Source organism: Prevotella melaninogenica (assembly GCF_003609775.1).
Lineage (GTDB): Bacteria > Bacteroidota > Bacteroidia > Bacteroidales > Bacteroidaceae > Prevotella > Prevotella melaninogenica_A.
The window spans coordinates 57,672-288,357 of record NZ_AP018050.1; the positions used below are offsets into that span (position 1 = coordinate 57,672).

At 41.1% G+C, this 230,686-nt stretch carries 160 protein-coding genes, 4 tRNA genes, 3 rRNA genes, 5 pseudogenes and 1 CRISPR repeat array (2 of these 173 only partly in view); of the genes and pseudogenes, 70 read left to right on the plus strand and 102 right to left on the minus strand.

The window, feature by feature from the left end:
- The 14 genes from cas10 to PMEL_RS07280 form a co-directional block, all read left to right on the plus strand.
- Positions 1 to 2,317: the 3' portion of a type III-A CRISPR-associated protein Cas10/Csm1 gene (cas10, locus tag PMEL_RS07220; RefSeq protein ID WP_120174705.1), read on the plus strand. Its footprint begins 164 nt before the window's first position; the window shows 2,317 of its 2,481 coding nt (coding positions 165-2,481); its start codon lies off the left edge, out of view; it ends in the stop codon at positions 2,315 to 2,317.
- A gap of 17 nt (positions 2,318 to 2,334) precedes the next feature.
- A complete protein-coding gene (gene csm2, locus PMEL_RS07225; RefSeq protein WP_120174706.1) occupies positions 2,335 to 2,799 on the plus strand; it encodes a type III-A CRISPR-associated protein Csm2 in 465 nt (154 codons plus the stop codon).
- Positions 2,783 to 3,502 carry a type III-A CRISPR-associated RAMP protein Csm3 gene (gene csm3, locus PMEL_RS07230; RefSeq protein ID WP_231999439.1) on the plus strand — a complete coding sequence of 240 codons (720 nt, stop codon included), beginning with the start codon at positions 2,783 to 2,785 and terminating at the stop codon, positions 3,500 to 3,502. Before csm2 ends, csm3 begins: the two co-directional genes overlap by 17 nt.
- Before the next feature lie 2 nt (positions 3,503 to 3,504).
- Positions 3,505 to 4,506 (plus strand): type III-A CRISPR-associated RAMP protein Csm4, encoded by a 1,002-nt coding sequence (csm4, locus tag PMEL_RS07235; protein WP_120174707.1) that lies wholly within the window; start codon positions 3,505 to 3,507, stop codon positions 4,504 to 4,506.
- Entirely contained in the window at positions 4,499 to 5,611 is a 1,113-nt protein-coding gene (gene csm5, locus PMEL_RS07240) for a type III-A CRISPR-associated RAMP protein Csm5 (protein WP_120174708.1), read from the plus strand. Before csm4 ends, csm5 begins: the two co-directional genes overlap by 8 nt.
- A 3-nt stretch (positions 5,612 to 5,614) precedes the next feature.
- Positions 5,615 to 6,736 (plus strand): Card1-like endonuclease domain-containing protein, encoded by a 1,122-nt coding sequence (locus PMEL_RS07245; protein ID WP_120174709.1) that lies wholly within the window; start codon positions 5,615 to 5,617, stop codon positions 6,734 to 6,736.
- 5 nt (positions 6,737 to 6,741) lie between these two features.
- Entirely contained in the window at positions 6,742 to 8,073 is a 1,332-nt protein-coding gene (csx2, locus tag PMEL_RS07250) for a TIGR02221 family CRISPR-associated protein (RefSeq protein ID WP_231999440.1), read from the plus strand.
- Positions 8,074 to 8,257: 184 nt separating this feature from the next.
- Positions 8,258 to 8,410: a hypothetical protein gene (locus PMEL_RS12360; RefSeq protein ID WP_231999441.1), complete on the plus strand. Its 153-nt coding sequence runs from the start codon at positions 8,258 to 8,260 to the stop codon at positions 8,408 to 8,410.
- Positions 8,411 to 8,427: 17 nt separating this feature from the next.
- Positions 8,428 to 9,873, plus strand: coding sequence for an ATP-dependent RecD-like DNA helicase (locus PMEL_RS07255; RefSeq protein ID WP_120174710.1), 1,446 nt, complete (start codon positions 8,428 to 8,430; stop codon positions 9,871 to 9,873).
- 264 nt (positions 9,874 to 10,137) lie between these two features.
- A complete protein-coding gene (gene cas1, locus PMEL_RS07260; protein WP_120174711.1) occupies positions 10,138 to 11,115 on the plus strand; it encodes a CRISPR-associated endonuclease Cas1 in 978 nt (325 codons plus the stop codon).
- Between the two features lie 76 nt (positions 11,116 to 11,191).
- On the plus strand, positions 11,192 to 12,208 hold the full coding sequence (locus PMEL_RS07265; protein ID WP_120174712.1) for a CRISPR-associated primase-polymerase type B: 1,017 nt from the start codon (positions 11,192 to 11,194) through the stop codon (positions 12,206 to 12,208).
- Positions 12,209 to 12,263: 55 nt separating this feature from the next.
- Positions 12,264 to 12,734, plus strand: a complete 471-nt coding sequence (cas2, locus tag PMEL_RS07270) for a CRISPR-associated endonuclease Cas2 (protein ID WP_120174713.1) — start codon at positions 12,264 to 12,266, stop codon at positions 12,732 to 12,734.
- Between the two features lie 203 nt (positions 12,735 to 12,937).
- Positions 12,938 to 13,900: a CRISPR direct-repeat array (repeat unit 37 nt; unit sequence CTCTGAGAGTATCTTCCATTAAAACAAGGATTAAGAC).
- A 475-nt stretch (positions 13,901 to 14,375) separates the two neighbouring features.
- Positions 14,376 to 15,665, plus strand: a complete 1,290-nt coding sequence (gene serS, locus PMEL_RS07275; protein WP_120174714.1) for a serine--tRNA ligase — start codon at positions 14,376 to 14,378, stop codon at positions 15,663 to 15,665.
- Between the two features lie 170 nt (positions 15,666 to 15,835).
- The gene (locus tag PMEL_RS07280; RefSeq protein WP_120174715.1) at positions 15,836 to 18,193 is read left to right on the plus strand and encodes a bifunctional dihydroorotate dehydrogenase B NAD binding subunit/NADPH-dependent glutamate synthase; all 2,358 of its coding nucleotides are present in this window, start codon (positions 15,836 to 15,838) and stop codon (positions 18,191 to 18,193) included.
- A 97-nt stretch (positions 18,194 to 18,290) separates the two neighbouring features.
- Here the strand turns inward: PMEL_RS07280 and queC are convergent, their stop codons facing one another.
- Positions 18,291 to 18,947, minus strand: a complete 657-nt coding sequence (gene queC / locus PMEL_RS07285) for a 7-cyano-7-deazaguanine synthase QueC (RefSeq protein WP_120174716.1) — start codon at positions 18,945 to 18,947, stop codon at positions 18,291 to 18,293.
- Positions 18,948 to 19,064: 117 nt separating this feature from the next.
- On the opposite strand from queC, the gene PMEL_RS07290 reads away from it, so the two are divergent.
- The 4 genes from PMEL_RS07290 (at position 19,065) to PMEL_RS07305 (ending at position 23,049) form a co-directional block, all read left to right on the plus strand.
- Positions 19,065 to 20,315, plus strand: coding sequence for a phosphoglycerate kinase (locus tag PMEL_RS07290; protein ID WP_120174717.1), 1,251 nt, complete (start codon positions 19,065 to 19,067; stop codon positions 20,313 to 20,315).
- Positions 20,316 to 21,048: 733 nt separating this feature from the next.
- Entirely contained in the window at positions 21,049 to 21,684 is a 636-nt protein-coding gene (locus PMEL_RS07295) for a vancomycin high temperature exclusion protein (RefSeq protein ID WP_120174718.1), read from the plus strand.
- Positions 21,685 to 21,797: 113 nt separating this feature from the next.
- The gene (locus PMEL_RS07300) at positions 21,798 to 22,175 is read left to right on the plus strand and encodes a LytTR family DNA-binding domain-containing protein (RefSeq protein ID WP_004359610.1); all 378 of its coding nucleotides are present in this window, start codon (positions 21,798 to 21,800) and stop codon (positions 22,173 to 22,175) included.
- A complete protein-coding gene (locus PMEL_RS07305) occupies positions 22,165 to 23,049 on the plus strand; it encodes a hypothetical protein (protein ID WP_120174719.1) in 885 nt (294 codons plus the stop codon). The genes PMEL_RS07300 and PMEL_RS07305 overlap by 11 nt, the downstream gene beginning before the upstream one ends.
- A gap of 117 nt (positions 23,050 to 23,166) precedes the next feature.
- On the opposite strand, the gene PMEL_RS07310 is transcribed toward PMEL_RS07305, so the two are convergent.
- Positions 23,167 to 24,711, minus strand: coding sequence for an alpha-L-fucosidase (locus PMEL_RS07310; protein WP_120174720.1), 1,545 nt, complete (start codon positions 24,709 to 24,711; stop codon positions 23,167 to 23,169).
- 257 nt (positions 24,712 to 24,968) lie between these two features.
- Between PMEL_RS07310 and PMEL_RS07315 the strand changes: the two genes are divergently transcribed.
- The 5 genes from PMEL_RS07315 to PMEL_RS07335 are packed head-to-tail and all read left to right on the plus strand — an operon-like array spanning position 24,969 to position 32,018.
- Positions 24,969 to 26,285: an MFS transporter gene (locus PMEL_RS07315; protein ID WP_120174721.1), complete on the plus strand. Its 1,317-nt coding sequence runs from the start codon at positions 24,969 to 24,971 to the stop codon at positions 26,283 to 26,285.
- Between the two features lie 56 nt (positions 26,286 to 26,341).
- Positions 26,342 to 27,130 (plus strand): glucosamine-6-phosphate deaminase, encoded by a 789-nt coding sequence (gene nagB, locus PMEL_RS07320; protein ID WP_120174722.1) that lies wholly within the window; start codon positions 26,342 to 26,344, stop codon positions 27,128 to 27,130.
- Positions 27,130 to 29,118 carry a glucosamine-6-phosphate deaminase gene (locus PMEL_RS07325; protein ID WP_120174723.1) on the plus strand — a complete coding sequence of 663 codons (1,989 nt, stop codon included), beginning with the start codon at positions 27,130 to 27,132 and terminating at the stop codon, positions 29,116 to 29,118. The genes nagB and PMEL_RS07325 overlap by 1 nt, the downstream gene beginning before the upstream one ends.
- Positions 29,119 to 29,142: 24 nt before the next feature.
- The gene (locus PMEL_RS07330) at positions 29,143 to 30,537 is read left to right on the plus strand and encodes a sialidase family protein (protein WP_120174724.1); all 1,395 of its coding nucleotides are present in this window, start codon (positions 29,143 to 29,145) and stop codon (positions 30,535 to 30,537) included.
- A 20-nt stretch (positions 30,538 to 30,557) separates the two neighbouring features.
- Positions 30,558 to 32,018 (plus strand): DUF4091 domain-containing protein, encoded by a 1,461-nt coding sequence (locus PMEL_RS07335; protein WP_410524638.1) that lies wholly within the window; start codon positions 30,558 to 30,560, stop codon positions 32,016 to 32,018.
- Between the two features lie 457 nt (positions 32,019 to 32,475).
- On the opposite strand, the gene PMEL_RS07345 is transcribed toward PMEL_RS07335, so the two are convergent.
- A complete protein-coding gene (locus PMEL_RS07345; protein WP_120175501.1) occupies positions 32,476 to 34,008 on the minus strand; it encodes a RagB/SusD family nutrient uptake outer membrane protein in 1,533 nt (510 codons plus the stop codon).
- 4 nt (positions 34,009 to 34,012) lie between these two features.
- On the minus strand, positions 34,013 to 37,351 hold the full coding sequence (locus tag PMEL_RS07350; RefSeq protein ID WP_120174727.1) for a SusC/RagA family TonB-linked outer membrane protein: 3,339 nt from the start codon (positions 37,349 to 37,351) through the stop codon (positions 34,013 to 34,015).
- Positions 37,352 to 37,607: 256 nt separating this feature from the next.
- On the opposite strand from PMEL_RS07350, the gene PMEL_RS07355 reads away from it, so the two are divergent.
- From PMEL_RS07355 to PMEL_RS07365, 3 genes are all read left to right on the plus strand, one after another.
- On the plus strand, positions 37,608 to 38,132 hold the full coding sequence (locus PMEL_RS07355; protein WP_120174728.1) for an RNA polymerase sigma-70 factor: 525 nt from the start codon (positions 37,608 to 37,610) through the stop codon (positions 38,130 to 38,132).
- A gap of 308 nt (positions 38,133 to 38,440) precedes the next feature.
- On the plus strand, positions 38,441 to 39,418 hold the full coding sequence (locus tag PMEL_RS07360) for a FecR family protein (protein ID WP_120174729.1): 978 nt from the start codon (positions 38,441 to 38,443) through the stop codon (positions 39,416 to 39,418).
- Between the two features lie 73 nt (positions 39,419 to 39,491).
- On the plus strand, positions 39,492 to 42,551 hold the full coding sequence (locus tag PMEL_RS07365) for a glycoside hydrolase family 2 TIM barrel-domain containing protein (RefSeq protein WP_120174730.1): 3,060 nt from the start codon (positions 39,492 to 39,494) through the stop codon (positions 42,549 to 42,551).
- Between the two features lie 338 nt (positions 42,552 to 42,889).
- Here PMEL_RS07365 and PMEL_RS12235 read toward each other — a convergent pair whose 3' ends face one another.
- The 4 genes from PMEL_RS12235 to PMEL_RS07380 form a co-directional block, all read right to left on the minus strand.
- Positions 42,890 to 43,045 carry a hypothetical protein gene (locus PMEL_RS12235; protein ID WP_172586772.1) on the minus strand — a complete coding sequence of 52 codons (156 nt, stop codon included), beginning with the start codon at positions 43,043 to 43,045 and terminating at the stop codon, positions 42,890 to 42,892.
- Positions 43,046 to 43,059: 14 nt separating this feature from the next.
- A complete protein-coding gene (locus PMEL_RS07370) occupies positions 43,060 to 43,950 on the minus strand; it encodes an RluA family pseudouridine synthase (RefSeq protein WP_120174731.1) in 891 nt (296 codons plus the stop codon).
- Between the two features lie 134 nt (positions 43,951 to 44,084).
- Positions 44,085 to 44,618, minus strand: coding sequence for an HD domain-containing protein (locus tag PMEL_RS07375; protein ID WP_120174732.1), 534 nt, complete (start codon positions 44,616 to 44,618; stop codon positions 44,085 to 44,087).
- 90 nt (positions 44,619 to 44,708) lie between these two features.
- Positions 44,709 to 46,487, minus strand: coding sequence for a biotin/lipoyl-binding protein (locus PMEL_RS07380; protein WP_120174733.1), 1,779 nt, complete (start codon positions 46,485 to 46,487; stop codon positions 44,709 to 44,711).
- A 142-nt stretch (positions 46,488 to 46,629) separates the two neighbouring features.
- On the opposite strand from PMEL_RS07380, the gene PMEL_RS07385 reads away from it, so the two are divergent.
- From PMEL_RS07385 to PMEL_RS07410, 6 genes are all read left to right on the plus strand, one after another.
- The gene (locus PMEL_RS07385) at positions 46,630 to 47,442 is read left to right on the plus strand and encodes a hypothetical protein (protein ID WP_120174734.1); all 813 of its coding nucleotides are present in this window, start codon (positions 46,630 to 46,632) and stop codon (positions 47,440 to 47,442) included.
- Positions 47,443 to 47,545: 103 nt separating this feature from the next.
- The gene (locus PMEL_RS07390) at positions 47,546 to 48,379 is read left to right on the plus strand and encodes a MotA/TolQ/ExbB proton channel family protein (protein ID WP_120174735.1); all 834 of its coding nucleotides are present in this window, start codon (positions 47,546 to 47,548) and stop codon (positions 48,377 to 48,379) included.
- 250 nt (positions 48,380 to 48,629) lie between these two features.
- Complete coding sequence (locus tag PMEL_RS07395; protein WP_120174736.1) at positions 48,630 to 49,145, plus strand: hypothetical protein; 516 nt, start codon at positions 48,630 to 48,632, stop codon at positions 49,143 to 49,145.
- Positions 49,142 to 49,687 (plus strand): ExbD/TolR family protein, encoded by a 546-nt coding sequence (locus tag PMEL_RS07400; protein ID WP_120174737.1) that lies wholly within the window; start codon positions 49,142 to 49,144, stop codon positions 49,685 to 49,687. The genes PMEL_RS07395 and PMEL_RS07400 overlap by 4 nt, the downstream gene beginning before the upstream one ends.
- Positions 49,684 to 50,160, plus strand: coding sequence for an ExbD/TolR family protein (locus PMEL_RS07405; RefSeq protein WP_120174738.1), 477 nt, complete (start codon positions 49,684 to 49,686; stop codon positions 50,158 to 50,160). The genes PMEL_RS07400 and PMEL_RS07405 overlap by 4 nt, the downstream gene beginning before the upstream one ends.
- 95 nt (positions 50,161 to 50,255) lie before the next feature.
- On the plus strand, positions 50,256 to 50,765 hold the full coding sequence (locus PMEL_RS07410) for an Lrp/AsnC family transcriptional regulator (RefSeq protein ID WP_120174739.1): 510 nt from the start codon (positions 50,256 to 50,258) through the stop codon (positions 50,763 to 50,765).
- A gap of 644 nt (positions 50,766 to 51,409) precedes the next feature.
- On the opposite strand, the gene PMEL_RS07415 is transcribed toward PMEL_RS07410, so the two are convergent.
- The 4 genes from PMEL_RS07415 to PMEL_RS07430 all read right to left on the minus strand — a co-directional run bounded on the left by PMEL_RS07415 (position 51,410) and on the right by PMEL_RS07430 (position 58,899).
- The gene (locus PMEL_RS07415; RefSeq protein WP_120174740.1) at positions 51,410 to 53,032 is read right to left on the minus strand and encodes an MFS transporter; all 1,623 of its coding nucleotides are present in this window, start codon (positions 53,030 to 53,032) and stop codon (positions 51,410 to 51,412) included.
- A gap of 162 nt (positions 53,033 to 53,194) precedes the next feature.
- Positions 53,195 to 55,354: an alpha/beta hydrolase family protein gene (locus PMEL_RS07420; protein WP_120174741.1), complete on the minus strand. Its 2,160-nt coding sequence runs from the start codon at positions 55,352 to 55,354 to the stop codon at positions 53,195 to 53,197.
- A gap of 2 nt (positions 55,355 to 55,356) precedes the next feature.
- A complete protein-coding gene (yidC, locus tag PMEL_RS07425; protein WP_120174742.1) occupies positions 55,357 to 57,288 on the minus strand; it encodes a membrane protein insertase YidC in 1,932 nt (643 codons plus the stop codon).
- On the minus strand, positions 57,289 to 58,899 hold the full coding sequence (locus PMEL_RS07430) for a CTP synthase (RefSeq protein ID WP_120174743.1): 1,611 nt from the start codon (positions 58,897 to 58,899) through the stop codon (positions 57,289 to 57,291).
- Between the two features lie 480 nt (positions 58,900 to 59,379).
- On the opposite strand from PMEL_RS07430, the gene PMEL_RS07435 reads away from it, so the two are divergent.
- The 3 genes from PMEL_RS07435 (at position 59,380) to PMEL_RS07445 (ending at position 60,665) form a co-directional block, all read left to right on the plus strand.
- Positions 59,380 to 59,467: transfer RNA gene (locus tag PMEL_RS07435), tRNA-Ser, on the plus strand.
- 227 nt (positions 59,468 to 59,694) lie between these two features.
- A complete protein-coding gene (locus PMEL_RS07440) occupies positions 59,695 to 59,943 on the plus strand; it encodes a hypothetical protein (protein ID WP_172586773.1) in 249 nt (82 codons plus the stop codon).
- Positions 59,940 to 60,665, plus strand: a complete 726-nt coding sequence (locus PMEL_RS07445) for an SDR family NAD(P)-dependent oxidoreductase (protein WP_120174744.1) — start codon at positions 59,940 to 59,942, stop codon at positions 60,663 to 60,665. Before PMEL_RS07440 ends, PMEL_RS07445 begins: the two co-directional genes overlap by 4 nt.
- A gap of 144 nt (positions 60,666 to 60,809) precedes the next feature.
- On the opposite strand, the gene PMEL_RS07450 is transcribed toward PMEL_RS07445, so the two are convergent.
- Both PMEL_RS07450 and PMEL_RS07455 read right to left on the minus strand, forming a co-directional pair.
- A complete protein-coding gene (locus PMEL_RS07450; RefSeq protein WP_145985354.1) occupies positions 60,810 to 61,628 on the minus strand; it encodes a hypothetical protein in 819 nt (272 codons plus the stop codon).
- A 363-nt stretch (positions 61,629 to 61,991) separates the two neighbouring features.
- Positions 61,992 to 62,693, minus strand: coding sequence for a hypothetical protein (locus PMEL_RS07455; RefSeq protein ID WP_120174746.1), 702 nt, complete (start codon positions 62,691 to 62,693; stop codon positions 61,992 to 61,994).
- 291 nt (positions 62,694 to 62,984) lie between these two features.
- On the opposite strand from PMEL_RS07455, the gene PMEL_RS07460 reads away from it, so the two are divergent.
- The 7 genes from PMEL_RS07460 to PMEL_RS07490 all read left to right on the plus strand — a co-directional run bounded on the left by PMEL_RS07460 (position 62,985) and on the right by PMEL_RS07490 (position 74,677).
- Positions 62,985 to 63,797, plus strand: coding sequence for a PepSY-associated TM helix domain-containing protein (locus tag PMEL_RS07460; protein ID WP_120174747.1), 813 nt, complete (start codon positions 62,985 to 62,987; stop codon positions 63,795 to 63,797).
- A 930-nt stretch (positions 63,798 to 64,727) separates the two neighbouring features.
- A complete protein-coding gene (locus PMEL_RS07465) occupies positions 64,728 to 66,347 on the plus strand; it encodes a BACON domain-containing protein (RefSeq protein ID WP_120174748.1) in 1,620 nt (539 codons plus the stop codon).
- Positions 66,348 to 66,382: 35 nt separating this feature from the next.
- The gene (locus PMEL_RS07470) at positions 66,383 to 67,984 is read left to right on the plus strand and encodes a BACON domain-containing protein (protein WP_120174749.1); all 1,602 of its coding nucleotides are present in this window, start codon (positions 66,383 to 66,385) and stop codon (positions 67,982 to 67,984) included.
- Positions 67,985 to 67,999: 15 nt separating this feature from the next.
- The gene (locus PMEL_RS07475) at positions 68,000 to 70,756 is read left to right on the plus strand and encodes a S8 family serine peptidase (RefSeq protein WP_120174750.1); all 2,757 of its coding nucleotides are present in this window, start codon (positions 68,000 to 68,002) and stop codon (positions 70,754 to 70,756) included.
- Positions 70,757 to 70,767: 11 nt separating this feature from the next.
- Positions 70,768 to 71,721 carry a PorV/PorQ family protein gene (locus PMEL_RS07480; RefSeq protein WP_120174751.1) on the plus strand — a complete coding sequence of 318 codons (954 nt, stop codon included), beginning with the start codon at positions 70,768 to 70,770 and terminating at the stop codon, positions 71,719 to 71,721.
- 44 nt (positions 71,722 to 71,765) lie between these two features.
- A complete protein-coding gene (locus PMEL_RS07485) occupies positions 71,766 to 73,343 on the plus strand; it encodes a hypothetical protein (protein WP_120174752.1) in 1,578 nt (525 codons plus the stop codon).
- A 548-nt stretch (positions 73,344 to 73,891) separates the two neighbouring features.
- Positions 73,892 to 74,677, plus strand: coding sequence for a PepSY-associated TM helix domain-containing protein (locus PMEL_RS07490; protein WP_120174753.1), 786 nt, complete (start codon positions 73,892 to 73,894; stop codon positions 74,675 to 74,677).
- A gap of 779 nt (positions 74,678 to 75,456) precedes the next feature.
- Here PMEL_RS07490 and dcm read toward each other — a convergent pair.
- The 8 genes from dcm to PMEL_RS07530 all read right to left on the minus strand — a co-directional run bounded on the left by dcm (position 75,457) and on the right by PMEL_RS07530 (position 87,649).
- The gene (dcm, locus tag PMEL_RS07495) at positions 75,457 to 76,824 is read right to left on the minus strand and encodes a DNA (cytosine-5-)-methyltransferase (RefSeq protein WP_120174754.1); all 1,368 of its coding nucleotides are present in this window, start codon (positions 76,822 to 76,824) and stop codon (positions 75,457 to 75,459) included.
- A gap of 3 nt (positions 76,825 to 76,827) precedes the next feature.
- On the minus strand, positions 76,828 to 78,369 hold the full coding sequence (locus PMEL_RS07500; protein WP_145985355.1) for a Sau3AI family type II restriction endonuclease: 1,542 nt from the start codon (positions 78,367 to 78,369) through the stop codon (positions 76,828 to 76,830).
- A 237-nt stretch (positions 78,370 to 78,606) separates the two neighbouring features.
- Positions 78,607 to 79,752: a DUF1735 and LamG domain-containing protein gene (locus PMEL_RS07505; protein ID WP_120174756.1), complete on the minus strand. Its 1,146-nt coding sequence runs from the start codon at positions 79,750 to 79,752 to the stop codon at positions 78,607 to 78,609.
- A gap of 40 nt (positions 79,753 to 79,792) precedes the next feature.
- Positions 79,793 to 80,911: a glycoside hydrolase family 18 gene (locus tag PMEL_RS07510; protein ID WP_120174757.1), complete on the minus strand. Its 1,119-nt coding sequence runs from the start codon at positions 80,909 to 80,911 to the stop codon at positions 79,793 to 79,795.
- Between the two features lie 17 nt (positions 80,912 to 80,928).
- Positions 80,929 to 82,554 carry a RagB/SusD family nutrient uptake outer membrane protein gene (locus PMEL_RS07515; protein WP_120174758.1) on the minus strand — a complete coding sequence of 542 codons (1,626 nt, stop codon included), beginning with the start codon at positions 82,552 to 82,554 and terminating at the stop codon, positions 80,929 to 80,931.
- 6 nt (positions 82,555 to 82,560) lie between these two features.
- The gene (locus PMEL_RS07520; protein ID WP_120174759.1) at positions 82,561 to 85,671 is read right to left on the minus strand and encodes a SusC/RagA family TonB-linked outer membrane protein; all 3,111 of its coding nucleotides are present in this window, start codon (positions 85,669 to 85,671) and stop codon (positions 82,561 to 82,563) included.
- 366 nt (positions 85,672 to 86,037) lie between these two features.
- Entirely contained in the window at positions 86,038 to 87,141 is a 1,104-nt protein-coding gene (locus tag PMEL_RS07525) for an Mrp/NBP35 family ATP-binding protein (RefSeq protein WP_120174760.1), read from the minus strand.
- 130 nt (positions 87,142 to 87,271) lie between these two features.
- Positions 87,272 to 87,649 (minus strand): hypothetical protein, encoded by a 378-nt coding sequence (locus tag PMEL_RS07530; RefSeq protein WP_120174761.1) that lies wholly within the window; start codon positions 87,647 to 87,649, stop codon positions 87,272 to 87,274.
- A 685-nt stretch (positions 87,650 to 88,334) separates the two neighbouring features.
- Here PMEL_RS07530 and PMEL_RS07535 point away from each other — a divergent pair.
- The 3 genes from PMEL_RS07535 (at position 88,335) to PMEL_RS07545 (ending at position 91,090) form a co-directional block, all read left to right on the plus strand.
- A complete protein-coding gene (locus PMEL_RS07535; protein WP_120175503.1) occupies positions 88,335 to 88,817 on the plus strand; it encodes a pyridoxamine 5'-phosphate oxidase family protein in 483 nt (160 codons plus the stop codon).
- Positions 88,818 to 88,959: 142 nt separating this feature from the next.
- Positions 88,960 to 90,183 (plus strand): NAD(P)/FAD-dependent oxidoreductase, encoded by a 1,224-nt coding sequence (locus PMEL_RS07540; protein WP_120174762.1) that lies wholly within the window; start codon positions 88,960 to 88,962, stop codon positions 90,181 to 90,183.
- 822 nt (positions 90,184 to 91,005) lie between these two features.
- A tRNA-Ser gene (locus tag PMEL_RS07545) sits at positions 91,006 to 91,090 on the plus strand.
- A 373-nt stretch (positions 91,091 to 91,463) separates the two neighbouring features.
- Here PMEL_RS07545 and PMEL_RS07550 read toward each other — a convergent pair.
- The 36 genes and pseudogenes from PMEL_RS07550 to tssD form a co-directional block, all read right to left on the minus strand.
- Positions 91,464 to 93,566, minus strand: coding sequence for a DUF262 domain-containing protein (locus tag PMEL_RS07550; RefSeq protein WP_120174763.1), 2,103 nt, complete (start codon positions 93,564 to 93,566; stop codon positions 91,464 to 91,466).
- On the minus strand, positions 93,566 to 95,350 hold the full coding sequence (locus tag PMEL_RS07555; protein WP_120174764.1) for a DUF262 domain-containing protein: 1,785 nt from the start codon (positions 95,348 to 95,350) through the stop codon (positions 93,566 to 93,568). The genes PMEL_RS07550 and PMEL_RS07555 overlap by 1 nt, the downstream gene beginning before the upstream one ends.
- A gap of 32 nt (positions 95,351 to 95,382) precedes the next feature.
- Positions 95,383 to 95,577: a transcriptional regulator gene (locus PMEL_RS07560; protein ID WP_120174765.1), complete on the minus strand. Its 195-nt coding sequence runs from the start codon at positions 95,575 to 95,577 to the stop codon at positions 95,383 to 95,385.
- A gap of 636 nt (positions 95,578 to 96,213) precedes the next feature.
- Complete coding sequence (tssR, locus tag PMEL_RS07570; RefSeq protein WP_120174767.1) at positions 96,214 to 98,481, minus strand: type VI secretion system protein TssR domain-containing protein; 2,268 nt, start codon at positions 98,479 to 98,481, stop codon at positions 96,214 to 96,216.
- Positions 98,482 to 98,492: 11 nt separating this feature from the next.
- On the minus strand, positions 98,493 to 99,467 hold the full coding sequence (locus PMEL_RS07575; RefSeq protein WP_120174768.1) for a PKD domain-containing protein: 975 nt from the start codon (positions 99,465 to 99,467) through the stop codon (positions 98,493 to 98,495).
- 219 nt (positions 99,468 to 99,686) lie between these two features.
- Entirely contained in the window at positions 99,687 to 100,136 is a 450-nt protein-coding gene (gene tssO / locus PMEL_RS07580; protein ID WP_120174769.1) for a type VI secretion system TssO, read from the minus strand.
- Positions 100,137 to 100,148: 12 nt separating this feature from the next.
- Complete coding sequence (locus tag PMEL_RS07585) at positions 100,149 to 100,631, minus strand: type VI secretion system TssO (RefSeq protein WP_120174770.1); 483 nt, start codon at positions 100,629 to 100,631, stop codon at positions 100,149 to 100,151.
- Between the two features lie 16 nt (positions 100,632 to 100,647).
- Positions 100,648 to 101,799, minus strand: coding sequence for a hypothetical protein (locus tag PMEL_RS07590; protein WP_120174771.1), 1,152 nt, complete (start codon positions 101,797 to 101,799; stop codon positions 100,648 to 100,650).
- Positions 101,786 to 102,670 (minus strand): TssN family type VI secretion system protein, encoded by an 885-nt coding sequence (locus PMEL_RS07595; RefSeq protein ID WP_120174772.1) that lies wholly within the window; start codon positions 102,668 to 102,670, stop codon positions 101,786 to 101,788. Before PMEL_RS07595 ends, PMEL_RS07590 begins: the two co-directional genes overlap by 14 nt.
- A 9-nt stretch (positions 102,671 to 102,679) precedes the next feature.
- The gene (locus tag PMEL_RS07600) at positions 102,680 to 103,615 is read right to left on the minus strand and encodes a hypothetical protein (RefSeq protein WP_120174773.1); all 936 of its coding nucleotides are present in this window, start codon (positions 103,613 to 103,615) and stop codon (positions 102,680 to 102,682) included.
- Positions 103,600 to 106,041, minus strand: coding sequence for an AAA family ATPase (locus PMEL_RS07605; RefSeq protein WP_120174774.1), 2,442 nt, complete (start codon positions 106,039 to 106,041; stop codon positions 103,600 to 103,602). The genes PMEL_RS07600 and PMEL_RS07605 overlap by 16 nt, the downstream gene beginning before the upstream one ends.
- Positions 106,038 to 107,813: a type VI secretion system baseplate subunit TssF gene (locus PMEL_RS07610; protein WP_120174775.1), complete on the minus strand. Its 1,776-nt coding sequence runs from the start codon at positions 107,811 to 107,813 to the stop codon at positions 106,038 to 106,040. Before PMEL_RS07610 ends, PMEL_RS07605 begins: the two co-directional genes overlap by 4 nt.
- Before the next feature lie 97 nt (positions 107,814 to 107,910).
- A pseudogene (locus PMEL_RS07615) lies at positions 107,911 to 108,942 on the minus strand (DUF2931 family protein); the annotation flags it as partial.
- A 171-nt stretch (positions 108,943 to 109,113) separates the two neighbouring features.
- Positions 109,114 to 109,536 (minus strand): GPW/gp25 family protein, encoded by a 423-nt coding sequence (locus PMEL_RS07620; protein ID WP_120174777.1) that lies wholly within the window; start codon positions 109,534 to 109,536, stop codon positions 109,114 to 109,116.
- A 123-nt stretch (positions 109,537 to 109,659) separates the two neighbouring features.
- On the minus strand, positions 109,660 to 110,598 hold the full coding sequence (locus PMEL_RS07625) for an IS30 family transposase (protein WP_120173978.1): 939 nt from the start codon (positions 110,596 to 110,598) through the stop codon (positions 109,660 to 109,662).
- A gap of 693 nt (positions 110,599 to 111,291) precedes the next feature.
- Positions 111,292 to 112,770, minus strand: coding sequence for a T6SS phospholipase effector Tle1-like catalytic domain-containing protein (locus tag PMEL_RS07630; RefSeq protein ID WP_120174778.1), 1,479 nt, complete (start codon positions 112,768 to 112,770; stop codon positions 111,292 to 111,294).
- 4 nt (positions 112,771 to 112,774) lie between these two features.
- The gene (locus PMEL_RS07635; protein ID WP_231999444.1) at positions 112,775 to 113,863 is read right to left on the minus strand and encodes a DUF2931 family protein; all 1,089 of its coding nucleotides are present in this window, start codon (positions 113,861 to 113,863) and stop codon (positions 112,775 to 112,777) included.
- A gap of 90 nt (positions 113,864 to 113,953) precedes the next feature.
- Positions 113,954 to 114,325, minus strand: a complete 372-nt coding sequence (locus PMEL_RS07640) for a GPW/gp25 family protein (RefSeq protein WP_120174780.1) — start codon at positions 114,323 to 114,325, stop codon at positions 113,954 to 113,956.
- A gap of 472 nt (positions 114,326 to 114,797) precedes the next feature.
- Positions 114,798 to 115,478, minus strand: coding sequence for a hypothetical protein (locus PMEL_RS07645; protein WP_120174781.1), 681 nt, complete (start codon positions 115,476 to 115,478; stop codon positions 114,798 to 114,800).
- Positions 115,479 to 115,632: 154 nt separating this feature from the next.
- Positions 115,633 to 116,316, minus strand: coding sequence for a hypothetical protein (locus tag PMEL_RS07650; RefSeq protein WP_120174782.1), 684 nt, complete (start codon positions 116,314 to 116,316; stop codon positions 115,633 to 115,635).
- Between the two features lie 5 nt (positions 116,317 to 116,321).
- Complete coding sequence (locus PMEL_RS07655) at positions 116,322 to 117,707, minus strand: PAAR-like protein (protein WP_120174783.1); 1,386 nt, start codon at positions 117,705 to 117,707, stop codon at positions 116,322 to 116,324.
- Positions 117,708 to 117,710: 3 nt separating this feature from the next.
- The gene (locus tag PMEL_RS07660) at positions 117,711 to 118,613 is read right to left on the minus strand and encodes a hypothetical protein (RefSeq protein WP_120174784.1); all 903 of its coding nucleotides are present in this window, start codon (positions 118,611 to 118,613) and stop codon (positions 117,711 to 117,713) included.
- A 10-nt stretch (positions 118,614 to 118,623) separates the two neighbouring features.
- On the minus strand, positions 118,624 to 120,135 hold the full coding sequence (locus PMEL_RS07665; protein ID WP_231999467.1) for a phage baseplate assembly protein V: 1,512 nt from the start codon (positions 120,133 to 120,135) through the stop codon (positions 118,624 to 118,626).
- Positions 120,136 to 120,182: 47 nt separating this feature from the next.
- Positions 120,183 to 120,446, minus strand: a pseudogene (locus PMEL_RS07670) (ankyrin repeat domain-containing protein); the annotation flags it as partial.
- Between the two features lie 68 nt (positions 120,447 to 120,514).
- On the minus strand, positions 120,515 to 121,162 hold the full coding sequence (locus PMEL_RS07675; protein ID WP_120174785.1) for a hypothetical protein: 648 nt from the start codon (positions 121,160 to 121,162) through the stop codon (positions 120,515 to 120,517).
- Positions 121,163 to 121,254: 92 nt separating this feature from the next.
- Positions 121,255 to 122,352: a hypothetical protein gene (locus PMEL_RS07680; protein ID WP_231999445.1), complete on the minus strand. Its 1,098-nt coding sequence runs from the start codon at positions 122,350 to 122,352 to the stop codon at positions 121,255 to 121,257.
- On the minus strand, positions 122,349 to 123,221 hold the full coding sequence (locus tag PMEL_RS07685; protein WP_120174786.1) for a hypothetical protein: 873 nt from the start codon (positions 123,219 to 123,221) through the stop codon (positions 122,349 to 122,351). The genes PMEL_RS07680 and PMEL_RS07685 overlap by 4 nt, the downstream gene beginning before the upstream one ends.
- Before the next feature lie 56 nt (positions 123,222 to 123,277).
- Complete coding sequence (locus tag PMEL_RS07690; RefSeq protein ID WP_231999446.1) at positions 123,278 to 124,756, minus strand: phage baseplate assembly protein V; 1,479 nt, start codon at positions 124,754 to 124,756, stop codon at positions 123,278 to 123,280.
- Positions 124,757 to 124,888: 132 nt separating this feature from the next.
- Entirely contained in the window at positions 124,889 to 125,611 is a 723-nt protein-coding gene (locus PMEL_RS07695; RefSeq protein ID WP_120174788.1) for a hypothetical protein, read from the minus strand.
- Positions 125,612 to 125,625: 14 nt separating this feature from the next.
- Positions 125,626 to 126,345 (minus strand): hypothetical protein, encoded by a 720-nt coding sequence (locus PMEL_RS07700; RefSeq protein ID WP_120174789.1) that lies wholly within the window; start codon positions 126,343 to 126,345, stop codon positions 125,626 to 125,628.
- Positions 126,346 to 126,359: 14 nt separating this feature from the next.
- Complete coding sequence (locus PMEL_RS07705; protein ID WP_120174790.1) at positions 126,360 to 127,082, minus strand: hypothetical protein; 723 nt, start codon at positions 127,080 to 127,082, stop codon at positions 126,360 to 126,362.
- Positions 127,083 to 127,096: 14 nt separating this feature from the next.
- On the minus strand, positions 127,097 to 127,816 hold the full coding sequence (locus tag PMEL_RS07710) for a hypothetical protein (RefSeq protein WP_120174791.1): 720 nt from the start codon (positions 127,814 to 127,816) through the stop codon (positions 127,097 to 127,099).
- Positions 127,806 to 129,089: a hypothetical protein gene (locus tag PMEL_RS07715; protein ID WP_120174792.1), complete on the minus strand. Its 1,284-nt coding sequence runs from the start codon at positions 129,087 to 129,089 to the stop codon at positions 127,806 to 127,808. Before PMEL_RS07715 ends, PMEL_RS07710 begins: the two co-directional genes overlap by 11 nt.
- A gap of 4 nt (positions 129,090 to 129,093) precedes the next feature.
- On the minus strand, positions 129,094 to 129,999 hold the full coding sequence (locus PMEL_RS07720) for a hypothetical protein (RefSeq protein WP_120174793.1): 906 nt from the start codon (positions 129,997 to 129,999) through the stop codon (positions 129,094 to 129,096).
- 16 nt (positions 130,000 to 130,015) lie between these two features.
- Positions 130,016 to 131,809 (minus strand): type VI secretion system Vgr family protein, encoded by a 1,794-nt coding sequence (locus tag PMEL_RS07725; RefSeq protein ID WP_120174794.1) that lies wholly within the window; start codon positions 131,807 to 131,809, stop codon positions 130,016 to 130,018.
- 175 nt (positions 131,810 to 131,984) lie between these two features.
- Positions 131,985 to 132,383 (minus strand): type VI secretion system tube protein TssD, encoded by a 399-nt coding sequence (gene tssD, locus PMEL_RS07730; RefSeq protein WP_120173669.1) that lies wholly within the window; start codon positions 132,381 to 132,383, stop codon positions 131,985 to 131,987.
- A gap of 582 nt (positions 132,384 to 132,965) precedes the next feature.
- Between tssD and PMEL_RS07735 the strand changes: the two genes are divergently transcribed.
- Positions 132,966 to 134,036, plus strand: coding sequence for an ISL3 family transposase (locus tag PMEL_RS07735; RefSeq protein WP_231999447.1), 1,071 nt, complete (start codon positions 132,966 to 132,968; stop codon positions 134,034 to 134,036).
- 392 nt (positions 134,037 to 134,428) lie between these two features.
- Positions 134,429 to 135,208: pseudogene (locus tag PMEL_RS07740) on the plus strand (IS982 family transposase); the annotation flags it as partial.
- Positions 135,209 to 135,745: 537 nt separating this feature from the next.
- Here PMEL_RS07740 and PMEL_RS07750 read toward each other — a convergent pair.
- The 7 genes and pseudogenes from PMEL_RS07750 to PMEL_RS07780 form a co-directional block, all read right to left on the minus strand.
- Positions 135,746 to 137,134, minus strand: coding sequence for a DUF5458 family protein (locus PMEL_RS07750; RefSeq protein WP_231999448.1), 1,389 nt, complete (start codon positions 137,132 to 137,134; stop codon positions 135,746 to 135,748).
- A gap of 20 nt (positions 137,135 to 137,154) precedes the next feature.
- The gene (locus PMEL_RS07755; protein WP_120174795.1) at positions 137,155 to 137,613 is read right to left on the minus strand and encodes a hypothetical protein; all 459 of its coding nucleotides are present in this window, start codon (positions 137,611 to 137,613) and stop codon (positions 137,155 to 137,157) included.
- 1,116 nt (positions 137,614 to 138,729) lie between these two features.
- Positions 138,730 to 138,883, minus strand: a pseudogene (locus PMEL_RS12365) (MATE family efflux transporter); the annotation flags it as partial.
- A 61-nt stretch (positions 138,884 to 138,944) separates the two neighbouring features.
- Positions 138,945 to 140,441: an alpha/beta hydrolase gene (locus PMEL_RS07765; protein ID WP_120174796.1), complete on the minus strand. Its 1,497-nt coding sequence runs from the start codon at positions 140,439 to 140,441 to the stop codon at positions 138,945 to 138,947.
- Between the two features lie 41 nt (positions 140,442 to 140,482).
- Entirely contained in the window at positions 140,483 to 141,118 is a 636-nt protein-coding gene (locus PMEL_RS07770; protein WP_120174797.1) for a nitroreductase family protein, read from the minus strand.
- A gap of 5 nt (positions 141,119 to 141,123) precedes the next feature.
- Positions 141,124 to 142,218 (minus strand): FMN-binding protein, encoded by a 1,095-nt coding sequence (locus PMEL_RS07775; RefSeq protein ID WP_120174798.1) that lies wholly within the window; start codon positions 142,216 to 142,218, stop codon positions 141,124 to 141,126.
- An 86-nt stretch (positions 142,219 to 142,304) separates the two neighbouring features.
- Positions 142,305 to 142,547 (minus strand): hypothetical protein, encoded by a 243-nt coding sequence (locus PMEL_RS07780; RefSeq protein ID WP_145985357.1) that lies wholly within the window; start codon positions 142,545 to 142,547, stop codon positions 142,305 to 142,307.
- Between the two features lie 1,511 nt (positions 142,548 to 144,058).
- Here PMEL_RS07780 and PMEL_RS07785 point away from each other — a divergent pair.
- The 10 genes from PMEL_RS07785 (at position 144,059) to PMEL_RS07830 (ending at position 158,378) form a co-directional block, all read left to right on the plus strand.
- A complete protein-coding gene (locus PMEL_RS07785; protein ID WP_120174800.1) occupies positions 144,059 to 146,314 on the plus strand; it encodes a TonB-dependent receptor family protein in 2,256 nt (751 codons plus the stop codon).
- Between the two features lie 57 nt (positions 146,315 to 146,371).
- Complete coding sequence (locus PMEL_RS07790) at positions 146,372 to 149,749, plus strand: SusC/RagA family TonB-linked outer membrane protein (protein ID WP_120174801.1); 3,378 nt, start codon at positions 146,372 to 146,374, stop codon at positions 149,747 to 149,749.
- Between the two features lie 11 nt (positions 149,750 to 149,760).
- Complete coding sequence (locus PMEL_RS07795) at positions 149,761 to 151,290, plus strand: RagB/SusD family nutrient uptake outer membrane protein (RefSeq protein ID WP_120174802.1); 1,530 nt, start codon at positions 149,761 to 149,763, stop codon at positions 151,288 to 151,290.
- 84 nt (positions 151,291 to 151,374) lie between these two features.
- A complete protein-coding gene (locus PMEL_RS07800; RefSeq protein ID WP_120174803.1) occupies positions 151,375 to 152,334 on the plus strand; it encodes a putative zinc-binding metallopeptidase in 960 nt (319 codons plus the stop codon).
- A 37-nt stretch (positions 152,335 to 152,371) separates the two neighbouring features.
- Entirely contained in the window at positions 152,372 to 153,373 is a 1,002-nt protein-coding gene (locus tag PMEL_RS07805; RefSeq protein WP_120174804.1) for a DUF4302 domain-containing protein, read from the plus strand.
- Between the two features lie 41 nt (positions 153,374 to 153,414).
- Complete coding sequence (locus PMEL_RS07810) at positions 153,415 to 154,041, plus strand: hypothetical protein (protein WP_120174805.1); 627 nt, start codon at positions 153,415 to 153,417, stop codon at positions 154,039 to 154,041.
- Between the two features lie 11 nt (positions 154,042 to 154,052).
- Positions 154,053 to 155,246: a DUF4856 domain-containing protein gene (locus tag PMEL_RS07815; RefSeq protein ID WP_120174806.1), complete on the plus strand. Its 1,194-nt coding sequence runs from the start codon at positions 154,053 to 154,055 to the stop codon at positions 155,244 to 155,246.
- A gap of 18 nt (positions 155,247 to 155,264) precedes the next feature.
- Positions 155,265 to 156,437 carry a fibronectin type III domain-containing protein gene (locus PMEL_RS07820; protein WP_172586774.1) on the plus strand — a complete coding sequence of 391 codons (1,173 nt, stop codon included), beginning with the start codon at positions 155,265 to 155,267 and terminating at the stop codon, positions 156,435 to 156,437.
- Between the two features lie 2 nt (positions 156,438 to 156,439).
- Positions 156,440 to 157,351 (plus strand): hypothetical protein, encoded by a 912-nt coding sequence (locus PMEL_RS07825; RefSeq protein WP_120174807.1) that lies wholly within the window; start codon positions 156,440 to 156,442, stop codon positions 157,349 to 157,351.
- A gap of 118 nt (positions 157,352 to 157,469) precedes the next feature.
- Positions 157,470 to 158,378 carry a leucine-rich repeat domain-containing protein gene (locus tag PMEL_RS07830; protein WP_120174808.1) on the plus strand — a complete coding sequence of 303 codons (909 nt, stop codon included), beginning with the start codon at positions 157,470 to 157,472 and terminating at the stop codon, positions 158,376 to 158,378.
- Positions 158,379 to 159,115: 737 nt separating this feature from the next.
- On the opposite strand, the gene PMEL_RS07835 is transcribed toward PMEL_RS07830, so the two are convergent.
- The 21 genes and pseudogenes from PMEL_RS07835 to uvrB all read right to left on the minus strand — a co-directional run bounded on the left by PMEL_RS07835 (position 159,116) and on the right by uvrB (position 191,491).
- Complete coding sequence (locus tag PMEL_RS07835; RefSeq protein ID WP_120174809.1) at positions 159,116 to 161,602, minus strand: glycosyl hydrolase family 95 catalytic domain-containing protein; 2,487 nt, start codon at positions 161,600 to 161,602, stop codon at positions 159,116 to 159,118.
- Positions 161,603 to 162,617: 1,015 nt separating this feature from the next.
- Complete coding sequence (gene pflA, locus PMEL_RS07840; protein WP_120174810.1) at positions 162,618 to 163,400, minus strand: pyruvate formate-lyase-activating protein; 783 nt, start codon at positions 163,398 to 163,400, stop codon at positions 162,618 to 162,620.
- Positions 163,387 to 165,633: a formate C-acetyltransferase gene (gene pflB / locus PMEL_RS07845; RefSeq protein ID WP_120174811.1), complete on the minus strand. Its 2,247-nt coding sequence runs from the start codon at positions 165,631 to 165,633 to the stop codon at positions 163,387 to 163,389. Before pflB ends, pflA begins: the two co-directional genes overlap by 14 nt.
- A gap of 326 nt (positions 165,634 to 165,959) precedes the next feature.
- Positions 165,960 to 167,258 carry a Gfo/Idh/MocA family protein gene (locus tag PMEL_RS07850; RefSeq protein WP_120174812.1) on the minus strand — a complete coding sequence of 433 codons (1,299 nt, stop codon included), beginning with the start codon at positions 167,256 to 167,258 and terminating at the stop codon, positions 165,960 to 165,962.
- Positions 167,259 to 167,304: 46 nt separating this feature from the next.
- Entirely contained in the window at positions 167,305 to 170,412 is a 3,108-nt protein-coding gene (locus PMEL_RS07855) for an HsdR family type I site-specific deoxyribonuclease (RefSeq protein ID WP_120174813.1), read from the minus strand.
- Positions 170,413 to 170,545: 133 nt separating this feature from the next.
- Complete coding sequence (locus tag PMEL_RS07860; protein WP_231999449.1) at positions 170,546 to 171,205, minus strand: four helix bundle suffix domain-containing protein; 660 nt, start codon at positions 171,203 to 171,205, stop codon at positions 170,546 to 170,548.
- Between the two features lie 37 nt (positions 171,206 to 171,242).
- Positions 171,243 to 172,502, minus strand: a complete 1,260-nt coding sequence (locus tag PMEL_RS07865) for a restriction endonuclease subunit S (protein ID WP_120174815.1) — start codon at positions 172,500 to 172,502, stop codon at positions 171,243 to 171,245.
- Between the two features lie 22 nt (positions 172,503 to 172,524).
- Positions 172,525 to 172,785 (minus strand): annotated as a pseudogene (locus tag PMEL_RS07870) (hypothetical protein); the annotation flags it as partial.
- Positions 172,782 to 174,329: a type I restriction-modification system subunit M gene (locus tag PMEL_RS07875; RefSeq protein ID WP_120174816.1), complete on the minus strand. Its 1,548-nt coding sequence runs from the start codon at positions 174,327 to 174,329 to the stop codon at positions 172,782 to 172,784. The pseudogene PMEL_RS07870 and the gene PMEL_RS07875, both read right to left, overlap by 4 nt.
- Positions 174,330 to 174,888: 559 nt before the next feature.
- Positions 174,889 to 176,961: a RagB/SusD family nutrient uptake outer membrane protein gene (locus PMEL_RS07880; RefSeq protein WP_120174817.1), complete on the minus strand. Its 2,073-nt coding sequence runs from the start codon at positions 176,959 to 176,961 to the stop codon at positions 174,889 to 174,891.
- A gap of 15 nt (positions 176,962 to 176,976) precedes the next feature.
- A complete protein-coding gene (locus PMEL_RS07885) occupies positions 176,977 to 180,192 on the minus strand; it encodes a TonB-dependent receptor (RefSeq protein WP_317125178.1) in 3,216 nt (1,071 codons plus the stop codon).
- 604 nt (positions 180,193 to 180,796) lie between these two features.
- Positions 180,797 to 181,267, minus strand: coding sequence for a hypothetical protein (locus PMEL_RS07890; protein ID WP_120174819.1), 471 nt, complete (start codon positions 181,265 to 181,267; stop codon positions 180,797 to 180,799).
- A 91-nt stretch (positions 181,268 to 181,358) separates the two neighbouring features.
- Positions 181,359 to 181,826 carry a nucleoside deaminase gene (locus PMEL_RS07895; RefSeq protein WP_120174820.1) on the minus strand — a complete coding sequence of 156 codons (468 nt, stop codon included), beginning with the start codon at positions 181,824 to 181,826 and terminating at the stop codon, positions 181,359 to 181,361.
- A 15-nt stretch (positions 181,827 to 181,841) separates the two neighbouring features.
- Positions 181,842 to 182,486 carry an HD domain-containing protein gene (locus tag PMEL_RS07900; RefSeq protein WP_120174821.1) on the minus strand — a complete coding sequence of 215 codons (645 nt, stop codon included), beginning with the start codon at positions 182,484 to 182,486 and terminating at the stop codon, positions 181,842 to 181,844.
- 206 nt (positions 182,487 to 182,692) lie between these two features.
- Positions 182,693 to 183,634, minus strand: a complete 942-nt coding sequence (menA, locus tag PMEL_RS07905) for a 1,4-dihydroxy-2-naphthoate octaprenyltransferase (RefSeq protein WP_120174822.1) — start codon at positions 183,632 to 183,634, stop codon at positions 182,693 to 182,695.
- Positions 183,635 to 183,654: 20 nt separating this feature from the next.
- The gene (locus PMEL_RS07910) at positions 183,655 to 186,051 is read right to left on the minus strand and encodes a putative porin (RefSeq protein WP_120174823.1); all 2,397 of its coding nucleotides are present in this window, start codon (positions 186,049 to 186,051) and stop codon (positions 183,655 to 183,657) included.
- Positions 186,052 to 186,282, minus strand: a complete 231-nt coding sequence (locus PMEL_RS07915; RefSeq protein WP_120174824.1) for a hypothetical protein — start codon at positions 186,280 to 186,282, stop codon at positions 186,052 to 186,054. It lies immediately after the preceding gene.
- Positions 186,283 to 186,434: 152 nt separating this feature from the next.
- Positions 186,435 to 187,394, minus strand: coding sequence for a DUF4468 domain-containing protein (locus tag PMEL_RS07920; protein WP_120174825.1), 960 nt, complete (start codon positions 187,392 to 187,394; stop codon positions 186,435 to 186,437).
- A gap of 724 nt (positions 187,395 to 188,118) precedes the next feature.
- Positions 188,119 to 188,493, minus strand: a complete 375-nt coding sequence (locus tag PMEL_RS07925; protein WP_120174826.1) for a hypothetical protein — start codon at positions 188,491 to 188,493, stop codon at positions 188,119 to 188,121.
- A 25-nt stretch (positions 188,494 to 188,518) separates the two neighbouring features.
- Positions 188,519 to 188,926: a DUF6864 domain-containing function gene (locus tag PMEL_RS07930; RefSeq protein ID WP_120174827.1), complete on the minus strand. Its 408-nt coding sequence runs from the start codon at positions 188,924 to 188,926 to the stop codon at positions 188,519 to 188,521.
- Positions 188,927 to 189,445: 519 nt separating this feature from the next.
- Positions 189,446 to 191,491, minus strand: a complete 2,046-nt coding sequence (uvrB, locus tag PMEL_RS07935) for an excinuclease ABC subunit UvrB (RefSeq protein ID WP_120174828.1) — start codon at positions 191,489 to 191,491, stop codon at positions 189,446 to 189,448.
- 149 nt (positions 191,492 to 191,640) lie between these two features.
- On the opposite strand from uvrB, the gene PMEL_RS07940 reads away from it, so the two are divergent.
- Genes PMEL_RS07940 through PMEL_RS07950 form a run of 3 tightly spaced genes read left to right on the plus strand, consistent with a single transcriptional unit; the run spans position 191,641 to position 193,297 of the window.
- Positions 191,641 to 192,465 carry an outer membrane protein assembly factor BamD gene (locus tag PMEL_RS07940; RefSeq protein ID WP_120174829.1) on the plus strand — a complete coding sequence of 275 codons (825 nt, stop codon included), beginning with the start codon at positions 191,641 to 191,643 and terminating at the stop codon, positions 192,463 to 192,465.
- A 34-nt stretch (positions 192,466 to 192,499) separates the two neighbouring features.
- Positions 192,500 to 192,841: a DNA-directed RNA polymerase subunit omega gene (locus PMEL_RS07945; protein WP_120174830.1), complete on the plus strand. Its 342-nt coding sequence runs from the start codon at positions 192,500 to 192,502 to the stop codon at positions 192,839 to 192,841.
- A 3-nt stretch (positions 192,842 to 192,844) separates the two neighbouring features.
- Positions 192,845 to 193,297: a DUF4293 domain-containing protein gene (locus tag PMEL_RS07950; protein ID WP_120174831.1), complete on the plus strand. Its 453-nt coding sequence runs from the start codon at positions 192,845 to 192,847 to the stop codon at positions 193,295 to 193,297.
- 144 nt (positions 193,298 to 193,441) lie between these two features.
- Here the strand turns inward: PMEL_RS07950 and PMEL_RS07955 are convergent, their stop codons facing one another.
- The 4 genes from PMEL_RS07955 to PMEL_RS07970 all read right to left on the minus strand — a co-directional run bounded on the left by PMEL_RS07955 (position 193,442) and on the right by PMEL_RS07970 (position 196,244).
- Positions 193,442 to 193,702 carry a hypothetical protein gene (locus PMEL_RS07955; RefSeq protein ID WP_006045139.1) on the minus strand — a complete coding sequence of 87 codons (261 nt, stop codon included), beginning with the start codon at positions 193,700 to 193,702 and terminating at the stop codon, positions 193,442 to 193,444.
- Positions 193,703 to 193,868: 166 nt separating this feature from the next.
- Entirely contained in the window at positions 193,869 to 194,495 is a 627-nt protein-coding gene (udk, locus tag PMEL_RS07960) for a uridine kinase (protein ID WP_120174832.1), read from the minus strand.
- Between the two features lie 63 nt (positions 194,496 to 194,558).
- A complete protein-coding gene (locus PMEL_RS07965; RefSeq protein ID WP_120174833.1) occupies positions 194,559 to 195,143 on the minus strand; it encodes a uracil-DNA glycosylase family protein in 585 nt (194 codons plus the stop codon).
- 57 nt (positions 195,144 to 195,200) lie between these two features.
- On the minus strand, positions 195,201 to 196,244 hold the full coding sequence (locus tag PMEL_RS07970; protein ID WP_120174834.1) for an endonuclease/exonuclease/phosphatase family protein: 1,044 nt from the start codon (positions 196,242 to 196,244) through the stop codon (positions 195,201 to 195,203).
- A 296-nt stretch (positions 196,245 to 196,540) separates the two neighbouring features.
- On the opposite strand from PMEL_RS07970, the gene PMEL_RS07975 reads away from it, so the two are divergent.
- From PMEL_RS07975 to PMEL_RS08000, 6 genes are all read left to right on the plus strand, one after another.
- Complete coding sequence (locus PMEL_RS07975; RefSeq protein ID WP_120174835.1) at positions 196,541 to 199,120, plus strand: TonB-dependent receptor; 2,580 nt, start codon at positions 196,541 to 196,543, stop codon at positions 199,118 to 199,120.
- 21 nt (positions 199,121 to 199,141) lie between these two features.
- Positions 199,142 to 200,377: a DUF5689 domain-containing protein gene (locus PMEL_RS07980; protein WP_120174836.1), complete on the plus strand. Its 1,236-nt coding sequence runs from the start codon at positions 199,142 to 199,144 to the stop codon at positions 200,375 to 200,377.
- Between the two features lie 23 nt (positions 200,378 to 200,400).
- Positions 200,401 to 201,747 carry a choice-of-anchor J domain-containing protein gene (locus PMEL_RS07985; protein WP_120174837.1) on the plus strand — a complete coding sequence of 449 codons (1,347 nt, stop codon included), beginning with the start codon at positions 200,401 to 200,403 and terminating at the stop codon, positions 201,745 to 201,747.
- 301 nt (positions 201,748 to 202,048) lie between these two features.
- Complete coding sequence (locus tag PMEL_RS07990) at positions 202,049 to 202,987, plus strand: IS30 family transposase (protein ID WP_120173978.1); 939 nt, start codon at positions 202,049 to 202,051, stop codon at positions 202,985 to 202,987.
- 184 nt (positions 202,988 to 203,171) lie between these two features.
- Positions 203,172 to 203,423: a type B 50S ribosomal protein L31 gene (locus PMEL_RS07995; protein WP_120174838.1), complete on the plus strand. Its 252-nt coding sequence runs from the start codon at positions 203,172 to 203,174 to the stop codon at positions 203,421 to 203,423.
- Positions 203,424 to 203,700: 277 nt separating this feature from the next.
- Positions 203,701 to 204,630 (plus strand): DNA/RNA non-specific endonuclease, encoded by a 930-nt coding sequence (locus PMEL_RS08000; RefSeq protein ID WP_120174839.1) that lies wholly within the window; start codon positions 203,701 to 203,703, stop codon positions 204,628 to 204,630.
- Positions 204,631 to 205,355: 725 nt separating this feature from the next.
- Here PMEL_RS08000 and rrf read toward each other — a convergent pair.
- From rrf to PMEL_RS08035, 6 genes are all read right to left on the minus strand, one after another.
- Positions 205,356 to 205,468, minus strand: a 5S ribosomal RNA gene (gene rrf, locus PMEL_RS08010).
- Positions 205,469 to 205,761: 293 nt separating this feature from the next.
- Positions 205,762 to 208,665 (minus strand): 23S ribosomal RNA (locus PMEL_RS08015).
- 189 nt (positions 208,666 to 208,854) lie between these two features.
- A tRNA-Ala gene (locus PMEL_RS08020) sits at positions 208,855 to 208,928 on the minus strand.
- A gap of 51 nt (positions 208,929 to 208,979) precedes the next feature.
- A tRNA-Ile gene (locus PMEL_RS08025) sits at positions 208,980 to 209,053 on the minus strand.
- A gap of 184 nt (positions 209,054 to 209,237) precedes the next feature.
- A 16S ribosomal RNA gene (locus tag PMEL_RS08030) occupies positions 209,238 to 210,768 on the minus strand.
- The 16S, 23S and 5S rRNA genes sit together here with 2 tRNA genes alongside, the layout of an rRNA operon.
- Positions 210,769 to 211,370: 602 nt before the next feature.
- Positions 211,371 to 214,241 carry a cation-translocating P-type ATPase gene (locus PMEL_RS08035; RefSeq protein ID WP_120174841.1) on the minus strand — a complete coding sequence of 957 codons (2,871 nt, stop codon included), beginning with the start codon at positions 214,239 to 214,241 and terminating at the stop codon, positions 211,371 to 211,373.
- A 259-nt stretch (positions 214,242 to 214,500) separates the two neighbouring features.
- Between PMEL_RS08035 and PMEL_RS08040 the strand changes: the two genes are divergently transcribed.
- Positions 214,501 to 216,039 carry a DUF438 domain-containing protein gene (locus PMEL_RS08040; RefSeq protein ID WP_120174842.1) on the plus strand — a complete coding sequence of 513 codons (1,539 nt, stop codon included), beginning with the start codon at positions 214,501 to 214,503 and terminating at the stop codon, positions 216,037 to 216,039.
- Positions 216,040 to 216,444: 405 nt separating this feature from the next.
- Positions 216,445 to 217,044: a DUF4738 domain-containing protein gene (locus PMEL_RS08045; protein ID WP_120174843.1), complete on the plus strand. Its 600-nt coding sequence runs from the start codon at positions 216,445 to 216,447 to the stop codon at positions 217,042 to 217,044.
- A gap of 184 nt (positions 217,045 to 217,228) precedes the next feature.
- On the opposite strand, the gene aroB is transcribed toward PMEL_RS08045, so the two are convergent.
- The gene (gene aroB / locus PMEL_RS08050) at positions 217,229 to 218,275 is read right to left on the minus strand and encodes a 3-dehydroquinate synthase (RefSeq protein ID WP_120174844.1); all 1,047 of its coding nucleotides are present in this window, start codon (positions 218,273 to 218,275) and stop codon (positions 217,229 to 217,231) included.
- A gap of 333 nt (positions 218,276 to 218,608) precedes the next feature.
- Between aroB and PMEL_RS08055 the strand changes: the two genes are divergently transcribed.
- Both PMEL_RS08055 and PMEL_RS08060 read left to right on the plus strand, forming a co-directional pair.
- Positions 218,609 to 221,584, plus strand: coding sequence for a TonB-dependent receptor domain-containing protein (locus PMEL_RS08055; protein ID WP_120174845.1), 2,976 nt, complete (start codon positions 218,609 to 218,611; stop codon positions 221,582 to 221,584).
- Between the two features lie 308 nt (positions 221,585 to 221,892).
- Positions 221,893 to 223,308, plus strand: coding sequence for a hypothetical protein (locus PMEL_RS08060; RefSeq protein ID WP_120174846.1), 1,416 nt, complete (start codon positions 221,893 to 221,895; stop codon positions 223,306 to 223,308).
- Positions 223,309 to 223,871: 563 nt separating this feature from the next.
- Here PMEL_RS08060 and PMEL_RS08065 read toward each other — a convergent pair.
- The 5 genes from PMEL_RS08065 to PMEL_RS08085 form a co-directional block, all read right to left on the minus strand.
- Entirely contained in the window at positions 223,872 to 225,179 is a 1,308-nt protein-coding gene (locus PMEL_RS08065; protein ID WP_120174847.1) for a BACON domain-containing protein, read from the minus strand.
- A gap of 7 nt (positions 225,180 to 225,186) precedes the next feature.
- Positions 225,187 to 226,935 (minus strand): DUF4302 domain-containing protein, encoded by a 1,749-nt coding sequence (locus tag PMEL_RS08070; RefSeq protein WP_120174848.1) that lies wholly within the window; start codon positions 226,933 to 226,935, stop codon positions 225,187 to 225,189.
- A 14-nt stretch (positions 226,936 to 226,949) separates the two neighbouring features.
- The gene (locus PMEL_RS08075) at positions 226,950 to 227,876 is read right to left on the minus strand and encodes a putative zinc-binding metallopeptidase (RefSeq protein WP_120174849.1); all 927 of its coding nucleotides are present in this window, start codon (positions 227,874 to 227,876) and stop codon (positions 226,950 to 226,952) included.
- A gap of 22 nt (positions 227,877 to 227,898) precedes the next feature.
- Positions 227,899 to 229,611: a RagB/SusD family nutrient uptake outer membrane protein gene (locus PMEL_RS08080; RefSeq protein WP_120174850.1), complete on the minus strand. Its 1,713-nt coding sequence runs from the start codon at positions 229,609 to 229,611 to the stop codon at positions 227,899 to 227,901.
- Positions 229,612 to 229,766: 155 nt separating this feature from the next.
- A protein-coding gene (locus PMEL_RS08085) for a SusC/RagA family TonB-linked outer membrane protein (RefSeq protein ID WP_120174851.1) crosses the window boundary here: on the minus strand, positions 229,767 to 230,686 show its 3' portion. It continues 2,389 nt past the right edge of the window; only the last 920 of its 3,309 coding nucleotides appear in the window; its start codon lies beyond the right edge, outside the window; its stop codon occupies positions 229,767 to 229,769.

Below are 230,686 nucleotides of genomic sequence, written 5' to 3' on the forward strand. Positions count from 1 at the left end.
GTGGACAAAACTATTTATTAAGGAAAACCAGCAGGTCTTTAATAAGTTGCTTAGAAACACTCAAAACGAGTCAAGTAACAAAGACAATTTGAAGAGCTTAGTCAAAGGTCAGATTAATAAAATAGAACAAATAATCAAAGAAGCATTATTATTATCTTCTGGTAAAGAAGATTATACAGAAGAACATTCTACTGAAAGCGAAAGCAACTGGAAATCTTGTAAGAACGAAAGATTGATTCCCATTTTAGAAACAATTGGTAATCAAGATGAATTGTTAACGAATAAAGAATGGCATCAACTTCCTGTACAGAAGCTGATACCTTCTATTGATAATTTTCCTCAACAGGAAATTACTGAAGTTCCTAACTATAGCAATCTATGGAAGGGGTTTAAAAGTGAATTTGCCTCACTCACTCACAGTACTTACCAAACTTTTTCAGGCAATCTCTTAACATTACTATACAAATACACCTCTTTCATTCCATCCAATATAACACACTCTCCAGATATTTCACTCTATGATCATATCAAAACAACAACAGCACTAGCCATCTGCCTTTACGATCTTATGTGCTCAGGAGAAAAACCAAAAGATCGTTTCCTCCTCATTGGTGCCGACCTCAGTGGAATTCAATCATATATCTATCAGATAGTATCAAAATATGCTGGTAAAAACCTTAAAGGCCGATCTTTTTATATTCGTTTGTTATCAGACGCAGTTGTGCGTTATCTATTGAAACAACTAAACCTCTTTCAAGCAAATATCATATATAATAGTGGTGGAGGATTTTATCTTCTAGCACCTAATACAACTGGTATCAAACAGAAGCTTAAAACAGCTATCAAAGAAATTGAACAAAGAATATTCACAACACATGGAACATCACTATATGTTGCAATTGATAGCATTACAGTTTCTGATGATGCTTTACTACATAGAAACGGAGAAGATATAGGTAAACTATGGGGGAATCTGTTTATAAAAAAAGATCAACGAAAAAATCAAAGATATGCAGCAATGATGGAAGAGGATTATAAAAGATTCTTTAGCCCACAATCAGGTCTCAATAAATTTGATTGTATCTCTGGAGAAGAAATTCCTGCCAACGAACAAAGCTACAGCGAGGGAGAACTTTCACCACTCCGTTATATTACAAAAGAACAAATAGTTTTAGGCCATAAGCTCCGCGATTTTGATTTACTTATCATCAGCGAATCAGAAGTACCTTATTTAGCAGACAAATGTTCTGTAGAGCCTGCTCAATTAGGCTTCCATTACTACCTTCTGAAACAAGAAGAATTAATAAAAGTGAAAGATAAAATATGTTTTGAAAAAGAACCGCTAACTATTTTACAAGCCAATACAAGCAAAGATGGTGATAACCTTGTAAAAATAATCGAGAATTCTAATACCGTCTATGGTTTATTCTACTATGGTGGAAACGAATTAGGCTGCACAAGAATACCAACTTTTGAGGAACTATGCCATAAATCAGATACAGATAATGCTTTTAGGCGATTAGGAGTTCTAAGAATGGATGTCGATAACCTTGGACGTATATTCCAAGCTGGTATAAATCCTCAATATACATCTCTATCACGTTATGCAACATTAAGCCGTTCGTTCGATTATTTCTTCTCAGGTTATCTAAATGAGATCTGGAGAGAAACAGATCCAAGTAAATCAATCATCATATATAGTGGTGGTGACGACCTTTTCATTGTTGGTAGTTGGGAAAAAACTGTTGAGATTGCAAAACGTATAAGAGAAGATTTCCGTAAATACACTTGTAACAATCCCAATTTAACTATATCTGGTGGTGTCACCTTGCTATCACCTAAGTTTCCAATAATGAAAGGTGCAGAAGAAAGTGCTATTGAGGAAGATAGGGCTAAAAAACACCGATGCAAGCAATTAGAAAAGAATTCCTTTGCTCTACTCAACACAGCATTGAATTGGGATGAAGAGTTTCCAGCCGTTGAAGCACTAAAAAATGAGATAAAAGAACTACACATTGATGATGCCATCAAGAGTTCCTTTATATCAAAAGTTCTCAGACATAGAACTAATGCAGAGATAGATTCACACAAAATTACAAACTTCAAAACCTATTGGATGATTGCGTACGATATGGGCAGGATGAAGAACCGTACAAAAAACGTACAAGCGAAAGAATTAATTAATCAATACATAAAAGAGATATGTGGTAATAGTTCATGTCTAAATAACAAAACTATAAAATCTTACTATCATCCTTTAGAACTATGGGCATTAGCGTGTAGATGGGCAGAATTAGAACTACGAACAAACAAATAAATTAAAAGAGAACAATTATGGTAACACCTTACAAAGAGAACAGGTATCCCGACAAGAGAAGAAACAGTTGGAATACAAACAAGGATGGGTCTGAAACTCCAGAAGAGATTTTAACCAAAGCTAATTTTGATGAAAGTTGGATTACGGAAGGAGCCAACGAGAGACTTCCAGATTTTGCTGAAGTCCTTGGAAAATATATGGCAAGGAATGGACTTACCAATTCTAAAATCCGCAGTATTTATGGAGAAATAAAAAGAATACAAATGGGTAAATTTGAGATAGAAAAAGCTTCTTTCTTTTTACTCCGTCCGAAAGTAGCCTATGCTTTTGGAAGAGATGAAAAAAACAAAGGATTAAAACTATTCAAACTCATCTTTGAGAGAGTATATCTTCTTGTCAAAGATCAAAAAACCTATAATAATTTCTGCAATCTTATAGAAGCTATCCTTGCATACCATAAAGCGTATGGAGGAAAAGATTAAATTATTACATTATAAAGAACTATCTATGACTACAACAAGATTAAAAAAGAAAGTTGTCTATACTGGTACTATTATATTAAAGACCGGTTTACACATTGGTGGAACAAATGCAGCACTCAACATTGGTGGACCAGATAAATTTGTAGTTCGTAACCCTTTAACCAATATTCCTTATATACCAGGAAGTTCTCTTAAAGGGAAGCTACGATGTTTAGTTGAATTAGCAAATGGAGAGTCTAATGAAGGTAAACCTTCAAACAATCCACAAAGCAAAGCTGGTGCATTGTTTGGTACTGCAGGAGATAGTGAGTCAAATCATGCATCACGCCTAATTGTAAGAGATGCAGTTATGGCAACACAAAATGATGACGAAAATGAACTAAAAATATTTGGACTTAAACGTTCTGACATACTAGACTTTAGCAATACTGATTTACCATTTACCGAGAGTAAAACAGAAGTAAATATAGATCGCATTACAGCTAAGGCTAATCCACGAACTTTTGAAAGAGTACCAGCAGGGGCATTTTTCAAGTTAGAAATGATTCTAAATATCTTTGAAGGAGAAGATGAAAGTAGTTTAAGAAGCACTCTAAATCAAGGAATTACCCTTCTACATGACGATTACCTTGGAGGAAACGGTTCACGTGGATACGGCCAAGTTGGAATAAAAATAATAAAAGAAGACGAAAAGACTTATTGAGTATGAAGACATTCTCAATCATAAAGCTAACTAACCTCTCTCCCATACATATAGGAATGGGCAGAGAGGCCACAGACTGTTCTGCACACACGCTACATTCTGATACTCTTTCTGCAGCATTGGCAGCTATGCGGGTACAAATTAAAGGCCCTAAAGAAATTAAAGAGTTTATAAATTCTTTTTCTATCAGCTCAGCCTTCCCCTTTTGGGAAAACCATCTTTTTCTACCAAAACCGCAAGGCCGCCTACAGGTTAGAATCAGAGAAAAAGAAGAAAGTCTAACACGTAAAATTCTTAAAGGAGTCCAATATATAGAAAGTAGTCTTTGGAGTCAACTAATTAAAGGAGAAGTAATTTATGTAGATCAAAATCAAATACACAAGAACCTGCTCTATGGTTCAATGAATAACGGATCATTTCCTATTATCTCACGTTCACAAGTAAATGAGCGAGTTAGCGTATCACGGGAAAAAGGGAAAGATGCAGAACCCTTCTTCTTCGAGTGGGATTTTTATCATAATAAAGCTGGACTCTATGTTCTTACTGATGCTAAAAAAGAATTACTCAAAGAATTATATGAGCTCTTCACCATACTCGGTGAACAGGGAATAGGAACAGACCGAAATATTGGTGGCGGCAAATTCAATGTTGAATATGGAGGGACATTAGAATTAGGGGAAACAAAAGAAAATAGTAACGGACAATTGCTTCTCTCACTCTATATCCCAACAGAAGAAGAGCTTCCAAAACTCAACCTCAAGAACTCCCTGTATAGCATTTTACCTCGAGGTGGTTTTATGGCTGGTAGCTGTAATGAAAAAAATCGGCATCTTCACAAAAAAAACATATATATGTTCAATGTCGGTTCTTACTTCATTACAAAAGAGCAATTACAAGGAAAAGTCGTAGATTTACAGCCCACATGGAACAGTAACGAAATGCATCCTGTCTACAGAAGCGGATTACCTCTTAGTGTACCTATTAAAATATTAAACTATGAGTAAAGTCAAAATAGATATCGTGAGCAGAGTTCATATTGGTTCTGGTGAAATTCTGCAATATGGAAGTGATTTCATAGATTTCCAAGAAGGGGGTGATAATTATGTAGGTATTATATCTCCTCGAAAAATAATGTCTCTGATAAAAAATGATACAAAAGCATTAGACGCTTGGATAGCAACTATTGAAAGAAAAAAATCTATCATTGACTTTATGAAGACCTATGCTCCAAAAGCAATTACTGATGATTATTGCTTCAGAATTGATCATACGTATGAAACTCTTAAAGAAAATGACACCCTCCAAACTTTTATTCATAACGGTTTAGGAGATCCCTACATCCCAGGGAGTTCTATCAAAGGTGCAATACGCACAGCTGTCCTATCCAATATTATCAATAAAAAAAATGAAGTGGAAAATCTTGTTAATCCTACAAGGATTAATGCAAAAGCTATAGAGCAGCACTTGTTAGGAGAAAATCCGAACAAAGATATATACCGTTTTCTCAAAATTGGAGATGCCGTTTTCGGTAATAATTATGAAAATATTGTAAGATTATTTAGTATTAATGAACGGGAAACAAACAGCTACTGGGATACATCTAAAAGCCAGTTGGTTGAAACATTGATGCCCAAAGATTCATCTGTCTGCGAAATAAGACTTGATTTAAAAGCTTATGAATACGCAAAAAAATATGTCCAAGAGCTACCAGAATGTATGTCATCACTCAATAAAATGTTCTCTACTATCAATCAACATACAAAGAGCTTATTAGCTCATGAAATAAAATATTGGCAAGACCATATTAATAATCCAAATGCTGAAAACGTAGATAAATACATTAAAAACCTGGAAATCATTATGGAACAGATACAAAAATGCAAAGACCCAAGTAAGACCTCCTGTATCCTACGTTTAGGAGCAGGATCAGGATGGCGATTCATTACTGGAGCATGGGCTGAAACATTTGAAAAATTCAACGAAAGTATTGTTCCTGTAGCACGTCCTCAAAATCAAAGATATAGTAATTACAGCTTTCCTAAATCAAGAAGGCTTGATAGTTCCTGTAAACCTTTAGGTTTCATACGTATGACATTATTAGAGGATTAAGCAATGAAAAAAAAGGTACATATAGCGCTTGTCGGAGGTCAAACTATGCCTGTTATTCTCGGTATAAAAGAAAGTTTTCCTGACGAGGTCATACTTGTGCATTCTGAGAAAAGCGCATCTGAAGCAAAACATATAGAGAACCTCTGTTCTGAAGAATGCAATCTACAAGAATTTCCACCTGTTGATTATGATACTATCAAAGTTTCTGTTAACAAACTATTACACAAACTTACTGATGATGAGATAACAATCAACCTATCTGGTGGAACAAAGCCATGGGCTCTTTCATTTGCCTTACAAACACAAGGGATGAAGAATGTTACATTGTTATACATCGATCAAAATAGTATATGCTACAACTATACCCAACAAAAGAAATGGACTTGTAAAGGCCTCAACATGGAAGAGTTAATGCAGTACAATGGTCAACTTGCAAAGTCACATATCTTATTAGATGACTATACAGAAGATGATCTTGATATCTTACAGGCAATAAAAGCTATAAGGCAATATAACTTTAACGATTTTAATAGATTAACAACACCTGGAAAAGATGGACAAAAAAAAATAAACAATCAAAGTAAAGGAACACTTCAAACCTCCAATGGTTCATACATAGAATGGAACAAAAAAGAAAATTACATAACTCTATCACTGAGTGGCAAATATGGATTTAAAGAAAACACATTTGAGTCCCCACACATTATGCAGATTGTTTTCAACTCGGGCTGGTTTGAATATGACGTTGCACTGATGATTAGCAAATGGAAATATGCCAAAGAGATTTGGTTAAACACCATTTATCCATATAATAATAAGTATCCCAAAAATGAGATAGACATAATTGTCAATACAGGTTATAAACTTCTTATGATAGAGTGCAAGACCCAAATATATGACAACACAGATATTGATAAATTCAACACAGCTGTGAAAAACTATGGTGGATTGGGATCTAAGGCACTCTTCATTACAGATGCAAAGATGAAACCAGAAGCTATAGAAAAATGTTCAGACAATCATATTCTCTCATTTAGTATGAAAGACTTTGAAAATCGACAGTCAGCACAAGAATCATTATTCCAACTACTCGACAAAGAACTTTTTTATATAAATACCAAATAGTAATAATGGCACGAAAACTATTCATATCCGTTCTCGGGACGGGTCTATACGAAAAAAGTGTATACACACAAGGAGATTTTAAATCCAGTGAAACAAGATTCATCCAACAGGCAACACTTGAGTTGATTGGATGTAAGGAAACTTGGACAGAAGAAGATAGGGTTTGCATCCTGCTCACAGACAAAGCGAAAGAATTAAACTGGGAGGTATCATCACGCAAACATCCGCATACGAAGGAAGAAATAGCCTACGAGGGACTGAGCACTTTACTCCAGAAAATGGATTTACGTTCACATATTATACCTGTATCAATCTGCGATGGGAAGAATGAGGACGAAATGTGGAAGATATTCCAAACTACATTTGAGCTAATACAGGATGGGGATGAACTTTACTTCGACCTCACCCACAGTTTCCGCTATTTACCAATGCTCATTCTTGTTCTTAGCAATTATGCAAAGTTCTTAAAGAACATCCGCATAGCACATATTTCATACGGCAACTATGAAGCACGTAACGAAGAGGGTTCCCCTATCGTAGATTTGCTACCGCTGACAGTTCTTCAAGACTGGACCTTTGCTGCTGCCGATTTCTTACACAATGGACGTAGCGAACAGCTGACACAACTAACCCAACAAGTGTTTAAGCCAATTCTGCGTAATACTTGTGGTCAAAATAAGGAAGCTAGCAATTTGGAATATTTCTCCAACTCTTTGCAGAGGATAACAAATAATCTTCAAATGTGTCGTGGACTTGAGATTACTCATAATGATAACATTGCTAAATTACAGAAGAACATCGAGAACCTCTCAAAAGAGATCATCATTCCTTTAATTCCTATAGTTAATAAAATAACGCAGTCCTTTACAAGGTTCTCTACAGATTCCAATATACTCAACGGATTGCACGCAGCACAATGGTGCTACGATAATCAAATGTATCAACAAGCTATTACTATTCTACAAGAAACTGTTGTTACATATATCTGTCATAACGAAAATCTTTCTATAACTGATAAGGACGCACGTAACCTTGTAAATACGGCTTTTTATGTTATAGGAAAAAGATGGCAAGAAAGAGAAAATCTTTGGACACTTCCAAAATACGGAGAAGGGAATGAAGCTCTTAATAAAGTGCGAGAACTCATCAAACTGCCAATTATGATAGCTTTATCAAACAGTTTTGAGAACGCAACAGAAATCCGTAACGATTTCAATCATGCAGGCTTCCGTAAACAAGTATTTAGTCCTAAACAGCTTATTGAGAAAATCGAAAAGAGTATAAAAGACATACATGACATTATCATCAACGAAAATTATGTTCATCAACCTCTCTAACCACCCTTTCGCGACCTGGTCTTCCTCGCAACTATCAGCTGCGAGGGAATATGGTGAACTGCAGGAAATTGCCTTTCCGAATATTGACCCGGAGCTTAGCAAAGTTTACGTACAAAAGGAGGCTGATGCCTGTGTAACGATGATACTGGAGACCTACCCTACAGAAAACCTAACGGTGCACATTATGGGCGAACTTACTTTCTGCTACTATGCTGTCAGACTACTGAAGAAGGCGGGAATACGTTGTGTTGCATCTACTACAGAACGAATTGTAGAGGAAACTGAAGACCATCGAAAACTTGTACGTTTCTCCTTTGTCCAGTTCAGAGAATATTAATCATTGCTATCAAAGAAATGACAAAAAAGAAAGACAAGCAGATAATTCTGACACCTTCCCAACAGCAGGCTTTCAATAAGTTGAAAGACTTTGTCAACGGTAGCAGTGCCAACACATTCATCCTTACTGGATATGCTGGAACCGGAAAGACTACACTGATGAAGACACTCATTGAGTGGATAAACGAGCAGAACAAAGAATTCCAGCTGCTTGCCTCAACGGGCAGAGCGGCAAAGATTCTCAGCAACAAGACAGAATGTGAGGCTAAGACAGTTCATAGTTGCATCTATACCTTTGCAGATTTCAATCAGGATATCGAAAAGGTCGTCAACCAAATTGACGACTCAAAAGGTATTGACGATACAGGACAGTTATTATTGCAATTTACATCAGCCTCAGCAAAGAATTCTGATTATGAGCGCAAAGTCTATATCATTGACGAAGCCTCTATGATTTCTGACCATCCTGACAAGAACCCCACCCAGGCTATCTTCGGGACAGGAAGGCTGCTGCACGACCTTATTAACTTTGACAACAAGGGGTGCTTTATCTTCGTTGGAGACGCCTGCCAGCTACCTCCTATCTCGCAAGACTTCTCGCCTGCGCTTGACAAAGAATATCTGGAGGATGTTCACAGAATGACTATTGAACGTGCTACGCTCAATGAGATTGTACGTCAGCAGGATGGCAACGACATTGTCATCGCTGCCACACGTATGCGCACACTCTATCAGAATCCGCCTCAAGTAAAATGGGGAAAGTTTCCTTTCCGTGGTTATAAAGACATCAAGATACATCCTAACCAGCTATCAATAGTCAATGCCTATATCAACAACGTAAAGCAGAATGGCTTTGAAGAAGCCACCCTTCTCTGTGGAAGCAATGCCGCCTGCAACATACTGACGAGTATCGTACGTCCTGCCCTCGGTTTCAATAAATCCTTACTTGAAGTGGGCGAACTCCTACTTATCACACAGAACAACAATACGACAAGACTCATGAATGGTGACCTCGTAAAGGTTATCTCCACAGAACGGCGCATAAGACGTGCAGGACTCACCTTCCTGCAAGTTGAAGTGGAAGAAATGGTTAGCAAGCAAACTTTCTCTCTGCTTCTCATAGAAGACATCCTCTATGGTAATATGACCAACCTTACGCAAGAATCCCAAAAGGCTCTCTTCATCGACTTCTACCGACGAATGAAGGAGCAGCATATCAAACCCAAGACTGATGCCTTCAAGACTGCTATGTTTAACGACCCTTACCTCAATGCCCTCCGAGCTGTCTATGGCTATGCCCTTACTTGTCACAAGGCACAAGGAGGAGAGTGGAAGGACGTGTATCTCGACATCCCCCGACGCCTCAGCCACTCTCCGAAGCGTTCAGTTTATCAATGGCTCTACACTGCTATGACACGCGCCAGTGATTGTCTACACGTAGCAGATGATTTCTTTATTGGTTGAGGACTTTTAATAAAGACCATCAAATAAGAGCTATTGCTCTCTGATAAAACGAGGATGTACAGGACCTCCGCACCATTAGTGCGAACGCTCCGCACACAACGTGTTAAGCGTTAGCACCACGGGAAAAGGAGGCGAAAAAAATGAGAATCACCTTCCTTGTAACAAGATAAAGCATTCCTTCTGACGTCTTACCTAAAATAGGCAAGTTCTATCAGACATCAATAATAAAGAATAAAAATAAGATTTAAACACACATCTAACTTTATGGAATTAATACTCAACACATTTGGCGTTTCACTTAATCGTGACAATGAAGGTTTCGTTATCAATACATCTGAGGGTAAACAACGCATACCTGCTGTAGGCATAGATAGCATACAAATCAGCCGTGGTGCACAGATAACAAGTGATGCCGTGATGCTCGCCATAGAACACGAGATAGAAGTAATGTTCATGGACAAGACTGGAAAACCTATCGGACGTATATGGAGTCCTAAATATGGTAGTATTTCTACTATTCGTAAAGGGCAGTTGAACTTTATCTACTCTCACAATGCTGTAGACTGGATAAAGGAAGTCTTGCTCAAGAAGATAGAAAATCAACAGGCTCTGATGTTACTTTTCAACAATGATGACCATCCGGAAACAGATACAGAAAAAAACATAGCAAGATTAGAAGACTACCGCAACAAAATCCGTACACTTGATGGCGACATTGTTAATGATATAGCTCCTATGTTACGTGGATGGGAGGGACAAGCCTCACGCATATATTTCAGCACTATAAATGCATTCCTTCCGGAGCAGTTTCGCTTCAATATCCGCTCACAACATCCTGCGCTCGACATCACAAATGCGTTCCTCAATTATGGTTATGGTATCCTCTACGGCCGCATTGAGGGAGCGCTTATTAAAGCAGGAGTTGACCCATACATTGGTGTTCTACACCGTGACGACTACAATCGTCCCGTTCTTGTCTATGATATCATCGAGATGTACCGTATCTGGGTAGATTATGTTGTCTATACACTTCTTGCACAAAATGTTATTACAGAGGAGTTTTATTCTGTTCGTGAAGATGGCTCTTACTGGCTTGAAGCCCTTGGACGTCGTGTACTCATACAATCACTCAACGACTACATGGACGAGGTGGTAACCGTAAAAGGAGTAACAAGGTCTCGTTTGACTATACTCTCACTCTATGCACAATCCCTTGCCCAAAAATTTAAAGAGGAAATGTAAAGAATTAACGAGGAGAAAACTGAAAACAGTTTAGTCTCCTAACCCTAATACATTAATACTTTCACCTGAGAACACTATGCTACTATTCGGAACAAACATACAATCTGCAGCTGACGAATTAAAGAAGGTACAGGAAGAGTATCTTTATAATAGCCTCCGTAACCCTAAACACACTATTGCTGCAACAATCCAGCAACTACGTATAGTTTACAGCATGGATGCTAAAGCCTATGCGCAGTTAAAAAGAAGACTGCCATATTTTGTTTGTGGACAATTTAACCCACCTTTCCGCAGAAAGGAGAACTTCGCTTACACAGAAAGTTTTATTCTGGACTTTGACCATCTATCATCTAAACAACTTTCAATGAAAACTATACGTGATAATATAGTGAAAGATGAACAAGTCATGATGTGTTTTACGTCACCAAGTGAGGATGGCCTGAAAGTTATGTTTCGGCTTAAAGAACGATGCTATGATGCTGGATTATATTCTATTTTTTACAAGGCCTTTGCTGCAACTTTTGCCATGCGACATAATTTGACCCAAGTAACTGATAGTAAGACCTCAGATGTTGCACGTGCATGTTTTATCAGCATAGACCCAAATGCTTATTTCAATCCAAATTCAATACCTGTTGATATTAAAGCTTATCTTGACGAATCAAATCCAGACTTGCTCTTCAAAATAAAACACGAACAAGACGAACATGACAAAGTTATTAAGAAGAGTGACGACAAACAGGCTCCTTCACCAAAAGATCCTGACAAAGATATATTAACACGTATTCGACAGCAACTTAATCCAAAGGCACAACTGCCAGTAGAACAACATCCAGCCTATGTACCAGAACGGCTCAACGAAATAATTGCTGAACTAAAACTCTTTATAGAAGAAACAGGACTACAAGTAACAGAGATTATTAATATACAATATGCTAAGAAAATACGAGCACGATTAGGACAAAAGGAAGCCGAGGTAAACCTATTTTATGGTAAACGCGGATTCAGCGTCGTCATATCTCCCAGACTTGGAACAAATGAAGAACTGAACGAACTACTTGCAGATTTAATTAAAGCTTTTCTACAAAAGTAAGAAGACAAAACAAGTCTAAATTCTTGATAGCTTTACACAAATATAAAAACCAAAAATGAGAAAACCTATTCCATACATAGAAATTCTACGAAAACTTTCGAGAGCTGGTGTACAGAACTCACCTCCCATCAATCGACAGACAGGTGATTTTAGTAACATGCAGACACTACAAGAACGTGTGGACTTTCTTATGGGAGTAGTAAACAAGCCCAAACGGCCAGCTACCAATATACTATTCTTCGTTATGTATGATATAGAAAGCGACAAGGTGCGCTATCATATTGCAAAATATCTGGAACGCAAAGGATGTACTCGCATACAGCGTTCTATCTTCCTTGCCGACCTCAATAAGAAAGTCTATGACTTAATCAAAAGCGACCTTGAAGAAGTACAGTCGCTCTATGACAATCATGACAGCATCATCGTATGCCCCGTCTCCACTGATCAATTACAAGCAATGAAAATTATCGGTGAAGATATAAGTATAGACATTATAACTCGTTCGCGTAACACATTATTCTTCTAAGAGATAGAACTAACAAAACTCTTTTAGCAAAAGAGAATACATTATTTCCTAAAGAATATTTAACGCAGTGATCTTTGACATCTTAAAAATTATTTGTAACTTTGCACCCGCAAATAAATGGGTTAATTTATGTTAATAAAAGCGTTTCTAAAAGCTTGAACATACCCCAAATACTCGTACACAAAGGAACATAAGTCTTTGCTCTCAGAGAGTATCTTCCATTAAAACAAGGATTAAGACAATATAGTAACGATTAAAATGCATAAATATACTCTCAGAGAGTATCTTCCATTAAAACAAGGATTAAGACACTAAACAGAGAAACATAAATAAACTTAGTTTCCTCAGAGAGTATCTTCCATTAAAACAAGGATTAAGACTTATGTCTCATATTGTATATTTTATATTTTTATAAAACTCAGAGAGTATCTTCCATTAAAACAAGGATTAAGACAACATAGGGTTTGGACTCTGAAAAGTCCTTCACCTCAGAGAGTATCTTCCATTAAAACAAGGATTAAGACTTGTCAAGACTGAGCGAAACACTAACGTAGTTGTCTCAGAGAGTATCTTCCATTAAAACAAGGATTAAGACCTCGATATAAGGAGAATCTTCGATCTTTACACTACTCTGAGAGTATCTTCCATTAAAACAAGGATTAAGACAATAAAATAAATAGTATCAAGTCTTTCTCAATACTCTGAGAGTATCTTCCATTAAAACAAGGATTAAGACAATAAAATAAATAGTATCAAGTCTTTCTCAATACTCTGAGAGTATCTTCCATTAAAACAAGGATTAAGACAATAAAATAAATAGTATCAAGTCTTTCTCAATACTCTGAGAGTATCTTCCATTAAAACAAGGATTAAGACAATAAAATAAATAGTATCAAGTCTTTCTCAATACTCTGAGAGTATCTTCCATTAAAACAAGGATTAAGACTTCGTCACGAACTACGAGAACCAGGAAGCGTGATTTCTCTGAGAGTATCTTCCATTAAAACAAGGATTAAGACCCCAGACCCGGGCTCGAACCGGGATGGGTTGCCCTCTGAGAGTATCTTCCATTAAAACAAGGATTAAGACAGCATTCCAACAACACGAACATCAGCCCTATTCACTCTGACTCAGAGAGTATCTTCCATTAAAACAAGGATTAAGTGTAATTTAATAGTACTATAACTAAGATTCCCCCGACATTAAGAAATAACAAAGTTCACCTATATCATAGGCTCTCCTGACTTAATAAGATTATACAAGCTATTTCTTAAACTGAATTTCCTGTCACTCCTTTCAGCCCACATAGGCATACAAACACTTGATTAATAGGAGGTTTGTGAGAAATGTTAAAAGTGACAGCAAATTAAAAACAACATTACTATCATAAAAATCACCATAAATCTTCTTCTAACTCAGTAGACTTTATCACTCCATATTTGGGAAATAGCAAAATTATAAACACGCAAAGCATTTATAATGGCATTATTTTTCGTAAATACTTGCTTCATAAACAGAACCAATTACCCCCTCCATTCTTACAAGTAAATAACAAAATAAGTAATATAAATGTTTTTGACTTATAGAAGTTTTTTCGTAACTTTGCTCTCAGAAACAAATTAAAATAAAGATTAGAACGTTATGCTTACATTAAAGCTCATCAGTGAAGAAACTGAACGCGTTATCAAAGGATTGGAGAAGAAACACTTCAATGGTGCACGTGAGGCAGTTGAGAAAGTATTGGAATATGACCGTCTGCGTCGTGAGACTCAGCAGAAGCTTGACACAAACAAGCAGCAGCAGAATCAGCTCTCGAAGCAGATTGGTGGACTGATGAAAGAAGGAAAGAAAGACGAAGCTAACAAGATAAAGGAAGAGGTAGCACTCTTAAAGTCTTCTGATAAGGCTCTCCAGGAAATTATGGAGAAGGCACAGAAGGATATGACGGAGGTTTTGCTGACCATTCCTAATATTCCTAACGAGATTGTACCAGAAGGTAAGAGTGCCGAAGACAATGTTGTTGTAAAGGAAGGTGGCGAGAAGCCTGCCCTACCTGCTGATGCTTTGTGCCATTGGGACTTGCTGAAAAAGTTTAATTTAGTTGACTTCGACCTCGGTGTGAAGATTACTGGTGCTGGTTTCCCACTCTATATCGGTAAGATGGCTCGCTTCCAGCGTGCCTTAGAGGCCTTCTTCCTCGATGAAGCTCGTAAGAGCGGTTACTTAGAGGTACAGCCACCATTGGTAGTAAATCAGGAGTCTGGTCAGGCGACTGGTCAGTTGCCAGATAAGGAGGGACAGATGTATCACGCAACACTTGACGACCTCTACCTCATCCCAACGGCTGAGGTTCCTGTAACCAACATCTTCCGTGACGAGATTCTTAACGAGCAAGACCTACCTATCAAGCGTTGCGCTTACTCTGCTTGTTTCCGTCGTGAGGCTGGTAGCTATGGTAAGGACGTACGTGGTTTGAACCGTTTGCATCAGTTTGACAAGGTTGAGATTGTACGTATTGACAAGCCAGAGAACTCTTATAAATCATTAGAAGAGATGCTTGTACACGTTGAAGGCCTTTTGAAAAAGCTGGAGTTGCCATATCACATCCTTCGTCTTTGCGGTGGAGATATGAGTTTCACAGCTGCTCTCTGCTATGATTTCGAGGTATGGAGTGCTGCTCAGGAGCGTTGGTTGGAGGTTTCAAGCGTATCAAACTTTGAAAGCTATCAGGCTAATCGTCTGCACTGCCGCTTCCGTCATACAGAAGATAAGAAGATTGAACTCTGTCATACACTCAATGGTTCAGCACTTGCTCTGCCACGTATCGTTGCAGCTATCATCGAGAACAACCAGACTCCAGAGGGAATCCGTGTACCAAAAGTACTCGTACCTTACTGTGGTTTCAAGATTCTCGACGACAAGATGGACTAAAAAATACAGCCCCTCCCTTAAAAAGGAGGGGCATGATTAACGCGAACAATAATTAAAAACAACTAAGTCTCTTATCCTAACCAATCTTTCATACACCTCTTCACAATTGGATAATACCCATTGTACAAAGGGGATTTAGGACGAGAACTTTTAATATCTATTACCACTCCATGAACAAGATTATCCACAAACAACAGTTTTCAGAGAAGGTATTCTGCTTGGAAGTAGAAACCCCGCTCATTGCACGAAGCTGCCGTCCTGGTAACTTTATCATCGTGCGTGTCGACAACCACAGCGAACGTGTACCTTACACCATTGCGAAATCGGACCCAACAAAGGGAACAATCACTATGGTTATTCAAGAGGTAGGCCGCTCATCTACAAAGCTTTGCCAGCTGAATGAAGGCGATGAGATTGCTGATATTGTCGGACCACTTGGTACACCATCCCACATAGAGAACTATGGTACGATTATCTGTGCTGGTGGTGGTATCGGTATCGCTGCCATTCTCCCTATCCTTACCGCTCTGAAGCAGGCAGGTAACAAGGTTATCTCTGTCCTTGCTGGTCGTACCAAGGAGTTAGTTATCATGGTAGATGACGTAAAGAAATACTCTGATGAGGTTATCATCATGACCGATGATGGCTCATACGGAGAGAAGGGTGTTATCACTGTGGGCGTAGAAAAGGTAATACAGCGTGAACACGTAGATAAGGTATTGGCTATTGGTCCTCCTATCATGATGAAGTTCACCTCCCTTTTGGCTAAGAAATACGGCATCCCTAACGATGTTTCACTCAACACTATCATGGTGGATGGAACAGGTATGTGTGGTGCTTGCCGTCTTACAATTGGTGGTAAGACCCGCTTTGTCTGCATTGATGGCCCTGAGTTCGATGGCGATCTCGTAGATTGGGATGAGATGTTCAAACGAATGGGAACATTTAAGGATATTGAGACCTCCCCCAACCCCTCCGAAGGAGGGGAGTGCCTGGCGGAAAACAAGGCAGAAACAGCTTGCGAAGCGGGAAAGGCTACAGAAAGTTGCCAGAAAGAAAATGCTGCAGCACATACAACCCACCTATCAGAAGAGATGGCAGACGACGCTTGGCGTACCACATTACGCAAGGCACTTAGACCGAAGGAGCGTACAGCTATTGAACGTGTGAAAATGCCAGAGCTTGATGCCGACTATCGTGCAAAAACTCGTTTGGAGGAAGTAAATATCGGATTGACACCAGAAATGGCTATGCAAGAGGCTAAACGCTGTCTTGACTGTCCAAAACCTTCTTGCGTAGAGGGTTGTCCTGTGAACATTCAGATTCCAGACTTTATCAAGAATATTGAGCGTGGCAACTTCCTCGAAGCAGCTAAGATACTCAAGGAAACATCAGCTCTACCAGCCGTATGTGGTCGTGTTTGTCCACAAGAGAAGCAGTGTGAGAGTCGTTGTATCCACCTAAAGATGAATTCACCAGCCGTTGCAATCGGTTATCTTGAGCGTTTTGCAGCCGACTACGAGCGTGAGAGCGGACACATGGCATTACCAGATGTAGCTCCAGCCAACGGTATCAAGGTTGCCGTAATCGGCTCTGGCCCTGCAGGATTAAGCTTTGCAGGCGATATGGCTAAGCGTGGATTCGATGTCTATGTCTTTGAGGCACTGCACGAGATTGGTGGCGTATTGAAATATGGTATCCCTGAGTTCCGTCTACCAAACAAGATTGTAGATGTCGAAATAGATAATCTTCGTCGCATCGGTGTACACTTCCAGACTGATACTATTGTTGGTAAGACTATCAGCATAGAAGAGTTGAAAGAGAAAGGCTTCAAGGGAATCTTCGTTGGTTCAGGTGCTGGATTGCCTAACTTTATGGGAATTCCAGGCGAGAACGCCATCAACATTCTTTCAAGTAATGAGTATCTGACTCGTGTAAACCTCATGGATGCAGCCAATCCAGAGACCGACACACCTATTATTATGGGTAAGAAAGTTTTGGTTATCGGTGGTGGTAACACAGCTATGGACTCTTGCCGTACCGCTAAGCGATTAGGAGCAGACGTGACACTTGTCTATCGTCGTTCAGAAGCAGAGATGCCTGCACGTCTTGAAGAGGTGAAACATGCTAAGGAAGAAGGTATTAACTTCCTCACACTCCATAATCCACAAGAGTATAAAGCAGATGAGAAGGGACGTGTATGTGCAGCTGTATTAGACGTAATGAAACTTGGAGAGCCAGATGCAAGTGGACGATGCCGTCCAGAGTTGACAGGCGAGACCGTCACTGTTGAGTGTGATCAGGTTATCGTTGCCGTAGGTGTATCTCCTAACCCATTGGTACCAAAGTCAGTAAAGGGACTTGAATTAGGTCGCAAAGATACTATCGCTGTCAACGAACAGATGCAAAGTTCACAACCAGAAATCTATGCAGGTGGTGATATTGTACGTGGTGGTGCAACCGTTATCCTTGCCATGGGCGATGGAAGAAGAGCCGCTGCAAACATGGCTGAACAATTGCTGGCTTAAAGCTTATCATTCATAATTAACAAAACAGTCGGATTGAAACTTTCAATCCGACTGTTTTGTTTTTGATAATCAAGCAATAAACTATGAGAAGGCATTATCAATCTTTACAATAAGTCGTTGGATCATCTACTCCAGCATCCTCAAAGGCTTCCATACGTTCTACGCATGTTCCACACTTACCACAGTGAACATCCGCACCTTTATAACAACTCCATGTCTTAGAATAGTCAATTCCCAACGCTGCACCACGAGCCACAATCTCAGCCTTGGTAACCTCGGTATAAGGAGCCTCTATACATACATTCACAAATGTTCCAGCTTTCGCAGCACCATTCATCGCATGGATAAACTCTGGACGACAGTCTGGATAAATCGTATGATCGCCACCATGATTAGCAATATACACTCGCTTCAACTCATGACTCTCGGCAATCCCCGTTGCTATCGACAACATTATGCCATTACGGAAAGGGACAACCGTCGACTTCATATTCTCTTCCTCATAATGCCCCTCTGGGATAGCATCAGCCCCATCAAGCAATGAACTCTTAAAATACTGGTGCATAAACGACAACGGAATCGTAATATGAGGAATACCTAACTTCTCACAATGATACTGAGCATAAGGCAGTTCCTTAGCCCCATGGTTCTGACCATAGTCAAAAGAGATAGCCAAGGCGATTGTTTCCGCCTTATCATAAAGCAACGTGATAGAATCAAGTCCACCACTAACAATAATAACCGAATCTTTCATTACAATCTTATTTTTCTGCAAATTTACAAAAAAGATAGTGTTTGATTTCACCAATCCATCAAAAATTAGTATTTTTGCGGATAGGAATATTATAACGTTACAAATAATAAAAAACAAATGAAAATTAACGATTTTAACTTCGCTGGACATAAGGCTATCGTCCGCGTAGACTTCAATGTGCCTTTGGATGAGAATGGTCATGTAACTGACGAGACACGTATCCGTGGTGCTTTGCCAACACTGAAGAAGGTATTGGCTGATGGCGGTGCTCTCATCATGATGAGCCACATGGGTAAGCCAAAGGGAAAGGTGAAGCCAGAGCTTTCATTGAGCCAGATTGTTAAGAACGTAAGCAATGCTCTCGGCGTTGAGGTTAAGTTCGCTAAGGACGCTGGTAACGCTGAGGCTGAGGCTGCTGCATTGAAGCCAGGCGAGGCTCTCTTGCTTGAAAACCTCCGTTACTATCCAGAGGAGGAAGGCAAGCCAGTAGGTGTTGAGAAGGGAACTCCAGAGTTCGACGCTGCAAAGGCTGAGATGAAGGAACGTCAGAAGGACTTCGCTAAGAAGCTCGCTTCATACGCTGACGTATATGTAAACGATGCTTTCGGTACAGCTCACCGCAAGCACGCTTCTACAGCAGTTATTGCTGACTACTTTGATGCTGACCACAAGATGTTGGGTTACCTCATGGAGAAAGAGGTTACAGCTATCGACAACGTATTGAAGAACGCTCAGCATCCTTTCACCGCTATCATCGGTGGTTCAAAGGTTAGCTCTAAGCTCGGTGTTATCAAGAACCTCCTCGACAAGGTAGACAACCTCATCATTGGCGGTGGTATGGGTTATACCTTCATCAAGGCACAGGGTGGTAAGATTGGTAAGTCACTCCACGAGGACGACTTGATGCCAGAGGCATTGAACGTGATTGCTGCAGCTAAGGAGAAAGGTGTAAACCTTTCACTCTCTGTTGCTACTGTTTGTGGTAAGGACTTCTCTAACGATACAGAGCGTCAGGTATTCCCAATCGACCAGATTCCTGATGAGTGGGAAGGTATGGACGCATCAGAGGAGAGCATCGAGGAGTGGAAGAAGATTATCCTCTCTTCTAAGACAATCCTTTGGAATGGTCCTGTAGGCGTATTCGAGTTGGAGAACTTCGCTAAGGGTACTGGTGAGATTGCTAAGACTGTTGCACAGGCAACTCAGGAGAACGGTGCTTACTCACTCGTAGGTGGTGGTGACTCTGTTGCTGCTGTTAACAAGTTTGGTCTTGCAGACAAGGTTTCTTACGTATCTACTGGTGGTGGTGCTATGCTCGAGGCTATCGAGGGTAAGGTACTCCCAGGTGTAGCTGCTATCGAGAAGTAAGAGATTTATTTCTCAAATATACAAAAAGCCGTTGCTTCTTCATGAAGTAACGGCTTTTCTTATATAACAACTCATAGATGCCACAAACCTTATGTTAAACCCGAAAGCCAACCTTTCACGAAAAAACCAATGAAAGACTAATTAAGTAATAAAAGATTAAAACACCATTACAAAACTTCATTTTGTAATAAAATACTCACATCCTTAAATTCAATAGATGCCTAATTAGAGTTGAATTAACACCTAATTGGCTTCTAAAAGATGCCCTTTTGCAGTCTAACTAACGCCCTTTTGAACCCTAACTAAGTACCTTTTAAAACACACCCTCACAACAACCTGATAACAAAACATTTACAAGAACGCTTGAAACGTGTATTTTTTGAGGTTTTTCTTGTCTTATTTCCTATTATTTTGTAAATATAATTGACAACTAAACTTAAAACCTTGAACTTTGAACTTTTGAACTTTGACGTTTGAACTGTCCCCCAATCGGTAATCATAATTATAACGTACTGATGAGAACTCCGTTCGAATAATTTTGAATTATGGATTATGAATTTTGAATTAACAACTCGCAGTTTCATACAGGCTGAGCACTATTTCATCAGCAGGGAGAAGAAAGATGAGAGTAAGTAGAAGATTAAGTCTAACTTTGCACTGATATTATTAAAAACAGTATCAAAACAAGACATTCATGTGTCTGACAACTTGAAACATTTAATTCAAATAGAAAATGAAAAGAAACAAACAGAGAAAGAAGCGAATCTTTTATTCTACCACCATTATCATTGTCATACTCGGAGTTATTACTGCATTGTGCAATATAATCGTTAATAAGAACGCAAAAGGAAGAACATTCAATGATATCAATGAAGTTCCCACGATGCAGACAGCCTTACTGCTCGGTACTAACCCAAAAGCAAGAGGCGGCAAAAGATCGAGTGCCTTCTATATGGCACGCATCAATGCTACTGCAAAACTTTACAAACACGGAAAGTTCAAACATCTCATCATCAGTGGAGACAAGCGCGAAGGATATGACGAACCACAGACTATGCGACAAGATCTGATGAAAAGAGGCGTACCCGACAGTATCATCACAATGGACGGACAAGGCTATCGTACCCTACTCTCTATGAGAAATATTAAGCAACACTTTGGAGTAAATAATATGATTATCATCTCACAGAAGTGGCACAATGAGCGCAGCATCTTCTTAGCAGACAAGATGAACATTAAAGCTGTGGGATATAATGCTGATGACGTACGACATCCAAGGGCGATATGGACACATATAAGGGAGTTACTGGCAAGAGTTAAACTATTTATTGACTTGTATGTTACACATCGGAAAGACTTCTGTGAGTAGCCATCCTAAGCCATTGATAGGGTGCAAGAAATAGATTTTCTATACAAAATAACAAGAGTATAGCTTTTTATTACTAAATTTGCAGTACTATAATAACTTGTTGATAATAAGTAGTGAAACAGCTGTTAATCATACAAAACGGAAGCACAGAAATGATGCGACTGGCGTTTGACGAGATACTTTATATCCGGTCAGACGGCAACTATTGTGTGATGACACTTTCAAATGGTGAGGAGATACAGCTTTGGATGAACCTCAAAGCCATTACAGAACTCATTGACCAACAGATGCGACAGCAAGAAATCGTATTTGTAAGAGTGGGTAAACAATACGTTCTCAACCTTCACTATATCAGTAGAATTGACACGAAGAAGGACCAGCTGAGCCTGTGGAGAAAAGAACTATCACAAAAGATAGTACTCGATTCTATCTCCCATAAGGCGTTGCAACTTCTTGAAGAGGGTTTAAAACAAAAGCAGAATGAGCTATAGTGACGACGATATTCAGTTCTTAGGAGGTTCGGATTTCAAACCTTCTCAGATAGAAGACAAGCAGCAACTAACATCTCGAAGATGGTGGATAGGACTTATTGTGCTTGCTTTCATTGCCCTTTCTGCTACTACCATCTACTTTTGGCAGAAAGCAAACAGTCGCACAGTTTCCTTTGACTATCCACTAAGTCGCACTTCAAATGAAATCATTCGCGACTTAGAAAAGATGCCAACAGATTCTCTGCAAGGTGTGACAATGAAGATAGACTCACTATATGGCGTGAGTATGAGACTATACGAACTTCACGGACTCATACCAACCCTATCTCGCACTGCCCCTTCTGATAGCGACTCTACAGTTTGTCTTGTCACACATGGATGGGATTTTTATTGGGATGAAAACCATGAATACAAGTATATTGGCGACTTTATCTATCAAGGTAAGGAGTATGCGACCGGTCATAGCAAGGCTGGCTTTGTAGCTATTGTTGGCGACAAGTGGCAAATAGGCATCGGTCAAGACGATTCTATAAAGGAGTATGTCAAAACCCACGATGGTAGTATGTTCCGCCAATTTGCCCTCGTATCAGCAGGACAAATATGTGAGAAACAGTTTGCCTTAAAGGGAAAGGTGACACGTTGTGCATTAGCACGTAAGGCAGGTTCTGCAACGATTTGGTATGTTGAGACAATCCATAAAGAATCCCTCTACGACTTTGCACAAGCCCTTGCTGACTATGGCTTTACCGATGCCATTTATCTGACAGGTGGAAACAACGGCAACACCTTCTATCGCACACCAACAGATAGTATTTGTGGAGTGGCTGATTGGAAGGGGTATGCAGATAACCTATTGATATTTAAGAAACAATAAACACTTTATAAAAGCCTGATAAATACAGACTTAAAGAATACATAAAAAGAAAAAAGGACACACAAACTGTGTGTCCTTTTTTATATAACTTATTTTAATAAGCCTAAGAATAATATCTTAATCTCTTAATCGGTACAAACCAATCTCAGAGATAGTAGGTACGGCACGAACCTCACTGATGATAAGGCGCACCTCCTTAGCAGTCTCAACAGGGAACTTCAACAAACGCTTATGACCAACAGTTGTTCCCCCTGTTACCTTCTTCCAGTTGCCCTTAGCATCCTTCACTTCAAGTGAGAACTTCTCAACACGCTGTCCCTTACGGATATCCTCCTGCACAGAAAGAACGTTGAAGGTAGCTGGCTTCTTCAACTTAAACTGGAAGACAGCCTTACCATCCTTCATCTTTGGACGTACAGATGTATCATAATTATCGTCAATAACATTGCGACCCTTACCTTCTGAAACTGCGCAAGTAACCTTAGCATTTGCCAAAAGATTGTCAGTGAAGGTGTTTGCATACAACTGACGGAAACCACGAAGACTTCTTATATCAGCCTCAGAGAGTTTACCTTCCTTATTAGGAGGAAGATTCAAGAGGAGTACACCATTCATTCCGACAGATGTGAAATAGATATCCATCAGTTCTTTTGGTGACTTCACCTTGCTATCCTGATCCTCATGATAGAACCATCCCGGACGGATAGACACATCAATCTCAGCAGGATACCAAATAAGTGACTTTGCCTTTTCAATCTTCTTACGACTACCAAGGTCCTGCCCCATCATATCACCAACAGGTGCAGTCAGTACTTCCTGCTGTGAGTTCTTTGCAATAGCATCCTGATCAAGATTATCCTTAGGAACAACACTCCACTCCATCTCACGACCACGACCAGTCTCTGTACCAACCCAACGAACATCAGGTCCCATGACAGCTATCACAGCTTCTGGCTGCAACTTACGAATAAGCTCATACCAACGTACAAAGTCATATACCTGCTTCTTACCATTTGGACCCTCTCCGCAAGCACCGTCAAACCATACTTCGCTCACCTTACCATATTGTGTGAGCAATTCTGTCAACTGTTTAACAAAGAAGTCGTTATAAGCTTCAGTACCATAAAGTTCTGAATTACGATCCCAAGGAGAAAGGTAAACACCAAAGTCCATACCATACTTCTTACAAGCTTCGCTCACTTCTCGAACGACATCACCCTTACCATTCTTCCATGGAGAGTGCTTAACACTATGTTCTGTATAAGCCGATGGCCACAAACAGAAACCATCATGATGCTTACAAGTAAGGATTGCACACTTAAAACCTGCCGCCTTCAACTCACGTATCCACTGGTCTGCATCAAGGTCAGTAGGATTAAAGATAGCTGGTGACTCCTTACCATCACCCCACTCTCTACCAGTATAGGTGTTTATACCATAATGCAAGAAAGCCGTAAGTTCCTGACGCTGCCAGTTGAACTGACGAGCAGAAGGAACAACATTTGCTGCCTTACGAACAATTTCCACAGGAGAATCTGTCGGATTGATTATCACAACGTTCTGCTCCTGAGCATGAAGCGTTGGAAGAACTACCGGCGAGAATAACAAGCATGTACAAGCTATCGTTGCCTTAAAAAAATGGGAATAAGAATTCAGCCACATAATTATAATAGGTGATGATTTATAAATGTAATTTTAATATTCTACGCAAATTTAATTATTTTCGTCGAGAAAACCAAATTCGTACATAATAAAACGCATTTATAAGCGTTATAAATACAATGGTCTGAAATCAAAGAAGTGCAGTTCTCAAAGCAAGAGGTCTATCGCATTGGTAAATTAAAGTTAAATAAAACTTTTTTGATAAGTAAAAACACCTCTTTAACTGTTTCTTTCTTTAGAAATCCTATATAAAGAACATGAGTCTAAACCCTAAGAACCTAAAAGAGGAAAACAAAATGCTGCATAGTCCAGCAACATGGGTTCCTACGCTTTATTTTGCCATGGGTATGCCTTTCGTCGTACTCAACATGGTTTGTACACTAATGTATAAAGGAATGGGAGTATCTGATGGTCAGATAGCCTTTTGGACCTCTCTCATCATGCTTCCTTGGACCCTAAAACCATTATGGAGCCCGTTCTTAGAGATTTATAAGACAAAGAAATTCTTTGTTGTATTGACACAGCTGCTTACAGGTGTGCTTTTTGCATTAGTAGCCTTTGCACTTCATCTTCCATTCTTCTTTTCCGTCACTATTGCGATACTTGCAGTTATTGCGCTAAGTGGTGCTACGCATGATATTGCTGCAGACGGAACCTATATGTCAGTACTCTCAAACGAAGAGCAGGCACGATGGATTGGTTGGCAGGGAGCTTTCTATAACATTGCAAAGATTGCTGCAACTGGTGGACTGGTCTACCTTGCAGGTACCTTTATCAAACTTTTTGGTGTAACAAAAGCATGGATGTTTATCATGCTCATCATCGCTACAATTATGATAGTGATAGGCTGTTACCATATCTTCATTCTTCCAAATCCAAAGAAAACATCAGTCGATTCTCCAAAATCATTAAAAGAATCGTTAGGTGAATTTGTTAAGGTATTTTTCGACTTTTTCAAGAAGAAACATATTGTATATTATATCTTCTTCATTATCCTCTATCGCTTTGCTGAAGGATTTGTAATGAAGATTGTTCCACTCTTCCTCAAAGCCTCACGTGTCGACCAAGGCTTGGGCTTAACAGAGCAAGAGATTGGACTTTGCTATGGTACCTTTGGTGCTGCAGCCTTTGTCATCGGTTCGATCCTTGCAGGCTATTATATTGCATGGAGAGGACTGCAAAAGAGTCTCTTTTCACTTGCATTGGTGTTCAACATCCCATTCATAGCCTATACATTCTTAGCAATCTATCAACCAGAGAGCCTTTGGTTGATTGGTGGTGCTATCGTAATGGAATACTTCGGCTATGGTTTCGGCTTTGTTGGACTCTCCCTCTTTATGATGCAACAGATTGCACCTGGTAAACACCAGATGGCACACTACGCTTTTGCAAGTGGTATCATGAACTTGGGTGTAATGTTACCAGGTATGTTGAGTGGTGTTTTCAGCGATATGCTCGGTTATCGACAGTTCTTTATTTTCGTATTGGTATGTACCATTCCAGCCCTGCTGATTACATGGTTCGTTCCTTTCACCTATCCTGATAAGACAAAGAAAGAACAGATTGAAGCATAAGAAAAGAAAATATTTTTATAACATAAACCAAAACATAATAATTAAAACCAAAAATTATGAGATTAATCATAGAACCTAATTACGAAAAGTTATCTAAATGGGCAGCAAACTACGTTATTGAGCGTATTAATGCTGCTAAGAATCAAGACAAGCCTTTTGTACTCGGTTTGCCAACTGGTTCTTCACCAGAGGGCATGTATGCTGAGTTAGTAAAGGCTTATAAAGAAGGTAGAGTAAGCTTCAAAAATGTTGTTACATTCAACATGGATGAGTATGTTGGTTTACCAGAGAGTCACCCACAGAGCTATCACACCTTCATGGCCGAGAACCTCTTTAACCACATCGACTGCCCAAAGGAGAATATTCATATCTTGAATGGTAATGCAGAGAACCTCGAAGCTGAGTGTCAGCATTATGAGGAGATGATTCGTGAGGCAGGTGGTATCGACCTCTTCTTGGGTGGTATCGGTCCTGATGGTCACATTGCTTTCAACGAGCCAGGTTCATCTCTCCGTTCACGAACTCGTATTAAGACATTGACATCAGATACACGTATTGCAAACTCACGTTTCTTTGACAATGATCCTAACAAGGTTCCAGTACATGCACTGACAGTAGGTGTTGGTACAGTAATGGATGCAAAGGAAGTGTTGATTCTTGTAAATGGTCACAACAAGGCAGAAGCTTTACGTGCTGTTGTAGAAGGTCCACTCACACAGAAGTGGACAATCAGTGCTTTACAGATGCATGAGCACGGTATCATTGTTTGTGATGAAAGCGCAACAGACAAGTTAACTGTAGAAACATACAAATACTTTAAAGACATAGAAAAGGAGAACTTGTAATGAAACTGAATTTAAGTTCACAGATTGTACTCAATCAAATACCTGAGGAGTTTTATCGTCCTGCAACAGCTATCGAACGCTCGGAGATAACACGTTTTGAGAAGGTTCCTACTGATATCTTCCCAACGATTGAAGAAGGAGCTATCGACATTGCTAACCACCTTGAGGCAGACATCAAGAAGAGAGAGCAGGAAGGAAGAAAGTATGTTATGGGCGTAGGCTCTGGTTCTTCCCTCACTCCTATCTTCCACGAACTTATCAAGCGTCATCAAGCTGGCAAGTTGAGTTTCAAGAATGTTGTTGTATTCAACGCATACGAGTACTTCCCACTGAGCGAAGAAAACGTAAATCGTGGTATCAATCAGCTCAAAGAGCGTTTCTTGAATCATATTGATATTGATGTAGAGAACATCTTTACGCCAGACGGTACTATTGCTCAGAATGATGTACAAGAGCATTGCCGTCAGTACGAGCAGCATATTAAGGAATTAGGTGGACTTGATGTTATCCTTTTGGGCATTGGCCGTATGGGTAATATCGCTACCAACGAACCTGGTTCAAGCCTTACATCTGCTTCTCGCCTTATCTTGATCGATGAAACCTCACGTGAGGAGATGAAGATGAGTTTCGGCTCTCAGGAGTCAGTTCCTCCATGTTCTATCACTATGGGTGTTAGCACAATCCTCTCTGCACGTAAGATCTTCCTTACAGCATGGGGTGAAGAGAAAGCTGAAATTATCAAGAAGACTGTTGAGGGTAAGGTAAGCGATACTGTTCCTGCATCTTTCTTGCAGACACATAACGACGCACATGTTGTTATTGACCTTTCTGCCGCTGCTAAGTTGACACGTATTCAGCATCCTTGGCTTGTTGCTTCATGCAAATGGACAGATAAGTTAGTACGCTCTGCACTTGTTTGGCTTTGCCAGATTACAGGTAAGCCACTGCTCAAGTTGACCAACAAGGACTATAATGAGAATGGCCTTAGCGAACTCCTTGCACTCTATGGTTCTGCATACAATGCAAATATCAAGATCTTCAATGATCTCCAGCATACAATTACAGGTTGGCCAGGTGGTAAGCCAGATGCTGACGACACCTATCGTCCAGAACGTGCTAAGCCATTCCCAAAGAGAGTGATTGTATTCTCTCCACACCCTGACGATGATGTTATCTCAATGGGTGGTACACTTCGTCGTTTGGTACAGCAGGGACATGACGTTCATGTAGCATACGAGACATCTGGTAACATCGCTGTAGGTGATGAGGAGGTTGTACGTTTCATGCACTTCATCAACGGCTTTAATCAACTCTTTGCTAATGAGCAAGATGAGGTTATTAAGTCTAAGTACAAGGAGATTAAGGAATTCTTGAAGAACAAGAAGGAAGGAGACATCGACACACAGGATATCCGTACCATTAAGGGGCTTATCCGTCGTGGTGAGGCACGTACTGCTTCAACTTTCAATCAGATTCCTCTCGACCATGTTCACTTCCTCGACCTTCCTTTCTATGAGTCTGGTAAGATTGAGAAACTCCCAATGGGTGAGGCTGACGTGAACATCGTAAGAGAACTCATCACAAAGGTAAAACCTCATCAGATTTATGTAGCAGGCGACTTGGCTGACCCACATGGCACTCACCGTAAGTGCACAGATGCTGTACTTGCCGCTATCGACCTTGAGAAGGAAGCTAAGGCAGAGTGGTTAAAGGACTGTCGCGTATGGATGTATCGTGGTGCATGGGCAGAATGGGAAATAGAGAACATCGAAATGTGTGTTCCTATCAGTCCTGAAGAGCTGCGTGCAAAGCGTAACTCTATCCTCAAACACCAGAGCCAGATGGAAAGTGCTCCATTCCTTGGCAACGACGAGCGTCTCTTCTGGCAGCGTTCAGAAGACCGCAACCGCGGTACAGCTAAGCTCTATGATGACTTAGGCTTGGCTTGCTACGAGGCAATGGAAGCATTTGTTGAATACAAGTTTTAGTACTTATAAGACAAACAAGAATTAATGTATAAGAAGATCTTATTAACTGTTTCCCTCTGCGCCTCACTCTTACAGGTAGGTGCAGTAGGAACAGACAAGAGCAACAATATCAAGAACGATGATGGTTTTACCACCATCGTTTTTGATAGAGCTAACAGCCCAGTTCCTTATCGTATCCCAGCAATTACCGAGACACGTAAGGGAACACTGTTAGCTGCTTGCGACTTCCGCCTTAGTCATACCGACGTGGGATGGAACAACAGAAATGGTTTGTGGCAGATTAATATTGTCATGCGAACAAGTAAGGACTTTGGTAAGACATGGTCTGACACCGTTTGCGTAGCACGCGGTAACGAACATGCAGCTGACCCAATTCGTACTGCTTTCGGTGACCCAAGTATCATTGCTGACCGCACGTCAGATAATGTGTTGCTTCATTGTGTAGCAGGTAAGAGTGCTTATCAGACAGCAACCCGTCAGAACCCACAGCACGCTTACTTCTTCCACAGTACTGATGGTGGTAAGACATGGGACAATGGAACAGACCTTACCGAGATGATTCACGGTCTCTACGATGGTAAGCTACCTAATGGTGGTAACCCAGATGGTATCTTCCTCACATCAGGTAAGATTATGCAGAGCCGTTACATCCGCAAAGGCAAGTTCTATCGTCTTTACATAGCACATCCTATCCGTCAGAAGGGCGTTGATCGTTGTGGTACCTTTGTTATCTATTCCGATGACTTCGGTCGCACATGGAATGTCTTAGGTACTCCTTCAAAGGCTCCTTCTATTGCTCAGGATGAGTCAAAGGTTGAGGAAATGCCTGATGGCAGCGTATTACTTAGCTGCCGTGACGTTTATGGAGGTAGACGATTCAACGTCTTTACTTACAAAGATGCAGCGAAGGCAACAGGTAGCTGGGGCGAGGAAGTTATGCCACAGAATATGACTGGCAAGCAAGTAAATGCCTGCAATGGTGGTATTCTCATTGTTCCTGCAAAGCGAGTTGCTGACGGTAAGAAGCTTTTTGTAGCCCTTCAATCAGTACCACTTAGCGCACGTCGTGACAGTGTCGGTTTCTTCTATAAGGAGTTAGCAACTTACGCTGACTATTCTACAGCAAATGCATTGGGTAGCAACTGGAAGAAAGGTCTGCGCGTAACAGACGAGTCTTCATGCTACTCTACAATGGTACTTATGAAGAACCAGCGCATCGGCTTCCTCTATGAGGTACGCGGACAGAATGACGGCTATGACATTGAGTTCAAGAGCCTGTCATTGAAGGCGATTACTAATGGAGAATATGATATTCTTCCTTACGTTGATCGTTCTAAGTACGTGGTTGATGCAGCTAAGGCACATCAGACCAAAGCACCACTTGCTGTAAAAAAAAAGCAAGTGAAAAGAAAGAAATAACAGCCTGGAAAGGCGAACGTATCGGACTTGAGTTCCCATTACCAGAAACGGCAAAGGGCAACTTGAAACTAACTATGAGCTGTAGCAATCGACTCCTGTCGACTGCTACAGCTCATTTTCTTTCTGCCGTTATCACTGATGACTTCCAAAACTGTGGTAATCACCCCGACTCCTTACAAACATGGCTCATGCCCGACATCATTGGCGATGACAGCATAAAGGCTGACGACCCGATGTATGGTAAGTCTGCATGGTGCACAATTGAGATTCCTCAAAACATTAAGGCGGATAGCTACAAATTAAACTTACTGCTACAACAAGACGGTAAGACTGTCAGCACCATCCCGTTCACAATAAAAGTGCTCAATCGCAATCTTACCCTCTCTGATAACTTCCATCTCAACTTCTGGCAACAACCCTACGCAGTTAGTAGATATTACGATGTAGCTCCTTGGAGTCAAGCACATCTTGACATTCTCCGCCCATACATGCAGTTACTTGCACGTGCAGGACAACGCAATGCTTCAGCCATCCTCTTCTACGAGCCTTGGGGCGTACAGAGCAATGACAAGTTTGATGCGATGATTGAAACGACACGAAAGGCAGACGGTACATGGTCGTATGACTATACAGCCTTCGATCGTTGGATCTCGTTCCTCGACTCTTGTGGAATCAATGGGGACATCAACTGCTTTTCAATGGTGCCATGGGACATGACTTTCAGCTATTATGACGAAGCCTCGAAAAGTTATAAGGAACTTAAAACGACAACTAACAGCAAAGAGTACAGCGACTTATGGATTCCTTTCCTACGGTCCTTTGCTGCCCACCAGAAGGAAAAAGGTTGGTTTGACAGAACCGTCATAGCGATGGACGAACGCGCCCTCGATGCTATGCAAGATGCCTACCGCATTGCGCAGGAGGCAGCACCAGGTATCAAGATGTCATTAGCAGGAAACTACCACAAAGAACTTGTCGATAAGATATATGATTATTGTATTGCATGGAAGCAGCAATTCACACCAGAAGACCTTGCTTTGAGAAATTCAAAAGGTTGGATTAGCACCTCCTACACGGCTTGTCCCGATGCTATGCCAAATGTGGGTAGCAACAACGAACCTATAGAAGCAACCTATCTCCCACTCTATTGTATTGCTAATGGGTTCAATGGTTTCCTCCGCTGGGCATGGATGAACTGGACTGATAACCCAATGTATGACAGCCGCTTTAAGTTATTCACACCGGGAGACACCTATATTGTGTATCCAGGAAACCACTCAAGCCGTCGTTTTGAGCACATAATAAGAGGTGTACAAAACGTTACCAAGATTGATACATTACGCAAGGAGTACAAGCAAAAAAGGGATCAAAAAGCTTTACAGCTGTTAGAAGACGTCCTTTCTCAGTTCAAAAATCCAACACCAAACGAGGCTGAATTGAGAGAAAGTATATACAAGATTGAGTCACTTCTCAATAAATAAACCTTACTTGTTAGTATTCCTTCTTTTTACAATAGAGGCATCTTACCTTATGAATATAAATTCCACGAGCGTAGACATCTACGCTCGTTTTTTTTATCAAAAAGCCTATAACTAACAAACAGACGACCTACAAAGAAACATACACTTAGAAAGAAGAATGCACAGACAGTGCTAATTGTAAACAAAAACTCAACACTCAAAAATGAAGAGATGCTTAATTGGATTCGAAAAGACGCCCAATTGGCTTGCAAAAGATGCTCTTTTGAGGTCTTACTAACGCCCTTTTGAAGTCCAATTAAGCACCTTTACAAAGGCACTCTTATAACTATCTGATTAGATGATGATTACAAGAGTGACTAAAACTGTCATTTTGAGTATAAAAACAGCATCTCAAAGTGCAGATTTTTGTAAATAAATTTCCGCCAAACTGTTGCTAAAATAAACAGAGAAAAACAATCTATCTCTGCCACCACATTGGCGTTGCGTAATCATCAGGACCACCTAAAAGTTCGACAGCCTTGTCGTAATTACTGCGATTATTAATCTGTTGATTCTTATCAAAAGGTATTCTATTAGGTGTCAACAGCGTATAACCATTTGTCGCCTGTGGTACAGAGAAGATGCGAGGATAACCCGTACGACGAATTTCGTTCCATGCTTCCTGTCCATTTGGGAACAAAGCAATCCACTTCTGCGTAATCAAACGCTCCATTTTCTCATCCATAGGCGCATTGTCATCCCATTTAATGGTAATCGTAGAAGCCTTTGCAGCCGCTCCACCAAAGCCACCTAAAGCATCAGCATAGTTAGCTTCTGTTGAAGTGTCATCCAACAAATAAGTAGCAACACCATCTGCTCCCCATTGATTGAAAGACAATGTTATGCCTCGTTCATAATAATCCTTGGCAGTACCACCACCCATATTCCAACCACGCAAGACACCCTCTGCCTTACAAAAAGCCATTTCCGATGCTGTTAGCCATAAACTTGGCGTTGTTTCTTGCACATTTACAGTAGAATAAAGGCGCTTAGCTACAACGTTACTTCCTATCGCTGCACCTGCCCGACAGCCAATATATTTACGTCCACCTTCCGTTATCGGCTGAGTGAAGTACTTGCTCATTCGTGGATCTTTATAGCCAGTCATATAGCTTTCAATGTCAGCACAGATACGACTGTCGCCCCATGAAACAGCAGTTGTCCACAAACCCGACTTATTATAACGAATAGCACAATTGTCCTCATTCCCTTCTATGACACCATCTCTCACTGCTTGTTCAGCTAAAGAACGTGCCAACGTTGGTTCTACATTACTGATACGCACAGCAATGCGCAACTTTAGCGAATTAGCAAACTTACGCCACTTATTGAAGTCACCTTTATAAACGAGGTCGTATGGTGCAAAGACTATCATTTCTTTAGCCAGTTGCGTGTTAGATGAGATATAAGTAGTAGCCTCGTTTAGGTCCTTTATCAGCTGTAAATAGATATCTCGCTGAGATGTATAAACCTCCGTATTATCTGCATTCATACTGAGCGGGAAAGGTCCATAGATATCTGTAAAGCGAAGGAAAGCCTGTGCTCGCAGAATCAATGCCCACGCATAAGAAATATTCTTCTTACCATTCAGTTTGACAACCTCATCAAATGCAGACACCATAGGAGGAGCATAAGAAGCAGGCCAAGCACACCAAGCATTACTTGCATTAAAGAGTGTATGATTCTTAGGTAACTCCTTGGTATAGGTTGTGTAACGCCCCAGATAATTACCGACAAAGTCTATCATTGTTTGATAGGCATTCTCTTGCTCAGGGAAAGCAACGCCCTGCATCTGAATCAAGAATGAACCGACTGCGTAGTTATCACGCTTCAACTCCTCTGGAGATAGCTTACTACCTGGTCGGTTAATATCAACGAAATCACCCGTACAGGAAGAAAAGACAGTCAGCAGACAGAAGAAAAAAAGCAATTTCATTCTACTAAACATCATCATCTTAAAGTTTTACGTTGATACTAAAGCCCAATGAACGTTGGCTGGGCTGCATGAAATAATCAAATCCCTGATAATATATATCTGTTGAAGGGGTTGCCTCTGGGTCAAAAGGTGCCTTACAATATAACATCAAGAGGTTTCTTGCTGTCAAAGCGACTGACACCTTTGCCCCACGAATCAGTTTATCAAAGGTATAACCTAAATAAAGTTCCTTAATTCGGGCGTTAGTAGCACTGTAGACGTATTCATCCCAAATAGGAGTCTCTCCTCCGACAACTGTATAATACTTCTCCGTAGAAACCAACTGATTACCAACTGAAACACCACCGTTATTTCTCAGTTCTGCAGTTTTCTTAGAAACGCCATACGAATCCATAAAAGCTTGCGTCTGCGACACACAAACACCACCCAAACGAGCCGTTATCAACATTCCGAGTTCTAATCCCTTCCATGAGAAGTTGTTGCTAAAACCCAGTTGTGCCTTAGGTAAGACAGAACCTACCAACTTAGGAGAAGGGAGTTCCATCTGCATCACTTGTCCATCGGTATTAAGCAGAATATTTCCTTGTGCATCACGCTTAAAATCGGTGAATGTATAGAGATCACCCATTGTACCACCTTGTGTCAATATCACCTCACAACCGTTCAGACCGCCTTGACGCAATGTCTCGTTAGGATTATCAAGCAACCTGATAATTCGGTTACTATTCATACTATAGGTCATATTTGTAGTCCACCGCAAATCATTCCACTTCTTGTTATAGCCAATGCTCAATTCTAAGCCTCTATTCTGCACGTCTCCCGCTTGTATATACTCACGATTAAATGCACCGCCAAGTGTAATTTGACGAAGGAAGGTTTGATTCTTCGTGTCCGATTGGTACAACGTGAACTTTACAGACATTGCTTCTTTGAACAGATGAGCCGTCATACCCGCTTCCCAAGAGTTTGTACGTTCTGGATAGAAGTTGTCAGGAAACTTATAAGTGACCGTATGGTAAGTACCTGTAGAAGGAACATACTCATACCGCCAAGCTGAAGATATATTAGGAGAAATGGCAGAACCCACTGATGCCCATGAGGTACGGAACTTCAAAAAGTCAATGAACTTTGGCAGTTTAAACATCTTTGAGAGAATTGCCGACAAACCTACAGAAGGATAGAAGAAGGACTGCTGTGCTGTATTACTGAGTGAAGAATCCCAGTCGTTACGCCCTGTCACCGTAAGATAAACCCGTTCTTGCCAACCTAACTCCACACTTCCAAGTACGGAGTGAATAGCATGACGTGTAATATCAAAGATTGGCCGATTATCACTCGACACCCTACTATAGTCGATTCCATTAGGAGTAAAGATATTCGAAGGGGCTTTTAATCCTCCTTGAAAGCCTGCTACATCATAAGATGTATTAATGAAAGCCGTACCAACATTAGCCACAAGCGACACGTCACCCCATCGTTTAGAAACATCTGCCATGATATCAGCATAGAAAGAACGATCATTCACCTTGCTATAACTGTAATATCCATAAGGCGAATGAGCAAAGATATCAAGCGTTGAAGCATATCGCTTGTCTTCCAATTTATTTACAGCTTCATCCCAACGTAGTCTTCCTTCAAGGGCAAACCAATTGGTAAGGTGATACTTTACACCAAGGTCTGTGAGGTATCTATTACGCTTTGTTGTCCTCAACATACGATTAGCAACCCAATAAGGGTTTTGCATCTTCAAGTCGTCTCCATAGCTCCAATTCTGCAAATTGATATTGCGTGCTACGTCATATGACTCAAACTCCTTAATAGCATCAAAACTTTCTCCACGTGGAAAGAGATAGACAGAAGTCAGCGGATTAAAGTATTGTCCCTGCGCCAACATATTCTTATCATTTTCTCTAACAAACTTAAAAGAGAAAGTAAGCCTTAGCTTGTCTTGTAATGCCGAGAAAACATTCTTAAATGTGAGATTATAACGTTCAAAATCATTGTTCGGAATGATACCACGCACAGTAGATGAACCCAAAGAAAGATAGACTTGATTACGCTCTGTGCCTGACATCACTGTCGCATTATTCGTAAAGTTTACTCCTGTACGGAAGAAGTCGTTAGGCGTGTAACTACCAGTACCTGGAGCATTCTTCGTTCCCCATGACTTCATCTCATTAGTACGATTGCCGTATTCATTCTGAAATTCTGGTAAAACAAAAGGAGAGAGAAACTGTGTACTTGTAGAAAACTCCACAGAAGTTTTACCCACTCTGCCCGACTTAGTCTTTATCATCACCGCACCCTGCGCTGCGGCCGACCCATAGAGAGCCGCTGCTGCAGCACCACTAAGTACCGAAACACTCTCTACATCATCAGGATTGATATCAGAAATACCCTCTGCGCCTGGCTGCAACGAATAGATACCGCCTTTGATATCATCGTTGCTACGATTATTGATAGGGATACCATCAATCACATAAAGCGGTTGGTTGCTCTGTGCCAAAGACTTTGGACCACGCATAACCACACGTGCTGCGCCACCCATTCCAGCTGCAGACTCATTGACAGAGATTCCCGCAGCCCTTCCGACCAAAGCATTCGCAAAGTTAGTTGTCTTAACCTTGTTCAAGTCTTCACCATTCATCTGCTTAACATTGTAGTTCAAAGCTGTGCGGGAACGATTAATACCCAAAGCCGTTACAAAGACATCCTCTAATTCATAGAGGCTCTCTTTCAACACAAACAACTGGTTATGGCGATTTTCTATACGTTTTTCTATTGCATCATAACCTATGCAGGAAATTATCAAAATAGGGTTAGGACTCTCTGATTTCAAGACAAACTTACCTTCTAAGTCTGTCATAGCACGTGCCTTTGAACTGCCCTTTACTATGATAGATGCACCAATTAGTGGATGTCCCGACACATCTTGCACCTGTCCATTGAAAGTGTAAAGTACTGGTGTAATAGGCTGTTCTGGCTTGTGATGTTGTAAATTTGTCTCTGAACCTGTTGCTTCCGTACTCTGAACAACAGGTTTTACTTTCTTTAGGTAGATGATATTATCGATGATTTTATAAGTAATTCCAGTGTTTTCAAAGAGCCTATTCAACACAAAATCAATAGGTAAATTACTTATAGAAACAGCATTAACCGTCTGCTTTCCAAGCGCATCATCATAGAAGAAACGATACTTAGTTTTCGACTTAATACGCTGAATAACAGTCTTCAAATCAGTTTGATTTGTAGTTAATGATACCTGTGCAGAAACACTATGTACACCCATCAGTAAAAGAAAGGCACACATAAACATTCTTAGGGAAAGTAATACTTTCGAACAAACAGCTATCACCATGAAATCAGTTCAAATGGTATTAATTTTACAATACACTTACAAACATTGCGTTTACATATACAAAGATAGTCAATTATCTTTATTTAATAAAGATGCCTTACCTCCATTTCACATAAATTAACCCCTCTAATCATCTTAACAAGTATAAAAAGTGTATCTTTGTTCATAAATATTAAAATTCTCCTGTAAACACCCTCGCAAAAGATAAAATTGTAGATAGGATAAAACCAGATACAGCAAGGCTAAAAAATAGACAATGACATTACCAGAACAAAGGTTCCGCCAGATATTTAGGGCTTTATATCCCTCCCTCTCTTTTTATGCTACTCGGCTTGTACAAGACGATGAGGCAGAGGATATCGTGCAGGAAGCTTTCATGGAGTTGTGGAAACGCAAAGAAGATATTGAAGACGAAAGCCATATTAAGGCTTTCCTCTATCGTATTGTCTATACCCGTGCACTCAATGTCATTAAGCATCGTACCGTTGTTAACAATCATGCTGACAGCGTAAAGAAGATTACGCAGTTCAAGTTAGATTACTATAATCCAGAGGCAAACGACGTGATGGGCTATATTGAAGGACTGGAAACAAGAAAGCAAATCAATGATGCCATTGGAGAACTTCCGGCTAAATGTCGCGAGGTTTTCATACTGAGTTACCAGCACGACAAGAAAAACAAAGAGATTGCAGAACAATTAGGTATCTCAATTCGTACGGTTGAGGTGCATCTCTACAAGGCTTTAAAGGCCTTAAGAACACGACTGAAACAACACACATAAAGACTATTCCAAGGAGAAAAACATCTGCTTGCTGAAATTATTTTCATGAAAAAAAATATTTTTCTTCACGAAAAGAAATAATTATTTTCATGAAAAGAAAGTCTTTTTATCATGAAAAGAATTCTACTTCGACCATGAGTAAACTATGGTAAACGCACACCTAAGCAAACAAGAGAGCATTCTTTATAACATTTTTTATTAATTCCTATTACGTAAAAAGGTGGATTAGATTGTAATAAGAAATAAGTAGCAGGAAACTGCTGACTAAAACATTAAAATACAATACGCCTCAGTTGAGACAAAAAAGAATGAGTGAAATAAATAACAAGAGCATTAAAGACTATCTTGTTGGCAAGGCTACCGCCAAACAGATGGAGCAGCTGGCTGAATGGCTGGCAGTCTCGGAGGAAAACCAAAAGGAATTCTTCGAGATGGAGTTGGCTTTCCATTTAGGAAAGAACAACCAACTTGCGACATCTAAGGAAATCGAAGAAGCTGAGACTAAACTATTTAACCAAATCAAAGAACACGAAGAACAAACAAAAAATAAGAGTAAATTTCATTTCTTCCGCTATGCTGCAGCAACCATAGCAGCCGTATTATTAATTGGAGGAGGACTCTTTGCATACCTTCATCAGTCTGTAGAAACCATCACAGTGGCTGCAATGAATGAGGTAAAGAAAGTCGTATTACCAGATAACTCTACCGTATGGCTTAATAAGGGAGCAACAATTAGTTACGCAGATAACTTTGAAGGCGATGATCGCAAGGTAAATTTACAAGGCGAAGCATTGTTCCAAGTAACAAAAAATGCTAAAAAGCCGTTCATTGTAAGTAGTAACGGAGCATCAGCAAAAGTATTGGGAACAACCTTCAACTTCAAAAACCAAGGTGCTGAAGGAAACGAGGTTATCAGCTTGATAGAAGGCAAACTGGAAGTAACTGGACTGAATGGAGAAGGAAAGGTTATCCTTCTACCAAACCAAAAGGCTACTATTAGCAAGAATTCCAAGACCATTACGACAGAGAAGAGCTATGCACTTGCCGACGCGGTGTGGCGCGACGACATGATACCATTTAGCAATATGCAAATCAAAGAGATTGCCCATATCCTTGAGCAACTCTACGATTATAAAATTATTGTTGATCCGAAATTGGACAACAAGAAGACTTATACAGGTGTTATCAAGAGATATAAAGATATAAGAAACGTTTTAGACGGACTTTCTTATACCATCTCTTTCCACTACACCATCAACGACAAGGAGATAACCCTCTCTGAATAAAGTCTGAGAGAGCTGTCTCTTTGCTACGAAACGTCTAAATCAATTTCTAAAATTTTCATTACCTAACATAGACATGAGAAAACTTTACGCGCTCCTTATTGGAGCACTTACCCCATTATGTTCGTTTGCTCAGACCACTAACCCAGAGTGGCAGAGTCAGTACACCACTGGTTTGAACAAGATTGAGCCACATGCTTATGTTCTGCCTTATAGCTCGGTTGATAAGTTACAACAACCTGGAGGCTATGAGCAGTCAGATTATTACATGTCACTCAATGGCAAATGGAAATTCCATTGGACCAAGAATCCAGATAACAGACCTAAGAATTTCTATCAGACAGATTTTGCTGTGCAGGGTTGGAACGACATCAACGTACCAGGCAACTGGGAGCGTCAGGGCTATGGTCTGCCTATCTATGTAAACGAAACATACGAGTTTGATGACAAACTCTTTCAATTCAAGAAGAATCCTCCTCTCGTTCCATACGCACAGAACGAAGTTGGCTCTTATCGTCGTACCTTTAAGATTCCTTCAACATGGAAGGGTCGCCGCGTAGTACTTTGCTGCGAGGGTGTTAAGTCTTTCTTCTATCTTTGGATAAACGGTACCTACGTTGGTTATAACATGGGTGCTAAGATGCCTTCGGAGTGGGATATTACAAAGTATCTGAACGATGGCGAGAACATTATCGCTATGGAGGTTTATCGTTGGGCATCAGGTTCTTACCTCGAGTGTCAGGACTATTGGCGCATAAGCGGTATTGAGCAGGACGTTTACCTCTACTCTACTCCAACACAGTATATCGCCGATTACAACGTCGCAGCTGGTGTTGACAAGCAGGGTAATGGTTCTTTCAATGGTAACTTCAGCCTTACAACAAGTGTGAAAGGTGCTGGCAATGGTACTATAAGCTATGTTCTGACCGATGCACAGGGTAATACTATCCTCTCAGAGGATAAGGCTGTCAGCACAAAGAACAATGATGAAATGGTGAATTTCACCACTAAGACCGTACAGAATGTTGCTGCATGGAGTGCTGAACACCCTAACCTCTACACCCTTCTTATCACTTTGAAGGACCAGAACGGAAATGTTACCGAGCAGACTGGTAGCAAGGTAGGCTTCAGAACAATTGAAATTAAGAACAAACAGCTTTGCGTGAACGGTACACCTATCCTCGTGAAAGGTGCCAACAGGCATGAGCATTCAGAGTTGGGACGCACTGTGAGCAAGGAACTCATGGAGCAGGATATCCGTTTGATGAAGCAGAATAACATCAATCTTGTACGTTGTTCTCACTATCCTAACGACTCTTATTGGTACCAGCTTTGCGATAAATACGGCTTGTATGTTATCGACGAGGCTAATATTGAGTCGCACGGAATGGGCTATGGTAAGGAGTCTTTAGCAAAGGACAGCACATGGTTGGCTGCACACATGGACAGAACACGCCGTATGTATGAGCGTGCTAAGAATCACCCAAGTATCATTATCTGGTCATTGGGTAACGAGGCGGGCAATGGTGTGAACTTTGAGCACACCTACCGTTGGTTGAAGAATGCTGATAAGACACGTCTTATCCAGTATGAGCGTGCTGAGGAAAACTTCAATACAGACATCTATTGCCCTATGTATCGTACCATCGACCACATGAAGGCATACGCAAAGCGCACCGACACAACACGTCCTTACATTATGTGTGAGTATCTTCACGCTATGGGTAATAGCTGTGGTGGTATGAAAGACTATTGGGACTTGATCGAGTCAGAGCCTATCTTGCAGGGTGGTAGCATCTGGGACTGGGTTGACCAGTCATTCCGTGAGGTTGACGAGAATGGTAACTGGTATTGGAGTTACGGTGGTGATTACGGTCCAAAGGATGTACCAACCTTCGACAACTTCTGTACTAACGGACTTATTGCAGCCGACCGCACTCCTCACCCACATCTTTCTGAGGTGAAGAAGATTTATCAGAACATCAAGTCTGAGCTCGTTTCAAACGAGAAGGGCATTACAATAAAGGTTAAGAACTGGTTTGATTTTACCAATCTAAATGCTTACCAGCTCAACTGGCAGATTGTTGATGAGAACGGAAAGGTTGTTACAAAGGGAACACAGCACGTAGATTGTGCTCCACATGAGACAACGACAATTACTCTCCCAGCTGTTTTTGCAACTACAGATAAGGAGCAGTACCTCAATCTTGAGTGGTATCCTATCAACGATGCTTTGATTCTCACAAAGAATGATGTTGTTGCATACGACCAGTTCGTACTGAAGAAAGCAAACGATTGCACCACCTTCCTCCCACGTGAGAAGCAGCGCATGTCTTATAAGGTAAACGAGAACACAGGTGAGTTGACCTCTCTGAAGAGTGGCAACCAGGAGTTCCTCGATGCCCCATTAAGCCTGAGCCTCTACCGCCCAGCTACCGACAACGATGGTCGTGACCAGTTCGGTGTAAGAGTATGGCGTAAGGATGGTATCGATTCTATCAGCCAGAAGGTTACAAAGATTACTCGTACTAAGGACGTGACACGTGCTGAAACTGACGTAATTGGCAAGAAGGGCAACGTCATCGGTAAGGCAGTCTTCACCTATCAGCCACAGAAGAATGGTGCATTGGCAGTAAAGGTCGACTTTACTCCAGACACAGCAGCAGTTAAGGCACTTGCTCGTCTTGGTCTTACCTTCCGCGTGAAGGATACATTTGGTAAGGTTGAATACAATGGTCGTGGCGATGTTGAAACATACAACGACCGTAAAGAGGCTGGTTTTATTGGACGTTACAATACTACTGCAGAAGCTATGTTCCACTATTATGTGAAGCCACAGTCAACAGGAAACCGCACAGATGTACGTTGGATGTCACTCTCTGACACACGTAACCGCCTTATGGTAGCTGCAAAGAGCCCATTCCAGTTCTCTGTGACTCCATTCTCTGACAGCGTTATCGACCGTGCAACTCACATCAACCAGCTCTCACGTGACGGTCTACTTACTGTACACTTGGATGCCAATCAGAGCGGTGTAGGTACCGCAACTTGTGGCCCTGGTGTTGCTGAGAAGTATCGTGTACCTGTTAAGCCAACAAGCTTCGAATTTGTACTCTACCCTGCTATAGCCAAGTAAATAGCTCATAGCAAAACACTATAATAAAGCCCTGTTCCCTTTACCTACAATCTGTAAGGCTAAAAGGAACAGGGCTTTTTGCATTCTATAGACTTCAACTTGAAACGCAATTAGCAGTCAACACCATTGGTGCTTACCATCCGCACGACATGTGTTAGGCATCAACACATCAATTGAAGGTAAAGAGAAAGGGGCATTAAGTTCGTTTTAACGAAGAGAGTAAAACGCTAACAGCTTTCCAAGATGAGAAAGATTTAATCAGATAACACTATAAAAAAGAATTATTTACGTGAGAAAGCAATATCTATTCTCACGTAAATAATTCAATAAAAGGATTTCTAAAGGACGTGCGAACCAGTCAAAGCCCAGTAAGCAACACCAAGAACTACCGCTGCAATGATAATACGGAAGATGCAACCAGTTATCTTCTTAATGAGATAGATACCGATAACCAAGACAGCAAGTAAGCCGATAAAATATTGTAAATTCTCCATTGGATATTATATGATTACTTAAATAAATGTCTGAACACTTGAGGCACTGGCGTCTCGAACTCCATGCGCTGACGTGTAACAGGATGATGAAAACAAAGCACGTATGCGTGAAGACAAAGACGGTGAAGCGGGTCATCACCATTACCATACTTTATATCACCGCAGACAGGATGTCCCATATCGGCTGAATGTACACGAATCTGATTCTTACGACCTGTCTCTAATTGAAACTCTACAAGGCTGTGCGCTACCGTACGATCAAGTACATGGAAATGCGTAACAGCATATTTTCCACCATTATCCACAGGCGAACTATAAGTTACGTATGACTTATTGTCCTTTAACCAATTGGCTATTGTACCCTCGTCATGCTCCATCTCACCACTGACAACAGCCACATAACGGCGGTCATAAACGATATTATGCCAATCACGTTCGAGCAACTGCTCGGTCTGCATGTCCTTAGCATAAATCATCAGTCCTGATGTGTCACGGTCAAGCCGATGCACAACATGTGCCGTACACTTCTGCTTTGTCTTACGGAAATAATCATCAAGAACAGTCTTCACATTCAATGAAGAATGGCCAGCAGCCATTGAAAGAATACCGATATTCTTCTCAATCACTACCAAAAATCTATCTTCATAGACTATCTTCACATAACGACTACGGAAGAGGTCGTTCTTCTTGCTCTTGCTGACTGATATCTTGTCGCCAGCCTTCAGTGGATAGTCAAACTGTGTAACACACTTACTATTCACCTTGATTCCACGATTCTGCAACGTTGCCTTTACCTTGTTCTTGCTTTCATGCAGATTGGCAAGCAACCATTCAAGTAATGGGGCTGGCTCAGTTACCTTATAATGTTTATATTTTTCCTCTGTATATGGATTCTTTCTTATCATACTACAAAAGTACAAAGAAATAATGATTTAAACTATTACACATCTAATAAATCAATCGAATATCCTACGACTGAGATAAAACAGCTAATATATTACTTTCCTATAATAAGTGTGGCAGTACTTTCAACGCTATTTTAGAACATCTTGACCCACTCACGAAAGCGTGTAACACCCTCTTCTCCAAACTTAGAAAGACTTGCTATTGCTTGCTCTATCGTCTTCTCCTCATCAAGGTGAGTCTTAGAAAAGAACTTATCAGCATAACAGATTATCTTCTCTTCCATTGTTTCAGGAAGGAAATCTTGTTCTGGAAGTGGTAGCTTTTGCGCAATGATTTGGCTGCGAGTAATACCTGCTCCTGTATGACGTTCACAAACACGAGCATGTCGAGGGAAGCCTTCTGCACGCAACATATCTGCGCCAATACGACCATGACAGATATAAGGCTCGGTACCAAAGCATTGTATGCCGGGAGCATTACAACGAACGATACCAATATCATGCAGCATAGCAGCTTCCTCTATAAACTGACGGTCAAGCGATAACTCTGGATGACGGTCGGCAATAGCAAGAGCCTTATCCGCTACCGCACGGCTATGAACAAGGAGGATATGACGAAGTTCGTTATCCTCAGGATAGTATTTGTTGATAATTGCCTGATAATCCATATCACTAAAAAAAGCCACGCTTCCTCTCCCAGTCAGCTTACACCGCCATGAGTGAGGAACCGTGGCCCTATCATTTATAATATTCTTTCTTTATTCTTCGTGCGCTCTCTCGATGTAAGCGATAACATCGCCCTTGTCCACCTTAGCACCTTGCTTAGCGTTGATTTCAACCAACTTACCACCGAGGGCAGCAGGAACAGTTACAAACTCACCCCAAGGAGCCTGAATGTAACAGAACACATCGCCTTCTTTATACTCCTTACCGATGAATGGCTCGATAGCTGGAGCAGCCTCACCATCACCCTGGAATTCCCAGAAGAGCTGACCCTTAACAGGAGAAACAATAGCATCAGCCTTAGCATGCTTGAATGCAGCTGCCTCCTCTGGGCTTACCTTTGCACCGAGTTTCGCATCCTTTGCTGCCTGAAGGTCAGCAAGGAAGTTCTTCTTAGCCTGTCCACTCTTATAGTTACGATACTGCTCTGGGTGCATAGCCAACTCGAAGAGCTCTTCATCGTCCTGACCATAATCCCATCCGTTCTCATCCATTTCCTTGCGGAATTCGTCGAGAGCATCAGTGAGTAAGGTGTGAGGATCGGCATCAGTGAACTCAAGTCCCTTCTGCTTAGCAAGGTCTTTCAACTCCTGACAAATCTCACCAGGAACACGACCACTCTTACCGAGAATCATACCCCACATAGAATCGTCCATCATTACGTAGCGACCCTTACCCTGCTCAAGGGTGAGGAGATTCATAAGAGCAATATTCTTAACATACTGTGAGAATGGAGTTACCAATGGAGGATAACCAACTTGAGGCCATACGTATGCTACCTCGTCAAAGAGTTTAACAAGCATATCATCTACTGAAAGCTCTGCCTCGCCCTTCTTCTTGCGGAGGTTATTGATAGTTGAACGGATACCACCAAGGTCAGCCATCATTGAACCCATCATACCACCTGGCAAACCACAGCTAAGAAGCAATGAACTCATAATCTTATTCTGTGGGTTGATGAAGTAGCCGAGCCACTCATCAATGAACTCCTGAGTCATAGCACGTGCCTTCATGTAGGCATCCATGTTAATTTCAGGTACATCAAAACCAGCGTTCTTCAACATGCTCTGTACAGAGATAACGTCTGGGTGTACCTTACCCCATGACAATGGCTCAATAGCAACGTCAAGGATATCGATACCATTCTTAGCTACCTCAAGCATTGAAGCCATTGACAAGCCTGGGCCAGAGTGACCATGATACTCAAGAATCACGTCTGGGTGCTTCTCCTTAATACGACGAGTCAACTCGCCAAGGAATGCAGGCTGACCGATACCAGCCATATCCTTCAAGCAAAGCTCCTCTGCACCAGCTGCGATTTCCTCGTCAGCCAACTTGCAGTAGTACTCAATTGTATGAACAGGAGAGGTAGTGATACAGAGTGTTCCCTGTGGAGTCATACCAGCTTCCTTAGCCCACTTCAATGCAGGCGCAATATTACGAATGTCGTTCAGACCGTCGAAAAGACGAGTAATATCCACACCCTGTGCATGCTTTACACGATACATCAGTGCACGAACATCATCAGGAACAGGATACATACGCAATGCGTTCAGACCGCGATCAAGCATGTGTGTCTTGATACCAGCTTCATGCAGAATCTTAGTATAAGCACGTACTGACTCGTTAGGGTTCTCACCTGCCAAAAGGTTTACCTGCTCGAAAGCACCACCATTGGTCTCTACACGTGAAAAACAACCCATCTCAATGAAGAGAGGTGCAATGCGTACCAACTGATCCTTACGTGGCTGGAACTTACCAGAACTCTGCCACATGTCTCGATAAATGAGACTGAACTGAATTTTCTTTCCCATATATATTTTCAATATGTTATCTAAATAAAGGGATTGCAGCTTGCAATCTGACCTGCAAATTTAGATAAAAATTTCCAAAAAACGACTGACCGCTAATATTTTTTGCAATAATTGACTATCTTTGCAGTCTAAAAGTAAGTACATGAAGAAAATGTTTTTTCCTCTCATCGGTTTTACACTGCTTTTCCTTACGGCTTGTTACAACCAAGTATCGTCTGGAGACCATAGTGCAATCGACGTTGAGGTTCAAATGAAAGGTGATAGTACACGCTATGGATTGGCGTGCGATGGCTGTTCTGACTCTGTGATTGTTCTCCTGCCTAATGAGGGAGGTGATCCTATCAAATTTGACATTGTAACGGCAAAACGTAATGGTATGGTCTACGGTACGCCGCAGATTGGTGATGCATTGGCTATTGTGCCAAACCCTATTGACCCTTATGAGGCTGAAATGGTTATTGACCTTGAGCAGATGAAGGGTACATGGACTTTTCAAGTTTTACCAAAGTTGAAGCCTAATCCTACGAAAACAGAGGAAGAGATATTGGCTGGAATGAGCGATTCGATGAAAGCCGCATTGTTCATACCACGTGAGTATGGTTTTACTCTGAAGAGTTACAACCAGGCTTCACCAGTGGGTTATATCATGAAAGCAAACTCTTTGGAAGATGAAAGTCCTGTTGAGTATCCAAAGGTGACTGTTTATACGAGCTGGCATATCTTCAATGGTAGACTCTACATCTATAAAGACACACTTGATGAGCAGGGAAACCGCATCCCACAAGACTCAGTCGGCTTTGATTCTGGCTCTATGCGCTATCTCTCAGCAGACTCTATGGCTGCCCTCTTTGGCAAGAAGGTGATGCAGTATCACCGTAAAAAGAACGCTTTGGAAGCTAATAAAGAAGCACAGAAGGCTGAAGAGAAGATTGCTACAACACATGTCAAAAAATAATGATATAGTATAATCTCAATCCTAACAGACTTAGATTGAATTATCTTTAATAGCCAAAAAGCAATAAGGATTTAAAATAAGGAGACCATTATGGGTTTATAATATGAGGAAATTAATAGCACTTTTTTCATTCATAACGATTATCACATTCTCTTGTTCGACGATTGTTTTAGCACAGACACCAACTGGTACAGCAGTTACAGCTACTGCTGACACGCTTTCGGATGAAGCACTGAATGAGACTGGCGTAGCCGATACAGCAACCGTTAAAACACCAACTGCACAGGATGCAGGCATTCATCAGTCATTGAAGCGTAAGTTTATTGAGGGTAATGCAGGCTTTATGTCTCTCGTTGCATTGGCTTTAGTGCTTGGTTTAGCATTCTGTATTGAGCGTATCATCTATCTAAGTCTTTCTGAAATTGATGCCAAACGATTTGTTGGAAAGTTAGAGGATATGATTGTTGCAGGCGAGATTGAGCAGGCAAAAGCATTGAGCCGTGACACACGTGGACCAGTAGCTTCTATCTGTTATCAGGGTCTGTTGCGCATAGACGATTCTATTGAAAACATCGAACGCAGCGTTACCTCATACGGTAGTGTTCAAAGTGCTAACCTTGAGAAGGGCTGTTCGTGGATTACGCTTTTCATTGCAATGGCTCCATCACTTGGTTTCCTTGGAACCGTTATCGGTATGGTTATGGCATTCGACCAGATTCAAGAGGCAGGCGATATCAGCCCAACAATTGTGGCATCAGGTATGAAGGTGGCTTTGATTACTACTATCTTCGGTATCATCGTAGCCCTTGTGCTGCAAGTATTCTATAACTATATCCTCTCAAAGATTGACCATATCACAGCGCAGATGGAAGAATCAGCCATCTCACTATTGGATGCAATCATGAAATATAAACTTAAGAGAATTCATAATTCATAATTCACAATTCATAATTATGATAACTTATGAGTCACAATACATTAACAAATACTCGAATGGGAGCTTATTAGTAAGCAAGAATTATGATATTCATATTCAACTATTCTTTCCAAGTTTCCTTCTGTAACAAACATAGAGTACATCGGTAATCATAATTATGAATTTTGAATTATGAATTATGAATTAAAGAAGTAATCATAATTATGAATTTTGAATTATGAATTATGAATTATGAATTAAAATAACTGGTATGAAGATAATAAGAGGAATAGCAAAGATGGATGAAGAGCGCATATCACAACGCGTTCTCTACGTGATAGTAGCCCTATCGGCTATTGTCTTTTTAGCATTCTATCTCATTGGATATGACACACCTTTTGCAGGCAATGCAGCTTTTAATGCACCTATGCTCACCGACGTCTTACTTGGTTTTATGTGGGGATTGCTTGCTATCACAATTATAGCTTCTATCATTGCCGTAGTTCGAGGCATACGAAGAGCCAACCGAAGTGAAGGAGTAACAAATGGTATTCCTGCAAGAAAGATTACCTATACCACATACGGCGTTACCGCACTCATCTTACTCTTGACTTTTGCTTTCGGTTCTACGCAAACAATGATGGTCAATGGACAGAACTTCACGGACAGTTTCTGGCTTAGAATGACAGATATGTTCGTCAACAGTTCACTGCTTCTCCTTGTTCTTGCAGCAGGAGTAGTAGCCTTTGGAGCGACACGTTATTATAGAAAGGGACGTAGAAAATGATGTTTCGTAAGAGAGAACGAAGGAAAGTTCCTATACTCAATACGACGTCAACAGCTGACATATCATTCATGCTGTTGATATTCTTCCTTGTTGCCTCTTCTATGGACCTCGACAAAGGACTGTCACGTCAATTGCCTGCTATCGACAAGACAAAAACTCCCCCTGCTGCCGTTGATAGCAGAAAAGTAATGCGTATTGTTATCGATGCGGAGAATCAAGTGACACTTGATGGAAAGGCCGTGACGATGAAGGAGCTCTTACAGCGCGCAACACAGCTTATTCAAACTAACGGAAAGGGGCATCTTATCCAGTTACAGAGCAGCCGTAACGCTTCATACGATACTTATATCCACGTGCAAAACCAATTAGTTGCAGCCTATAACACCCTTCGCAACCAACGCTCGCTTAATCTTTTTGGGAAGGAATTTGAGCTATGTAGCAACGAACAGCAGAAGCAGATTGCTGACGAAGTGCCTATGCGCATATCAGAGGTATATGCTGTTAGCAAGGCTGACAATATAGAGGAAGGAGGCTTGGAATGAAATTCTATCGTGGCAAAAATCATGAGATCCCTGCATTGAACACAGCTTCTATGCCTGATCTTATCTTCTCTATTCTTTTCTTCTTCATGTTAGTTGTACACATGAGGAAAGCAAACGTACACGTAAAGTACCAAGTGCCAATGGCAACAGAGCTTTCACGCATGTACAACAATTCACATATTCAACACATCTATATCGGCCGTCCGATAAACAATCTCGGACAAGTAGAAGGAGAGAAGATGGTTGTCCAGTTAAATGACCATATAACAACCATACCTGAAATAAAGAAATATCTAATCCAACTATCCGCCGTCTTGCCCCCAGAACAGCGCAAAGAGCTAAGCGTTAGTATCAAGGCAGACCGCCATGCAGATATGGGTACGATTATGGATCTCAAACAAGCGTTGAGAGAGGCTAACGTGTTGAATGTCAACTTTACAGCCACTATGAGTAGAAATAACAAACTGAAGTAGGTTATAAAGTTGTAATTTGTTGTAAAAAACGACTTCTTATCTTGCTTATTAAGAGTTTTTTTAATACCTTTGTAAGCAAAATTAAATAGTTAATAATGGCACATAGAAGTTTAGATCGTCTTGATAAAAAAATTCTGCACCTCATCTCTGAGGACGCACGAATTCCATTCCTTGAGGTTGCGCGTGCTTGTAATGTCAGCGGTGCAGCTATTCATCAACGTATTCAGAAGCTAACAAATCTTGGAGTAATTAAAGGTTCACAGTTTATTATTGACCCAGAGCGTATTGGTTATGAGACTTGTGCGTTCATCGGTTTGAACCTTAAGAACCCTGAGAAGTTTGACGATGTTGTTGAAGCCCTACAGCAGATTCCAGAGATTGTAGAGTGTCACTACACCACAGGTGAGTATGACCTCTTCTTAAAGATTTACGCTTACAACAACCATCACCTTATGTCTGTCATTCACGACAAGCTGATGCCACTTGGTCTGTCACGCAGCGAGAGCTCTATCTCTTACAATGCTGTGATTGATCGCACCTTACCTATCGAGGGTATGAAGGTTGCTGACGTCGTTCTGGATGATGAAGAAGAGGACGAGGAGTAAAAACTGCTGTCTACCTATATTAATAGCGTAGATTAACCAAGAGTCCTTCTATAAAGGATAAAACATACAAAGAAACCCGTACAATTGTTGTGCGGGTTTCTTCGTTTTCATGCTTTCCTCACCTATTCAACCAATGTATCTCTCCATTTCATGAGTCCTTATCATGTTACTTTTTACACATCATCGAGTGTGAAAAATATTGACATAAAAAATCAGTAAAAAGCCTCTTTTTAATGCCCAAAACAGATAAAAGCAGCACCCTTGTAACTTACTATTAACCAAATAGTTGCACAACAGCATTTCTAAAGGTGCTTAGTTAGGATGCAAAAGGGCGTTAGTTAGACCTCAAAAGGGCGTCTTTTGCAAGCCTATTAGGCGTCTTTTAAACCCTAATTAAGCATCTCTCAAATTTGAATATATGATTTTTCTTTACAAGACAAGACAAGAAAGCACTGAGAATAAAACAAGGGGTAAATAAGGGTTTAACTCTGGAATACTTTATCATCCTACAATAAAAAAGTCCTCACAAGCATAAACATACTTGCGAGGACTTTTCAATAAAATATCTTTTAAGCCGTAGGACAATTCACGAGTAACTCATTACTACTTGAGTACAAGAGTTATCGTCCATTGAGATACAACTATTATGCCTTGATATTTGGCTCTTCCAAACCGAGGTTGCGCTTCTTATCAACTACCTTCAAAGTAAGACCAATAACAAGTGCAATTACACCTAAACCAGCAAGCATAATCAGCGGAGCTGTATAGTTGAGCTGTGTTGGGTCGGTAACACCAACGTTTGTCTTGTCGAGTACCTTACCGATAAGCATTGGGAACAACCACAAACCGATATTCTGAATCCAGAAGATAAGTGCGTATGCAGAACCAATAATCTTTGCGTCTACAAGCTTTGGAACACTTGGCCACAATGAAGCAGGCACAAGTGAGAAAGAAGCACCAAGAACAAGGATGGTTACATAAGCAACGATAACACCACCTACCTGACTTGACTTGAACTGTGGAAGGACGAAGGCAAAGGTGAGGTGACAAACAATCAGAAGCAATGAACCCAACACGAGCATAGAGGCTGCCTTACCCTTATGGTCAACATAGCTACCAAGAATAGGAGTAATACCTACTGCGAGCAATGGGAATACAGCAAAGATTGACTCTGCAGACTGACGCATATAACCCATGTAACAGTAAACAACAAGGCTACAAATTGATAATAAGAGCATAAAGTTCTTCAAAGCCTTATTCTTCATGAAGTTGAACATGAAAGCAGTAGCTGCTACAACGAGCATGATAACGTACTGAACAATTGTCACACTTGATGAAGCCCAGTATGAACCTGCTGGAAGCTCATGGAAAGTAAGGTTACACTGGAGCATATTTACAGCATACTTCTGGAATGGAAAGATAGCTGAGTAATAAAGTACACAGAGCAACGCAACGAGCCAGAAGCCCATACTTGAAAGAATCTTGCCGAGGTCACTAATCTTGAATGGATCTTCCTTCTCTTCTGCTTCACCTGTCTGTGAATCAAGCTTCTTATCCATGAAGAAGTAAACGATGAACATCATCAATGCAATACAGATAAGTACTACACCGAAAGCAACAGAACGAGAAACATTGATTTCACCACCAAGCTTAGCGAAGAATGGGGAGAAAATCATACAGGTAGCAACGCCAAGACGAGCCAAAGCCATCTCTGAACCCATTGCTAATGCCATCTCACGACCCTTGAACCACTTTACAATACCACGAGAAACGGTGATACCTGCCATCTCAACGCCACAACCAAAGATCATAAAACCACAAGCTGCTACCTTTGCAGATGCTGGCATTCCCTCATAGAAAGGAGATACTCCCAACTGCTCGAAGACAGGAATGTGGTTGAGGTTATTGGTAAACCATACGTCGAGTGCACTACCAGCAAAGCTGTCGCTGATGGCATAGTACTTGAGTAAAGCACCAGCTAACATCACTGCACCAGACAAGATAGCAGTGAAACGAACGCCCATCTTATCGAGGATAATACCTGCAAAGATGAGGAAGAAAACGAAGACATTAAGGAATGTCTCTGAACCCTGCATAGTACCGAATGCTGTTGAGTCCCAACCTCTCTGCTCCTGCATCAACTCCTTGATTGGAGAGAGGATATCAACAAAGATATAGGCACAGAACATTGCCAGGGATAAAAGGAGGAGAGCTGTCCAGCGCATTGCTGCTGAATCTCTCAATGATGTTTGAATTTTATCAGTCATGATGATTTTATTAGTTAACAAGTTTACGAGAGGACAAGTTGACAAGTTTGACAAGTTGACAAGTAAACAAGTTGTTTGTTAGATTATTAGTTAAAAGTGAACGAGTTAATACTATCAAGCAACTTGTTTACTTGTAAACTCGTTCACTTGTCTACTTGCCAACTACTTCTTCAGCCAGCGATTAAGCCAATTAAAGAATGTACGCTGCCAGAGAACACCGTTCTGTGGTTTCAATACCCAGTGGTTCTCGTCTGGATAGAGAAGCAACTCAGCAGGGATACCACGCAGACGTGCTGCATTGAAGGCACCCATTCCCTGATTAGCGTTGATACGATAGTCCTTCTCACCGTGGATACAAAGGATTGGAGTATCCCACTTATCAACGTTCAGATGAGGACTGTTTGCGTATGTGCGCTTTGCAGCTTCGCTCTTATCCTTATTCCAATAAGCATCGTCATACTCCCAGTTGCTGAACCAAGCTTCCTCAGTATCAGTGTACATACTTTCAAGGTTGAAAGCACCATCATGTGAGATGAAACACTTAAAGCGCTTGTTATGAATACCAGCAAGATAGTAAACAGAGAAGCCACCAAATGAAGCACCAACAGCACCTAAGCGGTCTTTGTCAACGAATGGGAGGTTGTTAGCAGCATCGTCAATCGCTGAGAGGTAGTCGTTCATACATTGACCTGTCCAGTCAGTACTAACTTCCTCGTTCCATGCACTACCAAAGCCTGGCAAGCCACGACGGTTAGGAGCAATGATGACATAACCATTAGCTGCCATTATCTGGAAGTTCCAACGATAGCTCCAGAACTGAGAGACAGGACTTTGTGGTCCACCCTCACAGAAAAGTAAGGTAGGATATTTCTTGTTTGGATCGAAGTGTGGAGGAGTAATCACCCACTCCATCAATTCCTTACCATCTGTTGTCTTAACCCAACGAGACTTTACGTCACCCATAGCCAACTGATCATAGATATGCTTATTCTCAAAGCTAAGTTGTGTCTGAACGCTTGCCTTCTCCTTCTTTGCGGGAGTAACGGCGAAGATTTCATTTGCCTGAGAGATACTCTGACGGATAGCAAGTAACTTCTTATCACCAAGAAGTGAGATGCTTACATAGTTATGATCGCCTTCAGTCAACTGCTTCACCTCACCCTTAAGGTTAGTCTGATAGACATTCACTGTAGCATGCCATACACCAATGAAATAGAGATCCTTTGAGTTAAGGCTCCATGTATAGTCATCTACATTTGAATCAAAGCTTTCTGTAACGTATGTCTTCTTACCAGTTGCCAATTCATAGACACAGAGGCGGTTGCGGTCACTCTCATAACCATTGTTCTTCATGCTCTGCCATGCAATATACTTGCCATCAGGTGAGAACTTAGGGTTAACATCGTAACCTACATTCATATCGCCAGCCTGATGATTAACAGCCTGATTACGCATACTCTTTGTAGCATCAATCTTTGGCTCAACATAGTCGGCTGGCTTGCAGAGATTCTTTGTTTGGCGAGTCTCCACATTATATATATATATGTCGGCATCAGTAGAAATGGCATATTGTGTGCCTTCCTTCTTACGACAGGTATAAGCAATGAACTTAGAGTCTTTGCTCCAATCAATCTGCTCAATACCACCGAATGGTGCCAACGGACTCTCGTAAGGTTCACCTTCGAGTACATCAATACCTGCACCAATGCCCTCAGCAGTAACATCTGCTACAAATGGATGTGCATTTGTGGTAACGTAATGGTCCCAGTGACGATAGTTCATGTCAGTGATAACCATACCCGTAGCCTTTGGCAAATCGCTTGGGTTCTGCTTGATAGTACCATAGTAAGGGATGCTCTTAATGAGAACAACACGCTTACGGTCTGGCGAAAAGCGGAAACCTTCGATATCGATATCCGATTGTGTCAACTGCTTACGGTTTGTACCGTCTGCATTCATTGTCCACAGCTGTCCACCTGTAAGGAATGCTAAGGTATTGTTGTTGAGCCATGCTACATCACTCTCACTCTTTGCAGAGGTAGTAAGCAGACGGTCGTTCTTACCATCGGCATCCATCACGCGTAGAACTTGGTGTCCTTTGTTTTCTTTGACACTGTAATAACCTACCTGATAGACAATCTTCTTGCCATCAGGTGAGGCTTGTGCAACACCGATACGTCCCATAGCCCAAAGTGCCTCAGGAGTCATGAGATCACTTGTCAGCGTGATGTTGTTACGTCCGATGTTCACATCCTGTGCTTGTGCAACGCTACCACTCATCATCAGAGCAGCAGTCATTGCCATGGTTAAGTTTTTGTTCATAGTTATAGACCTTTCTTTTTCTTATTTAACTCATCTTGCTTACGACGAAGTTCTTCTTGCTGCTGCTTCTGTAACTCCTGTAAAGCCTGCATACGAGCAAAGAGTCCACTACCCATATTGTTCTTAGGGTTGTTCTTTCGCTCTTCACGACGTGCCTCAAGGATAGCGAGAAGCTTCTCCTCATTGGTTGTCTTGCGCAGTGCCCACATGATAGCAGCTGAGAAGAAGAGAGATATAAAGTAGTAGAAGTTCAGACCTGAAGAATAGTCATTGAACATGAAGAAGAAGAACAATGGCATACCAAACATCATCCACTGCATCATCTTCATCTGTTCAGCCTGCTGTCCCACCATCTGGTCCTTCTGCTGCTGCATGGTAAACCATGTGTAAAGAAGGTTAGCACCACAGAAGAGAATACAAGTCAATGAGATATGATCACCAACGAGCCAGAGGTCTTTCCCCCATGAGAAGATTGGATCAAAAGTACTTAGATCATCCATCCAAAGGAAGCTCTGACCACGAAGCTGAATAGCATTTGGCACAAAGTTGAACATAGCAATCCAGATAGGCATCTGTATCAGCATAGGGAGACAGCCCGACAATGGACTCACACCATACTCAGAATACTTCTGCATCATTGCCTGTTGCTTCTGCATCTGGTCTTCTGGCTTATTGAATTGCTTTGTAGCCTCATCCAACTTTGGTTTCAACACACGCATCTTAGCAGAGCTCATATAGCTCTTCTTCACCATTGGGAAGGTAATAAGCTTTAATAATAAGGTAATGAGAATCAATACAACTCCCATTGGGAACACCTTACTCAACCAGTCGAATACATAAAGTGTGAACCAACGGTTGATAATGCGGAACAATGGCCAACCAAGATATACAAGACGTTCCATATCAAGTTCCTTACCAAACTTACTCTCAGTTTCAACAGACTGAAGCATACGGAAGTCGTTAGGACCGAAGTAGAACTCGAACTCAGAAGGACGCTTACCAGTTGGGTCAAAGCCTGCCTTCATGTTAGCCTCATAGTGCTTAAGGTAATGAGAGGACTTCTCAAGTGGTGTACTCTTAAGCTTTGCACCTGTAGCAAAGTTATCCTTTGCAATCATAACAGCAGAGAAGAACTGGTTTTTAAAAGCCACCCAGTCCATTGGGTCCTCTGTTGTCTCTTCTTTTTCAGATGTTTCACTCAGGTAATCAGTACCACCATCGTGCTTCTTAAAGGTAAGTGTAGCATAACGGTTCTCAAAGGTGAAACCACGTTCCTGCTGCTTACAACGCTCCTGCCAATTGATATCCAATTGGTTATAGTTTGGCGCAAAGAGCCCAGCCATACCTTCTGCCTGCAAAGACATGTTAAGCAAGTAGTCCTTACCAAGTGTATAATTCAAGGTAAGTGTCTTGCCCTCTCCTGCCACAGCTGTTAGCGTAACAGTAGTATCAGTCACGTTAGAAGGAGCGAAGATAAGATCTTTTGTCTCAATATTACTATTCTTTGCAGCCAACATGAAGTTAAGGCTTTGGTCGTCACCACTAAACAAGGTAACATCCTTCTGATCCTTTGAACCATCCTTAACAGCGATATCATGACCGATATAGTTCTTGATAACAGCCTTCTTTACAACACCACCCTTGGTACTCAAAGTAAGTTCCACCTTACCATTCTTCAATGTAATATCCTGCGCCTTGCCATTCAAAGCAGCGTAGAATAGTGCTGTTGAATCAGTAGCCTGCGCAGCCTTCTGCTGTGCCTGCTTCTCAGCAGCAAGTTTTGTAGTCTGTGCTTTCTTGGCTGCAGCGATAGAATCCTTTACAAATTCAGCTCTCTGCTGTGCTATCTGTTCAGCTGATGGCTGCTGCCACCACGCAAAACCAAAGAGAATCAGGGCAATAAGTACAAACCCTGTAATTGTTCTTTTATCCATTTATTTGTTTTTCTGATTTTCAATTGAAGTCTTTACGAAGTCGAGGAAGAGAGGATGTGGGCCAAGTACAGTTGACTGATACTCTGGGTGGAATTGTGTTCCAATATACCACTTCAAGCCTGGTATCTCAACGATTTCAACCAAGTCGCTCTCTGGGTTACGACCAACACACATCATACCATGCTTCTCAAACTCCTTCTCATAGTCGTTATTGAACTCATAACGATGACGATGGCGCTCCTGTATATGCTCTTGCTTATAGATATTAAAGGTATGTGAACCCTGACGCAATACGCATTCATAGGCACCAAGACGCATCGTACCACCCATATTAGTGATATTCTTCTGCTCCTCCATAATATCAATCACATTGTGTGTAGTCTTCTCATCTATCTCTCGTGAGTTAGCATCCTTATACCCAAGGACATTACGAGCAAACTCAATCACCATCATCTGCATACCGAGACAGATACCGAAGGTTGGGATATCGTGTGTACGTGTATAGTGAGCAGCAACAATCTTACCTTCAATACCACGCTGACCAAAGCCCGGACAAATCACAATACCATCCTGTCCTTTAAGTTTCTCAGCCACATTCTCCTCTGTCAGTTCCTCAGAATTGATAAAGGTGATAACCGTCTTGCGGTCGTTATAGGTTCCTGCCTGCAACAAGCCCTCACGAATACTCTTATAAGCGTCCTGCAAGTCGTACTTACCAACAAGTCCAATGTGTACTTCCTTAGTTGCTTTACGCTGACGATCAAGGAACTCCTTCCAAGGACCGAGCGCAGGTTTAGGACCAACCTCCTCACCACACTTACGCAGAATAGCAGCATCCAAACCCTGCTCCAGCATATTCACAGGAACATCATAGATACTTGGAAGGTCCTCACTCTGTACAACACAGTCGAAGTCTACATTACAGAAAGCTGCAACCTTCTTACGAATATCATCATCAAGATGCATCTCTGTACGCATCACGAGCACATCAGGCTGAATACCCACACTCTGCAATTCCTTCACGCTATGCTGAGTTGGTTTTGTCTTCAACTCACCTGCAGCTTTAAGATAAGGAACGTATGTCAAGTGAAGATTAATAGCACGCTTACCTAACTCCCACTTCAACTGGCGGATAGCCTCCAAGAATGGAGCCGACTCAATGTCGCCAATAGTACCACCAATCTCAGTAATCACAAAATCATAGTGATATTTCTGACCCAACTGCTTAATATTACGCTTAATTTCGTCCGTAATATGAGGAACTACCTGAATGGTCTTACCCAAGTAATCACCACGACGCTCCTTATCAATAACGCTCTTATAGATACGTCCCGTTGTCATAGAGTTAGCCTTCGTGGTCTTAATACCAGTGAAGCGCTCATAGTGACCGAGGTCGAGGTCGGTCTCCATACCATCCTCTGTTACGTAGCACTCACCATGCTCATAAGGGTTCAGCGTACCTGGGTCAATGTTGATGTACGGATCAAATTTCTGAATGGTAATGTTGTAACCTCTTGCTTGAAGAAGCTTACCGATTGATGACGAGATAATTCCTTTACCAAGTGAAGAAACTACGCCGCCCGTAACGAAAATGTACTTTGTTTCAGCCACGATGTATGTATGTTTAATTATTATCTTCTAAAACGAAAATCTTTGGTTCTAAACTAAAATGCAAAGATACTAATTTTCCGTGAATTAGGCGGACTATAAAGATAAAAAAAGTATAGTATATTTCAATTAATTGCCACAAGCCCTAAGAACAGTGCTATTAGCTATGACTACATAGTAGATTCTATCTTCCTTTTTATTGATTTTATCCTTACACTTTTATCCCATCTTTTTGGTACTATTTTATTCAACTACAAAATAATCTGTTCATTCTTAAATACTTTTCTACAAACAGTTACAAACATATCACAAAACAAGCTCTTACTTACATCCAACAGAGAAAAACACAACAACCACACAGCTTCTCAAAAGCTTAAAGAAACCTAAAATCCTCTTTGCTATCGCTCTATTATAAAACTAAAGTCCTATTTTTGCAATTCTATTTGAGTCCAATAGATAAACTATATGTTTTTGGACCCACAAGGAAAGATGCTCGAGTGGTTGAAGAGGCACGCCTGGAAAGCTTGTATACCCCTAAAGGGTATCGGGGGTTCGAATCCCCCTCTTTCCGCAAGAAAGGTGTAAACCAATGAATTAAGTGGTTTACACCTTTTTCTTTTCTACTAACTTAACACCGAAAGAGAAGCATTCTAATAACCACAACTACACATCCTTACATAAAACACGTATTTTCCAATTCATTGCTTGTAATACAGCTTTATTTTCCTAACTTTGCAGAAAATAAGATTAGGAAACGATATTATGTCCACATAATAACATTCAAATCCAACGAAAGAAATGATAGAACTCGATACGACCAATATGTGTTCGCACCTGCAAAAGAAGCTCTTTAATGAGGAGGGTGTTTACTTTCCTGTATGGCAGGCGATGCAGAAAGATGAGGAGATAACAGCCGTGATTCGTACACGTCAGTTACACATCTATCGCAATGGCAAAAAAATATTGGTACTCCCCGGCAAGGCTGCACCAAAGATTATTCGCGAAGATAGCCTCAACGAACTCTTACCTAAGGACTTACTGAAATGAAAAAAGCAATCGTCGTAGGCGCCAGTAGCGGTATCGGACATGAAGTGGCACGGCTACTCATTGCAGAGGGATGGGCAGTTGGTGTGGCAGCACGCCGTATAGACAAGCTAACCGATCTACAAAATATTGCACCAAAGCGTGTTTACACAGCACAAATTGATATAACTAACGAAGATGCAGAGACTTCCTTACTGCAACTTATAGAGCGTATGAACGGTATCGATCTCTATTTTCATGCAGCGGGAATCGGATGGCAAAACCCAAGTCTTGAAGCTGACATAGAACTTAAGACGATGGAAACCAACGCCCTTGGCTTCACAAGAATGATAGGTTGTGCCTATCGCTATTTTGTCAATAAGGGAGGTGGACACATCGCTTGCATCAGCTCTATCGCTGGTACAAAGGGACTTGGACCAGCTCCTGCATATAGTGCAACAAAGGCAATGCAGAACACTTATTTACAAGCATTGGAACAACTCGCAGCTTGTAAACATCATAACATCCACTTCACCGATATCCGTCCCGGCTTTGTTGACACTCCCCTACTCGCTGGTACATCTCACCTTCCGATGCTGATGACCACAGAAAAGGTGGCACGCAGTATTATAAAGGCTATCAACAGCCGACGACACATCTGCGTCATCGATACCCGTTGGCGCGTACTCACCTACCTATGGCGACATATCCCTAACTGGATATGGAGGAGAATACGATTATGCTAAATTATTATTTATCATAGACTGAAACAACAGACACATTATTATCGAACTAAGTGCGAGGTCAATAAGTAAAATGTGTCTATTGTTTATTTATATAACTTGCTACTAAAAATTAGCAAAACAAAGTCTTCATCCAACTCAAAATAACTAAATAAAAGTGCCACCAAGGGCTTTATAATATTTATAAGCCTGCTTTATATAATATCGCTCTTTATTAGACAACACACGTTCATCGTAATATTGATCACCATTAATTTTCATTTTCACTTTTGAAGCATTTGCAATAGCTTGGAAAAGAGGTTCATTTTCTGCTGTAACTCTTTCATCAAACCATTCCCATATACTTGAGTCATTATCTCGATTTACCTCATCTGGGATATATGTGAAGACCTTTCCATCACAATTAAACTTTACATTCCGTATAAAAAGCCAGTCATCTGAGGTATAACAGAGTTTAAAATACAGATTATTAGGCGTATTATCATTAGAGTTGAAGTCAATATAACAGCAAACCTTATTTACATTAATAAATTTCGGATAGTTATTTGGCAACATCCAATATCTATCAGAATAATCATCTTTTTTCTTATAGAAATCTTTCGATAACTCTTTAAACAACGTAGCCTTTTTAGCTCGCTTGATACTATCTTTCTTTGCAATTACCAACGCATTTGCTTTCCTCTGTTCTGCTGTTACACGCACAGGGGTTTCTTTTTCGACGTTATTAGTCCGTGGAATATCATGAGATACCATATTAACAATGCATGCAAAAATCACAATAAAGACAACTAAGAGAAAAGAAAAAAGCAATACAACTTTACCACCTCCACCAACTTTTTCCGGAGAAACAACTTGATTTGAAGACTCAGTTTTGTTTTCTTTAATTTCTTCTTTCACTTCTTCTTTCTTTTGTTCCGCTTTCCATTTCAAGAACTCTTGAAACTCTTTACTTTCTTCTTCTGTCATTTTCATAATTAATTAAAACACAAAGGGTGGCTACTGAAAAATAATAATTCAGTAGTCAACTATATTGAACAATAATTTAATAGTTATCATCATTCCCTACTAAAAGCCTTAAAGTTTCTAAATTACATAACATTGTTATTTAACAATTTCTTCATAGTAAAAGTAAAAAACTATAGTAGTTATAGAACATACTGCAGGTTTGTTAAGTTTAAAAGTGTTGCAAAGATACAAACTTTTTATGACTACAAGCAAATAAATAGTGATGTTTTTTATAACACTACTATCTTTCTTGTACATAAAATAAAACTTATATTCCCATCTTAAATGCTTTCTCACATAAATTTCTTTAAAATATCTTTTTGTTTATCTGTCAAACACTTTTTGAGATTTATGAATCATAGAATGTCCTACTCTATGTAAAACCACAAGATGGGTATTTTGATTATGAAATTTAATAAAATCTTGAATAATTACTTCATCCTTAAAGCATGTTATTGTACCGCCACCAATAGTTTGGTTTACATATTTAACAACTTCCGAAAACCCTCCTTTTAAATCTACCCATTCTTTTATAAGTAGCTGCATTGACTTAGCATAATGATGTACTTCAGCATTGTCTAAACTAATTTCTAACCCTGATATGGGGCATCGGCTAAAACAATATCGCTTTTTTAGTTTAAAGATAATCTTATGAACTGCTTCACGACAAGCAGCTTTAACATCAGCTTCTTCTCTTGAACATTTTGATAACTTAGAATATGAAAAAGAGGTATCTTCTAATTGATAATCTTTAAGAACGACATTAAAATTTTGAGTTTTATATTCTTTATCTATTTTAACGACAAAGGCAATAACTTCATTTGTACCAACTCTCTCAAACCATTGAGGATGATACATTTCGAAGACTTTAACTAAGAAACGACATGGATCACCTACGATTAAATCTGAGTGTTGTTCACACTTACGAGTATCCCAGAAATGATTTTTCACAACCATACAGAGTTTTTTTAATTGAGTTATCTTATTATAATCTATATTACTCCAATCAACTTCATTATATTTCATGTCCGAATTAAAATAAATTATGATACAAAGATAAATCAATCTTTTGAAAAAATCCTATTTCACAATTAATGATTATAATATCTCTACAAAAACCTTTTTCTGTAAAAGGAAAGAGAATAGTACCTCTTCTTGTGAATAATTCTTAAAAATACTCGTCTTAAATAAACTTTCATAGAAATAAAACGTTTAAGCAAAGGAGTCTTAAAGATTATCCCAAAAAGAAGGAAAAGAAAAAGGATAGACAAAAGATAATACGTCTTTATATAAAAGTAATCAATAATTATTTAGGATATGAGAAAATTCTGTTTAAAGATTCACCGTTGGTTTGCTTTACCATTAGGCGTAATAATGGCTATTTTGTGCTTCAGCGGTCTTGCAATACTATTAATAAAAGACCTCGCACCACTCTTTGACATGAATGCCAAAGAGATGCCAATCTATACAATGGTAGTACGACTGCACCGTTGGCTCTTTATGAAACCTGAGAATGCACATGAGGGTGGACAGTCACTTGGACGCATCCTTACAGCTGTGACTTCTATGTGTATGGCAGTCGTATTACTATCTGGTGTTGTCATCTGGTGGCCAAAGACTAAGAAGGCTTTGAAAAGTCGTTTGACCGTCAGCACAAACAAGGGTTTCCGTCGCTTTGTTTACGACTCTCACGTGTCATTAGGTATCTATGTCTTTATCTTCCTTTTCCTTATGGCACTCACAGGTCCTGTCTTCTCTTTCGGCTGGTACAGAGCGGGAATGTCTAAACTCTTCGGTCAGCCTATGCCACCAAAGGAAATGAAGATGCAGCAACCTAAAGATGGAATGAAGCAGGGCGGAACAAACGACAAAGCTTTTGCACCTACGGACGCGAGTCAGATGAAGGGACAACCACAAGCACACAAGGAGGGAGCAAAAGACATGAAAGGCGACCAGCACGGCAAAAAACCAAAGGGCGGTATGCTCTTTAAGCAATTACACACAGGTACGTGGGGCGGATGGTTCTCACGCGTTCTCTATGCTATCGCAGCTCTTATCGGTGGTTTCCTCCCTATTAGTGGTTACTATCTGTGGTGGAAGAGAAGAAGTGCTAAGAAGAAAAAAGCATAAAACATAATCATCATATATCACAAGCCCATTGAGCGTATTCGGTTGATTAACCTACAGAATACCATCAATGGGCTTTTACATTTATCCTTCAACGAAGCACTTACCTAAATATACTGACAAATTTCCAACTGCATTCATCCACTCACAGAGGATTAATCAACTCATGTTATGTAAAGATTATTCAAACTACCCAAAAACAACTAACGCCCAATTAGACTCAAATTAAGCCTTAATTGGCTTTCAAAAGATGCTCTTTTGAGGTCTAACTAACGCCCTTTAAGAGTCGAAAAGATGCCCTTTTCAAATTGCATTTGTAAGACATTGATTATCTGTTCGTTACAAAACCCTATTTTTAGAGCGATTTTCTATAAACAAAAGGGGTACAGAAGGCTTATTCTGTAATTATTTTTCACATTCCAAAAAACCCAATAAACCATAAATAGTAATCAAAATTATGTCATCTTTATTAGGGATAAGAAAACTTAATCACACAAAAAATCAACAATAAATTACTTATAAATGAGTATTGCCACCTTAACAAGAAGCCAGTACCTTTGCACTCGAATTTTTTACAGACCATAACAATAATGATGTTATATAGAATATTAAATAAGGTGATAAGTCTGGCGGAAGACTTGACTTTCCGAAAAATAAATCAGAAATACGTGTTAAAAGAACATATTTGTCTTTATTTATATGCGTGTATAAGATGAAAAATAAAGAACAAATGATTAGTTTATTTTAACCAAATTCACTTGCTTTTATTCTTATTAAAGAATATATTTGCGTCAGATAATATAATTTGGCGCGAATAAGATAAATACCATCATTTAAAGCCTTTATCAATATTTTATAGAAATAAAACAAACATTTTTTTAGAACAAAAGTCTAATCAATAATATATTTTTATCTTATAAAACCTTGAAGAGTATGGAATTTAAAAAGACACTCTACTCCCTAATGTTAGGTGGCATTCTTCTTTGCTTGTTCTCATGTGCAAAGGAAGACGAATTTGAAATGCCAACATTGGTTCTTTCGGAAAACACCATTGCCTTTGACAAAGGCGTAAGCGAAAGAAACATCAGTGTAACAACAAATCAAAGCAGCTGGATTGCATCGTCTCCACAGGAAGGCGACTGGCTCTCGCTGGTTCAGGACGGTAACGTACTGAAGGTGAAGGTAACTGAAAACAAGATTGGAACAGAACGCACAAGCTATGTCCTCGTTAATGCCAACGGTGCATCTGGCAAGATTGCTGTGACTCAGAGTGCAGCTGACGTAACCCTTAACGTGGCTCCTGATGCTATCTATCTCCCACAGACAGGTGGTGAGAAAACGATTGACATCACTACAAATTCGTCTGTCTATGACGTGACAATGAGCGAAGAAGTTAGCTGGCTAAAGATTGTCAAGTCGGAGGAAGAAATCAAACTGATTGCTGAGCGTAATGACACCTATCAGAAACGTGAGGTGAAGCTGTACGCAAAGAGCGGTAGTGTTATCCGTGAAATTGTAGTATCTCAATCGGGTATTCAGCGTTACCTCCTCCCTATTCACCCTGGTGTACCACAGGACGAGCATAAGATTATGGACTTTGAGTTAGGTCGTGGTAGCTACTTACGCGAGTATCAGGCAGCTATGCCAGCTTACGGCCTTGAGGAGACTTATACCTTTATCACTGCTTCGCCTATCTTTACTTTGATTCAGTATTGTAGCTCTGATGGTATTAATCCATCACAGATTATCATGATTGGCGATGGTAGAAAGGCCATTGATGCCGTGAAGGACAAGGCTTTCGATAAGTTCTTAACAGACAATGGTTATGTACGCAGTAACTCTCAGTCTGACAGAGAATATACCAATGATAAGGAATTGCTCTCTTTGAAGGTTTATATATCAGAAAAGGAGAACAACGAAGGTGTTAACCTTACTTTCACTCCTATCATTAAGCAGAATGGCGATTATAAGACCTTCAGCAAGCTGCCATTCTATCCACTTGAGCTTTTACAGAAAGACAATGTGAAGTTGGCACAGGTTGAACAATACGAGCAGAAGGCTGGTAGCACTGAAGAGGAGCGCAGCTACAACGAACATAAGAAGACAGAGGTTTCACAGCTTCAGTATAAGTTGAAGGCAAGTACAGACGCTTCGGCTGCCTACGGACGTATTCACATCTTCTATACAACGGATAAGGATGGTGATGCACCAGACAATCTTGGTAGTGTTCAGATTGGTGCTTTACTCTTCAAGGACACCAACCTCGGTGTTTGGAAGTATGGTACTAAATGGATTGCTACCAAAGAAATCAAGAAGGTATTGGGTGACGAAGGCTTCTCTTTCCTCCGTACATCAGGCAACAACCACTTCTTTGTACGTGAAAGCGACCACTTGGTTATTGATGTTACCTGCGTCATAGACAACGACACACCAGTTCTCGCATTGCTTTATAGCTACGACCCATCCGTCTCAGGCGTAAGTAGTAAGGGATTAAAAGCACAGGCAAAGATGCTTAAAAACTTCTCTGCTGCTAAGAAAGCATTGAAGTTCTAATCTAATTGTTATACCTTATTAAATTATTACATGATATGCGTATAATCAATATACATAAGCTGATGCAGTTTTCACTACTATACCTATTATTGGGGATAGTAGTTGGATGTGCTGAGAATGACAGCTTTGAACAACCCTATCTGAATGTTTCGGAGAAGGAGATTTCTTTCTCTAATCAGATGATTGAAAAGACAATTACCGTGAACACGAACTCTAAGGAGTGGATTGCTACGACACCGAAGGCGTGGGTTCACCTTACACAAAAGGGAAACGAGATTGCTGTACACGTTGATCCTAATACAACGGGGATAGAGAGAAGTAGCTATATCCTTGTTGATGGTGGCTTGGCAGTGCAGAAAATCATGGTAAGTCAGAGTGCTGCAGATATCTCACTAAACCTTAGCAATGGCGAGATTATCTTGCCACAGGCGGGTGGTACGACAACTGTCGATTTGAAGATAGATGCTACTTCCTACGATCTTACTCAGAACGAAACACCAGAGTGGATGCAGGTTATTAAGAAAAAGCATGGATTAAAGTTCATTTCTAAACCTAATTATAGCACTACGGAAAGAACGACAAAGCTGACAATAGCCTTTGCAGGAAAGAACAATGATGTGGTTGTTAAGCAGCCGGGCGTGTCAACCTTTATCTTGGCTTGTAACCCAGGTAATCCTTATAGCTTGCATAAGATGATGGACTATGAGTATCGCCGCGGTAGTTTCCTGACGGAATATGGCGGTCCTGACGAGGTAAACGGTATCTTTGAAGAAAGTTACTTCTTCAAGACTCCATCGCCTTTGTTCAAAGACGTTGTCTATGTACATGATACAAAGCACTCTGTTCCAACGCGTATCTACACACGTTCGCTGACAAGAGAGGGTGTCAACGCTGTTAAGTCGCAGGCTTTCCAAGACTTTATGAAAGCCAATGGATATACAAGGGACGAGAAAGATACAAATCATTACGTCAATATAAAGGAAGCTTTCACGATGGATGTAGATATCAGGGAGGAGAATAATAGTGTTGTGTTATTCTTCTATCAGATGCACACACAAGACCGAAGCTACCCTACCTTTAGTAGTCTTGACCTTGGTCCTGTTGACCTTTTGAACAAAACTGACAAGAAGATAAGTGACGTTGAGAAATATGAACAGGGTAAGAATAGCGAGGAAATGAAGCGACAAATGTCTAAGAGCAATGAGGTTGAAGCTATCCTTTACAAGACAAATGACCCTACACTGATTGCTCGTACTTACTTCTTCTTCCTTCGCAGTGATGCTACAACCCCACAAGATAAGGTCGGAAGCATTGAGCAGTACAGCCTGTTCTATGGTCAGCCTAACTTAGGTATATGGCAGTATGGCAACGAGTGGTTCATAACCAACGAGTTTGATAAGCTCCTTACTTCCAACAACTTCGAGTTTGTTGGCTACAATGGTAAGCATCATATCTATGCTCGTCGTTCTGACTATCTGACCTTAGCCATCTCAGGTGGCGAGTATGCTGACGTCAACAATGGTAAGGCAGTCATGCAGATTACCGTCTTGTACAAGCCTACTGTCTTTGCAGGAAGTAAAGAACAGCGGTTAGCTAAGGTAGAACGTATGCTCAAACAAACCAATCCAAAGAAATAAAATAAAGGAACATTGATGAGAAAATCGATTATATATCTATGTGCGTGTGCGCTATCTGGCATGATGGTTACGACCTCATGTCAGGACAGCCAAGACTTAGATACGACCACATCTAACACACGCTCTGTCAATATTGACAAAGACCTTTTTGCTATAAAAGGTTGCATTAATGTGAAACTATCAAAGGGTACAAACCAAGCTATACCTACAACTCGTAGTGGTAGTGTGGAGATGCAAAGCGTACCATCTGAGATAACTTCTGCAATGCAGTATTCTGGGGCTTATAAGATGGAAAGAGTCTTTAAGCCTGCTGGTGAATATGAAGCACGAACAGTAGCTGAAGGGCTCGACCGCTGGTACACGATCTATTTCGATAATAGCAAAGACGTTGCTGCTGTATTGGATCAGTTCAATAAAGCCGAGGGCGTTGAATGTGCTGAACGAGTGTTGCCAATGGCAAGACCAGAGGTTAAGGTTGCACCTTATAGCGCCCCTGAAGCAAGTATGCAGGCTACAGGAGGTAATTTTAACGACCCTCTTCTTGCGAAACAATGGCATTACTACAATAATGGTACGGTAAATCCTCGTGCAAAGAAAGGTGCTGACTGTAATGTTAAACCTGTATGGGAAAAGTACACAACAGGTAAGAAAAACGTTATTGTAGCCGTTGTCGACGGTGGTATTGACATCACCCACGAAGACTTGATAGACAATCTTTACGTCAACGAAAAGGAGAAGAATGGTCAACCTAATGTCGATGATGATGGCAATGGCTTTGTAGATGACATCTATGGTTACAACTTCGTGACAGCAAAAGACGTTGTCGGTGGTACTATCGAACCCGATGATGGCGGACACGGAACCCACGTTGCGGGTACGGTTGCTGCACGCAACAACAATGGTAAAGGTGTGGCAGGTATCGCAGGTGGCAATGGCTCGGCAGATAGTGGCGTACGCTTGTTGAGTTGTCAGATATTTAGAAACAAAGACGAACAGGGCGATGCAGCCGCTGCCATTAAGTATGCAGCTGACAACGGAGCTGTTATTTGCCAGAACTCATGGGGCTATTCGTCTGGTGCAAATGTCACAGCTATGCCGCAGTTGCTGAAAGAAGCTGTCGACTACTTCATCAAGATGGCGGGTTGTGATGCTAATGGCAATCAGCGTCCAGACTCTCCTATGAAGGGTGGTGTGGTAATGTTTGCGGCTGGTAATGAGAACAAAGAGTTCTCTGCTTACCCTGCTTGCTATGCGCCAACGGTCTCTGTGGCTGCTATGGCATGGGATTTCACTAAGGCAAGTTATAGTAACTATGCGAAATGGGTGACTATTACGGCTCCGGGTGGCGACCAAGACCGCTTCGGAAATGAAGCTGGCGTATTGAGTACCGTACCTAAGAAGAAGGTAGCATCAGGCTATGCTTACTATCAAGGTACCTCAATGGCTTGCCCACACGTATCGGGTATTGCTGCACTTATCGCCTCTTACTTTGGCAAACAGGGCTTCACTAACGAAGAATTGAAGTCACGTTTGATCACAGCTTACCGTCCTTATAACATCGATGAGCAAAATCCAACGTACAAAGGTAAGTTAGGTAAGGGTTATATCGATGCCGAAGCAGCTTTTGAATCAGACACAAAGATAGCTCCTGAGAAGGTGAGAACGCTCACACTTACACCTGACTTCGTAGACATCAATGCGGAGTGGAGCATCGCTAAGGATGAGGATAAGACCGCAGCCTTCTATCGCCTCTACATTGCTCAGGGCGAATTGACGGCTGATAAACTCAAAGATATGACCTACATAGAAATCAATGGTATGGGTCATGGCTTAGATGAAACCCTGAAATACGGCTTTGATGACTTAAGGGACAACACCACTTACAGCGTTGCTGTAGTGGCAGTAGACCGTTGGGGCAACCTTTCTGAACCACAGATTCAGAAGTGTACGACCAAACTCAACCATGCTCCAGAGGCTACTAACTTCCCAACAGAAGCCATAGAGATCATGGAGAATGAGCGTAAGTCGTTCACCTTCAACGTTGCTGACCCTGATAATCACAATTGGGACATCAAGACTACAGGTGAAACAAAGGGCGTTTCCTTCACTGTCAATGGTAATACTGTGACCGTAAACCTCGTTCCTGTGCTTGAAGCAGGTAGTTATACTTGCACCTTCGTACTCTCAGATGACTTAGGAGCAAAGGCTGAGAAGAGCTTTACATTTAAGATTGTGAAGTACATTCCACCACAGTTAACAAAGCCTTTCGAGAACTATATCATCGGATTGGACGAGGGAGTAGTGACGATTCCATTGACTGGACATTACACACATAGCAGTAACACACAACTTACTTACAAAGCCAATGCTGCCAATGGTAGTATCGCCACAGCTACTATCAACAATGACAACCTTCAGTTGAAACCTCAAACAAAGGGTGTTACACGTATCAGCATCGCTGCAACAGATGGTCGTGAGACATCTTCTGATGGCTCTTTCCAAGTGCGTGTAGTCGAAAAGAAGTCGGCTCCTGTCTATGCCGTCTATCCTATTCCAGTGCAGAAAGACATCAACACCCTACTCAATCCAGAAGTAAAGCAGGCTGAATTCGTTATCAGTTCTACTGTGGGAGAGCGTCTGATGAAGGCTACTGTGACTCCAGACAAGAACAACGTAGCCACACTTGACCTTTCTAAACTAAATCCTGGAACGTATAAACTGACCGTATATACCAGTAAGGGCAACCATACCCAGATGTTCATTAAACGATAAACACAACAAGTATGAATAAAAAACATATCATTCTCATGGCTTGCGCAGCACTTCTCGGTCCTACGCAGGCTAATGCTCAGGGACAAGATCTCTCGATATTAACAGCGAATACCGATGCCAGAACAGCCGCTATGGGTAATGCTTCGGCTGCTGCTGAGGGTATGTATCTATACAATAATCCTGCTGCTTTCTTCGCAACGGATAAGAAGTTCACCGCAGATGCTTCTGCCTCTCTCTTTGAAAAGGCAGAGGGTGCTGATGGAACCTTTGGCATTTACGCGCTTTCTGCTGGCTATAAGTTGGCTAAGCGTCATGCTGTCTTCGCTGGTTTCCGCTATGCTGGAGGACTAAGTCTAAAGGGGGCCGACCTCTTGGGCAATCCAACTAAGGACTATAAGCCTTATAACTGGACCCTCGACTTGGGTTATACCTATTTCTTTGGTAAGGGATTCGCTGCCTACGCAACAGGAAGTCTTATCTATAGCCACCTCTCAAAGAATGCTACGGGAGCTGCTTTCTCCGTGGGTGGAGCCTATCAAAACAACGAGTTGACCCTTGCTAACAAACCAGCCAACCTCATGCTTGATGCGAAGGTGGGTGCCATTGGTCCTCAACTCGACTATGGGAACAAGCACAAGACCACGCTCCCAACCTATCTTGCTGTAGGTGGTGCGCTTTCAGTTGATGTAGCAGAGAAGCATCAAGTTGCTGCAGCCTTGTCTTCTCGTTACTTCTTCCAACCTTCAGAAGCCAAACTCTTTATGCTTGGTGGCGGACTTGAATACACCTATAATAAGATGGTATCAGTACGTGCAGGCTATGAGTATGGTGACCACGACCTCAGCCATATCACTATGGGTGCAGGCTTCAAGTACCATGGCTTACGTCTGAACGGAGCTTACAACCTGAAGACAGCAGACACAGGAAGTAGCTACTGTACCATAGGTATTGGCTATGATTTCTAAAACAAGGACAAACAATATAAATTATTTAATCAAAAGTAACAGTTATGAAAAGAACTTTATTCTCAATTTGTGCATTAGTCCTGAGCCTTACAGCTTCCGCTCAGATAATAAAAGACACACCTAAAGGTAAGCTGATTGAAAACCTGTATCGCTCAAGCAAGTCTTGGGTTAAGAAGGGTTGGACTGGTACACAAGCAGGTAGATATGAAGGATTAGTATCTAAGATTGTTATCGGCGAAGATGGCTGTATTTACATTTACAATCCACTATCAGGCCTCGATAGTAAGTCATGGTTGAAGCTTGAGAGACAAGCTGATGGTAAGTATAGAGCAAAGCTACCACAGGATATTTATACTGACGACCTCGGTGGGAGCGATGATGACGAGGAAAGTAGTGAGCGTACTATCTCTCTTAATCGTTTGGTTTCTTCTGATGATGGAAAGAGTTACGAGCCTGTTGGTCCAACTTTGAACTACGTAGATTTCACAGTGGAAGGAAGAACACTCAAGATGTCTGGTATGGGTCAGAAGAAGCAAATATGGGGTGCTACCTATAATAATAGCTGGCTAAACAACTATGGTGGCGACTGGGCTCTTACGATTGAACCACTTAAAGAGCAGCTTATTACACCACCAGCTACAGCTACAAAGAGCCAGTACACCGTTACTTCTAAGTCTGACCCTTCACCACGTATTGTTGAAGTAATGACCGATAATAACGATATCTATGTCAAGGGCTTGTTTAAGGCTGAGAAACTTGCAAACACTTGGGTGAAACTTACCAAGCAAGGCGACAAGGCAATCATGTCTACTAACCAGTATTTGGGTATTACTAAGAAGACAGACTTCAAGAAATACGATAGCGATAAGTCGGAGTATCACACCTTTGCCGCAGCTTTCGAGAGTGAGACCAAGGCTGCAGAGAACCTTGAGTTCAGCATTGATGCAACTGGTAAACTGACTGCTTCTAAGCTTCTTAGAACTTCTTTAGGTAAAGGTAGTGACGAAAACATTACAGGTGAAGACTACGTAGAGAGCTATGAAGCTCTTACCTTGACTCCTTACGTTCAGAAGGAGGTTGGAGCCCCAGCGACACCAGAATACTTCTATTTATCATCTACTCCAAACTACGACAACACTTCTAATGAGATTAAGTTAGCTTTCTATGTAAAGAATGCAGATATTAACGGCAACGTTCTCAACCCTGAGAAGATGTACTACAATGTCTATGTTAATGGTAGCACAGAACCTTTCAAGTTCAAGAAGAGTGCAAGTCAATACAATTACATGCATGAGGAAGAAATGACTAATATTCCTTTCAACTACAAGGATAAGAGAAACTATGACTTCAAGGTTATCGATAACCTACGTATTCTTCATTTCTATGATAGTTCTATCACATCCCTCAAGGTCGTAATGGTCTACGAAGCTGACGGCAAGAAGTATTCAAGCGAACCATTGGTTGCCTCACTTACTACCAATGGTATCGAGAGTGCAAACTTCAACAAGACTACAACAGAAAAGTATTACACCGTTGATGGTCGTCAGATTCAGAAGCTACAGAAGGGTCTTAATATCATCAAGTCTTCTGATGGCAGTACACGCAAGGTTGTGGTTAAGTAAACAAGTTGACGAGTTGACGAGTTAACAAGTTGCTTGTATAGTTGGCAAGTGAACGAGTAAATGGTTATATCCGTTATAACTAATAACTCGTTTGCTTGCCAACTTTCGTTATTCAACTATAAGTCTTAATTCATAATTCTTAATTCATAATTCATAATTCATAATTCATAATTATGATTACCGATGTAGGACATGGGAAAGGACAAATGTAAAAGGAAAGAGAAAAGGAAAAGGGTAAAGAGAAAAGGGTAAAGAGAAAAAGTAAAAACGGCAAAGAGTAAAGGGCAAAAACATGTTTGCTTAGTCTGTGCAAACAACTCGTTTAATTTTAGAGCTAACAACTCATACACTTGAAAACTTTTCAACCTTTTATGCTGTTTTTATGTAATTAAGTATTAATTTTGCACACTCAAACAAGTTTTGATGGTTAAAAGCATTTAAGGATAACAAAACATGAGATTATTCTTTCTCAAACCACTCAGGCAGGGATTTGTACAAAGATAAAGACTACCTGAGAACAATCAAGACTATAATTCAATATTTAAGTAATGAGAAAATTCTTTTTAAAATTCCACAGATGGTTGGCATTACCGCTTGGAGTGTTTATAATGATTTTATGTTTCAGCGGACTCATCTTGCTGATTGGAGGCGAAATTGCAGCGGCATTCGACCTTGCCCCAAAGCAGGTACCTTTCCTTGTTGCTGTCAAGCAGCTGCATCGTTGGCTATTTATGGTTCCTGACCCACCACGTGGAGGAATCTCCTTGGGCCGTATCATCACCTCTGTTTCTGCAATGTGTATGACCCTGATACTGCTGTCTGGCGTTGTACTCTGGTGGCCTAAGAACAAGAAGATGTTGGAAAATCGCCTAACCATCAATACCAACAAGGGCTTCCGTCGATTTGCTCACGACGCCCACGCCTCATTAGGCATCTATGTTGTCGTATTTCTCCTCCTCATCTCACTCACTGGTCCAGTCTTCTCTTACGGCTGGTACAGAGCTGGAATGTCTAAACTCTTTGGACAGGAAATGCCACCAAAGGAGATGAAAGCCGATAAGGAGAAAGCGAAACCAACTACCAACGACAATGCTTTCGGACAAACGAAGGACGATTCACAGAAGAAAGAGGCTACAAGCCCAGATGGAAAGAAAGACGAACAAGGCAAGAAACCAAAGGGTAGCAAACTCTTCAAGAAGATTCACACTGGCCAATGGGGCGGCTGGTTCTCTAAGATTCTCCACGGTTTAGCTGTACTCATCGGTGGCTTCCTACCTATCAGTGGCTACTATCTTTGGTGGAAGAGAAGAAATGCAAAGAAGAAGAAAGCATAAAACATAGTATTCATACATCATCAGCCCATTAACAGTAGACGGTTCATTTAACCTACTTAATACTGTTAATGGGCTTTTTATTTACTTGCAATATAACACACTTATCACAAAGTATTATGCTTATCCGTGAGAAATAAAAACTCTGTATGCTCCGTGCCTCTGTGTACCTACAAGTAATTTATGGGTCTTTATTCTCTCACAGAAAGCACAGAAAGCACAGACTCTTTTACACAAAAATAAAGGACTCAGAGGCTTAAAAGCCATGTGATACCACAGAACATTTTTGCTAACACATAGGTATTAGATTCTGTGATTTCGGAAGAACCAGAAACCTGTTCTTCTGTGATATCTGTGAGGAAATAGTACTCGCCCTCTCACAGAAGCCAACATTATGTAAAGAAAAATCAAACCACTAAAATCATCTAACGTCCAATTTGACTCGAATTAACGCCCAATTGCCTTGCAAAAGATGCCCTTTTGAGGTCCAACTAACGCCCTTTTGGACCCTTACTAACGCCCTTTTAAAACGCAATCTTGTAAGTATTTGATTCTCTGCAAGTTACAAGACCACCAAGATTAGCCGTTTTAAGACCATTTTTCGACCCAAAACACACCGACTTTTGTAAACATATTTCACCCCAACCCTACATTATCAACTGGTTACCTCACCCCCAAAAAACCTGTTAAACATGTTACCCTGTCTCCTTGTCCCCCTGTTACCCTGTCTCCCCTTACCCTATCCGCAAACAACTTGTTTACTCGTCAGCTCGTTAACTTGTCTAACCCATACGTTCTATCAACACAGCACCAATGCGCTCAACAATACCAGTAACCAGTGCATTTCCCATCAGGAAGGCACGACGCATATCAGACGCTCCCTTTGTATGATGATCAGGGAACATATTAAGACGCTCTAATTCCAATGGTGTAAGGCGTCGATAACGTCCACTCGGTGTATAAACGACATGTTTGAAGCGTGAAGGTCCTTTACCTCCTTCACCTGTAATGATAGTACGTGACGGACGGTCAAGAAAGTCAGGGAAAGCCATACTTCCCTCTGAATAGTTATATTCATAACCAGTTGTCTTATTGACCCTTTTCTCCGACTTACTTCCTTTCAAGTATTCCCAGCGCGGCAATTCATCTTCTGAAATAAAAAATTCATCAGGAACATCCTTTTCGTCTAAAAGGATATCACCCAATGTCAATATCGGACCATCGTATTTTGCTTTTGCCTCTATAGTTGTAACCTTTCTGTCCTTCATAATACCTACATTCTCAAAAGGTGACTCCTTCATACCTTTATTGAATGATGATGATACTGTAGTCAAATCCCCTTCTATATCAAAACTTGTCTGTTGATTTTTATAATCAACACTCAGAGGAAATGCCTGTGCCATTACCCCCTTAGACAAAATCCATTCCAAAGGCTTATCTATCTGCTGGGTTATAGCAAGGTCATTCTTGTAGCCTATGATATAAGTACGTTTACGACGTTGTGGCATACCATAGTCTGCCGCATTAATAACACGCCACTCTACGGTATAACCCAAATCGTTTAACGAAGCGAGGATAATAGCAAAATCTCGTCCACGTTGTGAGGCTGGTGATTTCAAAAGTCTGTCAACATTCTCAAAAAGTAGGTAGGCGGGCTTTTGCTTCATTTCATCTAAGATACGATATATCTGCCACCATAATACGCCTTTCTTACCCTCTATTCCACCAGAACGCTTCAGTGTTGTTGCTACAGAATAGTCTTGACATGGGAATCCACCTACAAGTAAATCACACTGTGGTATCTCACTTGTTGGAACCATTGCTATATCCTCATTGCTATGTCCTTGTTCTCCAAATCTATGACAATACACCATAGAAGCATCCTGTCGCTTTGTTGATGGTTCCCACTGATTGCTCCATATCGTTTTGTAGTGTTTAGAAGCACGTTCTAAGCCTATACGAAAACCACCCACACCTGCAAACAATTCAACAACTCGTATATCATCCTGTTCAGTTACAATATTAGAATCTACAGAGAATAAAGATAATTCACGTGTTGCTTGTGCTGCTTTTTTACAGTATTCTGCAATCGGTTCGCATAGTCCCCAATTATCTTCTTTTAAACTGTATGTACTATTCTTTGTAGACATATTTTATTTGTTGTTTTCTATAATGTTTGAAACGTATTCTTTATTAAACCAATAACAGTACTTATCTGCTTTTCCACCATTAGGATTATCTGCAGCTCCTAAATAACTATTTTTCGTTCCCTTTGGACGAACATGAAAATGCTTCCCATTTTTATTACTCCAACCAGCTTTCCAGAAATAATCAAGTCCTATTTCATTTCTAAGCACATGTTTTCTAATATCTTGCCAGTATTCCTCTGCTATCTTTAAGTCTTTTTGGGGCATAGTCCAAAAGAAAGCTTTTTCTAAAATCATTGGTCCATAATCAAAGTGAAAACTTCCTGACTGAATATTCGGATGACGGAATACCATAAAGAGGAATCTACTAGTGAAAAGTTCATAAGTAGTTGAATCAAACCAATTACCATTATGATATAGCTCTTCGTAATCAATATTCTCATACGACATAGCCTCTTTTAGCCTATTATTTGAATATATAGGTATTGTCTTCAACCTTAAACCTGATTTTACAAATTCATCAGCTCTTTCTATATGTTTCTTACCACGTCCGTTGTATTTACCATCAGAGACTATCATACATGAAACTACGTAATTGATGTCTTTTGCATTAACCATCAAACCAGGTTCATAATAATCAATAATATCTTGAACGGATTTTCCAATCCAACGCTCAATTCTTTTTAAGATTATATTCTCTAAGCTGTTTTCTCTCAAGTCTGCCTCTGAGACAAGCCCATCTTCTATCGAAGGAATCTCTATATTACTTACATCACTCCTTTTTTGGTCTTTCACATAGGAAAGTATGGTGCGCATATAAGCTGGTTTCAAAGAGAAAGCACGTCTTGGTGCAAGAATATCTGAAAAAGGCTGTTCCCTTGGTTTTTCTCCTTTTTGTCCTTTACGACATGCAGCAAGGTATTCGGTATCTCCCTCAGAAAGTTCGTGAGCCTCTCCCTTCTTGATTTTATTGACAATGGTTTCAAAATCTTTTCTTATGATTAACAAGTCCTTCTCGGGCAACTGCCAAATTACTGTATAGATATATCGTAAATCCCATTTGCTTACCCCTTTTTCATAAAGATAGAAAATAAGCAGCATTATACGACACTTTAGATAAAAGAGAGATGTTTCAAACTGCTCGTTAACAACAGAACAGTAATCAATCATATCACACACTAAGCGTTCTTTTATCTGTAATTCTCCACCTTTGTTTTTCTTTAAGCCTGTTGCTTTCAGCTCTAATCCAGCCTCTTGAAAATCTGGGGTAGGGTCGTTGTTAATATCATACTTGAAGTAGTATTTTTCTATCATCTGTCCAAGACCACCTTTGCCTTGTCCTTGTAGATTTAGCTCCTTAAATAATGATTTATCAACAACTTCATTCAAAGAATGCCCTATCAACCTTTTACTATATTCAAAGATTGAGGCAATACTTGTCTTATCGTACCCAAGGCTTTCCATTAATGACTTGATCTTTTGTTCACAAATATACAAACTTTTATGAACGTATTGTATTATTGGTTTAATTTGTTCATTTTTGATCACAAATTTTAGATCATTAACCAAGGATTAATCTTAAAATCTGTATTAGCCATATACTATTCGACATAGGTATAGACACCTATACTAGGATAAAAACTTGTTATTCTAATGCAAGGGAGTTTCTTGTATTCCTTCCATGAATTGGCTACCTTTGCAACGATAAAGGTCAAACTTCAAAGACAAAAAGAGTCGGACAACGGTGTCCGACTCTTTTATATACTATTTCTTTAAGGCATAAGCTTATTGAAGATCCTTCATAGTGACAGGCTGGGCGAGAGTAGTAAACTCAAGACCACCCGTGGTACACTCGATACCCTTAGCAGCATCCTTAATCTTATTGCCATTTACGGTTTCTGAACCATCCATCTTGAAATAGAGTTCCAGACCATCAGACTTAGGATTAACACCTAACATATTCTGCTTAATCTGATTCTCGGTACGAGCAACGCTCCATACACGAACCTCACTCATATAACCATAGAATGGACGCTCACCCCAAGGGAAACCCGGAATCTTACCAATGTTGAAGCCAACATCAGCGTTAGGATCAAAACCAGAGATGTTCCATGCAGACTCCGCCCACTTCGTACCATTGAGGTACATAACGGTCTTACCTGTTGCTTGATCGAAGGTTACTGCCACATGATACCACTTATTAATCTGAAGTTTCTCTGGTGCTTCGTAGTGCTGTCTACCTGCTATCTGAAGAATACCAGCAGAGATTCCACCACCAACATCACCAACACGGAAAATCATCAGTCCCTCAGAACCCATGATAGTACAGTTGCTGCCCCACCAGATAGAATGTACTAAAGCCTCGTAAGTAAATGACTTAAAGTAGGTTCCAGAAGGGAACTTCACAGAGATATACTTGTTATAGAAATCACCAGCCTTCGTAATCTTGACAGGTTTAGCCAAAACAATATACTCAACGTCCTCACCATCAATGATAGGTGTAGAAGTAGAATGAAGCTTGACAGGCAACATATAGTTCTTACCTGCCTCTAACTGATCAAGATTGTTAAGCGTCAACGACACCTTGTCAGCATAGATGCTTCCTGCAGCTATCGTTGAAGAAGTCTTACTGAATGTAACATTCTGATGCTTGAAAGCAACATAGTCTGTTCCATACTTGCTATTATAAAGAGCAACCAATGACGAGTCGGCAAGTGAATAAGAGACATCTACTGCCCCATCTTGCTTGTTAGAAAGGCGAGAAGTAATATCAACATCTAAGCTTGAACCAGTGTCTGGCATTTCGACTTTCTGCAGATTGCCATCAAAATATACCTTCTGCTTCAACAAATCGCTCTCACTGTCTTGGCAACTCACCACACAGCATGCGGCAAACGCCACAGCAATATGTTTGAAAATATGCTTGTTCATATTTGTATTCTATTAAATTTATAATGTGAGATATGCAATGTTAAGGTTGAGTGGTTTGACCCATTCTCTCCTTGAACACCTGTTGGTTAATCTGAATTGCCTGACGCATCCACTTGTAGTTAGGCGTGTTGTCGTAGTCGTTATCGAAACGATAAGCACCTACTCCACCCTTGTAACCCTTAGAAGGCATACTTTTGGCTTGTCTTAACAACTGACCACCACTCTTGAAAGATGACTCAAAGTTATCGGTTGTAATAATTGTCTTTGGATCAACACCATAGTAATCGAAGTGAGTTGTACGACCGTAAGCCTGATCAATCCAGTAGTCAACATATCCATCCAAATCCTCAGTAAGTCCACCAAAGTGACCATCTATACAGATAAGACGGTGTCCCTTATGCTCAGGATCACTCTTAGGACCGATATACTTGTTCATCTCCTTTACCAAGTAAACAAGGTCGGCATTAGTGCTGAGCGAACCATCCATATCGAAGACGCCACTACCAATTTCCCAGTCGATATCGTAACCGTCCCAATCATTGGCTACCAATGAGTCGCAGAGAGCCTTAGCAAAGCGAGCCAAAGCCTGCTTATGATTGTCAGAACCAGCAACACCCTCGTAGCCCCAGAACTTCCAACGAGCCTTCTTCTTAGCCTCTTCAACACGAGCATGGTCGTTTGCCCAACCCTCTTTTTCAGCCTGCTTCTCAACAGCAGTATAGACAGAGTCAGGAGTTCTACCCTTTCCAATATAAGACAAGAGTGTAACTTCCAAGAGTTTTGTACCCTTCACCTTCTGCACAAACTCCTTGTCCTTCTTCTGCTCAGGTGTGATATTAAAGCGATTAGGTGCACCACTCCACATTGAAACGATGTCCATACTATCTGGCATAGAGGTAAGATAGCCACGACGATAGGTACCAGCTGGCGACCAGTTAGAATACCAACCGAAGGCAACAGGACGACCATAGTTAACGGCTTGCTGCTTATAAGCTCTCAAATCGGCATAATACTTCTCGCTTTCAGCATTGTTCATCGTATTATATCCACCGATATGATCGTAAGGTTCGTTCTCTACCTCTGTCATCTTGCTACATCCACAGAAAAGAACTCCTGCACAGAGCAATACCAACGAACTTATATATTTAAAGTTTTTCATATTCAAAATGCTTGATATTAATGATTCTTATTGTCCCACCACAAACGTGTACCAGCCTTATCCAGACCGCCACGAAGTAGCTTGCGTGCACTCTCTAAGTTAGCAATATCCTCTGCTGAAGTAGACTTGTTAGTTGGGAAACGCATACGACGGATGCCCACCTCACTGTCAACCTCACCGTTGCTATAGTTTGTAACCACACTATGCAACTTAGGATAACCTGTACGACGATACTCTGTCCAAGCCTCTTGTCCGTTAGGATAGAGTGCAATCCACTTCTGTATCATAATTTTCTCAAGTTTCTCCTCATCGGTTCCAGTCCACTCTGTGGTTGCCTGAGTTACTGCTGGTACATCAACATTCACACCTGGATTGGTGAGATGGAAACTGTAAGCTGATGGCTTAAGACCAGACGACATATAGTCTGCTACCTCAGAACTTGCAATACCATTCTCTTCAAATGACATCTCGATACCCTTCTCATAAAGTGACTCAGCAGTGCCACCTACAGCGAAACCATGCAGAGCAGCCTCAGCCAAGAGGAAATAAACCTCAGAAGCACGCATCCAATAAGTAGGAGTTGTACTTGTGATAGCAGGACGAGAAGAATCTTTGAAAGCATCGTTAGAACTTACGTCATGACCTGTTGGTACACCAGAATACTTTCCGTATGTGCCCACAGTCACAGCCTGAGAAACAGTACTTGTATTGAAGTACTTTGGCAAACGTGGGTCTTGATAACCGCCTAAGTAAGCCAACATAGAAGAACCCATACGGCACTCGTTGTACTGGTTGATAAGGACATCGAGGTTGTTCTTGAACTCCAAGCTTGCACCTCTCTCCATCTTAGCCTCATCATCCATGCTCTTCATCACGCCATAAGAATGGTTAACAGCCTGTAAAGCATACTGCTTTGAGAGGGCTGCATCGGCATAATAAACACGCATTGCAAGGCGTAACATCAATGAGTTGGCATAAACAACCCACTTATGTACATCACCAGCATAGACAGCATCAGCATTTGGCAAGAGTTTGCTGTTACCATTATCAGCATACTTTGTCAACACCTCGATAGCATCAGAGAGTTCCTTGAACATTGACTTATATACCTCTTCCTGACTATCGTATGGCACAGTGATAAGTCCTTTACCTGCCTCCTTATAAGGAATAGGTCCGAACATATCAGTTGCCTTATGCCAAGCAGAAATCTTCAGAATCTGTGCTAAGGCGAAAACCTCTGGGAACTGTGTCTCAGTCTTACCCTTTAAGTCTTGCCACAAAGGAACAACCGTTGAATAAGACTCGGTGTAAGACGATGCTACCCAACCATCCTTGAGGAAATAGTTGAGGTTATTAGGACCGCCCCAGTTATTGTTCTGACCGAAATAACCACTCCAACAATCTGCTGCAAGGTTATAGGCAGTCTGGTATCTATTAGCAACACTGGTACCATCTGCCTGTGTACCTACTGGGAAGACGCATTTCTGCATGGCGGTTATAGGGCCACCAATAGAAATACCATCCATTAATCCCTCCTCTGGAAGGAGTTCAAACTCGTTAGTGTTTACCTTTTGGAAGTCACAAGCCGTAAACAAGGACAGCGCAAGGACACCTACGATATATTTATATGCTTTTGTCTTCATGTTCAATTAGAATTTGAATTTAACACTGAAACCATAACTCTTCAGACTTGGCTGCATGAAATAGTCATTGCCCTGTCCGTATGTACCTGTTGAAGCTGTAAGCTCTGGATCGAAAGGTGCTTTACAATAAATCATCCATGGATTTGTAGCCACAAATGAAAGTGTCAAATCCTTAATGACATTGTTAAACAGCCTTGAATTAAACTTATAGCTCAAGGTGAGCTCCTGCAAACGTACGTTTGTTGCACTATAGGTATAGTAACCTGCGAGGTCGTTCTCACCTGTAGCAACAAGTGTATAATACTTCTTTGCATCATACAAGCCCTGATTAGGAATCATCACGCCACCTGCATCTCTTGCATCAGCTGATGCCTTAGACACACCGAAGCGGTCTAACAATGCTTGTGTTGAAGAAGTAACAATACCACCAACACGTGCATTAATCAAGAAACTAAGTCCAAAGTTCTTATAGGTGAAGTTATTGTTCCAACCCATTGTGAAGTCAGGAGTAGTCTTACCTAAGTAGATAGGCTCAACAGTCTCTAAGCTCATACCACCTGATGGACTAACATTTACGAAGCCCTGATTGTCCTTTGCCAATACCTTTCTTGCATAAATGTCATTGATAGAACCGCCTACCTTAAGCAGAACGCGGCCATTATCCTTTGATACCTCTGGGATATTGATTGGCTTTGGACTCAATGGGTGATGGTAGTCCTTCACCATCTCCTTAATCTCATTGACGTTCTTAGAGTAAACCAATGATGAGCTCCATTGCAAACCTCCGAAGTTATCGTTATAACCTAATGCCATCTCGACACCACGGTTCTCTACATTACCTGCCTGCAAGTAAACAGCCTTGTAACCAGAACTCTCTGGCAATTCACCGATAAAGGTTTGGTTATAAGTATTAGACTTATACCAAGTGAAGTCGAATGACAACTTCTTCCAGAAACGAGCTGTCAAACCGAACTCGTATGACTTTGTACGCTCTGCCTTATAATCAGTAAATGGATAGATATCAGTAGACTTCAAGCTACCACCCACGATTGGAGTTGTAATAGTGCCTGGTGTCATACCTGAACGTGAAACAGGTGAACCTACCTCAGTATAAGAACCACGAACCTTCAAATAAGAAATAAATGAAGGCAGTTTTGTCATCTCTGAGATAATACCAGACAAACCAACTGATGGATAGAAGAATGATTCCTCAGATGAGTTTACAAGGCGTGAGTTCCAGTCGTTACGACCTGTCAAAGTAAGATAAACCATACTTCTCCAACCCAATTCGGCACTTGCAAAAGCTGCTACATTGCGTACCTTTGAGTCACCACCACCCTCTCGAATCTTGCTATCACTTGGGTTAATATTGTTCAAAGAGAACTTATTGGGTACTAAAACCAAGTTACCACCATAACCACGAGTGAGAGATGCGTAGTCAGAATAGCTATAACCAACGTTGGCAGCAAGACTAAACTTACCAAAGGTCTTATTGATATTAGCAATAGCGTCAATATAAGTCTGATGATCCTTATAATCATAGTAGTCATAAGCACCGTTCTCCTTTGCAAAGTAGTTGAACGAAGAAGCATAAATCTTACGCTCGCTTGTAATAAACGTCTTGTCAAGACGAATACGACCTGCTACGCTCAACCAATCAAAGATGTTATAGGTAAGACCAGCATTGAACATGAAACGATCCTTATCATCTGGTGCTAAGTTGCGATAAGCTGTCCAATAAGGGTTCTGATTAGCAAAACGGCTATCGCTAATTGGCCAATACTGAGTTGGGAAGTTTCTCACGTTATCGTAACGCTCAAAGGTCTTTATACCTTCAAAAGACTCACCGCGTGGGAAGAGATAAGCAGCAACGATTGGGTTCCAATACTCACCCTGTGACACCATGTTATTGTCCTTCTGCTTGATATAAGATGCACCAAGGTCGAGTTGCACCTTATTCTTGAACATACGGGTGGTGTTACGGATTGTGAAGTTGTAACGATCGTAAGTATTATTTGGTACGATACCACGTGAATTAGTTGTTGCTACAGAGGCAAAAGTTTGGTTAAACTCATTACCCATGTTCAAAGTCAAAGCATTGATGAAGTTCGTTCCTGTACGGAAAAAGTCCTTCTTTGGATCGTATGAACTTGGTGTTGCAAGTTTCTCACCCCAACTCTCGTAAGAACCGAGTTTATTGCCATAGGTATTCTGGAACTCTGGCATCAACAAAGGTGAGCTAAAGTCTGCAGAACTTGAGAACGAAATGTCTACACGTCCTTCCTTACCTTTCTTTGTAGTGATGAGGATGGCACCATTAGCAGCATTACTACCATAAAGGGCTGCAGCAGATGGACCAGCTAAGACGCTGATGCTCTCGATATCCTCTGGATTAAGATCGGCAATACCTTCACTGCTTACACGACCTTCACCCATGATACCGCTATCACGTCCGCCGCTGAAGTTGAAGATTGGAATACCATCGATAACATACAACACGTTGTTATCTCCTTCAATAGACTTGGCACCACGCATGATAACACGTGTTGCACCTCCGACACCACTGGCACTCTTAGAAATGCTAACACCAGCTACTTTTCCGTTTAATGAGTTCACAAAGTTAGCATCTTTGTTACGTGTCAACTCATTTGAGCCTACTGACTGTACATTGTAACTCAAGGCTTTCTCAGCACGCTTGATACCCAAGGCTGTCACAACAACCTCGTTCATAGTGTTTGCAACTTCTTTAAGGGTAACATCAATCGTAGTCTTATCACCAACAAGGATTGTCTGAGCAGTATAGCCAACATAAGAGATGACCAACTTTGCCTTTGACGTGGTGTTGATAGTGAAGTTGCCGTCAATGTCAGTTACAGTACCATCTTTAGTACCTTCCACCATAATAGTGGCACCAATCAGCGGCTCACCAGCTGGATCAACCACACGTCCAGTTACCTTGTGATTACCGTTTTGTTGCACAGCCTGAGGCATTGATGCTTCAGGCGAGCCTACGGGATTTCCTACTGCATAAGCACTCGTTGGAGCTAACGCAATAGAAAGGGCAAAAGCGACTGAGAAATACAGATGCTTCTGCTTTGCTTCATGAATCATTCTCATTAGGTTCAGGGTTTAAATATTTATATTTTAGGTTCCTAATTGTTACTTATTAATAACAGCTGCATGGACAACTGCCGTACGTCATTATCACCTTATAATATTATAAGGTAATGATAGATAGATTATTATTTTATTTACACAGGTTGTTTAACGTATAAACGTCAAGATTATTAATGAATAATAGGTTAGGTCAATGACCTCATAAATTCGGTGCAAAAGTATAAAATAAATCTGTAAACGACTTACTTTTTGTAAAAAAAGTGAATAATGTGTTTGTGATTGCAAAAAGAACAGGGATATGCGCTTACTCGCATATCCCTGTTCTTTTTGTAATAATGTATAAACACGAAGATTCCGTTTATACGCTTATCCGTTCTTTACATCAACTATCTTTGTTGGAGCCTGCTCCTTATTGCGACGATTAACAACAGTAACTACACTCTGTGCAAGACTGAGGAATGACTGACCTGTAATGGTGTCAACCTGTGAAGCTGCAGGTGTTCCATTATCACCATTTTCGCAAATGCTCTGTACGATTGGAATCTGAGCAAGTAGCGGACATCCAAGTTCCTTCGCTAAGTTCTTGCAACCGTCTTTACCAAAGATATAGTATTTATTCTCTGGAAGTTCAGCTGGTGTAAACCATGCCATATTTTCAACCAATCCAAGAATTGGAATATTCACCTTGTCGTTGCGATACATATCAATACCCTTACGTGCATCTGCCAGTGCTACATTCTGAGGAGTTGACACAATCACTGCACCCGTAATGGCAAGTGTCTGCATAAGTGTCAAATGAATATCGCTGGTTCCTGGTGGCGTATCGAGGATAAAGTAATCGAGTTCTCCCCAATCTGCATCAGCAATAAGCTGCTTAAGAGCTGAGGTTGCCATACTTCCACGCCAAAGGGTTGCTGTGTCTGCATTGACAAAGAAACCAATAGAAAGCAACTTCACACCATACTTCTCTACTGGCTCGATAAGCTGGCGTCCATCCTTTTCTACTCCGTATGGACGAGCATCTTCTACACCAAACATCTTTGGCATACTTGGGCCAAAGATATCAGTATCAAGCAAACCTACCTTATAGCCAAGGCGCGCCAAGGCAATAGCGAGGTTAGCAGAGACGGTGCTCTTTCCTACTCCACCCTTGCCCGAACTAACAGCAATGATATTCTTCACCTGAGGCAACAACTTACCCACCTCTGGGCGTGGCGCATTCTTGAATTCTGTTGTAATAGTTACTTCAACTTCCTTGCCAACTGAATAGTGAATTTGAGCCTCAGCAGCCTTAATAGTAGACTTAAGGAAAGGATCGGTCTCGCGTGGGAAAATAAGTGTGAAACTTACTTTATTACCATTGATACTTGGTGTATCAGCGAGCATTTCACTTTCTATGATATTCTTTTTTGTTCCTGGATAAATTACTTTCTCCAGCGCGTCTGTAATGAGTTTTGGATATAATGTCATTGTTTTATTATTTTATAATCTTTGGAGAATGAAGCTATCTCACTGCTATAAAAGCCTATATTCCTTCTTATTAGAATTTCACTTACTTCTTTAAGTTAACAAAAAGAATGCCACAAAATAATCGGACACATTAGTTACCGTTATTTTGCGACTGCTCCCATTCTTCCCACTCTTTGGCAACTGCTTTCCAGTCGGTCATCTCTCCCGCTTCAATGGCTTGCTGCTCACGTGTAGCCTCATCGCGAGCCTTATCTCGAGCACGCTTTGCCTTCATGTCGGAGATAGTGGCATCATCGAGAATCTGAATAGCTCCACGACGAATAGCATCCTGCAATTCTTCCTCGCCAAAAGCCTTTCCTGGCTCATTGAAGTCAGAGATATTAAACTCATAGATAGTACGAAGATCATGACGAACCAATTTCTGTTTCGCCCGATTACCCGCATTCTTCAGTCGGAGTAGCTTTGCTATTTCTTTTATCTCGTCTTGTGCGAACTTATTTCTTCCCATGTTATGATTTTTATTCAGATGCCATTTATGGCTTTCTTGTCTGCGAAGATAGCAACAAAATCCCAATACTGCAAGTTTTTCTTAAGGAATACATTGCGCAATGCATGATAAATTATCTAATAAAAACAAACGTTAGGTAGCCTGACAATACGTATTATCACATCAAAAAGTGGCTATAAAGAGATGCGCTTCTGAGTAAACTTTTAATAATGAATAAGAAAACTCTAACACTCATGTATAATTGAACAAAATATGAGAACACTTAAGACAATTAAACTACTAAGGACTTTTTAACCATATTTCTCACGTAACAAATAACAACAAGACAAACGTTAAAATACTGAATATAAAAGAGATTGGGCCATCTTTTCACTATCATGATAATCTTAATTTTATTATTATAACCAATCAAAAAATAACCAATAAAGGTTAATAGTGTTTCTAATAGTGAAAAATATTTCTCGAAAAATTTGGTTATTAACAAAAAAACGTGTATCTTTGCACCAAGTTTTTTTAGTGGTTAATTTAGTTTTAGTATTTAAACCTTGGGTGATGTGAATCAGTCAAGGTCTTTTTTTTATATATACTGGAACTCTGACACAAAGGTTTCTTTGTGCGTGAGATTAATTCATAACAGATAATTCACAGTTCCAACAATTCATTTTTTATATTAATAATGTACGATATGAAATATGTTAATAATCGCATACGCAGACAAGACCGTCTGATGGAGGAGCAGCGAGCTATAGAATTGCTGCGTGAAGGCGAATACGGAGTTTTGAGCATGGTTTCAGAAGATATGGGGTATGGTATTCCTGTAAACTTTGTTTGGGACGGCAAGAATAGCATCTATATTCACTGCGCACCTGAAGGACGTAAGTTAGTAGCTATTGAACAGAATCCGAAGGTTTCGCTTTGTATCATTGGTAAAGTAAACTTATTGCCCCGCAATTTCACCACTGAGTATGAGAGTGCTATCTTCTTTGGTGAGGCTCATATCCATCTTTCTGAGGAGGAGAAGATGCATGCGCTGCATCTTTTGATAGACAAGTTATCACCTGACTTCAAAGAGCTTGGCGATAAATATGCGCACAAGAGTTTTCATCGCGTTGAGATAATCCGCGTAGACTTTACTGAGTTCAGTGGCAAACGTAAAAAAGTACTTTAGTGAGAAGTTAACAAGTTATTTCTTGTCTTAGCTAATTATTAGTTTTATTTATTGCAATAATCTCAGCGGACAATAGTTATCATAATTATAACGTACTGATAAGAACTTTGTTCGAGTAATTACGAATTTTGAATAAAATCAAATGGATATAGCAATCATTGGCGGAGGAGCAGCTGGTTTCATGGCGGCTATCACGGCTCGAAGAACAAATCCTTCATGTAAGGTTACAATCTTTGAACGTGCGCAAAAGGTATTGGCTAAGGTTGAAATAACTGGAGGGGGACGCTGTAACGTTACAAATAGCTTTGCAGCTATCTCGGATGTAAAGCAGGCTTACCCACGTGGTCATAAACTCATGAAACGGTTGATGAAAACATTTAGCCACGAAGATACATATAAATGGTTTGAGAAGCATGGTGTACCATTGGTGACACAAGAAGATGAATGTGTTTTCCCAAAGGCACAAGACTCGCATGCCATCATTGATTGCCTGATGCGACAAGCTAATGAACTCGGTGTAACTATATGTCATCGCTACCGATTGATGGATATCCATAAGTTAGAAGACGAAAGACTTAAACTGGAATTTGAGAATGGCACACATCGCGTATTCCATCGTGCTATTATAACAACAGGCGGCTCACCCAATGGGCGTGGCTTACAATACCTCGCTCGACTTGGACATGAAATAGAGGCTCCTGTACCATCACTTTTCACCTTTAATATAAAGGACCGTGCTTTCTGCGATCTCATGGGAACGGTTGTTGACCCAGTTGTAACAACGATCCCTGGAACAAAGTTGCGCGCTCAAGGGCCTTTGCTCGTGACCCATTGGGGTGTGAGTGGTCCTGCTGCCTTGAAGCTTTCTTCATACGCAGCTCGCTTACTTGCTGAAAATGATTATAAAGCTCCACTTGCTATCAGTTGGACGGGGGAACGAACACGACAAGAAGTAGAGGAAAATCTTCTGAAGTTGCAGGCTGCTAACCCACGAAAACAGCTCGCTACCCTACACCCATTTGGACTACCAAGTCGTCTGTGGCTCTATATACTTAGCAAACTTGGCTTAGAGCCTGCGAAACCATGGGCAGAAGTTGGGCGCAAAACATTAAATCGCATGATAGAAACATTGGTCAATGATCAATACACTATTGCTGGTAAAGGTACCTTCCGCGAGGAATTTGTGACTTGTGGCGGCGTAAGCCTTAGCTCTATTAATTCCAAAACACTTGAAAGTAAGGTTTGTCCTAATCTTTTCTTTGCAGGCGAAGTATTAGACATTGATGCCATCACCGGCGGCTTTAATCTTCAGGCTGCATGGACAACAGGCGTCGTAGCTGGACAATGTGCGGCAGGGAGTGTGTAGCTTATAGACTGCCGAGCAACTAAAACAAATCTTAGTATAAGACTATTGTTATCCCATTAAGATTCAATAGCCCATATTTATTGCGGAATTACCCTTAAAGTAGGAAGTTCCGCATTATTTTTAGATAAGTAAGTACATTATTTGCTTTTGGTAGTATAACACCTTTTTGACTATAGGTTTCCTCCACCCCAACAACATATTACAAGCTACGAAACGCACAGCACCAATGGTGCTAACCATTAACACCACATGTGCTTACCCTCAACACCACACATATTAAGCAATACAACTTCAGCAGAAAGTGTAAAGTGAGCTCTTAACTTATCACTATTAATTACAAAATTAAAGACAGACATACAAGAAAAAGATTTATCAAACTGCACCAATATGAACCAATCACCTTGTTTCAAAATAGAATATTAAAAAGATATACTCCTTGTCGCTGTTTAACCCAAATCGTTCATTAGAACCTAAACATTTTGTTTTATTATCGAGCAGATTGTTTGGCTTTGTAACGCAGGCGTAGCAGGCTACGTCAAGTTATAAAGCCAGACAAGATGCCGATAAGAAAATAAAAGATGTTAGGAAACAAGACCATAGTAAGAAGAATTATACATATTGTGGTATAATAACCGATTGGGGGTTAGTTTTATCATCCCATCAAAACAATATTACACCCAACCCTCTATTACTACACCCGTTTTAGTTAAAAAGTGTTTTATTCTTAAATTCTTCTGTCTTAGATTTTGCAGTTTCAGAAATTATCTATACCTTTGCACTCGCTTTCAACAAGGAAGCAGGTAGACTACAAAGTTGCCTTCTGGAGAGATGGTAGAGTGGTCGATTACAACGGTCTTGAAAACCGTCGTACCGAGAGGTACCGGGGGTTCGAATCCCTCTCTCTCCGCAAACAAGGGTGTAAATCAACGAATTACGTGATTTACACCCTTTATTACACCCAAAAATCAACTATTAATAGTCTAGCCATGCAACAATACTTATAATAAAAGTTTCTTTTTGTTTAGAATCAAAAACCTATATGCATAATCCCCACCTTTTTCCTACTGAGCCTTCTATGAGGTCAGTTAGTTTAAGTATGTAGGGGTATAAAAGCAAAAAACGTGGAAGAGATTGCTACTCATTACATTAGACGAAATATGGATTTCTGTGAAATAAGAGACCTATATAACTAAGTCAAACAGAGCGAAAGGAGTTAAACACCTATACGCTCTGTTTTTGTATGACTCTCAAGTTTTTATAATTTTAAAATTAATGTAGCATCAAGATTGAGCCCATTTTATTAACTTCTTAAATGCTTGGGGAGGACGTTTTTTTCCTACAATCTCTACATCTAATGCGTGGGCTTCGTTCAAACCTAAATTATATCGGAATTGCGAATTATAAGTTTGAAAAATAGGATTTGCATGACCAGTACCCCACCATGAGTCTCCTCGTATTCCATTTTTAAAAAGAGATACAAAACCTATTTCTTTTGATAGCCATCCAAAATTCCATTCTTTAAAAAAATCCAAAGGAGCAAGCTTCATCAGTCTTCTTGTTATTATATAGTATAAGCGCAATTGGACCTTCACATCATCTATCAAGGAAAAATCTGGGTAGCTATTATGTAAATCATTCACATATTGCTTTTCTATAGATATCAAGTACATCTCAAGATCATTGCATTTCTGTGATGAATAATCTGCGGCCATAGCAACAATAGCTGGGCACCTACCATAATCTGGATTATAAACCAAACGGCTTGCAGATACTAAATGGGTGTATAATCCAGAGTCTATCAAATTACCGAAAACCTGATTGAAATCATCAGAAGCAATTTCCTTATAGGAGACATAAACTTTATTAACTTGCTCAAGTGAGAAATTATCCAATGATGCACTGTTTAAATCAAATTCAGCAATATCAGATTCATTTTGAACATAGCTAGTTGCCAAGATATTGGTTATATTGCCTTTGAAATTATAATTGTCTTCAATTTTATACAAATCTGCCTTACAGTTTGGATACTTGAGGTATAATTTTGCCTTAAAAATTTCTTCATGGCATTGTTCGTTCCGCAATCCGGATAGTGTGGGATTTGTTGTTAAAAACTTATGAGTGTTATGAGCATTAGTAAGGGATCTGAAACTCTTGATAATTGTAGGCCACTCACGTGAAGAATTATCAGGGGTGTTTATTATTAAGTTACGAATCACTCTAATATAATCCATCAAGCCCTCTTCAGTTTTGTTAACCCACAAATAATCAAATGTACAGAATAATACAAACGTCCTCGTAACATCTAATGATTTAGATTTAACAACTGTTGAAAGAATATTAGCGATAGAATCTTTTAACTCATTATTTTTTTCCCAGACAATTGGGGCTTTAAATGAAGATACGATAGGAATTTTATCAAGGACGAAAAAGAAGAAGTCTGCATTCTCTTTTTCTTTATATAATTCTCCTATCAATTTTAAATCTAGGAAATTAGTGGCATACCCATTGCTATCTCGAGCCTGCGCGTGCTTAAAATAGAGCATCTGAGTGACAAATGATAATACAGACATAAAACATTCGTCAGTAACGAAAGTGCCTTGAGGAACAAAAGACCAAAGGTTATTTACCCATTCATACTCCATTTTATCTTTTATATCCTCAAGCGCCGGATGATAACTTAGGAGTTTGTAGAACTCTGATTTGAAGTTTTCAAAGTCAGTTAGAATCTTTCCTCTAGCGTTCATACGAACATATATCTCATCTGATAACCCATACTTCTCTAACGGGACGAAGTAAAAGGATATTCTATTTTTTAAGGCAAGTTGGTCAATATCTACTTTATCTGAATTTAATTGTTTGTTTCTGGAAATATCATGAAGCATTTGTAACATGCCTGCTATCGTCCCATCCATAAGCCATTCGTTATCAAACCATGATTGTTCTCTAATAAACTCATCAATATGATTTAGGCAACTTTTTGAATATTGTTCATTTACAAGACGCTTACAAAAATCGTGAGAACTGGGACGAGTTTCGTAACAAAATTTTTCCAAGTAAGGTTTGAAATCTCCTAATCTTCCATCCTTTACGGTAAGGTACCAGTGTAGTAGAAATAAGGTGGTCAGGCGCTGCTGACCATCTATAGGGATAAATGTTCTTCTTTGAGCATTAGAAGAATCATGTTGAATCTGTTCAATTCTAATTGACCCATAGATAAAATCTAACTCAATAGGAATATCAAAAAAAAGTTTATCAGCAATATAGGCGAGAAAATTGCTTCTTACCTTTTCTGCACTTTTCCGTCCTTGAGCATAGTTACGTTGGATAACAGGTATCTCAATTTTATCATACTCTTTACAGAGTGAGAGAAATGTATGTTTCATTATTTAAGTTTCTTATTCTTAAACTTTTCAATTACTTGTTTGATTGCTTCCACATAAGCTTCCTTGTCGCTTGTACTCCAGTAATAAGGCTGATTGTCTGCAGAACTATACAATTTCAAAAATACATTCTTTGTACACAAAGGAATAAAATGTCCTTCTTTTTCCAATTGAATAATTCGATTTCTTTTAACTGGGAATATTGCATTATTTAAAGAAGAATTGTTTGAGCATGATAGTAAAGCCATATTATCAAGGTTGTGAATTGAGCCAGAATCAAAAATCTCGATTATTTTTTCTCGAATATTGTTGAACTTCTCAATATCAATTACATCCTGTTCAAGAAACTTTGATAGTTCTTTTTTGTACGGAGCCATGTCAATAACGACAGGTTGATTCTCCACTTCCTTAGATATAGAGTCGACTTTAGAAATTGATGCCAATGTATCTTCTATCCATTTGCGAATAATATCTTCACGTTTGAGAGGATCTTGAGAACGCTGAGCATGAATATGTTCAAGACTCCATTTTTGGGTATCCCTAATATCATTGTATTGGTTAAAAGGAAATCTATTGTTAGGTGTGTCAATCAGTTCTTGATATGAAAGAACATTAAATAACAATAGTATGTTTTTTACTTTCTCTGGATTATCCACATAGTTGATTGTGTCCAAATTAACAGAATTCAAGTAGTCAAGAATTTTGGTATATAAGTTTGATTTGAATACACCTTTATTTTGAAGAGACTCTTTATATAAAGTCTTGATGTCTATTTTTTGAATAGACAGCAAAAAGCCTGCATAGTGATATACCGTCCGGTCTGACATCCAATATTTGAATTGTGAGTAGATGTGCTTTGTTTTATTCCACAACTCTCGAGCTTTTTGCACAGGATTGTTCGCCTTATTGATTGTGTCTTCAAACCATTTATATGTGCTATAGTTTTTAGAATTCTTATTTTCTGCAAGAAGTTCAAATATCAACTGTATGTGATTTGCCAGCTCTTTATGTGAAGTAAGAAATCCCCAGACCTCAGGTTTTTGAAGGAACTGTTCTATTTCATGCCATTCGTTTGAAAATTCGGACTGGCGAAATAGTAGTTCATGAGAAGTTGGTTCGTAAGACTTACATAATAGCAAAGCCCTTACCAACTCAGCATCTTCGAGTGGAATCTTGCCAATATTAAGTCTGTTAAATAAATCTATTTTTTCGGCCTCAATTTCTTTAGGTTGGGTACCTTTAATATCCATCTCATACCAAATGATTTTTACCGCATCTACTAAAACAACCGCAAAGCGATTTTTATAGCCCATATCTTCATGTGACTTTTCTTCAAACCAATTTGAAATTATCTCATGAGCCTTACTTATAAAATGGTGGTCAGGAGTGTCATGACAATAAGTGCTATGATTTAGATTTGAGAGAAACTCCTCACTCTGAGATCTCTTTTCGAAAGACAATTTATACGAATATTGACCTAAATAATTGAGAATCAAGAATAGAGTGATGAGTCGTTGTTGTCCATCCACTATTTCCCAAATGGTATATCCATCTTTGTCTAATTGCTTTACGATTGCAATAGGTTGAAGGCAGTAACTCTCATCTGTGCTCTTCCTGCTATTCATAAATGAATCAATATCATTTAACAATGAACTCACATGAAGTTCTGTCCATCTGTAGCCTCTTTGATAAGATGGTATCAAATAATGCTCTACTCTCGGTTTTCTTGGGGGAGTAGCTTTGTTCAAAACTAGGTTCCCAACTGAAATGGTGCTTATAGTACTCATAATCGTGTGCGAATAACTACATTTAAATTCCGCTAAGATTTCTTGGATATGCAGAATAGATCCACAACTTTGAAGATGATAGCAAGATACGACTGTTTATGGTTGCAAATGTAAACGTTAGTGATACTAAAATTCATACCAAACTCTTTGGCGAGCCATGTTTGAGTAATACCTCGCTTCTTCAAATGCTCCTTAATCAGGTTGCTGTGCTCTTTCTTTTGTTCCATCGGATGATTATTTATCTTGATATTGATTACAAATTTATGAACTTATAATGAATAAAACGAAGAAAGACGGTACTTTCATGCTACTGAAAATAGTTTTTCGAGTGAGAGGAACCCAAAAGGAATCTCTTAAACAATCAATAATGATTGAGAAACAACGTACGTTTGCCCGAAATAGTCTATTTTTTGAATATGTATTTTGCGCTCTTGATAGCCATGATTTCCTTACATTTTCCTATACTTCCCACTATATCCCTACCTCTTGGAATAACTTTAAAAGCCCTCTACTTTTGTATCGTCAGAACTGACTGAATGCCCTATACGCAGGGGCGAGTTTTTCATTTCAAAACGATGGAATTATGACCGATTGGGGTTAAAAAAGTCTGTATGTTCCATTGTTTCTTTAATTGATTTCAAATACAAAGATAATAAAATATGGGCTTACACACTTTTATAGGACAGTACCTTTAAGGATAGTACCAAATAATCAAAATAGCCTGCAAAATGACCTATACGCTTTTTTTAAGACAGTACCTGAAATAGGTTCATTAGACAGCATAATAAGAAAATAAAATATGGATAAATACACCTGAACTATGTCCGTAATGTATTTATCCATATCATTATATCTTATATGCTTTATGGAAGCTCCTTTAATGGAATAAAGTAATAGCTTTTTCCAGCAACAGATATTGTATTCAAACGTCCAGATCTGAAACGTGTCTCGAGATTAACAAGCTTCTTGAACATCTCCTTATAAGCCTGATCCCATTCGCTTTCATTACACTTCTTACGGCTAATATCCTTTATGCGTACTATATAATTCAATGCATCAGAACTTGGCACAGAAACGCGATGATAATAAACCTTTGAAATGGCAGACTTCGTACTGAGAGCCTTGCGATAAGAAAGCATATTTATTTGTTTACTCTGTCGCTTAAAGTTGTTTCTAAGCACAGCAAGTTCCTTATTACCAAGAGAGTCTGCATTGATATAAGGCATCAAATCACGATAGCCATCAAGAAGATTCTGCATCTCAGCCTTATCAAAAAGATATCCCTCGTCATAAGTTGAAAGTTGCTGTGGTGTAAACCACATCTTCTTGAAGAGAAGGTCGTTGATATTGTTCTTTTCAATGTCAGTTACAGAGATAGCTGCACTATCACAGAGATTCACCACCTCTTGTGTAGGAACAGCACGTAGAACACCATATTTATTCTCTGCGCTACGTGTCACATTTACAAGTTCGTTGTTACGTGCATTGAGCTGCATAAACAGTGAATCAAGTACATTTGAAAGACCTGCACTTGAAAGTTCAGAATAAAGTTTTGGATAAACAAAACCACCTGCAATAACGCTGTTCTTTGGTGCATCAAGCAAATAAACATTCTCGTTATCAGTACTCATATCTTTGAACGAGCCATTCTTTGTCCATTTTGGTTCGCAGAGGTAGTCTCCAGAGAAGCTCATATACTCCAGGATGTTATTATCAAGTAGCTGCTTAGACTGCAGGATGAAGTCTTGATAAGGCATACCATCCTTAGAAAGGATTTGAGCAAGAAGGAGAGTAGCTGAGCGCGAATAAATCTCAGAGTTGATATCAGAAGTGAAAGTTGGGAACTCATCAGTACCCAAGATAATGAACACATTATTATCAAACTTAGAATAAGGTGTCTCTCTAAAGATAGTATTCATCGCATCATGGAAGCCGTAGCCACCTGTTGCCCCAATAGTGTTTGGTGAAGTCATCTTTGTAAGATAGTCAATCCACTTACCAAAGTCGTTCGTTGGTGAGAGATGTCTATTTCCGTTCTGAGAAACTGATGTCACAGAGAACTTCGCCTGAGAATCCTTTGATACCTTTTCGCTTATGCCCTGGAAAGCATTAACAAGGTTGCGCACAAGTAGACGGTCCTTATCAAAGAACACAAGGTGGACATTTATATTCTTGCTATTCTCAATGAGTCGATCGAGTTCTGCCACAGCAACATCTCCACCCTTTATATTGAGCATTAAAGTCTTCTTTCTGTCCCATACAGATAACGGAAGATTTACAGCTACTTTCTGATCAGCCGAAGTATTTGTCCAATTTCCATCAGCAGTAAAGAGGAGATTAGAACCCAATGGGAAGTTCGCAAACTCTGGATAACTTGAATCAAGCAGATAGACGTGGTTCTGACCTACCATAGCGGTAAGATCAGCAGGAATCCATCCGAGTGCCGTGCGAGTAGAGTCTGAGAGTGAAGGACGATCAGAAACAAGTACAGCCTGTTTACTTGCATCATACTTATAAGCATACACAATCTGACCAGATACAAGCTTTCCCTTAGCCTTATCGAGGAAGAAAGGATCACCATAGAGGCTCAGAGAGTCAAGTGTAAAGAAACTCTTAACGTTTGCCAATCGTGACACATTAGATGCTCCAATACGATAGCGTACAGGGAAGTTATTATCTTTAGACACAAAGGCATGGTTATACTCCAGCACACTATTCTTATCAATCCATCCTACAAAAGGCGATTTTTTAGCATCCTTGAAGTGAGTTCTTGAACTGAAAAGCGGAGCAAACATGCCCTTAGGCTGTCCAAGTAAGCTTTGGTCAGCAGCAACAACTTTGTAGAATCCGTTTTTCTCGCCAATAACATAGAAAGGTGCGCCAAGCTTCTGCTCGCTCAAGATACGCTGTGCATACGGTCCTGCGTATGCCTTGTTATGGTCACGATCAGAGAAGACAATATGCACATCCTTATTGTTGTGTGTCTTCTGCTTTCGTGTATCATCTGTCAGGTAATTAAAACTCTTTCTACCGACAGCTTTTGTCTTATCATATCTTCCCACCTGTGCCAGACTACTTTGGGCACCTAAAAAGAAGAATGCAAGACCTGCTATAATATGGAACGCTTTCATATTTCCTAATTTTATTTTCCTGTATTTCTTTGAGTTACTTCAATTTTCGTAATATGGTGGAAGTCATCAACCTTCACATCGTCAATAGTCACACGTCCGTAACGATTACTCTCAAGAAAGTGCAATCCCTGACAATAGTCTGGGAACACATTATAACGCTCACCATTGATGTGTACGACAACCTGATTACCATTACCACCGAGATAGTTATTGATGATAAAATTACGATGTGCATAGAATGTCTCCTTATCTCTTGCACCCGCATTAGCAATAGCCTGCAGATGTTTCTTGATGCTATTCTGCACCATAGCTAATGTATCTATAGGCTCAGGTTTCTGCTGTTCACCCTTATCCTCAGGATTCTCAATGATATCCTCTACCTTAGGAAGGATAGTGATAACATGAGATACAGGATATAAAGTGGTATTGGTCTTCAGCTTGACAAGATACTTACCTGGCTCATCATACTTGTAAACCACCTGACGCTCGAAGGCATCAATAGTTCCACTCTCGCCGAACTCCCAAAGCCAGCTTGTCATACCATCACCTTCTGCTGAGAACACAAGTCGCTCACCAGCATAACCCTGCGTTGGTCCGACAATCTTAGGGATAGAATCAACAGCCACAGTGTCCTTGGTAATCTTCACGATATCAACAGTTTTCTCTGTGATAATCTTACCATCGACCTGCAGTGTGATGAGATACTTTCCAGCCTGTCGGTAGACATAACTAATGTTAGGATTACCAACGATACTGTCGCCATTACCCATTTTCCATAATACTCTTTTGTCAACAACTGCTGCAGAGTCATTAATGGTAAACTTCAGTGGCTCATTCACTTCCAACTGGCTGTTCGCATTACCGTCCTGAATGAAAAAGTCAAGATTCTTGTTGACATTGCGTGAAGGAAGAAGCAAAGCCACCAATAATCCGACTACGGCCAGTGCCGAAACAATAGCCAGAATGATTTTTTGTCTTTCAGTCATAATTATTGTTATTTAATTTATTATATCATATAGGGTTTCAATATATTAGTTCTCAGCCACATACTACCTTCTGTATAACAGTAGACCTATGCTCTGTAATCATTGCAATAGCATAATGACTGATGCACATTTTCACGTTGATAAATGAGAAACAGTATGATACATTTCTATCAGCTATTCCTGCAGATGATTCAAACGAGAAAACTGCTAACAAACAACTTATCTAATTTTAGTCTTCATCTCTTCGAGAATCTTCTTTCTGTCCTCCTTATTCTTGGTCGTCCAGTAGAGTTTCTGCTTTATGTCGAAATAGTCTTGTACCGTTTTGAATGCACGCATACAATAGAGGTATTTCGGATCATAAGAATGTTTACGATAGTTGTCCTGCAACTGTGTCATACGATCCTTTATCTCACTGATACGCTGTGTCTGCTGTATCTCGAAATTAAGCGAATCAATATCCTTCTTCAGCGTAACCAGTTTCTCTGTCATTTGCTTCTGATCCTCAAGGATAGCCTCAGCATCATTGATTTCTGTCACAGCATTTCCAGTGATAGATTCTGGAATAGGTGTAACATACTTACAAAGGAGGATATAGAGCAAAGCCACAGAAAAGCATAGCAGAAGCGTAAACTTAATGCTGGACCATATCTTTTCGTCTCTTGTCATAATAATAAATTATTAATCTCTTTTTCTATTTAAAATCTCCGTTGCCTTCTGAATCTGTTCCATAATGTAGTCTAAGTCACGCTTCTCATCAAAGTAAGTTGCAGTAGTTTCCTGCGTAGCTTGCAGCTGATCGAAGAGCGTCTTATAGAGTACATAATGGGTAGTGTCATTGTCACCACGATAGATTTCATCCTGCATATCCTGTCTGTGACGAGCAATAATCATCTGATACTGTGCCTGCTCATTATCCGTGCGCTTCTCAGTAACAAGATTGTTCATATCCTTGAACATCTGGTCCATACGGAAGTTATAGCTCGCTTGCTTACGGAACACGTCATCATAACGTACTTTCTTTTCGTCTACCAAATTGATACCCCGCTCAGCGGTTTTCAATGTGCAGACAGCAAAGAGTACGAAAAGTAATAGCGTGAAGCTAAAGATGAAAACAAAAGAGTTCTTTGCCTGACGGCGTTCTTTTCTATTCTTTTCTACCATTTGTCAAGTGTATCTATTAATCCCACACCTTCCATGACTTGCGCTCACTCTCAGAGGCCTTGCCACTATTATCTTCGCTAATGATAATATTCTCCTTGATGAGTCCGACATATTCGAGTTCGCTCAACTTATGGAAAAGCGTATCAATTACATTGAGGAATGCCGCAATACTCGTAAAGAGAGTATTCAACTCAAGATGATTATAGCTCAGATGGGCAATATCGCTTGTCTTGTGCATAAAGTCAGACGGCTTAATATTTGTCCACTCATCAAAGTATTGCAACAGTGTTTCAAAGTCCTTCTCAGGTAAAGAACGGAGCGAAGTGAGCAGAAGATTAGCTAATGCATTCGCAAGGCGCACCATATAGATTGGTGGCTGCTCAGCTGCAATATTCTTCAACTCAAAGCAGTGTTGGCTATAGAAATTCTTCACCACATCACAGAGAGCGAAAGTATTGTCTGCAAGCATACTGCGGTGAGGGTTAGAAATATTCTTAGCATATACCTTGAGAGCATTGCTATGAATACGCTCAAGTGTTTCTGTCATATTCTCTAAAGCATACATAGCCCTCTCAGAGTAATTGACACGCTGAATAGCTGGGATATATTCGTTATCTATAGAGAATGCACCACCATCGACGATGACTTTTCCTGCTACTATACTATTACCTTCAAGGAAGGCCTTATTAAGATTCTGCTCCAATACGAGCTGCAAGGTAACCTCTGGCAACACATAAGGATGATGGAGTGGAGTCGTTTCAGGATCAGGCACTCCAACAGGCAACATCTTGTAAGGATTAACTGTGATGAGGATGCAAACTACCTGACGTGTAAAAAGATCAATGTCGATATCTTTGAGCGTACACTTAGGTGTGAAGTCACCATAAAGTTCCTTTGAAAAGAGAATATGGTAACCATTACGGGTAACCGCATTACATGCTCTCAGTTCTACAGACAATGTTTCTGCAGACTCACCCTTAATATCTAACTCAATAGACCTTTCTTCTCTTTCAGACTTTTCACCAAATCCGTAGTTATAGCTTGTCAGCCCCTCTTCACGGTTCTGTCTTAGCATCTCAACTACATTATAATAAGTCTCAAAGAAATGGGTATTATTAATCTTCTGGCCGTTAACCCAGTTTATTGGCAAATGCTCAATCTTCTTCATGTTGTATCTGGTTTATACTTTTTACTCGTTTTATATAGATAACTTGATTCTTCTTTATTTTGTTTTCAGAGGCTGTGCAGCGTGGGTCCAACATTCGAATAAATAGCGGATAACGGAACCATCGACTCGTATAGAATATCCAACCACTTTCAGCACCCTCCATATTGATTTCAATCTGTGCCTGTGGGAAACGACGATTTTGGTCTTCAACAAGCCAGTCAAACCAGTCACCCAAAGCGATACCCTCAGCCAGACGAACAGAAAGAGTAGTATAGTCGAAATCACCAACCTTCCTCTTAAGTTTTACCTTGACAGTTAATGCCTTGAAAGTATCGAGGTTGTCCCAATAATTACGATTAAATCCACTATGATTGATTCTCCACAAGTCATAGATAGCTGGCTGTATATTTCGGAAATACTTGAAACTACGGAAGACGAAGTAAGGAATCATAAACCAGCAGACAGCTGTCATTGCCCAAGGTGTATATTCCAATCCTCCACTAACCCAGTTGAATACAAGATAGTAAATCCACATTCCGATAATACCAGAGAGTACTGTTACCAGAAGCTCAATAGACATATCATCGTTCTTCTTACTAATGAACACGCGCAATGCCCATAGATAGAAAAATCCAAGAATGAGATAAGAAGTAACAGTTAGTACAAGTCCTCCCCATACATATTCATTCTTCAAATAGCCGAAGAGAGAAGGGAGTCCGAGGAAAAGTCCTGCCAAAAGGGCAAAGACAATAATCCTCTTCATGCTCAGCTGCTGTCGAATAGACTTCAGTGCTCCCATAACGAACACCATGACCATTGCAAGAAGCGGAGCCAATAAGTATTTCAAAAAGAAAAATATTAAAGGTTTCATTATTTCTTCTTATAAATTCGTATCATAACCTAAATAATTCTGTCCTAAGACGAGTTCCGTATTTGTCGTGACAGTATATATTATCTTTATATCTCTGGACGAAAGGAGAAAGAATGACAGCACATACTTGACTGTCTCCATCTGCTTCTTCAAAACACTTTCCTTTATCGTATCATGAAAACAGAGTTTTACTTCAACATCATCCAATTCACATAGTAATTGTCCATCAAGCCCTGAGTCAACACCTAACATACAATCACCTAAACTAACGTAAGGAAGATCTTCCTCATAATGATAGACGTATCGTATCTTAGCATCAATACCACAGACGATTAAAAGTAATTCTTCCAATGCTGAAAGGTTCTCCTTATATTGCTCTACCTTGAGAAGATACAGGAACATCTTGTATCGTTCGTCAACAGTAAGAGGAGCTGTCTTTGAGAAGAAAAGACTGGTAACATTCTTGACGATAACATTCTCTGACGGATTTTCAAACAAGGACAACTGTCGTTCAAAGATACGTACACTATCATGGAACATCATTGTGTCGAACGGAGAGAAAAAGTGTATCGCCTTCTCTGCCTTCTTTCTATTCTCTCGAATCGCTTCAACCACCTCCTTGTTGCTCATTCCTGGCGAACTAAGGGAAATTGGGTGGAACATGAACTCTGGCAACTGATGATAAAAACCATTTCTTGCAAGGTTAAGTATCAGTCGATCTCTTAATTGTCCGTCCTTATAGACTTCCTCTTTCTGCAATTCGATAATATCCTGAGAGTTCACACGGCTATTCATTCCGTGAGTCACAACAACGGTCTTATCAAGCAAATCCTCCCCAGTAATAAACTGCAATTCAGCATAGAAGACTTCCGCAATAAGATGACGTGCATCACTATTACTGAATCCTTCTAATTCTCTGTTAGAAGTTATTATGCGTGATTCCATTGCAGATTTCCATCTTTATAGGTTGCTACTATGTGGTCACCAGACTTGATAGCCTCTGAGACAATCAATTTGGAAATAGTCTTTTTCAGATAAGTTCTTACTACACCAGCAATAGGACGCGCACCATACTGTGGCGAGAATCCCTTGGAAGTAAGATAAGCTATCGTCTCTGGTGCTAAATCCAACTGAATATCCTTCTGTTCCAATAACTGCTTCTGCAGACGTGAGAACTGGAGGAGGAAAATCTGCTGAGCAACTGCCTCGGTAATAGGTGAGAAAGGTACAACCTCTGTCAAACGACCAAGGAACTCAGGACGAAAGTACTTCGACATAACTTCAATCAGTTCGTTGGAGGTTGGCTGATGTCCCTGCTGAATCTGTTCAGCAATCCATTGACTACCAATGTTAGAAGTAAAGATGATGATAGAGTTGGAGAAGTCACCTTCACGTCCTAATTTATCATGCACCTTACCCTCATCCATAATCTGCAGGAAGATATCATAAACACTACTATGTGCTTTCTCAATCTCATCAAAGAGTACGACAGAATAAGGCTTCTGACGGATTTTTGTCACAAGCAAACCACCCTCTTCATAGCCTACATATCCTGGAGGAGCACCATACAATAAGGCTGCGGAATGTTCTTCCTTAAACTCAGACATATCGAAACGTATCATTGCCGTATCATCATCAAAGAGAAGGTCGGCCAACGATTTAGTCAACTCTGTCTTACCCGTACCAGTAGGACCGAGGAAGAAGAATGAACCGATAGGCTTCTTTGGGTCGCTCAGTCCACTTCGTGACTCGATGATAGCATCTGAAAGGGTACGAATAGCCTTATCCTGTCCCTTGACTCTTTCGTGCAACTTGGTTTCAATACCCAAGAGTCGGTCTTTCTCCTGTGCCTGAATCTTTCCGATAGGAATACCAGTATCATCTGCCACAACCGACTCTATTTCTAATGAGCTGACCTTCTCAATACCTTTTTGTGAAAGGGCAGAGAGTTCGCTCAACATCTTACCAAGCTTATCTAATTTCTCCTGTGTTGAATCATCATCCGTCAGTACGAAGTCGTCTTCTATCTTTGAAGTTAAAACAACACTCACCTTGTTAAAGATTGTATGATAAAGCAGATGTAAGTCGAAATCACTCACGTCTTCTACCGGCATTGCCTTGTACTTCTCATACTGCTCCACAAGTTGTTCTACAATACCTGCAGCATTCTTATTACTCAGTCTTACTGAAGCTGCAGTACTGTCGATAAGGTCTAAAGTAGAGGCTGGTTGGCTCTTCTCCTTATAGTATCTATTAGAGAGATTATATGCACTAATAAACGACTCCTCAGTCATTGGCAAACTATAGTAAGCCTGCAGAATTGTTCTATGTTTTAGCAATGCACTGCGAAGAATATTCGGTTCAAGTTCCTCTACATTAATAATATTCAGTCTATTTGCAATGGAATGCTTTTCAATGTGCTTACGGAAAGCATCCATAGAGAGAACCATCAGCAATGTGACTGCACCATCGCAAATTTGTGCATCAAGGTTGTTGAGAATATAGGTAGCTGCCGTTGGGTTACCACTTTCGAGTAACAACTGCAAGTCGTCAATGACAAGCACACCACGACTCTTTGCCTGATTCATCTTCTGCAGTAAACCTGTAAGTTTTTGGGTAATCTCCGTTTCATTGCCCGATTGTGCAAGAATCTTTGATGTATTCAGCCCTACTAACGATGTTTGGTTGATTATCTCATCCTGATTGATTTCCATTTCGTGGGCAAGTGCTCTAATGATACCCGTCTTACCGACACCCGGTGCACCTACAAGCAGGATACCCTGTCGCTCAGAACGTTCTAACGTTTCCAATATCAGACGTATTTCCTTGCTACGACCAATAATAGACTTACCTTCTTCTAAGAGTTCTGCTCGGCGAAGATCAGAAACATACTGGATAGAACTACCCATATCCATCTCTGCCACTGGAGATAGAGGCGATGTAGAAGCCTCAAAATATTCCATTATTTCATCCTCTGTCACACCGATTGATTCTATCTGCTGATGAGAGTAAACCACTCCATCTCTGACAATTGCTGAGAACACACACAAGGCGTCTACAGAGTCTGTACCAAGCTTAATCTTTGAGCGTTCAGCCTCGTCAAGCACCGTTTCTACCTCGTGGTCAGAGATTATCTCACCACCTTCGTGCTCAACACCAACATACATCTCACGATAAGTCTCAAACCAATCGCTAATATATGCTACTTCCTTTTGCATTGAGTTCAGGATTTCACGCAAACCGGTCTGCTCTGTCAGCATAGCTATAACAAGATGAGCTACGCCGAACGACAAGTGTTTGTCCTGATGTGCCATTGCCTTTGCCAACTTAATGGCGGCTATGAGGCTATTGCTGTAATTTTGTGTATTCATACGAAAAATATCTTGTAAGGAGTATTATTGATTGAACGCTTTGAAAGCTCATCTTCTAAGAAACTTGTCATTGCAGGCAAATCAATACCCTCTTCTTTACTTGTCCGTGAAAGTTCAATTCTCACTTCTGTTGTACGGATAATACCGCGTCGTACATCGCTTGAGATAGCAATACCATCCCTTATATCTACGGACTTAACCAGCTTTCCCAAACGACAAAGTACAAAACTCTTTATATCTTCTCGCGTAACAATGCGATCCTTTGATAGCAAACCATAACGCAGTCGATTAATTAAATCACGCTCTGATTCATGAGCATTACCTTGCTTTGTCGTTGTTTGGAATAACAATCCACTGGTTGAGAATTTATCGTTATCAGATTGATAAACTACTGTACGACTATCTAGACCATTAGCGACCTCTGCATCAGTAGTCCAATAACTCACCTCAACCTCTGACGTCTTCTTGTAAGGATGTGTGAACAAGAAAGCTCGAGGAATACTCTTAGCTTGAGTAAAGTCAAAAATGCTCTTTTCTATGTTCTCAATATTATCATAGAGATTGTTCAGCTGATCCGTGAGCGTATCTATCTCCAAACTCTCAAAAGCACTTCCGTCTTCATGGATTAACTGAATTAGTTTGTTAATCAATATACGAGCATTGTCTGAGTCAAATCTTTCTATGTTTCCAAAGTAAAGACTGTAAGTTCCTATAGAGGATTCGCTATAATTATGCGCAATATCCACATACTGATGATTAGCATCGTCATGGAAGGATTCTACATTCAGGAGGAAACGATTCTCTTTACAAGGAAGGGCTACGATGTTTCCTTTTCGTGCAAAATTATGTTGTACTGTTATCAAAGTGCGATTGACAACAGGATAAGTATTGAGTAGAAAACGTATCTTCCCTAAATCCACATGATTAAACATCACAGGGAACTTTAGCTTTAACCACACCAGCTTATTACCTTCATCACCATCTTCATCAGATACTTCCCATTCAGAAGGATAGGTACTGAAAGGGTTAGATGAGAGAACTTTTGAATCCAGGCTTATCTGAATAAAGTTATTTGCATAGTAGTCACTAATTTCATCGAAATAGTGATATTTCTCACTATGTTCAAGTGGGAACTGTGGAACCGAAACGTCTAATTTCTCCCCTACTCCATCATAGACCTGCACATCTCTTAGGAATGGAGTGAGGTTATTGTCCTCTAATAGTACACATAACACAAGATTATGCGTTGAGCGAAGTAGACTCTTTGTCATTTCCAGCCCTATCCAAACAACACCATCTTCTGACGGCACTACTACGTTTGAAAGTTCTGTTTCTTGCAGACTACCCTCATAAGAATACATGACCCGACTATCGTAAGATAGCCCCTTTATCTTAGCATTTACCAAAGGATAATTACTGAGAGGAGAGAAATCAAGGTCTACCCATCCCTTCTCAAACATCATCTTCCTCGTGTAAAAACGATCCTGTGGCGTAAGTAAACGTGATTCGTCATCCTTAGGTTCCACACTCAACAAAGCATGAGAAGGCATTGGAAGTGACCACTGCTGAGGCACTAACAAACATGCCAAACGATGCAGAACACTTGAATCAGAATCTGAGATATTCTGATGAAGTCTACTACTATTATAGGCTATTACGTCAAGTATTAAATCAATAACAGGATCCACCTGCCGCAGATCTGTGATATTCCACAAATCCATTGCAAATCTTCTAAGACGTTCTTTTATACTCTGTTGCCTTTTATCTATCATATTTTATATTCATATCTAATAATGATGTATCTCATTCCTATGAGCTACTTGGTCCTTTAACAAGACTATCAATGGTTTGTATACTCTCCCATAGTGTCTACTCACCTATAAACCGAATATTCTTAGAATGTATCTCGCGATAATTGTTATAAACAACCTGCAAGCTACTATCTTCCTCATCTTGTCTTTTACTGAACACATGTATCTTTGTATCTTTCAGCTGATAGCTTTTCTCTCCAGACACAAGACTTATCTTAAATCGATTATTATATTTACTTACCTCTATATTCAACACACCAGGCTTCATCTGCCCTGTCGGTCCAAATACTTCAGGATATACTTTAAGGATTTCGTTCTCATCGAAGAAAAACTCTCCAGTGTAATCAATATCGTCCACATACCATGACAAATACATCTTCTTTAGAGCTGCCATGTCTTTAATCCCTTTCGTAGCTTTTAGGTCATATTCTTCGCCTATAGGGAAATAGCAGATTGTCCTTACTCCAAACTCCATTGAGCGTGGGCTTTCTGCAGTGATAATCGCTCTCTTATCCTCGAAAGTAATTTTTATCTCGTATGGATAGCACTTTGCATATTTATCCCACAAACCTAAAGGAATACCATTTACCTTCAGATTCTCTGTAGCACCATCAAAGTCTAACAGACCAGATGCACAAAGGCTATCTAATGTTTTAAAAGCCTCGTAGTAATCTGCATCAAAGTCCTTTAAAGACATCTTCACCTCTTCTCCCTGTAAACTATCGCATACAATCGAATTAATATAGGTTCCAGTAAGTGACAACCATATCCTGCCTCCAGGCAGTAGCGTAACTGCAAAACAATTATAACGCCCATCGTCATCATGCTTCCCTTTTTGAAAGAGCTTCAATGTCTTCTCTTGAATCTCCTTGGAGAAACTCTGCTTAAAACGGTAGAACTTCTTCTCTGCGAAAGACAACCATAATACGTCTAAGCCCGTAGGAATCTCAAGACCACCAAAGGCTGCATCAAAGTCTATCAAACTAACTCCGTTGGCAACTCCATAGCCTACGAAGGTTTCACCCATAGAGATATTCATATCTTTACCCACCATCACACGTGCATACTGGGCTTGTACGGGATAATATTTTGGAGCCGTTAAAGCGGGCTACCATACGAAAAGTGAATCGTTTGTCATATTATCCATTGCCCTTTTGCTATCACACGATGTGCAACAAAAGAAAAGTAACAAAAATGTTAAATAGCTCAGTATATTGAATCGTCCCATCTTATAGTTTACTTTCCTTTCTGTCTGCCAATCTTACTGTGATATTGGACTTATATAAAGATGTGTATTGAAGTTGAATTGCTGGTCATTTCTGACAATAAGACCACTTACCCACAAGCGCACACGCTTTCGGGCATTAGGAAACTTATCTCTGACATCTTCCTCAACCTCAGTAAGTTCCACCCTTACATGGACATCTTTTAGACGAGGTTCATACTTTATTATAGTGGCTTCAAGTGACTGTCTGACCTTATCTTCCCAGTCTTCGTTTTTTAAAACTTGATTGAACTCCAAGTCCCATATAATCGAACCGTAATCCTCTCTTCCTTCCACTTCACCATGACGAGATACCACCAACATCATGAGATGCTGGGCAATTGACTCCTCATAGGAACATCGCTGAATTTGTCCATTTAAAGCCCCTGATAAATCCAAAGGCAGTTTTAGATAGTTCATTTCACACCAAAATATTGTGCAAATATATATTATTTTTAATAGATATGGGCAACTTTTTTCTGTTTTTAATATTTTATAAGTATTTAATTGATAAGCTCGCAGAGTCAACCAGCAAGTGCAAAATTACAAAACGTGTTTAAAGAACTCGCACTTTGGATTAGAAAAGTTTAATTTTTCTCTTGGTCTTTCGTTCAATTTCTTTTGTATGGACATAATTCTCTTGTCCGTATATTTATCAAACGAATCCTTTTTAGGTATATACTGCCTGATTAATTTGTTTGTATTCTCAACAGTTCCCTTTTGCCATGAACAATATGGGTCAGCGAAGTACACGGGCACTCCTAAGTATTTTGTGATGTCCTTATGTGCTGCAAATTCAGGTCCGTTATCTGTTGTAATTGTCTTCAGGCTGTCTTTGTATGGCAGCAGTAGTTTCCTAACCACCTTTACCAGAGGCTTTGACATTTTTCCAAATGGCAGTTTCTGCATAAACAACATATTGGTGGATTTCTCCACTATTGTGAGTATGGCGTGCTGGGCAGGATCGACGATCAAGTCCATCTCAAAATCTCCGAATCTCTTCCCGTCAACTTCCTTACTTCTTTCATGGATACTCACCCTGTCCTTTATTGGAAGATGTCCGCCTTGGGGACGATGCCTGTATTTCATCTTATGCCTTGTGTGCTCTGCAAGCTTCCCTGTTGTGTCATTGTGGATAATGTTATAGATGGACTGGTGGGAGACCTCTATACTCTCATTTATGCGCAGATACCCTGATATTTGTCTTGGAGACCACTGGTCGTTGATAATATATTCTTTAATTCTCCAAACTAATTCGTCGGAGAGTTTGGCGTTAGTTACCGTGCTCTTTCTGCGCTGCATAGCCATATCATGCGCCTTCGTCCAGATATACTTTCCCGAAGGCGTACTGTTGCGTTTGATTTCACGTGAGAGTGTTGACTGACTAATACCGACGATCTCGGCAATTTCTTTTCTCGCTGTTTTCTTTTGGAGTAAGGCAAAAATTTGCGACCTTTGCTCCGAGATTAATTGATGATACATTTGCAATACAAAGTTAGTTAATCTTTGGGAGACTTCGGTCTCCTTTTTTATTTGTATTGCTGGTTGTTTCTTTTTCCTCTCCGAGAGATGCAGACAACCTCTCGCTACGCGTCGAGAACGTCTGCATCTCTCGGAGAGGGACACTCTTTTATTGCACTTCGTTTTGGAACTTGCAGCTTCTCTACATAAAAAGAGATTCTTATCTCATAAAACAAGCTTTAAATCTGTATCTAAAATCAACTATCAGCATTATAAATGTTGTAGCAGAAAAGTGGTTTCAAAAACAATACTCCTTAATTACAGATGACTTGTCACGTTTTACATTATGAAAAAGTATAAAGATATGAATTGATATAAAAGAAAAATGAGGTTCTTCCAAAAATGGAGTGATAAACAAATAAAAAAGAAACCGCTATAAATATTGTATATTTGAATAACCACAAACAAATGTACAAAGATTAACAGCAGACTCCTATATCACGCCTGGGGCTTTACACCCACGAATGCACTTGTGAAGAATTAAATCAATAACAGGACCCATCTGCCGCAGATCCGTAATGTTCCACAAATCCATTACAAATCTTCTAAGACGTTCTTTTATACTCTGTTGCCTTTTATCTATCATATTTTATATTCATATCTAATAATAATGTATCTCGTTTGTGTGAGCTACTTAGTCCTTTAACAAGACCATCATTTCATAACTGTATCATCAATTATCTTTCGTATATTATTATCTTCTGCACCACCTGCAGGAAAAGTTCCATCAACTGACAAATGCATGAACTCATAACGATTTCTTTTAATGAGTTCTAAATCAGCTTGATTTCCCATAAAGACAAGTCCGTCTTGATTCTTTTTATTTATCGTCTTCACATAGAGTGGCTGGTTATTTCGTACTTTGGAGAGTATCATATTTCTCAACAAATTAAGATAGATATAATTTCCATTGATAGTACTATCACCATTTATCATTGTAGCCTTATATGGTATCCCTTTGAGATTCGAAAGTTCATACATAACATAAAGAGGAATCCTCGCATAATCATTTTTTACTTTTCGGAATTTATTATATGTTACAAAGCTGCGACCATACTTGTCAAGGTTATATATAGGCTGATTCCATCCCATCGGTAACCAACCTTCAGCAACCAGTTCATCATATGTCTTATTACCTCTGCATTTGAGATCACCGTGAAAATATGACTCCCTCCCAAACCAAGATTTTTGTAAGGAAGAATACATTCTTTCTGTTTCAACACTACAATAGCCACCACCAATATCACTATGTGCACCTGGTAAAATAATCTCTCGTCCTCTCGCACCTGCAGAACGAATATTTGTAAGAGGAAATTTTTCTCTATATTCATCAGCAGCTGAAAGTTGAACAATATATTTTACATTTGGTTCGCCACTTGGTATTCCTAAACTTAACTCTGCGACATCATCGTCTATAAAATAGCCATACGAAGAAACTGTATCATATAAGCCGAGAAAGCGAACGTTTATCGTAGGCTTTTGGGGAGAAGAATATACAGATAGCCATGATGATAATGATACATTATACGATCCAGCTTCTTTGCTTCTTTGTTTTGTCAAAGAATAAATTCCAGACACGAAACTACGCGCAGAAGCCGCACCACGACTAAAACCAAAAACGTCCAGTGTCAGTATTCTGAGCTTCTTTCTTTTATTCGAGCAGGCCTTTGACACTATATTGTTTATTAACATACAAGCTCGATGTATCTTAGCATTTATACCTGTAACTCCCATTCCAAGACCTGCACCAAATAACGAATCTGTGTTTTGAGAAGATACCAAAGGCTCATTATCATCTCTATCTATAGTATCTTTCTCCTTTGCATATTTTTTAGAAGATGATGCGTTTCTATTTAACGACAGCGGAGATTCTGTACCAACCCCTTCTATATATACTTTATAGGATGTTGAATTATTACTATTATAACCTCTCCACAATTTAACAACATTGGTATAGTCATTATTATAACTATTATCTTTGCCGTTACCTGCTACAGACTTCCACTTGGTATTATATTTACTATTGAGCGTTCCATCAAAGAAAACACCTATAGTCAAATCCATATATTGTACGTCTGAACCCTTTGCAGTATCTATGCCTACAACACATAGTCTATTTGTATATCCTACCATACAGCTACTCTCCTATAAATTGGATATCATCAGAGTGTATATCACGATGATTATTATATACAACTTGTGCGTCAAACTCATTATCTCCACCCTTCTGGCAGAATACATGTATCTTTGTATCCTTTAGCTGATAATGTTTTCCTCCAGAGACCAGACTTATAATAAAACGGTTATTGTATTTGCTGATTTCTATATTCAAACTTCCAGCCATTATCTGTCCATCAGAGGCAAATACTGCAGGAAAAGCCTTCAAGACTTCCTCTTCATCAAAAAAGAACTCCCCATGATAACAGGTTTCACCAACACACCATGAGAGAATGAGTTTCTGCAATGCAGGTCTATCATAGACACCTTTGTTAAGTCTTAACTCATAATACTCTCCCGTAGAGAAGTAAGCTACCGCTTCAGCATCAACTTCCTCTGCACGTTGACTCTCTGACTTTAAGATTGCATTTTTATCTTCAAATCTTATATTTATATCGTAAGGATAGCGCTTTGCGTATTTGTCCCACAAACCTAAAGGAATACCATTTATATTCAGATTCTCCGTAGCACCATCATAGTCTGACAGACCACTTGTACAAAGACTATCTAATGTTCCAAAAGCTTGGTAGTAATCTTCTTTAAAATCCTTTAATGACATCCACACCTCCTCTGCCTGCAGACTGTCACAAACCGTCCTATTAAGACTGGTTCCGACAAGAGACAACCATATCTTTCCTCCTGGCAACAAAGTTACAACAAAACAGCTATAACGCTCTTTGTCATCATATAGTCCCCTTTGAAAATACTTCAGTATCTTCTCTTGAATCTCCTTAGAGAAATCCTGCTTAAAACGATAGAATTTCTTTTCCGCAAAAGATAACCATAGTACGTCTAAGCCCGTAGGAATTGAAAGGCCACCATCGCCTGCACCAAAATCTATTGTACTGAATCCATTGCCGAGGCCATAACCAACATTGGTTTCTCCCATAGAGATATTCATATCTTTACCCACCATGACACGAGCATACTGGGCTTCTACTGGGTAATATTTGGGAGCCGTTAAAGCGGGCTGCCATACAAAAAGTGAATCGTTTTTCATATTATCCATAGTTCGTTTGCTGTCACACGACGTGCAACAGAAGAAAAGTAACAAGAGTGTTAAATAATTCAATATAGTGATTCGTTTCATCTTCTGATATTACACTTTTTTTCTATCTGCCAATCTTAACAAGCGCACACACTTTCGGGCATTAGGAAACTTATCTCTGACATCTTCCTCAACCTCAGTAAGTTCCACCCTTACATGGACATCTTTTAGACGAGGTTCATACTTTATTATAGTGGCTTCAAGTGACTGTCTGACCTTATCTTCCCAGTCTTCGTTTTTTAAAAATTGATTGAACTCCAAGTCCCATATAATCGAACCGTAATCCTCTCTTCCTTCCACTTCATCATGACGAGAAATCACCAACATCATGAGATGTTGGGCTATTGACTCCTCATAGGAACATCGTTGAATTTGTCCATTTAAAGCCCCTGATAAATCCAAAGGCTGTTTTAGATAGTTCATTTCACACCAAGATATTGTGCAAATATATATTATTTTTAATTGATATGGGCAGCTTTTTTCTGTTTTAATATTTTATAAGTATTTAATTGATAAGTTTCTCTACATAAAAAGAGATTCTTATCTCATAAAACAAGCTTTAAATCAATATCTAAAATCAACTATCAGCATTATAAATGTAGTAGCTGAAAAGTTATTTCAAGAGCAAAAGTCCTTAATTACAGATGACTTGTCACATTTTACATTATGAAAAAGTATAAAGATATGAATTGATATAAAATTTAATTCCTCCTATTGAAAATTTATTTGCCATTGATATTATGAATTTGCGATGATACTCATATCGTTTGCATTACATCCGCATTGTTCTCATCACAAAAGTACAAATAATCTGGAGCGTTCTCAACTTTTTACTCACATTTCTTACTTTGCAAGCAACTTGTCAACTCGTAAACCAGTCCACTCGTCACCTAACTTAATCCTTCAGCCCCAAGCGTTTCATGTCTTCTCCATAAAGACGGTTAAACTCTTTTGAAGACAATTCGTGTGCAAGATAAAGTTCAACAAACTTTTTGTTAACACTGGGCTTTATGGTAATAAAATCATCCATATCTAAAGTTTCATGTCCTGACAACGCACGCTTAAAGAAGATAGGAACAGGATTATCCTTTGTACCGTAGGTTGGGTCCTGCCATTGCTGACGATTTACGTAGGCTGAGAAACTTTTAATCCTGTAAAGAAAAGTTAGTCTCTGAACTTCTATGTCATCATACCAGATTTTTTCGCCACTACCCCTTTGAATAGTATTATAGCTGCCTATAAAAGTAACAACTCCTAAATACTTCTTATGTTCAGGAGAATAGAAAGAATACATATTATAAGTTGCAGAGCGTGTTTGTGCTACTCCCATAAACCATCCGCTGGTAGTGAAGACGTCGTCGTCGATATCTATTTCACGGTGATTTATAGGTATTTTTACTACTATTGTGTCTGAATTCTTTATATACGTATCAGCGTAAGGGATAGCGTCTTTATTTCCACCAAGCGTAAACCTCGTTATAATAAAGATAAGTAGTGGTCCACCTACAAGAGATGCAAAGACTGTTCCTGCTGTTGAGAAGATTTTAATTCCTCCTATTGAAAAATTATTTGCCATTGATATTATGAATTTGCGATGATACTCATATCGTTTGCATTACGTCTGCATTGTTCTCATCACAAAAGTACAAATAATCTGGAGCGTTCTCAACTTTTTACTCACATTTCTTGCTTTGCAAGCAACATATCAACCAGTCCACTTGTCACCTAACTTAATCCGTCAGTCCCAAGCGTTTCATGTCCGCCCCATAAAGACGGTTAAACTCTTTTGAAGACAATTCATGCGCAAGATAAAGTTCAACAAACTTTTTGTTAACACTGGGCTTGATGGTAATAAAATCATCCATACCACCTAATTTCTCATGACCAGAGAGTGATCTCTTAAAGAAGATGGGAACAGGATTATCCTTTGTGCCATAGGTTGGATCCTGCCATTGCTGACGATTTACGTAGGCTGAGAAACTTTTAATCCAGTAAAGAAAAGTTAGTCTATGATCTTCTAAGTCTTCATACCAAAGCTTCTCTCCATGACCTCTTGGAACAGTATTATAACCGCCTATAAAAGTAACAACTCCTAAATATTTCTTATGTTCAGGAGAATAGAAAGAATACATATTATAAGTTGCCATTCGTGATTGTGCTACTCCCATAAACCATCCGCTGGTAGTGAAGACGTCGTCGTCGGTATCTATTTCACGGTGATTTATAGGTATTTTTACTACTATTGTGTCCGAATTCTTTATATACGTATCTGCGTAAGGGATAGCGTCTTTATTTCCACCAAGCGTAAACCTCGTTATAATAAAGATAAGTAGTGGTCCACCTACAAGAGATGCAAAGACTGTTCCTGCTGTTGAGAATATTTTAATTCCTCCTATTGAAAAATTATTTGCCATTGATATTATGAATTTGCGATGATACCCATATAGTTTGCATTACCTACTGTGTCATTGTCGTCGGAATCATTTAACTCCTTCATTATTTCTTTAGTCTTTCCTTCTATCTTATTTTCTACCCAGTTTGACCCTTCATCTACCGCATAACCAACTGCAGCTCCTGCAAGACCTAACCCCAAAGACTTTCCAAAATTCTTAAAGCCATCTTTCCATGCACCTGTTTTAGCGGCTTTTACTGCAGCTGTCTTTCCTCCCTGAATGCTTGCTGCTTCAGCAAGAATATCTTGTTGTTCGAGTGCTGCTTGAGCAGCTTTATGCATCAGTTCCTCAGAAGATTCTTTATACATCTGTTCTGCTAATTCTGCAGAAGCAATAGAAGTTGCACTTGCACCATTTGATGTACGAGTAGCTACTTGAGATCCCCAAGTAGCAGCATCCGCACTTGCATCGGCAGCTTGTGTTCCATAAGCCAAAGACTCCAAGCCTTTCATGTTTGCCTCTCCTGTTTTTGATGTTACCTGTGCATCTATCCTTGCAGCCTCACCCACTCCTGCCTTATTTGCCTTTACACCTGTAGTGATACTACTTTCAACAACAGACTCTCCAGTTCCTACCCCAGTAGTCGTACCAGTATTTTTTAAATTCCCTATCGAATCAGACTTTTGGTTGGATTTGTCTGTCTCACTAAAGTCAAAGCCTCCAAAGTTCAGTGCACCAGTGTAGAAGCCTACTGAGAGGGCTAAAGCAAAAGGATTGGCTCCTCCTGTAAGACCACCTATAGCACCTTGAATGAATTTACTTTTCAGCTGAACATATATTTCTGCTGCATTCATTGCGGTAATATACAAGGCTGCTTTTTTAGCCTGTTCAGGATTAACAATGATATTAATTGTTCCTCCCGTTGTACAAATCATCTTCGACTTATTTAACAATGCATGCTGTTTTTCTATAAAAACATTATTATGAAATCGATTCCAAGAGGACCCCAGTGTGTTGTCACAATCATGGGCAACCCCTTTCACTCCTCTATAGCCTGCATAAATGGCTACTGAAGTTCCAACAGCTATTGCTGCACCCACCATCCAACCTTCGATAGCTACAGCAGATAGTAAGACAGCACCAACACCACCAGTTGCAACAACAGCAGCGACAATTAAGGCTCCAACTGCAACGCCAGCAAGAAATGTTAACAGACCTCCCCATTTCTTTATAGGCATTTTGCAAACAAATGTGTCAGAGTTTTTTTTGTCATCAATATTCAGTAACGGCAGCTTTGAGGCAGTATTGATAACATTACCATCCTTATCAACTCTCCATATCTCTCGCGGTGTTCCGCAGGTCATATTAGTACAAACAACATTCGTACCATGTCTTACATAGGATTGTCCCATAATTTAAATTGTATTAGTCAGTCTTCGTATTTGTAAGTCGACACTCAATGTGACATTATCAGTAACTTCTTCTATAACACTCAGTGAACCTTTCTGAAGGCATCGTTCAGCCTGATTAATCCAAGATTGTTGTGTAAAGTTGATGTTATACTGCGTAAAGCTATATTGTATCAAAGGTTTTATCTTCTCATCGTATGCTTTGCGTATCGTCTCGTCAAAACGAGAATCTGATGCATTTTTACCACTGCATTCCAATAACAATGTCCCATCTTCTTGAACCTCAGACTTTCGTTGTGTTTCCAAACTGAATTTGTTTTCTGGGAAAAGGCGCGATGCGTAAGGGATGATATCATTCCCAACACGTAGCTGGTCAGAAACTAAATGTTGACCAAAGAAAATAGAGTAAAAGGGATTGGCTATCAAACTCTCCATAAACTTATCATACTGGTATATTATCTTATCTTCCAGTTTGATGAGATTGTTCAGCGCATTACTTCCTGCCGTACCTTTCAGGAAGTTATATTTGTCCGTTAGCTGTTTCTTCTCCTCATCCCATAATGCTGTAATTTCGTTATGATTGAGAACCTTTGTTATTAATCCTGTACCGGGGTCAATACCTATTATGGCATTGACCTTCATATTCTCTAATTCATTAATTAAGGTTATTGACTCCACATATTGTTCTGGAAAAATAGAAGGAATGTCATCTTTAACACTGAAGCCAAAGCCCTGTGTTCCCTCTGCATCCATGAACCTCTCTACAGAATAATCTTTCTTACTGACAATAGTACTGACAGGTATCTCGTCAAGCTTCGTGGTGATGGTCTGTACACAACGGTACTTATAGTCTCTTTGTGTCAGACCACCTTCTTGAACGTGACCGTGTAATCGATCTATTAAACTCATTATCTACGTGTTATTTAATATTGACAACTCCGCCTTTCTCTTGGTTAATGTTGACAGGGTTACCCACAATGTCTACAGGACCATCAGCTGAAACGGTTACACCCAAATTTTCATTTGGTCCGACAACAGTCTGTGTTGTTCCCTTGACATATATATTCGGAGATTCCAGCGTAATGCTTGATTCATTTATTATAATCTTACTTGACTTAACTGATAATGTTATTGTTGAATTTCCATCCAGTGTTATGTTTCCTGCACTGTCCATATTTAGCAAACACTTTCCCTTACCGACATTCACAGAAGCATTATTTCCTGCACTTACCGAGTGAGTAGCTTTTGCGTTCAACATAGAGTTACCTCCACCATCAAAGTTCATGCTTACACCGCCTTTATCGTGTAGTGTTACGCTACCTGCAGAATCATCAAGCTTAAGCGAACTACCGCTTCGTGTGGTGAGGCTCTTGCAGTTGTTGCCCTGGCCACCGCCACCACCAGTTGTTCCATTAAAGAGGCTACCCAAAACGTATGGTCTTGCTGGATCACCATGGCGGAAGCCGAGGAGGACTTGGTCGCCTACCTCTGGGATGAATACAAAACCACGGTTGCTCTTTACATCGTCACTGCTACCACCATCTGGTGTCATTACACGCACCCAGCCAGTCTGCATACCATTCGTCTGCCAGTTCATACGCACACGAACACGACCCTTGCCCTGTGGGTCAGCATTGCTAAGCACAGTTGCCATCTGTGTCTCGGCTAATGGCATACGTACCTTTGGACTTGGTAGTGCCTTTATCGTTGCAGGGATAGCCTTAAAGCGGTTTTTGTAGTAGCTACCTTGGCTCACCTCGTGGGTTATCTCAATAATGATAAAGTTACCCAAGCTCTCCTTAGATATATTTCCTATACGCTCTAAGAATGAGCTGTAAAGACTTACAACAGAGCCTACACGCAGGGTTGGCACCTGACTCTCTGCTGTGATATAATGTGTCTCAGCCGTCTCAGCCGCTTGCTTACGCCCCATGTAGTTAATGAGTTCTGACTCATCACTTATACGTGGCAATGCACGCTGTCTTGCTGGCTTGGAGAATAACCCGAGTGATGCACGGAAGGCATCGCCTGATAGTTTATCATGTCCAATGGCTTGGTCTGGTGTCATTCTCTCCATCTCACGGTCCGAACCAGAGTGGTAAGAGAACACCTGCTCTGAACGTGCGAGGGTCTGCAAACCGATGTCAAGTGACGACAGCGTCGTGCCATATTCCAGCCTAATTGGGTCAGCCAATTTCTTTGGTTTTCCGAAGATTAGTTTAGTTCCATCGTAATACATCCACTCTTGATACTGATGGGCAAGACGACGGATAAAGTCGAAGTCGGACTCTTCATATTGACAGATATAGTCCTTATTCTCTTTGAATTCTGGATTTAACTCTAATTGCACCTTCGCTTGTTCGCATAGCTTTTTCACTACGTCACCAATGGTTGTATCATTCCATGAGAAGCAGCTGTGAGCCGTTTCCAGTCTGTAAGTAGCAGAGTAGCCAGAAACGATAATACATCCAAAGTCACTTCATATAATGTAGCCGCAAATAGAGGACACTGCGCTTGTGTATCATTAGGATTAGCTCCATATTCGAGTAATAACTTCATGTAGTTCATGCCATAATCATCATAACATGAAATTTCTAAAGGAAGACGAGGCTCTATTACATCGGGTGTACTTGTCAATGAAGAAACCGTATTAGGGTCTGCTTCATTTTCTAAAAGAAATTTAGTTATACCATAGCTATGCTCCCATACGGCATAAAGCAGATAGGACATGCAATGTTTACCCTTATGTATTTTATTTCCATATAGTCTTTACAATACCTTCTTGTCAATGATTCTAATCTAAACTTAAATTATCGAATGAACATATTTTGATTATAAAAGTATTCCTTTATTTTTTTATCAATATTTTTTTTATTATACCACATACCAAAATCGATAACAAACAGACACATCCAGAGGTAAAAACAAATAACTCCTACATTTCCTAACCATGTAAGGGGAGTACGTATAAACGCTGCAACAAGTGGAGATGCTATCTCTTTCCCATTTACTACCAGACCTTCTGTATAGATAACTTCATCTGATTCAAAAGAATGGCCTTCTCCAGGGAAAAAACGGTCACTCTTTATATAATTACCATTTTTATCATTATCAATAAAGAAACTTATAGTATCTCCTTTATGGATTATGTAGTCGTCAAGTTTATATTTAGGAGGAAATAAAAAGAAGGGATAAAAATTTTCATATCCTTGCCAATAGGTATGACTGGTATCACCTTCCAAAGTGAAATTTGCCTCCCAACTACTATGAGACTTCTGTAGTATATGTATTCTATTAACAATACCTGTTCTATGCGGCAAATCATCCTTTACCGTGAGGAAACCTATCAGATAGAAGGGTATCAAGAAAAAAAGAGTAGCTGCCATAAAATATATTCTAGCAGGAATATCCCAAAAATCTAATGGCGAATCTATCTTAAATTTATACTTTAATTTCATAAATACCGATTTTAGATAATGCACTAATTTCTTTATTCATATCCTTATCTACATCTGTTTTTATGACCTTAGATGCAGTTTGACCAGCTATGTTAACTCCTATACATATTCCATTTACTACAAAAAAAATCTTTAAGGCTTTTTAGTACATTTTCCTTCAAAGCCATGTTTTTACTTAATGAAGCGTTTCTCAATTTAACTTCTGTAGAAACTTCTTTCATATATTTGCCCAGAAGCTTATTAAGTTCACTTTTGGGCATACCCGTATGATAAGCAGGGTCTGCCTTCACACGCCCCCATGAGACTTTCATTACCTCTCCTGTCGCCAGAGTACCAATGTTTAGCTTAGTATTAATGTCAGCCTGATTAGTATAAGGAGGTATTACTTTACTATCTCCTGGTTGATTAGAAGTTCCCTTTTTAACTTTATCTATAATTTTCTCATCATTATCTTTTTTCTTCGAACTTTCATATTTATCATAGTCACCAGCAGTAATCCAATTTGCTAATGCCGTTGAACTACTATTTTGAATAATATCAATGCTTTTTCCTATCGCATAACCACTACCTATTAGTCCTGCAGTTACTATTCCTGCAGCAGTAGTGCCCATTAGTCCTCCGCCAAATCCTGTAAAAACTTTAGCTGCAATTTGCCCTAAGCCAGCAAGTCCAGCACCCAAAGCAGCACCCTCTAATATGTCTAGACTATTTTTAAAGAAGAATACTGTTGCATTTCTACTAGCCACTGACTTATCAAAAAATAATTGTATATTACCAGAAGGTAAAAAACCTAAGGGAGTACAAGTTATTTGAGCGGTGTGTACTAAAGCTTTGTTGCCAGAAATCAAAACATTTGGATGCTCGCTGCCAGATAGCCATGGTGTTTCTTTAAGACAGAAATAGCATAACATTGAACCAAGAGTAAAACTCCCAAGCATACCCACTATAGTTGCTATGATTACAACAGCTAAAGGTCCTAATGTTGTTGCTAATGCAAATACTATAGCTGCAACAGCAGCAGCAATAATACCAGCCCAAACACAACTGAAATTTGTAGGCTTATCTTTCAATGTTGCAATAAGTTTACCTTTACTGGTTTTGACAGTTGTTTGAGATGTAACTATCATCTTTCCCATTTTCATCCCATTTGTACATACGGCAAATGTTCCTGCGGGTACTAGTGCTTTCATAAATTTTCTTTTATCAGTTCAATCTTGCATACTACATCGGAAACTATCGGTTCTAACACCTCACTTATAGTTAGTTCAATAGAGTTTGGCCAACGATTTTTATTATCTTTCTCTACTGAACAAAATAAATCATATTTATATTCTCCCATCTGTTTCTTTAAGAATGGGAAGTTTTTTATAAATTCTGACTTGATCTCAGATTCTTCTTTTCTATGTTTATTCTTAAAAATTAGTAGATATGCTGGTGTATCACAAAAGTGGACAATATCATCTAATAAAATAGAAATTCGTTTATTAATTTGAGGAAATAAAAGTGACGATGTATTATAAAAAAAAGTCTTATCGGTTTCTTTTATCACTCCATTAAAAGACAATAAACCCATCCCGAGAGTCTTATACAATGTCGTTTTATTAAGTTCTTCTGCAAAAGATTGCGAACCATGAGCATATTGCTGATCTCCATCTGATATAATTTTGGAAATCTCTGCTGATGGGTCTGTTATATCAGCTTTAATGCTTTCCCATTTTTCGTGTAGTTCTGAAAAATTCAATATATCTTTCAACTTACCACCTAAGTCCATTGATACAAGTAAGTGTGACTGAATATCATTAACTTTATCAAGTAAGTCTATATATTTTCGCTCTGGAAATTCTAAACCATAGTTATTGGCTTGGTTTAGTATTCTAATGTCAAGCAAATAATGGTTACCAACAATCTCTGAGCAAATGACGCTCATTTCCATTTTTGAACTTGTCTCAAATAGGGGGTTACCGGAAATTGTATACTTAGATTTTGTTACAACCTGATATTTCCTAATAATATTATCAGGGAATACCTCAGCTTTAGTAAAGATATTTTTGTTGTCCATTATATATTATACGTATTTTTTGTTTGTTTATTTATAATAATATCTGAAGTTCGTAATTAATTTATTATTATATTTGAATCCCCTGATAATATTATATCATCTTGAACTAACATTTTACTATCTTCTCCTTTTTTTATCTCAGTTTTTGTTGAACCATTGACATATATATTCGGAGATTCCAGCGTAATGCTTGATTCATTTATTATAATCTTACTTGACTTAACTGATAATGTTATTGTTGAATTTCCATCCAGTGTTATGTTTCCTGCACTGTCCATATTTAGCAAACACTTTCCCTTACCGACATTCACAGAAGCATTATTTCCTGCACTTACCGAGTGAGTAGCTTTTGCGTTCAACGTAGAGTTACCTCCACCATCAAAGTTCATGCTTACACCGCCTTTATCGTGTAGTGTTACGCTACCTGCAGAATCATCAAGCTTAAGCGAACTACCGCTTCGTGTGGTGAGGCTCTTGCAGTTATTTCCCTGGCCACCGCCACCACCAGTTGTTCCATTAAAGAGGCTACCCAAAACGTTTGGTCTTGCTGGATCACCATGGCGGAAGCCGAGGAGGACTTGGTCGCCTACCTCTGGGATGAATACAAAACCACGGTTGCTCTTTACATCGTCACTGCTACCGCCATCTGGTGTCATCACACGCACCCAACCTGTCTGCATACCATTTGTCTGCCAGTTCATACGCACACGAACACGTCCCTTGCCCTGTGGGTCAGCATTGCTGAGTACAGTTGCCATCTGTGTCTCTGCTAATGGCATACGTACCTTTGGACTTGGCAGTGCTTTTATCGTTGCAGGGATAGCCTTAAAGCGGTTCTTGTAGTAGCTGCCTTGGCTCACCTCGTGGGTTATTTCGGTAATGATGAAGTTACCTAAACTCTCCTTAGATATATTTCCTATACGTTCCAAGAAAGAACTGTAAAGACTTACCACAGAGCCTACACGTAGGGTTGGCACCTGACTCTCTGCTGTGATATAATGTGTCTCAGCCGTCTCAGCCGCCTGCTTACGACCCATGTATCCAATGAGTTCTGACTCATCGCTTATACGTGGCAATGCACGCTGTCTTGCTGGCTTGGAGAATAACCCGAGTGATGCACGAAAGGCATCGCCCGATAGTTTATCATGTCCAATAGCTTGGTCTGGTGTCATTCTCTCCATCTCACGGTCCGAACCAGAGTGGTAAGAGAATACCTGCTCTGAACGTGCGAGGGTCTGCAAACCAATATCAAGTGACGATAGCGTCGTGCCATATTCCAGCCTAATTGGGTCAGCCAATTTCTTTGGTTTTCCGAAGATTAGTTTAGTTCCATCGTAATACATCCACTCTTGATACTGATGAGCAAGACGACGGACAAAGTCGAAGTCGGACTCTTCATATTGACAGATATAGTCCTTATTCTCTTTGTATTCAGGATTTAACTCTAATTGCACCTTAGCTTGTTCGCATAGCTTCTTAACCACATCCCCAATGGTTGTGTCATTCCATGAGAAGCAGCTATGTGCAGTCTCCATTCTGTAAGTTGCAGAGTAGCCAGAAACGATAATACATTCAAAAAGGGGGGGCAAGCACTGAAATTCCAAATGCTTGTAATCCATATCTTCCCCAATTTCCTTTGCAACTTCCCATCATTATAAATTTTTAGATTATTCGTCTTCAAACAATCTTTCGAACTCGTCTTCTGGTAGAAGATAACGCAGGTAATACTCTGCAAACTTATAGTTAACAGAGTCTGGTGTGTTGCGCATACGTTGAACAGCCTTGGGTGGGAGATAGAAATCTACCATAATTTCTCCAGGAAAACGTCTATCTTTCCTTAATGCATTTTTATTCCGCTCTTCTATATCATCACCTGAGATAATTCTATGTAGAAAGACTGGCATTGGCTTTTCTATCGTTCCGTATGATTTATCCTTCCATTGTTTACGATTGACATAGACTGAAAGCACCATGTTTGGACGCATCAGTCGACATTGTATACCTGCAGCATCATAATGCCGATTGTAAAGCCCAACAATTTCATCTATACCACCTACAATCCATATAATTTCAAAATATTTCTTATATTGTGAAATATAACACTTTTCAATGCTTGCAAGTATCCTTTGTTTTTGTTTACCATCACCAGTCAAGACTTCTGTTCGATGAGTAAATTCACCAGATGAGAAATCAAATAGGTTAGTGGGTAGCACTATTTTTATACTATCCCACTGACTTACGTATGTCTTTGTATATGCCACAGCATCACGATTTCCCTTAAAATGTTCAATGATAGGATTAATAAGATAAAACAATAGTGGACCAAGCACTGAAATTCCAAATGCTTGTAATCCATATCTTCCCCAATTCCCTTTGCTACTTCCCATCATAATGAACTTTTAGATTATTCTTCTTCAAACAATCTTTCAAACTCGTCTTCTGGAAGAAGATAACGCAAGTAATATTCTGCAAACTTATAGTTAACAGAGTCTGGCGTGTTGCGCATACGTTGGACAGCCTCAGGGGGAAGATAACTATCTACAAATCTTCCACCAGGTTGAAGACTATCTCTCCAAAGCGCAAATTTATTTCGTTCTTCTATATTATCTCCAGAGATAATTCGATGTAGAAAGACTGGCATAGGCTTTTCTTTTGTTCCGTATGATTTATCCTTCCATTGTTTACGATTGACATAGACTGATAGCACCATACCAGCACGCATTAAACCATTTTGAACGCCTGCTGCATCATAATGACGACCATAATGACCTACAAACTCATCTATTCCACGAATCCATATTAGTTCAAAGTACTTTCTATATTGTGGAATATAGTATTTTTTTATACCAGCTGAAATTCTTATCTTTTTTTTCTTATTTTCTATAAGAATTTTATTACGATTAGTACCTCCTTGTAAGGTTTGTTCAAACAGATTGTTTGGTAATACAAGTCTGATACTATCCCACTGACTTACGTATGTCTTTGTATATGCCACAGCATCACGATTTCCTTCAAAATGCTCAATAATAGGCTCAATAACCTGAAACAAGAGGGGACCAAGCACTGAAATTCCAAATGCTTGTAATCCGTATCTTCCCCAATTTCCTTTGCTACTTCCCATCATAATGAACTTTTACATTATTCTTCTTCAAATAGCCTTTCAAACTCGTCTTCGGGTAAGAGATAACGCAAGTAATACTCTGCAAACTTATAGTTAACAGAATCTGGCGTGTTGCGCATACGTTGGACAGCCTTGGGTGGGAGATAACTATCAACAAAGTCTCCACCTGGTTGAAGACTATCTCTCCAGAGCGCAAGCTTGTTTCGTTCTTCTATATTATCACCTGAGATAATTCTATGTAAAAATACTGGCATAGGCTTTTCTTTCGTTCCATATGATTTATCCTTCCATTGTTTACGATTGACATAGACAGATAATATCATACCTAGGAACATTAAGCCATTTTGAATACCTGCTGCATCATAACGACGGTTATGATGACCTACAAACTCATCTACACCAATAATCCATATCAATTCAAAATTCTTTTTATACTGAGGAATATAATATCTTTTATTGCTGGCATATATTCTCTGACTTTGTTTTTTATCATATTTTATTACCTTGACATGACTTACTCCTTCTCCTTGCAAGGTTTGATCAAATAGGTTTTCTGGTAAAACAAGTCTAATACTATCCCATTGACTTACGTATGTCTTTGTATATGCGACAGCATCACGATTTCCCTTAAAATGTTCAATGATAGGATTAATAAGATAAAACAAGAGTGGTCCAAGCACTGAAATTCCAAATGCTTGTAATCCATATCTTCCCCAATTTCCTTTATTACTTCCTATCATAATATCCCTTTAGATTATTTTTCTTCAAACAATCTTTCGAACTCGTCTTCTGGTAAAAGATAACGCAAGTAATACTCTGCAAACTTATAGTTAACAGAATCTGGCGTGTTGCGCATACGTTGAACAGCCTTGGGTGGGAGATAGAAATCTACAAATCTTCCTCCAGGTTGAAGACTATCTCTCCAGAGCGCAAGCTTGTTCCGCTCTTCTATATCATCACCAGAGATAATTCTATGTAGAAAAACTGGCATAGGTTTTTCTTTTGTTCCGTATGATTTATCCTTCCATTGTTTACGATTGACATAGACTGATAGTACCATGTTTGGACGCATCAGTTGACATTGTATACCTGCAGCATCATGACGACGTTGATAATGCCCAACAATTTCATCTATACCACCTACAATCCATATAATCTTAAAATATTTCTTGTATTGTGTAATATAATATTGTTCAAAGCTTGCATATATCCTCTGTTTTTGTTTACCATCACCTGTCAAAACTTTTGTTCGTTGAGGTATTTCACCAGATGAGAAGTCGTACAAGTTAGTGGGTAGCACTATTTTTATACTATCCCACTGACTTACGTATGTCTTTGTATATGCGACAGCATCACGATTTCCCTTAAAATGCTCAATGATAGGATTAATAAGATAAAACAAGAGGGGACCAAGCACTGAAATTCCAAATGCTTGTAATCCATATCTTCCCCAATTTCCTTTGCTACTTCCCATCTGATACTATTTTTGATTTATTCTTATCATCACTATTTATTTGTTGTACTTCTCGAACTATATCACGTGTCATATTAAACTCTTCTTCCTTGAATTTACTGTCAATAAGCATATTAACCGCAGAACCAGCAATACCCATTCCAAAGCCAATTAATCCTCCTATAAACTCTCCTTTTGCATATTGAGCCTTTTGTGTAGCCTGCTTTGCAACATTTCCTTTATGGTTTGCCCTTTGGCGTTCACCTTTAGCTCGTCCTTTCATTTTATCACTCGAGCTGTTAGAAATCTTTTGCTCTCGTCTTGCAGCTTTGCCTTCTGCTTTTTGATGCTTTTCGATAGCTTTAGCTTTGTTCTGTTTACTTTCTTTATATTTACCCCAATTCTCCTTAGCGTCATTATATGTTCCTTTTCCTCTTTTCTTTTCAATACCTTCTTCCTTTGCAATATCATAAGCTTCGTCCTCAATCTTTTCTTGGTAATCATATTCAAATTCTTTGTCTTCGTGTAGCATCTCATACTGATCTATATTCAGGTCATCATCAGCATATCCGTCAAAGCCATCTTTTAAAGCAGCAATCGCCGTTATAGCCATAGAAACAGGGTTAGCAGCACCTGTTGCACCGCTTATTACACCTTGAATAAATTGATTCAAATATTCTTGATTAATTATTTCATGATTGTTATCTGATATCATACGTGCTGCCTGTGCAGCCAACCCATCGTCAATGATGAGCGTAACAATTCCTCCTTGTGGACATGGAATAAAAGAATGCGATAATATAGCTTTTTCTCCTTCAATGATTGTACTTGGAAGTCCCATATCCCATGTAGCATCTAATGATGCGTCACATAAATGTTCCAAATCATACCCTAACTTAAATATACTACCCCCAAAAGTCAGTGCCCCAATCATCACTGATGCGGCAATTTCACCTCCCATCGCAGGTAAGACAGCAGCTCCAATTCCAGCAACAATACCTCCTGCCAAACCTCCAGTTGCAATCGTTGCTGCTATAAGAGCAATAGCTCCTGCTACAACAAGAGCACCTACTGCTATGCCAAAGAGTGATGCTATAACTCCACCCCATTTCATCTGTGGCACTCTACATTCAAAACAATTACTGATTTTGGTGTCTACAATACGTAGCACAGGCTTGTCATCCTTTGTCAATGCTGTACAGATTCTTGAGGGTGTTCCTATTTTCAATGGAGAAGGAATTGTCATATTGGTACAGACAACGTTAGTCCCCAATTCAATATATTGTTCGCTCATCTTCTTAAACTATTTGTCGGATTTTACAGTGAATTGTTAAGTTCAGGTTATTAACAATTTCTTCAATGATATAGCATTCCGCCTCCTGAACATATCTCTCCTTTTCATTTAGTAGCACATGTGAATTAAATTGTGCGTTGTATGAAGAGAAACTATATTGAATTGAAGGCTTAAAACGCTCGTCATACTCTTTCTTAATTCGTTCAGAGAGTTTTACAGAATCTGAAACAGAACTCTTAAGTTCATAAATAACAGACTCTACGGATTCTTTCTGTATACGAGGCGTAAGTGTCATCGGAAACTTTACACCTTGAAATAGCTGTGATGGAAATTCTATATCTGTTGTTGCTGCGTAGTTAGGCTTACCAACAAGATAGCCATCAAATAACAGCAGGAATATCATTTTTCCATAGAACTCAGCCATTAGGAGTTTTTCGTCTACGATAACTTTCTCCATTGAGTCTATAAAAGCATTTACATTCTCTTTTGTGTCAGCTGAACGAAGGAAACTATAATTATCCAGCATGTTCTTCTTATACTCCTGCCATTTCTCAACAATCTCATTATGATTGACAATACCTACCATTTTACCAGTTGCCATGTCAATATCAAAAACAGACTCGAATTTTAGTTTTTCTAAGTCTATGATCATATCCAAAGGCTTCTGATAACTTGGTGGATAAACGGAAACAAACTGCTCCAGCAGCTTACAATAAGCATTCATCGCAGGACGTTTAAGATTCTCTGCCCACTCAAATTGATAATCTGACTTTGTTCTGATAGTACAAGCTGGTACACCATTTAGTTTTGTAATGATGGTTTGCTCACATCTATATTTATTTGTTTTTAGGCGCATATTATCTTTTTCTGCGCACTGCTCATGTACCTCTTGCCAATATGTTTTTTTCATAAATGAAAATAAAATGTTAGTTAATCTTCACAGGGTCACCCTTCAAGGACAGCTTTGGTCCTTCAATATCGGTTTCACCGTTAATCTTATTATTTGTTCCTGTTACTGTGTTGTTTTTTCCTGTTATAGAATTGTTCTCAGCCTCCAAGATTATATTCTTACTGCTGATTCGTACTTCGTCTCCTTTGATTGTAATTGTACTACCACCAACCGTCAATGTTATCTGTGTTTTACCAGAAAGGTCAATGTTTCCACTACTATCCATTGTGAGAACACTTGAACCACCTTTTCCCACAGATGTTGTAGCCTTAGAAGCTGCATTAAGGCTTTGATTTCCTCCACCATCAAAGTTCATGCTTACACCACCTTTGTCGTGTAGTGTTACGCTACCTGCAGAGTCGTCAAGTTTAAGGGAGCTACCGCTTCGTGTGGTGAGACTCTTGCAGTTATTGCCCTGGCCACCGCCACCACCAGTTGTTCCATTAAAGAGGCTACCCAAAACGTATGGTCTTGCTGGGTCACCATGGCGGAAACCGAGGAGGACTTGGTCACCTACCTCTGGGATGAATACAAAACCACGGTTGCTCTTTACATCGTCACTGCTACCGCCATCTGGTGTCATCACACGCACCCAACCTGTCTGCATACCATTCGTTTGCCAGTTCATACGCACACGAACACGGCCCTTGCCCTGTGGGTCAGCATTGCTAAGTACAGTTGCCATCTGTGTCTCGGCTAATGGCATACGTACCTTTGGACTTGGTAGTGCCTTTATCGTTGCAGGGATAGCCTTAAAGCGGTTTTTGTAGTAGCTACCTTGGCTCACCTCGTGGGTTATCTCAATAATGATAAAGTTACCCAAGCTCTCCTTAGATATATTTCCTATACGCTCTAAGAATGAGCTGTAAAGACTTACAACAGAGCCTACACGCAGGGTTGGCACCTGACTCTCTGCTGTGATGTAATGTGTCTCAGCCGTCTCAGCCGCTTGCTTACGCCCCATGTAGTTAATGAGTTCCGACTCATCGCTTATACGTGGCAATGCACGCTGTCTTGCTGGTTTTGAGAACAATCCTAATGATGCACGGAAGGCATCGCCTGATAGTTTATCATGTCCAATGGCTTGGTCTGGTGTCATTCTCTCCATCTCACGGTCTGAACCAGAGTGGTAAGAGAACACCTGCTCTGAACGTGCGAGGGTCTGCAAACCGATATCAAGTGACGACAGCGTCGTACCATATTCCAGCCTAATTGGGTCAGCCAATTTCTTTGGTTTTCCGAAGATTAGTTTAGTTCCATCGTAATACATCCACTCTTGATACTGATGGGCAAGACGACGGATAAAGTCGAAGTCGGACTCTTCATATTGACAGATATAGTCCTTGTTCTCTTTGAATTCAGGATTTAACTCTAATTGCACCTTAGCTTGTTCGCATAGCTTCTTAACCACATCCCCAATGGTAGTATCATTCCATGAGAAGCAGCTATGTGCAGTCTCCATTCTGTAAGTTGTAGAATAACCAGAAACGATGATACACCCAAAGTCACTTCCTTCTCTGTGTAACTGTATGTTTGTCACCACACCCACGAAAATCGGTGTTCCAGCAGCTTTCACCACGATGCTTTCACCCAGCCACTTTTTACTGTTCTCGCTGATGTTGTGCACATATCTATTGCCACCAGATTCAAGTTCAACCGACATTTGGAATCGGTGATGTTTACCTATGTTTTGTTCGATTTGTAGAGAAATAAAAGAAGAAAGAGACTTCTTTCCTACGCTGATAGTGATTGGATTAAATGGAATTGACATTGGATGTTTGTGTTTGAAGTTTAAAAGCTAATTAGCTTATGTGTCATTATATTTAGAATCTTAAGGGAAAGCAATCAGAGTATATAGGATTGTAACAACTCTCCCTTTAAGTAAAAAATGGAAAAGGACTATGCCGAGCATAGTTTGCCCTGCATAGTCCTTATGTTTCCTAAGCTTATGTGCGAGGCCAACGGTTGTCGAGCTCTGCATTACCCACTGTGATATTCTCAGCAGAGAAAGTCATAGCGATGGTCATAGGAGCCTCGTTGTTAACGTCGAGTGTCTCCTTGTAGTGAACGATGTATGCATTCTTGAAAGAAATCTCCTTCATCTTAGCATCTTCTTCGCTCTTCTTGTAGATAATCTTACCCTCAACAGGCTTGAACTGGCTGTTAAGCATAGCCTCGATGGTAGAAGTGTCATCAGTAGACTCGATAGTTACACTGATGCGACCGCCAGAGATGCTTGATGCAGGCTGACCCTTCTTGTCAGTTGTACGGCTGAACTCGTAGTTAGAAAAGAGTACATCATACTCCTTACCACCTAATTCCAAAGTTGCTCTAAATGAACTCATAATTGAAAAGTTTTTTAAGTTGTTAGAAAAAAAAATGATTAATAAGGCACCCTTATTATCTCCTAATATTATAGGGAAATAAAAAAGAGAAAACCTCAACAACTTCTTGAAGTCCCCTCTGTACGGCTGTTAAACAGTCTTGCTCTTGGAAAGAAGAGGAAGATTCACAATCTGTTGTTTTACGACATCAAAAGTAGAAAGATATTTTTATAAAAACAAAAGAAAAACATAAAATAACATGGGATTAACATCTGATAAGCTTAATTCTTACCTTACTTCGAAAGTAGAAGGAACACCTAATCATTATAAGAATAAACTTGTCAACTTATCAATTTATTTAGGTTCTTCAGGAATTTGGAGTGATAAAATAGATAAAATAAAAAAGAAACCGCTGTAAATATTGTATATTTGAATAAGCACAAACAAATGTACAAAGATGAACAGCAGTTTCCTATATCATGCTTGGGGGGGCTTTACACCCATGAATGCACTTGTGAAGAATACAAAGGTAATAGAATTATTTTGCATGTACAAGCAAAAGAGCGAATAAGATGTTGCCCTTGTTGTGAGGCTCGCTCTGTTGTGAAAAACGGATATCGCCTGCGGAACTTTATCGGACTTCTCATAGGTGGCAAGCGAGTAACTATCCGCATGAAGGTGCAACGCTATAAATGTAAGGAATGTGATTTCGACCAGCAGGAGAATATTCCCTTTGCTACCGGCAGTCGCAGCTATACTCATCGCTTTGCCAAGTATGTAGTAGATTTACTTCGTGGTATGACGCTTCAGGATGTATCGAATCATCTGGGTGTATCATGGGATACGGTAAAGGAAATACACTCCTCTTACCTTGAGCGTCATTATAGCCCTCCATATTTAGATGGTGTAGAGAATATTGGTATAGATGAGTTTGCTGTTAAGAAAGGACATGTCTATAAGACAATAGTCGTGGATTTGGACAGTGGCAGGGTAATCTATGTTGGCGAAGGAAAGGGTACGAAAGCTCTGAAGAAATTCTGGCGGAAAGTCAAACGTAAGAATATAAAGATAAAACATGTGGCAACAGACCTGTCTGCGGCTTTCATAGCCTCTGTTATGGAGAACTGTCCCGATGCAGTACATCTGTTTGATCATTTCCATGTAGTGAAGTTAATGAACGAGAAACTTGACGATATCAGACGTAAAGTTTATAGTATGGAGAAAGATATAAATAAGCGTAAAGTACTCAAAGGAACAAGGTATCTGCTACTCGGCAATGGTGAGGACATCTTTGATAAACAGCACAAAACAAGGCTTGAGAATGCTTTAGCTATGAATGAGCCATTGTCAAAAGCATACTATTTGAAGGAACAACTGCGTCAGATATGGTCGCAACCCACGAAAGATATGGCAGAAAAAGTGCTTGATGACTGGATAAGGCAGGCTGAACAAAGTAAGATAGCCCAACTACAGAAAATGGATGTTATTGTGAAAACCTATAAGAAAGGAATCCTTGCCTGGTACGATTGCCATCTATCAATAGGAAAAGTCGAAGGCATCAATAACAAGATTAAAGTAATGAAACGAAATGCGTATGGATTCAGGGATGAGAGGTACTTTACACTAAGACTCTATGCACTGCATGACTGCCGTATCACTCGAAATGTCGGATGAATCTAAAAAATCATTACATAATTTCGAATAAAATATCTATAAATAAAGACAAAAGCACGTGTAAAAAGCAAGTTTACAACTAACAGAGAATCAGTTAGTTATAAAGTTGTGCAAGAAAAGGTGCTTAATTGGACTTCAAAAGGGCGTTAGTAACACTCCAAAAGGGCATCTTTTGCAAGGCAATTAGGTGTCTTTTAGAAGCCAAAAGAGCATGTGTTGGTTTTGAGTTGCGTGAAAATAGTTTACAAGTGTCGATTAATAAGGGAATAAGCAGTTTGTAGAAGACAGAAAGATATGCTAATGGATAGACATTTTTTATTTGCCTTTTCTACATTATATCTTGTAGTTTATCCCCTTTATATACTAATGGGATATATCTATCCATTTAACGGAAGAACCAGATTATGACTATTTTGGTATGCTATCATTTCGGCGTATATCACAATTTCAAGGAGTATTATTTGAATTGGTTCAAAGGGGTGATGCTTCAGGATTTTCCCGATGCGGTTTCCTATAACCGCTTCGTTGAACTCATGCCAAGAGTGTTCTTTAAGATGATGCTGTTCATGAAACTCTATGCTTTCGGCAAGTGTACGGGTATAACGTTTGTTGATAGCACAATGATACCCGTATGTCACAATGTACGACGATATTACAACAAGGTTTTTGCCAGCCTTGCCAAGGACGGAAAGGGCACTATGGGATGGTGCCATGGATTCAAGCTGCACCTGCTATGTAATGACTCTGGTGAAGTGATAACGTTCTGTCTTACAGGAGCAAATGTGGATGACAGGGATAGCAGAGTATGGACGGTGTTTGCAAAGGTCTTGTTTGGGAAGGTCTTTGCTGATAAAGGATACATCAAGCAGGAACTCTTTGAGAGCCTGTTCGGTCAAGGTATCCAACTCGTTCATGGGCTCAAGGCTAAGATGAAGAACAAACTGATGCCTATGTGGGACAAGATTATGCTGAGGAAAAGATATATCATCGAGTGCTTTAACGAACTGCTCAAAAACAAAGCCAACCTTGTTCACTCAAGACACCGCTCGATACACAACTTTATCATGAACTTGTGTTCTGCCCTTACAGCATACTGCTTCTTTGAGAACAAGCCAGAGGCACTGCCGGTGTATGTACAAAAACCAAGGCAGTTAGAACGTTTTTCATGCTAAACTTATCCCGAACTCAAGTAGTGCAATAGAGGCTATTCATAAAGAAGTGGATCTAAGATTTCTCCAACTCTATCTCAACGAGTATTGTTGGAAGTTCAACCGTCGATTCTTCCGGGACAGTAAGCTACCGAAGTATGATTTATTTTATAAACTCATAAGGACTGCTGCAAATTACACATCTGATATAAAGTGGAGAAACTATAATACAGGGTATTAACATTTATTAGTCCGAACATCACCACACAGAAAGATAGTTTTACAAGAAGTAGTATTTTAACAGCAGTAGGAATGTCATTCTTAACCCCCAGTCGGTCATTAGACCACAATATGTATAATTCTTATTACTATATATGCTTAGGCTTTAATGACCGATTGGAGTTAAAACTCAATAAAAAAGAAGTTTATAGATGGATGCATAAATACAAAAAAGTAGGCTGGAATGACCAGCCTACTAATTTTCCATTACATCTAAAAATCTGAATGTAAGAAACAAGTCTTATCACTCTAAAATTCTAAAGACTCAGAAATAAGGGGAACTTATTTATCTTGTGAGTACTGGCTTTCCCAGTTAGCCTCTTCTGGTTCTTCACCCTTACGACCCTCGAGCTGAATAACGAAGCTCTTTGCAGGGAAGTATGGAGTGATGTGAATATCAAGTAATACACGATCCTTCTGGTTTGGATCTTGCTCAATTCTCATCACTCGGAACTTCTCAATCAGACGAGTTGGCCCCTGTATGCTATCAAGGAACTTCACAATCTGGCTTCTCAAGTCAGCCTCTGTACGAGTTGTCCAGTTCTCGAATGCGCGGCGGTTCAGGAAGTCGAATAGAACCTTAGAGATATAATCGAATACACGAACAACAGAGTAAGTCTGCAATCCAAGGTTATCACCATTGAAGAGTGTTTTAGCAGAGAATGCCATCACCTTACTATACTCGTTGACCATTGGTACAAGACCCATGCGTTCGATTTCTGAAATCTCGCTTTTCTTCAAATCGAAACGTACGCTTTCAACATCATTAAGACCACCAAATTTCTTTCCGGCAACTACCTGTGACATCAATGTGCTGTAAATCTTACCTGCGAGAGCAGATGAGCCTGGTACGTAAAGATTGTCTTCTTCTCCTACCTGTACTACCTTCTGGCGTCCTAAAAGCCAGTTACATGTCATAATGATGTTTGACTTGTATACATCTCCACCAGAATGGTCAGCATTAAAGAAGACATCAACAACATCGTCTGGCGTTTCCAAATCCTGGAAGTCAGTTAGAAGCATAACCTTATTGCTGTGTGCAATCTTACCCCACTTGTCAAGGACAGCGTTAGATCCCAAATATCCAGGGATGACAAGCAAAGAATAGTTACGACGAAGGTCGAGACGGTCGAAGTTATGCTTAAGCTCGTTGCTGATATAGTCAATGAAAACAGGATTGTCTAAGTCTGTCAATTGATCCATCTCAGCATTGACAATAGTGATATTCTTAACCTTCTGACTCTCTGTATTGCGATAGAATAAAGCAACTGAACGATAAGAAGTCTCAAGCTCACGTGTACGAGCCAAAACCTTACTAAGATTCTTATTCAGTAAGTCCTCAACATGCAAGGCTCTTTCCTTAGCCTTATCTCTCATCTGTTCAGCTGACTGACCAGATTTTAAGAGATCAATCCAAACTTCAAGACGATTAGCTAAAACCTTACGATCATTCTCCCATTGTGCATCAGAGAGGAAGATGTTTCGGCGTGCCTTACGTGAAGGATTCAGATTAGAAAAGCCGTCAATGATATTCTCTAAGAAAGTAAATCCGCCATACTCTTTCAGTTTGTCAAGCGCACTGGCAGCAGAAGAGGTTCCCTGCTGTGCAATAGTACTCTTACTTATAGAAGGAGCCTGCTGTTCTTTAGCCTTTATTTTATTATTGTCCATTTTTAATTTAGTTTTTATTCTTACTTGGCTTCTGTGTTCTTAATTTCGTCAAGCGAACTCTGTAACAAATCTATTACAGCTTGACGGGTTTCTGGATTAGCCAAAGCTTTCAATAAGGCTTTATTTGATGAAAGCTGACGAGCAATCTTTATATTCTGCTCTTTCTCAACATCAAGTTTACTAAGGAAAGCACTATTCTCTTTTAGCTTTTCCGAGTCAAAATCTCCAAGATTCTTAAAGTGCATTGTCTCTGTAACATCTTCACCGTTATCATCTTGCATCTCAAGTGTAACAGATGGCGAGAAATGTTCGAAGACATCTTCTACTGTTTGTAAACCATAAACCGTTTCAGGGCTTACTGGAGCCTCATCGGTTAATTTTTGTACTAATAACGTTCTGTTGGAAGGGATGTCGGCAATTGACTCATTAGCGTCAACATTTACCTCATTACCTCCGATTCCATAATCATAAATGGCCATATTTATTATCTTTAAGTTTTATCTAATAGTTACAAATATACTCAAATCAGGTACAAAGCTATAAAAATTATACGTAATTCTCGCAATTTAAATGTGAAAAGACATTTATAAGCTAATTTTTATTATATTTTGCTGAATGTTTTTCTCAAAATAGGTTGTCTAAGAAGCACTTTTTATACAAACTACTTTATAAAGTCCATTACGCCTGAAGAGAAGTTTATAAATAGATTCATAAATATAAAAAAGTAGGCAGGAATGACCAACCAATCAATTGTCTGCTACTCAAAATTGCGAAACCTATCTTCATAGATGTTGTAAGATAAATGCTAAAAGAGTATTGGTAACATCCTTCAGAGTGCATGAAAGACCTACTTTTGCAAGTGTTCTATAGTAGACTCTGACTTCATGCTTATACTCCTTTATTAAGTCTACCTCACTCCTCACTGTTTTTTTTGATGAACCTACAGTTATAGTGTTTCCTTCGGAGACTGTTCCCTACAACTAATCATCACTATTACATTTAGAGAAAATAGTCTTTTCTATGGTTCTTCAGGAATTTGGAGTGATAAAATAGATAAAATAAAAAAGAAACCGCTGTAAATATTGTATATTTGAATAAGCACAAACAAATGTACAAAGATGAACAGCAGTTTCCTATATCATGCTTGGGGGGCTTTACACCCACGAATGCACTTGTGAAGAATACAAAGGTAATAGAATTATTTTGCATGTACAAGCAAAAGAGCGAATAAGATGTTGCCCTTGTTGTGGGGCTCGCTCTGTTGTGAAAAACGGATATCGCCTGTGGGACTTTATTGGATTTTTCCGAAATATGGGGTCATAAAGTAATCCTACTACATATAAAAGTCACACAGAGAGTGGGAGAACACGGAGATGAAAACATAAAGACAATATCACGGAGGTGCCGAAGGCACAAAGAGCGACAGAGCCGTAGTGTACGTATTGTTGAAAGCTCTGATAATAAACGTCTTTAAAACTCGCAAATATCCTCTGATGCTCCACGCACCAACGGTGCCCTCTGTACTCTCCATTTCTCTGTGTGACGTTTCTTCAAAGTTCTAATATCAAAAGGTATCACTCCAAATTACTGAAGATCCAGAAAAAAGAGAAGGCCTGTATGAAGAACATCACACTGAAGACGATACCTACCGCAGCAGTGGATTGCGTATTAATCTTACCTACAAAAGAACGTATCGACCAGATTATACATACTGGTCAGCAGCATAGAGATGATGGTAGATATAGCCATGGCGCCTATCACACGATGGATAGGCGCCTGGGGCAGGAATGTATATTTATCGCTCACTGCTTTATTTTACAATCTTAGCTATCCAGCTGAAGAGTTCTTTCAGGGCATAGTCGCCACTGTGAGGACGGTTCCAAGGTAGCTTGAAGTTAACATCCTTACCCGCATTCTGTAGCTTTGTAGCCAAATTGATGGCAATAGGGAAAGCAGTATCACGGTCGCGAGCACCATGTCGGATATACCAGTGAGGAGCAACAGAGGTAGCTGTATCACCGATGAAATACATAGGATTCAGCAGGCGGACATTGTCTTTTATCTCGTCAGACAATGTGCTACCCGTCTTTGCAGCAGCCCATGCCGTAAAGTTAACATCAGAACCTTGCTCGTTTCCAAACTCACCGTTCTCACCACTTGCAGCTGCTCCGTCCACGTTGTAGCTGTCAAAAGATGGTACACCCTTGAGGGGTTGCGTACTTACTACGTAGTTAAGATACTTGTTCATATCAAGGTCTGTGATATATTCACCAACCTTTTTTCCGCCACCCATCATCATCGGAGGCATACCGCCACCCATTCCTGCAGGTCGTGCCATACCTACACCGCCATTGATAGGAGCCTGAATAGCTGCCTCACTGCTGAATGTAAAACCGATAGAATCAGGGATGACTGCACCTGCATCTTTAGCATCCTGAGCACTACGGATAATAATCTGCTTGATATAGTCAAGATAATTGTCGGCATTTAGCAGTGTACCATCAGGCTTTTTCAAGCCAAGTGAGTTGATATAAGATGGGAACTGTGCTGCCAATTCCTTTATCAATGTCTGCTTACTTGCAGCGAGGCTCTTGCGACTATCAGTATTGCCATACAACCATTCGTATGCCATATCCGCATGATCGAGGTCGGTAATCGGGCAATAGCATACACTCGCAAAGATATCATCACGTCCGTCGGCTGCACCCATAGCCTTGAGCAGGGGCTCATAGGCTGGGTTATTGCCTGTTGCACCCATCAAACTCGACATCGCTCCACCTGCACTGGTACCGTCAGTAATAATCTTCTCCGTATTACCCGGTATCAGGTTATCAAAGTGACGCAGGTAACGGATAGCCGCTTTTAAGTCAAGCAGGGCTTTCGGAGCACGACCAGTATAAACCGTCTTCTTTCCTTTCTTTACGGTAGAAGTACGGCCACGGCTACCGGGAATAACGAGAACATAGCCCTCAGCCAAAGCGCGTCCACTGGCATCCTCTGCTTGTGGGTCACCTGCCTGACTTGCCATATAGCCTCCTACGTAAGTACGAAGGAAGATAGGTGTCTGCTCGTTAGCCCCTTCTGGCACAAAGATATTCATATACTGATAGGTAGAATCTTCTACATTGGTAACAAAATAAAGTTTATTATAAGCAGTGTAGTTTACTACTTTGCCATCAGGCATTGTCAATGATGCCTTCACTCCACTCTCAGGATTAAACTGCAGAGCACTTGTCTTTGGTTTCTTAGCAGCATTCATATTCATTGCGAGCATCATTCCTAAGGATGCAATCATTAGTTTCTTCATATTTATTGTTTTATTGAAATTGCTTTTATATCTTACGCTTATTACTCCTCACCATAGGTGTTGTATGAAATGTTTTCCGTATTCCATTTATCCTTCGGACTCACATCAGCATCAGGATAACCAATGACAATCGTGTTTAGTGGAATTAACGACTCTGGGAGTCCGAGTACCTTAGCCACGTCAGTACAACGTTCTTTGGAAGGGTAGATGCCTGTCCACACGGCTCCAAGTCCCATTCCTGTAGCAGCTAAGAGAATATTCTCCGAAGCTGCAGAGCAATCCTGAATCCAGAACTCACGTGCATTACCTTCAGCCGCCTTTTTCATATCACCACAAACAACGATAGCCAGTGGAGCCTTTGCTGCCATAGCAGCATAGGGATTAGCCTCAGAAAGTTCTTTTAACTGACTTTTATCCGTAATAACTACAAAATGCCAAGGCTGTTTGTTCATTGCTGTTGGGGCAGCCATTCCTGCACGAAGCAGTTTTTCTATCTTCTCCTTTTCAACAGTTTTATTCTCATAAGAGCGGATAGATGTGCGCTTGAGAATCGTATGGAGTACTACTTCGGAGCTATCTTGTTCCTTACCTTTGTCATTCCCAGTTACAGCAAGTTTATAACTAAGGAATACAAGTGCAATGGCAAGCACTGCATTGATAATCATTGAAATCTTCATATCGGTTATTTCTTGTTTTTTAAAGTTGACTGTTGGCTATATTTAAAGAGCGATCCTGTTGGGCAAACAAAGCGACAGTAAGGTCGAATAATCACCGTAGAGAGTACCACAAAGACGACAGCAATAACGATAACTACCCACGAGGCAGACTGGAAAACAAAAGCAGAGAATGGCTCATAGTCAATCCAATCGAACCATACACCTGTCCACAGACATAGCATAAGAACTGCCCACAGCAGCTGTCGGAACAGATCTAAACGTTTAGCCGTCTTTGGTTTCATTTTGATTTTGTAGCCTACACATTTCCCAGCAAGCTCTTGCAGCGAACCAAATGGACATATATGCGTACAATAATATGACTTCTTGCCAAAGAGGGGGTACACAAATGCGGTAATAAGCATAATAACGGGTACTATCAGTGTCAACACATTCATACCATTTGACATATAACTAACGATTGATGTATAGTTCAGGAACGAGCCACACCAAAAGCCCAATACTATCACATTGAGAATCTGTTGGCTTATCCTGTATCGTCTATCCTTGACAAAGAGCGGTACGATGGCAGCCAAAAGTACTACTATTAGTCCTGCTATAGCCTTGCTTGAGAAGTCCATCTTCGCCCATATTGAATCCTGTACAGGATTCTTTGCGGCATACTGAAGTCCACGCTGTACGTTGCCGATGATAGCCTTTGACGAGAATGTAGCACCTGAAACGGCATCCACTTTTAGCTTCTGAGCCTCTTCTACGGTATGTCCGTTCCATTTGGTCAGAAGTGCTGAAGCCTCCTTAAAGAAGTCGGGTGTCTCTGAATTTTCAAGTGCCTTGACACTCTTTATCTTACCATTTTCCAAGGTAATCTCTAAGGGAACGGTTCCTCCGTAGCCTATGATATCCTTACCAAGTTCAGTAGTATTCAACCTAACCGAACCATCTTCAAGGACAACCATTGTCTCTGTCTTTGCTGAATCCGTTTGTTGCTGTTTCAATTCACGTCCTACAACCTTTCCATCTCTACGAATACTGACTGCTATAACCAGCAGAACACAAGTCAGCAAAGATAGCAACTGCTGTAGTTTTCCTGAATAATTACTCATATTATTGTCTTATAATCTTTCCTTCATATACCTTCCACATCAGCTTTAACGTCTGATATGAAAGAGGTTTTATTTCTTCCATGCACCTACAACATAACGATATAACCACGCTTTGCCAACTCTGGATTGGGCAGAAAGCCCATATAATCCTCATCAGAGTACATTACAACAACACCGATACCGGTTTTAGTTGTTTTAGTTGTTGGCTGATAGACAACTGCCGACTGATGAATTAACTTTTCATATTCCATAGAATAAGTTGCACCTTCTGCCATAACAGGAACCATATTCATTACAAGTCCCATAACAAATAATAAAATTTTCTTCATTGTTTTGACTCCTAAATATTACTACTATCACATATTCATACACACGTGTATGGACAAAAATGGAGTTACTTCGGCTGAGATTGAATGCCCTGGTTTCTACCAAAACCATGTATATGACGAATACTAATAACGAAGGTTTAATCTCATCCCTCATCTTTTTATCCTACTAACAGCTGCGAAGAAGGAAAATCATACTCTATCTTATTAATGTATCATCCTTCCATCAGGCTGGGAAACGTCCATCTCTCCACTTACCATATAGACCAACGTATACTCTATCACCATATTTTCACAAAGCATATTCTTGTCCACGTGACATAAGAACGTGACATAAGAAAAACATATCTGCCTAATTATTTACACCGATATCCTGATTGAAATCTATACCTTTATTGGCTCTTTCGTTAAATGGATAGATTGGAAACAGAATAAAGACTTATTGCTTACACGCTATGACTTTCCAGAATCAATGGTCTTACAAAGGGGACAAGCTATAAGATAGAATGTAGGAAAGACAAACACATACTATACCTATCATTACCATATCTCTCTGTCTTCTACAAACAACTTATTTCCATAGAAACCAATGGTTGTAAACTATTTTCGTATTACTCATAACCGATATATGCTCTTTTGGCTTTGAAAAGACGCCTAATTGAGTTGCAATAGATGCCCTTTTGAAGTCTAACTAACGCCCTTTTGAAGTCCAATTGGGCACCTTTTTCTTATAGACTTCATAACAAACTGATTTGCTGATGGTTGCAAACTTGCCTTTTATACGTATTTTACTGCTTTATTTTAAGTATTACAGACAAGTTTATGTAATGATTTTTCAGCATCTTATCTGCAAAATCTTCGATGTGTCAAAAGAAAAGGTTTTCTGTATAGGAAGATAAATATAGCAGACGACCAAGACAGTCTTAGCCCTCTTTTTGTTCAATGAAAACCTTTAGCTCTTTTTCGTAAAAGCTATACGGAAAGTATCTACGCATTTAACGGAAGAACCCCCTTTATTTCCATATCCGATTTATTATTTTCTGGATATAAAGGTATAGATAAATTTAACACAAACCAATCATTAAAGATTAAACATATTTTTGTTTTATTATCGAGTAGAGTGTTTGGCTTTGTAACGCAGGCGTAGCGGGCTACGTCAAGTTATAAAGACAGACAAGACGCAGATAAGAAAACGCTTGCAGTGACTGTCCATCGTAGTGATAAACCAAAAGTAAGCTTTAAGTTTTATGAATCAAAAAAGGCAAAAACTCATCATTTTCTATGAGGGAGAAGGGCAAAAAATCCCTCTTTATGCACTTTTCAATCATCAAAATACCCATAAATGAGTATTGTTGTGGAGAATAAGTTTTATTAACTTTGCACTCCATTTTAAAAACAATATTAATATTTATAAACAATAAGTAGACTTACGTGCTTAGCAACATATACAAACCTGTTGAGATATGTAGAAATATCAAGGGATAAAAAAAGCATTGTAAGGCAAAAATATCACTATGCATTATAGAATGAAGATGCTGCCTCTGCTCCTCGCACTGACAACAGCCAGTGGGTATGCCCAGAACTCACAAGACAGCCTGTCCAGACCAAAGAGCATACTGACAGATTCGGTTCATAAACTGACGGAGGTAGTAGTAAGTTCAAATCAGATGTTGGGTAGTAAGTTTGAAGCCAGCAACCGTACCGGTTCAGCTTATTATATTTCTCCAGCAGAGATTCTGAAATTCGGCTATACGGATATCAACCGTATGCTCAAGAGCGTTCCCGGTGTGAACGTGTATGAAGAAGACGGTTACGGTCTACGACCAAATATCAGTTTGCGTGGTACAAAGGCTGAGCGAAGCGAGCGCATCTCACTAATGGAGGATGGTGTGTTAGCTGCACCTGCACCTTACTCAGCTCCTGCCGCTTACTATTTCCCAAATGCTGGACGTATGTATGCCATCGAGGTATTAAAGGGAAGTAGTCAGGTGCAGTACGGTCCGTTTACCACGGGTGGTGCCATTAACATGGTGTCTACGCCAGTACCTTCGAAGTTTACAGCCCGCTTGAACACCTCCTACGGCAGCTATAACACACTGAAGTCGTATGTAAGTATTGGAAACGGCTTCAAGCATACAGGATTCCTTGTAGAGTATCTTCGATATCAGTCTGACGGATTCCGCAAAGACGAGCCAAATGAGCGTACAGGCTTCAAGCGTAACGACCTTATTGCAAAATTCTTGGTACGTACGAATAAAGATGAAGGTATAAACCACCTGCTCGAACTAAAGTTCGGCTTTGCCAATGAGACTTCAGACGAAACCTATCTGGGACTATCAGAAAGCGATTTCGCACATCACCCTTACTTCCGTTATGCTGGTGCACAGAAAGACAACCTTAAAACCCGTCACACACAATGGGTAGCAACCTATCTGATTGAATCGGGTAATAAATTGAAGATAACAACCAATCTATATTATAACTATTTCTTCCGTAACTGGTATAAACTCAATGAGGTTCGAGCTGGTATTACTAAGGCTGAGCGTCGTTCTATATCTGATGTATTAGCTGACCCTGAAACTAATCAGGACTACTTCGACATCGTTACAGGTAAGAAGAACTATGCCGGTGAAGCACTGATGTTGCGTGCCAACAACCGTGTGTACCATTCGCGCGGTATACAGTCGAAGGCTGAATATCGCACAATGCTGTGGGGTGGCTACTTGACAGCCGAGATGGGACTGCGCTATCATGCCGACAGCGAAGACCGTTTCCAGCATGACGACGCCTATGCTATGCAGGATGGCAGAATGAGTCTCTTCCTTGCTGGTCTGCCTGGCAGCCAATCGAACCGTATCACTACGGCACACGCCTTCTCGGGCTACTGGATGGGAAAATGGTCGAAGGGTATTGTCACCTTTAATGTAGGTATGCGCTATGAAGACGTAGAACTGCTGAACCGCAATTACACCACATCAGACCTCCGCCGCACAGGTATGGTGCGCATCGAGACACCTAACCATGCACGCGCGCTCCTTCCAGGTGCGGGCTTCAATATCAAGCTACTACCTGAGCTCTCGTTCATCGGTGGTATCCATAAAGGTTTTGCACCACCAAGTGCAACGCTTGACCAGAAAGCAGAGAGCAGTGTGAACATCGAGTCGGGACTACGCTTTACTACGAAGAAACTGCGTTGTGAGGCAATAGCCTTTGTCAACAACTATTCAAATATGTTAGGTAGTGACCTTGCTGCACAGGGCGGTCAGGGTACACTTGAACAGTTCAATGTGGGCAAGGCAATGGTAAATGGTCTGGAACTTCTGTGTACCTATCACCCACTGCCACGCCATCTGGGATTCCAGTTGCCTATCCAACTCTCCTACACCTACACAAATACCAAGATGAAGAACGACTTTGTTAGTTCAGCTTGGGGTTCGGTAGTCTATGGCGACGAGATACCTTATATATATAAGCACGCCTTCAATGCACAGATAGGTCTGGAGCATAAGTTAGTAGAAGCCAACTTCGGTGTACGCTACAATAGCGATATGCGTACCGCACCAGGACACGGACGTATAGCAGAGCGTGAGAAGATTCCAGCACACCTCATCTTAGATGCTACAGTGAAGGGGCACGTAAGTAAGAAGTTAACACTGACGCTAAATGCCATCAACCTGACTAACAAGAAATATCTCGTTTCACGTCATCCATCAGGACTGCGTGCCGGTCATCCTTTTGGTATCTATGGCGGTCTGCAATTGAAACTGTAAGGCAGCAGGCAAACCATAATAGATAGAATAAAACAGAATCATCATTATAAAACAGTAATGTACAGACTTATAAAATTAAATAGAATACTAACAGTTGTCTTCTTCCTCTTCACTGTCCTTACCGCTGCTGCACAGACAGCAGGCATGGTTTCGGGAATGGTGAAGGACGAACAGGGAGAAGCCCTCATCGGTGCTTACATACAGGTGTTGGAGACGAAGGCGAAAGCCGTTACGGACGTAGATGGCAACTTCACCATCAAGGCTTTAGCTGGCCAAACAATACAGGCAAGCTATGTCGGAATGGTCAGCAAGAGCGTAAAAGTTACAAACGGTCACACTCTAAATATCATACTAAAAAGCGACAGTCGTCAGATTGACGAGGTCGTTGTGACAGGTTATCAGAATATCCGTAACCGTGTCTATACTGGTGCGGCAACCTCAGTAAAGATGGATGACATCAAACTTGAGGGTATCGCAGATGTTTCGCGTATGCTCGAAGGCCGCGTGCCGGGCTTATCGGTTCAAAATATCTCTGGAACGTTCGGTTCTGCACCTCGTATCAACATCCGTGGTGGTGCATCTATCATCGGTAACGTACAACCGCTGTGGGTTATTGATGGTGCGGTGTATGAAGACCTTGTACACCTCAGTCTTGACCAGTTGGCTTCTGGTGATGCTGTCACACTCATTAGTTCGGCTGTATCAGGTCTTAATCCAGCAGATATCCAAGATATTCAGGTGCTGAAGGATGCTTCAGCCACATCTGTCTACGGTGCCCGTGCACTGAATGGTGTGATTGTCATCACTACGAAGACTGGCCGCAGGGACAGTCCGATGCGCGTAACCTATTCCACAGAGAATACCATCCGAATGAGACCTCGCTACAGCAGTTTTGACCTACTCAACTCGCAGGAAACAATGTCGCTCTATCAGGAAATGAACGACAAGGGCTATTTCGGTATCAGCAATTCGCTTTATGGCCGTCGCAGCGGTATCTTCTATCAGCTGTATAAGGCAGTGAGCACTATCAATCCAGCTACTGGCGAATACTATCTACCGAATACTCCAGAGGCAAGACTCGACTTCCTTCGCCAGCGTGAGTATGCTAATACCGATTGGTTCAACCTCCTATTCACGCTGAACCCAGTCACCAACCACGCCATTACACTCTCTGGCGGTGGCAAGAACTCCGCAACCTATGCATCTATCGGTTACTACCATGATGCTGGGTGGACCATTGCCGATAAGGTGAGCCGTCTTACGGCCAATCTGAAAAACACCTTCTATATCAACGATAAGCTGACAACAACCCTTAGCGTACAAGGTAACATCCGTTCGCAGAAGGCACCAGGAACAATGCCACAGCGCAAAAATAGTACCATAGGTGTTTTTGAACGCGACTTTGATATCAATCCATTCTCATATTCTCTCGGTACAAGCCGTACCCTCAGCCCTTATAATGAGGATGGAAGTCTTTCTTACTACCGCAACAACTGGGCACCATTCAATATCTTCAATGAATACGCCAATAATAAGATGAATATTGACGTGCTCGATTTCAAGATACAAGGTGAGGCTACGTATAGGCTCAACAACAATTTTGCCATCAAGACCTTACTCTCAACTCGACACGCACACACCAGTACGAATCACGAGATACACGAGGGTTCTAACCTTGTACAAGCTTTCAGAGCCAATGAGAATCCCTTTGTTGCCCAGCAGAATATCTATCTGGTACACGACAAAGACAATCCACAGCTGCAGCCGAAAGTAGGACTGCCCAACGGCGGTATCTACAACAAGACAGAGGCTACACTCAAGAGCTTCCTTGCCCGTCTTGCCTTCGACTTCGACAAGCGTATCAGTGAGCACGACCTAAAAGCCTTCGCTTTCTCAGAGTTCCGTTCGGCAGTTCGCACAACCAATCCTTTCCAAGGCTATGGAATACAGTATGACCGTGGTAATCAGGTTTATACAGACCCCTTGATATTCAATAAGCTGATTAATGAGGGTAGCGATTATTTCAATCTGCATAAGCGCACTGACCGTGGTATCACCTTCTCTTTCAATGGTACATACGGCTATGCTGGTAAGTATGTGTTCAATACCGTTCTTAATGTCGAAGGTTCTAACACCTCTGGCAAGGGTGCACGTGCCCTGTGGCTACCTACTTGGAATGTCGGAGGAAAGTGGAACATAGATCAGGAAGACTTCCTGAAGGAGAACAAGACCATCTCCCGTCTTGCCCTGCGTGTCAGCTATGGTCTTACAGCGAAGATGAACGAAGAGGCTATCAATGCCAATGCTATCTATAAGAGCGGTATTGTGAACCGTCATTCCTTAGACGACAGAGAGAGCAAATTCAATATCCTGCATCTTGAGAATCGTGACCTTACGTGGGAAAAGATGTACGAGTTGAATATTGGTGCTGAGTTAGGGCTCTTCGACAATCGTATCAGTACTACGCTGGATATCTATCAGCGTAATACCTTCGACCTCATCGACCTTGTCCGTACATCTGGTGTTGGCGGTCAGTATTATAAGTATGCTAACTTCGGTGATATGCGTACAAGAGGTATAGAGTTGGGTATTCATACAAAGAACATTGTCACAGAGGACTTCAAATGGTCAACCAGTCTCACGGTGAGTGCAATGGATCAGAAGATTACACGTCTTCTCAACAGTCCGAATGCTTTTGATATGGTAGCAGGAAGAGGTAGAGGCAACATCGTGGACTATCCTCGTGGCTCGCTCTTCTCTTTCAACTTCCAAGGACTAAACAATCAGGGACTTCCAACATTCGACTTTGGACGCTATCCAAGCAATCAGAGCGAACTCTCAAAGATTGCTGGTGCCGACTTCCTTGATGCACAGTATGCTAAGTCCTATCTTATCTATCACGGCCCTATCGAGCCACGTGTCATAGGTGGTTTGTCCAATACACTGAAGTACAAGAATTGGGAGCTATCTTTCTTCCTCACAGTGCAGGCAGGTAACAAGATTCGTCTAAACCCTACCTTCGACCCAGAGTTTGCTGACTTAAATATCTTCTCTAAGTCTTATTATAACCGCTGGCTCAATCCTGGTGACGAGTACAAGACCGATGTCCCTGTACTCCCTTCTCAGGAACTTATTGCGGCTGTGGGTAAGGAGAATATCGAGCGTGCCTACAATACATACGACTATTCGCAGCAACGCGTAGCTGACGGTAGTTTCGTACGCATGAAGAATATCTCTTTGGTGTATACCGTTCCAGAAAGTTTCCTTAAGAAGATACGCCTCCACTCAATGAACCTGAACCTGAATATGACAAATCCTTTCCTGATATACTCAGACAAGAAACTTAAAGGACAGGACCCAGAGTATTATAAGTCAGGTGGTGTGTCAATGCCTACACCAAAACAGTATACAGTAACGTTGAACGTTGGTTTCTAACAAAATAGAATATGAGTACAAAGATATATTTACTACTGTTTGCAGCGGCTGCCTTCCTTTTCAGCAGCTGTAATAACTACCTCGATAAGAGTCCCGACTCGGAACTCGATGTAGAGATTGATACTGAGGAGAAGATTGCCGAACTCCTTACGGGTGCTTATCCCGAAGCAAGCTATATCCCCTTTCTCGAGCCACGCACAGACAACGTGGAGGAACGTGCAAACGGTATTCACTCACAACTGAATGAGTCAATGTTCTTCTGGGAGGATTATGATCAGGAAGACCTTGACACACCACTGAACTACTGGAATGCCTGCTATAAAGGTATTGCGCAGGCAAATAAGGCACTCGAACTGCTCAGCCGCTATCCTAAGACTGACCGCGTGAAGGCCTTATATGGTGAGGCCTTCTTGCTGAGAGCCTATCTCCATTTTATGCTCGTCAACATCTGGGCAGAGCCTTATGGTGGAAAGGCTACCGATATGGGTATTCCTTATATCACAAAGCCTGAGAAGCATGCCCTTGTCGACTATGAGCGTGGGACTGTCAGTGAGGTCTATGAACAGATAGAGAAGGATTTGAAGTTGGGTATATCCCTTGTTTCAGATAAGTATTATAAGCATCCAAAGTTCCATTTCAACAAGAAGGCTGCCTATGCCTTTGCTTCCCGTTTCTACTTGATGAAGGGCGACTGGAAGTCGGTGGTTGCCTATGCTGATTATGTTTTAGGCGGTGACCCTAAGCAGCAGCTTCGTCCGTGGCGACAGTATGCTAACGAGTATGAGTTTAACCATAAAAACCTCTTCCGTCGTTATAATGCTACTGATGAGCCTGCTAATCTGCTAATGACAACAACCGAGTCACGTCTGGCTCGCACATTACCTACGGAGAAGTATGGCCCGACGATTGGAACCGTTGACAAGGTTTTTACACAAACAGGAATCGAAGGTGCACGTGACTATGAAAAGATGAACTTCATCGGTACTTATATCTTCACCGCATCTCCTGCCCCAGTAACGACAGGTCGCTATCTGGCTAAGTTTGATGAGCTTTCTAATGTAGAGAGCATAGGTTCAAAGCCTCGTGGTCTTTATGTGACCAATGTGCTCTTCACCGTTGACGAGGTACTGTTGAATCGTATGGAAGCGTATGCAATGCTCAAGGAGTATAATCGTGCCATCGATGACTACCTGCAGTATATGCAGGGTAAGTTTGGCTTCTTCCCTTCTATCGAACGTGCTGTTTATACATCAACCAACAGCAACAACTATAATATCTACACACCGTTCTATGGCTTGACGTTAAAGCAGCTGGCAATGGTAAAGCTCTTTCTTGACTTCCGTCGTAAGGAATTCTATCAGGAAGGACTTCGCTGGTTTGATATCCGCCGTTTCCATCTGGCTGTGAAACGTTCTTCAAAGAGTTCATACTACTTCCCATTGGAGAAAGATGACCCTCGCAAGGTTCTACAGATACCAGCTGAGGCTATCCAGCGTGGTCTTGCGCCTAATCCAAGGGAGCGTAATGAGCCTATCAGATAAGGTGAACGAATATAAAGCATAACAGTCAGTATAACAGGTTGTCACACTGTCTTATAACTGACAAAGAAAAGTAATCAAACAAATATGAAGAAGATATTTATAGCCCTCCTCGCAGCAGTCATCCTTGTAGGATGTGGCGACGAAAAGCTGAACGACAGAAGCGTGGTTGATGAGGGTAGGAAACAAATAGAGAGCACTGAGCTTGACAAGTGGATTCTCGACAATATCACAAAGCCATACGGCATTGAGGTGGTCTACCGCTGGGAGAAGAATGCAAGTGCAACGGGTACGTTCATCTATCCGCCAAAGATAGAAAAGGTGCGTGCCGTGCTTGAAGCCGTGAAGACACTCGGACTGGAAACATACGAACTGGACGAGGTTGGCGGGAAGGGGTTCCTGCGAGGACGTGCACCCATCAGACTCTATCTCTATGGTGGAGCTAATCCTGATGAGAACGGTGTAGAGCGACTCTATAACCACCGCTTGACAGCGGCAGAGATGTGTCTTTACCACGTCAATAACTTTGAGGCAAGTGATTCCGACAAAGTCTATGTCCTTATGCGCAGCGTACATCATCAGTTGGCTAAGCGTCTTATGCAGCTGATACCCTATAACCGTGACAAATTCCTCAGCATTAGTGGCAACCGTTATACAGGTTCAACGGAGTTGATATCTGCCCCACTGAGCTATGCCCGTACAGGAAAGGAGAAGTTCGGACTTGATGGTTATGCCAACAAACGTGGCTTCTATACGATGCTCTCCTTCCTCTCGGCTGAAGATGACTTTGCTGAAATCATCAGTGCGACGCTGACCTCTAAGCCTAAGGAACTGGCTGACGCGGCCCTTACTGCTCAGACTCCTGATACGGACATTGACCCAGAGGTATCACAGCGTTACGCCAAGGAGGCCGAACAGGCTTACAAGGAATTTATGGCGAAGCAGGCTTTTGTCAATGAGTATGTACAAAAGTCTTGGCAGGTCAACCTCAAGCAAATGCAGGATATCTGTGTCCGCAGACTATACTCTTACGTAAAACAGCATTAAAGAAATGAATTACAGAAATATATTCCGATACTACTTAATGCTGCCTCTGTTGCTACTGGCAGCCTGCTCGTCTAATGATGATGACTTCGATAAGTCACCATCACAACGCAGCAGCGAAAGCATTGCATCCTTGAAAGATGAACTTGTAAACGCACCACACGGTTGGAGGGTAATCTATTTCCCAAAGACAGACTCACTGTTATTCTCTAATCCCTCAGAACTGATACCACACAGCGGATTCAGAGGCCGTTATGGTTATGGTGGTGACTGCTTTACGATGAAGTTCAATACTGATAACACGGTAGAGATGCGTGCTGACTACACTGCTCAATCAGTGGCAACTGCACAGAGAAGTGAGTACCTTGTCAGCCGAAACAGCTATACACAGTTGAGCTTCATTACCTATAACTACCTGCACCAGCTGGTCAATGATCGTTTTGCGGGCTCTTCCGACTTCCTTTATGTGGGTAAGAATGAGGATGGAGAACTGGTATTCCGCACAGCTTCCTATCTACAGCCAGCCCGTGAGTATATTGTCTTCACGAAACTAAAAAGCACGGAGGACACACTACTGACGGTACAGAAGGCCTACGAGAACCGTACTTTCTTTGAGCAGATGATTAATCCACAGTTGCTTATCCATCGAGGTGGCCGCACCTATTTCCGTAGTGACCTCTATATTAAGCGCAAAGTAGAGACCAACGAGGCACTGCTGAGAGAAATAGAAGAAAAGAAGTATTATCTCTTCCTCTTCACCCAGAAGAAGAACCCGATACCAGACTATCCTGCAAAGGAGATAACTGGTTTAGGCTCTGGCTACTCTGGTACAGAACAGGGACTCACCTTCCGTGCTGGGTTACGTTACGATAGCAAGACCATGTTCTTCGACTTTGAACGTGTTGGTGACCGCTTTGTAGCAGAACTTGTTTCGGTTTATGACCCACTTCTACGTCGTAGCCGTCTTGTCAGCAAGCACCTCCATCCCGAAGGAGAATTCACGGGTATCCGTGCAGAGATTTACGATGCTCCAGTGGAATAATACCATTGAAGACATAACGAACCAATAAGAAAGTAAAAGTAATGAAAATGATACGAAGTAAATATGCTGTTCTCTTCCTCGCACTGCTTGCCATGGGTTGTTCACGAAGCAGCGAGGATTATCCAGAGGAAGATTATAATAAGCTCTTTCCCTTTGGTGGAATAGAGAAGCCGAAGATATCGTATGAAGACCAAGTTGTACAGCTGGGCGACCCATACGCCTCTGTATCTGACTTTGTTTACCCTGGCGTTGAAATCACACAAAACGTTAGAACCTATAAGGTTACGCTGACCTGCTCATTCAAGGAACACACCAGTACGGATGAGGCTGGCACAGCAGGCAAAGTGGATTCACGCTATGTCATCCGCTATGTTGATACGGATAAGAAATTACGTACGATAGCAACTGACAAACGTGCACAGGGAACAGACTTCCTGCTGACAAACAATAAGGAACATACCGTGACTTTCACAGCGCAGTCAGGCTTCCCGATGTATCTCTGGGTGAACGGTGTCGGTCCTCAGAACTCTTCTGTGCACGCCACCATCTCGGCTGTGTCAGAAGACGGCTTCACCATCGTAAAGCCCTTAGCCGTACACGAATATCAGAATCAAGAGGGTATTGATAAGATTAAGGCACCCTTCTGTGCTTATATCATCCTCCCGTAATATACAAAAGAATGAAACAGAAAACTTTTATCTATAGCCTCCTGCTCCTACTTGTTTCGGCATTATCATCGTGCAGTCAGTGGGAAGGAGAAACAGTAGAATCGGCTTACCGAGAACCACAGATTCCTGACCCTTCCTATCAGTTTAAGCGCAACGGAAGCAGCAGTGTAGACTATCTCGAGTGTAGCTTACTACGTGACCCGCTCGACTATATCTACAGTAGCTATCTCAGACCGGCTAACATCATGTATGAAGGTACGATGGCACGTGTCAAAGGATACTATAATGATGGTGAGTTTGGTTTGAAACCACGGGAAGAATTAGCAGCTTCATCGCTCCATAAGGCTGATAGAACACGTATTCTGAAAGATGTAGAAGATATCTTCGAGACCACTGGAAAGCTTAGCGGAATGGGACAACCAAGTCCTGGAACCTATAGAAATCATAGAGCTGTACAAGGTGAAGGTGGCTATGTAGGTATCCACATCGGCGATGTGAATATTGCCTTCGCCAACGAAAAGGGACTAATCGTTGCTGAAATGTTCAATGGTATTGTCTGGGGAGGTATCTACTTAGACAAGGTTCTAAACGTACACCTCAACGATAGCCTTTACAAGGATGCCCGTCTGCGCACAGAACATGAGCGTATTGCCCTACTACCGGGACGCAATTATACAGAGTTAGAACATCACTGGGACCTTGCCTACGGCTATTATCAGTATTGGTTGCCTTACGTGCAGGCTGGCGGATTGCCTGTATTGCGTGAGAGCCGTATCAAGCTCTACAATGCTTTTGCTCGTGGCAGACTGGCTTTGACAGAGTATCGCTATGAGGAAGTATTGCAGCAGCTGCAAGTAATAAGGGCTGAACTATCGAAGGTGGCGGCTGTAAGAGCAATGAACCTGCTGGTGAGTGATATTACGGTGGGCAATCTGGAGGAGGATATCAACAATGCGCTGGTTTTCCTTTCACAAGGCTGTGGTGCCGTCTATGGTTTACAATTCACGGTGCAGGAATCGGGCAAACCTCATTTGAGTTATGACCAAGTGATGGCATATATCAACGAACTGACTGCTGGTAACGGACTTTGGGATAAGGAGCGTCTCTTAAGAGATGAGGCTACGACAGGTTCACTCAAGCACGTCGCTGCAGAGATAGGCAAGGCATACGGCTTAACACTTAATGACGTAAAACGTTCATATTAAACAAATAGCATATAAGTTATGACACATAAATTTTATTTCATTATAGCGCTGCTGTTGCTGCCACTTATAGGTAGAGCACAGCTGAACAAGGAACTCTTGCGCAATGGTGGCTTTGAGGAGTATGCACAGCCTGTAGCACCTCCCGTAAACAATAATGATGATGAGGGCGACGAGGAAGAAGAGGAGGAAGAGGAAGTAGAAACCTTCAATCCTTATCAGAAGCCACTTTTCTGGTATATCAGTGATCAGCTGGGCTACTCAAGGGTGAAGGATGCACATAGCGGAGAGTTCGCCATAAAGGTTTACCCTAATGGTCATTCCTTCTACTCACGTGACAAAGACTTCAATATCAACTGTATCAATATCAAAGCAGAGGGCGAATACAAGCTTTCTTACTGGTATAAGGGTAAGGCGAAGAATCCAAATATTGTTGCAATCGTCGACTGGTACAAGGGAAATAAGATCGTGAGAAAGGATCGTCTAAGTAGCGAGAAGGTCACACGTTTCACAAGCGAATGGCAGCAGAAAACGATTACGCTAACTGCTCCTGCTGGTGTTGACAAGGCTGGTATTGGCTTTGAAATCGAATACGATGCCTCGGCGAACGATGGTGGTTATATCCTCTTTGACGACATCTCTTTCATGCAGACTAAGGAAGCTCAGAAAGAACCAACCCTTACCGCACCAACAGCTGTCAAGGCACAGGTGCAACAGCGTGAGATAGAGCTGTCATGGGCTGCTGTCTCTGAAACGGGTGTGACTTATGAGATACGTTGTAACGACAAGGTGATAGCAAAGACAGAAGGAACTTCTTACGTTGTCGAAAAGCTTACACCAAACACTTCTTATCGTTTCACCGTGACTACTATCAAGGGCGAGGAGACCTCAAAGCCTTCTCAGGTAGTCAGCGAGCGTACAATACAAATGAGTGAGAATGCTGACTATGAGGGTAGAATCCCTTACCTCTATACTATACGTGAAGACGGAGCTTGTCCACAGACATTACGCCTTTATTATAACGATCTGGCAAATCCTGATGCACTCATCACCTATAAGATTGATGGAGTGAGCGTTACACCAGAGGGAAGTGTTCTTACTTTCCCAAGCAAAGGACGTCATATCCTACAGATTGAAATAGAGGAAGCCCCAGAACGTAAGTGGGAAATTGAATATAAACTGAATGTCGACTAACAATGAAAAAAATACTTTTTTATTTATTACTCCTCTGCTGTGGAGTTAGCTTTGTGGCTTGTAAGGAGGATGCGTCAGATGACAGGGAGATTCAGGTAGGAACCGATGATCTCAAGGAGGTAACATTGAATAAGCTTACGACCCGTATGATTCTGCTGCAAGGCGGAAACGGTAAGTATATGGCCAATGTGGCCGACTCAAAGGTGGCTGGTGTCTCTATCAGTAAAGACACCTTGCGTATCAATGGTATTCTCGAAGGTAACACCTATGCTACGATTATCTCTGGTGACTACAAAAAGGTGGTAAACATCAATGTCGTTGTACCAGAACTCAGTATCAGTCAGTCTGAAATCAGACTTTATCCTCGTGACGAAAGTAAGTTTATCAGTCTGAATGGTGGTGGTGATGTTGTCGACTTAAAGATAGATGACCCTGATAAGATTATAGATGCGAAATGGAATGCGAAGACAAATATCCTTGAAGTGCAAGCCCACTATGAAGGTGAAGCAAAGATAAGGATTATCTCGCAGGATAAGCGCGAGAAGACTCTTAAAGTTGTGGTTCGTTGCGAAGGAACAGCCAACCGTGTAGGTATCTACGGTACTACTTCTCACAGTCTTTATGAGCAGATGAACACGGTGATGGCAGTGCGCCGTCCCGGTGTCGGTGTCTGGCTCTGTAACGGTGCACGTCCTTACACCTCGCGCAGGGTATTGAAGATCACACCTGCCGTGGTCAATCCTGTTGTCGGTACGCAGGTAGATGTTTCTCTCTCTATGCTCTATCCAAACGAGTTTGCTTCCACAAAGATTAAGGAAGGTAAATATAAACTTTATGTTGAGGAAGTAAGAGAGAAGGATGTCGTTCTGCGTGGCAGAGGATTTAAGTTTGTGATTCCTTACGAAAAGAAATAAGAAGTTTTCAGGTAAAAAAATAAGACCCGTCAGGACTTGTTCGGGCTAACCGCTTGTCAGGCGGGTCATATATAAAATCAAAAGTAAATTATCAATCAATTATTTAAAAAAAACAATTATGCAATTATTTACATTCAGGAAAAATGTGCTTATCATAGCACTGACATTAATCTGCTCAGCTTCATTCGCACAGAAGACGGTGACATTAACCAAGGCAGGTGAGCTTTCTAAGCACATCACTACAGCAGAGAAGAATAGTCTGACTTCGCTGACAGTTTCTGGTCCTATCAATGGTACTGACGTGCTGTTTCTCAGAGAGATGGCAGGTCGTGATGTTGATGGAATGTCAACAGATGGTCAGCTTGCAACACTCGACTTGTCAGATGCGAACATTGTTGCGGGTGGTGCTAACTATTATAAGGTAAAAAGAGGGTTGTCTACAAAGTATTATAATAATGCAGAAGATAACGTGGTAGGTTTTTATATGTTCTATAACTGCACAAAACTTACCAGTGTAAAGTTGCCTAAGACAGCTAAGAAAATTGAACTGTATGCTTTTAGCAACTGCAAGGCTCTGAAGGAATGTACGCTTCCAGAGAATCTGGAAGAGGTTGGAAGCTATGCCTTCACCAGCACAGCACTGACAGAGGTTAATTTCCCTTCTACGCTCAATCACCTCAATGACAAGTCTTTTAACAAGTGTTCTAATCTAAAGACGATTCGTTTCACTTCTTCAAAAGTACCAGACTTCGACAACGAGCCTTTTGCAGACTGTCCAAACATTGAAAAGGTATTTGTACCAGAGTCACTGGTGGAAGACTATGAGGAGCAGTTGGACCTTCCAGAAGAGGTTACCTTTGTGGGTGAGGAGCCAACTACAACGGCTATTTCTTCTCTTTCATCATCAGCTGATGCCGTTGAGGTGGCACGCTACAACGCAGCAGGTCAGCGTATCAGCCGTCCTGTAAAGGGTCTGAATATCATCAAACTGTCTAATGGCAAGGTAATTAAGCATGTAGTACGTTAAGCTTTTATCTGCAGTAAAAGATAGGAGCTAAGGCTCTAAAATATTTATAGAATACAGTCATATCACGGTATCATCTACTGAGATATGACTGTTTTTATTATAAGACTACTTTTGAACTTTAACCCATTAGCTATATATAAAAGGATAAACTACAAGAAATAATGCAAAAAAGGCAAATAAAAAGATGTTTATCCATTAGCATGTCTTTCTGCTTTCTACAAACTGCTTATTCCCTTATTAATCGATATTTGTAAACTATTTTCACACAACTCAAAACCAATACATGCTCTTTTGGCTTCTAAAAGACGCCTAATAGGCTTGCAATAGATGCCCTTTTGGAGTGTTACTAACGCCCTTTTGAAGTCCAATTAAGCACCTTTTCTTGTACGACTTTATAACTAATTGATTTTCTGTTAGTTGTAAACTTGCTTTTTACACCAGTTTTTGTCTTTATTTATAGATATTATATTCGAAAATATGTAAGGATTTTTCAGGGCCTTATTTATGCTTTCGTAAGTGTTGAAATGAAAGGGCTGCGGTGTTGGAGGGTGAGGCATCTACGTATTTAACGCAAAACCAAATAAAAGATGTTAGGAAACAATACTATCGTAAGAATGTAAGTATTGTGGTCTAATGACCTATTGGGTTGAATGAAAAAGAGAGCAAAGAAAATGTATAAAAAGGAAAAGAGGATGCGTCTGTTTTGACACATCCTCTTTCTTTATACAGTAATATGCTTAACCATTAACTGGCACTAACTTTCCGTTGATATAGTTTAAAGTATAGGTCTTACTCTTGACTGTCTTCAATACAAACTTGTCATCTTTGTATCTTAACTCACAGCTGCCACCATCTTTTGAAAGAATAGTAACGGAAGATAAATTACCGTTCTTCCAGCGGATGTCTAACTCAAAGTTACCCTTGGCACAAAGGCCCTTCACTTCTCCATCTTTCCAAGCATCTGGCAATGCTGGCAGTAAATGGATAAAGCCCATGTGACTTTGTATCAGCATTTCGGTTACACCAGCTGTACCACCAAAGTTACCATCAATCTGGAAAGGTGGATGAGTGTCCCAAAGATTATCTAATGTACCATTCTTCAGCAAGTTTCCAAAGAGTTTATATGCTCGGTTTCCATCATGCAGGCGTGCCCACTGGTTAAGCTTCCATCCCATACTCCATCCCGTTGCACCGTCACCACGATGATTCAGAACCACCTTTGATGCCTCTGCCAATGCTGGCGTTGTGATAGGTGAAACAGTATGTCCAGGATGTAAGCCAAACAAGTGGTTCACATGGCGATGCTGATCGTTTGGATCGTCAATGTCCTTCGACCATTCCAACAACTGACCATAGCGTCCTACCTTGTAGGGTGCGATTTTTCTCAACACTTCTTCCCATTGCTTACGCTCCTTTTTATCTACATTCAAGACTTTCGAAGCATCTATAGCATTCATCAAGATTTCACGGATTACCGCATGTACGAAGGTCGTACCTTCATCTATCGGTCCATGCTCTGGCGAGGTTGAAGGTGCTGCTGTATAAGTACCATCTGGCTTCTTCCATAGATAATCAACGGCAAAAATAGCACTACTCTTGATGAGGTCATATCCCACCTCTTTCAAGAACTTCTTATCTCGTGTATAGTCGTAGTATTCCCACACATGAGTAGCAAGCCACGGACCAGCCATAGGATTGAAGTTCCATGACATATCTTCACTCTCCAATGGTGCAGTGAATCCGAAGATGTTTCCAGAGATAGAAGCTGTCCAACCTCTTGCACCGAAATAAGCTTTCGCTGTCTTCTCACCCGGTTTGACTAACGTACGGATGAAATCTATCAGCGGAAGCGTACATTCTGATAAGTTTGTAGAGCCTGCTGGCCAATAGTTCATCTGTATGTTGATATTGTTGTGATAGTCTACTCGCCATGGTCCGTCTACATTATTGTGCCAGATACCTTGCAGGTTGGCTGGTAGGTTGCCAGGTCGTGAGCTGGCAATCAGCAGATAGCGGCCAAACTGGTAGTATAGTTCCTCTAAGTAATAATCTTCCTTACCTTTGCGATAGTTTATCAAACGCTGTGGGGTTGGAATGTCTTGAGTTTTTTGTCCATCATTCAGTGTCAATGAAACGCGGTTGAACAAAGAGGCATAATCCTTGTAATGTGCTTGAAATAAAGCATCGTAACCTTCTGCCACAGCCTTATTCATCCATGCAGCAGTTGTCTCTGATGGATTCACACCGACGTATGCTCGAGGGTTCTTAAAGTCTGGAGCGAAGTTAACCTTATAATCTGTGTCCGCTGTAATCAAGAAAACAACTTCGTTAGCACCATTGATACTCAGCTTTCCATTGTCATTACTGATGGTACCACCTTGATTCAGAGCTTGGATGCGGACTACATACTCCATTTGGTTATTGTCAAGATGTGCCTTGAACACCAAACCATTGCTTCCATCTGCTTCCATCTTACCAGTCGATACTGGGTTTGATTCATAGCTAAAGACTAAGTTCTGCTTGCCCGGTTGGTCTGCCTTGAAACGTACAACCATGACATTATTCGGGTAGGAGATGAAATAGTTACGCTCATATCTCACTCCATCCTTCTTAAACTGTACCGTTGCCAACGCCGAATCCAAAGAAAGTGCACGCTTATACTCGCTCATACCGATAGAACTCAACCCTGTCTCTATATAAAACTCACCCATAGTGGTGAAATTACCAAAGCGGAAAGGGTTTTCCTTCCAAGATTCATAAGGAACAGTACTATTAAAGTTCTTGCGTGTCAGTAACGCAGCCTTCTTTTCGTCACCCTCGATGAATGCTTGACGGATTTCATTCAGATAATGTGCCGACTGCTTGTTCACATTCCAATAAGCATCGGCACCATCTGACGTATTTGGACCGCCACGCCACAAGGTTTTCTCATTGAATGTGATTCGCTCAGCCTCTATAGAACCCATAATATTGGCACCTAAGCTACCATTTCCAAGCGGGAGAGATTGAGACTCCCATTCAGCATCTGGATTCTGAGCAGTATCGCCAGCTGATATAGGCTTGTTCTCACCTTTCCACATTTCAGGAGTGTTTCCCCACCAAATAGCCTTGTTTGCCAGCGTAGTAGGCCTATCAAACCAGATGGTAAGCCCATCTTTTACGTCAGTAGCATTTGCAGAGAGTGCAACGCTAAACATGATTGCTAAATGAAATAATCTTTTCATTATAATCTTAATTCCGCAATGATTTAATTTAAGTAATAATATGTATCTGAGCAATAAAAGCTGTTCAGGATTTTGTCTTGCCACGAAATTCACTTTACTTAGTGTTGGAAGAAAGCCTTGAATTAAGCAACAGACAATGGCAAAAGTACAAATAAAATCCGACATTCTCACTGCTTTGGAGGATTAATTCCAGTTCTTCCGTTAAATGCGTGGATGCTTTTCGTATAGCTTTAACGGTAAAACCGAGGTTATTCATTAAATAAAAATATTGTCAAGACTGTCAATTGTCTATTCTATTATCACTCTCCAACGTAGCCATCTTTTTTTCATTTTAACACTTCAAAATGTAGATAAGACTCTGAAAAATCATTACATAATTTCGAATATAATATCTATAAATAAAGACAAAAACACGTATAAAAAGCAAGTTTACAACTAACAGAAAATCAATTAGTTATAAAGTCGTAGAAGAAAAGGTGCTTAATTGGACTTCAAAAGGGCGTTAGTAACACTCCAAAAGAGCATCTTTTGCAAGTCTATTAGGCGTCTTTTAGAAGCCAAAAGAGCATGTATTGGTTTTGAGTTACACGAAAATAGTTTACAAATGTCAATTGATAAGAGAATAAACTGTTTGTAGAAGACAGAAAGATATGCTAATGAATAGACATATTTAAATTTGCTTTTTCTACATTATATCTTGTAGTTTATCCCTTTTATATATACCTAATGGGATATATCTATCCATTTAACGGAAGAACCATAATTCATGTAATTGAGAAGTTAGGAGCGACTGTAAGTCGGTATGTCTTGGGTATTTACACAAAGAAAGAACGATTTACGCCTGTTTATGAATAAATAGAAAAGGGGTTATGTCATTTGACACAGCCCCTTTTCTATGTTCTACATTACATAAGGTCAGTCTTAAACACGTCTATAAACTTTCAAACACATTTGCTATCTAAAGTCTACTGTTAAACCTTATACCCGTGAATTGTGGTCTTTGAATAAACCCTTATCACTCTGTCAGTATCTTACGCGCATGAAGAACACTTTCCTCCGTAGGCGATTCTACATCTGTGAGTGCGTAAGGAATACCTAACTGTTCCCATTTATAGACACCTAACGAATGATAAGGCAGAATCTCCACTCGCTCAACATTGCTTAAAGTATCTATGAAAGCACGAAGTTTATAGAGAGATTCATCATCATCATTAATGCCAGGAATCAAGACATGTCTTATCCATACAGGTTTCCCGATGTCAGAGAGATAGCGAGCACAGTCGAGGATATTCTCGTTCTTCCAACCAGTCAATTGCTTATGGGCATCACTATCAATATGCTTTATGTCCAACAATACTAAATCAGTATATTTCATTAACTCCTCAAAAGCAGAGAAGCTACTCGACTCCCGATTGAAAGGTTGGGCTGAAGTATCAAGGCAGGTATTGATTCCTAATTCCTTAGCTTTACGGAACAGTTCCGTAAGAGGTTGTATTTGCAACAAAGCCTCACCCCCACTCACGGTGATACCGCCTTTCTCTCCCCAATAACTTCGATAACGTTGGGCTTGTGCCAAGACATCATCAACAGAGCGGAGGTTACCCCCCGCCCTGTCCCATGTGTCTGGATTATGACAGTACTGGCATCGCATTGCACAACCTTTAAGGAAGATTACGAAACGAATACCAGGCCCATCAACCGACCCGAACGACTCTACAGAGTGTACCCGTAGCATCAGTTCGGAAGTCGGAGAATCCAATAAATTGTTATGTTGATTATTCACTTTACATTGAACCATGTGCACGACGTGCAATAACATCCATCTGCTGCTCGCGTGTAAGGTCAATAAACTTCACAGCGTAACCGCTCACACGGATGGTGAAGTTTGCATACTCTTCCTTCTCTGGATGTTCCATACAGTCAATCAGCTTATCTACACCAAAGACATTCACGTTCAAGTGGTGTGCACCACGATCGAAGTAACCATCCATTACACCTACGAGTGTACTGATACGCTCCTCGTCATTGTGACCAAGTGCATCTGGACTAATAGTCTGTGTATTAGAGATACCATCAAGCGCATACTCGTATGGAAGCTTAGCTGTTGAGTTCAACGAAGCCAACAAACCATTCTGCTCTGCTCCGTAAGATGGATTTGCACCAGGAGCAAGCGGTGCACCAGCAGGACGACCATCAGGCATATTACCTGTAAACTTACCATATACAACGTTTGAAGTGATGGTAAGGATACTTGTTGTAGGCTCTGAATTGCGATAGGTATGGTGCTTGCGAATCATATTCATGAAGGTCTTCAACAACCATACAGCGATATCATCAGCACGATCATCGTCGTTACCATAACGTGGGAAGTCGCCCTCGGTCTTGAACTCGATAGGGAAGCCTGTCTCATCACGTATGATATTAACCTTTGCATACTTGATTGCAGAGATAGAGTCAACCACATGGCTGAAACCAGCGATACCTGTTGCGAAAGTACGACGTACGTCAGTATCAATGAGTGCAAGCTCTGCAGCCTCATAGAAGTACTTATCGTGCATATAGTGAATGAGGTTCAATGTGTTTACATACACACCTGCCAACCACTCCATCATATCCACGAAGCGAGGCATGAACTCATCGTATGTTACGACATCACCCTCTATTGGACGATAAGCAGGTCCACACTGCTCACGTGTCTTGCTGTCAACACCACCGCTGATTGCGTAGGTAAGACATTTAGCGAGGTTTGCACGTGCACCAAAGAACTGCATCTCCTTACCCGTCTGTGTTGCAGATACGCAGCAGCAGATTGAATAATCATCGCCCCAGATTGGTCGCATCACGTCATCATTCTCATACTGAATAGAACTTGTAGAGATAGAAATCTTCGCTGCATAATCCTTGAAGTGCTTTGGAAGACGTGAGCTATAGAGTACTGTGAGGTTAGGTTCTGGTGAAGGACCCATGTTCTCAAGTGTATGGAGGAAACGGAAGTCGGTCTTTGTTACCATTGAACGGCCATCCATACCCAATCCCGCTACTTCAAGCGTTGCCCATACTGGGTCACCAGAGAAGAGCTGATTGTATGAAGGGATACGTGCAAACTTAACCATACGGAACTTCATTACCAAGTGGTCGATAAGTTCCTGTGCCTCTGCCTCAGTAAGTGTACCTTCCTTGAAGTCACGCTGAATATAGATATCGAGGAAAGTTGAGATACGACCAACTGACATCGCAGCTCCGTTCTGTGTCTTAATAGCTGACAGATAACCAAAGTAAAGCCACTGTACAGCCTCACGTGCGTTGTTAGCTGGCTCAGAAATGTCATAGCCGTAGATGGCTGCCATTTCCTTCATCTCCTTCAAAGCCTTGATCTGCATAGAGATTTCCTCACGCTGGCGGATAATCTCCTCTGTCATTGTACCATCACCACAGTTGCGGAGGTCCTTTGCTTTTTCATTAATGAGGAAGTCTACACCATAAAGTGCTACACGACGATAGTCACCCACGATACGACCACGACCGTAGGTATCAGGAAGACCTGTAAGGATATGATTGTGTCTAACGAGTTTCATCTCGTCAGTATAAGCATCGAAGACACCCTCGTTGTGTGTCTTACAATACTTCGTAAAAATCTCATGAAGCTTTTCTGATGGCTCATAACCGTATGTTGTACAAGCCTGCTCTGCCATCTTAATACCTCCATAAGGCATAAAGGCACGCTTCAAAGGCTTGTCTGTCTGCAAACCTACAACCTTCTCCAGTTCCTTTGTTCCTTCGCCGATATAGCCAGGACCATAGGCAGTCATACTGGATACTATCTCGGTTTCCATGTCTAAGACACCACCCTTAGCACGCTCCTGCTTCTGCAGTTCTTTGAGCATACCCCAAAGTTTGTCTGTTGCTTCTGTTGGCTCCTCAAGGAAGGAAGCATCACCATCATAACTATCATAATTATCTTGGATAAACTGACGCATATTGACTTCATCAAGCCACTTGGTTCCAGTAAATCCTCTCCATGCTTTTTTCATGACTGTTTATTTGTTATTATGTGAAACGTTTTAATTAATATGCTTGTAAATTGTTATACTGATTGAGCATTACTAATTACCGAGGACAAAGTTAGCTAAAAAAAACGTAATATCAAGTATTTAGATATACTTATATTTAAAAGATGAATATAAATACCTATAAATAGTGAGAAGAAATCTACTCTTGCAAATATTCCAAACTTATAGGTATGAAATTTGATTGTTGATAAGACTAAACAATAAAAGTAGAATGGTAAGTATGAAGCCTCAACACCAAGAGGGGAACGCACACTTAGCATTCTACCCGACGAGAATAGCCATTGCCACTAAATACTTTCCGTATCAACTGAAGACCTACGATTTACGAAGTCGGGAATCATCACTGGCATTGAGCCATGCTCAATAGAGCGTTTGGAGAGCTCAGCAATGCAACACCACTCTGCTAAGTCGTACACATCCATGTCCAATGGCAAACCTTGTTGCAAGCATTGGGCGAGCCGTAAGTCCATGAAGTATGACATTCCGCCACGTGCATCAAGCTTTTTCGCTAAGGCGATTGTCTCGGACGGAAAAGAAGGAGCATAATGATTGAGCAGTGACTCTATTTGAGAGGCGTTCAATGGCTGGTTACTATCCTCCAAGTCAAGCCCCACTTTGGCTGCTGCCTTGGAACTTAATTGCATTTCTGGGATAGGATATTTAGCTGCATAACCCTGTGTTCCCACCACTTGAAACATACGACTATATGGGCGAGGGGTCATAACATTATGCTGAATGAGCATCGTCTTCCCCTTCACGGTACGTATCATCGTAGACGTTTGGTCGCCATTAGCAAAGCTATCACACGCCTTCCCCATCACCTCTTGATACATCTCCGCACCCTTAAAAGCATTGGTTTGCATAGCTGTAAGATAGTGCATGCAATCAGTACGATGAATATCAAGCAATCGACAGACAGGACCAATGCTGTGCGTCGGGTAAATATCACCTGCGTTAAGACGACTATACTCCATGCGCCAAGCCGTCCAACGGTCGCCAATAGGATGTGCATAACCACCTTCCACGTGTACAAGTTCTCCGAGCAAACCCTCACGTGCCATCTGACACACTGCCATCTCGAAGTTATCATACACTGCATTCTCAAGCATCATACAGTGCTGTCGTGTCCGTTCAGCCGTGTCTATCAGCTTCCAAATATCCTTTAAGGTGAGTGCTGCAGGTACTTCCACCGCCACACTCCTACCCTGCTCCATTGCATGAATAGCGATTGGCACGTGTGACATCCAATCGGTACAGACATAGACAAGGTTAATCCCCTGCTGTTGGCATAGTTCAAGATAAGCCGTTTCACCCCAATAGACCTTAGGACACGGCTTCCCAAACTGCTCAACGTGCCGTGCAACCTCCTCTGCCACTTCCTTTGACACATCACAAACCGCAGCTATCTCAACCTTAGGAATATGACACCAGCGTGTCACTGCCATCCGTCCACGTGCTCCCACACCCACAAAAGCCACCTTCAACAGTGGCATTGGTGGGAGAGCCAACGATAAGACATCATGCTGACCAGCTACCCGAGCTGGCACAAAAGTTTCTAACGGACACACCGCCGACATCATTTCCATTGCTATTGTGCTTATATTACTGTGCAAATATACAAAAAATGAGTGATTATAGCTTACCACCAATACCCTTAAACTTCTCTATGAAGGCCGATATCTTTTGGAAGACACTTTGTTTCTTCGTAAGATACTGCGGATTGAGAGGACTCATCTTAGGAAGGATAGCATTCAAGTCGGTACCATTATCACTGGCATATTCATGCTTCAACGACGTTTGTATATAACGTTTCGCAGCTTCTTCGTTCAGTTTCTCTTCAACGATTAAATCTGCAGCCTCCTCCTTTTGTTTCTTTTGCGCATACACAAAGAAAGCAGAAATTATACCAGACTTATCTTGAATAGGCTCTAAATCTGTTTCATGAATAAAGTCTACAATAAGCCCCTCTTTGGCTCTATTACCAATGCTCGACCTAATAATTCGACGCACCTCATCAACCAGCGACTCTTTATCCTTTGTTTTCTTATTATGTTCAAACACGAGTTCAAGAATATAATCAAGGTCGATTTCCTGTGATTTAAGCAGATCTATCTCAAATACAACATCATCCCAGTCTATCTTTGACTCCTCAGGAGCTTTCCCTTCTTTTTCTCTTCTAAACCAATCACGGATATCGTTGTAAGTTGAACGATAGTCTTGTACTGCGCGGTCTTGCAAGACATCAGTCTTCAACATTTCTGTTACGTCCTCATCTGTCAAGAAGTGTGAGTCTCTAAAAGCAGCAAGCTCATCTGGATTATTCTTATCAATCGTCTGTAACTCTTTGAGATTCGTAAACTCATCATAGTTTTGCAGGATATTTTCAACCTTCAAGTACTCACCGAAAATCTTAACAAAAGCTTTCTTATCTGCCTCTGTCACAATCTCATCAGGCTGTGGGAACTGTGCTTTCAGTTCCTTTACAATGTCTATATAGCCTTTGCGCGCATCACCCGTTGCAATATCTGTGAAGCCTTTAAGATATTCCTCATAACTCTTCTCAAGCACTACATTCTTTGTATTCTTATCACCAAACAGTGTGATTGCATCTACTGTTGCTTGTTCCAAGTCACGGAATGTAACAATATTACCGAATGTCTTCGTAGCATCATAGATACGATTGGTACGTGAGAAAGCCTGCATCAGACCGTGATAGCGGAGGTTCTTATCTACAAACAGGGTGTTAAGCATTGGTGCATCAAAACCTGTGAGGAACATTCCTACCACAATAACGAGGTCAATATCTTGATTCTTCACTCGCTTTGCCAAGTCACGATAGTAGTTTTGGAACTCCTTACTATCTACGCCAAAGCTTGTTCTGAACATTGCATTGTAATCGTTGATTGCTTTTGCCAGAAACTCTTTTGCACTACTATCCATTGCTGATGGTTCAAAGCTTTCGTCTTGAATATCACCAACAGCATTCTGCTCTTCATTAGCCGCATACGAGAATATCGTGGCTATCTTCAGCTTTTTCTCATCATCCTTTTGCAAGTTATTGAGTTCCTCATAATAGAGTTTAGCTGCCTCCACACTATTCACAGCAAACATCGCATTAAAACCTTTCTGTCCTCCTTGGTTTCTATGCGTCTTTAATTTGAAGTTCTTCAAGATATATTGAGAGACTTCTTTAATGCGATCAGGATGGAGCAAGAGTCTTTTATTCTCTGCTGCCGTCAACTTGATTTCGTCAGTTTCAGTCTCTAAGGATTTGAATTGTGGACGAACATCATTATAATCCACCTTAAACTTCAGTACTTTCTCATCTCGGATGGCATCCGTAATAACATACGAATGAAGTTCACGCCCAAACACGCTGGCTGTTGTATCTGCTCCCAAAGCGTTTTCAGGGAAGATAGGCGTACCCGTAAAGCCAAACTGATAATATCGCTTAAACTTTTTATGAAGATTCTTTTGTGCTTCACCAAACTGCGAACGGTGACATTCATCAAAGATAAAGACAACCTGCTGTTCGTAGACTGACAAGGCAGCCTCACTCTTCATCAAGTTATTCAGTTTCTGAATTGTCGTTACGATAATCTTATTATCGTCCTTGTCAATGTTTCGCTTTAGTCCCGCAGTACTGTCCGAACCGTTCACACTATCAGGAGAGAAACGCTGATATTCTTTCATCGTTTGGTAATCCAAGTCCTTACGGTCAACCACAAAGAACACTTTATCAATGAAGTCTAACTGTGTGGCGAGGCGAGCAGCCTTAAAACTGGTCAATGTCTTACCCGAACCTGTCGTATGCCAGATATATCCTCCTCCTTCTGGTTTACTCCATTGCTTTGCCTGATAAGAGCTTTTTACTTTCCATATCAGTCGTTCTGTTGCTGCAATCTGATAGGGTCGCATAATCAGTAAGTTGTCACTGGTATCAAAGACAGAATAGGTCAGCAACACCTGCAGCAGCGTATTCTTTTGGAAGAAGGTTGCCGTGAAGTCTTTTAAGTCCTTTATCAATGTATTATCAGACTTGGCCCAATTCATTGTAAAGTCGAAACTATTTTTGTTTCGTTTCGTAGTATTGGCAAAGTAGCGTGTATCTGTTCCGTTAGAAATAACAAAGATTTGCAAGTACTTATACAGCGAACTCTCACTATTAAAGCTTTCCTTACTATATCGATGCACCTGATTAAATGCTTCACGGATAGCCACACCACGTTTCTTCAGTTCAACGTGTACCATTGGTAAGCCATTGACCAAGATGGTTACATCATATCGATTAGCTTGTGTTCCTGCCTGTTCAAACTGATTTATTACCTGTACCTTATTGCGAGCAACATTCTGCTTGTCTACCAAATAGATGTTTTGGATATGACCATCATCAAAGACAAAGTCATAGATATAATCGTCTTGAACCTTTCGTGTTTTGTCAACGATGTTATCGCTGGACTTATCTAAATATTCCTCAAGGAAACGCTTCCATTCAGCATCAGTAAAGGCAACGTTATTAAGCGTTTGTAGTTGCTTCCTAACGTTTGCCAACAATGCTTCTGGGGTAACAAGGTTAGGGAGATATTCATATCCCTGTCCCTGCAAATCCTTAATCAACTCGTGTTCGAGAGCAGCCTCACTTTGATAGCCAGCAGGCGGCTCGTTAATCAGAAAGTTCTTTGTGTAACTGTCAAGAACTATGAAGTTCTGCAGTTCAGCGATAGTGTTGTATTGGGTCATTGTTTTGATTGGTTTTTATTTTAGAGGGAGGATAGGATAGCTAGAGAGCCTAGGGAGTCTAGGATTACTAGGACAACTAGGATTACTAGGGCAGCTAGGATACCTAGAATCATTAGAACAGCTAAGAAGCCCCCTACCCATCCTTGCTTTTATCTTCCAGCAGCCTTTTGAGCCTTGCCACCTCAGCTTTCAAGGCTACATTCTCCTCCTTGAGGGCTTGCATCATACGGTCTTGCTCCTTTCGATAGCCAGTACGGGCGGCATACATTCGTTCCTTGATACCTCCTTCTGTCACGAAACGCTTTTGCAGGTAATCGAGGTAGTTGCACATCATCCTATCCGTGATATGGCACAGTGAAAGTGCAGTATTGCAAAACTCCTCAGCCGTCCATTTACTTACGAAAGGGGCATAGTCGGCATAGTTGTTATGCTCTCGACAGAACGTCAAGAGGGCATTGTAGCGTGGATGGGCGGTTTGCCAAACCGTTAGCCCACGGGTATGGAGATAGTCCTCATAGTCTTGTCGAAGTTCCTGCAAGCTACTACGTGCCACGTTGAGCAACTTCAGTTCCATTTCCGTTGAGGTCATACCGTCTTCCTTTCCCTCCACAATGTTTTGTTTTCCCGAGCGTGCCGCCTGAATCATTTGGTCAACAGTGCGGTCGCCATAGGTTGGCAGGAAGCGTTTGCAAAAGACGAACGTCATTTGGTAGAGCGCATCGGCTTTTTGATAGAAGTGCAACGTCTTCCAGTCTGTGCCGCTACGCAGCACCTGCGGTTTGTGATTCTCCATAGGCATTATATTTCTTTTCTTAGTTTAGTCCACGCTCTTAATGTCTGAACGAGAGTAGCTGTTCTCGATAATACTCATATTGCTTTCTCCGAAGCTCTATTTCCTTTGGTAGTCCTTCTGATATCGAGTTCACCAAGGTGTCGAACTTATCGAGGATTGAAACTATACGTTCTTGCTCGGAGAGGGGAGGGACAGGGATTTTTATTTTTGACAATCCCTTAGCGTTAACAGCAGAAATCTTGCCTGAAGACACATGCCGTCTTAGCTGGTCATGAAAATTATTTGTTCTTGTAAAATATGCCACATACTTTGGATTCAGACTACTCCTAAAGATAAAACAAGCATCATGTATCACCACCGGAGTTTGAGACAGCCACGCTGTACCTACTCCCAAATCTTCGATAGTTTCACCAGCCCCCACTATAATAACATCATTCGTCAAAGCCTGTCTTAAATTCTTTTTATTAACTAATGTTTGCGAGATAAAAGACTTACTTTTATTAGCCCATATTCCATAGTAAGTATACATCTCACCATAATGAATACATGGACATCCTTGAGTAGTAATATCTGTTTTTACAAATCGCTTGCCACGAATAAACTCACCAACTTCTCCCAACGCCATAATAGAAACATTATTTAACCTTTGCCCCCCCCTATTTAACATATCAAAAGATAACAACTGGTTACGATAATACTCATACTGCCGCTTGCGGCAGTCCAGTTCCGCTTCCAGTTCCGCTTCCAGCGTAGTAAACTTATCAAGAATACGAACTATTTCTTCTTGAACATAGAGTGGAGGAACAGGAATCCGAATATTTGCTATTTGAGAGATTTTTAATGATGGATAAGATTTGTCAGGAATTAAATCACATATATCTAATTGTGACAAGAAATAAAACAAATATCTTGATAATGCTTTATTCTCTTTCCTGTAAATTGTTGCTAAATGAGATGACACATAGCTGTCTATTGATAACATAACTCTATGATTCAATAAAGTTGACACTCCACTCTTTGGTAATAATATAGTTTCCTTCTTAAAAAGACGGAGTCCTTTTATACCTTTCTCATTTAACTTATCTTTTATTTGATAAAAATTTATAGAATGATGAACTTTTCCTACATCAGATGTCCTACAAAAAGGATATTCTCCACCTAAAAAAAATTCATCATGCTGTGGTGCAGAATTTCCAGATGAAATTTCAGCCACCTCCCCTAACTTCTTCCATTCCACTTCTGCCCCATCCAGCAGTCGCTCTAAAAACGGGAATATATGTTGTTCTTTATTCTTCATTTTGTTGTTGTTGTTTTTAAGGGCGGAGAAGCTGCTCTGTGTCAGCCACATCAGTCTTGTAATATTTACCGTCGGCAGACTGCATTTTCAGTTGACTACAATTTGTAGCCAACTCACTGCCTTCTTTCTTAAGCCTTGTCTTTAAGACACTCCAGTACTTACGGGGGTTAGGGCTATCCGTAAGAATAGCCACAACATCTACAATAGAGAAATACCACTTCTCCTGCTCTGCATCCCAATGCGAACGTACCTGCCGGTTTTCAAATAGCTGAATGTTAATCATTGCTCCAACTCCTTTATAATCTCATCAATATCCGCACGCAAGCTATCTATCCGCTTAACGGTTTCGGCAACATCGGCATTGAGCTTATTGATGTCGATAACCTCTCGTTTGTCTTCCGCCTCAACGTATGAGCTCACAGAGAGGTTATAATCATTCTCGGCAATCTTTGCATTGTCTACGGACGTAGCAACATACTGCACCTCCTCTTTGTTTCCAAAGATGTCTACAATACGTTTGATATGCTCAGGTAATAGAACATTGTTATTCGTTTCTTTCTTGAAGAAGTCTTCACCGCTGGCATCGATAAACTGAGTGGTAGCATCTGATTTATGCTTTGACAAAACAAGGATATTAACGGCTATACTCGTACCATAAAACAGGTTGGAAGCTAGCGAGATAACCGTCTCAACAAAGTTGTTATCAACCAAATACTTCCTTATCTTCTGTTCCGCACCACCACGATAGAAGATACCGGGGAAGCAAACAATGGCAGCACGACCACGAGCAGAGAGGTAGCTAAGGACGTGAAGCACAAAAGCAAAGTCGGCTTTCGACTTAGGAGCCAACACACCTGCAGGAGCAAAACGGTCGTCATTAATCAACGTTGGATCGTCGCTACCCACCCAGTTGACAGAATAAGGAGGATTAGACACAATGGCATCAAAAGGCTTTTGGTCGCCATATTGAGGATTGATAAGCGTATCGCCTAAACTAATATCAAACTTATCATAATTGATGTTGTGCAGAAACATATTCATACGTGCCAAGTTATAGGTCGTATGATTGATTTCCTGCCCAAAGAATCCATCCTCAATGACGTGGTCATCAAACTGCTTCTTCGCTTGTAAGAGCAACGAACCCGACCCACAAGCAGGGTCGTAGATTTTGTTGACAGAGCTTTGCCCCAACATCGCAAGGCGTGCTATGAGGTTAGACACATTCTGAGGCGTAAAGAATTCACCACCAGACTTACCCGCATTAGCTGCATAATTAGAAATCAAAAACTCGTATGCATCGCCAAAAAGGTCAATTTCATTATCCTCAAACTTGCCAAAATCTAAGCTTTCTACGCCCTTGATGACCGCTGCCAAACGTCTATTCTTCTCCTCAACCGTATTTCCCAATCTGTTGCTCGTTGTGTCAAAGTCAGCAAAGAGTCCTTTGATGTCATACTCTGATGCATAGCCGTTAGCCGAACTTTCGATTGCACTAAAGATAGCAGCTAAGTCCGTATTCAGATTAGGATTTGTGTTAGCATTCTTAGCAACATTTACAAAGAGTTGACTGGGATAAATAAAATAGCCTTTCGTTCTGGTAGCATCGTCCTTTATCTCTGGAGTAATAACATCGTCAGAAAGGTTAGCATAGTCAACACTCTCGTCTCCCCCTTCGATGAAATTAGTAAAATTCTCACTGATAAAACGATAGAAAAGCGTTCCCAAAACAAACTGCTTAAAATCCCAACCATCCACTGCGCCACGCACCTCGTTGGCTATCTTCCATATCGTAGCTTGTAGTTCGTCTCTTTGCTTTATATTTGTCATTATTATAAATTAGGTTTTGTTCTTGACTGATTTAATCTGCAAATATACTATTTTATGATGTGTTAAACGAAGAGAAAGGTGATTTTAACATGGGGAGCGACTGCTTTTCTAAATAAAATTAGCGACTTTATCTGCAGAAAAAACGCACTCATGCGGCTGTAAAAAATCCTTACATTATTTCCATGTCTACACTCTCAAAAAGGCTTAAAACGTACTTAAAAAACTGCCTTTGTAAGTTACAGAGAGTCAGCAGGTTGCACAACTGCGTTTCAAAAGGTGCTTAGTAAGGGTTGAAAAGGGCGTTAGTTGCATTGCAAAAGGGCATCTTTTGCAAGTCAATTGGGCGTTAATTGAAAGGTAAAAGAGCATCTTTTGATTTTCAGTCTTTGAAGTTTATTTACAAAATAGAAGAAATTAAAGAGGGATGCACAAGTTGATGTGCATCCCTCTTTTCGTATCATTCCTCGGCTTCCCATCACCTCAGAGTCCTTTACTCGTTCAAAAAATGAGAGTGGAAAAGTTAGTGTGGGACTGTTTAATATGAGGAGGTATGAGCGGATTAGTCGCTCAAACCGAAGAGTTCTTTATAACCAGGGTTTTGCGTTAGCTGCTTATTGAGCGCACGCTGGCTGGTAGGAACCATGCTCAAGTAATAGGTGTCTAACCATCCGCCATGTGCAAGTGGACTCTCATAGGTGTAAATCCAACCGCTTCCAGCAGTGTTGTTCTCGGCAGAAGCCTTACCACTTCTCATGATTTCTTCATAGTCTACAAACTGACCTGAGTAGGCATTAGCCTTTGGTGCATAGATGTTATCGGTAGCTGTTGTCCACAAGCCACAAGGCTGACGGTTGACATAATAGGCAGCCTTTGCCCAACGACGGATATCATAGAAGGCAAAGCCCTCACCGAACAACTCAATCTGACGCTCACGGCGAATCTCCCACAACACTGGGTTTACGTTGTAGTTGCCGAACTTTCCGCCCTTACCTGTCCACCAAGGAGCATTACCCTTGTCACGATTAGGATCGAAACTGTCGTTGATGTCAGCCACTGTCATGTGTGCAACACCAGCACGATCGCGCAGTTTGTTGATAGTCTTATCAGCCACAGCTTGGTCGAACTGCTGCAACTCCCATGCAGCCTCAGCATAGTTTAAGAGCACCTCTTCAATCTTAAAGATTGGTTTGTCAGCTGTACAGAAAGCCGATGAACCGGTTGAGAACTCCCACATATCATAGTTCTTCCAGAAGTAGTAACCCGTACGACAACGCATATATGGCACACGAGAGTCGGTTGTGAGGTTAGGACTCACCGGTGTAAGCGCAGCACCCCAGTTCTGTCCGGGACATCTCTTCATACCCTCACCGCCATAAGAACCACCACGCAAACACTTCTCGTTAGCACCCATATAGTCGATGTAATAACGATACTTGGCAGCCTCATCAGCTGTAACGACGTGTCCTTGGTTGTTATCACCCGCCTTCAAGAACTTCCAACTCTTAAAGGTGTTGACGTTATCAACAGCGCCTTTGTGAGGAGCTACAACGTAAGGAGGTTGGATATTCTGATAAAGACGAGGGTCGCGATCAGCGAAGGTACCCCACATGTCTTTGCCCTTACCACCCTGATAGCCAGAGGTTGTATTACCGATTGGCAAACCATTCTTCATCAAGAACATATCAACCGTGTACTGAGGAACGTCAGCACCATTGGCAGCAATATGCTCGAAGTCGTTATAACGATTCATCAACACATTGTTAACAAACTCCTTATAGAAGATAACTCCCGGCTTACCCTTTAGGCTCTCTGTGGTCCACATCTCGCCATATCCAGTAGCAGGTTGGTTTTGTTTGTCCTCGCCTTTATACAAAGTAGGATAAGCATCCATCAGTTCCTGCGAAACTGTTAGACACTTCCGTAGATAGGTTTCATAAGGCTCGTTGAGTCCATGATACTTTGCCCATGTACCTTCGCGGAGCAAGAAACGAGACAAAGCAGCCTTCACGACGTTTGCTGTCACTGTATTATCGCCATCGTTAAAGTTACCAATATTAGCCGCAGCATACTCCAAACGCGCCACGATACTATCTGCTACTTCTGCACGAGGAGTACGTGGTCCGTAGCTTTCTGGCGAACTCTCGTCAAGCACTTTGTTCACCCAAGGCACATCACCAAAGCGGTCGATGAGTTCCATATACCAGTAAGCTGAGAAGAAATAAGCCACCGAACGCCAGTGAGCAGCTTGTGCCTCTGTGAGCGCACCATCATTAAGATGACTCAACATAATGTTCACTCGACGGATATAAGAGAAGTCCCATCCTCCTCCATCGGCTGTTGCCGTAATGGTTTGATAGGCGTATGGGTTGCGAGCATTATCACGATGAGTCACCAATCCGCCATACCAATCACCATAGAACTGCGCATTCATATAGCTATTGTTAATACTGGTATGAATCGTAGTGTTCGTGAACATCTCATAACAAGGGTTCATAAACGCCTTGAAGTTATCGTATTCCTTAAACGCATTCTCCTCAGTGAGGTCGGTCAAAGGATATTTCTCAAGGAAATTATCATTGCATGCCGTTAGCGTTGTTGCTGCAACACAGATGGCTGTTAATATCTTTTTCATAAGTACTTACTATGATTAGAATGTGATACTTGCACCCAAAGAGATAGTGCGGTAATAAGGGTAGCCCCATGAAATGCCGTTGCTGAGGGCGTTAGCAGATGAAGAAGGTGCTGTACCTTCAGGGTCATAGCCCTTTGGAAGACTGCTAAATGTAGCGAGATTCTCGATACTTAGATAGAACTTAGCATCCTGTATGAAAGCTCTCTTCACCCACTCCTTAGGAAGTGTATATGCAAGTGTGATGTTCTTTATACGCATATAGGCTGCATTCTGCAGATACTTGTCGCTCACACGAGTGTTAGAACCCACGTTGTTTCCTTGGTCATAAATACGGAAGAGCTTACTATCTGGATTCACAGGTACCATATAGTCGCTGCTTGTAGGGTCGTAGCTCTTAGCTCTCCAATAGTCGGTTTGATTCGCATAGAGTGCTTGGAACACAGCATCTCCTGCTCCTGCACCACCGAATGGGAACAGAGCTGGACCGCCAAGCCAGTAATCTCGCTTGCCTACACCCTGTAAAAGCACTTCCAAACTCCAACCTTTATAAGCCGCACCAAAGCTTATACCGTACTGATAACGTGCTGCATCATTACCGATAATCTTGCGATCACCAGGGTTGTCAACAGTGTTATCGCCTGAATTAATTACACCATCGGCACGCAAGTCTTTAAACTTCACGTCGCCCGGCTGTGGATTATAGCCATTGATTTTTACTACACCTTCTTTCAAAGTCCAAGTTTTATGCTTCGCATCATCAGCATTAAAGTCGTTGATGGTGTAGTATCCATCCGTCTCATAACCCCATATCTCACCAATCTTTCTACCTACATAATAGTCAGAAAGCAGGCGTGACTCATTGTTGAACTTGGTGATTTCAGCCTGACTATCATAGATGTTAAAGCCTACATGATAGCTAAAGTCGCCAATCTTATCGCGCCATGTCACGTTAAGTTCCCATCCTCTGTTTTTCATGTCAGCCACGTTCTGCAGCGGAGCGGCTGTACCTACAACCTTAGGAATCTCTATACCAGCTGCCAACATACCTGTTGTACGACGGTCGAACCAGTCGAATGTAGCTGTAAGACGATTCTTAAAGGCATAGAGATCGAAGCCAATATTAAGCGTAGTCACCTTCTCCCAAGTGAAGTTGCGGCTTACCAAGCCCGGAGAAGTGATGTAAGTTGTCTTTCCTTCGCCATCCAAGATATAAGTACCATTGCTATGCAGACTCATTACAGGTGAGAACTGATAAGGGCTGATACGCTGATTACCCACAGAACCGTAGGATGCACGCACCTTAAAGTCGTCCAACCAACTGCGTGACCAGTTCATAAATGACTCTTGACCTAAACGCCATCCCACACTCACTGATGGGAAGAAACCGAAGCGATGGCTCTTAGGGAACTTAGAAGAACCGTCATAACGACCGTTTAACTCAAGTAAATAGCGGTCCATGAAAGAATAGTTCAGACGTGCAAAGCCACTGCGAATAGAGTACTCAGAATACTTATCATCAATGGTCTTCTCGCCTGTACCACCTGCAAACGATGGTACGGTAGGAACAGCCTGAGCAAGTACATTACCATAGAAATAGCGATAGAACGACTTTTCTTGGTTGAAACCAGCCATTGCCTTGAATGAATGTGCGCCCCAACTGTGGTCGTAATTCGTAAAGATATTCAACGCATTATACTTTGTTGTAGCGTCATACATACGATAGAAGTCCTGACCTTTCTCAGTTGAATACTTAGCAGCCAACTGCACATCAGCAAATCTAAATCTGTTAGAATAGAACTGATAGTGCTCATCAGTGCGGTTATAGGTGTACTCACCAGTAACGGTCCAACCCGGCAACAGCTTGAAGATAGAGCGCAAAGAGATGCGTGGAACAGACTGCTCACTAAAAGCAGAAGGGGCATTGGTCAACATATTCAGAGGAGTCTGCGATGGTAAATCGTCTGAAATACCAAGGATTTCACCAGGGATAAGACCTTCTGGATAATAGTTTATCAGTCGAGTAGAATAGAAACCACTCATGTTACCTACATTCTCAGGCGACTGTCGCACTGAATTGGTATAGGTAAGGGTTGCCTCTTGAGTAAACCATTTCTGCAAATCGGCTGAAACAAAGCCGCTGATGGTCTTACGTCTGAACATATCTTTATCCGTAACCAATGGTCCGTTCTCACGGCTCAAACTTCCTGAAACACGATAACGTATCTTGTCAGTACCACCAGAGATGGTCAGATTATGATTGGTAATAGAACCCGTTGTGAGAATATTCTTAGCCAAATTCTTCTCTGACAACCAGTAGACACGGCCATCGGTGTCTTTGAAGATACCATCGCCAACGGTTGCAACAGAAGAAGGGTCAGCCTGATACTTCTGCAAATAGTCGCGCCACTTGCTTACATCACCATTACCAGCCCAATAAGAATTAGAGTAACCTGCCTCAAGATAAGCATCCAAATACTGCATCAAAGAAGCCTGCTCCAAATGGTTGAGCGACTGTTCCCATCCTAAACTAAAGTTATAGTTAGCTGTAAAACGGGCGTCATTCTTCGGATGTTTCAGTGTTACCAATATCACACCGCCTGCTGCACGCGCACCATAAATAGCCGAGCTGGCAGCATCTTTCAATACCGTTACACTCTCGATATCTTCAGGGTTCAGCATACTCAAGTCGCCTTCTACGTTGTCAATCAAGACTAACGGACCACCTCCATTGATAGAAAGCGTACCACGTACGTTCAATGACTTAGAATAACCGGGACCAGAACCACCACCGATAGTAAGTCCAGGCATAGCTCCTTGCAGTGCTGCTGCTGCGTTCACCACAGGTCTATCACCCAAGACGTCGCTCATCTTCACTTGAGAAACAGAACCAGTGAGGTTGGCTTTCTTTTGTAATCCATAACCAACAACGACCACTTCGTCAATGGCTTTGACATTACTTTTCAGTGTTACAGCCATATTAGTAGCTGCTTTCTGCTCTGACTCGTCAAAACCTACGTAACGGAAAACCAGCGTAACGCCAGTTGGCACCTGTATAGAGAAGTGTCCGTCGAGGTCGGTAACCGTTCCGTTTGACGTTCCTTTCTGCATAACAGTTGCACCCACGAGTGGTTCACCCTGACTGTCTTTAACAGAACCTGTGATTGTTGTTAACGTTTGCGCATCCACACACAGTGGGACAAGCAACAGCATAATGAGCAAAAGCCTGCCCATCGCTTTCATAGTTCGATGTAGATAAATGTTCATTTGTATAAATTTAGGTAAATTGTTTTCAGTTATCTATAGCTTCATTTTAGGTTGGCTATTCGCCATTATGTGCATTCATATCGCCATCTCTGCGCCATGTCACACACATAAGTAGTATGCCTTTTCAGGCTTAACCCCGCTTCTGTTTAGTTGACTGCAACAACGTTCAAACTATTCCTTTACTTGTTGTGCGTTTAGGTTTATTCTTGCTTGCAGATGGGTTAGTAATTGTTTAGGGTTGTAAAGATATATAATTACAACAAATAAAAGGGGTATGCTTAACAATTATTAAGCATTTCAAGGCATGCACTTCATTATATCTTACAAATGTTGTAGTGCTTTTATGGCATTATATTAGACTTAAGTTGTTTTCATACAGAGAATATATTGCAAGGGATTTGGTACTCCGCACCATTGGTGCTAAGTATCCACACGACACGTGCTAAGCATCCGCACCACATGTGCGGAGCATCAACACATCAATAGAAAAGACTAAGAGAAAGGCTTAATCAGATATTATTAGATACGAATGACAAAGGTTTGTCGGAATTATTGACCTATCAATATTATTTTATTGCAATCCTCTTCCTACACTAACCACCCTACCCTGCTTGTCGGTCTTGATAGTAAGGGGATAAGTACTGCGACAACCTGACATGCGGTAAACGTCATAGGAGGTGTTTGGTCGTAAGGGGAGGCGACGAGGAGACAAGGTGTCGCCATGTAAAACGATACTACAACAAGTGGGAAGGTTATTGATTTCAAGGATAGATGGGTTGTAACTATCATACCAAAAGGCGTGTACACCCTTATTATAAATGACAGAGAACTCATCTGCAGCATCTTCACCGCTAAAGTATAAGCTACCACCGCAGACACAACCTTGCTTCACAACGAAGGCTTGTTTATCTATGTCAAAAGCAAGACCTTCGCCATCTGAACAGCCATGTAGGAATACTAAGATGAATTCTATCATCAACGTTGAAAGGAACACTGCGATAAAAAGTGTTTTATTCCTCGTCTTTAATACTCCTTTCTTCATCTCCTAAAAGTTTACTCGTAGTAAGATTTTTATAAACAAAAAGGCCAATGTAAACAGCAGTATGCTTACATTGACTTATAGTTGGAGAAAATCAATATTCCGTTTTATCAGCCTTTGCTGTCCATTGCTTAAAGACTTCTAAGGCTTCATTGCGCAAAAGAATCTCTGATGGTTTCTTGCGATATTGCGGTTGTACGGCTATCTCCTGATAGATGAAATCGTCATCAAAACCTATGTCGGCAGCATCTTTGCGGTCGTTAGCATAGTAAATCTTATCGAGGTGTGCCCAATAGATAGCGCCAAAGCACATCGGACAAGGTTCGCAAGAGGTATAGATTTCGCAACCACTGAGGTCAAAAGTATTCAATTTCTGACACGCTTTGCGGATAGTTGATACTTCCGCATGCGCTGTTGGGTCGTTGTAGAGGGTCACACCATTGCTTCCTTCGGCAATAATTTCACCATTACGGGCAATGACAGCACCAAATGGACCGCCCCCATTTCGTACACTATCGGCAGAGAGTTCGATAGCTCTTCGCATCAATTCTTCTTTCGTCATTTCAGTTGTATTTTGTTAGTTCTTTTCGTCTTGCTCACGTATCTGCTGATAGATGCGATCAAACACCTTTCTTAGCTCCGCCTCACTGTCAATCGTCTTACGGATTGTTTCAAGATTCTTTGCATTCGGTGAGCCTGGAATCCATAGTTTCAGATAACCAGAACGACCATATTTCTCTTTCATGTGGTCGCGGAAACGCTGCCACATCTGTTCATCATTCTTCTCTGGATAGTTCTCAATACCAAAGAGAATGGCACGTGAGAAGACGACTTCTGGCTCAAGGTCACGGTCAGCCTCAGCAACAATCTTACCATAGATGCTGCGTGGTACACGTGAACTACTTGCACGATGGTCTTCAACTGCTTCCTTCATAATCTTCAACTGTTCGGCAGAGAACCATTTTCTCAATCGTGCATCAGCAATGAGAATCTTACCACTGGTGATATGATGAATGGCACGTGGGCCAGCCATACCAAGGTCGTGATAGGCAGCAATGACATATACCATATTCACATCGGCACCCGTTACGGCTGCCAAAGCAAGCGAACTCTTAATGACACGCTGCACGTGTCCGAGTCCATGACTCTGTCCAAAGTCATTATAGCGTGGGAGAATCTGTCGCTCCACAAAGTTCATTATTTCGAGATTCGGCTGGGACATAGGGATTGGGTGAGAGGTGATGAATGTTGGGTGTTGATGAAATGAGGGGTTGGGGGATAGGTGATGAATGTTGGGTGATGATGAAATGAGGGATTGGGTGAGGGGTGTTAAATGTTGGGTGATGATGGAATGAGGGATTGGGTGAGGGGTGTTGGATGTTGGGAGATGATGAAGTGAGAGGTTGAGTAAGGGGATTAAGGAAAGGTTTATGAACTAATTATCGAAATCGTGGTTGCTATACCATAGATTAACATATTCCGAGCGGTTTGCGCCAAGATGATATTTAGGTCCTTACCTTTCTTTATCTTCTTCATCAGCATGGCTGTCTTGTAATGCAAGATATTATAAGGTGCAAAGATGATGACCAAGAAAATAAAGGTAAGAAGATTATGCCTATCTTCTAAAGAGAGAAGGAAAGATAACTGAATATATGCCATAAGCCCCAAAGCTAAATAGAGTTTTTCTGCCTTTTCCTCGCCTATTCTCACAATGAGGGTTATCTTTCCGTCACGTTTATCATTCTCTCTATCACGGTAGTTGTTGACAACAAGCAGGGTATCTATCACCAAACCGCAGATAACTCCCGACATAATAACATCAAAGCAAAGAGCTTGAGAATGGTCAGGAAGGATGACGTATGTGGTGAAAACGACTGGTACAATACCAAAGAAGACCAGCACCAAGACATCGCCTAAGCCAAGATAAGAAAAGAATGTGGTGTAGAGGAAGGCAAAGAGAACACAAGCTGCACCAACGAGTATCATTTCCCAACCACCAAAGAAGATGAGGGGAATACCAACAAGAGAGGCTAATAACGAAGTGACAACAAGTCCTATGCGCATGGCAGGAAGGGTTATCCAGCCCTCAGAACAAGCCCGCTTCGGACCTAAACGAGTGCTACGATCATCATTACCTTTCAAACAATCGAAGTAGTCATTGATGAAGTTGGAGTCTATCTGCATCAGAAAGGCAAAGAGAAAACAAAGAATGGCAGGGACAACCCGAAAGTTCTCCCCGCCACTTAGCTTCCAAGCCCAACCAGTTCCTATCATTACGGGTACCATTGCACCTGTGAGCGTCTTCGGACGCGCAGCAAGTACCCATGCAGAAAGACTGTTGGTCTTTATCTTGTCATTCTCTGAAATCACGTATTCGTATGTCTAAACGATTAGTTAAAGAAGTTCCAGCTGATACCAAACTGCAATACACGCTGGTTCAATGGGTAGTGAGGTGTATAGAAATACTTACCGCCTTCACCACTATTCACATGCGTGAACATTACGAAGAAGCGAGTATGCTGCAACTGGAAGTTAGCATAAGCATTCAAATGTGGATAGTTGCCAATCTTTGTACGGCTCGCATCGGTCTCTTGTATACCAAAAGCACCGATTCCAGGTATGTACTCTGGCGCATAATAACTTGTGAAGTAACGGCCGTCAACACCAAGATCAACATCCAACACACGTGCTATCTTGAATCGTATAAACAGATTACTATAAGCGTTGAATGTCGGTACTGGGAGTATATCTTCCTTACTTGATTTCTGGAAAGTCAGCACATTTTGCCAGTTTAAGATACCCAAACGGAAGTCTTGTTGTAGCTGTAACGTCAGCAAGTTGATAGGACTGCTGGACTGACGAACATTCAAGTTGTTATGCTGTACGAGGTAGTTATCACCGCTTTGAATGCGGTCGTTTTGTATACCAAAGTAGGTATAATTCTTGAGAACATCATAGCCTACACGCAATTTGGTGCGTGTCTTCTTCAAAGAGAACTCACCCAAGATGCGAGAATGTATCTCTTGATTGAGGTTATTGTCCCACATATAATGCTTACCAAAGTACTGACCCATATAGAATGATGGAACAGAACGATGGAAGAAAGCTGTTGCAGCGAGTTGAACTGTGTCACCCAAAAGAGGGAAACCGAGGTCGGCATGACCATCAACGTGGATCTGTCCTGCCCTACTACCAGCCAACCAAGCCTCAGCACTAACATCATAATGGAACGTCTTACCCAGTGTCTTCAACAGCTGACCACCGACAGAAATATCATGTTGGTTCCATGTCTTATCCCCGTTATAGAATGCTACCGCAGAGCCACTTGGCGTTATCATTGAAGGAAGGGCATAATGTCGCAACTCATAGGAAAGGAAAGCTTTCAGTCCAGCCTTCGCCCATTTGTTGAATCCCTCAAGCAAAGCGACAGCAAAGGTATTCTTCAATGACCAGTGCTTTGTCGTATCATAAATCGAATCATTGGCTGCAGTACCATAGTTAAAGTAGTTCTGTGCATAGAAATCAGTTGGAGTATCGTACGCTTGATAGATACGACGGTAATTATCGAAACGTGCTGTATGAATGAAACTCGTCACAGGAACATACTCTTCTTTCATCCATTTCTGAGTGGAATCCTTAGCCAAAGCATCCTGCTTCTTGAGGTTTGCCATCTGAGTAGAGTCCTCCAAATTAACCGTCATACGCTCATTGGCATTAGTATTCTCCGCTGTTGTCTTCACTTGTGACGCATCACCAGCAATGACAGCATCGTCAGGTCGACCTGCAGAACGCTTCTCCTTATCGTAAGCCTCCTCATCAAACTTCTCACCCTTTGCCTTTGCACGACGACGAGCCTTCTCTTTATCTTGTTGTGCTTCTTGTGCTTTCTGAGATTTAAGTGCAAACTGCTTCGCCTTAATCTCCTCTTCGGTCATTGGCACCTTACGGAAGAATCCGAGGCTATAACGATGATTGAAGAACACATGTTGATTGTCATTTCTATTCCAATTCTGCTTCAATATGGTAGGAATCTCTTCTTCGCTATAACTATCGCGGAACGATTCTGGATGTGTGATATAGGCATCATTGGCAATACCACCATTCTCTGCAACCTTCTGATGATTCAAAGAAAGGAGCAAATGTGCCTGATAGCGTTCACCTAAATAGCTTCCCCACATTGAGTAGTTGAAGTGAGAAGCACTCTGACTGCTATAATATCCACGTCCGTATAGGTAATCAAACTTAAAGCCAAAACCCCACTCCTTACCTGCATTCACCGCAAAGAGTGCCTTAAATCGGTCTTCTCCGTTGTTTCTGTTACCAGCGGTATTATAAGAGAGAACCGTGATAGGCGAAAGAGTTGAGGTGAACTGGAACTCATTTGGCTGTACGATAAACATATCATAGGGGTCGAGGAAGAAGAATTCTGACATGGCTGGACGGTCAATAAAGATACGATTCTGACGTGGAGAACCCAAGTTACCTAAGGTGTTATACTCCCCTCGCTTTCCGTAAGTGAGGTTAGAATTCATATACATATACGACAACGTATCGGGAACAGCAGGCTTGCGGTCACCGAAACGCTCATCAATCGTCCACACCTTCAACCCACGTGGTATCTCCTTGTGCTCACTTTGTATAGAATCCGAACGTCCTGCGTTACGATTGTTTCTATAACCATCAGCCGTGAAAGTACCATCATCATACGGAGTGGTATCGTCTGTCTGTGCCATAGCAGCATTAGCCACCAACACAAAAAGGGAAAATAAGAAAGTAAGTTTCTTCATTTAACGAATAAAACGGAGTACGCTTTCGACCATCTTAAAGACCATCGAAACAAGAATAATAATTGTACCAGTCGTAGTGTTATCGGTTAAGAAATAAACAATCACACCAACAAGCGCACCTAACATAAAGATAATGTTAAGCCATTGGCGGATAGGCAAGAACCTATCTTCTGTCTCACGTTTATTACGACGACGTTCTGGACGACGTGCCGTACTATTCTGTATTTCCATTTTCTCTTCTTTATTGTATTAAAAGTGTTTGTCAGCAGCTTTGTTTTAACGCTTTAATCAGCGCATTAGAATAGGCAAAGAACAAACGTTCATAAGGTCGTTATCCCTACCCATCACCACTGACACACCCAAAAGTATATCCCTTCTTTGTCTTACTTCAATGCCTGAGCGAAGCCTTCAAAGATACTATTCTTACGATCAACCGTTGCACGACGGAACTTACCAGATACTGGCAAGAGACGAGTCTGCTTCTTGTTCACTGCATACTTATCGGTAATCCACTGCTCTGCCGATAGGTCAGAAACATTGCCTTGAACATCATAACGATAAGTCAAACGGTTCATTGTCAATGTTGCCTGTCCATCACTACAAGTAGCCTGAAGAACATAATTGAACTGAGTATAGTCCAATGAAAGGAACGAAGATGAGAAAATCAACTTCTCACGCATCGTTGCTACAATGCTATGCTCACCCTTGTTCACCAAAGCAACCTTACTACCACTCAACTGATTGTCGCCCTGCGTGAGTTCTGTAAGATAAGCAAACGCCTTGTCATAGAGTTCGTCAGCAGTTGCTCCAGGTACATTAAACGTTTCAGTCCATACCACCTGACCGTTCACCTCTGGTATAATACCCTTCTGAAGATAAAGGTCCTTGTTTGCTTTACTATCCGCACTCACATTCTTATTGGCACGTGCTGCAGCAGTAGCTGGCGTTGCTGGAACAACCCACGCATCTGAAGAAGTGTTGCTAACAGTCTTTGTAGTGGTTGCCGCAGCCTTTGTCACTGGTGCAGCCGTAGTCGTCTCAGCCTTATTAGCAGCCTCACTAAGTGCCGCAGCCTCGCGCGACAATCGCTCAGCCTCAGCCTTCATGTCAGCAATTTTCTTTTCTATATCCTTTGCTTTCGCCTTATCCTCAGCTTCTTTCTTGGCTCTTGCTTCAGCCTCAGCCTTCGCTTTTGCAGCGTTTGCCTTCGCCTGTTCCAAGGCTGCCTTAGCCTCCTCTAACTGGCGTTGTGCCTGCTCTAACTTCTGTTCTGGAGTCAGCGTAGTCTGTGCCGCAGCCATCATTGGAAGGCACAAAAACAAGAATATCAAACATTTCTTCATAAGTTCAAACTTTATCTAATGATAATTTAACAAGCAAAGATACAAAATATTGTTTGCTTTATCGAACCTTTCAGTAAGTTTTTATCTTTTTTTTATTGACCATAATAATGAAAAGACAAAGTAACAGGAGAACAAAAGAGTTGGATAATATTATAAAGACAAAGTAACAGAAGAACAGAATACAGGATAATATAAGACAGAATAAGCATAAAGACAAAGTAAAAAAGAACAAAAATAGGGTAATGCAAAGACAAAATAGAAGAACAGAAGACAAGATAATGTAAGACAGAATAAGATAAAGACAAAGTAACAAAAGAACAAAACAGGGTAAAGCAAAGACAAAGTAACAAAAGAACGAATGTTTATAGAGGTATAATTTGTCCTATATTTTCATATCCCACTTTCCAAATCATGCTCTTTTAGCTTCTTAAAGACGCCCAATTGCCTTGCAAAAGATGCCCTTTAAGACCCTTACTAACGCCCTTTTGAAGTCCAATTAAGCACCTTTTGAAAAGCTGTTTTATAACCCACTGATTTACACAGGATTGTAAACTCACTTTTTACACGTCCTTTTTGCTTTATTACAAGGAACTTTTCTTAAATATTTGTAATTATTTCTCAAATCTTCCGCAGCGAGGTATTAAAGTTACATTTGCTTTGAATGTTGTAAAAGTCTAATTACTATTTGATATTAATATAATACGGATAAAGCTCTTCATACAAATCATTTCTTTCCAAACAAATAACCTAAAGAAAGAGTTATTATAGGGCTAATACTTGTCCACATACTTTTTATAAAAGCTATATCTTGTTTTTTATAATATACCCAACATGATATGACTGACACCCCTAATATTAACAATATACATATAGAGGCAGTTATATTTTTTGAAGCATGCTCAGCACTTCCCAAAAGCCGACCTATAAACCCTAAATTTGTATTTAACAAATCTTTTTCATGTTTCTGATCTCTTTCCTTACATTTTAATTGAAACTCGTGCTCTTCTTTTTGGGTAACTTGCTCGTGTTGCATTTGAATAGTAGGAACGGAATAAGAATTTTTTCCATTTCCTTCATATGAGTATTGAGAACCTTGCATATCCTAATAACTTTATTAAATCTATTTATTTTTCAAGAAACCACGTATAGTAAAAAATTTTATCTTCTTTGCACTTGTCACTTTGAATATTTATCGAATGTATGCAGAATTTTAAATATAACTTTTTTCCATTTAACGTCGCTAACTGAAGCATTGACTTGGTTGAGGAAAAAAAAGATTGATTTTGATTATACATTGTAATTTTCATAAAATCCACTTTAGACTCTTCATCTTTCTCTAAATTAATAAAAAAATGTCCTTCTGTTAAATCGCCATTTTCATCCTTTTCGGTATCAAACACAAATCTAAAAGTTAAATTATCAAATTTGAATTCTATATTATTTGATGATGGAATAATTAGTGAACCCGAAGAAAGCACTATATACTCTCCTATAAATATTTTTTGATCAACCGAAAAATCATTACTACTCATAACTTATAATTCTTTATTTAAACCCAATCTGAAACAAGATGTATTCGCATGACATTACATAAAACTCTGATAAACAAAATAGTATACAGACTTTTTTGCCATATACAGAGATCTCACTAATTTTAATAGCATAAACAAAAAGTACAGATTCTATATAACATGACAAAGGTAACAATAAAATACGAAAACATCATCTCATACGGTATTTTTTTTATATATTGAACAAAAGAAAACTCACTTAGGAACAGAGCAAACAGATTTTTGCGGATCATTAAAATACGTAGAGACCAGAAATACGGTAAGTATATAGCACATAGAAGGATACCGGAAAAGTATGCTACCTATGTAAGAACAACTCCCAAACTATCAACGCACAGAGTAACTTTATAATATCATCACAACCTCCATATTCACGAAATTCTCCGTGTAAAAAATCTCTACATTGAATTTTGTATATTAAACTCTATACTTTCCTTTCAGACATCAGTAATCATAATTATGAATTAAAATCATGTCTCCCTATTTCCCCTCCAACTCCTTCTGCAAACGTATTATCTCATCACGATACTGTGCTGCCTGCAGGAAGTCAAGGTCTTTTGCTGCCTGCTTCATAAGGATAGTTGTATTGGCAATACTCTTCTCCAACTGCGCCTTGCTCATCTTCGCAACAATTGGGTCAGCAGCAAAGAGAACACCATTGTTTGGTTCAACGTATGCCTGTCCGACATTCCGATTGATAGAAGCCGTCTGTGCGGTAAGGTTCGACTCACCACCCACTGGCAGTGTTCCCTTAATCGCTTTGATAATCTGAGTTGGTGTAATATTGTTTTTCTCGTTGTATTTCAACTGTTTCGTACGTCTTCGCATCGTTTCATCAATGGTTCGCTGCATACTCTCTGTGATGTTATCGGCATACATAATCACCTTTCCATTCACGTTACGCGCCGCACGTCCTGCCGTCTGTGTCAAACTTCTATGACTACGAAGGAAACCTTCTTTATCAGCATCGAGGATAGCAACCAAAGAAACCTCTGGCAAGTCCAATCCCTCACGCAAAAGATTGACACCCACAAGAACATCATAGATACCCGCACGGAGGTCGTTGATAATCTTGATACGATCAAGGCTGGCAACATCACTATGGATATAAGCCGTACGGATATCGTGATTCAGCAAGTACTCGGTCAACTCCTCTGCCATTCGTTTGGTCAACGTCGTCACTAACACACGCTCTTCCTTCTCTGCACGGATTACAATCTCGTTCATCAAGTCGTCAATCTGATTCTCCGATGGGCGCACCTCTATCTCTGGGTCGAGCAAACCAGTAGGACGGATAAGTTGTTCAACGACAACACCTTCTGATTCAGCCAACTCAAAGTCAGCTGGGGTTGCCGAAACATAGATAATCTGATGTATCAAATCATGAAACTCCTCGAAACGAAGCGGACGGTTGTCAAAGGCTGCAGGAAGTCGGAAACCATATTCCACAAGATTTTTCTTTCGGGCACGGTCGCCACCATACATCGCTGAAATCTGCGGTACACTCACATGGCTCTCATCAATCACCATCAAGTAATCTTCTGGGAAAAAGTCTAACAAACAGTAAGGACGCATTCCCGCCTCTCTACCATCGAAGTAGCGTGAATAGTTCTCAATACCAGAGCAATGACCGAGTTCCTTAATCATCTCAATGTCATACTCCACACGTTCCTTGATGCGTTGCGCCTTAATATTGTCCCCTATCTCGGTGAAGAAATCAACCTGCTTCACCAAGTCATCTTGTATCTGACGAATGGCTCCTTCGGTCTGCTCCTTTGACGTAACAAAGAGATTGGCTGGGTAAATCTCGTAAGCATCGAAGGTAGCAAGGCGATGGAAATCAACAGCATCCACCTCTTCTATCGAGTCTATCTCATCATCCCACCACGTAATGCGCAGGACATTGTCGTTATAAGCCATTGCAATATCCACCGTATCGCCCTTCACACGGAAGTTTCCACGCTGCAACTCGATGTCATTACGCATATAAAGCGCATCAACCAAGCGTCTTAAAAAATCATTACGATCAATGACTTGACCCTTCTTGATAGAAATGACATTTTCCTTCATGGCTATTGGCGCTCCCATACCATAGATACACGAAACGGAAGACACAACAATAACATCCTTACGACCTGACAACAAAGAAGATACAGCCGACAAACGCAACTTATCAATCTCGTCATTAATCGCAAGATCTTTCTCTATATAGGTATCCGTCACAGGCATGTAAGCCTCTGGCTGATAATAGTCATAATAAGAGACATAATACTCCACGGCGTTATCAGGAAAGAAAGCCTTCATCTCCTCATAAAGCTGTGCTGCCAAAGTCTTGTTATGCGACAAGATAAGTGTGGGTTTATTGACATTTGCAATTACATTAGCAACAGTAAACGTCTTACCCGAACCCGTCACACCCAACAGTACCTGACTCTTATCGCCACGCTCCAGTCCGTCCGTAAGTTCTCTGATTGCCTCTGGCTGGTCACCCGTCGGTTTATATTTCGATGTTAATTTGAAATCCATTTTCTACACGTCAAGTGAATCAATCTTTGATTGCAAAGATACAAAAAAGCACTGATAGTATATAATTAATAGTGATTTTTTGCTAAAAAAGCGGACCTCCTTTGCGTATTTATAGAATAATATGTAACTTTGCAGTTCAAAGTCAAATTATGAAGAAAAGAATTATCGTTGGCATTTGCGCTATTTTGCTATTGACAAGTTGCGCACACGAATATAATCAAGTCTACAAGACAACTAACAACGATTATAAATACGAATTTGCAAAGGAATGCTTTGCAAAGGGAAAGTATGGCTTTGCCGTTCCCCTTTTGCAAGACCTTGTGACAATCGAAAAAGGTACTGATAACGCACAAGAATGTCTCTATATGCTCGCAATGGCAGAGTATGGCTTGAAAGATTATCAAGCTGCTTCAGAAACATTCAAGAAGTATTACCAGACTTATCCACGTGGCCAGTATGCTGAAATGGCATCGTTCTATATCGGACAGAGCCTTTATGAAGGCACACCAGAACCACGTCTTGACCAGACTCCTACCGTTGCAGCCATCGCAGCTTTCCAAGAGTATTTGGACATCTTCCCAAATGGTAAGATGAAAGAAACTGCTCAGCAACGCCTCTTTGCTTTGCAGGATAAACTTGTCCGCAAGGAATATCTTAATGCAAAGTTGTACTATAATCTCGGCTCTTACTTTGGTAACTGCACCAGCGGTGGTAACAACTACGAGGCTTGTATCGTCACATCACAGAACGCTCTGAACGATTATCCTTATAGCGACTTACGCGAGAGCTTCGCAATCCTCCTTATGAAGAGCAAATTTGAATTAGCTCAAATGAGTGTTGAGGAAAAGAAAGTACAACGTTTCCAAGATGCTGAAGACGAGTGCTACGGATTTATCAACGAGTACCCAGAGTCAAAGGAACGCAAGACAGCTGAGGAATATATCAAGAAGTGTAAGCAATATACAAAAGATTAAAGAATAACAGACTTATAAAATATAGACAATTAGAATGGATTACAAGAAGTCAAAAGCACCGTCAAATACGGTAACCCGAGATGTTCAGGAACTTTGGAAAGATACTGGTAACATCTATGAGAGTGTTGCTATCATAGCAAAGAGAGCAAACCAAATCTCGGTTGAAATTAAGCAGGACTTGAGTAAGAAACTTGCTGAGTTTGCTTCTTATAACGATTCTCTTGACGAGGTATTCGAGAACCGTGAGCAGATTGAAATTAGCCGTTATTACGAGAAACTGCCAAAGCCAACTTTGTTAGCTACTCAGGAGTTCTTGGATGGCGACGTTTACTGGCGCGATCCTTCTAAGGATGCTCTGAACGAGGAAGAAGATTAAACTATGATACAGAGAAAACAAACTGTATTCTTGTTTCTTGCATTGCTTACTACCATTGCGTGTCTTTGTCTGCCTGTAGGTAGCTTTGAACCAAAGGGTATGGGTGCGGAGAGTATGTTAATGAATCTCTGGATAAGCGATGCAAATGGTGGTAAGGACTTTAATGTATGGGCATTGTTTGCTATTCTCTTAACAACCTGCCCAATTAACCTCTTCGCCATCTTCGACTACCATAACCGCAAGCGTCAGGCTCGTTTCTGTGCTTTCTCCATGCTGATGATTATTGGTTGGTACGTGGTTTATGGTGTGTTTAGCCAAGTGTTGATGACTGGTTTCAATTTCCACATTGAGTTTGCAGCCTGTCTTCCACTCGTAGCTTTCATCCTCTTGTGGCTTGCACGCCACTCTATCCTTGCTGATGAAGCCTTGGTAAGAGCAGCAGATAGAATTAGATAAAACAAAAGATTCCAATATAAAAGCAACAGCATTAAGGGATAGATTCTATATATAGTATAAGTATAGGAAAGGTAAACAGATTTTGATTTAACAATAAATCTGTTTATGGATTGTATTGTCAGACCCATAAACAGACTTATGGAATCAAATCTTTTCGATTATTAAATCTAAAGATCCTTCTTCAAGAGAGTTGTACTCATCAAGATGAAGATGAGTTCCTATAGGAACCGATGATTGGGATAAATTTAGCAAGTGATTTGCTAAAGAAACTAATCCCTCGGTATTAGCCTCAATTGAGACGCTCCCATTTATATCGGAGACCTTAATTGTGAAATTACCTTCCCAATTGAGTGCCACTCCGGTATCAGGGGAATAATTCGGAACATTTAATGTGACTTTTTTCATTCTATTATTCGGTTATGAAAACATGATAATTTTGATCAACCATCATCTTTCCAGGTTTACCTTTGATGCTGTCGCTTTTTTATTATTAGGCTTATTAGCCTAATTGGGCCAATTAGCCTAATATCCTCAATAAAAAAGACAGGCAATCACCTGTCTTTACTTATCCTTAATCCTTTGGTATTAAGCCTTCAATATACTTACAGAGGATATTAATACCCTTTACATTATCGCCTCCCTGTGGGATAATCACATTTGCATAACGCTTGGTTGGCTCAATAAACTGCTCGTGCATTGGTTTCAACACTTCCAAATAGCGGTCTACAACCATTGATACAGTACGACCACGGTCTATCGTATCACGCTGGATATTGCGGATAAGGCGCTCATCAGAATCACAGTCAACAAAGATTTTGAGATCCATCATCTCACGTAGACGTCTATTGCTCAATGCCATAATACCCTCAACGATAATTACAGGCTTTGGTTCTACGTGAATGGTCTCTGGCAAGCGATTGCTGAGAATATAACTATAAGTTGGCTGTTCAACAGCATTTCCCTCACGCAATTCATTCACCTGCTTAATCAACAGTTTCCAATCGAAGGCATCTGGATGATCAAAGTTGATTGCCTTGCGCTCTTCATCGGTAAGCCCTGTTGTGTCATTATAATAAGAATCCAATGGCACAACAGCCACATAATGAGGAGGAAGACTCTCTACGATTTTCTTCACTACGGTGGTCTTTCCCGAACCGGTACCACCAGCTATTCCTATGATTGTTACTTTATCCTTCATCTTAGTTGATTTTTATTATTCTTATTATTGGGCTTATTTGCCCAATTAGGCTTATTAGCCTAATTAGCCTAATATCCCTAAATCCCTAAACATCCTTTCGTAATACTCAGCCTTCTTCTCGACTTTCATCGGATAAGCACGACTACTACTTGGCTCACGGTAAAGGCGTAGTGTGCGATTCTCAAAGCAAAACTCTTTGTAATCACCCATCTTCATCTTACGTGCATCAATACCATAATGTTCTGTAAAGACCTTTGTTGCTAACTGACCTGCAGCTAACACTGCCTTACATTCTGGTAATGAACGAAGCATACCATCAAGGTCAGCACGCTCAATGATTTCTAAGTCTTTATCAGACGCCGTACCTGTTGTACGATAGATACGCAAGGCAGTATCGAAGATAGCTATTCCCTTCTCTTTCAAAAAAGGCTTGAGCAAATCGAGTTTATAGGTCTTCTTTTCCTCATCTACAAAATAGAACTTATCACCGAAGAAGATATGACCGAAGATGCGCCACATATCATTCGTGTAATTAGGATAATACCACTCCATACACCATCGCTTAGGAGCTGGTGGAAAAGTTCCTAACAGCAATAGCTTGGCATTCGATGGGAGCCATGGTTCAAAAGGATGAGTTTCTATTTCCATTGTTTTATTATCAAATTGGGCTTATTGGGCTAATAAGCCTAATAAGCCTAATAATCTTTATTGCTGCTTAGCAAAGTAAGTTACAACTGGTAAGTGGTCTGAATAACCATCAAGCCACACACCACCAGCAGTAGTACGCTTAGTATTACCCTTATACTTACCTGACTCCTGGAAGAGATAATCGCGACGGAAGATTTGATTCTTCCAGAACTTCAACTCTGAGAAGTCTTTTTTACCATCCTTATTCAATAAGTTTGGAGTCATAATAATCTGATCGAAGAGATTCCACTTACCCTGATACTGCAAGGTTCCTGTTCCCTCCTTTACAAGGACATTATACCAAGGATTGTACATATCATCTGCTCCAACCTCATTGATTTCGCCCTTTGCAGACAGACACTCATACATACTCTTATTGGTTGGATCATCATTCATGTCACCCATCACAAGCACCTTCACCTTTGGATCGTCACGAAGAAGTGAGTCCTTCAATGCCTTTACCTGCTTACCACCTAACTCACGATAGTAAGAACCAGCACCACGACTTGGCAAATGGCATACAACAATAGTCACGTGTTCACCTGCCAATGTACCGCTTACTGTTAGAAAGCCACGCGTCGCATGAGTACTATCTTTAGGAAGATCATAAACATAAGGCACTAACTTTGTATCTCTTACCGTAAAGAGCTTTGGATTATAAATCAAAGCACAGTCAATGCCACGACGGTCTGGACCTTCAATGTGAACATACTTATAGCCACGTGCTGCCAACTCTGGCTGCGCTGTAAGGTCACGCATTGCGTGGTCGTTCTCAACCTCAGCCAAGCCAATAACCGCACAACCAACATTTGGAAGGACATCTGTACCCATTTCTGCCAACACCGTTGCCATATTGTGCAACTTATGACTATACTTCATCTCGTTCCACTGATAACTACCAGTCGGTGTGAAATCGTGGTCATTTTTTCCTTCATCATGTGTTGTATCAAACAAGTTCTCCACATTATAGAAGCCTATAGCGTAAACAGAAAACTTCTTCTGGGCAGATACTGACGTACCGAAAAGCACGGTACAGAAAAGAACTAATAGTAACTTTCTCATTATTTTTTATGTTGTTGTTTTTTATCTGAGCATCTAAACGAAGACATCTATTATTCTGGAAATCAGCAACAATACAAAAGCAAGAGTATAAACAGGCATCACTTGTCTATTAAATATAGACACACAATGCCTAAAACTGAATCCAGAAACACAGTCACATTTAGTTTGCAAATATCGGTAATTAATCCGACATTTACGCATAATTCTCGAAAAATTCATCAAAAAGACTTTCTATTTCCAAATTAATTTCGTTACTTTGCAGTCTATAGTATAACACCTATTTAATGTAATCAACTATGCAGAAAAAGCTGAAACTTGCCGTTTTAGCACTATGTAGTTCGTCTATGGTAGTCGCACAAAACACCGACACAAAGACGAACCAGCAGGTGCAGACGGCCAACGCTATGGATGAATCGGCGTTCACCTTCACTGAAGCGCAGTTAGGTGAGAACAATGACATGAACGAAAATGTAACGATTCTCAACTCAAACAGTAACGTCTATGCTTCACAAGTGGGTTTCTTGTATTCGCCCATGCGTTTCCGTTACCGTGCTCTGAACCAGAAATATAACGACGTTTATATCAATGGTACACCTATGAACGACATGGAAAGTGGACAGTTCCGTTATTCTATGGTAGGTGGTATCAATCAGCAGACACGTAACGTTGACTATGCACTTCCTTTTGAGAACAACAACTTCTCAATGACGGCCTTGGCTGGAAGTAACAACTATGATTTCCGTGCTGGTTCAATGGCTGGCGGTCATCGTCTCACGCTTTCTGCTGCTAACCGCAACTATACCCTCCGTGGTATGTACAACTATGCGAGTGGATTCAACGCTAAGGGCTGGGCTATTGCTGCCAGCGTTGCTTATCGTTGGGCTAACCGTGGTTACGTTGAAGGTACTTTCTATAACTCATTGTCTTACTACTTCGGTGTTCAGAAGAAGTGGAACAATGGGCATTCTTTATCTTTGTCTACATGGGGCAATCCAACTGAGCGTTCTACACAGGGCGCAAGTACTGACGAGGCTTACTGGCTTGCTAATGACTATCAGTACAACCCTTATTGGGGGTATCAGAATGGTCACAAGCGCAATAGCCGCGTTGTTAACGACTTCGCACCTTCTGCCATCCTCTCTTGGGATTGGGACATCAACAAGAAGATGAAGTTGACAACAAGTCTTTTTGCTCAGTATTCTATGTATAAGAGCACAAAGCTGAACTATAACAACAGCGAGAACCCACAGCCTGACTACTGGAAGAACCTTCCAAGTAGCTACTATGACGTGTGGGATCAGAGCAATGCACGCTACCGCACAGCACAGACCTTCTCTGATTGGCAGACAGCTGTCAACTGGTGGGGCAACAAAGAGAACCGCCAGATTCAGTGGGATCGACTTTACTATGCTAACCGCCAGGCTGCAGCCAACGGTGAGGATGCACTTTACTACGTGCAGGCTAAGCACAATGATGCTATGACAACCGCACTTTCTTCTACACTTACAAACCGTTTTGGTAAGAACAAAGTGCTCAATGTTGGCCTTTCACTCGGTCAGACTTTAGCTCGTCATTACCAGACAATGGAGGATCTCTTGGGTGCAAAGAGCTTCCATAATATCAATACTTATGCCCTCGGAACCTACGCTGCAGCTGACCCACGTGTTCAGTATGACCTTAATACTATGGGAACTCAGGGCTTAGGTAAGCTTGTCTATGAGGGCGATAGATTTGGTTATGACTATAATATCAACGTACGCCGTGCTAAGCTTTGGGCTAACTATGCGCAAACTATTGGCAAACTCTACTATATGGTAGCTGGTAAAGTTGGTTATGACAACATGTATCGTGTAGGTCACATGCGCAATGGTATGTTTGCAGACAACTCTGCTGGTAAAGGCAAAGATGCAAACTTCCTCACAGGTGGTGTGAAGTCTAATGCTACCGTTACGCTTGGTGGGGGCAATGCACTCTCTCTCGGTTTGGGGTATGAGCATCGCGCACCAAGTGCAAACACTGCTTTCTCAGCACCTGAGATGAACAACGACTTCGTTCTCAACCTCCACAATGAACGTATCTTCTCAAGCGAACTTAGCTATCAGTACTCTGGCAGTTGGCTCCGTGCTAATCTCAGTGGCTACTACAACCACATGACAAACGTCACAGAGTGGCAGAACTTCTACTTTGATGATGCTAACTCTTTCACATACGTTAGCATGACTAACATGAAGAAGAATTACTACGGCATTGAGTTGGGACTTGATTTCAAACTCACAAGCTTCCTTAACTTCAAGGCTCTTGGTACTTGGAGCGAGGCTAAGAATGCTAACAATGCTGATGTTATCTACTTGAACTCTACAAAGAGCACTTATAACAAGGATATTGTTTACAATAAGAATATGCACGAGGCAAGCACTCCGCTGAGTGTTTACAGTGCAATCCTCAGTTATCACAAGGGTGGTTGGTTCATCGATTTGAGCGGTAACTACTATGATCGTATCTACCTCTCTTACGCACCAAGCCTCCGTTATGGCAACACACTCCGCACAATGGGTACTGCGCTTGGCGGCATGGATGCTAATGGCAACTATACTCCTTACGCACAGACTGAGGGACATGGTGGCTTTATGCTCGATGCATCTATCGGTAAGAGCCTTTACCTCCGCCATGGAAGTTTGTCAATCAACTTGATGATTACCAACTTACTGAACAATCAGAAGATTGTAAGTGGTGGTTATGAGCAGGGCCGCAGCAACTACACCGTCAACAAGACGACTGGAGCTGCTACAACTCGTGCTTACGACTTCTATCGCAATCCTAAGAAGTATTACGTGAATGGTATCAATGGTATGTTGAATGTAGCTTACAAATTCTAAAACTAAATACAGGAAACGATTATGAAGAAACTGAAATATTTAATGATGGCAGCTGTCTGCGCACTCTTTGCATCTTGTATGGGTGATAGTTACGCAGAGCCAGCTGAAACAGGTGCTGCGCCATACGGCAACAATGAACTGACCGAAACAAATGTCATTTCTATTGCTCAACTGAAGAGTAAGTTTGCTAACTATATCGCTACTGACTACCGTGATGGCGTCAGCTATGCTAAGGTTACAGACGATATCAAGATAAAGGCTATCGTTACAAGTTCTGACGTTGCTGGTAACATCTATCAGGAGATAGCTTTACAAGACGCAACAGGGGCTATTATCGTTAGTGTTGCACAGGGTGGACAGCATGGTCCTTTGCCTATCGGTACAGAAGTCTTGGTAAGTCTGAAGGACCTTTACGTTGGCAACTATGGTAAGCAGGCACAGATTGGTGTTACTTCTGTGAATGCTGCTGGCGCAACTACTATTGGTCGTATCAGCCGTGCTGTTTGGGATCAGCACTATAAGATTCTTTCTACAGGCAACAAGGTTGAACCTACTGAGTTTGCTTCTGGTACTAACGCAACAACTTGGGACCTCGATACTGATGGCGGTAAGCTGGGTATTATTCGTAACGTAAGCTTCAAGAGCAGCAATAGCAGCAAGGTTACTGATACCTTCGCAGATGCTAATGGTGGTGCGGGTAGCGTTAGTTGGACTTTGAACGAGCAGGATGGCAAGAAGGTTATTGTGTACAACAGTAACTTTGCTAAATTCGCTAATAGTAAGGTTCCGACTGGTAAGGTTGACATCGTTGGTATCTTCAAACGTTTCAACAACCAGTGGGAGATTATCATCCGTTCTCTTGATGACATCAAACCTGCTGAGAAGGTTGATCCATTCAAGGGTCTCCCTGGTAAGGGTGATGGCACACAGGCTAACCCATTGGATATCACACGTGCTTTGGCATACGCTAAGTTGAACAAGAAGGACGCGACTACCTACTATATCAAGGGTACAATCTCACAGATTGATGAGGTTTCAACTCAGTATGGTAATGCTCGTTACTACCTCTCTAACGATGGTACAACAACTGACCAATTGCAGGTATTCCGTGGCTTGTACTTGAATGGTGATAAGTTCACTGACCCTTCACAAATTAGTGTAGGAAAGAAGGTTCTTATCCTTGGCACCTTGGATTTCTACGAGACAACTTCAACTCCACAGGTTGGACGTAATAGCAAGATTATCTCAATTAATTAACAAGACAAATAACTATACAGAATATGAAAAAGATTATTTATTCAATGATGGCGCTGGCGATGACAACAACTGTCTTCACAAGCTGTGAGGATGTTCCAGCTCCATACAGTGTTACTTTTGAAGAGAACACCAATACCAACACTAACACTCCTACCACTCCTGCTACGGGAACTGGTACAGAGGCTGACCCATTCAATGTTGCTGCAGCGTTGAAGTACATTGATGCTAGTCAGAACCTTGATAAGGAGGTATATGTTTCTGGTACTATCGTTAGCGTTAAGGAGATTGATGCTGCCAACTATGGTAATGCTACTTATCTTATCTCTGACGACGGAACAACTAACGGACAGTTGACTGTATATCGTGGCTATGCGCTTGGTAACAAAAAGTTCACTGCGAATGATAAACTTAACGCTGGCGATAAGGTTGTTGTATATGGTAAACTTGTAAACTTCAAGGGTACTAAGGAGTTCACTCAGGGCAACTATATCTACTCACTCAATGGTAATAAGGCTGCTCAGCCAACACCAACAGCTGACTTGAACACTGAGGCTACTGCATGGACTGTTGCGGAAGCTGTACAGAAGATTCAGGCTAACCAGACTGCTACGGGAGAGGCATACGTAAAGGGTATCATCTCTGAGGTGGTTTCTTATAATGAGAAGTATAAGAGCATCACTTACTATATCTCTGATAATGGTACAGACAAGACACTCCAAGTATTCTCTGGTAAGGGCCTCAATGGTACTGACTTCGCTGCAAAGACTGATCTTCAGGCTGGCCAGACTGTGGTTGTGAAGGGTAATCTGAAGGCGTTCACAAACAAGCAGGGCACAGTAATCATGGAGATTGATAAGGATAACAAGATTATCTCTATCAGCAACTCTGCAACTACTCAGCCTACTGCTACTGGTCTTACTGCTAAGTTCGAGGCTGGTATGGATAACTTCACTATCAACAATATCACGCTCCCTTCTGACCTTACCTTTGTATGGAAGCATGATGCTACTAACAAGTATATGAAGGCGTCTGCGTTTAAGAAGCCTAACAACTATGCTACTGAGAGCCGTCTTACATCTCCTGCTTTCAGTCTCGCAGGTAAGACTTCTGCAACCCTTTCTTTCAAGCATGCAGCTAAGTTCTTTGCGAATGCAGCTAACGAGTTTAAGGTACAGGTGTCTACAGATGGTACAACATGGCATGACGTTGCAGTTTCAGCTTATCCTACAGGTGCTGACTGGAATTTCATCGATGCTACATGCAACCTCTCTGCTTACGCTGGTAACGCAACGGTTTACATTGGCTTCCTCTACACCAGCACTGCTACTAAGGCGGGTACATGGGAAATCAAGGACGTAGAAGTTAAGTAAATTCCCTTATCTTATCTACGTGCGGAGGCCCCGCACCAATGGTGCGAATGGTAAACACCAATGGTGCGGAGGCTTATGACAACATAAAGAGGGTAAAAATTTATGCCATAAATATTTTTAGTTGTATGCAAGTTCCAAAACGAAGTGCAATAAAAGAGTGTCCCTCTCCGAGAGATGCAGACGTTCTCGACGCGTAGCGAGAGGTTGTCTGCATCTCTCGGAGAGGAAAAAGAAACAACCAGCAATACAAATAAAAAAGGAGACCGAAGTCTCCCAAAGATTAACTAACTTTGTATTGCAAATGTATCATCAATTAATCTCGGAGCAAAGGTCGCAAATTTTTGCCTTACTCCAAAAGAAAACAGCGAGAAAAGAAATTGCCGAGATCGTCGGTATTAGTCAGTCAACACTCTCACGTGAAATCAAACGCAACAGTACGCCTTCGGGAAAGTATATCTGGACGAAGGCGCATGATATGGCTATGCAGCGCAGAAAGAGCACGGTAACTAACGCCAAACTCTCCGACGAATTAGTTTGGAGAATTAAAGAATATATTATCAACGACCAGTGGTCTCCAAGACAAATATCAGGGTATCTGCGCATAAATGAGAGTATAGAGGTCTCCCACCAGTCCATCTATAACATTATCCACAATGACACAACAGGGAAGCTTGCAGAGCACACAAGGCATAAGATGAAATACAGGCATCGTCCCCAAGGCGGACATCTTCCAATAAAGGACAGGGTGAGTATCCATGAAAGAAGTAAGGAAGTTGACGGGAAGAGATTCGGAGATTTTGAGATGGACTTGATCGTCGATCCTGCCCAGCACGCCATACTCACAATAGTGGAGAAATCCACCAATATGTTGTTTATGCAGAAACTGCCATTTGGAAAAATGTCAAAGCCTCTGGTAAAGGTGGTTAGGAAACTACTGCTGCCATACAAAGACAGCCTGAAGACAATTACAACAGATAACGGACCTGAATTTGCAGCACATAAGGACATCACAAAATACTTAGGAGTGCCCGTGTACTTCGCTGACCCATATTGTTCATGGCAAAAGGGAACTGTTGAGAATACAAACAAATTAATCAGGCAGTATATACCTAAAAAGGATTCGTTTGATAAATATACGGACAAGAGAATTATGTCCATACAAAAGAAATTGAACGAAAGACCAAGAGAAAAATTAAACTTTTCTAATCCAAAGTGCGAGTTCTTTAAACACGTTTTGTAATTTTGCACTTGCTGGTTGACTCTGCGGTATCAATCGAAATGACGAATGAGCCTAAAAAACAACTTAAAATATTTGGCTACCTACAGAATTATTCGTAATTTTGCACCCTGAAAAGTGTCTGTATCCTTTTTAGTTAAAGGAAAGACTACAGCAAGTATATTATTAACAATTAGATAACAATAAAATGAAACAAGGTATTCATCCAGAAAACTATCGCCCCGTCGTATTTAAGGATATGTCCAACGGCGATATGTTCCTTACAAAGTCTACATGTAAGAGTTCAGAGACTGTAGAATTTGAAGGCGAAACTTACCCAGTGGTAAAAGTCGAAATCTCAAGCACCTCTCACCCATTCTACACTGGTAAGAGTAAGCTTGTCGATACAGCAGGTCGCGTTGACCGCTTCATGAGCCGTTACGGTAAGTTGAAGAAGTAATCGATAATACCCCTCGACATTATTACATACAAAGTGCGAACAAACGTAGTTGCATATACGTTTGCTCGCACTTTTGCATTCAACAGAACAGAAACAAATGTTGTTCTGTCTACAGATTGTATTTAAGAAATAGATAACAGAGGATAACCTATAATTGAAAGCTTCATAGAAAGCTTAAGATTGGGGATAACATGGAGAACAGACATTAGATGTCTACGCATAATCCGTCTGTTTCAAATTAACTAAAACTTCACAGTCAGCCATCCAAAGAAAAAGAATGAATAAGATAATACGATACACAGCTGTATGGGCGTTTACACTCCTTACAGTTAGCACAATCACATCGTGTAGTAAGGACGATGATAATTCTAATAATTCAGGAATTGCAGAAACTATAACCAATAACACAAACTCAAATCTCAAAGATTTGCGTACAGCAACGCACCGCTTGGAGTTTCCAAAGCTAAAGGGTGGGCACAGTACTGTCCTTACTCATAAACTAAGCAGTGGTGAGATTAATTATAGCGTTGAATGGGACATAGAAAAAATGTCTAACCGTTGGACATGCTATCAGATTTACGCAAGCAATGCTCAACAAACTGTAAAGAGAAAAAGTCAACAGAGTGCTGACCTCTATCCTATGGACCCACTATGGCCTTCAAACGCTTTCTTTTCATACGATCCTTATCGCGGTTCTGGCTACGACCACGGACACCTCTGTCCTTCGCAGGATAGAGTGAACACCAGAGAATCTAACGATCAAACTTTCTACCTCAGTAATATGCAGCCACAAGTGCACGGCTTCAACGCTGGTATCTGGGAACTGATGGAGAGAAAAATGAGAACATACATCACCTATACAAGTGGCTCTAAAGATACATTATTCATCTGTCGTGGCGGTACAATTGACAAACAAGATCAGTTCACCTACATTAAAAGTAAGTTTATTGTTCCATCTTATTTCTTCTCTGCAGCACTGATGAAATACAAAGTGAGAGGACAAGGAGATTGGCAATACAAAGCTATCGGTTTCTGGTTCAAACACGAAAACAACAATGGAACATCACTCAAACCATATATTATCAGTATCAAAGAACTCGAAGAGAAAACAGGCATCGACTTCTTCTGTAACCTTCCTGACAACATTGAGCATGATGTAGAATCGAAAACTCCAGCCCAAATGATTCTCACTTGGAACATAGTGTAGAAGAACTACATTATAGAAAACAAAAGAGCACATTAAGTATTGCCATTACAGCTTACTTAATGTGCTCTTTTATTCTCCTATGAGACTCTATATAAATACTCAAATTTGCATACCAATAAAATAAACCATCAAAACATCACCCCAAATCCGATTTAAGCTACTTAAAAGATTCGGACAAGCTTCTATCCACTAATAACAAGATTAGCCCTATCTAACCCATTAATCTCAACCAATAAGTAATTAGGCTTATTAAACTCATCAGCCGTAATAACAAAAGCATTAGCCCTATTAGGCCCAACAGCCATAATAAACAAAAATATTAGCCCTATTAGACTTATTAGACTTATTAGCTCAATACAACATCTTCCCCCTATCAACACATCATCAATACTTAACACTTAATATTCAACCTCCATCGCCCAACACCCAACAACAAACTTATTAGATTAAAGCAATAACACTATTAGGCCCAGTTGCCGTAATAAACTAAAGTATTAGCACTATTACGCACAACAGCGATAATAAACAAAAGTATTAGCCCTATTAGACTTATTAGCCTTATATTAGCCCAATACAATTAGCCTAATTAGCCCAATTAGCCCAATACAATATCTTCCCCCTATCAACACATCATCAACACCTAACATTCAACAACCATCATCCATCCCCATCACCCAACAACAAAAAAAAGAGCCCCGAAGATTTCTCTTCAGAGCTCTTGTAAAAGGAGGCGGCCACCTACTCTCCCGCATTGCATTGCAGTACCATCGGCGCAGGCGGGCTTAACTTCTCTGTTCGGAATGGGAAGAGGTGGGACCCCGCCGCAATAACCACCTGATATTTCTTTCGGTTGACTAGTTCACAGTTGATAAGTTGACTAGTTATTTGTCTTTATCCTTGTCTTCTTTCTGTCTTCTTATCAGTAGATCCGTTGTTAAACATTGTCCATAGAACTAATAACTTGTTTACTCGTTATCTTGTCAACTCGTCTACTGACTTGTCAGCCATATAAGGTGACGTATTTCCACAAGCAAAACATATATAGAACCTATCTTCTTACTTTAAGAAGAATACACAGCTCAAAGTCTGAGTCACTGGTCCCCGCACTCCAAACTTTGGAGGCGGGAGACCCGAAGAAAGTTTCGGGCAATTAGTAGTGCTCGGCTTTGACGTCACCGTCTTTACACCTACACCCTATCAACGTCATCGTCTATGACGACCCTTATGAGGAGTTCTCATCTTGCGGCTGGCTTCGCACTTAGATGCTTTCAGCGCTTATCCAATCCAGACTCAGATACCCAGCGGTGCACCTGGCGGCACAACTGGTAAACCGGAGGTCTGTCCAACACGGTCCTCTCGTACTAGTGTCAGCACCACTCAAAACTCCAACGCCCACGATAGATAGAGACCGAACTGTCTCACGACGTTCTGAACCCAGCTCGCGTGCCACTTTAATGGGCGAACAGCCCAACCCTTGGGACCTTCTCCAGCCCCAGGATGTGACGAGCCGACATCGAGGTGCCAAACCACCCCGTCGATATGAGCTCTTGGGGGGGATCAGCCTGTTATCCCCGGAGTACCTTTTATCCTTTGAGCGACGGAGTTTCCATACACGTCCGCCGGATCACTATGCCCCAGTTTCCTGCCTGCTCGGCATGTCTGCCTCCCAGTCAAGCGCCCTTATGCCATTGCACTCTATAAGGCCGGTTACCAATCGGCCCGAGGGCACCTTTGGAAGCCTCCGTTACGCTTTTGGAGGCGACCACCCCAGTCAAACTACCCACCAAGCAGTGTCCGCGCAAACAGCGCGTTAGACCTCAGACAGCCAAAGGGCCGTATTTCAAGGATGGCTCCACGAATGCTGGCGCACCCGCTTCAAAGCCTCCGGCCTATCCTACACATCGGATGACCAAGGTCAATGCTAAGCTGTAGTAAAGGTTCACGGGGTCTTTTCGTCCCATCGCGGGTAATCGGCATCTTCACCGATACTACAATTTCACTGAGCTCATGGTTGAGACAGCGTCCAGATCATTACACCATTCGTGCAGGTCGGAACTTACCCGACAAGGAATTTCGCTACCTTAGGACCGTTATAGTTACGGCCGCCGTTTACCGGGGCTTCAATTCAATGCTTCCCATTGCTGGTGACATCTCCTCTTAACCTTCCGGCACCGGGCAGGTGTCAGGCTGTATACATCATCTTTCGAGTTTGCACAGCCCTGTGTTTTTGTTAAACAGTTGCCTGGACCGATTCTCTGCGCCTCATATTGCTATGAGGACCCCTTATCCCGAAGTTACGGGGTCAATTTGCCTAGTTCCTTAACCATGAATCTCTCAACGCCTTAGTATATTCTACCCGACCACGTGTGTCCGTTTGCGGTACGGGTCGCATATACATTAAGTTTAGCGGATTTTCTCGGAAGTATGATTACCTGCACTCAAGTTATCCCGAAGGATTACCTGTACTTTCATGGTTCAGCTCGGAAGGTGGATTTGCCTGCCTTCCTCATAGCCTACGCACTTAAACGCCCTATTCCGTCAGGGCGCGGCAGTGTCACTGCTCCGTCTCCACATCACTGTATATGCGAGTTGCGGAATATTAACCGCATCTGCCATCGCCATCGCCATTCGGCTGAGACTTAGGACCCGACTAACCCCGGGCTGATTGGCATCGCCCGGGAAACCTCGGTCTTTCGGCGAAAGGGAATCTCACCCTTTTTATCGTTACTTATACCTACATTTGCTTTTCCATAAGCTCCAGGATTAGTTACCTGCACCATTCAACGCTAATGGAATGCTCCCCTACCGATACTTTTAATATACATTACTATCCCGCGCCTTCGGTATCTGACTTATACCCGATTATTATCCATGCCCGGACCCTCGACTAGTGAGCTGTTACGCACTCTTTGAATGAATGGCTGCTTCCAAGCCAACATCCTAGCTGTCACGGGGACCAGACTTCGTTAGACTAACTTAGACAGAATTTCGGGACCTTAGACGGCGGTCTGGATTCTTCTCCTCTCGGGGACGGACCTTAGCACCCGCCCCCTTACTGCACGACTGCAGTCCATAAGCATTCGGAGTTCGTCAGGTCTCGATAGGCGGTGAAGCCCTCTTGACCTATCGGTCGCTCTACCTCTTATGGAGATCGTCGCACGCGGCACCTAAATGCCTTTCGGGGAGTACGAGCTATCTCCAAGTTTGATTGGCCTTTCACTCCTACACTCACCTCATCGGGAAGCTTTTCAACGCTTATCCGTGCGGTCCTCCATTCGGTGTTACCCGAACTTCAACCTGGGCAAGTGTAGATCACTTGGTTTCGCGTCTACCCCATCTGACTTGACGCCCTATTCAGGCTCGCTTTCACTGCGGATGCGCGTCTCATGACGCTTATCCTTGCCAGACATGGTAACTCGTAGGTTCATTATGCAAAAGGCACGCCGTCACCGCTTACGCGGCTCCGACCGCTTGTAGGCGCATGGTTTCAGGAACTATTTCACTCTCCTCATCGGAGTGCTTTTCACCTTTCCTTCACAGTACTCGTTCACTATCGGTCTCACGGGAGTATTTAGCCTTACCGGATGGTCCCGGCTGATTCGCGCAGAATTACACGTGTTCCGCGTTACTCAGGATACCACTACGTCTCGTCATGCTTCGAATACGGGATTATCACCCTCTATGATTGATCTTTCCAGAACATTCTTCTCACAATCTAAGTACGACAACGTGGTCCTACAACCCCTGCTAAGCGTTGCCACAAAGCAGGTTTGGGCTCTTCCCCGTTCGCTCGCCACTACTAGGGGAATCATTATTTATTTTCTCTTCCTAAAGGTACTAAGATGTTTCAGTTCCCTTCGTTCGCCTCACTACAGACATGTAGTGATAACAGGTCTTCAACCTGCTGGGTTGTCCCATTCGGAAATCCTTGGATCAAAGGTTATTTGCACCTACCCAAGGCTTATCGCAGCTTATCACGTCCTTCATCGCCTCCGTGAGCCAAGGCATCCGCCATGCGCCCTTTCTTACTTTCTTCGCCTTCTCTGTAATTACTCACAGAGAATGTAGCTCATACTTTCAGCTGTTGTGTGATTCTAAAGAATTTGAAGTTGTTTCTTCAATAATTAGAATACTAATTCTTCCCATTATAGAAAGAATAGTTCTACATTACAGTCTTGCTTGTGTCAATATGTCAAAGATCTTATGCTGTAAAATACAGCGAAGTGGAGAATAACGGATTCGAACCGTTGACCCCCTGCTTGCAAAGCAGGTGCTCTAGCCAACTGAGCTAATCCCCCAAGGGATAGAGAAGAAGTTAAGTCCATCACACATTGGCTTACGCCGATGTGTAGTCCCAGGCAGACTTGAACTGCCGACCTCCACATTATCAGTGTGGCGCTCTAACCAACTGAGCTATAGGACTGAGTTGGAAGAAAGCACTGCGGCTTTTACTGCCAGACTTCCTTTCTCTTATTCTAAAACAGTATCAGTGAGTACAAGAAGAAAAACGAACCAAAGGTTCTTTATATCATCTTGAGTACCGTTAAATTGTCAACTTATATAATTAAATACGTATCAACTCAATAACTAATAAGCATTCTCTCCAGAAAGGAGGTGTTCCAGCCGCACCTTCCGGTACGGCTACCTTGTTACGACTTAGCCCCAATCACCAGTTTTGCCCTAGGCCGATCCTTGCGGTCACGGACTTCAGGCACCCCCGGCTTTCATGGCTTGACGGGCGGTGTGTACAAGGCCCGGGAACGTATTCACCGCGCCATGGCTGATGCGCGATTACTAGCGAATCCAGCTTCGTGGGGTCGGGTTGCAGACCCCAGTCCGAACTGGGACCGGCTTTCAAGATTTGATGCAATTTGCATTACACCATCCCTCTGTACCGGCCATTGTAACACGTGTGTAGCCCCGGACGTAAGGGCCGTGCTGATTTGACGTCATCCCCACCTTCCTCACACCTTACGGTGGCAGTGTCTCCAGAGTGCCCAGCATCACCTGATGGCAACTGAAGAGAGGGGTTGCGCTCGTTATGGCACTTAAGCCGACACCTCACGGCACGAGCTGACGACAACCATGCAGCACCTTCACAGAGGCCCCGAAGGGCGTCATTATCTCTAAATCCTTCCTCTGCAATTCAAGCCCGGGTAAGGTTCCTCGCGTATCATCGAATTAAACCACATGTTCCTCCGCTTGTGCGGGCCCCCGTCAATTCCTTTGAGTTTCACCGTTGCCGGCGTACTCCCCAGGTGGGATGCTTAATGCTTTCGCTTAGCCGCTGATACCAGGTACCAACAGCGGGCATCCATCGTTTACTGTGCGGACTACCAGGGTATCTAATCCTGTTCGATACCCGCACCTTCGAGCTTAAGCGTCAGTTGCGCTCCCGTCAGCTGCCTTCGCAATCGGAGTTCTTCGTCATATCTAAGCATTTCACCGCTACACGACGAATTCCGCCAACGTTGTGCGTACTCAAGGAAACCAGTATGCGCTGCAATTCAGACGTTGAGCGTCTACATTTCACAACACACTTAATCTCCAGCCTACGCTCCCTTTAAACCCAATAAATCCGGATAACGCCTGGACCTTCCGTATTACCGCGGCTGCTGGCACGGAATTAGCCGGTCCTTATTCGTATGGTACCTGCAAATAGGGACACGTCCCTAACTTTATCCCCATACAAAAGCAGTTTACAACCCATAGGGCCGTCATCCTGCACGCTACTTGGCTGGTTCAGACTTCCGTCCATTGACCAATATTCCTCACTGCTGCCTCCCGTAGGAGTTTGGACCGTGTCTCAGTTCCAATGTGGGGGACCTTCCTCTCAGAACCCCTACTGATCGTCGCCTTGGTGGGCCATTACCCCGCCAACAAGCTAATCAGACGCATCCCCATCCATTACCGATAAATCTTTACTTCATATCTGATGCCATCAACGAAGACTATGCGGTATTAGTCTGCCTTTCGGCAGGTTATCCCACAGTAATGGGAAGGTTGGATACGCGTTACTCACCCGTGCGCCGGTCGACGTCCAAAGAGTGCAAGCACTCAATGCCGTTTCCCCTCGACTTGCATGTGTTAAGCCTGTAGCTAGCGTTCATCCTGAGCCAGGATCAAACTCTCCATTGTAAAATATGTTTTGGTGATAAGGATAGGTGATAAGTGATAATGAATACCACGTTAACCCAAACGCTTCACCGAGTAATCTCTGTTTCAGAACGCTTATCCTAAAAGTATCAAGTAAAAAGCACCTTTTCTTTTGTTCCTTAATTGTTTTGAGGCAATGCCTCAAAAGCAGGGACAATGAATTGATCGGTTCGTTTCTTTTACCCATCCATTTGATATAAAATCAAACAGACGCTTCTTGTACTACTTCTCTGTTTATGTAAATCTTTTCAAAGAACTCTTTCTTTTGTTGCTTTCAGTAACTTGCCAGGTGGCTTGTTTTGTAAAGCGAATGCAAAGTTATAGACTTTCCGTGTAACCTCCAAATGTTTTGAGGGAAAATTTTATCAAAAAAGTGTTTTTTTTCAGCAGAGAGGAAATAAACCCTATTACACCTTATTATATATTATAGTCCACGGAAGAACTTTTTGTCAAATTGAAATTATGTATAAGGTGTTAAAGTCATTGTCAAATCAAGAATAAATTAATTTTGTAAGTATTTTGTAAATTCCTTCATTAGACATCCAACTCCACCCCACAAAAGAAGCTTATAGAGGGCTCCTCATTTATCGATTAGACGATTTTAGCAGATGCCAAGCCTCTCTAACCCATAAGACCAGAGAAGAACCTATCAAGATTATAGCCCAGTCCTCAACAGACAAACCACCCTTAACGATATTAAAGAATTTCTGTAAAATAGGAAGTTCCACCATCGCAATCTGTCCAATGAAGATAATTGAGATAATAAAGAGCAATCCACGACAGCCCTTAAAATGAAGCGCACTCCGCCCTGTTTCGAATGCACGTGCATTAAACAGATAGAAGAAATGCGTCATCACAAAGATTGTAAAAATCAAAGTCAGTTCGTATGGATTAAGCCCATTAACCTTACCAAGCTGCAGATGGAGTAAATCTCTCAATGCAGTAATATCAGCATGTTCAAAAATATAGAGCAATACCAACAATAGCACAAAGAAGAAGCCACCCACACCAATAATATTCCAGCCCATAGAACGATTGATAATAAAGGCATTCCTATCACGTGGCGCATCCTTCATCACCTTTTCAGATGGAGGCAAAGAAGCCAACGCCATTGCCGCAAAGGTATCCATGATAAGATTAACCCACAGCATCTGAGTCACCGTTAATGGAGACTCCGTACCCATAAACGCACCAGCAAGCACAAGAAAACAAGCTGCAACATTCACCGTAAGCTGGAAAAGTAAGAAACGCTGAATATTCTGATAAAGCGAACGACCCCACATCACAGCCTTACCAATACTACTAAAAGAATTATCAATAATCGTAATGTCCGACGCCTCCTTAGCAACAGACGTTCCATCACCCATGGAAAGTCCAACATGAGCAGCATGGAGTGCAGGCGCATCGTTTGTTCCATCACCCGTAACGGCAACAACCTCATTGCAACGCTGCAACGATTCAACAAGACGCTTCTTATCCAACGGACGAGCACGAGAAATAATCTTCAAATCCTTTACACGTTTATCCAATTCATCATCAGAAAGAGCAGCAAATTCAGGACCAGTAATAATATTCTTATCACCATCATGACTTGTCCACAACCCAATCTGTCTACCAATCTCCTTAGCTGTCCTTGAGGTATCACCTGTGACAATCTTCACATCAATACCCGCGTTCATACATTCACGAACAGCATCAGGCACATCACTTCTCACAGGGTCACTAATAGCAACAACACCTTGGAAAGTTAAGTTATCTGCAACAACACATCCCTCCTTAAAGACCTCTGCCTTACCATCTATAATCTGATAGGCAAAGCCCAGCGTACGCATAGCCTGTTCCTGATAGCCTTCCAACTGACGTTCAATCTCCTCTTTCGGCACATTATAATCCGTCTGTTTACAGAGTCCATAAACAATCTCAGGCGCACCCTTTACATAGAGAATCTGTTTATCTTCTATCAAAGAAGATTTTACAAGTACTGCCATATACTTTCGCTCCGTAGTGAAAGGAAGTTCCTCAATAACTTGTACATCCTCTCTCAACTTCTGAAACGGAACCCGATGTTCATTCAGCCAAAGCAATAAAGCCCCTTCAGTAGGGTTACCCAAAGCCTTAGGATTATTAGCATCCGTATAATCTAATGCAGCAGTAGAATTAACAGCAATTCCCTCTTTCAACAAACGAGCAGCAAGACTATCATCCAACGTCTGATTATCTAAAGAATAAAAATCAGTTTGATAAATACGCATCTGATTCTGTGTCAGCGTACCCGTCTTATCCGTACAGATAACCGTTGTAGCCCCCATCGTCTCACAAGCATGCATCTTACGTACGAGATTATTTGTCTTCATCATTCGTCGCATACTGTAAGCCAAACTCAGCGTTACAGCCATAGGCAAGCCCTCAGGCACCGCAACAACAATCAGGGTTACGGCTATCATCATTGTATTCAGCGTATGTGCAAGTAATCCAGCCATACTTTGATTGGGTAAGAGATAATTGTGAAATACAATCACACTACCTATCAAAATACAAAAATAAGATACAGTGACTATCGTATTCACATACCACTTCCAACGGCCAAACTTTCTAATAACAAGCCAGAAGAAGATAATAGTAGGAACAGTCAATGACCATACAATAGGACTCCAATGGAAGAACACCATTAACCTACCAACAATAATAAGACCAGCAAAGACATAACTTATTTTGGTAATGAGAACACTCAGTCCACCAAGCTGTTCACTAAGAGGAGTTTTTACACTATCATCAATTTGTGCAGCTTCAAACACCTTACCATTCTCAGTGCTATCACCAACAGCCTCGACCTTAAAGACGCCATGTCCCTCCATCACCTTTGTTCCACGAAGCACCTGATTCGTAGCATAAGAAGCATCCTTCTCGAACTCCTCTTCTTTCGTAGATTTATAAGCAGGAACACTCTCTCCATTCAGTGTCGACTCATCAACATGAAGCGAGGTAGCCTCTAACAACCTACCATCTGCCGGGATTTCTGCACCCGTATTGATGATAACAATATCCCCGACTACAATATCCTTTTTAGCAACCGTTGTTGTATTCCCGTTTCTAATCACCTCAACCTCCTCCTCATCGTTCACCTGATTGAGGATAGAAAACTCTTTATCTGCCTTCAATTCAAAGAAGAAAGCAATACCAGTAGCCAAGAAGATAGCTATAAAAATACCTACCGGCTCAAAGAAAACAGCAGCTCCATCTTCATTATGAAGCCCCCAATATTCCCAAAAAGCAATACAGATAGAGAGAAAACCTGCGATAAGCAGAACAATAATAAGAGGATCTTCAAACTTCTCTAAGAATTGCTTCCAAAGAGGATCCTTCTTTCGAGGAGTTAAGACATTACTCCCATGTAAACTACGACTCTCCAACACCTCTGTGTCAGTCAAACCTTCATAATGTTTTTTTTGCCCCATAAACAATCTTAGCAAATTTATTTAGATGGAATTAATTCTGTTCTGCAAGCAGTAAACACATATAATCTATGGCAAAGATAATAAATTATGAGGAAGTAATGAAATAAAGGAGGGGAAAACTTTATCGCGCAAAAGCATCTTATCAAAGCAAACGACAAATTATCATTATTTAACTTAATTTGGTCACATTTGTTATCCTCCTATTTGCCAAGAACACAGTACCTTTGCATTAGAAAATAATAAATTCAGTAACAAAGTTATGGCAAATAAGATGAAAGACTTTCTCCCAGCAATTGAGATGGAGAAAATGCAGGCAATGCTTGAGCTTGAAGAAAAGTATGAAACAGGACAGCTCTCATTAGAAGAAGCACGCGAAGTGATGAAGACAAAGGTCGGAAAGATTCGCCCTTATCACCTTGCTTTCATCGAACAGAATATGAAGTCGCGTGAGGACGACGAGTGTATCCGTGCCGACATGCGCAAGGTTATCGAACTTGTTGAGGGATTCATGGACTACAGCCGCCCTGATGTACCAGAGGACCATCCATTGTCACATTATTATAAAGAGAATGACGAGATGCGAAGATTGCTCCTTGCAGTGGAGGATCTTGTACAATATCCTGTCGTTAAGAACCAGTGGTTAGAACTCTACGACCAGATTCGTCAGTATCCTATCCACTATCAGCGTAAGCAGAATCAGCTCTACCCACTTTTAGAGAAGAAGGGATTTGACCGTCCAACCACAACAATGTGGAACTTTGATGACATCGTTCGTGATGAAATCAAGGATTCACTCCGTCTGTTAGAGGCTGGTGATGAGGAAGCATTCATTGCAAAACAAAATGAGCTTATCGCTTATGCACGCGACTTGATGGAAAAGGAGGAGACTATCCTCTACCCTACATCCTACGCCCTTATCTCTGCAGAGGAGTTTGAGGATATGAAGTCGGGCGACCAAGAGATTGGTTTTGCCTTCTTCAAAGTGGACACTCCATCAACACCTAACACCCAACAATCAGCACCACAACAAGGCTTTGCAGAAGACCTTCAGGCATTACTCAGCAAATATGGCTATTCTGCAGGACCACAGCAGGAGTTGGATGTAGCAACTGGTAAGCTGACCTTAGAGCAGATTAACCTTATTTATAAGCATCTGCCAGTAGACATCTCTTTCGTGGACGAAAACGAGTTGGTGAAGTTCTATTCAGATACCGACCATCGTGTCTTCCCAAGATCAAAGAATGTCATCGGACGACAAGTGTCTAACTGCCACCCACGTAAGAGCGTACACATCGTTGAGGAAATCGTAGAGAAATTCCGTAGTGGCGAACAAGATAAAGCCGAATTCTGGATTAACAAACCAGAAGTATTTATCTACATCGTTTACTTTGCTGTACGCGATGCAGAGGGTCGTTTCCGTGGTGTACTCGAGATGATGCAGGATTGTACACATATCCGTGAGTTGACTGGTTCACAGACCTTGCTGACATGGGCTGGAAAAGAAGAGGAAAGTGCAGCAAACACTACTTCTTCTGACAATGAGGGCGACGATTCATCTGCCGCTCCATCAGATGCTCCGATAGAGATAACTCCAGACACCCGTCTGAAAGACCTCTTTGCAGCCTATCCAAATCTGAAGAAAGAACTTGCTTCTCGCTATCCATCTTTCAAAATGCTAAATACCCCATTGGGTAAGTTAATTCTCAAAAAAGCTACTGTCCGCACCGCTTCAGAGCGTTCAGGCTTGGGCGAAGAGAAGTTTATCAATTTGATTAAGGAGTGCATTAAAGACGCCTAAAACGGTCTTGACACTCTTTCTGGGAGAGACAGTGTAACTGATTATTTCTCAATAGTTTCTCTTGAGGATGCACGTTTCGTGCATCCTTTTTTTATTTCCACCGTTTTTATCCTAACTCATTAGCTTTGATAAGCTACGTGTTAACGCCTAACACCAATGGTGCGAAGCCTCCGCACCATTAGTGCGCAGGGTCAACACCACTTAAATAGAGCCTTAATTACGAGCATACTAATTATAGATTCATGTTCGATTAGCGATTTTATGGAATAGAGAATCTACTTCTTTATATCCTATCCGTGTCCTTATAATCTGTTATTATTACCCCACTTGAAAAACTATCTTTTGCACTTCATACTTGCAGGGTTCAAAGAAAATACGTACTTTTGCCTACAAGAATTACGTATTATGACAAGAAAAATACTTTGCATATTAAGCTTAGGCTTGATACTTTTTGGTATCACAGCCTGCAAGCAAGAAAAGAAATCAAACGATATTATCACTAAGATAGCACCAAAGCCAAAGGTGCCAAGTGGTCCACAGCCAATGACCGATTTCAAGTATGAGAAGAAGATTGAATGGATGGGTGGTACTTACACTATTCGTATCCACCGTTACGCAGACAAGTCATTGACTATCGTTAGTGACGAAGACGGACGTAAATACTATGATAACAAGTTCCAAGTACAGATTTTACGTCAAGATGGTTCTTCTTTCTATGATCGTACACTTACGAAAGATGATTTCAGAGAGTTTACTGATAATCAATATGGTAAGAATGGTGCACTTTTAGGATTTATGTTCGACCGAGCAGAAGGTAACACGCTCTACTTTGGTGCAAGTGTTGGTTCGCCTGACCCAAAAAGCGATGAGTATATTCCATTAGATGTAACCATCGACAACATGAGCCGTATGCGTATCAACAAGGCTACCCAACTTGATACACCAACTGACCAACCAGAACAGCCAAAGAGCGAGTTGGAGATGGCGGAGGAAGATGGAATGTAAAAAAAACTCCGAAAGCCTCCCCCGACCCCTCCGAAAGGAGGGGAGCCCAAATAGATTAAAGTGGGGTACAGTGAAGTTGATAAATAGATAAGGGTAAAACTCAAAGGTTAAACCTCAAAGTTCAAAGGTTAAACGCAAATCATAAAGTTCAAAGTTCAAACCTCAAAGTTCAAAGGTTAAAGGTTTACCCCTCACGCACAAAGTCAAGGGCTTCCTTAACTTCATCCTCACTAACAGACTGGTTGATACGGATATCACCAATACCCCCTAAAAGGGTGACATTGATTTCATGACCACGATTCTTCTTGTCATGGTGCATGAACTCAATGAGCTTTGGATAGTCATTACATGTAATAGGTAATGTGCCATAATACTCACGAATGAAGTTGACCGTTTGGCGCATACGTTCTGTTGGGAAACCAGCCTTCACAACAGACAGATAAAGCTCAGCTATCAAACCGAAAGCTACTGCATAACCATGAAGGATTGGACTTTTTTCTAATGACCATGACTCAAACGCATGACCAAAGGTATGTCCGAGATTTAATGCCTTTCTAATACCCTTTTCATGTGGATCTTCCTGAACAATACGCTCCTTTACACGTACACTCTTACCAAGCATTGCGCTCAATTGCTGCAAGTCTGGCTGAGCAAGATTAAAGTTTATCAACTCTGCCCACATGGCTTCATCAGCTATCAAGCCATGCTTCAACATCTCAGCATAACCACTACGGATGTTTTCGGTGTCCAATGTCTTGAGCCATTCGGTATTAAGAAGAACAACATCAGCCTCACTAAACACGCCAATCTCATTCTTCAATCCTCCGAAGTTAATACCCGTCTTACCGCCCACACTGGCATCTACCATCGCAAGCAGCGTCGTTGGAATATTAATAAAGTTGATTCCACGCTTGAAGGTTGAGGCAGCAAAACCACCAAGGTCGGTCACCATACCACCACCAAGGTTTATCAACAATGAGTGGCGTGTAGCCCCTCCCTGCTGCAATGCTTCCCATACAGAAGCCAATGTGTCAAGCGTCTTACTACTATCAGTCGTACCAATCGTAATTACTTGTGCCTGCTTCAGACAGAAATCGTCTTTGATAAGTTCCCAACATTTCTCATGTGTCGTTTCATCAACGAGTACAAAGATTTTATCCTTCTCACATTCTGAGATGGCTGTTGCCAATTCACTCTTGAACTGTTTTGATATAATAATATTCTGTCTCATAAGCTTTCTCCTTTAATATTCAATACAAAAATACGCCTTTTCTTTTTACTCAAACATAGGAATACATAGTTATTTCACACTCTTTAATAATCAAATCAACGTTTTTGCGCACAACACTTCCACTGTGTGCAGTGTTTGCAAGTTGTTTACTATCAAAAGACTTCAGCACTACAAAAGAATCAGCTTCATTCTTCCTTAGACTTCAAACACCTCTTATATATAAGCACCTTGAAATATTCTTTCAACAAAATATTAATCCACATTAAACCTTATCACGTTCGCATCGTCATATATAGCGTTCAACGACAAGATTTAGAAATTAACAATAAACTTATGGTAAAAAGACTGTTGACATTCGTTCTACTGCTGACTGGTTCTATATCGATGCTGGCACAGAATCGAACAATTACGGGTTCACTCTATGATGGAGAGTTAAAAGAGAAAGTACCATTTGCTATTGTTCAGCTGTTGAAGCAGGACAGTAGCTATGTTGTCGGTGCCACATCAGACGAAGCAGGAAGCTTTAAGATTACGGCTCCAAACAATGGACGATTCATTTTGAAAGCCTCGTATGTAGGCTACAAGACTATTTTTCAAAACATTACGATTGCCAATGAGCAAGACGTATCAGTGGGACAGTTAGACTTCCAAGTAGACTCACGCACATTGAAAGAGGTCAAAGTTGTGGCAAGTGCACCGAAAGTTGTCGTAAAGGCAGACACCTTCCAGTACAATGCTTCGGCTTATCGTGTGCCAGAAGGTTCAACAATTGAAGCCCTTGTGAAGAGATTGCCCGGTGCAGAAGTATCGAGTGATGGAACCATTAAGATTAATGGTAAGGAAGTTAAGAAGATTCTTGTTGATGGAAAGGAGTTCATGGTGGGCGATACCAAGACCGCTATGAAGAATCTCCCAACTTCTATCGTACAAACCATTAAGGCTTACGATCAAAAGAGTGACTTGACTCGTGTGACCGGTATCGATGATGGTAACGAGTCTACTGTTCTCGACTTTGGTATCAAAGCGGGAATGAACAAGGGTTTATTCTCTAATATTGACCTCGGTATCGGTACGCATAACCGCTATTCAGAGAAGGCAATGGGTGCCTATTTCAATAATAAGTTCCGTATGATGGGCTTTGCATCAGCCAATAATGTCAACGACATGGGCTTCGGTGGTGGTCCACGTGGCGGTTTCGGTGGCGTACGTCAGGGATTGAACGCAACCAAGATGGTGGGTCTGAACATGAACTATGACAACGGAAACACCTTGCAGTGGGATGGTAGTGTGCGTTGGAACCACGCTAACGGCGACCTGAACACACGTGTATCAAGTGAGAACTTCGTAGCACAACAGGGTTCATTTGGCAACCGTCTCGCACAAGAATACACCAGAACAAACTCTTGGGATGGTCGTTTCCGCTTAGAGTGGCGTCCTGACTCTGTATGGAATATTATGTTCCGTCCTAACTTCAGACTCACTAAGAGTGACGGACAGGTGGTTAGTTCTTCTGCTGCCTATAACGCTGACCCATACGAAACAGTGGATGATCCATTGTCAACAGCCTCTATCGCACAGCTAAAATCACTGGGTTTGATGGTCAATACACAGCGTAACATGACGATAAGCTATGGTAATTCAACCTCATTGGGTGCTATGCTGCAGGTAAATCGCAAACTCTCAAGCAACGGACGAAACGTTACCTTGCGTGTAGATGGTAATTATAGTGACTCGGATTCAAAGACATTCTCAACGCAAGATATTCAGTATTTCCAGTTGCAAGATGCACTCGGAAATGACTCTACTTATCGTGCATATCGTTACAACCTTATGCCAACAAAGAGTTGGGACTATGCTTTGCAGGCAACTTATAGCGAGCCAATAGCCCACAAGACCTATCTGCAGTTCAGCTATCAGTTTAAGTATGGCTTCTCAAAGAGCGACCGTGACACCTACGATCTCTCTGCTATGCCATCAGGAACCTTCGGTAGTCTGCAGCCTACTTACCGTTCATGGGATAACTATCTCGGATTGCTTACCAATCCTTTGGCAAGCTATCTCGATGATAACCTGAGCCGTTACTCTGAGTATCGCACTTATACACACGACATGCAGGTGATGATGCGAATGATTCGTGACAAGTGGAAGATGAACGTGGGTGTGATGTTCCAGCCACAGCATTCTACTTATATGCAGGATTACCTTGGTGTACACGTTGACACAGCACGCACAGTATTCAACTGGAGTCCTACTTTCGACTTCCGTTACAAGTTCAGCGAGCAGAGCAATCTGCGTATCAACTATAAGGGTACTATCACTCAGCCTACGATGAGTCAGCTGCTGAGTATCGTTGACAATACTGACCCACAGAATATCTCTGTTGGTAACCCTGGACTGAAGCCAGCCTTCACCAATAACTTCCGCTTGTTCTATAACACTTACAAGCAGAGTCATTCGCAGGCATTGATGACCTTTGCCAACTTCTCTACAACACGAAATGCGATTGGCAACAGTGTGACTTACGATGCGATTACAGGTGCACGTACCATCCAGCCTATCAATGTAAATGGTAACTGGGATGCAGATGCGGGATTGATGTACAATACAAGTATCGACTCAGCTGGAGTATGGAACCTCCATACCTTCACACGTGCTAACTTCAATCGCTACATTAGCTATCTGCAACTTAACAGAACAAGCAACTTAGAGAAGAATATAACTAAGTCGTTGACCTTTGGAGAGCGACTTGCTGCCAGCTATCGCACCTCTTGGTTAGAATTGGAGTTAGATGGTTCGGTTGACTATACTCGCACTAAGAATAATCTTCAGAGCGTTAGCAACCTACGCACATGGCAGTTTGCCTACGGTGGTACGTTGAGTCTTAACCTCCCTTGGAACATGAGTATCTCGACCGACCTTCACCAGAACAGTCGTCGTGGATATAGCGACGCGTCATTGAACACTAATGAGCTGCTTTGGAATGCGCAAATATCACAGAGTATGTTGAAGGGTAATGCACTGACATTCAGTTTGCAGTTCTATGACATCTTACGTCAGCAGAGCAACCTCTCACGTGTCATCAACTCTATGAGTCGTACAGATACTGAATACAATAGTATTAACAGCTATATCATGCTGCGTGCAACCTACCGTTTGAACCTCATTGGTGGCAAAAACGCTATGCCTAAACCAAAGGATAGTCCAGACTTCGACCGCAATGGTCCCGGAATGGGTCTACGTGAAGGTGGAAGGAAAGGCTTTGGAGGTGGACGTCCTTCAGGTCCTCCACCATCAGGCGGTGGATTCTAATACAGCCTCACCCCCAGCCCCTCTCCGAAGGGGAAAGAAGAAGCCTCACCCCCAACCCCTCTCCGAAGGGAGAGGGGAGTGATTACTGTGATATCCCTATAGAAGATACTAAAAGGTATTATACAAATCTATAATACCAATCCATCTTGTAGGGTATATCGGTGACTACTCCCCTCTCCCTTCGGAGAGGGGTTGGGGGTGAGGCTCTTGCACAATCCTCTAAAAATGCTTACCTTTGTCTGCAAAGATAAATCATTCAAAGGATTAAACCCAAATAAACAAATAGATTGAAGATACAAAGACAAACAATGAAGCATATCAATAACTTTATCGTAGCTGTGGGCTTAACGCTCGCACTCTCTGCTATCGCTAACAACGCTCACGCACAGGGAAGTAATATGCAGGAGAAGGTGAAAAACTACTTCCTTCAAACGCTTAAAACGAAGCAGAATGAGGAGCAGCAGAGCAAAGATGCCTTTCAACGTAATAAGACTTATACTACGGATATACAGAAACTGATTAAGAACAAAGATATCGCTCAAAACCAAAAAATGGTGTGGGAGGCATGGTGTGAGGCGAATCATGAGTTGAATGAACAGAAACTTGCGAAGCCTGAAGACTTGCAGAAAGGCGTAAAAGCATCGTGGAACCTACCTGAAGCATTGGAAAAGAATGCCGTCATGCCTTACTACTATGGTGTAAAGGGAAGCACAGCAGGAAAGCTACCATTGTTCCTTTATCTGCATGGTTCTGGTCCAAAGGAACATGAATGGTCGACTGGACTTATCTTAGGAAACAGATTCCAAGATGGTCCTTCACTTTATTTCATTCCACAGATTCCTAACGAAGGCGATTACTATCGCTGGTGGCAAGTAGCAAAGCAGTTTGCTTGGGAGAAACTAATCCGACAGGCACTTGTCGAGGATAATGTTGATGCCAACCGCCTCTATGTCTTTGGTATATCTGAAGGTGGCTATGGTAGTCAGCGTCTTGCCTCTTTCTATGCTGACTATTGGGCTGCAGCTGGTCCAATGGCTGGTGGCGAACCATTGAAAAATGCACCCATAGAAAACTGTGCTAACATTGGTTTCTCATTCCTCACAGGAGCGGATGACACTGGTTTCTACCGTAATACTCTAACTTACTATACGCAGATAGCCTTTGATTCTGCTCAGTTGGCACGTCCGCTTGATGCTGACAAACGCCCACTCTTCGTTCATCGCATCAATCTCTTGCCCGGTATGCAGCATCATATTAAATACGACCTCACTACCCCATGGCTAAAGAATTTCGTGCGTAATCCTTATCCAAAGACAGTTCTTTGGGAAGACTATGAGATGGATGGTCGTCATCGTTCGGGGTTCTATAACCTACAAGTGTTAGCCTCTCCTACGAAGAATCGTACTTACTATGACATGAATATCCATAATAATGTGGTGACGATTAATATCAAAGAGGTGGAATATACCGCTGTTGAGAGAGACAAGCATTGGGGTATTGAAATGAGATTTAACCGCAGCTACACAAATGCAAAGGGTGGTAGACTCCGCATTTATTTGAACAGTGAACTCATAGACATGAAGAAGCCTGTGACGGTTATCGTCAACGGAAAAGAGCTCTATCGAAAGAATGTGAAGGCAAACCTCAAAGACATGATTAATAGCTGCACCGAATATTTCGACCCTTATAGAGTTTACCCAGCTTCCATTGAGGTTAACTATTAACCCAATGGCAGCAGTGGGCACACTCGCCTAACTGATGTTTTGTAATAAAAAATCACAGCCTCAAAATTAATTCATGCTTAACAGCACTCGAATTAACGCTTAATTGGCTTCTTAAAGATGCTCTTTTGACCTCTTAAAGACGCCCTTTAAGGACCCAATTAAGCACCTTTTCCCAAACAACTTTGTAACCCTCTGGTTATAGGAAACTTACAACGCCACCAAAATCCACGTTTTTCATGCCCATTTTAAGCGTTCTAAGCGAAGTTATTGTAAATATATTTCACACCACACCTTTAACTCCTTAACAAAACCATAGCATAAACATCAATACCCTATTCTGCTACTTTATATTTAATTATCCTATTACCATGTCTTTAATTACTCTGTTACCATGTCTTTAATTACCCCATCTTCATCAGAAAAGATAGGGCACAAAAAAGAGTTGACAAATTAACTATCCCAAGGAGCTATAATCCTCAAAACAATTAACTTGTCAACTCGTTTATTTGTTTACTTCGTCTACTAAGAAGACACGTCTACTTAAAGACTTCTCAAACCTTTCATTATCTTTTCTTCAAGAACGCTGCAGGCTTAGCACTTGTGCTTAAAGGATGGAAAAGCATCACAGGCTGAAGCAGGAACAGAGGACCATTAAGGTATAACTGGCTTCCCTGCTGGTTGTACTTATAAATCGCGAAGGCATTTCCATTAAATGAATTAAGAGGGAAACCCAAAGGTCCTAAATACGTTAAGCTCTTAATGTAAGCAGCATTCTTACCACTATCCTCAAGCATACCAGCAACCATTTTATCTGCTTTTGAGTACGCCATTTTTGCTGTCATTGTCAACTGATTTGATGCATAATAGTTAAAAATACCAGGAACAACCTTCTGGAATTTAGCAAAATCAGCATCACTCACCTGACCAGAACGATGTGCTTCAGTCTGCTGACGAATAAGCTTCATGAATGCACTATAATGATTGATGTCCCAAATAGCAGTTCTGTAGTGATAAGTAGTATCATTCATTCTCTTTGAAAGAACATATTCACCAGCATTCAATGTCAATGACACGTTAGCAGGGTCAAAGGTAAGCGTCATCTTCATACCCGTGTCACTTGAATTAAAGGTCAACTCGGTATCAGATTTCTTCTCAAGTGTACCAACAATCTGTGTAACCAATGTGCTAATATCAGTTGTAGATGATGTCATCTTAAGAAGATCGTAACCATAAAGACTATATGTCTTACCTGCAAGGTCGTCAATGCTACCCTGTGTTACAGTGATAGTATCACGGTTCTGTTGATTCTTCAAAATGAGTGAGATAGTACGAATCTCGCCTGTTGTGTTTGCACTAATGTGTGCCACAAAAGCAGAGTCTTTATCCTCAATAGATGTCACGGCAGAAGCATCTGCAGCATCAGCAAGTTCCAATGTTGGCGTAGCACCTAACTTTGAATAAGGCAGGGTGAGAGTTGTTGCATTGTCATTCATAACATAAGACTTAGCACCCTTGTATTTGAATACAGATCCTGACTGCAAGATAGACAGATTAGTTGAATCACTACCATTCTTGATTGTCAACACAGCAGAGCGACTGTCAACACCCGGGTTATTGGTTACGCTAACAATAACAGAGTCATTCTGCAACTGAGCTGTTGCCCATGAATCACTGACTGATACTGATGAGCCAGCCGGTGCGGTAAACTTTACACCACCCTTCTGTGCTGCAGCATTGAAGAAGAGGTTTGAGCTTACTATCTTCACAGTGTTCTCACGCAAGTAATTACTACCAGCATCGTTGTCGTCACTGCAGGCAACGAAGCCTGCAGTAACAGCAAGGAGAAGACAAATATTAAATATCTTTTTCATAAAACATTTACTTGTTTAGTTTTACTTGAGACGCAGCAGATGTTGTGAGGAATGAGTTCCAATCTACATCGAAGCGCGCAATACGGTTTGGCAGATACTGTGGCATCAATACTGACTCAGTATTGTCGAATGACTCCTCTGGCAAGATAGAAGGCTTAGCAGGAGAAGCGGTAGCCTTCTTGGTGATGACTGGGTTAATCCAGTAATCCCACCAACCAGCAAGGTTCTCAGAGGTGAACGGTTCACCAGTGTATGCCCAAAGCATGATACGCTCAGTAGTTATACCAGTATACTGTACCTGTCCATTAATGATGCTGAACAATGGTCCACAGAGTGACGCACTGATATCGCCATTGTCTGCTACGGTAAAGGAAATTAGGTTGTAAGCACCCGTACCCGTACCTGTACCTCTCTTCTCATCAATATTAAAGGCATTACCGATGTAATAGGTTATGTTTTGACCCTGTAGGGTTATCACCTTCTGTCCACCCTGCATCAAGAACGCATTGGCAGAAGCCACGTAGGTCAATGGGAATACATAGTCTGAACCATAATCACTGTGAACGTTGAGGTAGAACTTGCGGTTCGCACCAGAGCCTGCATATCTCAATCGTGCTGTACGTGTATTCTCAAAGAAGCCTTTCTTTCCATCCTTTGATACAAATGAGGTCATCGTGAGCTCATAAGTACCCATGAGAGCAGAAAGGTCAAACTGCAAGATCTGTACCTGTGCCTCGGCAGTACCATTTGAAATCTTAAGTTTTGCAGCACGTGCATTCGTTGCTATTGGGTTAGCATCTACCTTAATAGTGAGCTTATCGCCATCCTTAGAGAGGTGAACCCATGATGCATCACAACTGATGTCGAGTTTGTTAAGATATGGAATGGTCTTCGTAATAGTCTTTTCACCATTAGAAGCATTGATAGCACCAATCATATTCGCAATGAGGTTAACATCAACGTTTGAAGCAGTAGACTCTACACCGGTTCCAGTAAACTTAGCAGTAGCCTTATCAAGAGTTAAGTCGTACAACTGTACACCATTCAACGTAATAGGCTCATACAAACGGATTCCCTTATCTGTAAACGCATAAGCAGACTCAGCAACAATCTTATCACCATCGTAGATAGCTAACTGACGATTGTTCTTATCTGTAATAACGAGTGTATAAGGCTTTCCACCAATGTTAAGAGCTACATCAGAGAAAACAAAGAGGTTGGTGAGTTCGGTCACCTTCTCCATATATTCTGAGCTTTCGCCAGAGAGTTTGCGGAGATACATAGTATTCAACGAACGCTTGCCGTGAATCTTGATGCGGTCAGCGCCAATACTATCGATAACGAACTCGAAGTCGCCTTCCTTACCACGATACTCACCCGACTTTGGTGTTGCATAGGTGTGGAGGAAGGTATTGTATGTATCAAACGACAAAACTGGTCCGTCGTCTTCCTTCATCTTATACAATGACTTTACTTCGCCATCATCAGGTTTGTTCTCATAACGCACAATCGCATTATCACGAGTGAACTTGATAGTATAAGCCACACCACCATAAGACTGGTTGCTCTTTGGATAATAGTCTAAAGCCCAACCGTACTGAGATGCCACCAACGTTTCTTGTGCCTTCTGAAGGAAATCGTCCATACGCTCAGAGTAAGACTTATCGAAGACGTTCTCCTCTTCAGTCTGACATGACTGAAGGAAGAGTGTTGGCAAAGCAAGTAGGAGATATATAAATAATTTATTTGCTTTCATATAATGATCCTTTCTTAATAATTAAGATTTGTCAGATTATAACTGCCATTGACTACGTTATTCTCGCGCTCGATGACTGCATCACGTACCTTGTCAAGGTCGACATTAAAGGTATCTTTATAGTAACGTTTAGCAATCTCGAGTTTCTTCTCAATAGCTGTTACACCTGGCTGATCCGCTGCAGCTGCACCATTCGCATCCACGACGGTTGCTTTCTTGAGGATAGCGTTCCACTGTGCATCGGTAGAGATAATGTAAGTACTAACTACCTCAGCAAAGTCCTCACGCTCTTCCTTCTGTGAATAAGCTGAAACAAAGCCACGCTGCTCATAACCTGTCCCATACTTCTCAGAAAGCCACGAGTCATTAACATAACCTGTTGGGGTTATCTTACCAAACTCACGTGGGTAGTCCTTTGTCTGGTTCACGATGTGAACAAACTCGTGGTGAATCGTCTTAAGATAATATTCATCCAAAGCGGTACGATTGTTCTTGACTTTATCAAGATGATTAACACCCAAGAGACGAATCTTCTTTCCACCCTCAGCAGTACCGAGTTTTATACTACCATTGTTTCCATACTCGAACTCACCCAAGAAGCTGAAGAGCTTTGGGAAGAAGCGACGTGTGAAGTCGATACCAGCAGCTTCAGTATAAGCCTCAACACAAGTGTACTTCACAATATGCGCTAATTGTACAGACTGAGCTGAATCGGCTGGTACATCATAGTAAGACATATCCGACTCATTGTCCTCATAACGCCACTGTATCTGAATGTTATAAGGTACTACGAAGTTCTTATACAGCCACTTATCAAAGGCTGTGTCTGCTGCCTTAGAAGGCTTGATTACGCTCTCGCTTGACAAAGTATCGTCCGAACAAGCTGTGAAGCCTGCCGCAACTGCCGCCAACAGCGATAAAGCTAATATGTTTTTCTTCATTTCTTAATTCTTTAATTAGCTATTAAAAAGTGTGTGCACTTACTGGAGCAGAATACTGATTGATCGCTGAAAGTACTGGTAATTTGTACAGAGAAAGGTCAACAATCTTTGCACCTGCTGCAAGAGCCTTGACTGGGTTGCCTGCAACACCAGACTCACGAATACTCTGTGGAATCTGTACCACCTGACGTGGGTCGTCCTTCTCCAACCAATCAAGGTTCTTTGAAGGTCTACCATTAGCACCAATCAGACGACGTGGAATCACGATATTGTAACGTCTGATATCCATCCAACGCAAACCCTGGTGTACAGTTTCGATACGACGGAAGTTAAGCAGACACTGCAAGAGTGACTCCTGCACTGAGCCTTCAACGTCAATTGTGAAGCGAGGGCTAATATGCTTCTTGAAACTTGGCACCATCTTATCGGCATCAGCGTATGCGTATGGAACTGTCTTGAAGTAAGTTTGTACACTTGTTGGGGTAAGTGTTACATTGGTATTGAAGAAGTTCTTCATCCAGATAGTCATATCTGCACAAGCAGCATCATTCTGACCAAGCATGATTTCAGCCTCTGCACGGTTGAGCAAAGCCTCATCCATGGTGAAGTCAACATTCAATGTGCGAAGATAACCAGAGCCTGTTGTTGTATTAACAATCTCCATCTCACGTGGAAGTTTCATCAACAAAGCAAAGTTACTCTCAGCTTGATTAACGGTAAATGGCTTCCAAATGAGGTTTGAAGATGTACCCCAAATGTTATTGCTCTGGAACAATTCTGTCTCTGACAAATAGTTAGTGAGTGTATAACGCTTACTTGTTAACCATGGTGCAAGAGCCATACCAGCATTGCTGACACTGGTTTGAATAAGGAGATTACAATCTGCAGAAGCACTACAATAAGCCTCAGCAATCTTTACTGCCTGCTCTGACTTACTCAGTGGCATAGCCTGTAAAGAAGCGTAATCACGCAAAGAAGCGGCTGGGTTGCTACCTAAGAGCTTATCAGCATATTCCTTTGCCTTCTCCCACTTCTCATAATAGAGGTAGAAACGAGTTGCAAAGGCGTAAGCAGCCTGCTTATTGAAGTGGTACTTTGGTACCTCGTATGTATCATTAATCAATGGAATACCAGCCTCAATATCTTCAGCTATCTTTGCATAGACATCAGCTACTGTACCACGAACACTCTGTTCTGCAGCAGCAGAGAAGTCTGCAATACCTGTTGCATAATAGAGTCCAGCATCTTTTGTACTGGTCTTACCATTATAAGGACGGCAGAACTCATTAGCAAGAACAAAGTGGTTATAAGCACGGAGAACCAAAGCCTCACCCTTTGAATTACGAAGTATATCGTTCTTTGGTCCGCCCTGATCCTCAATGGCAGCCAAAGCCTCATTCGCCTTATAGATACCTCCATAATAAAGCATCCACACCTGCTCTGGAGAGTCATTACCACCCTCTGTCTGCTCCTGCCAGAAGAAGTACTGGTCACCACCACGGTTACCCTGGCTATTCTGTGCTCCCATGTAATCGGTATTGTCAGACATCCACTCATTAAAGAGAGTCGGTGTACGATCCGGATAGGCTGTCACAAGTAGACCCGCAATCTTCTTTGGTGTGTCCAAAGTCGTACGGTTGTCTGGCAACGTATCCAATTGGTCAGCACAAGATGCAAGTATCGCTACAGATGCAAGCATCATGCTGCCCTTATATATGATATTCTTGATTTTCATATTCGTTCTATATTAAATTACTTCTGGTTCTGATTCAGCGTCTTTCTTTTAGACTGGTGACTGTCATATTCCTACCACTTGCCTTGTGAAGGTTTCCTATATTACCATCAACATTTGAAAGATTCCCAGCTGAACTTAAAGCCTCAGTTAAAATATTAAAGACCTAATCTCAATGTCATGGTGAACTGCTTTGGAACTGGGGCAGCCACACCACCTGTATTGAAGAACTCTGGATCCTGACCGTTCAGCTTCTGATCTGAATAGAAGAGGAAGAGGTTAGTTGCCTGAAGCTTCAAAGCCAGACTGCTAACACCAATACTTCTAATCATTGCTGCAGGGAAAGTGTAACCCAATGAGATTTCCTTCATACGAACGAAGTCACCCTTAGCGATACGAACATCAGAGTAGTTATAAGCATTGTATGCTACATCCAACTGTGGATTGTTACGATTCTGACGACGTGCAGCAATAACAGGAACATTAGTCACAGCCTCATCACCACTGTATGTCCAACGATTGCGGAACTCCTTAGGCAAAGCATCCATATCGTCATAGCGATTGCTGAAGATATGGTTCAAACGAACCTTATTACCAAAGCTATAAGTAACGAATACGTTGAGGTCCCAGTTCTTATAACGGAGGATGTTACCGAATGAACCCGTTGTTGTTGGGTCGGCAGGACCTTCATACTTCAGATACTTAATCTTCTCCTGATCACGTTCCTGAAGATTAAGACTTGAGTTAGTTCTTCTGCCATCCTCATTCATAAATGTTGGCAGACCCTCACCATCAAGTCCAGCAAATGGGATGCTGAAGATAGAGTTTACTGGGTAACCTACAAGACTATAACCAGTTCCCTGTACGAGGTCGATAACACGTGCATGGGTGAAAAGACTTGTAATCTCATTGTGTGTCCATGAGAAGATAAAGTTAGATTCCCAACTAAAGTCCTTTGTCTTAATGTTATGTGTATTCAAAGACAACTCCATACCATTTGACTTCATTGAAGCAACGTTGGCAAGGTTATAAGAACCCAGCTGTGGATGGCTCACGTAACCGATGAGGTCTCTGTTGC

Bases quoted from the DNA above. Each gene is read 5' to 3' on its own strand.
- csm2 (WP_120174706.1), top strand. From the start codon at position 2,335: ATGGTAACACCTTACAAAGAGAACAGGTATCCCGACAAGAGAAGAAAC.
- csm3 (WP_231999439.1), top strand. From the start codon at position 2,783: ATGGAGGAAAAGATTAAATTATTACATTATAAAGAACTATCTATGACT.
- csm4 (WP_120174707.1), top strand. From the start codon at position 3,505: ATGAAGACATTCTCAATCATAAAGCTAACTAACCTCTCTCCCATACAT.
- csm5 (WP_120174708.1), top strand. From the start codon at position 4,499: ATGAGTAAAGTCAAAATAGATATCGTGAGCAGAGTTCATATTGGTTCT.
- PMEL_RS07245 (WP_120174709.1), top strand. From the start codon at position 5,615: ATGAAAAAAAAGGTACATATAGCGCTTGTCGGAGGTCAAACTATGCCT.
- csx2 (WP_231999440.1), top strand. From the start codon at position 6,742: ATGGCACGAAAACTATTCATATCCGTTCTCGGGACGGGTCTATACGAA.
- PMEL_RS12360 (WP_231999441.1), top strand. From the start codon at position 8,258: ATGGGCGAACTTACTTTCTGCTACTATGCTGTCAGACTACTGAAGAAG.
- PMEL_RS07255 (WP_120174710.1), top strand. From the start codon at position 8,428: ATGACAAAAAAGAAAGACAAGCAGATAATTCTGACACCTTCCCAACAG.
- cas1 (WP_120174711.1), top strand. From the start codon at position 10,138: ATGGAATTAATACTCAACACATTTGGCGTTTCACTTAATCGTGACAAT.
- PMEL_RS07265 (WP_120174712.1), top strand. From the start codon at position 11,192: ATGCTACTATTCGGAACAAACATACAATCTGCAGCTGACGAATTAAAG.
- cas2 (WP_120174713.1), top strand. From the start codon at position 12,264: ATGAGAAAACCTATTCCATACATAGAAATTCTACGAAAACTTTCGAGA.
- serS (WP_120174714.1), top strand. From the start codon at position 14,376: ATGCTTACATTAAAGCTCATCAGTGAAGAAACTGAACGCGTTATCAAA.
- PMEL_RS07280 (WP_120174715.1), top strand. From the start codon at position 15,836: ATGAACAAGATTATCCACAAACAACAGTTTTCAGAGAAGGTATTCTGC.
- queC (WP_120174716.1), bottom strand. From the start codon at position 18,947: ATGAAAGATTCGGTTATTATTGTTAGTGGTGGACTTGATTCTATCACG.
- PMEL_RS07290 (WP_120174717.1), top strand. From the start codon at position 19,065: ATGAAAATTAACGATTTTAACTTCGCTGGACATAAGGCTATCGTCCGC.
- PMEL_RS07295 (WP_120174718.1), top strand. From the start codon at position 21,049: ATGAAAAGAAACAAACAGAGAAAGAAGCGAATCTTTTATTCTACCACC.
- PMEL_RS07305 (WP_120174719.1), top strand. From the start codon at position 22,165: ATGAGCTATAGTGACGACGATATTCAGTTCTTAGGAGGTTCGGATTTC.
- PMEL_RS07310 (WP_120174720.1), bottom strand. From the start codon at position 24,711: ATGTGGCTGAATTCTTATTCCCATTTTTTTAAGGCAACGATAGCTTGT.
- PMEL_RS07315 (WP_120174721.1), top strand. From the start codon at position 24,969: ATGAGTCTAAACCCTAAGAACCTAAAAGAGGAAAACAAAATGCTGCAT.
- nagB (WP_120174722.1), top strand. From the start codon at position 26,342: ATGAGATTAATCATAGAACCTAATTACGAAAAGTTATCTAAATGGGCA.
- PMEL_RS07325 (WP_120174723.1), top strand. From the start codon at position 27,130: ATGAAACTGAATTTAAGTTCACAGATTGTACTCAATCAAATACCTGAG.
- PMEL_RS07330 (WP_120174724.1), top strand. From the start codon at position 29,143: ATGTATAAGAAGATCTTATTAACTGTTTCCCTCTGCGCCTCACTCTTA.
- PMEL_RS07345 (WP_120175501.1), bottom strand. From the start codon at position 34,008: ATGATGTTTAGTAGAATGAAATTGCTTTTTTTCTTCTGTCTGCTGACT.
- PMEL_RS07350 (WP_120174727.1), bottom strand. From the start codon at position 37,351: ATGGTGATAGCTGTTTGTTCGAAAGTATTACTTTCCCTAAGAATGTTT.
- PMEL_RS07355 (WP_120174728.1), top strand. From the start codon at position 37,608: ATGACATTACCAGAACAAAGGTTCCGCCAGATATTTAGGGCTTTATAT.
- PMEL_RS07360 (WP_120174729.1), top strand. From the start codon at position 38,441: ATGAGTGAAATAAATAACAAGAGCATTAAAGACTATCTTGTTGGCAAG.
- PMEL_RS07365 (WP_120174730.1), top strand. From the start codon at position 39,492: ATGAGAAAACTTTACGCGCTCCTTATTGGAGCACTTACCCCATTATGT.
- PMEL_RS12235 (WP_172586772.1), bottom strand. From the start codon at position 43,045: ATGGAGAATTTACAATATTTTATCGGCTTACTTGCTGTCTTGGTTATC.
- PMEL_RS07370 (WP_120174731.1), bottom strand. From the start codon at position 43,950: ATGATAAGAAAGAATCCATATACAGAGGAAAAATATAAACATTATAAG.
- PMEL_RS07375 (WP_120174732.1), bottom strand. From the start codon at position 44,618: ATGGATTATCAGGCAATTATCAACAAATACTATCCTGAGGATAACGAA.
- PMEL_RS07380 (WP_120174733.1), bottom strand. From the start codon at position 46,487: ATGGGAAAGAAAATTCAGTTCAGTCTCATTTATCGAGACATGTGGCAG.
- PMEL_RS07385 (WP_120174734.1), top strand. From the start codon at position 46,630: ATGAAGAAAATGTTTTTTCCTCTCATCGGTTTTACACTGCTTTTCCTT.
- PMEL_RS07390 (WP_120174735.1), top strand. From the start codon at position 47,546: ATGAGGAAATTAATAGCACTTTTTTCATTCATAACGATTATCACATTC.
- PMEL_RS07395 (WP_120174736.1), top strand. From the start codon at position 48,630: ATGAAGATAATAAGAGGAATAGCAAAGATGGATGAAGAGCGCATATCA.
- PMEL_RS07400 (WP_120174737.1), top strand. From the start codon at position 49,142: ATGATGTTTCGTAAGAGAGAACGAAGGAAAGTTCCTATACTCAATACG.
- PMEL_RS07405 (WP_120174738.1), top strand. From the start codon at position 49,684: ATGAAATTCTATCGTGGCAAAAATCATGAGATCCCTGCATTGAACACA.
- PMEL_RS07410 (WP_120174739.1), top strand. From the start codon at position 50,256: ATGGCACATAGAAGTTTAGATCGTCTTGATAAAAAAATTCTGCACCTC.
- PMEL_RS07415 (WP_120174740.1), bottom strand. From the start codon at position 53,032: ATGACTGATAAAATTCAAACATCATTGAGAGATTCAGCAGCAATGCGC.
- PMEL_RS07420 (WP_120174741.1), bottom strand. From the start codon at position 55,354: ATGAACAAAAACTTAACCATGGCAATGACTGCTGCTCTGATGATGAGT.
- yidC (WP_120174742.1), bottom strand. From the start codon at position 57,288: ATGGATAAAAGAACAATTACAGGGTTTGTACTTATTGCCCTGATTCTC.
- PMEL_RS07440 (WP_172586773.1), top strand. From the start codon at position 59,695: ATGATAGAACTCGATACGACCAATATGTGTTCGCACCTGCAAAAGAAG.
- PMEL_RS07445 (WP_120174744.1), top strand. From the start codon at position 59,940: ATGAAAAAAGCAATCGTCGTAGGCGCCAGTAGCGGTATCGGACATGAA.
- PMEL_RS07450 (WP_145985354.1), bottom strand. From the start codon at position 61,628: ATGACAGAAGAAGAAAGTAAAGAGTTTCAAGAGTTCTTGAAATGGAAA.
- PMEL_RS07455 (WP_120174746.1), bottom strand. From the start codon at position 62,693: ATGAAATATAATGAAGTTGATTGGAGTAATATAGATTATAATAAGATA.
- PMEL_RS07460 (WP_120174747.1), top strand. From the start codon at position 62,985: ATGAGAAAATTCTGTTTAAAGATTCACCGTTGGTTTGCTTTACCATTA.
- PMEL_RS07465 (WP_120174748.1), top strand. From the start codon at position 64,728: ATGGAATTTAAAAAGACACTCTACTCCCTAATGTTAGGTGGCATTCTT.
- PMEL_RS07470 (WP_120174749.1), top strand. From the start codon at position 66,383: ATGCGTATAATCAATATACATAAGCTGATGCAGTTTTCACTACTATAC.
- PMEL_RS07475 (WP_120174750.1), top strand. From the start codon at position 68,000: ATGAGAAAATCGATTATATATCTATGTGCGTGTGCGCTATCTGGCATG.
- PMEL_RS07480 (WP_120174751.1), top strand. From the start codon at position 70,768: ATGAATAAAAAACATATCATTCTCATGGCTTGCGCAGCACTTCTCGGT.
- PMEL_RS07485 (WP_120174752.1), top strand. From the start codon at position 71,766: ATGAAAAGAACTTTATTCTCAATTTGTGCATTAGTCCTGAGCCTTACA.
- PMEL_RS07490 (WP_120174753.1), top strand. From the start codon at position 73,892: ATGAGAAAATTCTTTTTAAAATTCCACAGATGGTTGGCATTACCGCTT.
- dcm (WP_120174754.1), bottom strand. From the start codon at position 76,824: ATGTCTACAAAGAATAGTACATACAGTTTAAAAGAAGATAATTGGGGA.
- PMEL_RS07505 (WP_120174756.1), bottom strand. From the start codon at position 79,752: ATGAACAAGCATATTTTCAAACATATTGCTGTGGCGTTTGCCGCATGC.
- PMEL_RS07510 (WP_120174757.1), bottom strand. From the start codon at position 80,911: ATGAAAAACTTTAAATATATAAGTTCGTTGGTATTGCTCTGTGCAGGA.
- PMEL_RS07515 (WP_120174758.1), bottom strand. From the start codon at position 82,554: ATGAAGACAAAAGCATATAAATATATCGTAGGTGTCCTTGCGCTGTCC.
- PMEL_RS07520 (WP_120174759.1), bottom strand. From the start codon at position 85,671: ATGAGAATGATTCATGAAGCAAAGCAGAAGCATCTGTATTTCTCAGTC.
- PMEL_RS07525 (WP_120174760.1), bottom strand. From the start codon at position 87,141: ATGACATTATATCCAAAACTCATTACAGACGCGCTGGAGAAAGTAATT.
- PMEL_RS07530 (WP_120174761.1), bottom strand. From the start codon at position 87,649: ATGGGAAGAAATAAGTTCGCACAAGACGAGATAAAAGAAATAGCAAAG.
- PMEL_RS07535 (WP_120175503.1), top strand. From the start codon at position 88,335: ATGAAATATGTTAATAATCGCATACGCAGACAAGACCGTCTGATGGAG.
- PMEL_RS07540 (WP_120174762.1), top strand. From the start codon at position 88,960: ATGGATATAGCAATCATTGGCGGAGGAGCAGCTGGTTTCATGGCGGCT.
- PMEL_RS07550 (WP_120174763.1), bottom strand. From the start codon at position 93,566: ATGAAACATACATTTCTCTCACTCTGTAAAGAGTATGATAAAATTGAG.
- PMEL_RS07555 (WP_120174764.1), bottom strand. From the start codon at position 95,350: ATGAGTACTATAAGCACCATTTCAGTTGGGAACCTAGTTTTGAACAAA.
- PMEL_RS07560 (WP_120174765.1), bottom strand. From the start codon at position 95,577: ATGGAACAAAAGAAAGAGCACAGCAACCTGATTAAGGAGCATTTGAAG.
- tssR (WP_120174767.1), bottom strand. From the start codon at position 98,481: ATGAAAGCGTTCCATATTATAGCAGGTCTTGCATTCTTCTTTTTAGGT.
- PMEL_RS07575 (WP_120174768.1), bottom strand. From the start codon at position 99,467: ATGACTGAAAGACAAAAAATCATTCTGGCTATTGTTTCGGCACTGGCC.
- tssO (WP_120174769.1), bottom strand. From the start codon at position 100,136: ATGACAAGAGACGAAAAGATATGGTCCAGCATTAAGTTTACGCTTCTG.
- PMEL_RS07585 (WP_120174770.1), bottom strand. From the start codon at position 100,631: ATGGTAGAAAAGAATAGAAAAGAACGCCGTCAGGCAAAGAACTCTTTT.
- PMEL_RS07590 (WP_120174771.1), bottom strand. From the start codon at position 101,799: ATGAAGAAGATTGAGCATTTGCCAATAAACTGGGTTAACGGCCAGAAG.
- PMEL_RS07595 (WP_120174772.1), bottom strand. From the start codon at position 102,670: ATGAAACCTTTAATATTTTTCTTTTTGAAATACTTATTGGCTCCGCTT.
- PMEL_RS07600 (WP_120174773.1), bottom strand. From the start codon at position 103,615: ATGGAATCACGCATAATAACTTCTAACAGAGAATTAGAAGGATTCAGT.
- PMEL_RS07605 (WP_120174774.1), bottom strand. From the start codon at position 106,041: ATGAATACACAAAATTACAGCAATAGCCTCATAGCCGCCATTAAGTTG.
- PMEL_RS07610 (WP_120174775.1), bottom strand. From the start codon at position 107,813: ATGATAGATAAAAGGCAACAGAGTATAAAAGAACGTCTTAGAAGATTT.
- PMEL_RS07620 (WP_120174777.1), bottom strand. From the start codon at position 109,536: ATGAACTATCTAAAACTGCCTTTGGATTTATCAGGGGCTTTAAATGGA.
- PMEL_RS07625 (WP_120173978.1), bottom strand. From the start codon at position 110,598: ATGTATCATCAATTAATCTCGGAGCAAAGGTCGCAAATTTTTGCCTTA.
- PMEL_RS07630 (WP_120174778.1), bottom strand. From the start codon at position 112,770: ATGGTAGGATATACAAATAGACTATGTGTTGTAGGCATAGATACTGCA.
- PMEL_RS07635 (WP_231999444.1), bottom strand. From the start codon at position 113,863: ATGGATAATATGAAAAACGATTCACTTTTTGTATGGCAGCCCGCTTTA.
- PMEL_RS07640 (WP_120174780.1), bottom strand. From the start codon at position 114,325: ATGAACTATCTAAAACAGCCTTTGGATTTATCAGGGGCTTTAAATGGA.
- PMEL_RS07645 (WP_120174781.1), bottom strand. From the start codon at position 115,478: ATGGCAAATAATTTTTCAATAGGAGGAATTAAAATCTTCTCAACAGCA.
- PMEL_RS07650 (WP_120174782.1), bottom strand. From the start codon at position 116,316: ATGGCAAATAATTTTTCAATAGGAGGAATTAAAATATTCTCAACAGCA.
- PMEL_RS07655 (WP_120174783.1), bottom strand. From the start codon at position 117,707: ATGGGACAATCCTATGTAAGACATGGTACGAATGTTGTTTGTACTAAT.
- PMEL_RS07660 (WP_120174784.1), bottom strand. From the start codon at position 118,613: ATGAGTTTAATAGATCGATTACACGGTCACGTTCAAGAAGGTGGTCTG.
- PMEL_RS07675 (WP_120174785.1), bottom strand. From the start codon at position 121,162: ATGAAATTAAAGTATAAATTTAAGATAGATTCGCCATTAGATTTTTGG.
- PMEL_RS07680 (WP_231999445.1), bottom strand. From the start codon at position 122,352: ATGAAAGCACTAGTACCCGCAGGAACATTTGCCGTATGTACAAATGGG.
- PMEL_RS07685 (WP_120174786.1), bottom strand. From the start codon at position 123,221: ATGGACAACAAAAATATCTTTACTAAAGCTGAGGTATTCCCTGATAAT.
- PMEL_RS07690 (WP_231999446.1), bottom strand. From the start codon at position 124,756: ATGGAGACTGCACATAGCTGCTTCTCATGGAATGACACAACCATTGGG.
- PMEL_RS07695 (WP_120174788.1), bottom strand. From the start codon at position 125,611: ATGATGGGAAGTAGCAAAGGGAATTGGGGAAGATATGGATTACAAGCA.
- PMEL_RS07700 (WP_120174789.1), bottom strand. From the start codon at position 126,345: ATGATGGGAAGTAGCAAAGGAAATTGGGGAAGATACGGATTACAAGCA.
- PMEL_RS07705 (WP_120174790.1), bottom strand. From the start codon at position 127,082: ATGATAGGAAGTAATAAAGGAAATTGGGGAAGATATGGATTACAAGCA.
- PMEL_RS07710 (WP_120174791.1), bottom strand. From the start codon at position 127,816: ATGGGAAGTAGCAAAGGAAATTGGGGAAGATATGGATTACAAGCATTT.
- PMEL_RS07715 (WP_120174792.1), bottom strand. From the start codon at position 129,089: ATGAGCGAACAATATATTGAATTGGGGACTAACGTTGTCTGTACCAAT.
- PMEL_RS07720 (WP_120174793.1), bottom strand. From the start codon at position 129,999: ATGAAAAAAACATATTGGCAAGAGGTACATGAGCAGTGCGCAGAAAAA.
- PMEL_RS07725 (WP_120174794.1), bottom strand. From the start codon at position 131,809: ATGTCAATTCCATTTAATCCAATCACTATCAGCGTAGGAAAGAAGTCT.
- tssD (WP_120173669.1), bottom strand. From the start codon at position 132,383: ATGAGTTCATTTAGAGCAACTTTGGAATTAGGTGGTAAGGAGTATGAT.
- PMEL_RS07750 (WP_231999448.1), bottom strand. From the start codon at position 137,134: ATGGACAATAATAAAATAAAGGCTAAAGAACAGCAGGCTCCTTCTATA.
- PMEL_RS07755 (WP_120174795.1), bottom strand. From the start codon at position 137,613: ATGGCCATTTATGATTATGGAATCGGAGGTAATGAGGTAAATGTTGAC.
- PMEL_RS07765 (WP_120174796.1), bottom strand. From the start codon at position 140,441: ATGAAGAAACTAATGATTGCATCCTTAGGAATGATGCTCGCAATGAAT.
- PMEL_RS07770 (WP_120174797.1), bottom strand. From the start codon at position 141,118: ATGAAGATTTCAATGATTATCAATGCAGTGCTTGCCATTGCACTTGTA.
- PMEL_RS07775 (WP_120174798.1), bottom strand. From the start codon at position 142,218: ATGAGTAATTATTCAGGAAAACTACAGCAGTTGCTATCTTTGCTGACT.
- PMEL_RS07780 (WP_145985357.1), bottom strand. From the start codon at position 142,547: ATGAAGAAAATTTTATTATTTGTTATGGGACTTGTAATGAATATGGTT.
- PMEL_RS07785 (WP_120174800.1), top strand. From the start codon at position 144,059: ATGCATTATAGAATGAAGATGCTGCCTCTGCTCCTCGCACTGACAACA.
- PMEL_RS07790 (WP_120174801.1), top strand. From the start codon at position 146,372: ATGTACAGACTTATAAAATTAAATAGAATACTAACAGTTGTCTTCTTC.
- PMEL_RS07795 (WP_120174802.1), top strand. From the start codon at position 149,761: ATGAGTACAAAGATATATTTACTACTGTTTGCAGCGGCTGCCTTCCTT.
- PMEL_RS07800 (WP_120174803.1), top strand. From the start codon at position 151,375: ATGAAGAAGATATTTATAGCCCTCCTCGCAGCAGTCATCCTTGTAGGA.
- PMEL_RS07805 (WP_120174804.1), top strand. From the start codon at position 152,372: ATGCTGCCTCTGTTGCTACTGGCAGCCTGCTCGTCTAATGATGATGAC.
- PMEL_RS07810 (WP_120174805.1), top strand. From the start codon at position 153,415: ATGAAAATGATACGAAGTAAATATGCTGTTCTCTTCCTCGCACTGCTT.
- PMEL_RS07815 (WP_120174806.1), top strand. From the start codon at position 154,053: ATGAAACAGAAAACTTTTATCTATAGCCTCCTGCTCCTACTTGTTTCG.
- PMEL_RS07820 (WP_172586774.1), top strand. From the start codon at position 155,265: ATGACACATAAATTTTATTTCATTATAGCGCTGCTGTTGCTGCCACTT.
- PMEL_RS07825 (WP_120174807.1), top strand. From the start codon at position 156,440: ATGAAAAAAATACTTTTTTATTTATTACTCCTCTGCTGTGGAGTTAGC.
- PMEL_RS07830 (WP_120174808.1), top strand. From the start codon at position 157,470: ATGCAATTATTTACATTCAGGAAAAATGTGCTTATCATAGCACTGACA.
- PMEL_RS07835 (WP_120174809.1), bottom strand. From the start codon at position 161,602: ATGAAAAGATTATTTCATTTAGCAATCATGTTTAGCGTTGCACTCTCT.
- pflA (WP_120174810.1), bottom strand. From the start codon at position 163,400: ATGGTTCAATGTAAAGTGAATAATCAACATAACAATTTATTGGATTCT.
- pflB (WP_120174811.1), bottom strand. From the start codon at position 165,633: ATGAAAAAAGCATGGAGAGGATTTACTGGAACCAAGTGGCTTGATGAA.
- PMEL_RS07850 (WP_120174812.1), bottom strand. From the start codon at position 167,258: ATGGAAATGATGTCGGCGGTGTGTCCGTTAGAAACTTTTGTGCCAGCT.
- PMEL_RS07855 (WP_120174813.1), bottom strand. From the start codon at position 170,412: ATGACCCAATACAACACTATCGCTGAACTGCAGAACTTCATAGTTCTT.
- PMEL_RS07860 (WP_231999449.1), bottom strand. From the start codon at position 171,205: ATGGAGAATCACAAACCGCAGGTGCTGCGTAGCGGCACAGACTGGAAG.
- PMEL_RS07865 (WP_120174815.1), bottom strand. From the start codon at position 172,502: ATGAAGAATAAAGAACAACATATATTCCCGTTTTTAGAGCGACTGCTG.
- PMEL_RS07875 (WP_120174816.1), bottom strand. From the start codon at position 174,329: ATGACAAATATAAAGCAAAGAGACGAACTACAAGCTACGATATGGAAG.
- PMEL_RS07880 (WP_120174817.1), bottom strand. From the start codon at position 176,961: ATGAAAAAGATATTAACAGCCATCTGTGTTGCAGCAACAACGCTAACG.
- PMEL_RS07885 (WP_317125178.1), bottom strand. From the start codon at position 180,192: ATGGGCAGGCTTTTGCTCATTATGCTGTTGCTTGTCCCACTGTGTGTG.
- PMEL_RS07890 (WP_120174819.1), bottom strand. From the start codon at position 181,267: ATGAAGAAAGGAGTATTAAAGACGAGGAATAAAACACTTTTTATCGCA.
- PMEL_RS07895 (WP_120174820.1), bottom strand. From the start codon at position 181,826: ATGACGAAAGAAGAATTGATGCGAAGAGCTATCGAACTCTCTGCCGAT.
- PMEL_RS07900 (WP_120174821.1), bottom strand. From the start codon at position 182,486: ATGTCCCAGCCGAATCTCGAAATAATGAACTTTGTGGAGCGACAGATT.
- PMEL_RS07910 (WP_120174823.1), bottom strand. From the start codon at position 186,051: ATGAAGAAACTTACTTTCTTATTTTCCCTTTTTGTGTTGGTGGCTAAT.
- PMEL_RS07915 (WP_120174824.1), bottom strand. From the start codon at position 186,282: ATGGAAATACAGAATAGTACGGCACGTCGTCCAGAACGTCGTCGTAAT.
- PMEL_RS07920 (WP_120174825.1), bottom strand. From the start codon at position 187,394: ATGAAGAAATGTTTGATATTCTTGTTTTTGTGCCTTCCAATGATGGCT.
- PMEL_RS07925 (WP_120174826.1), bottom strand. From the start codon at position 188,493: ATGCAAGGTTCTCAATACTCATATGAAGGAAATGGAAAAAATTCTTAT.
- PMEL_RS07930 (WP_120174827.1), bottom strand. From the start codon at position 188,926: ATGAGTAGTAATGATTTTTCGGTTGATCAAAAAATATTTATAGGAGAG.
- uvrB (WP_120174828.1), bottom strand. From the start codon at position 191,491: ATGGATTTCAAATTAACATCGAAATATAAACCGACGGGTGACCAGCCA.
- PMEL_RS07940 (WP_120174829.1), top strand. From the start codon at position 191,641: ATGAAGAAAAGAATTATCGTTGGCATTTGCGCTATTTTGCTATTGACA.
- PMEL_RS07945 (WP_120174830.1), top strand. From the start codon at position 192,500: ATGGATTACAAGAAGTCAAAAGCACCGTCAAATACGGTAACCCGAGAT.
- PMEL_RS07950 (WP_120174831.1), top strand. From the start codon at position 192,845: ATGATACAGAGAAAACAAACTGTATTCTTGTTTCTTGCATTGCTTACT.
- PMEL_RS07955 (WP_006045139.1), bottom strand. From the start codon at position 193,702: ATGAAAAAAGTCACATTAAATGTTCCGAATTATTCCCCTGATACCGGA.
- udk (WP_120174832.1), bottom strand. From the start codon at position 194,495: ATGAAGGATAAAGTAACAATCATAGGAATAGCTGGTGGTACCGGTTCG.
- PMEL_RS07965 (WP_120174833.1), bottom strand. From the start codon at position 195,143: ATGGAAATAGAAACTCATCCTTTTGAACCATGGCTCCCATCGAATGCC.
- PMEL_RS07970 (WP_120174834.1), bottom strand. From the start codon at position 196,244: ATGAGAAAGTTACTATTAGTTCTTTTCTGTACCGTGCTTTTCGGTACG.
- PMEL_RS07975 (WP_120174835.1), top strand. From the start codon at position 196,541: ATGCAGAAAAAGCTGAAACTTGCCGTTTTAGCACTATGTAGTTCGTCT.
- PMEL_RS07980 (WP_120174836.1), top strand. From the start codon at position 199,142: ATGAAGAAACTGAAATATTTAATGATGGCAGCTGTCTGCGCACTCTTT.
- PMEL_RS07985 (WP_120174837.1), top strand. From the start codon at position 200,401: ATGAAAAAGATTATTTATTCAATGATGGCGCTGGCGATGACAACAACT.
- PMEL_RS07990 (WP_120173978.1), top strand. From the start codon at position 202,049: ATGTATCATCAATTAATCTCGGAGCAAAGGTCGCAAATTTTTGCCTTA.
- PMEL_RS07995 (WP_120174838.1), top strand. From the start codon at position 203,172: ATGAAACAAGGTATTCATCCAGAAAACTATCGCCCCGTCGTATTTAAG.
- PMEL_RS08000 (WP_120174839.1), top strand. From the start codon at position 203,701: ATGAATAAGATAATACGATACACAGCTGTATGGGCGTTTACACTCCTT.
- PMEL_RS08035 (WP_120174841.1), bottom strand. From the start codon at position 214,241: ATGGGGCAAAAAAAACATTATGAAGGTTTGACTGACACAGAGGTGTTG.
- PMEL_RS08040 (WP_120174842.1), top strand. From the start codon at position 214,501: ATGGCAAATAAGATGAAAGACTTTCTCCCAGCAATTGAGATGGAGAAA.
- PMEL_RS08045 (WP_120174843.1), top strand. From the start codon at position 216,445: ATGACAAGAAAAATACTTTGCATATTAAGCTTAGGCTTGATACTTTTT.
- aroB (WP_120174844.1), bottom strand. From the start codon at position 218,275: ATGAGACAGAATATTATTATATCAAAACAGTTCAAGAGTGAATTGGCA.
- PMEL_RS08055 (WP_120174845.1), top strand. From the start codon at position 218,609: ATGGTAAAAAGACTGTTGACATTCGTTCTACTGCTGACTGGTTCTATA.
- PMEL_RS08060 (WP_120174846.1), top strand. From the start codon at position 221,893: ATGAAGCATATCAATAACTTTATCGTAGCTGTGGGCTTAACGCTCGCA.
- PMEL_RS08065 (WP_120174847.1), bottom strand. From the start codon at position 225,179: ATGAAAAAGATATTTAATATTTGTCTTCTCCTTGCTGTTACTGCAGGC.
- PMEL_RS08070 (WP_120174848.1), bottom strand. From the start codon at position 226,935: ATGAAAGCAAATAAATTATTTATATATCTCCTACTTGCTTTGCCAACA.
- PMEL_RS08075 (WP_120174849.1), bottom strand. From the start codon at position 227,876: ATGAAGAAAAACATATTAGCTTTATCGCTGTTGGCGGCAGTTGCGGCA.
- PMEL_RS08080 (WP_120174850.1), bottom strand. From the start codon at position 229,611: ATGAAAATCAAGAATATCATATATAAGGGCAGCATGATGCTTGCATCT.